This is a genomic window from Phyllobacterium sp. 01N428 (assembly GCF_056399405.1).
In genome coordinates this window covers 1,023,007-1,246,434 of sequence record NZ_JBFTRH010000001.1, presented here as the reverse complement: position 1 = coordinate 1,246,434, position 223,428 = coordinate 1,023,007, and the positions used below count along the sequence as shown (strand labels likewise).

221 protein-coding genes, 1 tRNA gene and 4 pseudogenes (2 of these 226 cut by a window edge) are annotated in these 223,428 nt (G+C 60.0%); 81 read left to right on the top strand and 145 right to left on the bottom strand.

Annotated features, from left to right (window positions below; translation table 11 throughout):
- Positions 1 to 142: the 5' portion of a histone deacetylase family protein gene (locus tag AC1DNI_RS06140; protein WP_477691190.1), read on the bottom strand. 785 nt of this gene lie to the left of the window's left edge; 142 of the gene's 927 nt are visible here — the first part of the coding sequence; its start codon is at positions 140 to 142; its stop codon lies beyond the left edge, outside the window.
- 178 nt (positions 143 to 320) lie between these two features.
- Here AC1DNI_RS06140 and AC1DNI_RS06135 point away from each other — a divergent pair, with 178 nt between their 5' ends.
- A complete protein-coding gene (locus tag AC1DNI_RS06135) occupies positions 321 to 968 on the top strand; it encodes a hypothetical protein (RefSeq protein WP_477691189.1) in 648 nt (215 codons plus the stop codon).
- On the opposite strand, the gene AC1DNI_RS06130 is transcribed toward AC1DNI_RS06135, so the two are convergent.
- From AC1DNI_RS06130 to AC1DNI_RS06105, 6 genes are all read right to left on the bottom strand, one after another.
- The gene (locus AC1DNI_RS06130; protein WP_477691188.1) at positions 965 to 2,248 is read right to left on the bottom strand and encodes a cystathionine gamma-synthase family protein; all 1,284 of its coding nucleotides are present in this window, start codon (positions 2,246 to 2,248) and stop codon (positions 965 to 967) included. The genes AC1DNI_RS06135 and AC1DNI_RS06130 overlap by 4 nt on opposite strands.
- A gap of 96 nt (positions 2,249 to 2,344) precedes the next feature.
- Complete coding sequence (gene ribB, locus AC1DNI_RS06125) at positions 2,345 to 3,448, bottom strand: 3,4-dihydroxy-2-butanone-4-phosphate synthase (RefSeq protein WP_027230086.1); 1,104 nt, start codon at positions 3,446 to 3,448, stop codon at positions 2,345 to 2,347.
- A 12-nt stretch (positions 3,449 to 3,460) separates the two neighbouring features.
- Positions 3,461 to 4,555: a chorismate synthase gene (gene aroC / locus AC1DNI_RS06120; RefSeq protein ID WP_477691187.1), complete on the bottom strand. Its 1,095-nt coding sequence runs from the start codon at positions 4,553 to 4,555 to the stop codon at positions 3,461 to 3,463.
- Between the two features lie 155 nt (positions 4,556 to 4,710).
- The gene (locus AC1DNI_RS06115; protein ID WP_477691186.1) at positions 4,711 to 5,685 is read right to left on the bottom strand and encodes a Bug family tripartite tricarboxylate transporter substrate binding protein; all 975 of its coding nucleotides are present in this window, start codon (positions 5,683 to 5,685) and stop codon (positions 4,711 to 4,713) included.
- Positions 5,686 to 5,888: 203 nt separating this feature from the next.
- Positions 5,889 to 6,215 carry a helix-turn-helix domain-containing protein gene (locus tag AC1DNI_RS06110; protein WP_477691185.1) on the bottom strand — a complete coding sequence of 109 codons (327 nt, stop codon included), beginning with the start codon at positions 6,213 to 6,215 and terminating at the stop codon, positions 5,889 to 5,891.
- An 87-nt stretch (positions 6,216 to 6,302) separates the two neighbouring features.
- Positions 6,303 to 6,530 carry a hypothetical protein gene (locus AC1DNI_RS06105; RefSeq protein WP_477691184.1) on the bottom strand — a complete coding sequence of 76 codons (228 nt, stop codon included), beginning with the start codon at positions 6,528 to 6,530 and terminating at the stop codon, positions 6,303 to 6,305.
- Positions 6,531 to 6,793: 263 nt separating this feature from the next.
- On the opposite strand from AC1DNI_RS06105, the gene AC1DNI_RS06100 reads away from it, so the two are divergent.
- Entirely contained in the window at positions 6,794 to 7,048 is a 255-nt protein-coding gene (locus AC1DNI_RS06100) for a DUF1344 domain-containing protein (protein WP_027230091.1), read from the top strand.
- Between the two features lie 6 nt (positions 7,049 to 7,054).
- Here the strand turns inward: AC1DNI_RS06100 and AC1DNI_RS06095 are convergent, their stop codons facing one another.
- The 5 genes from AC1DNI_RS06095 to AC1DNI_RS06075 form a co-directional block, all read right to left on the bottom strand.
- On the bottom strand, positions 7,055 to 7,657 hold the full coding sequence (locus AC1DNI_RS06095; protein ID WP_244506729.1) for a histidine phosphatase family protein: 603 nt from the start codon (positions 7,655 to 7,657) through the stop codon (positions 7,055 to 7,057).
- A gap of 2 nt (positions 7,658 to 7,659) precedes the next feature.
- A complete protein-coding gene (gene fabI / locus AC1DNI_RS06090; protein WP_477691183.1) occupies positions 7,660 to 8,478 on the bottom strand; it encodes an enoyl-ACP reductase FabI in 819 nt (272 codons plus the stop codon).
- Between the two features lie 91 nt (positions 8,479 to 8,569).
- Entirely contained in the window at positions 8,570 to 9,505 is a 936-nt protein-coding gene (locus AC1DNI_RS06085) for a DnaJ C-terminal domain-containing protein (protein ID WP_477691182.1), read from the bottom strand.
- A 124-nt stretch (positions 9,506 to 9,629) separates the two neighbouring features.
- Positions 9,630 to 10,100 carry an RT0821/Lpp0805 family surface protein gene (locus AC1DNI_RS06080; RefSeq protein ID WP_477691181.1) on the bottom strand — a complete coding sequence of 157 codons (471 nt, stop codon included), beginning with the start codon at positions 10,098 to 10,100 and terminating at the stop codon, positions 9,630 to 9,632.
- Positions 10,101 to 10,362: 262 nt separating this feature from the next.
- Complete coding sequence (locus AC1DNI_RS06075) at positions 10,363 to 11,436, bottom strand: glycosyltransferase family 2 protein (RefSeq protein ID WP_477691180.1); 1,074 nt, start codon at positions 11,434 to 11,436, stop codon at positions 10,363 to 10,365.
- A 323-nt stretch (positions 11,437 to 11,759) separates the two neighbouring features.
- On the opposite strand from AC1DNI_RS06075, the gene pdxH reads away from it, so the two are divergent.
- Positions 11,760 to 12,368 carry a pyridoxamine 5'-phosphate oxidase gene (gene pdxH, locus AC1DNI_RS06070; protein ID WP_477691179.1) on the top strand — a complete coding sequence of 203 codons (609 nt, stop codon included), beginning with the start codon at positions 11,760 to 11,762 and terminating at the stop codon, positions 12,366 to 12,368.
- 21 nt (positions 12,369 to 12,389) lie between these two features.
- Here pdxH and AC1DNI_RS06065 read toward each other — a convergent pair whose 3' ends face one another.
- Both AC1DNI_RS06065 and AC1DNI_RS06060 read right to left on the bottom strand, forming a co-directional pair.
- Positions 12,390 to 13,142, bottom strand: a complete 753-nt coding sequence (locus AC1DNI_RS06065; protein WP_477691178.1) for a crotonase/enoyl-CoA hydratase family protein — start codon at positions 13,140 to 13,142, stop codon at positions 12,390 to 12,392.
- 12 nt (positions 13,143 to 13,154) lie between these two features.
- The gene (locus tag AC1DNI_RS06060; RefSeq protein WP_477691177.1) at positions 13,155 to 14,927 is read right to left on the bottom strand and encodes an acyl-CoA dehydrogenase family protein; all 1,773 of its coding nucleotides are present in this window, start codon (positions 14,925 to 14,927) and stop codon (positions 13,155 to 13,157) included.
- Between the two features lie 211 nt (positions 14,928 to 15,138).
- Here AC1DNI_RS06060 and AC1DNI_RS06055 point away from each other — a divergent pair, with 211 nt between their 5' ends.
- Positions 15,139 to 16,410: a glycoside hydrolase family 25 protein gene (locus AC1DNI_RS06055; RefSeq protein ID WP_477691176.1), complete on the top strand. Its 1,272-nt coding sequence runs from the start codon at positions 15,139 to 15,141 to the stop codon at positions 16,408 to 16,410.
- Here AC1DNI_RS06055 and purD read toward each other — a convergent pair.
- Positions 16,405 to 17,691, bottom strand: coding sequence for a phosphoribosylamine--glycine ligase (gene purD, locus AC1DNI_RS06050; RefSeq protein WP_477691175.1), 1,287 nt, complete (start codon positions 17,689 to 17,691; stop codon positions 16,405 to 16,407). The genes AC1DNI_RS06055 and purD overlap by 6 nt on opposite strands.
- 368 nt (positions 17,692 to 18,059) lie before the next feature.
- Entirely contained in the window at positions 18,060 to 18,608 is a 549-nt protein-coding gene (locus AC1DNI_RS06045; RefSeq protein WP_477691174.1) for a hypothetical protein, read from the bottom strand.
- Between the two features lie 105 nt (positions 18,609 to 18,713).
- Here AC1DNI_RS06045 and ubiA point away from each other — a divergent pair, with 105 nt between their 5' ends.
- Positions 18,714 to 19,709 carry a 4-hydroxybenzoate octaprenyltransferase gene (gene ubiA, locus AC1DNI_RS06040; protein WP_477691173.1) on the top strand — a complete coding sequence of 332 codons (996 nt, stop codon included), beginning with the start codon at positions 18,714 to 18,716 and terminating at the stop codon, positions 19,707 to 19,709.
- A 16-nt stretch (positions 19,710 to 19,725) separates the two neighbouring features.
- Here ubiA and AC1DNI_RS06035 read toward each other — a convergent pair whose 3' ends face one another.
- The 3 genes from AC1DNI_RS06035 to AC1DNI_RS06025 all read right to left on the bottom strand — a co-directional run bounded on the left by AC1DNI_RS06035 (position 19,726) and on the right by AC1DNI_RS06025 (position 23,060).
- The gene (locus tag AC1DNI_RS06035) at positions 19,726 to 20,298 is read right to left on the bottom strand and encodes a DUF6101 family protein (RefSeq protein WP_477691172.1); all 573 of its coding nucleotides are present in this window, start codon (positions 20,296 to 20,298) and stop codon (positions 19,726 to 19,728) included.
- 357 nt (positions 20,299 to 20,655) lie between these two features.
- Entirely contained in the window at positions 20,656 to 22,071 is a 1,416-nt protein-coding gene (locus tag AC1DNI_RS06030) for an FAD-binding oxidoreductase (protein ID WP_477691171.1), read from the bottom strand.
- Complete coding sequence (locus tag AC1DNI_RS06025; RefSeq protein WP_477691170.1) at positions 22,068 to 23,060, bottom strand: L-threonylcarbamoyladenylate synthase; 993 nt, start codon at positions 23,058 to 23,060, stop codon at positions 22,068 to 22,070. Before AC1DNI_RS06025 ends, AC1DNI_RS06030 begins: the two co-directional genes overlap by 4 nt.
- 178 nt (positions 23,061 to 23,238) lie before the next feature.
- Between AC1DNI_RS06025 and AC1DNI_RS06020 the strand changes: the two genes are divergently transcribed.
- Positions 23,239 to 23,649: a hypothetical protein gene (locus AC1DNI_RS06020; protein ID WP_477691169.1), complete on the top strand. Its 411-nt coding sequence runs from the start codon at positions 23,239 to 23,241 to the stop codon at positions 23,647 to 23,649.
- A 42-nt stretch (positions 23,650 to 23,691) separates the two neighbouring features.
- Here the strand turns inward: AC1DNI_RS06020 and AC1DNI_RS06015 are convergent, their stop codons facing one another.
- From AC1DNI_RS06015 to AC1DNI_RS05995, 5 genes are all read right to left on the bottom strand, one after another.
- Entirely contained in the window at positions 23,692 to 26,043 is a 2,352-nt protein-coding gene (locus AC1DNI_RS06015) for a glycine--tRNA ligase subunit beta (RefSeq protein ID WP_477691490.1), read from the bottom strand.
- A 40-nt stretch (positions 26,044 to 26,083) separates the two neighbouring features.
- Entirely contained in the window at positions 26,084 to 26,638 is a 555-nt protein-coding gene (locus tag AC1DNI_RS06010) for an endonuclease domain-containing protein (RefSeq protein ID WP_477691168.1), read from the bottom strand.
- On the bottom strand, positions 26,635 to 27,585 hold the full coding sequence (locus AC1DNI_RS06005; protein WP_370462130.1) for a glycine--tRNA ligase subunit alpha: 951 nt from the start codon (positions 27,583 to 27,585) through the stop codon (positions 26,635 to 26,637). The genes AC1DNI_RS06010 and AC1DNI_RS06005 overlap by 4 nt, the downstream gene beginning before the upstream one ends.
- A 78-nt stretch (positions 27,586 to 27,663) precedes the next feature.
- Complete coding sequence (locus AC1DNI_RS06000) at positions 27,664 to 29,469, bottom strand: tetratricopeptide repeat protein (protein WP_477691167.1); 1,806 nt, start codon at positions 29,467 to 29,469, stop codon at positions 27,664 to 27,666.
- Between the two features lie 149 nt (positions 29,470 to 29,618).
- Positions 29,619 to 30,635, bottom strand: coding sequence for a polyprenyl synthetase family protein (locus AC1DNI_RS05995; RefSeq protein ID WP_153667996.1), 1,017 nt, complete (start codon positions 30,633 to 30,635; stop codon positions 29,619 to 29,621).
- A 151-nt stretch (positions 30,636 to 30,786) separates the two neighbouring features.
- Here AC1DNI_RS05995 and AC1DNI_RS05990 point away from each other — a divergent pair, with 151 nt between their 5' ends.
- The 6 genes from AC1DNI_RS05990 to moaB all read left to right on the top strand — a co-directional run bounded on the left by AC1DNI_RS05990 (position 30,787) and on the right by moaB (position 34,423).
- Positions 30,787 to 31,008: a putative signal transducing protein gene (locus AC1DNI_RS05990; RefSeq protein WP_027230107.1), complete on the top strand. Its 222-nt coding sequence runs from the start codon at positions 30,787 to 30,789 to the stop codon at positions 31,006 to 31,008.
- Between the two features lie 3 nt (positions 31,009 to 31,011).
- Positions 31,012 to 31,785, top strand: coding sequence for a tRNA1(Val) (adenine(37)-N6)-methyltransferase (locus AC1DNI_RS05985; RefSeq protein WP_477691166.1), 774 nt, complete (start codon positions 31,012 to 31,014; stop codon positions 31,783 to 31,785).
- A gap of 69 nt (positions 31,786 to 31,854) precedes the next feature.
- A complete protein-coding gene (locus AC1DNI_RS05980; protein WP_477691165.1) occupies positions 31,855 to 32,712 on the top strand; it encodes a S49 family peptidase in 858 nt (285 codons plus the stop codon).
- 81 nt (positions 32,713 to 32,793) lie between these two features.
- Positions 32,794 to 32,979, top strand: coding sequence for a hypothetical protein (locus AC1DNI_RS05975; protein ID WP_027230110.1), 186 nt, complete (start codon positions 32,794 to 32,796; stop codon positions 32,977 to 32,979).
- 5 nt (positions 32,980 to 32,984) lie between these two features.
- The gene (locus AC1DNI_RS05970; RefSeq protein ID WP_477691164.1) at positions 32,985 to 33,869 is read left to right on the top strand and encodes a 4-(cytidine 5'-diphospho)-2-C-methyl-D-erythritol kinase; all 885 of its coding nucleotides are present in this window, start codon (positions 32,985 to 32,987) and stop codon (positions 33,867 to 33,869) included.
- Positions 33,870 to 33,871: 2 nt separating this feature from the next.
- Positions 33,872 to 34,423: a molybdenum cofactor biosynthesis protein B gene (gene moaB / locus AC1DNI_RS05965; RefSeq protein WP_477691163.1), complete on the top strand. Its 552-nt coding sequence runs from the start codon at positions 33,872 to 33,874 to the stop codon at positions 34,421 to 34,423.
- Between the two features lie 24 nt (positions 34,424 to 34,447).
- Here the strand turns inward: moaB and AC1DNI_RS05960 are convergent, their stop codons facing one another.
- Positions 34,448 to 34,957, bottom strand: a complete 510-nt coding sequence (locus tag AC1DNI_RS05960; protein WP_091919475.1) for a glycosyltransferase — start codon at positions 34,955 to 34,957, stop codon at positions 34,448 to 34,450.
- Between the two features lie 173 nt (positions 34,958 to 35,130).
- Here AC1DNI_RS05960 and AC1DNI_RS05955 point away from each other — a divergent pair, with 173 nt between their 5' ends.
- Positions 35,131 to 36,282 (top strand): PA0069 family radical SAM protein, encoded by a 1,152-nt coding sequence (locus AC1DNI_RS05955; protein WP_477691162.1) that lies wholly within the window; start codon positions 35,131 to 35,133, stop codon positions 36,280 to 36,282.
- Between the two features lie 116 nt (positions 36,283 to 36,398).
- Complete coding sequence (locus AC1DNI_RS05950) at positions 36,399 to 37,058, top strand: ribonuclease HII (RefSeq protein ID WP_036813274.1); 660 nt, start codon at positions 36,399 to 36,401, stop codon at positions 37,056 to 37,058.
- A gap of 141 nt (positions 37,059 to 37,199) precedes the next feature.
- Here the strand turns inward: AC1DNI_RS05950 and AC1DNI_RS05945 are convergent, their stop codons facing one another.
- From AC1DNI_RS05945 to AC1DNI_RS05905, 9 genes are all read right to left on the bottom strand, one after another.
- Positions 37,200 to 37,679, bottom strand: a complete 480-nt coding sequence (locus AC1DNI_RS05945) for a F0F1 ATP synthase subunit B (RefSeq protein ID WP_162737267.1) — start codon at positions 37,677 to 37,679, stop codon at positions 37,200 to 37,202.
- 17 nt (positions 37,680 to 37,696) lie between these two features.
- Positions 37,697 to 38,335 carry a F0F1 ATP synthase subunit B gene (locus AC1DNI_RS05940; RefSeq protein WP_477691161.1) on the bottom strand — a complete coding sequence of 213 codons (639 nt, stop codon included), beginning with the start codon at positions 38,333 to 38,335 and terminating at the stop codon, positions 37,697 to 37,699.
- A 104-nt stretch (positions 38,336 to 38,439) separates the two neighbouring features.
- Positions 38,440 to 38,667: a F0F1 ATP synthase subunit C gene (locus tag AC1DNI_RS05935; protein WP_008125314.1), complete on the bottom strand. Its 228-nt coding sequence runs from the start codon at positions 38,665 to 38,667 to the stop codon at positions 38,440 to 38,442.
- A gap of 69 nt (positions 38,668 to 38,736) precedes the next feature.
- Positions 38,737 to 39,489 carry a F0F1 ATP synthase subunit A gene (locus AC1DNI_RS05930; RefSeq protein WP_027230118.1) on the bottom strand — a complete coding sequence of 251 codons (753 nt, stop codon included), beginning with the start codon at positions 39,487 to 39,489 and terminating at the stop codon, positions 38,737 to 38,739.
- Between the two features lie 59 nt (positions 39,490 to 39,548).
- Positions 39,549 to 39,959 (bottom strand): AtpZ/AtpI family protein, encoded by a 411-nt coding sequence (locus AC1DNI_RS05925; protein ID WP_370645585.1) that lies wholly within the window; start codon positions 39,957 to 39,959, stop codon positions 39,549 to 39,551.
- Positions 39,960 to 40,556: 597 nt separating this feature from the next.
- Positions 40,557 to 41,720, bottom strand: a complete 1,164-nt coding sequence (locus tag AC1DNI_RS05920) for a cell wall hydrolase (RefSeq protein ID WP_228019534.1) — start codon at positions 41,718 to 41,720, stop codon at positions 40,557 to 40,559.
- A 150-nt stretch (positions 41,721 to 41,870) separates the two neighbouring features.
- Entirely contained in the window at positions 41,871 to 43,340 is a 1,470-nt protein-coding gene (gene der, locus AC1DNI_RS05915) for a ribosome biogenesis GTPase Der (RefSeq protein ID WP_091919485.1), read from the bottom strand.
- 17 nt (positions 43,341 to 43,357) lie between these two features.
- Positions 43,358 to 44,038, bottom strand: coding sequence for a tetratricopeptide repeat protein (locus AC1DNI_RS05910; RefSeq protein WP_477691160.1), 681 nt, complete (start codon positions 44,036 to 44,038; stop codon positions 43,358 to 43,360).
- Positions 44,039 to 44,182: 144 nt separating this feature from the next.
- Complete coding sequence (locus AC1DNI_RS05905; protein WP_477691159.1) at positions 44,183 to 44,767, bottom strand: NnrU family protein; 585 nt, start codon at positions 44,765 to 44,767, stop codon at positions 44,183 to 44,185.
- Positions 44,768 to 44,914: 147 nt separating this feature from the next.
- Here AC1DNI_RS05905 and AC1DNI_RS05900 point away from each other — a divergent pair, with 147 nt between their 5' ends.
- The gene (locus AC1DNI_RS05900) at positions 44,915 to 45,952 is read left to right on the top strand and encodes a polysaccharide deacetylase family protein (protein ID WP_477691158.1); all 1,038 of its coding nucleotides are present in this window, start codon (positions 44,915 to 44,917) and stop codon (positions 45,950 to 45,952) included.
- A gap of 22 nt (positions 45,953 to 45,974) precedes the next feature.
- On the opposite strand, the gene sbmA (AC1DNI_RS05895) is transcribed toward AC1DNI_RS05900, so the two are convergent.
- Together sbmA (AC1DNI_RS05895) and sbmA (AC1DNI_RS05890) are read right to left on the bottom strand one after the other, a co-directional pair.
- Positions 45,975 to 47,228 carry a peptide antibiotic transporter SbmA gene (sbmA, locus tag AC1DNI_RS05895; RefSeq protein ID WP_091950274.1) on the bottom strand — a complete coding sequence of 418 codons (1,254 nt, stop codon included), beginning with the start codon at positions 47,226 to 47,228 and terminating at the stop codon, positions 45,975 to 45,977.
- Between the two features lie 185 nt (positions 47,229 to 47,413).
- The gene (sbmA, locus tag AC1DNI_RS05890) at positions 47,414 to 48,667 is read right to left on the bottom strand and encodes a peptide antibiotic transporter SbmA (protein ID WP_477691157.1); all 1,254 of its coding nucleotides are present in this window, start codon (positions 48,665 to 48,667) and stop codon (positions 47,414 to 47,416) included.
- 162 nt (positions 48,668 to 48,829) lie between these two features.
- On the opposite strand from sbmA (AC1DNI_RS05890), the gene AC1DNI_RS05885 reads away from it, so the two are divergent.
- Positions 48,830 to 49,243, top strand: coding sequence for an ACT domain-containing protein (locus AC1DNI_RS05885; RefSeq protein WP_477691156.1), 414 nt, complete (start codon positions 48,830 to 48,832; stop codon positions 49,241 to 49,243).
- Here AC1DNI_RS05885 and AC1DNI_RS05880 read toward each other — a convergent pair.
- Positions 49,240 to 50,406 carry a YbfB/YjiJ family MFS transporter gene (locus AC1DNI_RS05880; RefSeq protein WP_477691155.1) on the bottom strand — a complete coding sequence of 389 codons (1,167 nt, stop codon included), beginning with the start codon at positions 50,404 to 50,406 and terminating at the stop codon, positions 49,240 to 49,242. The genes AC1DNI_RS05885 and AC1DNI_RS05880 overlap by 4 nt on opposite strands.
- Before the next feature lie 140 nt (positions 50,407 to 50,546).
- On the opposite strand from AC1DNI_RS05880, the gene AC1DNI_RS05875 reads away from it, so the two are divergent.
- Together AC1DNI_RS05875 and AC1DNI_RS05870 are read left to right on the top strand one after the other, a co-directional pair.
- Positions 50,547 to 50,906, top strand: coding sequence for an ArsR/SmtB family transcription factor (locus tag AC1DNI_RS05875; RefSeq protein ID WP_477691154.1), 360 nt, complete (start codon positions 50,547 to 50,549; stop codon positions 50,904 to 50,906).
- Positions 50,903 to 51,382, top strand: coding sequence for an SRPBCC family protein (locus AC1DNI_RS05870; protein WP_477691153.1), 480 nt, complete (start codon positions 50,903 to 50,905; stop codon positions 51,380 to 51,382). The genes AC1DNI_RS05875 and AC1DNI_RS05870 overlap by 4 nt, the downstream gene beginning before the upstream one ends.
- 6 nt (positions 51,383 to 51,388) lie before the next feature.
- Here the strand turns inward: AC1DNI_RS05870 and AC1DNI_RS05865 are convergent, their stop codons facing one another.
- From AC1DNI_RS05865 to AC1DNI_RS05830, 8 genes are all read right to left on the bottom strand, one after another.
- Positions 51,389 to 52,417, bottom strand: a complete 1,029-nt coding sequence (locus AC1DNI_RS05865) for an Ldh family oxidoreductase (RefSeq protein ID WP_477691152.1) — start codon at positions 52,415 to 52,417, stop codon at positions 51,389 to 51,391.
- Positions 52,414 to 54,444 carry a dipeptide ABC transporter ATP-binding protein gene (locus AC1DNI_RS05860; RefSeq protein WP_477691151.1) on the bottom strand — a complete coding sequence of 677 codons (2,031 nt, stop codon included), beginning with the start codon at positions 54,442 to 54,444 and terminating at the stop codon, positions 52,414 to 52,416. The genes AC1DNI_RS05865 and AC1DNI_RS05860 overlap by 4 nt, the downstream gene beginning before the upstream one ends.
- The gene (locus tag AC1DNI_RS05855) at positions 54,437 to 55,318 is read right to left on the bottom strand and encodes an ABC transporter permease (RefSeq protein ID WP_091949861.1); all 882 of its coding nucleotides are present in this window, start codon (positions 55,316 to 55,318) and stop codon (positions 54,437 to 54,439) included. Before AC1DNI_RS05855 ends, AC1DNI_RS05860 begins: the two co-directional genes overlap by 8 nt.
- Complete coding sequence (locus tag AC1DNI_RS05850; protein ID WP_477691150.1) at positions 55,315 to 56,283, bottom strand: ABC transporter permease; 969 nt, start codon at positions 56,281 to 56,283, stop codon at positions 55,315 to 55,317. The genes AC1DNI_RS05855 and AC1DNI_RS05850 overlap by 4 nt, the downstream gene beginning before the upstream one ends.
- A gap of 54 nt (positions 56,284 to 56,337) precedes the next feature.
- Positions 56,338 to 57,999 (bottom strand): ABC transporter substrate-binding protein, encoded by a 1,662-nt coding sequence (locus tag AC1DNI_RS05845; protein WP_477691149.1) that lies wholly within the window; start codon positions 57,997 to 57,999, stop codon positions 56,338 to 56,340.
- A 172-nt stretch (positions 58,000 to 58,171) separates the two neighbouring features.
- Positions 58,172 to 59,356: a mandelate racemase/muconate lactonizing enzyme family protein gene (locus tag AC1DNI_RS05840; RefSeq protein ID WP_477691148.1), complete on the bottom strand. Its 1,185-nt coding sequence runs from the start codon at positions 59,354 to 59,356 to the stop codon at positions 58,172 to 58,174.
- 2 nt (positions 59,357 to 59,358) lie between these two features.
- A complete protein-coding gene (locus tag AC1DNI_RS05835) occupies positions 59,359 to 60,465 on the bottom strand; it encodes a mandelate racemase/muconate lactonizing enzyme family protein (RefSeq protein WP_477691489.1) in 1,107 nt (368 codons plus the stop codon).
- A gap of 48 nt (positions 60,466 to 60,513) precedes the next feature.
- Positions 60,514 to 61,233, bottom strand: coding sequence for a GntR family transcriptional regulator (locus AC1DNI_RS05830; protein WP_477691147.1), 720 nt, complete (start codon positions 61,231 to 61,233; stop codon positions 60,514 to 60,516).
- 148 nt (positions 61,234 to 61,381) lie between these two features.
- Between AC1DNI_RS05830 and AC1DNI_RS05825 the strand changes: the two genes are divergently transcribed.
- The 3 genes from AC1DNI_RS05825 to AC1DNI_RS05815 are packed head-to-tail and all read left to right on the top strand — an operon-like array spanning position 61,382 to position 62,551.
- Positions 61,382 to 61,714, top strand: coding sequence for a hypothetical protein (locus AC1DNI_RS05825; RefSeq protein WP_153668013.1), 333 nt, complete (start codon positions 61,382 to 61,384; stop codon positions 61,712 to 61,714).
- A gap of 16 nt (positions 61,715 to 61,730) precedes the next feature.
- Positions 61,731 to 62,015 (top strand): acylphosphatase, encoded by a 285-nt coding sequence (locus tag AC1DNI_RS05820; protein ID WP_477691146.1) that lies wholly within the window; start codon positions 61,731 to 61,733, stop codon positions 62,013 to 62,015.
- A 14-nt stretch (positions 62,016 to 62,029) separates the two neighbouring features.
- Positions 62,030 to 62,551 carry a SixA phosphatase family protein gene (locus AC1DNI_RS05815; RefSeq protein WP_477691145.1) on the top strand — a complete coding sequence of 174 codons (522 nt, stop codon included), beginning with the start codon at positions 62,030 to 62,032 and terminating at the stop codon, positions 62,549 to 62,551.
- 9 nt (positions 62,552 to 62,560) lie between these two features.
- Here the strand turns inward: AC1DNI_RS05815 and AC1DNI_RS05810 are convergent, their stop codons facing one another.
- The 5 genes from AC1DNI_RS05810 to AC1DNI_RS05790 form a co-directional block, all read right to left on the bottom strand.
- Positions 62,561 to 63,397 carry a bifunctional allantoicase/(S)-ureidoglycine aminohydrolase gene (locus AC1DNI_RS05810; RefSeq protein WP_477691144.1) on the bottom strand — a complete coding sequence of 279 codons (837 nt, stop codon included), beginning with the start codon at positions 63,395 to 63,397 and terminating at the stop codon, positions 62,561 to 62,563.
- Between the two features lie 210 nt (positions 63,398 to 63,607).
- Positions 63,608 to 64,222, bottom strand: a complete 615-nt coding sequence (locus AC1DNI_RS05805) for an ATP-dependent Clp protease proteolytic subunit (protein ID WP_091919517.1) — start codon at positions 64,220 to 64,222, stop codon at positions 63,608 to 63,610.
- 36 nt (positions 64,223 to 64,258) lie between these two features.
- The gene (locus AC1DNI_RS05800) at positions 64,259 to 64,591 is read right to left on the bottom strand and encodes a hypothetical protein (protein WP_477691143.1); all 333 of its coding nucleotides are present in this window, start codon (positions 64,589 to 64,591) and stop codon (positions 64,259 to 64,261) included.
- Positions 64,588 to 64,899 (bottom strand): ArsR/SmtB family transcription factor, encoded by a 312-nt coding sequence (locus tag AC1DNI_RS05795; protein WP_027230143.1) that lies wholly within the window; start codon positions 64,897 to 64,899, stop codon positions 64,588 to 64,590. The genes AC1DNI_RS05800 and AC1DNI_RS05795 overlap by 4 nt, the downstream gene beginning before the upstream one ends.
- 46 nt (positions 64,900 to 64,945) lie before the next feature.
- Positions 64,946 to 65,851, bottom strand: coding sequence for a LysR family transcriptional regulator (locus tag AC1DNI_RS05790; protein ID WP_477691142.1), 906 nt, complete (start codon positions 65,849 to 65,851; stop codon positions 64,946 to 64,948).
- 121 nt (positions 65,852 to 65,972) lie between these two features.
- On the opposite strand from AC1DNI_RS05790, the pseudogene AC1DNI_RS05785 reads away from it, so the two are divergent.
- Positions 65,973 to 67,401 (top strand): annotated as a pseudogene (locus AC1DNI_RS05785) (MFS transporter).
- A gap of 9 nt (positions 67,402 to 67,410) precedes the next feature.
- Here the strand turns inward: AC1DNI_RS05785 and AC1DNI_RS05780 are convergent.
- The 10 genes from AC1DNI_RS05780 to AC1DNI_RS05735 all read right to left on the bottom strand — a co-directional run bounded on the left by AC1DNI_RS05780 (position 67,411) and on the right by AC1DNI_RS05735 (position 76,080).
- Positions 67,411 to 67,827 carry a GFA family protein gene (locus AC1DNI_RS05780; protein WP_477691141.1) on the bottom strand — a complete coding sequence of 139 codons (417 nt, stop codon included), beginning with the start codon at positions 67,825 to 67,827 and terminating at the stop codon, positions 67,411 to 67,413.
- 38 nt (positions 67,828 to 67,865) lie between these two features.
- Positions 67,866 to 68,330, bottom strand: coding sequence for an SRPBCC family protein (locus AC1DNI_RS05775; RefSeq protein ID WP_477691140.1), 465 nt, complete (start codon positions 68,328 to 68,330; stop codon positions 67,866 to 67,868).
- Complete coding sequence (locus tag AC1DNI_RS05770; RefSeq protein ID WP_477691139.1) at positions 68,327 to 68,656, bottom strand: ArsR/SmtB family transcription factor; 330 nt, start codon at positions 68,654 to 68,656, stop codon at positions 68,327 to 68,329. Before AC1DNI_RS05770 ends, AC1DNI_RS05775 begins: the two co-directional genes overlap by 4 nt.
- 420 nt (positions 68,657 to 69,076) lie before the next feature.
- Positions 69,077 to 71,170: an AAA family ATPase gene (locus AC1DNI_RS05765; RefSeq protein WP_477691138.1), complete on the bottom strand. Its 2,094-nt coding sequence runs from the start codon at positions 71,168 to 71,170 to the stop codon at positions 69,077 to 69,079.
- Positions 71,171 to 71,323: 153 nt separating this feature from the next.
- Entirely contained in the window at positions 71,324 to 72,886 is a 1,563-nt protein-coding gene (gene guaA / locus AC1DNI_RS05760; RefSeq protein ID WP_477691137.1) for a glutamine-hydrolyzing GMP synthase, read from the bottom strand.
- A gap of 127 nt (positions 72,887 to 73,013) precedes the next feature.
- A complete protein-coding gene (locus tag AC1DNI_RS05755) occupies positions 73,014 to 73,343 on the bottom strand; it encodes a type II toxin-antitoxin system HicB family antitoxin (RefSeq protein WP_172982616.1) in 330 nt (109 codons plus the stop codon).
- Positions 73,340 to 73,600: a type II toxin-antitoxin system HicA family toxin gene (locus tag AC1DNI_RS05750; RefSeq protein WP_477691136.1), complete on the bottom strand. Its 261-nt coding sequence runs from the start codon at positions 73,598 to 73,600 to the stop codon at positions 73,340 to 73,342. Before AC1DNI_RS05750 ends, AC1DNI_RS05755 begins: the two co-directional genes overlap by 4 nt.
- 46 nt (positions 73,601 to 73,646) lie before the next feature.
- Positions 73,647 to 74,300 carry a 5'-methylthioadenosine/S-adenosylhomocysteine nucleosidase gene (locus tag AC1DNI_RS05745; protein WP_477691135.1) on the bottom strand — a complete coding sequence of 218 codons (654 nt, stop codon included), beginning with the start codon at positions 74,298 to 74,300 and terminating at the stop codon, positions 73,647 to 73,649.
- Positions 74,287 to 74,745: a TspO/MBR family protein gene (locus AC1DNI_RS05740; RefSeq protein WP_477691134.1), complete on the bottom strand. Its 459-nt coding sequence runs from the start codon at positions 74,743 to 74,745 to the stop codon at positions 74,287 to 74,289. The genes AC1DNI_RS05745 and AC1DNI_RS05740 overlap by 14 nt, the downstream gene beginning before the upstream one ends.
- A 45-nt stretch (positions 74,746 to 74,790) precedes the next feature.
- Positions 74,791 to 76,080, bottom strand: a complete 1,290-nt coding sequence (locus AC1DNI_RS05735) for an RsmB/NOP family class I SAM-dependent RNA methyltransferase (protein ID WP_477691488.1) — start codon at positions 76,078 to 76,080, stop codon at positions 74,791 to 74,793.
- Between the two features lie 119 nt (positions 76,081 to 76,199).
- On the opposite strand from AC1DNI_RS05735, the gene AC1DNI_RS05730 reads away from it, so the two are divergent.
- Positions 76,200 to 76,460 carry a type II toxin-antitoxin system Phd/YefM family antitoxin gene (locus tag AC1DNI_RS05730; RefSeq protein ID WP_477691133.1) on the top strand — a complete coding sequence of 87 codons (261 nt, stop codon included), beginning with the start codon at positions 76,200 to 76,202 and terminating at the stop codon, positions 76,458 to 76,460.
- 57 nt (positions 76,461 to 76,517) lie between these two features.
- Positions 76,518 to 76,730 carry a PIN domain-containing protein gene (locus AC1DNI_RS05725; protein ID WP_477691132.1) on the top strand — a complete coding sequence of 71 codons (213 nt, stop codon included), beginning with the start codon at positions 76,518 to 76,520 and terminating at the stop codon, positions 76,728 to 76,730.
- Positions 76,731 to 76,787: 57 nt separating this feature from the next.
- Here AC1DNI_RS05725 and AC1DNI_RS05720 read toward each other — a convergent pair whose 3' ends face one another.
- Entirely contained in the window at positions 76,788 to 78,284 is a 1,497-nt protein-coding gene (locus AC1DNI_RS05720; RefSeq protein WP_477691131.1) for a catalase, read from the bottom strand.
- Between the two features lie 136 nt (positions 78,285 to 78,420).
- On the opposite strand from AC1DNI_RS05720, the gene AC1DNI_RS05715 reads away from it, so the two are divergent.
- Positions 78,421 to 79,350, top strand: a complete 930-nt coding sequence (locus AC1DNI_RS05715) for a LysR substrate-binding domain-containing protein (RefSeq protein ID WP_477691130.1) — start codon at positions 78,421 to 78,423, stop codon at positions 79,348 to 79,350.
- A 78-nt stretch (positions 79,351 to 79,428) separates the two neighbouring features.
- Here the strand turns inward: AC1DNI_RS05715 and AC1DNI_RS05710 are convergent, their stop codons facing one another.
- Together AC1DNI_RS05710 and AC1DNI_RS05705 are read right to left on the bottom strand one after the other, a co-directional pair.
- Positions 79,429 to 79,854, bottom strand: a complete 426-nt coding sequence (locus AC1DNI_RS05710) for an MAPEG family protein (protein WP_091949820.1) — start codon at positions 79,852 to 79,854, stop codon at positions 79,429 to 79,431.
- 27 nt (positions 79,855 to 79,881) lie between these two features.
- On the bottom strand, positions 79,882 to 80,799 hold the full coding sequence (locus tag AC1DNI_RS05705; RefSeq protein WP_477691129.1) for a LysR family transcriptional regulator: 918 nt from the start codon (positions 80,797 to 80,799) through the stop codon (positions 79,882 to 79,884).
- 104 nt (positions 80,800 to 80,903) lie between these two features.
- Between AC1DNI_RS05705 and AC1DNI_RS05700 the strand changes: the two genes are divergently transcribed.
- The gene (locus AC1DNI_RS05700; RefSeq protein ID WP_477691128.1) at positions 80,904 to 81,962 is read left to right on the top strand and encodes an SDR family oxidoreductase; all 1,059 of its coding nucleotides are present in this window, start codon (positions 80,904 to 80,906) and stop codon (positions 81,960 to 81,962) included.
- Positions 81,963 to 81,976: 14 nt separating this feature from the next.
- Here the strand turns inward: AC1DNI_RS05700 and AC1DNI_RS05695 are convergent.
- From AC1DNI_RS05695 to AC1DNI_RS05675, 5 genes and pseudogenes are all read right to left on the bottom strand, one after another.
- A pseudogene (locus AC1DNI_RS05695) lies at positions 81,977 to 82,403 on the bottom strand (type II toxin-antitoxin system VapC family toxin).
- Positions 82,404 to 82,406: 3 nt separating this feature from the next.
- Entirely contained in the window at positions 82,407 to 82,649 is a 243-nt protein-coding gene (locus tag AC1DNI_RS05690; RefSeq protein ID WP_477691127.1) for a type II toxin-antitoxin system VapB family antitoxin, read from the bottom strand.
- Positions 82,650 to 82,715: 66 nt separating this feature from the next.
- Positions 82,716 to 83,255 carry a DinB family protein gene (locus AC1DNI_RS05685; protein WP_477691126.1) on the bottom strand — a complete coding sequence of 180 codons (540 nt, stop codon included), beginning with the start codon at positions 83,253 to 83,255 and terminating at the stop codon, positions 82,716 to 82,718.
- A gap of 17 nt (positions 83,256 to 83,272) precedes the next feature.
- The gene (gene guaB, locus AC1DNI_RS05680; RefSeq protein WP_091919557.1) at positions 83,273 to 84,775 is read right to left on the bottom strand and encodes an IMP dehydrogenase; all 1,503 of its coding nucleotides are present in this window, start codon (positions 84,773 to 84,775) and stop codon (positions 83,273 to 83,275) included.
- A gap of 259 nt (positions 84,776 to 85,034) precedes the next feature.
- Positions 85,035 to 86,021, bottom strand: a complete 987-nt coding sequence (locus tag AC1DNI_RS05675; protein ID WP_051614525.1) for an MBL fold metallo-hydrolase — start codon at positions 86,019 to 86,021, stop codon at positions 85,035 to 85,037.
- Between the two features lie 231 nt (positions 86,022 to 86,252).
- Between AC1DNI_RS05675 and AC1DNI_RS05670 the strand changes: the two genes are divergently transcribed.
- The gene (locus AC1DNI_RS05670) at positions 86,253 to 87,656 is read left to right on the top strand and encodes an MFS transporter (RefSeq protein ID WP_036813283.1); all 1,404 of its coding nucleotides are present in this window, start codon (positions 86,253 to 86,255) and stop codon (positions 87,654 to 87,656) included.
- Positions 87,657 to 87,843: 187 nt separating this feature from the next.
- Here the strand turns inward: AC1DNI_RS05670 and AC1DNI_RS05665 are convergent, their stop codons facing one another.
- Together AC1DNI_RS05665 and AC1DNI_RS05660 are read right to left on the bottom strand one after the other, a co-directional pair.
- Complete coding sequence (locus AC1DNI_RS05665; RefSeq protein WP_091919559.1) at positions 87,844 to 88,545, bottom strand: RlmE family RNA methyltransferase; 702 nt, start codon at positions 88,543 to 88,545, stop codon at positions 87,844 to 87,846.
- On the bottom strand, positions 88,538 to 89,998 hold the full coding sequence (locus tag AC1DNI_RS05660) for a Ppx/GppA phosphatase family protein (protein WP_091919561.1): 1,461 nt from the start codon (positions 89,996 to 89,998) through the stop codon (positions 88,538 to 88,540). The genes AC1DNI_RS05665 and AC1DNI_RS05660 overlap by 8 nt, the downstream gene beginning before the upstream one ends.
- Before the next feature lie 789 nt (positions 89,999 to 90,787).
- On the opposite strand from AC1DNI_RS05660, the gene AC1DNI_RS05655 reads away from it, so the two are divergent.
- The 5 genes from AC1DNI_RS05655 (at position 90,788) to AC1DNI_RS05635 (ending at position 93,755) form a co-directional block, all read left to right on the top strand.
- Positions 90,788 to 90,985: a hypothetical protein gene (locus AC1DNI_RS05655; protein ID WP_027230164.1), complete on the top strand. Its 198-nt coding sequence runs from the start codon at positions 90,788 to 90,790 to the stop codon at positions 90,983 to 90,985.
- A 50-nt stretch (positions 90,986 to 91,035) separates the two neighbouring features.
- Positions 91,036 to 91,290, top strand: a complete 255-nt coding sequence (locus AC1DNI_RS05650; protein ID WP_091919562.1) for a hypothetical protein — start codon at positions 91,036 to 91,038, stop codon at positions 91,288 to 91,290.
- A gap of 325 nt (positions 91,291 to 91,615) precedes the next feature.
- Positions 91,616 to 91,825, top strand: a complete 210-nt coding sequence (locus AC1DNI_RS05645; RefSeq protein WP_027230165.1) for a cold-shock protein — start codon at positions 91,616 to 91,618, stop codon at positions 91,823 to 91,825.
- Positions 91,826 to 92,045: 220 nt separating this feature from the next.
- On the top strand, positions 92,046 to 93,299 hold the full coding sequence (locus tag AC1DNI_RS05640; protein ID WP_477691125.1) for a D-amino acid dehydrogenase: 1,254 nt from the start codon (positions 92,046 to 92,048) through the stop codon (positions 93,297 to 93,299).
- Positions 93,300 to 93,428: 129 nt separating this feature from the next.
- Complete coding sequence (locus AC1DNI_RS05635) at positions 93,429 to 93,755, top strand: RcnB family protein (protein ID WP_027230167.1); 327 nt, start codon at positions 93,429 to 93,431, stop codon at positions 93,753 to 93,755.
- A 48-nt stretch (positions 93,756 to 93,803) separates the two neighbouring features.
- On the opposite strand, the gene pbpC is transcribed toward AC1DNI_RS05635, so the two are convergent.
- From pbpC to AC1DNI_RS05620, 3 genes are all read right to left on the bottom strand, one after another.
- Positions 93,804 to 95,888: a penicillin-binding protein 1C gene (gene pbpC / locus AC1DNI_RS05630; RefSeq protein WP_477691124.1), complete on the bottom strand. Its 2,085-nt coding sequence runs from the start codon at positions 95,886 to 95,888 to the stop codon at positions 93,804 to 93,806.
- On the bottom strand, positions 95,888 to 101,335 hold the full coding sequence (locus AC1DNI_RS05625) for an alpha-2-macroglobulin family protein (RefSeq protein ID WP_477691487.1): 5,448 nt from the start codon (positions 101,333 to 101,335) through the stop codon (positions 95,888 to 95,890). Before AC1DNI_RS05625 ends, pbpC begins: the two co-directional genes overlap by 1 nt.
- Positions 101,336 to 101,431: 96 nt before the next feature.
- The gene (locus AC1DNI_RS05620; protein ID WP_477691123.1) at positions 101,432 to 102,328 is read right to left on the bottom strand and encodes a LysR substrate-binding domain-containing protein; all 897 of its coding nucleotides are present in this window, start codon (positions 102,326 to 102,328) and stop codon (positions 101,432 to 101,434) included.
- A 95-nt stretch (positions 102,329 to 102,423) separates the two neighbouring features.
- On the opposite strand from AC1DNI_RS05620, the gene AC1DNI_RS05615 reads away from it, so the two are divergent.
- A complete protein-coding gene (locus AC1DNI_RS05615) occupies positions 102,424 to 102,603 on the top strand; it encodes a hypothetical protein (RefSeq protein ID WP_477691122.1) in 180 nt (59 codons plus the stop codon).
- A gap of 4 nt (positions 102,604 to 102,607) precedes the next feature.
- Here the strand turns inward: AC1DNI_RS05615 and AC1DNI_RS05610 are convergent, their stop codons facing one another.
- From AC1DNI_RS05610 to urtA, 11 genes are all read right to left on the bottom strand, one after another.
- On the bottom strand, positions 102,608 to 102,856 hold the full coding sequence (locus AC1DNI_RS05610; RefSeq protein ID WP_027230171.1) for a formate dehydrogenase subunit delta: 249 nt from the start codon (positions 102,854 to 102,856) through the stop codon (positions 102,608 to 102,610).
- A complete protein-coding gene (gene fdhD, locus AC1DNI_RS05605) occupies positions 102,849 to 103,790 on the bottom strand; it encodes a formate dehydrogenase accessory sulfurtransferase FdhD (RefSeq protein WP_477691121.1) in 942 nt (313 codons plus the stop codon). The genes AC1DNI_RS05610 and fdhD overlap by 8 nt, the downstream gene beginning before the upstream one ends.
- 2 nt (positions 103,791 to 103,792) lie before the next feature.
- Positions 103,793 to 106,672, bottom strand: coding sequence for a formate dehydrogenase subunit alpha (fdhF, locus tag AC1DNI_RS05600; RefSeq protein ID WP_477691120.1), 2,880 nt, complete (start codon positions 106,670 to 106,672; stop codon positions 103,793 to 103,795).
- Positions 106,673 to 106,681: 9 nt separating this feature from the next.
- Positions 106,682 to 108,238, bottom strand: coding sequence for a formate dehydrogenase beta subunit (locus AC1DNI_RS05595; protein WP_477691119.1), 1,557 nt, complete (start codon positions 108,236 to 108,238; stop codon positions 106,682 to 106,684).
- On the bottom strand, positions 108,235 to 108,708 hold the full coding sequence (locus AC1DNI_RS05590; protein WP_477691118.1) for a formate dehydrogenase subunit gamma: 474 nt from the start codon (positions 108,706 to 108,708) through the stop codon (positions 108,235 to 108,237). Before AC1DNI_RS05590 ends, AC1DNI_RS05595 begins: the two co-directional genes overlap by 4 nt.
- A 104-nt stretch (positions 108,709 to 108,812) precedes the next feature.
- Entirely contained in the window at positions 108,813 to 109,709 is an 897-nt protein-coding gene (locus AC1DNI_RS05585) for a LysR family transcriptional regulator (RefSeq protein ID WP_027230176.1), read from the bottom strand.
- 58 nt (positions 109,710 to 109,767) lie between these two features.
- Entirely contained in the window at positions 109,768 to 110,463 is a 696-nt protein-coding gene (urtE, locus tag AC1DNI_RS05580) for an urea ABC transporter ATP-binding subunit UrtE (protein ID WP_027230177.1), read from the bottom strand.
- A 7-nt stretch (positions 110,464 to 110,470) separates the two neighbouring features.
- Entirely contained in the window at positions 110,471 to 111,217 is a 747-nt protein-coding gene (urtD, locus tag AC1DNI_RS05575) for an urea ABC transporter ATP-binding protein UrtD (RefSeq protein WP_477691117.1), read from the bottom strand.
- 3 nt (positions 111,218 to 111,220) lie between these two features.
- Positions 111,221 to 112,399, bottom strand: a complete 1,179-nt coding sequence (gene urtC, locus AC1DNI_RS05570; RefSeq protein WP_477691116.1) for an urea ABC transporter permease subunit UrtC — start codon at positions 112,397 to 112,399, stop codon at positions 111,221 to 111,223.
- On the bottom strand, positions 112,396 to 114,021 hold the full coding sequence (urtB, locus tag AC1DNI_RS05565; RefSeq protein ID WP_477691115.1) for an urea ABC transporter permease subunit UrtB: 1,626 nt from the start codon (positions 114,019 to 114,021) through the stop codon (positions 112,396 to 112,398). Before urtB ends, urtC begins: the two co-directional genes overlap by 4 nt.
- A gap of 100 nt (positions 114,022 to 114,121) precedes the next feature.
- A complete protein-coding gene (gene urtA, locus AC1DNI_RS05560) occupies positions 114,122 to 115,420 on the bottom strand; it encodes an urea ABC transporter substrate-binding protein (RefSeq protein ID WP_091919581.1) in 1,299 nt (432 codons plus the stop codon).
- A 312-nt stretch (positions 115,421 to 115,732) separates the two neighbouring features.
- Here urtA and AC1DNI_RS05555 point away from each other — a divergent pair, with 312 nt between their 5' ends.
- Entirely contained in the window at positions 115,733 to 116,071 is a 339-nt protein-coding gene (locus tag AC1DNI_RS05555; protein ID WP_091919583.1) for a protein tyrosine phosphatase family protein, read from the top strand.
- Positions 116,072 to 116,075: 4 nt separating this feature from the next.
- The gene (locus AC1DNI_RS05550) at positions 116,076 to 117,371 is read left to right on the top strand and encodes an aspartate aminotransferase type Ic (RefSeq protein WP_477691114.1); all 1,296 of its coding nucleotides are present in this window, start codon (positions 116,076 to 116,078) and stop codon (positions 117,369 to 117,371) included.
- Here the strand turns inward: AC1DNI_RS05550 and AC1DNI_RS05545 are convergent.
- Positions 117,368 to 117,490, bottom strand: a pseudogene (locus tag AC1DNI_RS05545) (VOC family protein); the annotation flags it as partial. The gene AC1DNI_RS05550 and the pseudogene AC1DNI_RS05545 sit on opposite strands and share 4 nt — an antisense overlap.
- Before the next feature lie 19 nt (positions 117,491 to 117,509).
- A complete protein-coding gene (locus AC1DNI_RS05540; RefSeq protein ID WP_477691113.1) occupies positions 117,510 to 118,700 on the bottom strand; it encodes an acyl-CoA dehydrogenase in 1,191 nt (396 codons plus the stop codon).
- 143 nt (positions 118,701 to 118,843) lie between these two features.
- Here AC1DNI_RS05540 and mutL point away from each other — a divergent pair, with 143 nt between their 5' ends.
- The 3 genes from mutL to AC1DNI_RS05525 all read left to right on the top strand — a co-directional run bounded on the left by mutL (position 118,844) and on the right by AC1DNI_RS05525 (position 121,490).
- On the top strand, positions 118,844 to 120,709 hold the full coding sequence (gene mutL, locus AC1DNI_RS05535; RefSeq protein WP_477691112.1) for a DNA mismatch repair endonuclease MutL: 1,866 nt from the start codon (positions 118,844 to 118,846) through the stop codon (positions 120,707 to 120,709).
- 83 nt (positions 120,710 to 120,792) lie between these two features.
- Complete coding sequence (locus tag AC1DNI_RS05530; protein WP_027230185.1) at positions 120,793 to 121,029, top strand: DUF2093 domain-containing protein; 237 nt, start codon at positions 120,793 to 120,795, stop codon at positions 121,027 to 121,029.
- A gap of 5 nt (positions 121,030 to 121,034) precedes the next feature.
- Positions 121,035 to 121,490, top strand: a complete 456-nt coding sequence (locus AC1DNI_RS05525) for a hypothetical protein (RefSeq protein WP_477691111.1) — start codon at positions 121,035 to 121,037, stop codon at positions 121,488 to 121,490.
- Here the strand turns inward: AC1DNI_RS05525 and lpxK are convergent.
- The 11 genes from lpxK to AC1DNI_RS05470 all read right to left on the bottom strand — a co-directional run bounded on the left by lpxK (position 121,485) and on the right by AC1DNI_RS05470 (position 133,255).
- Positions 121,485 to 122,516, bottom strand: a complete 1,032-nt coding sequence (lpxK, locus tag AC1DNI_RS05520; RefSeq protein WP_477691110.1) for a tetraacyldisaccharide 4'-kinase — start codon at positions 122,514 to 122,516, stop codon at positions 121,485 to 121,487. The genes AC1DNI_RS05525 and lpxK overlap by 6 nt on opposite strands.
- A complete protein-coding gene (waaA, locus tag AC1DNI_RS05515) occupies positions 122,513 to 123,835 on the bottom strand; it encodes a lipid IV(A) 3-deoxy-D-manno-octulosonic acid transferase (RefSeq protein ID WP_477691109.1) in 1,323 nt (440 codons plus the stop codon). The genes lpxK and waaA overlap by 4 nt, the downstream gene beginning before the upstream one ends.
- On the bottom strand, positions 123,832 to 124,605 hold the full coding sequence (locus AC1DNI_RS05510) for a lysophospholipid acyltransferase family protein (protein WP_036813294.1): 774 nt from the start codon (positions 124,603 to 124,605) through the stop codon (positions 123,832 to 123,834). The genes waaA and AC1DNI_RS05510 overlap by 4 nt, the downstream gene beginning before the upstream one ends.
- A gap of 30 nt (positions 124,606 to 124,635) precedes the next feature.
- Positions 124,636 to 124,884 carry a DUF4170 domain-containing protein gene (locus AC1DNI_RS05505; RefSeq protein ID WP_027230190.1) on the bottom strand — a complete coding sequence of 83 codons (249 nt, stop codon included), beginning with the start codon at positions 124,882 to 124,884 and terminating at the stop codon, positions 124,636 to 124,638.
- Positions 124,885 to 124,920: 36 nt separating this feature from the next.
- Positions 124,921 to 125,730, bottom strand: a complete 810-nt coding sequence (locus AC1DNI_RS05500) for a 3'(2'),5'-bisphosphate nucleotidase CysQ (RefSeq protein ID WP_477691108.1) — start codon at positions 125,728 to 125,730, stop codon at positions 124,921 to 124,923.
- Positions 125,717 to 127,060 (bottom strand): TldD/PmbA family protein, encoded by a 1,344-nt coding sequence (locus AC1DNI_RS05495; protein ID WP_477691107.1) that lies wholly within the window; start codon positions 127,058 to 127,060, stop codon positions 125,717 to 125,719. The genes AC1DNI_RS05500 and AC1DNI_RS05495 overlap by 14 nt, the downstream gene beginning before the upstream one ends.
- Positions 127,061 to 127,191: 131 nt before the next feature.
- A complete protein-coding gene (locus AC1DNI_RS05490; protein WP_477691106.1) occupies positions 127,192 to 128,103 on the bottom strand; it encodes a patatin-like phospholipase family protein in 912 nt (303 codons plus the stop codon).
- 11 nt (positions 128,104 to 128,114) lie between these two features.
- Positions 128,115 to 129,434 carry a M16 family metallopeptidase gene (locus tag AC1DNI_RS05485; RefSeq protein WP_027230194.1) on the bottom strand — a complete coding sequence of 440 codons (1,320 nt, stop codon included), beginning with the start codon at positions 129,432 to 129,434 and terminating at the stop codon, positions 128,115 to 128,117.
- Positions 129,431 to 130,870 carry a M16 family metallopeptidase gene (locus AC1DNI_RS05480; protein ID WP_477691486.1) on the bottom strand — a complete coding sequence of 480 codons (1,440 nt, stop codon included), beginning with the start codon at positions 130,868 to 130,870 and terminating at the stop codon, positions 129,431 to 129,433. The genes AC1DNI_RS05485 and AC1DNI_RS05480 overlap by 4 nt, the downstream gene beginning before the upstream one ends.
- Positions 130,871 to 130,961: 91 nt before the next feature.
- Positions 130,962 to 131,519, bottom strand: coding sequence for a 16S rRNA (guanine(966)-N(2))-methyltransferase RsmD (gene rsmD, locus AC1DNI_RS05475; RefSeq protein ID WP_477691105.1), 558 nt, complete (start codon positions 131,517 to 131,519; stop codon positions 130,962 to 130,964).
- A 2-nt stretch (positions 131,520 to 131,521) separates the two neighbouring features.
- Positions 131,522 to 133,255, bottom strand: a complete 1,734-nt coding sequence (locus AC1DNI_RS05470; protein WP_477691104.1) for a pseudouridine synthase — start codon at positions 133,253 to 133,255, stop codon at positions 131,522 to 131,524.
- Between the two features lie 97 nt (positions 133,256 to 133,352).
- Here AC1DNI_RS05470 and AC1DNI_RS05465 point away from each other — a divergent pair, with 97 nt between their 5' ends.
- Positions 133,353 to 133,784, top strand: a complete 432-nt coding sequence (locus AC1DNI_RS05465; RefSeq protein ID WP_027230198.1) for a nucleoside deaminase — start codon at positions 133,353 to 133,355, stop codon at positions 133,782 to 133,784.
- A 1-nt stretch (position 133,785) separates the two neighbouring features.
- Here the strand turns inward: AC1DNI_RS05465 and AC1DNI_RS05460 are convergent, their stop codons facing one another.
- The 7 genes from AC1DNI_RS05460 to AC1DNI_RS05430 form a co-directional block, all read right to left on the bottom strand.
- The gene (locus AC1DNI_RS05460) at positions 133,786 to 134,775 is read right to left on the bottom strand and encodes an Lnb N-terminal periplasmic domain-containing protein (protein ID WP_477691103.1); all 990 of its coding nucleotides are present in this window, start codon (positions 134,773 to 134,775) and stop codon (positions 133,786 to 133,788) included.
- A 131-nt stretch (positions 134,776 to 134,906) separates the two neighbouring features.
- Positions 134,907 to 135,575: a hypothetical protein gene (locus tag AC1DNI_RS05455; protein WP_027230200.1), complete on the bottom strand. Its 669-nt coding sequence runs from the start codon at positions 135,573 to 135,575 to the stop codon at positions 134,907 to 134,909.
- Between the two features lie 189 nt (positions 135,576 to 135,764).
- A complete protein-coding gene (gene ileS, locus AC1DNI_RS05450) occupies positions 135,765 to 138,683 on the bottom strand; it encodes an isoleucine--tRNA ligase (RefSeq protein WP_477691102.1) in 2,919 nt (972 codons plus the stop codon).
- Between the two features lie 271 nt (positions 138,684 to 138,954).
- Complete coding sequence (locus AC1DNI_RS05445; protein WP_113281844.1) at positions 138,955 to 139,794, bottom strand: MipA/OmpV family protein; 840 nt, start codon at positions 139,792 to 139,794, stop codon at positions 138,955 to 138,957.
- A gap of 111 nt (positions 139,795 to 139,905) precedes the next feature.
- Positions 139,906 to 140,520 (bottom strand): glutathione S-transferase, encoded by a 615-nt coding sequence (locus AC1DNI_RS05440; protein WP_477691101.1) that lies wholly within the window; start codon positions 140,518 to 140,520, stop codon positions 139,906 to 139,908.
- A gap of 48 nt (positions 140,521 to 140,568) precedes the next feature.
- On the bottom strand, positions 140,569 to 141,549 hold the full coding sequence (locus tag AC1DNI_RS05435) for a bifunctional riboflavin kinase/FAD synthetase (protein ID WP_477691100.1): 981 nt from the start codon (positions 141,547 to 141,549) through the stop codon (positions 140,569 to 140,571).
- A 9-nt stretch (positions 141,550 to 141,558) separates the two neighbouring features.
- A complete protein-coding gene (locus AC1DNI_RS05430; RefSeq protein WP_113281882.1) occupies positions 141,559 to 142,407 on the bottom strand; it encodes a TIGR01459 family HAD-type hydrolase in 849 nt (282 codons plus the stop codon).
- Between the two features lie 279 nt (positions 142,408 to 142,686).
- Here AC1DNI_RS05430 and AC1DNI_RS05425 point away from each other — a divergent pair, with 279 nt between their 5' ends.
- From AC1DNI_RS05425 to groL, 4 genes are all read left to right on the top strand, one after another.
- Complete coding sequence (locus tag AC1DNI_RS05425; RefSeq protein ID WP_477691099.1) at positions 142,687 to 143,667, top strand: cation diffusion facilitator family transporter; 981 nt, start codon at positions 142,687 to 142,689, stop codon at positions 143,665 to 143,667.
- Complete coding sequence (locus AC1DNI_RS05420; protein ID WP_477691098.1) at positions 143,664 to 143,975, top strand: ArsR/SmtB family transcription factor; 312 nt, start codon at positions 143,664 to 143,666, stop codon at positions 143,973 to 143,975. Before AC1DNI_RS05425 ends, AC1DNI_RS05420 begins: the two co-directional genes overlap by 4 nt.
- A 295-nt stretch (positions 143,976 to 144,270) precedes the next feature.
- On the top strand, positions 144,271 to 144,567 hold the full coding sequence (gene groES / locus AC1DNI_RS05415; protein WP_027230208.1) for a co-chaperone GroES: 297 nt from the start codon (positions 144,271 to 144,273) through the stop codon (positions 144,565 to 144,567).
- A 63-nt stretch (positions 144,568 to 144,630) separates the two neighbouring features.
- Complete coding sequence (gene groL, locus AC1DNI_RS05410; protein ID WP_027230209.1) at positions 144,631 to 146,274, top strand: chaperonin GroEL; 1,644 nt, start codon at positions 144,631 to 144,633, stop codon at positions 146,272 to 146,274.
- 200 nt (positions 146,275 to 146,474) lie between these two features.
- On the opposite strand, the gene AC1DNI_RS05405 is transcribed toward groL, so the two are convergent.
- Complete coding sequence (locus tag AC1DNI_RS05405; RefSeq protein ID WP_477691097.1) at positions 146,475 to 146,882, bottom strand: winged helix-turn-helix transcriptional regulator; 408 nt, start codon at positions 146,880 to 146,882, stop codon at positions 146,475 to 146,477.
- Between the two features lie 89 nt (positions 146,883 to 146,971).
- Between AC1DNI_RS05405 and AC1DNI_RS05400 the strand changes: the two genes are divergently transcribed.
- Positions 146,972 to 147,532 carry an NADPH-dependent FMN reductase gene (locus AC1DNI_RS05400; RefSeq protein WP_113281847.1) on the top strand — a complete coding sequence of 187 codons (561 nt, stop codon included), beginning with the start codon at positions 146,972 to 146,974 and terminating at the stop codon, positions 147,530 to 147,532.
- 60 nt (positions 147,533 to 147,592) lie between these two features.
- Positions 147,593 to 148,268 (top strand): annotated as a pseudogene (locus tag AC1DNI_RS05395) (glutathione S-transferase family protein).
- Between the two features lie 8 nt (positions 148,269 to 148,276).
- Here AC1DNI_RS05395 and AC1DNI_RS05390 read toward each other — a convergent pair.
- The 3 genes from AC1DNI_RS05390 to AC1DNI_RS05380 form a co-directional block, all read right to left on the bottom strand.
- Complete coding sequence (locus AC1DNI_RS05390) at positions 148,277 to 148,630, bottom strand: VOC family protein (protein WP_477691096.1); 354 nt, start codon at positions 148,628 to 148,630, stop codon at positions 148,277 to 148,279.
- A gap of 5 nt (positions 148,631 to 148,635) precedes the next feature.
- Positions 148,636 to 149,046 carry an SRPBCC family protein gene (locus AC1DNI_RS05385; protein ID WP_027230214.1) on the bottom strand — a complete coding sequence of 137 codons (411 nt, stop codon included), beginning with the start codon at positions 149,044 to 149,046 and terminating at the stop codon, positions 148,636 to 148,638.
- 71 nt (positions 149,047 to 149,117) lie between these two features.
- Positions 149,118 to 149,924: an AraC family transcriptional regulator gene (locus AC1DNI_RS05380; RefSeq protein ID WP_477691095.1), complete on the bottom strand. Its 807-nt coding sequence runs from the start codon at positions 149,922 to 149,924 to the stop codon at positions 149,118 to 149,120.
- A 124-nt stretch (positions 149,925 to 150,048) separates the two neighbouring features.
- Between AC1DNI_RS05380 and fumC the strand changes: the two genes are divergently transcribed.
- Positions 150,049 to 151,437 carry a class II fumarate hydratase gene (gene fumC / locus AC1DNI_RS05375; protein WP_477691094.1) on the top strand — a complete coding sequence of 463 codons (1,389 nt, stop codon included), beginning with the start codon at positions 150,049 to 150,051 and terminating at the stop codon, positions 151,435 to 151,437.
- A 106-nt stretch (positions 151,438 to 151,543) separates the two neighbouring features.
- Entirely contained in the window at positions 151,544 to 151,939 is a 396-nt protein-coding gene (locus AC1DNI_RS05370) for a DoxX family protein (protein ID WP_091949716.1), read from the top strand.
- A 55-nt stretch (positions 151,940 to 151,994) separates the two neighbouring features.
- Here AC1DNI_RS05370 and msrA read toward each other — a convergent pair whose 3' ends face one another.
- The 6 genes from msrA to AC1DNI_RS05340 form a co-directional block, all read right to left on the bottom strand.
- Positions 151,995 to 152,684, bottom strand: a complete 690-nt coding sequence (gene msrA, locus AC1DNI_RS05365) for a peptide-methionine (S)-S-oxide reductase MsrA (protein ID WP_477691093.1) — start codon at positions 152,682 to 152,684, stop codon at positions 151,995 to 151,997.
- Positions 152,685 to 152,704: 20 nt separating this feature from the next.
- Positions 152,705 to 153,199 (bottom strand): peptide-methionine (R)-S-oxide reductase MsrB, encoded by a 495-nt coding sequence (msrB, locus tag AC1DNI_RS05360; protein WP_477691092.1) that lies wholly within the window; start codon positions 153,197 to 153,199, stop codon positions 152,705 to 152,707.
- A 112-nt stretch (positions 153,200 to 153,311) separates the two neighbouring features.
- Positions 153,312 to 154,010, bottom strand: coding sequence for an ATP phosphoribosyltransferase (gene hisG, locus AC1DNI_RS05355; protein WP_477691091.1), 699 nt, complete (start codon positions 154,008 to 154,010; stop codon positions 153,312 to 153,314).
- Positions 154,007 to 155,137, bottom strand: a complete 1,131-nt coding sequence (locus tag AC1DNI_RS05350; protein ID WP_477691090.1) for an ATP phosphoribosyltransferase regulatory subunit — start codon at positions 155,135 to 155,137, stop codon at positions 154,007 to 154,009. Before AC1DNI_RS05350 ends, hisG begins: the two co-directional genes overlap by 4 nt.
- Before the next feature lie 220 nt (positions 155,138 to 155,357).
- On the bottom strand, positions 155,358 to 156,866 hold the full coding sequence (gene hisS, locus AC1DNI_RS05345; protein ID WP_477691089.1) for a histidine--tRNA ligase: 1,509 nt from the start codon (positions 156,864 to 156,866) through the stop codon (positions 155,358 to 155,360).
- A 122-nt stretch (positions 156,867 to 156,988) separates the two neighbouring features.
- Positions 156,989 to 157,645, bottom strand: a complete 657-nt coding sequence (locus AC1DNI_RS05340; protein ID WP_091919632.1) for a DNA-3-methyladenine glycosylase I — start codon at positions 157,643 to 157,645, stop codon at positions 156,989 to 156,991.
- A gap of 177 nt (positions 157,646 to 157,822) precedes the next feature.
- On the opposite strand from AC1DNI_RS05340, the gene AC1DNI_RS05335 reads away from it, so the two are divergent.
- Complete coding sequence (locus AC1DNI_RS05335) at positions 157,823 to 158,617, top strand: L,D-transpeptidase (protein ID WP_477691088.1); 795 nt, start codon at positions 157,823 to 157,825, stop codon at positions 158,615 to 158,617.
- A 75-nt stretch (positions 158,618 to 158,692) separates the two neighbouring features.
- On the opposite strand, the gene glcF is transcribed toward AC1DNI_RS05335, so the two are convergent.
- Genes glcF through AC1DNI_RS05320 form a run of 3 tightly spaced genes read right to left on the bottom strand, consistent with a single transcriptional unit; the run spans position 158,693 to position 162,736 of the window.
- Positions 158,693 to 160,024: a glycolate oxidase subunit GlcF gene (gene glcF / locus AC1DNI_RS05330; protein WP_477691087.1), complete on the bottom strand. Its 1,332-nt coding sequence runs from the start codon at positions 160,022 to 160,024 to the stop codon at positions 158,693 to 158,695.
- 1 nt (position 160,025) lies between these two features.
- The gene (locus tag AC1DNI_RS05325) at positions 160,026 to 161,237 is read right to left on the bottom strand and encodes an FAD-binding protein (RefSeq protein ID WP_477691086.1); all 1,212 of its coding nucleotides are present in this window, start codon (positions 161,235 to 161,237) and stop codon (positions 160,026 to 160,028) included.
- Positions 161,238 to 161,239: 2 nt separating this feature from the next.
- On the bottom strand, positions 161,240 to 162,736 hold the full coding sequence (locus AC1DNI_RS05320; protein ID WP_477691085.1) for an FAD-linked oxidase C-terminal domain-containing protein: 1,497 nt from the start codon (positions 162,734 to 162,736) through the stop codon (positions 161,240 to 161,242).
- Positions 162,737 to 162,920: 184 nt separating this feature from the next.
- On the opposite strand from AC1DNI_RS05320, the gene AC1DNI_RS05315 reads away from it, so the two are divergent.
- Entirely contained in the window at positions 162,921 to 163,820 is a 900-nt protein-coding gene (locus AC1DNI_RS05315; RefSeq protein ID WP_228019156.1) for a LysR family transcriptional regulator, read from the top strand.
- Here the strand turns inward: AC1DNI_RS05315 and AC1DNI_RS05310 are convergent, their stop codons facing one another.
- A complete protein-coding gene (locus tag AC1DNI_RS05310; protein WP_477691084.1) occupies positions 163,821 to 165,128 on the bottom strand; it encodes a DUF3422 family protein in 1,308 nt (435 codons plus the stop codon).
- A 200-nt stretch (positions 165,129 to 165,328) separates the two neighbouring features.
- On the opposite strand from AC1DNI_RS05310, the gene AC1DNI_RS05305 reads away from it, so the two are divergent.
- The gene (locus AC1DNI_RS05305) at positions 165,329 to 166,111 is read left to right on the top strand and encodes an FCD domain-containing protein (protein WP_477691083.1); all 783 of its coding nucleotides are present in this window, start codon (positions 165,329 to 165,331) and stop codon (positions 166,109 to 166,111) included.
- Positions 166,108 to 166,860 (top strand): metallophosphoesterase, encoded by a 753-nt coding sequence (locus AC1DNI_RS05300; RefSeq protein WP_477691082.1) that lies wholly within the window; start codon positions 166,108 to 166,110, stop codon positions 166,858 to 166,860. The genes AC1DNI_RS05305 and AC1DNI_RS05300 overlap by 4 nt, the downstream gene beginning before the upstream one ends.
- Here AC1DNI_RS05300 and AC1DNI_RS05295 read toward each other — a convergent pair.
- Both AC1DNI_RS05295 and AC1DNI_RS05290 read right to left on the bottom strand, forming a co-directional pair.
- Complete coding sequence (locus AC1DNI_RS05295; protein ID WP_174207689.1) at positions 166,833 to 166,973, bottom strand: hypothetical protein; 141 nt, start codon at positions 166,971 to 166,973, stop codon at positions 166,833 to 166,835. The two genes, AC1DNI_RS05300 and AC1DNI_RS05295, sit on opposite strands and share 28 nt — an antisense overlap.
- Positions 166,974 to 167,175: 202 nt before the next feature.
- Complete coding sequence (locus tag AC1DNI_RS05290; RefSeq protein WP_477691485.1) at positions 167,176 to 167,880, bottom strand: type 1 glutamine amidotransferase; 705 nt, start codon at positions 167,878 to 167,880, stop codon at positions 167,176 to 167,178.
- Positions 167,881 to 167,946: 66 nt separating this feature from the next.
- Between AC1DNI_RS05290 and AC1DNI_RS05285 the strand changes: the two genes are divergently transcribed.
- Entirely contained in the window at positions 167,947 to 168,552 is a 606-nt protein-coding gene (locus AC1DNI_RS05285; RefSeq protein ID WP_477691081.1) for a hypothetical protein, read from the top strand.
- Here the strand turns inward: AC1DNI_RS05285 and AC1DNI_RS05280 are convergent.
- A complete protein-coding gene (locus tag AC1DNI_RS05280) occupies positions 168,536 to 169,447 on the bottom strand; it encodes a DMT family transporter (RefSeq protein WP_477691080.1) in 912 nt (303 codons plus the stop codon). The two genes, AC1DNI_RS05285 and AC1DNI_RS05280, sit on opposite strands and share 17 nt — an antisense overlap.
- Before the next feature lie 135 nt (positions 169,448 to 169,582).
- Here AC1DNI_RS05280 and AC1DNI_RS05275 point away from each other — a divergent pair, with 135 nt between their 5' ends.
- From AC1DNI_RS05275 to AC1DNI_RS05255, 5 genes are all read left to right on the top strand, one after another.
- The gene (locus AC1DNI_RS05275) at positions 169,583 to 170,017 is read left to right on the top strand and encodes an Lrp/AsnC family transcriptional regulator (RefSeq protein ID WP_153668091.1); all 435 of its coding nucleotides are present in this window, start codon (positions 169,583 to 169,585) and stop codon (positions 170,015 to 170,017) included.
- Between the two features lie 11 nt (positions 170,018 to 170,028).
- A complete protein-coding gene (locus AC1DNI_RS05270) occupies positions 170,029 to 170,763 on the top strand; it encodes a 16S rRNA (uracil(1498)-N(3))-methyltransferase (RefSeq protein WP_477691079.1) in 735 nt (244 codons plus the stop codon).
- A 105-nt stretch (positions 170,764 to 170,868) separates the two neighbouring features.
- On the top strand, positions 170,869 to 172,242 hold the full coding sequence (locus AC1DNI_RS05265; RefSeq protein ID WP_477691078.1) for a glutamate--cysteine ligase: 1,374 nt from the start codon (positions 170,869 to 170,871) through the stop codon (positions 172,240 to 172,242).
- A 12-nt stretch (positions 172,243 to 172,254) separates the two neighbouring features.
- Positions 172,255 to 172,998 carry an SDR family oxidoreductase gene (locus AC1DNI_RS05260; protein WP_477691077.1) on the top strand — a complete coding sequence of 248 codons (744 nt, stop codon included), beginning with the start codon at positions 172,255 to 172,257 and terminating at the stop codon, positions 172,996 to 172,998.
- 88 nt (positions 172,999 to 173,086) lie between these two features.
- Complete coding sequence (locus AC1DNI_RS05255; protein WP_477691076.1) at positions 173,087 to 174,025, top strand: phosphoribosylaminoimidazolesuccinocarboxamide synthase; 939 nt, start codon at positions 173,087 to 173,089, stop codon at positions 174,023 to 174,025.
- A 68-nt stretch (positions 174,026 to 174,093) separates the two neighbouring features.
- On the opposite strand, the gene AC1DNI_RS05250 is transcribed toward AC1DNI_RS05255, so the two are convergent.
- Positions 174,094 to 174,585 (bottom strand): hypothetical protein, encoded by a 492-nt coding sequence (locus tag AC1DNI_RS05250; RefSeq protein ID WP_477691075.1) that lies wholly within the window; start codon positions 174,583 to 174,585, stop codon positions 174,094 to 174,096.
- 37 nt (positions 174,586 to 174,622) lie between these two features.
- The gene (locus tag AC1DNI_RS05245) at positions 174,623 to 174,865 is read right to left on the bottom strand and encodes a YjiS-like domain-containing protein (RefSeq protein WP_477691074.1); all 243 of its coding nucleotides are present in this window, start codon (positions 174,863 to 174,865) and stop codon (positions 174,623 to 174,625) included.
- A 167-nt stretch (positions 174,866 to 175,032) separates the two neighbouring features.
- On the opposite strand from AC1DNI_RS05245, the gene AC1DNI_RS05240 reads away from it, so the two are divergent.
- Both AC1DNI_RS05240 and AC1DNI_RS05235 read left to right on the top strand, forming a co-directional pair.
- Entirely contained in the window at positions 175,033 to 177,051 is a 2,019-nt protein-coding gene (locus tag AC1DNI_RS05240) for a BTAD domain-containing putative transcriptional regulator (RefSeq protein ID WP_477691073.1), read from the top strand.
- A 121-nt stretch (positions 177,052 to 177,172) separates the two neighbouring features.
- The gene (locus tag AC1DNI_RS05235) at positions 177,173 to 178,207 is read left to right on the top strand and encodes a DUF937 domain-containing protein (RefSeq protein ID WP_477691072.1); all 1,035 of its coding nucleotides are present in this window, start codon (positions 177,173 to 177,175) and stop codon (positions 178,205 to 178,207) included.
- Between the two features lie 109 nt (positions 178,208 to 178,316).
- Here AC1DNI_RS05235 and AC1DNI_RS05230 read toward each other — a convergent pair whose 3' ends face one another.
- Positions 178,317 to 178,724: a DUF1127 domain-containing protein gene (locus tag AC1DNI_RS05230; RefSeq protein ID WP_477691071.1), complete on the bottom strand. Its 408-nt coding sequence runs from the start codon at positions 178,722 to 178,724 to the stop codon at positions 178,317 to 178,319.
- A gap of 79 nt (positions 178,725 to 178,803) precedes the next feature.
- Between AC1DNI_RS05230 and AC1DNI_RS05225 the strand changes: the two genes are divergently transcribed.
- Complete coding sequence (locus tag AC1DNI_RS05225; RefSeq protein WP_027230241.1) at positions 178,804 to 179,760, top strand: LysR substrate-binding domain-containing protein; 957 nt, start codon at positions 178,804 to 178,806, stop codon at positions 179,758 to 179,760.
- An 8-nt stretch (positions 179,761 to 179,768) separates the two neighbouring features.
- On the opposite strand, the gene AC1DNI_RS05220 is transcribed toward AC1DNI_RS05225, so the two are convergent.
- Positions 179,769 to 180,359 carry a DUF2585 domain-containing protein gene (locus AC1DNI_RS05220; protein WP_477691070.1) on the bottom strand — a complete coding sequence of 197 codons (591 nt, stop codon included), beginning with the start codon at positions 180,357 to 180,359 and terminating at the stop codon, positions 179,769 to 179,771.
- Positions 180,360 to 180,468: 109 nt separating this feature from the next.
- Here AC1DNI_RS05220 and xseA point away from each other — a divergent pair, with 109 nt between their 5' ends.
- Positions 180,469 to 182,055, top strand: coding sequence for an exodeoxyribonuclease VII large subunit (xseA, locus tag AC1DNI_RS05215; protein WP_477691069.1), 1,587 nt, complete (start codon positions 180,469 to 180,471; stop codon positions 182,053 to 182,055).
- Here the strand turns inward: xseA and AC1DNI_RS05210 are convergent, their stop codons facing one another.
- Genes AC1DNI_RS05210 through AC1DNI_RS05200 form a run of 3 tightly spaced genes read right to left on the bottom strand, consistent with a single transcriptional unit; the run spans position 182,056 to position 185,202 of the window.
- Entirely contained in the window at positions 182,056 to 183,153 is a 1,098-nt protein-coding gene (locus AC1DNI_RS05210; RefSeq protein ID WP_477691068.1) for an ABC transporter substrate-binding protein, read from the bottom strand.
- The gene (locus AC1DNI_RS05205; protein ID WP_477691067.1) at positions 183,150 to 184,535 is read right to left on the bottom strand and encodes a sensor histidine kinase; all 1,386 of its coding nucleotides are present in this window, start codon (positions 184,533 to 184,535) and stop codon (positions 183,150 to 183,152) included. Before AC1DNI_RS05205 ends, AC1DNI_RS05210 begins: the two co-directional genes overlap by 4 nt.
- Positions 184,525 to 185,202: a response regulator transcription factor gene (locus tag AC1DNI_RS05200; protein ID WP_027230246.1), complete on the bottom strand. Its 678-nt coding sequence runs from the start codon at positions 185,200 to 185,202 to the stop codon at positions 184,525 to 184,527. Before AC1DNI_RS05200 ends, AC1DNI_RS05205 begins: the two co-directional genes overlap by 11 nt.
- A gap of 195 nt (positions 185,203 to 185,397) precedes the next feature.
- Between AC1DNI_RS05200 and AC1DNI_RS05195 the strand changes: the two genes are divergently transcribed.
- The 3 genes from AC1DNI_RS05195 to AC1DNI_RS05185 all read left to right on the top strand — a co-directional run bounded on the left by AC1DNI_RS05195 (position 185,398) and on the right by AC1DNI_RS05185 (position 187,067).
- Positions 185,398 to 185,694, top strand: coding sequence for a hypothetical protein (locus tag AC1DNI_RS05195; protein ID WP_477691066.1), 297 nt, complete (start codon positions 185,398 to 185,400; stop codon positions 185,692 to 185,694).
- A gap of 78 nt (positions 185,695 to 185,772) precedes the next feature.
- Positions 185,773 to 186,375, top strand: coding sequence for a hypothetical protein (locus tag AC1DNI_RS05190; protein ID WP_477691065.1), 603 nt, complete (start codon positions 185,773 to 185,775; stop codon positions 186,373 to 186,375).
- Positions 186,372 to 187,067 carry a hypothetical protein gene (locus AC1DNI_RS05185; RefSeq protein WP_477691064.1) on the top strand — a complete coding sequence of 232 codons (696 nt, stop codon included), beginning with the start codon at positions 186,372 to 186,374 and terminating at the stop codon, positions 187,065 to 187,067. Before AC1DNI_RS05190 ends, AC1DNI_RS05185 begins: the two co-directional genes overlap by 4 nt.
- Before the next feature lie 36 nt (positions 187,068 to 187,103).
- Here AC1DNI_RS05185 and AC1DNI_RS05180 read toward each other — a convergent pair.
- Both AC1DNI_RS05180 and AC1DNI_RS05175 read right to left on the bottom strand, forming a co-directional pair.
- Positions 187,104 to 187,180, bottom strand: a tRNA-His gene (locus tag AC1DNI_RS05180).
- A gap of 222 nt (positions 187,181 to 187,402) precedes the next feature.
- On the bottom strand, positions 187,403 to 187,858 hold the full coding sequence (locus tag AC1DNI_RS05175; protein ID WP_027230249.1) for a phasin: 456 nt from the start codon (positions 187,856 to 187,858) through the stop codon (positions 187,403 to 187,405).
- A 303-nt stretch (positions 187,859 to 188,161) separates the two neighbouring features.
- Here AC1DNI_RS05175 and AC1DNI_RS05170 point away from each other — a divergent pair, with 303 nt between their 5' ends.
- The 3 genes from AC1DNI_RS05170 (at position 188,162) to AC1DNI_RS05160 (ending at position 193,863) form a co-directional block, all read left to right on the top strand.
- Entirely contained in the window at positions 188,162 to 191,293 is a 3,132-nt protein-coding gene (locus AC1DNI_RS05170; RefSeq protein WP_477691063.1) for a PAS domain-containing sensor histidine kinase, read from the top strand.
- Positions 191,294 to 191,599: 306 nt separating this feature from the next.
- Positions 191,600 to 193,486, top strand: a complete 1,887-nt coding sequence (locus AC1DNI_RS05165) for an AsmA family protein (protein WP_477691062.1) — start codon at positions 191,600 to 191,602, stop codon at positions 193,484 to 193,486.
- A 14-nt stretch (positions 193,487 to 193,500) separates the two neighbouring features.
- Positions 193,501 to 193,863, top strand: coding sequence for a VOC family protein (locus tag AC1DNI_RS05160; protein WP_477691061.1), 363 nt, complete (start codon positions 193,501 to 193,503; stop codon positions 193,861 to 193,863).
- An 18-nt stretch (positions 193,864 to 193,881) separates the two neighbouring features.
- Here the strand turns inward: AC1DNI_RS05160 and AC1DNI_RS05155 are convergent, their stop codons facing one another.
- The 6 genes from AC1DNI_RS05155 to AC1DNI_RS05130 form a co-directional block, all read right to left on the bottom strand.
- Positions 193,882 to 194,700 carry an ABC transporter permease gene (locus tag AC1DNI_RS05155; protein WP_027230253.1) on the bottom strand — a complete coding sequence of 273 codons (819 nt, stop codon included), beginning with the start codon at positions 194,698 to 194,700 and terminating at the stop codon, positions 193,882 to 193,884.
- Positions 194,701 to 194,710: 10 nt separating this feature from the next.
- Positions 194,711 to 195,622 carry an ABC transporter permease subunit gene (locus AC1DNI_RS05150; protein ID WP_091919682.1) on the bottom strand — a complete coding sequence of 304 codons (912 nt, stop codon included), beginning with the start codon at positions 195,620 to 195,622 and terminating at the stop codon, positions 194,711 to 194,713.
- A 14-nt stretch (positions 195,623 to 195,636) separates the two neighbouring features.
- Positions 195,637 to 196,782: an ABC transporter ATP-binding protein gene (locus tag AC1DNI_RS05145; RefSeq protein ID WP_027230255.1), complete on the bottom strand. Its 1,146-nt coding sequence runs from the start codon at positions 196,780 to 196,782 to the stop codon at positions 195,637 to 195,639.
- A gap of 64 nt (positions 196,783 to 196,846) precedes the next feature.
- Positions 196,847 to 197,938, bottom strand: a complete 1,092-nt coding sequence (locus AC1DNI_RS05140) for a polyamine ABC transporter substrate-binding protein (protein ID WP_477691060.1) — start codon at positions 197,936 to 197,938, stop codon at positions 196,847 to 196,849.
- A 167-nt stretch (positions 197,939 to 198,105) separates the two neighbouring features.
- Entirely contained in the window at positions 198,106 to 199,020 is a 915-nt protein-coding gene (locus tag AC1DNI_RS05135) for a DMT family transporter (RefSeq protein WP_477691484.1), read from the bottom strand.
- Positions 199,021 to 199,121: 101 nt separating this feature from the next.
- Entirely contained in the window at positions 199,122 to 200,564 is a 1,443-nt protein-coding gene (locus tag AC1DNI_RS05130) for a helix-turn-helix domain-containing protein (protein WP_477691059.1), read from the bottom strand.
- A 260-nt stretch (positions 200,565 to 200,824) separates the two neighbouring features.
- Here AC1DNI_RS05130 and aceA point away from each other — a divergent pair, with 260 nt between their 5' ends.
- The 5 genes from aceA (at position 200,825) to AC1DNI_RS05105 (ending at position 205,889) form a co-directional block, all read left to right on the top strand.
- Positions 200,825 to 202,114 (top strand): isocitrate lyase, encoded by a 1,290-nt coding sequence (gene aceA, locus AC1DNI_RS05125; protein WP_477691058.1) that lies wholly within the window; start codon positions 200,825 to 200,827, stop codon positions 202,112 to 202,114.
- A 90-nt stretch (positions 202,115 to 202,204) separates the two neighbouring features.
- Positions 202,205 to 202,438, top strand: coding sequence for an SMc00767 family acetate metabolism repressor (locus tag AC1DNI_RS05120; protein WP_477691057.1), 234 nt, complete (start codon positions 202,205 to 202,207; stop codon positions 202,436 to 202,438).
- A gap of 250 nt (positions 202,439 to 202,688) precedes the next feature.
- Entirely contained in the window at positions 202,689 to 202,973 is a 285-nt protein-coding gene (locus AC1DNI_RS05115) for a GIY-YIG nuclease family protein (protein WP_091919688.1), read from the top strand.
- A gap of 175 nt (positions 202,974 to 203,148) precedes the next feature.
- Complete coding sequence (locus AC1DNI_RS05110; protein ID WP_027230262.1) at positions 203,149 to 204,582, top strand: glutamine synthetase family protein; 1,434 nt, start codon at positions 203,149 to 203,151, stop codon at positions 204,580 to 204,582.
- A 20-nt stretch (positions 204,583 to 204,602) separates the two neighbouring features.
- Positions 204,603 to 205,889: an NAD(P)/FAD-dependent oxidoreductase gene (locus AC1DNI_RS05105; RefSeq protein WP_477691056.1), complete on the top strand. Its 1,287-nt coding sequence runs from the start codon at positions 204,603 to 204,605 to the stop codon at positions 205,887 to 205,889.
- A gap of 3 nt (positions 205,890 to 205,892) precedes the next feature.
- Here the strand turns inward: AC1DNI_RS05105 and AC1DNI_RS05100 are convergent, their stop codons facing one another.
- Positions 205,893 to 207,017 (bottom strand): beta-ketoacyl-ACP synthase III, encoded by a 1,125-nt coding sequence (locus tag AC1DNI_RS05100; RefSeq protein WP_477691055.1) that lies wholly within the window; start codon positions 207,015 to 207,017, stop codon positions 205,893 to 205,895.
- A 140-nt stretch (positions 207,018 to 207,157) separates the two neighbouring features.
- On the opposite strand from AC1DNI_RS05100, the gene AC1DNI_RS05095 reads away from it, so the two are divergent.
- Positions 207,158 to 208,756, top strand: coding sequence for an inorganic phosphate transporter (locus tag AC1DNI_RS05095; protein WP_477691054.1), 1,599 nt, complete (start codon positions 207,158 to 207,160; stop codon positions 208,754 to 208,756).
- 42 nt (positions 208,757 to 208,798) lie between these two features.
- Here the strand turns inward: AC1DNI_RS05095 and AC1DNI_RS05090 are convergent, their stop codons facing one another.
- From AC1DNI_RS05090 to AC1DNI_RS05070, 5 genes are all read right to left on the bottom strand, one after another.
- Positions 208,799 to 209,194, bottom strand: coding sequence for a type II toxin-antitoxin system VapC family toxin (locus AC1DNI_RS05090; protein ID WP_477691483.1), 396 nt, complete (start codon positions 209,192 to 209,194; stop codon positions 208,799 to 208,801).
- 2 nt (positions 209,195 to 209,196) lie between these two features.
- A complete protein-coding gene (locus tag AC1DNI_RS05085; protein WP_027230267.1) occupies positions 209,197 to 209,427 on the bottom strand; it encodes a type II toxin-antitoxin system Phd/YefM family antitoxin in 231 nt (76 codons plus the stop codon).
- Positions 209,428 to 209,536: 109 nt separating this feature from the next.
- Positions 209,537 to 210,382 (bottom strand): oxidoreductase, encoded by an 846-nt coding sequence (locus tag AC1DNI_RS05080; RefSeq protein ID WP_027230268.1) that lies wholly within the window; start codon positions 210,380 to 210,382, stop codon positions 209,537 to 209,539.
- Between the two features lie 134 nt (positions 210,383 to 210,516).
- Entirely contained in the window at positions 210,517 to 211,266 is a 750-nt protein-coding gene (locus tag AC1DNI_RS05075) for an SDR family oxidoreductase (protein WP_477691053.1), read from the bottom strand.
- Positions 211,267 to 211,313: 47 nt separating this feature from the next.
- Complete coding sequence (locus tag AC1DNI_RS05070) at positions 211,314 to 212,789, bottom strand: aldehyde dehydrogenase family protein (RefSeq protein WP_477691052.1); 1,476 nt, start codon at positions 212,787 to 212,789, stop codon at positions 211,314 to 211,316.
- Positions 212,790 to 212,942: 153 nt separating this feature from the next.
- Between AC1DNI_RS05070 and zwf the strand changes: the two genes are divergently transcribed.
- From zwf to edd, 3 genes are all read left to right on the top strand, one after another.
- Complete coding sequence (zwf, locus tag AC1DNI_RS05065) at positions 212,943 to 214,418, top strand: glucose-6-phosphate dehydrogenase (protein ID WP_477691051.1); 1,476 nt, start codon at positions 212,943 to 212,945, stop codon at positions 214,416 to 214,418.
- A gap of 16 nt (positions 214,419 to 214,434) precedes the next feature.
- Positions 214,435 to 215,139: a 6-phosphogluconolactonase gene (pgl, locus tag AC1DNI_RS05060; protein ID WP_477691050.1), complete on the top strand. Its 705-nt coding sequence runs from the start codon at positions 214,435 to 214,437 to the stop codon at positions 215,137 to 215,139.
- Between the two features lie 68 nt (positions 215,140 to 215,207).
- Positions 215,208 to 217,031: a phosphogluconate dehydratase gene (edd, locus tag AC1DNI_RS05055; protein ID WP_027230273.1), complete on the top strand. Its 1,824-nt coding sequence runs from the start codon at positions 215,208 to 215,210 to the stop codon at positions 217,029 to 217,031.
- Positions 217,032 to 217,042: 11 nt separating this feature from the next.
- On the opposite strand, the gene AC1DNI_RS05050 is transcribed toward edd, so the two are convergent.
- Both AC1DNI_RS05050 and folD read right to left on the bottom strand, forming a co-directional pair.
- Positions 217,043 to 218,005, bottom strand: a complete 963-nt coding sequence (locus AC1DNI_RS05050; protein WP_027230274.1) for a GlxA family transcriptional regulator — start codon at positions 218,003 to 218,005, stop codon at positions 217,043 to 217,045.
- A gap of 38 nt (positions 218,006 to 218,043) precedes the next feature.
- Positions 218,044 to 218,943 (bottom strand): bifunctional methylenetetrahydrofolate dehydrogenase/methenyltetrahydrofolate cyclohydrolase FolD, encoded by a 900-nt coding sequence (gene folD, locus AC1DNI_RS05045; RefSeq protein ID WP_477691049.1) that lies wholly within the window; start codon positions 218,941 to 218,943, stop codon positions 218,044 to 218,046.
- A 222-nt stretch (positions 218,944 to 219,165) separates the two neighbouring features.
- Here folD and AC1DNI_RS05040 point away from each other — a divergent pair, with 222 nt between their 5' ends.
- Entirely contained in the window at positions 219,166 to 220,419 is a 1,254-nt protein-coding gene (locus tag AC1DNI_RS05040; protein WP_027230276.1) for a sarcosine oxidase subunit beta family protein, read from the top strand.
- On the opposite strand, the gene AC1DNI_RS05035 is transcribed toward AC1DNI_RS05040, so the two are convergent.
- Positions 220,416 to 221,183, bottom strand: a complete 768-nt coding sequence (locus AC1DNI_RS05035; protein WP_477691048.1) for a hypothetical protein — start codon at positions 221,181 to 221,183, stop codon at positions 220,416 to 220,418. The genes AC1DNI_RS05040 and AC1DNI_RS05035 overlap by 4 nt on opposite strands.
- Before the next feature lie 181 nt (positions 221,184 to 221,364).
- Here AC1DNI_RS05035 and proC point away from each other — a divergent pair, with 181 nt between their 5' ends.
- The 4 genes in view from proC to AC1DNI_RS05015 are tightly spaced (at most 37 nt apart) and all read left to right on the top strand, a layout consistent with a single transcriptional unit that may run on beyond the window.
- Positions 221,365 to 222,180, top strand: a complete 816-nt coding sequence (gene proC, locus AC1DNI_RS05030) for a pyrroline-5-carboxylate reductase (RefSeq protein ID WP_477691047.1) — start codon at positions 221,365 to 221,367, stop codon at positions 222,178 to 222,180.
- A gap of 37 nt (positions 222,181 to 222,217) precedes the next feature.
- Positions 222,218 to 223,048: an urease accessory protein UreD gene (locus AC1DNI_RS05025; protein ID WP_477691046.1), complete on the top strand. Its 831-nt coding sequence runs from the start codon at positions 222,218 to 222,220 to the stop codon at positions 223,046 to 223,048.
- 33 nt (positions 223,049 to 223,081) lie between these two features.
- A complete protein-coding gene (locus AC1DNI_RS05020) occupies positions 223,082 to 223,384 on the top strand; it encodes an urease subunit gamma (RefSeq protein WP_091950364.1) in 303 nt (100 codons plus the stop codon).
- A 9-nt stretch (positions 223,385 to 223,393) separates the two neighbouring features.
- Positions 223,394 to 223,428: the 5' end (the start) of an urease subunit beta gene (locus tag AC1DNI_RS05015; protein WP_477691045.1), read on the top strand. Its footprint extends 271 nt past the window's final position; the window shows 35 of its 306 coding nt (coding positions 1-35); it begins with the start codon at positions 223,394 to 223,396; its stop codon lies beyond the right edge, outside the window.

Here is a 223,428-nt window from a genome sequence, read left to right as displayed (position 1 = left end):
GCGCTTCGGCACGGTCCAGACCGTCAAAAGCGCTATCCTCCAGCACCTTGGCGAGCGCGCGCAGCCGGTCGGGACGCTCGGGGTGGCCCGGGAGCGTCAGGTGTTCGAGATAGATCGGATGCGTATAAAGGCGAGTAACCATGAAAACTTTCTGCCCTGCCAAAAGGGCATGAGCATGACCGATCAGTTGCAGAGCGAATTTGCACCGGTCGGAGCAACTTGTTCAAGACGAAAGTGGACGGGTTGGTACGAAAGTCGAATTGACGTGGCGTAGCGAACGACCCTCTCATAACAAGGTCCCGTCAATTGCGCGTGAACACATGACTACCATCGCCGATGTCAAGAAACTCGTCGCTCCCTTGCTCGAGCGCCACAGTGACCTCGCGCTCGTCAATCGTAAGCTGATCATCAAGCCGGTGCGACATGTCCTACGATTTGTATGCATAGATCGTCGGAGTGACCCGTTCACGTTTGCTGCCGATACAGCCGTGAACCTGTCGTTTTTGAACTTTGGCGGTTGGTCGCTGAGCGGTGGGCGAATGCTCTACATACCGGGACGGCTTTGGGACACGCGCGATCCGGAATCTCTGCAGCTTCTGCGCGATATGATCGAGTTCGAGGCGCTGCCTGAGTTGCGCGCCATCAATACGATCGACGATTTCGTCGCACACCGCTCGAATGACCCGGAAAATTCGCGGTACTTTTTTGCCGATCCTGAACTCCTGGCGACGATTGCCATCGTCAAAGGCGATCTCGACAAGGCGGCATCGATCCTTGACGCGGGCTTGGCCAGTGGCAAACAGGATTGCGTGCCCAAATATTATCCCCTGCTTCTCGCCCGCGACCAGCAAGGCCTCCTTGATTTCTTCCGCAAGCAGCAACTGAACTCGATCGCGGCGCTCAAACTTGAAAGCTACTTCGAGCCGGCGCCCTTCCCGGTCGAGTTGCAGGGTGCAACCGCGCGCTAGGCTTCGCTCAAGGCCTGCGTAAGATCTGCGACCAGATCGTCCGGATGCTCGATGCCGATCGACAGGCGGACGGTCGAATCGAGAACGCCTATACGCTGGCGCACATCGAAAGGCACGCCCGAATGCGTCATCGTCGCCGGGTGGCTGGCAAGTGATTCCGTGCCGCCGAGGCTCACCGCAAGCTTCAAGATCTGCAAGGCATTCAGGAACTTGAACGCCGCAGGCTGACCGCCGACAATATCGAACGAGAAGGTGGAACCCGCGCCGGTGCATTGCGCCGCGAAGGTCTTGCCGAGCGGCGATGACGGGTCATGATAAGGCAGGTAGTGGATTTTCTCGACCTTCGGGTGCTCGCGCAAAAAGTCGGCGATGATGGCCGCATTGTTATTCGCCTTCTCCATTCTAATCCCAAGCGTTTCAAGCGAACGGCCGAGCATCCAGCACGAATGCGGATCGAGCTGGGTGCCGATAGCGCCGCGCAGCGCCTTGACCTGTTTCATGACGGCCTTGGAGCCGAGGGCCGCGCCCGCGATAAGATCGGAATGGCCGCCGACATATTTGGTCAGGGAATAGAGCGAAATATCAGCGCCATGCTCGATGGGGCGCTGGAACACCGGCCCGAGCAACGTGTTGTCGCAGGCGATCACTGGGCGATGGCCTTGCGTTTCGGCAATTGCGTCGGCAACCCGGCGGATCATCGCCACGTCAACCAGGCTGTTCGTCGGATTGGCTGGCGTTTCGATCAAGATCACGGAGACCCGCCCGCGCTTCATCGCGTCCTCGGCGGCAGCTTGAACGGTTGTCTCGTTCACACCGTCGGCAAAGCCGACTGCGGCCACGCCCATGTTGAGGAAGGTCTTCGCAAGCAGCGTTTCCGTGCCGCCGTAAAGCGGCTGCGAATGAAGGATTGCATCGCCGGGACGGACGAAGGCGAGGAGCGTCGTTGCGATGGCCGACATGCCGGACGAGAACAGGGCACAGCTTTCCGTACGCTCGTAGACGGCAAGCCTGTCCTCGACGATTTCGCTGTTGGGATGGTTGAAGCGCGAATAGACGAGCCCGGCGCCGGTGCCCTCCGGCGGCTCACGCCGGCCCGAGACGAAATCGAAGAAATCGCGTCCCTCCTCCGCCGATTTGAAAACGAAGGTCGAGGTGAGAAAGACTGGCGGCTTCACCGCGCCTTCAGACAATTCCGGATCATAACCGTAATTGAGCATCAGGGTTTCAGGATGCAACTCGTGATTGCCGATGCGGGTTTTGGAGGGATGGGGCGCGGTCATAACAGTCTCCTCGCTGGTAGCCTTACCAGCGAGACTATAGCAGATGGGAAGATCGTTCCTTGCGAATTTGCCCGGCTAATCGCAAGAGTTTGAAGGTTAGAGGATGTCCGTCTTCGTGATCTGGATGCCGAAACCTTCGAGGCCGACATAGTGGCGCTCGCGCGAGGACAGAAGCCGGATCGAGGTGATGCCAAGATCTTTCAGGATCTGTGCGCCAAGTCCGATCTGCCGCCATTCCTCCTCGCGGACCTTCGCTTCGGCGTGGGCCTCGCGGTCCTGGAGGGTGGCACGATTGCGGTCGTCATCACGGCCGACGCCGACGGACCCTTCGCGCAGATAAACGATGACGCCGCGCTTTTCTTCGGCAATGCGCTTCATGATGCTGTCGAGCGTGTTGCGCGCGCCGAATACATCGCTCAAGACGTCCTCGCGCTGCAGGCGTACCGGCACATCCTCGCCGTCACGAATATCGCCATAGACGATAGCCGCATGGTGCATCGGCTCCCACGGCAAGGCATAGGTAATGGCCCTCGCCTTGCCGGCGCAGGTGTCGATATCATATTCGCCGATGCGCTCGATCAAGGTTTCCTTGCGCTGGCGATAGGCGATGAGGTCGGCCACCGTTACCTGGTGCAGATTGTTCGTCTCGGCAAAGGCAGCGACCTGCGGGCCGCGCATCACCGAGCCATCGTCATTGACGAGTTCGCAGATGACGCCTACGGGCGGAAGCCCGGCGAGCTTGCACAGGTCGACGGCAGCTTCGGTATGTCCGGAGCGCATGAGGACGCCGCCTTCGCGCGCGACAAGCGGGAAAATATGTCCGGGCCGGACAAAATCCGCCGCGCCCGCATTGGGGTTGGCGAGATTGCGGACGGTGAGCGTGCGATCATCGGCGGAAATGCCCGTCGTGGTGCCGTGCTTGTAATCCACCGTCACGGTGAACGCCGTTGCATGCGGCGCGTCGTTCTCGGCGACCATCGGCGCGAGATTGAGACGCCGCGCGTGGTCGCGGGGCATGGGCGTACAGACGATGCCCGAGGTGTGGCGGACGATGAACGCCATCTTTTCCGGCGTGCAATGCACGGCCGCAACGATCAGATCCCCTTCATTCTCGCGTCCGTCATCGTCCATCACGACGACGATTTCGCCGCGTTCGAAGGCGCGCAGAGCATCGACGACCCGTTTTTGATTGTAAGCCATGAAAGCGCCCCCCTAAATGCGGCCGGTCTGGCCGCGATGCCTCAAATAATGATCCGCGATGGCGCATGCGACCATCGCTTCGCCGATCGGTACGGCACGGATGCCGACGCAAGGGTCGTGCCTGCCCTTGGTCATCACATCCACCTGCTTTCCATCGGCATCGATGCTGCGGCGCGGGGTCAGGATCGACGACGTCGGCTTGACGGCAAAGCGGGCAACGACCGGCGCGCCGCTTGAAATCCCGCCCAGTATACCGCCGGCATGATTGGAGAGGAATATGGGTTTGCCGTCATTGCCCATGCGCATCTCATCGGCATTCTCCTCGCCGCTCAGCCTTGCCGACTCGAAACCGTCGCCGATTTCAACGCCCTTAACGGCGTTGATCGACATGAGGTAGCTGGCAATATCCTGATCGAGCTTGGCATAGACCGGCGCACCAAGACCTGCAGGCACATTCTCCGCCACGACCTCGATGACCGCACCGATGGACGAGCCCGCCTTGCGGATGCCATCGAGATAGGCGGCAAAGGTTTCGACTGAGCCGGCATCGGGTGTAAAGAACGGATTGTTGTCGACTTCGGCCCAGTCCCAGCGAGCACGGTCGATCGAATGGATCCCCATTGCGACCAGCGCGCCGCGCACCACAAGACCCGGCACGACCTTGCGCGCAATGGCGCCGGCAGCAACGCGCGCGGCTGTCTCGCGGGCCGAGGAGCGCCCCCCGCCGCGATAGTCGCGAATGCCATACTTCACATCGTAGGTATAATCGGCGTGGCCGGGGCGATACTGGCGGGCGATATCGCCATAATCCTTGGAGCGCTGGTCGGTATTCTCGATCATCATCGAGATCGGCGTTCCCGTCGAGATCATGGTGACGCCGTCGTCCTGCAGCATCACGCCCGAGAGGACCTTGACCTGGTCAGGCTCGCGCCGCTGCGTCGTGTACTTCGACTGGCCGGGCTTGCGCTTGTCGAGGTAGGCCTGGATTTCGGCTTCCGTGAAGGAAATTCCCGGCGGACAGCCGTCGACCACACAGCCGAGCGCTATGCCGTGGCTTTCGCCCCAGGTGGTGACACGGAAAAGATGACCGAACGTATTGTGCGACATGTGGGTTACCCGCCTTTGGGAGGCGTTTTATGAGTGTTTCCTCCCGTGGTCAAACCCGTCGCTGCTAAATTCTCAATGCGGTGCGGATCCTTATGCTCCCGCGATTGCTTTCGCCGGCGACGGTTTCGCCGCCGACGAAAGATCTCGGAAACAGATCAATCCAAAGTCACGCCAGTGCTCTTGACGATGGGCTCCCATTTGGCGATTTCCGCCTTCACATGGTCGGCAAGCGCTTCCGGCGTCGATCCGACGATCTGCGCGCTGAAATCGTTCATGCGCGTGATCAGTTCGGGATTGGTGAGCGCGGTATTGGCAGCCTTGTTTAGGCTGGCGACAATCTCAGGCGGAGTGCCCGCAGGCGCAAACAGCGCGTTCCAGGTATAGGTCTCGTAGCCCGGCACGGTCTCGGCCACCGTCGGCATATCCGGGAAGGACGGCGCACGGTCCTTCGTCGTGACGCCGAGACCCTTGAGCGACTTCGCCTTTATATGGGCCGAGGAGGACGGCAGATTGTCGAACATGATCGAAACCTGATTGCCGAGAAGGTCGTTCAAGGCAGGACCTGCGCCCTTGTACGGAATATGCTCCATCTTCACGCCGGCCATGCTCTTGAACAGTTCACCGGAAAGATGCAGCGGCGTACCGTTCCCGGATGAAGCATAGGAGTACTTGTCGGGATTGGCCTTCAACAGATCAATGAGTTCCTTGACATTGTTGACCGGCAGCTGCGGATTGACCACGAGCACGTTGGGAACAACGACAAGAAGCGAGACCGGCGCGAAATCCGTTACCGGATCATAGGGCTTTGTCTTCAGCATGAGCGGATTGAGCGCGTGGGTCGCGACGGTTCCCATCAGGATCGTATAGCCATCGGGATCTGCCTTGGCGGCGCGAGCCGCACCGAGATTGCCACCGGCGCCGCCGACATTCTCGACGATCACCTGCTGCCCGAGCGATTTCGACATATTGGCTGCGACGAGGCGGGCAACGAGATCGGTGGACCCGCCGGCGGCAAAAGGCACCACCAATGTGATGGCCCGTTCCGGAAATGTCTCGGCAGCGGCAGGCAATACCGATGCAACGATCGAACCCGCGGCAAGTCCAAGAACAGTGCGTCTGTTAAACCCCATGAATATCTCCTCCATAATCCCGGTTGATTCAATGCATATCGTAATCATCAAAACATAACGGCGCGCAGGGATTACGCAATAAGACTTATGGCGGTATGAAGGACTTAAGCGCGGTAAAGGCGTCTTCTACAAGGCTGTCAAATCCGGCCGGCGGCCGTCATAGTGATCAAAATCGCGAGAGCCATCGAACCAGGAGCCGTAGCTTATGCCGTTTCCGGATGGAGGGCGCGTTCGGCGGCTTGCGGCTCACGCTCGATGATCGTCAGCAGCGCCCTGGCCGTAAGGTCAGGCTTTCGCCTCCCCTGCTCCCAGTTGTTCATCGTTGAAGCAGGAACGCCGAATCGTCGCTCAAATTCCTTGGTCGACTTCGCCGTCTTCTTGCGGATTGCCTTTACCCGTTCAGGCGGCATTGGATCGATGTTTACCGTCTCCAGGGCAAGTTTACCCCGCTTCCACTCCACGGCCTCGCGCAATCCCTCGATGAGCGCATCACCGAACGCGGCGTGCTCATTCATTTTCTTGCTGACCATCTTCCAACTCCTCAACGAAGGTTTTGATTGCCTTCTTCTGATTATTTGACAAATCCTCCTGATCGGCCTTTGCATAAGCGAAAATCATCAACGCAATGTCCTTCGCAACCTCAGGTAGTAGACCGCACGGCCGCCGCCCTTCTTGCCTTTCCCCGCCATGCCGAAACGAATTTTTCTTATGCCACCAAGTCCGGGGATGACATCCCCGGCAAGGGGATTGCTGGCAATCTCTTGTTCAAGCGCTTCGATCTCCTGTTTCGACGCCTTCAGTTTCTTCAGAGCTTTCTTGTAAGGCGTCGTTCGAACGATCTGCATGGCCGAATTATGGCGTCAATGGCGTAATTTTTCAAGCCATTATTGCGCCATTGGCGTATTGATTGCTCCGTAGATTCATGCAGGCTGCATTTCAAGACAATGCAGCTATTGGAATCTTTCACGGAATTGCCGAGTATCGCAAGCGTCGGCGCGACGGTTCTGATTTCAACAAATCTACCGCAGATTCGCAATTCTTTTGCCACAAATCATCGCTCTAAGTGTGCGCGTCGCCCGACCACCGATTTGATAAAGAGGATTCGAAAATGCGCTTCTTTGTAGCAACATTCATGTTTATTGCCTCCCTGCTCCCGGTCGGTGCGCTTGCGGACGATGCACAAGGGACAATCACCAAGATCGACGAGGACAATTCGACGATCACGCTCGACGACGGCAAGGTCTATAAATTGCCGGGCGAGTTCGATCTCAGCGTCATCGAGAAGGGCATGAAGGTCACGTTGATGTTCGACGTCGTCAACAAGGAACGCTTCATCACGGATATCGAAGAAACCCAGGAATAATCTGGGCTAGAGCCAGGTAAGCTTGCCGTGCTCAAGGCGCAGGATGTGATCCTGCGTAATGGCGAGGTTGGCCGCGTCGTGGCCATCCAACCCGTTGATCATCTGGAAAATTGTGCGAAGGCAACCTCCATGCGTAACGCACACGGTCGGCCCCTTCACCTCGGACAGCCAGCTCGCCACGCGGATGCCGAGCATCGCATAGCTCTCGGCTGTTGGACCGGGCGGCACGAAGGTCCACTTGTTGCGCGCACGCTCCTCGACGAGTTCCGGCGTCTTCCTGGCGATGTCCTCGATCATATAGCCCTGCCAATCGCCGAAGCTGACTTCCATCAGGCGCGGATCGGTGTGGTAGGCAGCCGGATCGACACCCATTCGGGTGCGGATGCGTTCCATGGTCTCGCGCGTGCGGCGCAACGGACTCGCAACGAAATCGAATCCGGCGCCATCGCCGATGAGCGACTTGATCAGATCGCCGTTGCGGTCGGCCTGAGCGCGGCCGCGCGCATTGATATCGATATCTTCCTGCCCCTGGATTCGCTCAGTCACGTTCCAGTCCGTCTCGCCGTGACGCGAGAAATAAATCAGCGTGTCGGGCGGGATCACTGCGATGCTCAATCTTTCACGACGGAAATGTCAGGTGCGTCCACGGCTTTCATGCCGACGACGTGATAGCCGCTGTCGACGTGATGAACTTCGCCGGTGACCGAGCGCGAAAGGTCGGAAAGGAAATAGAGACCGGCGTCGCCCACTTCCTCGATGCTGACCGTGCGGCGCAGCGGCGCATTGTACTCGTTCCACTTGAGAATATAGCGGAAATCGCCGATGCCTGATGCTGCAAGCGTCTTGATCGGCCCGGCGGAAATGGCGTTGACGCGAATATTGTCGGGGCCGAGATCAACGGCGAGATATTTGACGCTCGCCTCGAGCGCGGCCTTGGCAACACCCATGACGTTATAGTTGGGCATCACTTTTTCGGCGCCGTAATAGGTCAGCGTCAGGATGGAGCCGCCATCTGTCATCAGCTTTTCGGCACGCTTGGCAACAGCCGTCAACGAATAGACCGAGATCAGCATGGTCTTGCTGAAATTGGCTTCGGACGTATCGACATAACGGCCGGTCAATTCGTCCTTGTCGGAAAATCCGATGGCGTGCACGAGGAAATCGAGCTTGCCCCATTTCTCTTCGAGAGCTGCAAAACAGGCATCGATGGTCGTGGCGTCGCCGACATCGCAATGGCCGCAGAGAAAAGCGCCGAGTTCCTCCGCGAGCGGCTCGACACGCTTCTTCAAAGCGTCGCCCTGATATGTGAATGCGAGTTCGGCGCCGGCGTCATGAGCCGCCTTGGCAATGCCCCAGGCGATGGACCTGTTATTGGCCACGCCCATAATCAGGCCCCGTTTACCCTGCATCAAACCGGTTTTGGCGGTCATATACCAACCCTTCATGAGACTTATGATCGATGTGCGGTATCGCACAGCCCGCGCCGGGCTTCAAGCATGCTCTCAATGTCGTTTTGGTTTTTCAGTTGCCGGATTCGCGCAGGAATGCTTCGAGCGCCGGATCTCGATTTTCGGGCAGCATGATGCGAACATGAACGAAGAGATCGCCATGTCCCTCGCCCTTTTTCGGCAAACCCTTGCCCTTCAGCCGCAAAACGCGGTCGGAGCTCGTCCAGGGCGCGACTTTTACCGCCACGCGGCCATTCAACGTATCAACTTCCTGGCGTGACCCGAGAACGGCATCGCGCAGCGATACCGGCAGTTCGACATGGATGTCCCGACCATCGACACGGAACTCAGGGTGCGGTTTGAAACGGATCGTCACCAGAGCGTCGCCCGCGGTGCCGCCCAATACTTCCTCGCCCTGACCCTTGAGCCGAATCGTCTGGCCGTTCTCGACGCCGGTCGGCAATTTGATCGCAAGCCGCTTGCCGTTCGGAAAAATCGCCTCGACCTTCTCGGCACCCGCGGCCTGCTCGAGCGTAATATCGATCGTTGCCTGGAGATCGGCGCCCTTGCGCGGTCCGGCGCGGCGCCCGCCGCCGAAGCCGGCGCCACCCATGCCGGCGCCCTCGCCGAAGAGGCTGCTCAAGATGTCTTCCGCGCCGAAGCCGGAATTGCCGGCCGTGCTCGAGCGGAATTCGAAACCGCCCGGCCGATGGCGCGCACCGCCGAAACCGGCGAAAGGATCGCCCTCACCGCCACCAAAACCTTCAAAACCATGCGGAGCGCGCTGCTTGCCTTCCGCGTCAATCTCGCCGCGATCGAACTGGCCCCGGCGCTCCTTGTCGCCGACGATTTCATAGGCCTGGTTGATCTCGGAGAAATTTGCCTGCGCCTTCGGATCATCCTGATTCTGGTCGGGATGGTATTTCTTGGCGAGCTTGCGAAACGCCGATTTTATTTCTTCTGGCTTCGCCGTCTTGGCGACGCCCAACACGCTATAGGGATCGCGCATGTGTCTGCCTTTCCTCGCATGAGCGAGATGTCTTGAGATTCCGCAGCTATATGCTCACGAATAGGAAGAAATTCCAGAGATTTGATGCAAAAAACTACGAAAACAGCTCAAAGCTTGCAACCGCTTACAAAGGGGCGAACGATTTCAACGTCCACTGGCCGCCATTTTGCATGCACGTCTCACCCTTATAAAGCATGACCCCGTCGAACGACTCGCGCGATGTCTGGAATTCGCGGCAAAGCTCTGTCTCGTACTTCTTTTCGGCAATAGCGGTGATGGTGCCCTGGCTGCCGGTTTCCGGGTTGGACCACGGCACGGGTTTTTTGCCCCACTGGGTGAAATTAAGCGCGGAGACGATGTTGCGGACGGTCGTCTGGTCGGACGATCCTTTCGCATCGACGGCTTGCGCCGGAGCGACCGAACCGGTCACAGCTGTCTGGTCCGGAACCGCCTTCTCGATACTGAAACCCTTCATGGCACAGCCCTGGAGCAAGCCAAAGACGACGATGATCGCGGAGCCTTTAATGAGCCCGCCTGCACGCCGCTTATCTGCACGGAATTGCTTGCTACCGGATCGTGGAAACGCCAAAAACATGCCTTTCTCTAACAGGGTCAATTCGAAATGACTATGGGACTATGGATTAAATGAAGTTAACAACGGATTACCCACCCATCGAACGTTATCAAATCGTTAGCTTTCAGGTTTCCAACTAAGGTTTGAAAAACGTTCCCGTTTTCTGTGGAAAGCCTTTTTTGGAGAACGGGAGAGAGGCATCACCTGGACGCGAACCGTGGCAGGCGTGCACTAACCTCAGTTGCGAGGAGCAGCCCACGAAACGAGGTGTCAGAAACGCCCCTCATATTCCATCGAGCAGGAACTGAAACGTGCTGGCGAATCCCATGAACGCGGCCATGATCATCCATAGCTCCCTCATGAAGCCAAGCCCGATGAGTTGGCCAGGTCCCTCGTACCCGGCAGAGTATTGGAAATCATGCAGTTGAAGCTCGGGCGTTTCGGCAAGGACTTTGGCGATAAGCTGATATTCCGCAGCATTGGAGAAGTATTGGCAGTCGTTGATGGCTGTGTCGACTTTCTGCTTAAGATCAGAGAAGAATTTGAAGTGCAGCAGAACACCGTATATCGGGCCGAAATTGCGCTTGAACGGCCTGGGCTTGTGTATTCCGCGAGACAACGAACTCTCACTATCCCAGTAGGTAAGCGGGTATTTTATCAGTTGGTTCGACAAGCCGAACTTCCTGCCTCGTAAACCGCCCTTTATCGACCATCCCGAACTCGCCTGTCCGATAACATACCCGGTGGCATCAAACTGGTTTGCAATCTCCCAAGGCGGAACATCATCGGAAAGGTTCGCGCATGAATGCTCCCCCGGATACAAGTCGATCATCGGGGCGGCCATTCTAAAATGTTGCTGGATGGAAAGATGTGCAGCAACGTCAGTGATCGGTCGCTGATAGCAGTCCTGATAAACAAGATATTCATCTACATCCAGATTGAGGTACCACCGGTTCTGACCATAGTGGTTGAAGATCCATTCCCTCCACAGGATCGAGCGTTGAGCGTCCGCGTATCTCACCGTCGACCGCCAGAGGTCGACGTCATTCTGGGCGGTTAGATATTCGACGGTTCCATCGCAGGATTGGTCGTCAATAACGATAAAACGCGCGACCCCGAGCTTTCTGTAATGCGTCAGAAACGAGCCTAGAAACTTCCTTTCATTTCTGACTGGCACCACAACTGCAATGTCACCGTCCGTATATTCTGACGTCGCTGTCGCGATCTGATGCATTCCGAGTTGGCTTGACAGCAGAGGAGCAGCCTTTCGCTCTTTGAGCCATGTGCGGACAGCCGCCAGAAAACCACGGTGCCGAAGTCCGATGGAATTTCGCGAAGGATAGCATGTGTTGTTCAACGAGGCGTCCTCAACTCCACGATGTTGTGCAGGCGGTCACGCAATACTTGCGGCGCCACACTCAATAAATGTAACCGAATCGAAAATGTTTCATAAATAGACCGAGGAATCGGTTCATTAACGTCCCGTCGCAGACCTCAAGCGCGCTCACGTGCCATCTTATTTAGCTAGAAGCCAGGTGCCGCTTGCCATGCAGGGCATGGAGCAGGTAACTAAAATCAAAGACGCCAAGCGGAGTTGAGTCATCGGCATCAAGCGACCTCAACACACGTCTTCGAAACCTTATGGAAAACTCAACCAACCATATGGAATGATCGAGACCCATGACATCAGCAGATGACTTCACTGAGAATTCCGAACCATTCGCGCTGTTCGCGGGATGGCTGGCCGATGCCACCAAAACCGAGCCCAACGATCCAAACGCCGTTGCGCTTGCGACCGTCGATTCAGACGGCCTGCCGGATGTGCGCATGGTTCTCTTGAAAGGGTTTGATGCGCAAGGCTTTGTTTTTTATACGAATTTTGAAAGCCGGAAGGGCGAGGAAATCCTCGGATCGATGAAGGCTGCCATGTGCTTCCACTGGAAGTCGCTGCGCCGGCAGGTGCGTGTACGCGGCCCGGTCGAGATCGTCAGCAAGGAAGAGGCCGATGCATATTATGCCACGCGGCCGCGTGGCAGCCGTATCGGCGCATGGGCATCGAAGCAGTCGCGACCGCTCGAAAGCCGGTTTGCGCTGGAAAAGGCCGTGGCGGAATATACGGCCCGCTACGCGATCGGCGAGATCCCGCGTCCCGACCATTGGTCAGGTTTCCGGATTCGCCCGACATCCATTGAATTCTGGCACGACCGGCCATTCCGCCTGCACGACCGCGTGGTCTTCAGCCGCGACGAGCCAGCCGGTGACTGGAACAAGACGCGGCTCTATCCCTAAGCTGCGTTCAGGATCTCGGCTCTAGCCTTTCTTGCGGCTGAGGAAGGCCATGAACGCCGCCCGCGCCTCGTCCGACTGAAGGCGCTCGGCAAAGAGCTTGGCCTCGAGACGGATGCGGTCGATGGTTTCCTGCCGCGGCATCCGCAACAGATCGCGGGCAATCTGCATGGCCTGCGGCGGCTTGGCGGCGATTTCGGTCGCCGCCTTCAACACGGCCGCCTCAAGTTCGTCTGTCTCCACCAACCGGTAGATCAGCCCGGCTTCCTTCGCCTCGACCGCATTCAAGCCATCACCCATGGCGAGAAAGGCAAAGGCGCGTTGCTGACCCATCAGAGCCGGTCCGAGCAGGCTTGATGCCGCTTCCGGGACGAGGCCGAGATCGACAAACGGCGTCTTGAAATAGGACTGTGGGGTCGCAAAGCTCAAGTCGCAATGAAGCTGCAGCGTCGACCCGACACCAATGGCAAGGCCGTCTACACCCGAGAGCAGCGGCTTTTTCGCATTGGCGACTGTTACGAGAAAGTCGATGACCTCGGTGCCCATTTGGCCCGTGGTGGCGAAGGCCATGAAGTCCTGCAGGTCGTTACCGGAGGAAAATGCGCCCGGCACGCCGAAAAAGACATTGGCGCGGATGTCTGGATCGCTGTCGCTGTCGCTGATTGCCCTGGACATCGCCTCATACATTGTACGTGTCAGCGCGTTCTTCTTGTCGGGTCGGTTCATGCGAATGACTTGAACCGCGCCGTGGCGCTCGATCTGTATATGCTCCGACATATTGGTCCCCTGTTAGGAAAGCGCCGTTCGCGCGGCGAGCAGGCTGGCGGCGCCATGAATGACGCGGTCCTTTAGCGCCGCCGTTTCGGCGAGAAGATTTTCGGCGAAGAATCGTGCAAGTGCCGAGCGCCCGGCATTGTTGCCGCCGACAGCTGCCTTGGCGAGATAGGTCGCGCCCGCGGCAAGACCGAAGAGCCGCAGGAACGGCGTCGCCCCCGCAAAGGCGTCGCTGACCCTGCCCGCGGCGATTGCCGCCTGCAGCCAGGAACCCGCTTCAGCAAGATCGTCGAGGCCATCAAACAGGCGCTTTGCGGTCTCGCCAAACTCGATGCTGTTCGAGGCGTTGACGGCTTCCGCGACTTCCCGCAATTCGGCGATATAGCCGGCGAAATGCTGGCCGCCGGCAAGCGACAGCTTGCGCTGTACAAGGTCAATGGCTTGAATGCCATTGGTGCCTTCATAGATCGGCGCAATGCGGGCATCACGCAGCAGCTGTGCGGCGCCCGTCTCCTCGATATAGCCCATGCCGCCATGAACCTGGATACCGATTGACGCAACGTCTACGCCTATATCGGTCGAGAAAGCCTTGGCGACGGGGGTCAAGAGATTGGCCCGATCGGACCAAAACCGCGCCTCATCGCCTTCGCCGGTCTTCGCCATGTCGATGGCATGGGCACAGGCATAGGCTATTGCGCGCGCGGCACCGGTCAGGCCCTTCATCGTCAATAGATTGCGCTGGACATCGGGGTGTTCGATGATCGGACTCATGCCTTCGCCCTTCCAGCCGGGTGCCCGCATCTGGCGGCGGTCCTCGGCATAGGCAAGCGCTTTCTGATAGGCGGTCTCGGCAACAGCGACCCCCTGTATCCCGACGGCAAGGCGGGCGTTGTTCATCATGGTGAACATGCAGGCAAGACCGCGGTTTTCCTCACCAATCAGCCAGCCGACCGCACCCGGCTCGCGGCCCTTGGCAAATCCGTCCCCGTAGATCATCGTGCAGGTGGGCGAGCCGTGGATGCCCATCTTGTGTTCGACGCCGCCGCAGAAAACATCATTGCGGGCGCCGAGCGAACCGTCCGTGTCGACAAGGATTTTCGGCACGAGAAACAGCGAGATACCTTTCGTTCCCTGCGGTGCGTCGGGAAGCCGGGCGAGGACGAGATGGACGATATTGTCGGTCAGGTCGTGCTCGCCATAGGTAATGAAAATCTTGCTGCCGAAAATCCGATAGGTGCCATCCTCGGCGCGTTCGGCGCGCGTGCGCAATGCGCCGACATCGGAGCCAGCCTGCGGCTCCGTAAGGTTCATCGTGCCCATCCATTCGCCGGAGACGAGCTTCGGCAGATAAAGCTGTCTAAGATCGTCGCCTGCATGCGCTTCCAACGCCTCGATGGCGCCAAGGGTCAGCGTCGGGCCGATCCCGAAAGCCATGGAGCCCGAGTTCCACATCTCGAATGTTGCAATTGCAAGCATCATCGGCAGGCCCTGCCCACCGAACTCCTCGGGGCCGGTCAAGGCGTTCCAGCCGCCGTCGATCCACTCGCGATAGACTTCCTTCCAGCCGGGAGGGGTCGTCACTTCGCCATCCTTGAGCGGGGTGCCATGCTTATCGCCGACTTCAAGCAGGGGCGCGACGCGCGTCGAGGCAAAACGTCCGGCCTCTTCGACAATGGCATCGACAAGGTCACCCGAAAGGTCGCCGAAGCGGCCCTGTTCCAACGCGGCGTCAAGACCGGCGGTTACTCTGAGCGTGTGGATGATTTCCTCGACGGGCGCGCGGTACATGTCACGTCTCCTCATGCGTGATGGCAGCGGGCGCACATTGCAACCGCATCGGGGCGCAAGCAAGTGTATTTTTACGTAAACGTAAGATATTTGGATAAGGCGCTTTCGCTTCGTGCTGGTGCAAAATCGGTGACTAACCAAATATTAACCGCGATGCGGCGACCATCCTTGGTTAGTATGGGTTTGATCGCACCGTGTGAAGGATTTCCATTTGACGATCCGCGTGCCCAGATTTGCCATTGCAACGGTCCTCGCGGCCTTGTTTCTCGGCGACCCGGCGCAGGCGGCATCCGAATTCACCACCCCATGGTCGAACAAGGCGCGCGCCATCGTACTCGACGGCTATGAGCACAACTCCTTCAATCTCGTGGAAATCGCCAAGGACCCGAGGATTGCGGCGTTCATCCACAAGGGATCGGACGGCCTGCCGGCAAATTACCAGTGCAAGCGCATTGCCGATGCCATGCAACAGGAGCTGTGCAAACGCATCTGGCGCAACTATGCAGTCTCACGCGAGCTTTACCAGACACGCCGGATTCTGGCGAAGGCGCTGGGGCTCAAATGGGGCGCTTATCATCTCGCCCGCCCGGGCAATCCCATCGAGCAAGCAAACCATTTCGTCGACTATGCCGAACCGAGTGACGACGAACTCGTCGCCATCGATATCGAAGAGAACGATCCTTCGAAGTTCATGTCGCTGCAGGATGCGGAGATTTTCGCCGAGCACATCAAGTTCAGGATCGGGCGCTATCCGGTCCTTTATACGAATGGCACGACCGCACGTTACATCGCCGACCATCGCCTGGAGCTTCCGATCCTGTCGCGCCTGCAGCTCTGGTACGCGCGCTACGAAAGCGATATCGCGCCGCATTTTCCCAAAGGTAACTGGCGCGATTACGCCCTTTGGCAATTTACCTCGCCGAGCAACTGCAACAAGCAGAAGTGCCCCTACCGCCCGGCCGGAACAAACCGCGACATCGACGTCAACATCACCGATATGACCGTGGCGCAGTTGCGGCGGGCGTGGCCGTTCGGCGAACTGGTCGATGCGATAACGCCTGACGACCTGCCGACGCCGGGCAATCGCCCTTCGCCGCGCGACGATATATTGATGGCAGCGGCACAGCCGCCGCTTATTGATTACCGGCGCCTGAAGGAAATGACGGTAACGTTGCACGCCGCCGCAGCGAACTTCCTCGCCGAAGCCTCGACACTGCTTGAAAGGAATGATCCGCGCCTAGCCAGCGTCGACCAGTCGATGACAGCTTCGATTTCGCTGAAGGGGGATACTGACGAAAGGCTGAATGGACTTTCGGCACGCAAGGCGACCGTGGAGCAGCTATGGACCAGTCTACGCGAAGCCTCCGAGCCGGCAGCGCCCGACCAGCGCGTCGTGGTAACCCATTACTGCTTCAAATACTTCGTGCCGAAGTCCAGGCAAACGGTGGAAGGGCAGCTTGCTGCGCTCGAGCCCTTTCTATAGGGCGGCGGTCCCCTCGCGCTCGATGGCGCGCCAGCCGATGTCGCGCCTGTAGAAACCCTCCGGCCAATCTATCTTGGCAATGGCAGCGTAGGCTGCGGCCTGAGCCTCCGCCACTGTACGGCCGCTCGCGGTGACGTTCAGTACGCGCCCGCCATTGGCGACGAGTTCGCCGTCTTTCTCTGCCGTTCCGGCATGAAATATCTCGACGGAACCGTCGGTGGCAGCCGAATCAAGGCCCCTTATGACGCTGCCCTTTTCAGGCGCAGCCGGATAACCCCGGGCGGCCATGACAACAGTCAATGCAGGTTCATCATTCCAGCGCACCGAAACCTGCTCGAGCATGCCGTCGGCAGCGGCCTTAAGCAGCAGCAGCAGATCGTCCTTCAAGCGCAGCATCAGGACCTGCGTTTCCGGATCGCCAAACCGCGTGTTGTACTCGATCAGCTTCGGCCCGTCCTTCGTGATCATCAGGCCCGCGAAGAGGATACCGCTGAACGGCGCGCCGATTTCCGCCATGCCGCGCATAGTCGGCTCGATCAGTTCGCGCATCGTCCGGTCGATCATCGCCTGCGGCATAACCGGTGCGGGCGAATAAGCACCCATGCCGCCGGTGTTGACGCCGGTATCGCCTTCGCCGACGCGCTTGTGATCCTGGGCGGTGCCGAACGGAAGCGCGGTCTTTCCGTCACAAAGGCAGAAGAAGCTTGCCTCCTCGCCATCGAGATATTCCTCCACCACGACCTCGGCGCCGGCACCGCCAAAGGCTCCGGAAAAACAGGCTTCAACAGCGTCGAGCGCTTCCTGCAACTCGAATGCCACCACAACGCCCTTGCCCGCGGCGAGACCATCGGCCTTGACGACAATCGGCACGCCCTGCTGCCGGACATAAGCCTTGGCGGCATCGGCTTGCGTGAAACGCTGGTAGGCGCCAGTCGGAATTTCGAAACGGGCGCAAAGGTCTTTGGTGAAGCCCTTCGAGCCTTCAAGCCGAGCCGCAGCCTTGGACGGACCGAAAACCAGAATGCCGGCGGCGCGAAGCTCGTCGGCTATCCCGGCAACCAAAGGCGCTTCGGGTCCGACCACGACGAAATCAATGGCGTTTTCCTTGCAGAAAGCGACGATCTGCGCATGGTTGGCGGGGTCGAGCGCGACGCACTCCGCGACCTTGGCAATGCCGGGATTGCCCGGCGCGCAATAGAGCCTCGTCAATACGGGCGAGGCGGCGATCTTCCATGCCAGCGCGTGTTCCCGGCCACCGGACCCAATAAGCAGGACTTTCATCGACATCGTGCTCCGCATGTTTACGAGTTGCCGTGTCGGTATGGCCTTGACGCCCGAGGGTCAAGCACCTCGCGCAAATTTGCCCGGATTTGAGCTGCTCTATCCGTATTTATTGTCCACTGAATCATGGCGGTCGATATCGACAATTCAAAATCGGATCCCGACCCTCGGAGGACGATGCGCCACCGGCCCCGATCGACCCGGATCGTCCGGTATTCGCTTCCCTTCAACTTCTCGAAATGGAGCGATGGATGACGCGGATTTTCATAGAACTGTCCAAGCGTTGCTATTACCGATTCTTGAACGTCATCGGTCAACTTTTTGAAGGCCCGATGAAATCGAGGGGTCTTCGTGATGCGCACAGTATTTTATCGGCGCAAACTGGCGATCAACTCATCCACACGGTCGAAAGAAGGACCGCCCCGCGCATCCGGGTCATTATCCCAAATGAGCATTCTCAGTTGATCGCGGATATCAATAATGGATTCAAAATGAAAATTGACCACCTTCAAAGACTTTTTCTCCATGTCCTCGACAATCCTCCACGCATAGGAGGCCAGAGGCGAATTATCAGCCAACTCAAACTTCTTTAACAATGGAGCAGAGATCCACTCCTCCAATTCGTCAACTTGCTTATCCAGATCTCGTATAATTTGTGACACTAACTCATCGATCAGATATCTGAGGACAGCCGGATCCCTTTCGGCGGATGCTCGTTGAAACATATCTTTGAGACGATCCACGATCGTTCCCATTCGCAAACCCCAGCCTTCAATGCTTTGACTATACGTCTCGGCAGCTGCATCAAACACGCCCAAGGCATTGTCGAGTTTTGCCACTGAACGAGCGGGCGATGGCGTCGGTGGCAGCGACGCAAGAACTTCCTCGAACTCGTGTTTGAATGCGGGCAAACCCATGGGAACTCCTTCCCCTTATATAGTGGCCAAGTTTCAATTTTGTCAAAACAACCGACTACGCTCTATTTTTCTTGACTGCATCGCTGCCCGCTGCAAGGTCAGGCCATGACTTCAGAGAAAGACACGATCCAGTCGACACAATCGCGCGGCCGCGTATTCGACGCGCCGTCGGGCCATTGGGTCTATCGCACGCTTCCGAACTCGCTCTGGCCCTATGCCCAACTGGCGCGCTGGGACCGTCCCATCGGCTGGTGGCTTCTGCTTTGGCCTTGCTGGTGGGGCGCGGCGCTCGCCGCCAGCGCTGGCGCAAAGGTGGGCGACCCGGTGTGGTCGGTTCTGCCCTCGCCCTATCACCTTGTTCTGTTCCTCGTCGGCGCCATCGCCATGCGCGGCGCCGGCTGCACTTATAACGACCTTGCCGATGAGGATATCGACAACAAGGTGGCGCGCACGCGCTCGCGGCCGCTGCCATCGGGACAGGTGACGCGCAAACAGGCCAAGGTCTTCCTCGTTCTGCAAACCCTGGTGGGATTGGCGGTGCTGCTGCAGTTCAATCGCTTCACCATCCTGCTCGCCATCGCATCGCTGGTGATCGTCGCGATTTATCCGTTCATGAAGCGAATCACCAATTGGCCGCAACTCGTGCTCGGACTAGCCTTTTCCTGGGGCGCGCTTGTCGGCTGGTCGGCACATTTCGGCGCACTCGCCTGGCCGGCGGTCCTGCTTTATGCCGGATCGATCCTTTGGGTCATCGGCTACGATACGATCTACGCCCACCAGGACAAGGAAGACGACGCGCTTGTCGGTGTGCGTTCAACCGCCCGCCTTTTCGGCAACCGCACGCGCGAAGCGCTCATGATCCTTTATGGAGGAGCGCTGGCGCTGTTTCTCTGGGCTTTCGCCATGGCGGAAGTGCCGATGCCAGCGGTCGCTGGCCTGCTGGCCGCCGGCGCGCATATGTACCGGCAAATCATGACGCTCGATATCGACAACCCATCCGAGTGCCTGCGCCTCTTCAAGTCGAATAGCGTCATTGGTTGGCTGATCTTCCTCGGCCTCGTCTTCGGCGGATTGTGGACCGTGGTCAAGCCGATGTTCTGATTGCCGGGGCTCCGGTCTATCTGGAGCCCTGGGCAATCACCTCCTGGCCGCCGATGACCAATCGCAGTCCAAGATCGCCGACCTTGCGCCGGGCGAGGAACCTTGGCCGGCGGCGATGTGGCTCGCGGCCCTGCCGGCGCTCCTTCGGCGCGGAAACGGTCACGGGACCGATGCTCTGTTCGAGCTGCCGCGCAATACCGTCTTCCTCGACCAGCATCATGGGCAGGGCGAACAGCGAGGACCAGGCGCGCCAGTCGGCGGCGATGTCGTTGAGATCGTGGGCGACCAGCAGCGGCACGGACAGATGCGGGTCGGTGTGCATGAGTTCGAGCGTGACGGTGATATCGCCGAGTTCGTCTTCGGTTGCCCGCGCCGTCACGCCCAGAAAGGCGCAAGCCGGCAATGCCAGCGAGACCGGCAAATGGCTCGCCGGCAGCAGGCGTTTTACCACCGCGCCGCGCTCATGCAGCGTGAAAGTGACATCGCCGCGGTCATCGCGCGTGGCATAGGTGACCGTTTGTGGCAGGTGGAATGGATCAAGCCGGAACTCCCGACCTGCCCAAACCGGCTTGGCTCCGGCTTTGTTCATGTGACGCCTTCTGTCGATCCTGAGAGCCGGTATTCCGGTCATCTCGTTTTATTTCCCTGTAGAGCGGACCGTTTTCGGTCTCGTATGGGGAAACAATAGGCGCCGACTCTGCCAATCCCGCTTAATGAACGGGGTTAACTCTTTCTCATCGCGAAGGATGGTTATCGAAAACCAACCGGCTCCAAGATTTTGGTAAGGCGGATGAATGAAAGGTTAGAAATACAGCCGTGCACTGGGCATGTCATCTCCCCCTGGGCTGCCGCCCATCCCTCACGAGGGGGAGACGGCTTTGGGGTGAAAGCCAAAGCCCGGTAGGCCCTGCACCGAGGGCGATCCAAGCTTAAATCCGCTAGGAAACTAAAGCACCTTGCCCGGGTTCATGATTCCGGCCGGATCGAATGCCTTCTTGATGCGGCGCATCAGGTCGAGCGCCACCGGTGATTTCGTCTCGGCGATTTCCTTGCGCTTCAATTGGCCGACGCCGTGCTCGGCGGAAATCGAGCCCCGATAGGCGCGGACAATATCGTGGACCCGCGTGTTCACCTCGACCCAGCGCGCTAGAAACGCCTCCTTGTCCGCACCAACCGGCTGCGAAATATTGTAGTGTAGGTTGCCGTCGCCCATGTGGCCGAAGCAGACGATGCGCGCGCCAGGAACAAGATCGAGCACAGCTGCATCGGCCTCGGCGATGAATTCGGGGATGCGGGCGACTGGCACGGAAATATCGTGCTTGATCGATCCGCCCTCGGGCTTCTGGGCGAGCGACATGGCCTCGCGCATGTGCCAGAAGGATTTCTCCTGCGCCGTGCTGTCGGCAATCGTCGCATCTTCGACAAGACCGGCCTCGTAGGCTTCGGTGAGGATCGCTTCGATGGTCTCGCGCGCATCCTCGGCGGAACGTGACGAGGATATATCGATAAGGACATACCATTGGTGGACGCCCTGCAGCGGATCACGCACGCCATCCGTATGCGCGACGGAGAACTCGACCCCGATGCGCGGCATCAGTTCGAAACCGGTGAGCGACGGTCCGGCATGGCTTTGCGCTATCGCCAGCAGTTTCAATGCGTCCTCGGGGCTAGCCAGCCCGGCATAGGCGACGCCCTTGCCGCGCGGCAAGGGAAAGAGCTTCATGACCGCCGCGGTGATCACGCCAAGCGTTCCTTCCGCGCCGACAAAGAGGTCCTTGAGGTCGTAGCCGGTATTGTCCTTCTTGACATAGCGAAGGTCATTGAGAATCTCGCCGGTCGGCAGCACGACTTCGACGCCGAGGCAGAGTTCACGCGTATTGCCATAGGCAAGCACGGCAGTACCGCCGGCATTCGACGAAAGATTGCCGCCGATCTGGCACGATCCTTCTGAACCGAGCGACAGCGGGAACAGCCGGCCTTCGCGTTCCGCTGCCTCCTGCAACGTCTGGAGGATGACGCCGGCTTCGACGATGGCAAGGTTGCCTGCCGGGTCGATGGAGCGAATGCGGTTGAGCCGCGAAAGCGAAAGGATCACCTGCTGTCCGCTGGCATCGGGCATCTGCCCGCCGACGAGCCCGGTATTGCCACCTTGCGGCACGATCGCCGTCCCGGTTTCGGTCGCGAGTTTCAGGATCGCCGCGACTTCCTCGACGGTCGAGGGTCGCAGGACCAGCGCTGCCTTGCCGCCAAATTTTTCGCGCGGCTCGATCAGGTACGGCTCGATATCGTGGGCGTTGCGCAGCGCATTGCCCTCGCCGACGATGGCGGAAAAGCGCGCAAGAAGATCAGGCGTCAAACTCATTTTATCTCATCCATTTCAGCAATTGCCGCGTCACGGGGCGCGGCGGCACGAACAAGCCGGTCATTGATCGCTTCGCCAAGTCCATCGAAAGGTATGGGCTCCACGGCGATCACCGGACGTTTCAGGCGATCGAGGCGCTTCATGAAGTCGAAGAGGTTGGCGGCCGCCTCGCGTAAGTTCCCCGTCTCGCTGAGATTGAGGGTGGCGCTGGCATTTTCAGCCTTCCGGGCACGGCTCGGCCCGAAGGCCAGCAGTGCCTCACCTTCCCTGACCTCATGCACGTTCAGCCTCACACGCGCCGAGGGCGCATAGTGCGAAGCCATCATCCCTGGCGCCTCTATCGCCGCACGCTGATCAATGCGTTCGAGCCTGGTCCCTGTGACAGTCTCGATGTCTTCAGCAGCGAGGCCGCCCGGACGCAGCAGTGCGACGCGCGTCCCGTCGACCTTTACGATGGTCGATTCCAGGCCGACCTCCGAGGGGCCGGCATCGAGAATGAGGCTGATCCGCGCGCCCAGATCCTCGTTGACCGCTTCGGCGCTGGTACCGCTGATCTTGCCGGAGGTGTTGGCGCTTGGCGCGGCAAGCGGGTGGCCGAGCGCCGCGATGATCCTGCCGGCGACGCCGCGCGGCATGCGCAGCGCAATCGTGTCGAGACCCGCGGCAACGAGGGGGTGAATGGCGGTATCGGGCTTGAGCGGCAAAACGAGGGTGAGTGGCCCCGGCCAGAAAGCCTGCATCAGTCGCCGCGAAAGTGGATCGATCACAGCGTAGCGTTCGGCCATGTCGATATCCGAAACGTGGCAGATCAGCGGGTTGAAGTGCGGCCTGCCCTTGGCTTCGAATATGCCGGCGACAGCGTCGCCATTGGTGGCATCGGCGGCAAGGCCATAGACGGTCTCGGTCGGAATCGCGACGAGCTTACCCTCGGCGAGCGCACTGGCTGCCGATCGCACTGCCTGATCGTCTGTCTTCAAAATCGTCGCCAAGGCGCTCTCCAATACCGGACTTGCCTACACGATGCCGCTATCGCCTCGCAAGTATCGGCTGATGAACACGCCGAATGAGTTCATGCGTAAAATTGTATCGATCCGAATCAAGGCTTGGCAATAAATCGCTGTTAAAGCTCGCTTTTAACAAAGAAACGTCACGGGGATTAGGACGAAAATGCTGCGCCAGACTATCGCTGCCACCGCCATGATCATGCTAATGGCCCCCGCTTACGCAGGCGGCTCCATCGACGTTGTGAGCGGATCGGCAACGCCGAACTCGATCTCCTATGTGGGTTTTGACAGTTTCGACGCAACCGGCAACCCGATCTGCACGCCTTGTGAGGCGCAGCAGGCCGCGGAAGCAGCACGACTGAAAGCCTATGCCGAGCGGCGCGAACGGTCGCGGCAATACATGGCGCGCCTGCAGGGGCGCGAAGTTCCAGCTTCTACGGCAACCGCCGCCGCTCCGGTATCTGCTTCACCGATTGCGGCGAATGCCGCCGAACTCGTGCCGGCCGGCGAGCCAGTGCCGCAAAGGGCACTCGCTGATGTGGCGGACACGCCGCTGCGCACAGGCCTGCAGTGAACGTAGGGCGCTCCACCTGAAGAGGGAGCGCCTAACGCTTTGTCACCCAACGATCTTCGAGAAGTCCGCAACGGTATTCGTGGCCGTGCGGATGCGCGCGAGCAGCGCCAGGCGGTTGGCCCGGATAGCCGGGTTCTCGTCATTGACGAGCACCTTCTCAAAAAATGAATCAACTGGTTCGCGCAATGCACTAAGTGCGATCATGGCGCCGGAAAAGTCTTCCTTTTGAATCGCTTGCGCGGCTTCCTTCTCGGCTTGATTCACCGCTGCAAACAAGGCCCGCTCCTCGTCCAGATTGAAAAGCGCAGCATCGACAGCATCGGCGATCTGCGTTCCCTTCTTTTCCTCGGCGCTCAGAATGTTCGCGGCGCGCTTGGTGCCCGCGAGCAGGTTTTGGCCTTCCTCGGTGTTGAGGAAGACGACAAGTGCCTCGACACGGCGGGCGATCAGCAACAGGTTGTCGGCGCGCTCGGTAAGCACCGCATCGATAAGATCATGGCGGGCGCCAAGATCGCGGAGGTAGACCTTCATGCGGTCATGGAAGAAGGCGAGCAAATCCAGCAGCACAGGATGCGCCTCTTCGATTACATCGCTGCGAAGGCGCTTTTCAAAACCGGAAACGGCGTTGATGACATCTTCTTCGCCGTCGACGTCGCCCGACTGCTGAGCGGCCTGATGTTGCTCGTAGCCTTCGACGCGCTTTTCGATACTGTCTTCGCGCAACTGCGAAAGTGCCATTTCGAAGACCGGCATCAGTTCGATCTTCCAGTCATTGGAAAGCAAAAGTCGAACGACGCCGAGCGCCGCCCGGCGAAGGGCAAACGGGTCCTTTGATCCCGTCGGCTTTTCATCGATCGCCCAGAACCCGACAAGCGTGTCGAGTTTGTCGGCCAAAGCCACCGCCACCGAAACCGGGTCGCTCGGCACGATATCGGAGGGGCCCTGCGGCTTGTAATGCTCTTCGATTGCAGCAGCGACCGAAGGATGCTCGCCCTGCAAGAGCGCATATTTACGGCCCATGCCGCCCTGCAATTCCGGGAATTCGCCGACGATCTCGGTCGTAAGGTCCGCCTTGGCGAGAACGGCAGCGCGCATGGCAAGCGCCGGATCCGCGCCGACGAGCGGTGCGATCTCGCGGGCCAGCGCCCTTATGCGGATAATGCGCTCGCCCTGGGTGCCGAGCTTGGCGTGGAACGTAACGTTGAGGGCGTCGAGGCGCGCCATGCGCTGGTCGAGCGGCTTCGCAAGATCGAGATCGAACCTTATCGCAGCGGCGGCCAGCGTGTGCATGTCCGGCAGGTCATGCTGGTCCGTGTTCCAGAAATAAAGGGCATCGGATAGCCGGGCACGCACGACCTTGCCGTTACCGAATGCAATCTCGCGCCCGCCATCCTTGGCTTCGATATTCGAAACGAGGATAAATTTGTTCGACAGGGGATTTTCACCCGCACCCGCAGCTTCGCTGTGGCCTCCCCCATTTGAAGGCGAGTTGGAGGCATTCTTATCCTCGCGATGGGAAGGGGCGGACGTTAGATCCGGGGTGGGATGAAGCGTCTGCTTGCGCGTAACGAAGCATTTCTGGTTGGTCTTGATCGTCAGTCGGACCACTTCCGGCGGGATGGCGAGGAATTCTTCCTCGAACTCGCCCATCAGAACGACCGGCCATTCAACAAGCCCGGATACTTCCTCAAGCAAGCCCTCATCCTCGACCAGGTCAAGGCCGGACGCAAAGGCAATGTTCTGGGCATCGGAAAGGATTATTTCCTTCCGCCGGTCGGCGTCGAGCACCACCTTGGCCTTTTCAAGCTTTGCCACGTAGTCATCGAAACGGCGAACGGTTATAGGCTTGCCGTCGCTGAGGAACCGATGGCCATAGGTGACGTTGCCGGCGCGCAGCCCGTCGACCTCGAAATCGACGACAACGGGCTCCTCGGTTTCCGGACCGAAAGTGCAGAGGATCGACTGCAGCGGACGCACCCATCGCAGGCTTCCGGGCTTCGCCGAGGCGGTACCCCAGCGCATCGATTTCGGCCAGGGGAACTCGCGAATGATTTTCGGCATCAACTCGGCGATGATCTCTTCGGCGGGACGACCCGGCTTTTTCAGGTGGGCAACGTAAAAATCGCCCTTCTTGGGGTCGGTGTGGACATGCGCCTCGGAGATATCAAAGAGACCGGCGGAGCGAAGGAAGCCGGCAATTGCCTGTTCCTGCGCCTTGACGCTCGGTCCCTTGCGTTCCTCGTGAATATCTTTGGAGCGCGCGGTCAGTCCGCGCACGTCCAGCGTCAGCCGGCGCGGGGTCCAGTAATCGCCCGCCGCCTCATATGTCAGGCCAGCCTCGACGAGACCATCCGTCACAAGCTTTTTTAGATCCCCCGCAGCCTTGCGCTGCATGCGAGCGGGAATTTCTTCCGAGCGGAGTTCGAGCAATAGATCAGGCATGGTAACTCCTGCCCTCGAAAACGGGGCCAAGATCAAAAGTTAAGCGCTTTTTGGGAAGTGAGTTTACAACCCCACCCGCACCTGCGGTGCGACCTCCCCCATCGAAGGGGGAGGTGTTAAGGTCGGCGCCCGGGCCACCCTCCCCTTGATGGAGAGGGTCGAACCGCAGGTTCGGGGTGGGGTGACAAATCATCTGTTCTTTGACGACCGCGAAAATCGTGTCGAGAACGCTTTCAAGTTCAGTCCGGATCTCGTGGGTCCAGAAGCGCAAGACGCGATATCCCTCACCTTCCAGCCATGCCGTGCGGCGAACATCGTGCCTGCGCTGGTCTGCCAGACCATGCTGAAATCCGTCTACCTCAATGATCAGTTTCAGCCGGTGCGAAACGAAATCCGCGCAGTACGGCCCGATGGGGACCTGCCGGCGGAAATGCGAACCCTCCAACGGAATACGCCAGAGTTGGCGCCAAAGCTTGCGCTCCTCGTCCGTCATATCGCTGCGCAGCTTGCGCGCCGAAGCGATCTTGAAGGAAGAAATCTTCTTCATTTTTGGTACGAAGCTCCACCGGCTTCCGTGAGCAAAAATGCCTCGCCGCACTGCCGGGCGAGATTGCGTACCCTCAGAATATAGCTCTGCCGCTCGGTGACCGAGATGACGCCGCGCGCATCGAGAAGGTTAAAGGCATGGGAGGCCTTGATGCACTGGTCATAGGCCGGCAGCACCATCTTATGGATGGCGGAATTGTCGCTTTCCTTGGGAGCGCCCGCCTTGAGCAGAGCCTCGCATTCGACCTCGGCTTCCTCGAAGTGGCGAAGCAGCACGGCCGTGTTGGCATGTTCGAAATTATAGCGCGAATATTCCTGCTCGGCCTGCAGGAATACATCGCCGTAGGTGACTTTCTCGTCGCCTTCAAGTCCGTTGAAGTTGAGATCATAGACATTGTCGACGCCTTGCACGTACATGGCGAGACGCTCGAGACCATAGGTCAATTCACCGGATACGGGCGAACATTCAATACCGCAAACCTGCTGGAAATATGTAAACTGCGAGACCTCCATCCCGTCGCACCAGCATTCCCAGCCGAGGCCCCAGGCCCCGAGCGTCGGGCTTTCCCAGTCGTCTTCGACGAACCGGATATCGTGCAGGAGCGGATCAAGGCCGATGGCGCGCAAGGAACCGAGGTAGAGTTCCTGAAGGTTCGCCGGCGATGGCTTCATAATCACCTGATACTGGTAATAATGCTGCAGTCGATTGGGGTTCTCGCCGTAGCGTCCATCCTTGGGGCGGCGCGATGGCTGCACATAGGCGGCTTTCCACGGCTTCGGTCCGAGCGAGCGGAGGGTCGTCGCCGGGTGGAACGTGCCCGCTCCCACTTCCATGTCATATGGCTGCAGGATCACGCAGCCGTGCTCTGCCCAGTAATTGTGAAGCGTCAGAATGAGACCCTGGAACGAGCGGGCCGGCTGCAAGTGATCGGGCAAGGAGGAAGACACCGGGCGACCTTTTGGCAAGAAGGATTGGAGTGCACGTCCTAAGGCGTGCACTCCTACCGGTCAAGCAAAACGACGTGATCAGCCCTTCTTGTCGGGTGCCGGCGCAGGCGCAGGCTCGACGGGCGGCTTTGGCGTCTCGGTGCCATTTTTGGCGACACCCGGATCCTTTTCATCGGGCAATCCGCTTTTGAGCTTCTCCTCGATCTTCGCCAGATCTTCAGGCTCGGGCTTGGAATCGCGCGCATGGGCCCACTGGAACGTTGCTTCGAGCTTGCGGCCGGCGCGCCAATAGGCATCGCCCAGATGGTCGTTGATCGTCGCATCTTCGGCCCGCAGCTTCACCGCCTGTTCGAGCTGTGCAACCGCCTCGTCATAGCGACCGAGGCGATAGTATGCCCAGCCGAGCGAGTCGACGATATAGCCGTCCTGGGGACGCGCTGCGACGGCCTTCTTGATCAGGTCGAGGCCCTGCTCGAGCTTCATGTTCATGTCGATCCAGGAATAGCCCAGATAGTTCAGCACTTGCGGCTGGTCCGGATAAAGATCGAGCGCCTTAAGAAAATTGGGCTCTGCCTTGTCCCATTCCTTCAGTCGCTCATAGGCGATGCCGCGCTGGTAATAGATTGACCAGTCTTCCCGCTTGGGGTTTGCCAGCGCCGCCACGGCCTTGTCATAGGTCTCGGCGGCCTGCCGGAAATTCTTGTCCTGCGAATAGATGCTGCCGATCGCAAGATAGGTACGCATGTCCTGGGGATCGCTCCCGAGCAGGCTGTTCAACTCGGCAATCGCCTCGTCATTGCGCTTGAGGATCGCCAGATTGATCGCGAGTTGCATCTTCGCGTCGCGGCTATAGGGCGAATCGGCGGGAATGCGGCCGAAATAGTCGATGGCCTTTTCAGGCTGGTCGAGCTTGGCGCTGATATCGCCGAGCTGGAACAGAGTGGCGTCGTTGTCCGGACGCAGCGGCAGCGACATCTGCAGATAAAGCTTGGAGAAGGCTTCGGCGCCATTGCGATCGATCGCCGTCGCAATCGTATAAAGCACTTCGGCAGCGCCCTGCTGCGGCGTCTGGATCAGCGGCTTCACCGTCTTGGCATCGGCAATTTCCTTGCCGAATTCGGTCAGCACCATACGTCCCGACAGCATTTCCGAAGCTTGCTGAATCAGAGCCACCGCGCCGTCGCGATCGCCATTCCTGAATTTGAACGAGGCAAACGCCTCAACCAGGCGCTCATAGGTATCGGGCGCCGCAGCGACACTGACTTTGTCGTCAATCGCGTCCTGGTAAAACTTGGCAGCCTTGTCCTTTTGCCCGGCCATGTCGGCGATCAGCGCCGAATTATATGTCTTGAACAGGTTGAAGCCTTCGGGACCCTCAAGCTTGGCGATCATCGAAAGCGCCTCGTTGGGCTTGCCCGCACCGGCCTTTGCCCAGGCCGAGATCAGCCCGGTGATCATCCGGTCGAGGTCCGACTGCAGCGACAGCATCATCAGGGTATTGACCTTCTGATACTGCTTGCGATTCATCGCATCGATGCCGAGCGCGAGGCGGGAGAAGCGTTCGATCTCCGGCACGGCCTTCAACTCTTCGGCGATCGGCAGGGCCTGCTTGAACTGGCCATCGGTCAAAAGCACAAGGAGCAGGCTCTGGCGCAGCTCGGTGTTCTTCGGATCGAAGGTCAGCGCCTGCCGGTAGAAGTTGATCGCGCTCCCGAAATCATTGTCGCGCTCGGCGCTACGTGCCGAGAGGAACGCGCCTGAAAGCGTGCCTGCGTTCAAAGGTGGCGGGGCCTTGCTGGTGGCTGCCTCCGCAGCAGCTGCACCCACGGTCAAGACGGCGAGTGTTGCCCCCATAACGGAGCCGAGCAATTTACTACGCCGCATAACAGAAAACCTCATTATCTTTCCAGTTTGCATGTTTGGCCGAATCCAGTGAGCCAACCATGGCCTTTTTACGGTTTTCTCTCAACATTCATTGAAAGATTAGAACAGCCGCGATGGCCCCGCAGCGGCTTTGCTTGATCAATTTCGTGTCAATTGACCCTGCTGATGCAGAAATCGATGACTTCGAGGAGCGCATCCTTTTCCGGCGAGCGGTCGAGGGGGGCCAGCGCATCGCGGGCAATGCCGCCAAAATGGCGCGCACGTTGGATTGTATCATTGAGCGCGCCATACCGCGTCATCAATCCTTTGGCTTTCTCGAGGCCCTTGTCGTCATTGGCGCCGTTTTCAAGCGCTTCCTTCCAGAACTGGCGCTCTTCCGAGGTTCCGCGCCGGTAGGTCAGCACGACCGGCAGCGTGATCTTGCCTTCACGGAAATCGTCGCCCGTGTTCTTGCCGAGATCCTTGGCGTTGCCGCCATAGTCGAGCGCATCGTCGACAAGCTGGAAGGCAAGGCCGAGATTGAGACCATAGGAGCGCAACGCCTGGCGATCCGTACGCGAGGCGGCAGCAATGATCGGGCCGACTTCGGCGGCGGCGGAGAACAGCGCGGCGGTCTTCGCCTTGATCACGGCAAGGTACTCATCTTCCGTCGTTTCGAGATTTTTCGCGGCCGCAAGCTGCATTACTTCGCCCTCGGCGATGATGGAAGCGGAGGTTGCAAGGACATCGAGCGCGTCAAGCGAGCCGACATCCACCATCATCTTGAATGCCTGTCCAAGCAGGAAATCGCCGACGAGAACACTCGCCTGATTGCCCCAGATCATGCGGGCCGTGCTCTTGCCACGCCGCAGGTCGCTTTCATCGACGACATCGTCGTGGAGCAAGGTCGCGGTGTGCATGAACTCGACACTGGTCGCGAGCTTTACGTGCCCATCGCCCTGATAGCCGAACATGCGCGCCGCAGCGAGCGTAATCATCGGGCGCAAACGCTTGCCGCCGGACGAGATCAGATGGTTCGCCACTTCCGGGATCATCTCGACGTCCGAACCAGCCTTGGAAAGGATGAGTTCGTTGACGCGGCCCATGTCCGCCTTGGTCAAATCGACCAATGGCTGCACTGATCCCGTCGTATTCTTCTTCTCGTCAAGACTGACAACAACGCCCAAAACGAAACTCCTGCGGTTCTGGCCTGATGCGGCGACACCTTATTTTGACAGGATATATCCCGCAAGCGGCGAATTGGCGCGCAGAAATAGCAAGGGATACAAATTCGTGATAAGCGCTGGCCTGAACCCTGTGCTCCAACGCGGTATGGCCATGATCGAAATAATGCGCACCAACGACCCCGTCGTGATTTCCTTCGTGGAGTCGCTCCTCAAAGAGGCGGGGATCGCCCATTTCATTGCCGATTCGAACATGAGCATCATGGAAGGCTCGCTTGGCGTCCTCGCGCGCCGGATCATGGTCGATGGCGAACGCGAGATGGAAGCCCGGCAGCTTTTGAAAGATGCTGGAGTAGAACAGGAGCTCCGCAGCTGAACCATGCTCGCCCGGGACGTTCCCCACACGATTGACGCGTTCCACCGCGGCCGGTTCCATTTGCTTCAGCCTGCCGCCAAGGGCCACCGTTCGGGCGTCGATGCCATGATACTTGCAGCCACCGTGCCCAGCGGCTTTTCCGGCCGCGTTGCCGATCTCGGGGCAGGAGCCGGCGCCGCCGGCCTTGCCGTCCTGTCGCGCTGCCCCGACGCCAGTGCCGTCCTGGTGGAGCGTTCCGACTACATGGCCGCCTTCGCACGCAATTCGCTTGATCTGCCGCAAAACGCGCAGCTTTCGGGGCGCGCCAAGGTTATCCAGGCGGACGTCACCCTTGCCGGGAAAGCGCGAATCTCGGCAGGACTCGGCGACAATGAATTCGACTTCGCCATCATGAACCCGCCCTTCAACCTGCCGACGGATCGCTCGACGCCGGACCCGGTGAAGGCGGAGGCGCACGTCATGACGCCCGGCATGATGGAGCAATGGATCAGAACGGCGGCCGCCATTGTCAAGCCGGGCGGCGGCATCGGGATTATTGCCCGCCCGACCTCGATTGCCGATCTTCTCGAGGCTCTCAAAGGCAGGTTCGGCGGATTGATGATCGTGCCGGTTCAACCTCGCCCGCAGGAAGCTGCTATCCGAATCGTGATCAGGGGAACGCGCGGCAGCCGCGCCGGCCTGACTTTAGAGCCAGCCTTGATCATGCATCACGCAAGCGGCAACGGCTTCACCGAACGGGCGGACGCGATCAATAACGGTCTCGCCGCGCTTTTTTAGATCGCGGCATTGCGAATTGTCGCGCACCGCCTACATGCTCCGAAAGCATTGTTTACAAAGGAGACACGCTTGGTCAGATTCGTGCGGAAACTATTGCCACGCCGCTGGCGGCCCGACCACGTCGAAATACCGGTTGTCCGCCTGCATGGCACAATCATGACGGGTGGCGGCCCATTCCGGCAGAATCTCTCACTTGCGACCGCGGCCTCCGTTCTCGAAAAGGCATTTGGCGACAAGGATACGCCGGCCGTTGCAATTTCTGTGAACTCACCGGGCGGATCGCCCGTGCAATCGCGCCTGATCTTCCGGCGCATTCGCGACCTCGCCGCGGAGAAGAACAAGAAAGTCTATATGTTCGTCGAGGATGTTGCCGCATCCGGTGGCTACATGATCGCCATCGCCGGCGACGAGATCATCGCCGACCCTTCATCCATCGTCGGTTCGATTGGCGTCGTCTCCGCGAGTTTCGGTTTCACCGATCTTATCAAGAAAATCGGTGTCGAACGACGCGTCTATACGGCAGGCAAGAACAAGGCGACGCTCGATCCATTCAGGCCCGAGAACAAGGAAGATGTCGAACATCTGAAATCCTTGCAGCTCGAGATCCACGAGACTTTCATCAACCTCGTCAAGGAACGGCGCGGCGAAAAGCTGACCGATAATCCCGACCTTTTCACCGGCCAGTTCTGGACGGGAATGCGCGGGCTTGAACTCGGCCTCGTTGATGGGCTCGGCGATATGCGCTCCTATCTTCGCGGGCAATATGGCCCGAAAACGCGGCTCAGGGTGATCGCGCAGCCGCGTGGTCTCTTCGGGCGCAAGCTGCCTTCTGCCGAGACCAGAATGGGTGAGCTCGGCGCCAATATTGCCGGCGGTATCATCAGCGCTGCCGAAGAGCGTGCGCTCTGGTCGCGATTCGGTCTCTGATGGACGCGGAGACTGTTTTTCATCCCCTCCACAGCGTGCTAGAATGAAGTCGATAGGATTGCTTTTCGAGGTTTGCGCTTGATGCCCCAATTGATCTTTTTCGCTCTTGTCGGCGTCGCTGCCGTTTACGGCTACCGCTCGTTCAAGAAGGAAGCGCAGCGCGTTTCGCGGCGCGTGCGCGAAGCGGAGAAGGAAGTACAAAACCACGCGCAAGGAACCCTTGTGCAGGATCCTGAGACCGGCGAATATCGACTGCGCAAAGATTGATCGCAATGCTCGACAGCCTTGATCGAACGATCACTGTGACGGCTCCGGCCAAGATCAATCTCGCGCTGCACGTGACCGGCCGGCGCAGCGATGGCTATCACCTTCTCGACAGTCTCGTCGTCTTTGCCGGCTTCGGCGACAGGATAAGCGTCAAGCGTGCGGCGCTTGATGACTTTGCCATGTCAGGTCCTTACAGTCATGCCCTGCCCGATGATGCGTCCAATCTCGTTCTCAAGGCGCGCGATGCGCTGCGCGTGGCCTTCCCAGATCGGGCAACACCTGTTGCCATCCATCTTGAAAAACATCTTCCAGTCGCATCGGGCATAGGCGGCGGTTCGACCGATGCCGCAGCAGCCCTTACCGCCCTTTCCAGCCTGTGGGCCCTCGATGTCGGCATCGACGCTTTAGCGGCAATCGGTCTGCCGCTTGGCGCCGATATTCCTATGTGCCTCTACGGCCAGCCCCTGATTGCGCGCGGGGTTGGAGAAGAGATCAAACCGATGGCGACATTTCCGCGACTGCAGCTTGTGCTTGCCAATTGCGGCGCTTCGATCTCGACACCGCAGGTGTTTGCCGCCCTAGACAAGCGCGACAACCCGCCCTTGCCGGCGCTGAGCGCGATGCAGTCGCTCGATGACGTCTGCGACTATCTCAAGGCAACGCACAATCACCTGTTCCAGGCGACGCGAGCGCTGACCCCCGGGATCGACGCTACGATCGCTGCACTCGAACGGACATCGCCGCGGCTGGTGCGCATGTCCGGTTCTGGCGCAACCTGCTTTGGCATTTACGACAGCGACAGCGACGCCGAAGAGGCGGCGGCGAAACTCCGTCGCGATCATCCTGACTGGTTTGTCGTTGCAACGCACAGTGCCATGGAGAGAATCTGAGCATGGCGCGCACCGACGAAACAAGGCCCTTCGTTCCGGTGAAGATCGCCGTGCTAACGGTGTCAGACACGCGCAAGCTCGAAGACGACAAGTCCGGGAGCACATTGGCTGAGCGCCTCCTAGCGGCCGGCCACACGCTGGCGGAACGCGCCATCGTGACCGACGACGTCAACAAAATCCGGGACAAGGTGCTGTCCTGGTCAATGGATCCGGATATCGACGTCATCATCACCACCGGCGGCACCGGCTTTACCGGCCGCGACGTGACGCCCGAAGCGCTCGAACCCATCTTTGAAAAGCGCATGGACGGATTTTCCGAAGTCTTTCATCGCATTTCCTACGACAAGATTGGCACCTCGACGGTCCAGTCGCGTGCGACCGGCGGCGTCGTCAACGCCACCTTCGTCTTCGTGCTGCCAGGTTCGCCCGGCGCCTGCAAGGACGCGTGGGACGGTATCCTGCAGCATCAGCTCGATTACCGGCATATGCCGTGCAACTTCGTCGAGATCATGCCGAGGCTCGACGAGCACCTGAAGCGCACCGGAAAAGCTTGAAAGCTTCCTGCTTGGATAGGAGTTCTAGCCCTTCAACGGGGCGGGAATAATTTCTGCGCGCAGCCGCTTCATTGCCAGGCCTCGCGCAATGTCTACTGATTTCTTGCCCGGGTTGAACAGCGCCATCGACTGGCGCTTGGATATAAGCAATCCGTCTGCGAGCGGATTTCCCGGCTTGAACACCCGGCTGAGGAACGGCCTGCGATGCGCATGAGAACGGGTGAAGCAGGCCGGCCCCTGCATGCGCTCCACATGCATGGCAACCGGCTCGATCCAGCCGTCGAGCAGGCGCGCGCCCGGCTCCAGAAAAAGAAACCACTCGCTTCGCGCCCGGCGAAAACCATCAAGCAGCGTCTGGTCCTGCAAGAAGATGCAACCTGCCTGGTCTGCGACCCGGTGCGTCTGATCGACGGATCCCTCATCGACCACGACGACGTCGCTGAGCAAACCCTCGACAGCGCCACCCACCAGCCCGGCAAGCGTTCTTGCCAGAGGTTCATCCGAATTTTGGGTTTCAATCAGAACGGAGATCATTTCGAACGCTCTATCGCATAATCGGCCGAATATCCATCTGTCCTTTCGGCGCACAGATGGGTGGGACACGGGCAATATTGTTCTTGCTTTGTTCTAGGTTTTTGCTAGGAATAGATTCATGTTGCGGCTGTGATGAGCGAATCGAGATTCGCTTCGGTCCAAGGAGAACGCCAATGAACATTGTGGTGCAAGCGGACAAAGCCGCCTTCGGGCAAGGCCGTACACAACACGCCAATGCCGTGATCGACGAAGCGGGCCTGCGCATCGATTCGGAACGCCGCCGTGGCCGCGGCGCGGGCATGAATCCGTCCGGACGCTTCGAATCGGAGAGCCGCCACGTCTATGACGATGGCTGGGAGACGATCGAGGATCTGCCGCCCTTCAAGACCGAGGTTCAGATCGAGAAGCCGCGCGTCATCATCACGCGCAACGAATCGCCCGACATCAGCTTCGACCGTTCGATCAATCCCTATCGTGGCTGCGAGCATGGCTGCATTTATTGTTTTGCGCGGCCTACCCACAGCTATATGGGACTTTCGGCCGGGCTCGATTTCGAATCGAAGCTTTTTGCCAAACCTGATGCAGCGAAGATGCTCGACAAGGAACTTTCGAAGCCGGGCTACACGGCGAAGACGATCGCCATCGGTACGAATACCGACCCCTACCAGCCGATCGAGAAGAAGTGGCGCATCATGCGCGACATACTCCAGGTGCTCGAGGCACACCAGCATCCGGTGGGCATCGTGACGAAATCGGCGCTGGTTATGCGTGACCAGGACATCCTTGCACGCATGGCGGAAAAGGGACTCGCCAAGGTTTGCCTTTCGGTTACGACGCTGGACGGCAAGCTGGCGCGAACCATGGAGCCCCGGGCCTCGACGCCGACGCGCCGCCTCCAGGCACTGCGCAGCCTCGCCGACGCCGGCGTTCCCGTCGGTGTCATGGTTGCGCCGGTCATCCCCGGTCTTAACGACCATGAGATCGAGCGCGTCCTTGATAGCGCGAGGGCAGTGGGTGCGCTCGAGGCGGGTTATGTCCTGCTCAGGCTGCCGCTCGAAGTCAGCCCGATCTTCAAGGAATGGCTGCTGCGCAACTATCCGGATCGCTACCGCCACGTGCTGTCGCTGGTACGGTCCATGCGCGACGGAAAGGACTACGATGCTGAATGGGGCAAGCGCATGCGCGGCGACGGGCCCTATGCCTGGCAGATCGGCCGCCGCTTCGAGATCGCGGCCAAGCGGCTGGGGATGAATCTTGCCAAACGGCGCTTGCGCACCGATCTTTTTTCCCCAACTCCGGGGAGCGAGCAACTTTCCTTGTTTTAACAAGGGTTTCCGTCAGGCTGCGCCCCCATCCCGGCCTGATGTGACCTTGGGTAGCCTACCCCATCGCTACCTGAGGACTTGCAGAGAATCAGAACGAATGCGAGTTTCGTCGCAACATGGCTCGATCGCGTTCTGATTCTCTGCTTCTTCCCCTGGAGCCGGTCAAACCGGACTTTACCAGCGAGCGTAAGCTCATGCGCAGCGGCGTCGAATATATCGTCGGCATCGATGAGGCCGGGCGCGGTCCGCTGGCCGGCCCGGTGGTCGCCGCCGCGGTGATCCTCAACCCGAAGAAAATTCCCGATGGGCTCGACGATTCAAAGCGCCTGACAGCGCAGCGACGCGAGGAACTTTTCGATATCATTACAGCCACGGCGCTCTCCTGCGCGGTGGCCAGCGTTTCGGCGCCGGCAATCGACGCCACAGATATTCTGAAAGCCGCGCTCGAGGCGATGCGCAGGGCGGTTTGCGGGCTCGCCATTCAGCCCGGCCATGCACTGATCGACGGACGCGACGTGGCGCCCGGCTTGCCCTGCCCTGCAACGGCACTGATCCGGGGCGACCAGCGATCGGTGTCGATCGCTGCAGCATCGATCCTTGCCAAGGTGACGCGCGACCGCATGATGACCCAGACGGGCAAGTACCTGCCGCTGTACGGGCTCGAATCGCATGTCGGCTATGCCACCGAATATCATCGCAATGCCATGGAAGCCCATGGCCCGGTGGTCGGACTGCACCGCTTCAGTTTCTCGCCGCTCAAGGATCGGCAGGTCTAGAGCGCTGCCTGTTTGGATAGCGCCGCTACCAGACCGGATTGCTTGGCACATCGGAGCGCACCATCTACCGCTCTCCTACACCTATAGCGGCAAACAAAAAAGCCGCCCGGAGGCGGCTTCTCGACAGGCACTCAGCCAAACTTAGTTGAGGCGTGACTTTACCTCGGACAGCGAAGACTTGAAGAGGTCAGCCGACGTTTTTGTATCGACCTTGTCAGCGAGAACCCGGCTCGCCGCTGCAACTGCAACATCGACAGCGGTGGCGCGAACCTCGTTGACCGCTTCGACCTGGGCCTGGGCAATCTTCTGTTCGGCCAGCTTGTGGCGGCGCGCGATATACTCTTCGCTCTTCTTCTTGGCTTCCTCAAGCAGGCCATGGGCTTCGCGCTGGGCGATGGCCACGATCTCGCCAGCTTCCTTTTCGGCGTCCTTGCGCTTGCGCTGAAATTCAGCGAGCAGCGACTGGGCTTCTTCACGCAGGCGGCGTGCTTCCTCAAGCTCGTCACGGATACGATCGGCGCGGCTGTCGAGCGACTTGCCCACGACACCCGGTACCTTGAGGTAGACGATCAGCGCGAGGAAGATGATCAGGCCTACGAGGGCGTAAAATGTTGCGTCCAATTCCATTTTCGTTCTCCTCAGCCCCGGACGGCTTTGACAGCGGCAGAGACGCTTGCCTTGTCGACATTGCCACCGATGATCTTGTTGACGATCTCGGTCGCCGTGTCCTCGGCAATGGTTCCGACTTCCTTCATTGCCTTGTCCTTGATGGCGGCAATGCTGGCTTCGGCTTCGCTGAGCTTCTGTTCGAGTTCGGCGGTAATCTTCGCCATTTCCGAATCGGACTTGGCCTTGGCTTCGTCCTGCGCGGTCTGGGCGATGGAGCCTGCCTTCTTCTTGGCGTCGGCAAGTTCCTGCTCATAGGCGGCGAGAGCTTCGTCCGAATCCTGCTTCATGCGGGCAGCCTGATCGAGATCGGTCGCGATACGATCGCGGCGCGTCTCGATGATACCGCCGAGGCGAGGCAGGATCACCCGAGAGAGGAAGAGGTAAAACGCCGCGAATGTCAGTGCGAGCCACAGAACCTGGGAGGCGAAGTGGGTCGTATCAAAGGGCGGGAAGACAGCCTTCTCATGCGCCACACCGGTTTCGGTATGGGTTTCGGTTGCATGAGCGTCAGGTGCCGCTGGAGCCGCCGTCCCGGCAGCGCCATGCGTATCGGTCTGAGCGACGATTGTTTCCTTTGTGGATGCGGCATGCGCCGAAGACACAAACATATGTTGTCCCCTTGGGTTCGGGCGTTTCCCAAATCAGCAAACTGGTTTGCTGCATAAGATTACTGGCCGCGCGCAGCGCAGCCAGTAATAGTGGCTGTCGTGAATTAAACAGCGAAGAGAAGCAGAAGAGCGATGAGCAGCGAGAAGATGCCCAGAGCTTCGGTAACGGCGAAGCCGAATACCAGGCGGCCGAACTGGCCGTCAGCTGCCGACGGGTTGCGCAGTGCACCGGACAGATAGCTGCCGAAGATATTGCCGAGGCCAAGGGCCGTGCCGGCCATACCAAAACAGGCGAGACCTGCACCGATGTACTTTGCTGCTACCGGATCCATATTAAACTCCTTTGGATAGAATTCTCATTGATAGATTTGCATTTGGCGGAGACCGCCGGTGAAGTTTTCTCAGTGACCGCCAGGATGTACTGCGTCGTTCAGGTACATGCAGGTGAGCACGGTGAAGACGTAGGCCTGAAGGAAAGCCACCAGGAATTCGAGACCCGTCAGGGCGACCGTCATGGCGAGCGGCAGGATCGAGCCGCCAATGCCGAGAGCGCCGAGCGCGCTCATCGAGGCAACGAAGCCGGCAAAAACCTTCAGCGTGATGTGGCCAGCAAGCATGTTGGCGAAAAGACGAACTGAAAGGCTGATCGGACGGGAGAGGAACGAAATGATTTCAATCGGCACCACGAGCAGAAGCAGAAGCTTGGGAACGCCGGATGGCACGAAGACGCCGAGGAACTTGAAGCCATGCTTGGCGAAACCATAGGCCAGCACGGTACCGATGACGAGGATTGCGAGGCAGAAGGTGACGATGATCTGGCTCGTGACCGTGAAGAAGTACGGAAACATGCCGAGCATGTTGGCAACGAGCACGAACATGAAAAGCGAGAAAACGAAGGGGAAGAACTTCATTCCGGCGCTGCCAGCCGAATCGCGCAGGGTCGAGGCCACGAACTCGTAGGCCATCTCGGAAACCGACTGGAGGCGGGTCGGGATCAGTCCCCGGTTGGACGAAGTGAAATAGAGAAATGCCGAAGCGACAGCAACCGTCGCGACCATGAAGGCCGACGAGTTGGTGAAGGAGAGATCGACTCCACCCACATCAATGGGAATCCACTTGTTGATATGGAATTGATGAATCGGATCGTTTGACACTCTAACCTCGTCTGTAATGTCTCTACTTGCGGGTCCAGTCTTGCGACCTTGGCCGAAGCCTATTCCGGTTTCTTGGTGTCCGAACCCTTGCCGAGCTCCGCACCTTGGTTCTCCGCCACACGTCCCGTCGAGCGCAGGATGTTCAGCGTTCCAGCACAAAAACCAAGGAGGAGCAGCACGATCAGCCCCCAAGGTGAAGTACCCAAAAATCGGTCAGCTAACCAGCCCAACCCCGCACCAGCCAGAACGCCGGCGATGAACTCGCTCGACAATTTCACGGCCTGCGCGACACCGGAGGCGGTTTCCGTCCCCTTGTCTTGCGAACTGGGCTTGAGACCTACACCCCTGGCAGCCAATTTTGCCGCCAGAGAGCGACTGCGACTCTCCAGTTCATCCGAAGTCAGTCTGCGTCCAGCACCCGGCGTGTCACCGACAGGACCTGACGTATCGGGTTCTTTCCCGTTGGCCAATGGCATGTCCTTTACACGCTGAATGCGAGGCTTCACCCCCGCTTCGAAGTCGCGCGCAACATATTGTCCCGATCCGCGCTAGTCAAGGCGCTGGAAGGAGACTCTCAAGGGTAATTTTCGCCGTAAAATTCAATATGTTAGGCAAATATGACTTTATGTCTCACCTCTTTGGCGAAAATTCGGGTTCGAATCCTCGCCGATCGCCGCCCGTTGAGCATCCGTTCTGCCGTGCACCAACCAGACACACGCCCCGCAACAGCTATTCGCAACCCTGCGTTTCTTGCGGGCAACAGCGAACTTTCCGATAAATGCGGCACCGACAGTTTGAGGGGAAGCAGGTGCGCCGAGCCAACCGGCGTATCGAGGAGGATGGGCCGCTTCGACCATGGCAAAGGCCTTGCCCTCGAACTTGGAGGTGAAGCATGTGGTTCAAGCCACTTAGCATCACCCTGATTATGAAAAGAACCCGGACTGGCTGGACAATGTCGATCCGGGTTCAATTCAACTAATCAGGAACGGGGGGCGGGCGAAAGCTCGTCCCCACTCCAAGAGCAATATAGCAGATCTCGCATCAATTCCAAGACGACGAAAGTCGGATCAAATCCAGCCGCCGCCAAATGTGCGGTAGAAGATGTGCGCGCCGATCTTGTCGACACGCTTCATCGTTCGCGCCCAGTTGGGGCGAACATAGACTGCATGGTAATGGGTGGCGGACCCAACTTCAGGCAGGAAAATCTGTCCGGATGTCACGGCCTGCGCCACCTGCTGCGCTACTTTCCATTCCCTCGGCTCCGTGACGTGGAGCTTGCGGCCCTCGCAGGCGAACGAGAACTGGCAGCGATTGATCCAGTCATCGTTCTGGTAGACGACGCCGCAAATCGTCTTTGGATAGGCCGGGTTGCGCACGCGGTTGAGAATGACCTGCGCCACAGCCGCCTGTCCCTTGATACTCTCGCTACGCGCCTCAAAATAAATGCCTGTCGCCAGGCATTTTTGTTCTTCCTTGGTGAAAACGACGGGAGGCAAAGGCGTTGCCAGCCAATAATGGTCGCCGGCACCGAGCTGCGGGACAAAGCGTCCCGGCGATTTCGGCTCGTTCAGGATCGAATCGAATGGCGAGGTCTTCGAATAATCCGGCGTCGCCGGCGCGTAGCCCAGCGCCAGAACATCAGGCTTGTCATTATTGACGAGGCTCGCCAGCATTGGCGGCATGTCGGAAGCCGGCTTTTCCGCAGCCCGGTTGTGAAATGCGAGCGCGATCTGAAATTCCTTGCCGGCGATATTCGGCTTGGTGAATGCCATTGCGACTTCAATATCCTTGGACGGGCGAACCAGCATGCTCTGGCGCTGAAGGATCGAGCCGGCGTTGAAGGCTTTCGGCGGCGCCTTCTTGCTGATCGAAACGATTCGCCCCTGCTTTTCGGCGCGGTTGATCCGCTCCTCGTCCGGAGTGGCGCCACGCGACTTCTGCGTACCCTTGATGGCGATCGGACCGATGCCAGGCGCATCGACACCGCTTGCAGGAATCGAACCCGTGATCGCCTTTTCATCGACGAACGACATGTTGGCCTTCTGGATGGAACCTGCCGGCGATTTTTCGAGATAGGAACTCCAGCGCCCCTGCCCCGATTCGGATCCGGAAAGGAGGCTCGTCATATCCTGGTATGCGGTCACGGTCGGGGAAAAGAGATAAAGCGCCGCGCCAATGAGCAAAGGCGCCGTATAGCTCTTGCCGGTCTGGTTGGTTCGCAGGGAACGCAATGCCCGCACATACTCAGAGAAACGCACGCCGATAACCCCACTCAAACCGAACAGTTCGAGCTAAAAAATGAAGCATTAACCTTGATGGAGAGTTAACGGCGCAGGCAGAAGTTTAGCGAACGAGCCCACGCCGGATATTATCCGCGATGCTCAGCGCTTCTTCCTGGCGCGGCCCGCGAACGGATTGTCGGATGCGCGCAACACGACGCGTATCGGAACACCCGGCATGTCGAATGTCTCGCGCAGGCCGTTCGACAGATAGCGCACATAGGATGTCGGAAAGGCTTCCGGACGCGAACACGAGATGACGAAGCCCGGCGGGCGCGTCTTGACCTGTGTGATGTACTTGATCTTGAGGCGGCGTCCCGCAACAGCGGGCGGCGGATGATGCGTCGTCACGCCTTCGAGCCAACGATTGAGACGGCCAGTGGAAATGCGCCGGTTCCAGATTTCGTCGGTGGTGGCGACGGCCGCCATCAGCTTGTCGATGCCCTGGTTGCGTTCGCCCGAAATCGGCACCGCGCGAATACCGCGGATCTGCGGCAGCAGGCGTTCTGTCTTCTCGCGGAGATCGGCGAGCACCATCTGGCGGTTCTCTACGAGGTCCCACTTGTTGAAGGCGATGACCGGGGCGCGACCTTCGCGAATGATAAGGTCAGCGATCTGCAGATCCTGCTTTTCGAAGGGGATTGTTGCATCGAGAACGATGATAACCACTTCGGCGAAGCGAATCGCACGCAGCGCGTCACCGACCGAGAGCTTTTCGAGCTTCCCCTGGACGCGGGACTTGCGGCGCAGGCCAGCCGTATCAAAAAGCTTGATCTTGCGGCCCTTCCATTCCCAATCGACCGAGATGGAGTCGCGGGTAATGCCGGCCTCAGGTCCCGTCAGCAGACGGTCTTCGCCAAGCATCGTATTGACCAGCGTGGATTTGCCGGCATTCGGACGGCCGACAATCGCAATGCGCAAGGGCTTCGACGAATCGTAGTCGGGAACGTCCTCGGCATCCGGATCGTCAATATCGTCGCCGATGAGATCCGCCGATGGCCCAGGCGCCGCAGGAATGCTGACAGCGACCGAATCATCTGCGTCTTTTTCGGCGTGTTCGTCCGGGAAGACGCGCTCCTCGCCCATCGCCTCGATAATTGCGTCGCGCAGATCGGGAAAGCCTTGGCCGTGTTCGGCCGATATCGGGCAAGGCTCGCCAAGGCCGAGTTGCCAGGAATCGTACATTCCGGCCTCTGCGCCACGCGCTTCCGCCTTGTTGGCAACGAGAACCACGGGCTTGCCGGAACGGCGCACGAGATCGGCGAAGGTAACGTCGGTGGGCGTGACGCCCGCCTTGGCATCCACCAGGAACAGAATGAGATCAGCTTCGCCGATGGCGGCTTCGGTCTGCGCGCGCATGCGGCCTTCGAGCGATTCGCTCGGCATTTCCTCAAGGCCGGCCGTGTCGATCACATCGAAATTCAGATCGTACAGCTTGGCCGAATGAATGCGCCGGTCGCGGGTCACGCCCGGCAAATCGTCGACGAGTGCCAGTTTGCGACCGACAAGGCGGTTGAAAAGCGTGGACTTGCCGACGTTCGGGCGCCCTACGATGGCAAGGGTGAAACTCATCCGTTCGGTTTCCTGTCTCAGCCGGCTGTTGCAGCAGGCGCCGCACCGGTGCTGCGCAACATATCCAGCATGGTATCGGCGAACTGGCGAACATTGGCGGGAGCCGACTTGTCGTCGGCGATCTGTTGGAACAGCTTGGCGGAATCGGCGCCGCGTCCAGCCTTCCAGGCCGCAAGACCCAGCGCCTCGCGCGCCGAATGACGCATCGGGCTTGAATCTGAAGACAGCGTCTCGACGCGGCTTGCCACGTCCTCATAGGATCCAGTGTCCACGAGAATGAAGGCAGCGCGCAGCTTGGCAAGATCGCGAATGGCCTGCGGGATCGAATTATCGGCGGAGACCTTGTCGAAGGCGGCGACCGCGCCGGCGTTGTCGCCCTTCTGGGCGAGGACGCCCGCGGCGCGCATGCGTGCGAGCACCGGATAGGCGCCATAGCCATCCTTCTCGAGGTCATCGAGCGTCTTCAGGGCGTCGTCGTTCTTGCCGTCCCGAACAAGGTTGAGCGCAGCCAGGAACTTGTCGCCCGATTGCGAAGCCTGCCTCTCGGTCCAGTATTCGTAGAAGGAGAAGGCCGCGGTGCCGACGACGATTGCCACCACGCCGCCGATGAGCAGCGAGCCGTAGCGTTTCCAGAAAGCCTTCACCTTGTCGGAACGCAGTTCCTCATTCACTTCACGGAAAAAGCCGTCGTCAGTCATAGTGCCTCTTGGTTCAGCTTGCGCCAAAGTACAATTGTTAAAAACGCGGTGCAGCAGAGCCGCCCGCGCATGGAGTTCAGGCGCTTTTAGTCGGAAAACTCAAAGGATGTAAGTGGCAAACGAAAATTAGGTCATCTCCGCCGGTTACATCGGCTGAACGCCGATCAACAAAGCGTGCAATTTCCACACGAACAGGCCGTAGAGCACGACGCCAATGATGACCGCGATGATGTCATTGGACACCGGGCCTGCCACAATGTTGGGGGAGCTAATGAGACCGGCGCGCTCCTGCCGCTTGATCGCAATCCGATCGGCCACCGCCCAGGCGAGGAACGACAGGAACAGGATCAGCGAGGCCAGATCGCCATTGGCCAGAAGATGCGCCAATGCCCATGTCTTGATGGCGATAAGCATCGGGTGCTTGAGCGCGGGTTTCATCCTGCCGGGCTTCGCGATGAAGACGCCGAGGAAGATCGCGGCAAACAGCATCAGGAGACCGGCGATATGCTTCATGAAGACCGGTGGTTCATAAAGGATCGGGGCATCTGGACGGGCAAGGCCGTATCCCCAGACGAGGAGGAAGAAGCCGGCAAGCGAGAGTACCGAGTAAAGGCCCTTCCACTTGTTCTCACCCCACTGCTCGATCTTGGCGAGCCGCCATTGCGGCGCAACGATGCGGACCGAATGAACGCCGAGAAAAACAATGATCCCAAGAATCAGTACCAGCATGGCCGCCCTCCCCGAAAGATGCCTGAGATTATAGCGGCATTGGAATAGTTCCAAGCTGATCGCTTGCGGTGGATCGCCGCGTCCGATCATCGCCACAATTGCCCTGTAGCGACGTTATTTCCCTTTCCGGAGCCGCGTTACCCCATCATGCGTTCGACCATCCTCGCCGCTGCATCCACGACCCTGTTGTTTTCGATGCCGGCTTTGGCCGATGGCGGCGTGGCGGCGCGCGATACGCCGGGGGCAAAGCCACAATATGTGCTCGTCTCGTTTGACAATTCCGGCAGCAACGAGCTTTGGGATCGCAGCCGCGCACTCGCGCAGCGCAGCAATGCGAAGTTCACCTATTTTCTTTCCTGCGTCTTCCTGATCGATCAGTCCGACCGGAAGTCCTACCAGGCTCCCGGCCAGGCGCCGGGGCGTTCGAACATCGGCTTCGCCACATCGAAACAGGATATCGCAAAGCGCCTCGACAATATCTGGCGGGCACGCAACGAAGGCAATGAAATCGCGAGCCATGCCTGCGGCCACTTCGACGGCAAGAACTGGACAAAGGCGGACTGGCAGCGGGAACTTGTCACCTACAAGCAGGTGCTGACCGGCGCCTGGGCGAAATATGGAAGCGATGCGGAGCCCGAAGGCTGGAAGCACTTTGTCGCCGACGAGATACGCGGATTCCGCGCGCCCTATCTTTCCGAGGGTCCCGCGCTGATATCGGCGCTCCGCGATCAGGGCTATGCCTTCGACGGCAGCGGCGTTTCGCGGGGGCCGGCCTTGCCGGTGCATTCGGGCGGCATCTATCAGTTCGGGCTGCCGACGATCAGCGAAGGCCCGCATAATCGCCCTGTGATCGCCATGGACTATAATCTCTATGTCCGCCATTCGGGCGCGGTGGAGCGCCCCGACCAGTTGAACGTGTTCGAGGGCCGCGCCTATGACGCCTTCAAGGGCGCTTTCGACCGGCAGTATCAAGGCCAGCGCATCCCGTTCCAGATCGGGCTGCACTTCACACTGATGAATGGCGATGCCTATTGGCGGGCGCTGGAGCGCTTTACCGAAGAGGTCTGCACCAAAGCCGATGTGCGGTGCACGACGTACAGCCAATATTTGAAGGAAACGGGCGGTGTTGCCATGCCCGTCGCCCGTGCGGAAGTCTCACAACCCGCGGCAAAGGGCGGCATCTGAGCCGCCCCTTACTTCGTCAGTCTCAAGCGTCTTCGGTCTGCGTGCGCAGGTAGTGCTCGTCGATCGACGGCAGTGGCTCGTCATAGATCACCGCCTCGAAGGCGCGCAGGCGCTTGTAGATCGATATAAGCTCGACGATGGTCGTCCACGAATTGACGAGGTACTGGAACGACGACGTTACCTGCGAGAAGGCGCCGCTGATCTGGTTCATCGTGCCGAGCGTGATCTTGCCGGCGACGATCGAAGGGATCAGCACGATCAGCGAGAAGATATTGTCGGTCTGCAGGTAGAGATAGCGGGCGACGTTAAAGTACATATAGTGGAAATAGAGCCGGAAATAATTGCGGCGGACATTGGCGAAAAGCTCCCTCACCACGGGCGGCTGCGCACGGTCGTCGTGATCCTCGCCATAGACGAGCTCCTTGCGGTAGGCGGCTTCGACACGCTGGTTGCGGAACTGCAGTCCCGGCAATTTGACGCCGACGCCGGCGAGCACCACCGTTCCGAAGATCGACCAGAAAACGGCGGCAAAGACCAGTGGATGCGGTACTTCACCGACGATCGGCAGTTCGGTGATATTCGCTGAAAGCGCGATCAGCACCGGGACGAAGGCAATCAAGGTCATGAAGGAATCGATGAGCCTGACGCCGAGTCCCTCCATGGTCTCGGCAAAACGCATCGTGTCTTCCTGCACACGCTGCGAGGCGCCTTCGATATGGCGAAGCTGGCTCCAGTGCGACATGTAGAATTCGTTCATGGCAGTGCGCCAGCGGAAGATGTAGTGGCTGACGAAGAAGGCGAGAAGCACGCTGACGGTGACCCCGACGAGGGCGACGCCGAGGAACTGGCTGACGCCCTCATAGAATTGTTCGTAGGTAACCGGCGCAGACTTCGACACTGCCGTCTGAATGAGATTGTAGAACGGTCCGTACCAGTTGTTGACGGCGACGCTGACCTGCACCTGGAAATAGGTGACGAACAGGATGAAGGCCGAGCCAAGCACCGACCAGCGCTGCCAGCGGTGCGGGGAAAACCAGGCCCAGAATGCGGCGAAGATAACGACGACGATGGCAAAATAGATATAGAACCAGATGAATGGCGTCGACCAGAAGCTGGCAATGCCGATGATCGGAGGCGCATCGGGCGCCGCAGGCGGCAGGCCGAACCGGGCACCAAGCTGTTCGCCTATGGCAAACCAGAAAAGGACGGCGAGGAGCGACCAGAGCACTGCCGAAATGAAGAAGAGCTTCGGCCTTGGGAAGAATGAAACGAACACAGTGACACGTTCTCCGTGTGAAAAGTTGCGCAATTCATAGTTGTTCTGAATTGCACTTAACAGCACGAATTGGTCAAACATCGCTCAACAGCGATTAAATTGCTGTAATGATCTGGCGAATGGAAAGTGAGGATGGCGGGGCTACAGGCGGACGATTTGCAATCGCCCACCGGTAGCGGGTTAACTCAGTTGTTCTCCGACTGCGTCGCCAGATAGGCCTGATCGATTGCCGGAAGGGGCTCGTCATTGATGGACGCCTCGAAGGCGCGCAGGCGCTTGTAGATCGAGAGCAGTTCAACGATGGTCGGCCACGACCTGTAAAGATATTGGAAGGAATTGCTTAACTCCCCAAATGCAGTGCTCATCTGTTGCCAAAGGCCAAGCGTGATCTTGCCTGCCGCGATTGTTGGAATAAGCAGCACGTTCAGAAAGATCGCATCGGCCTGACTATATAGAGAACGGGCGATATTGAAGTAGCCGTAATGGAAATAGAGCCGGAAATAGTTGCGGCGAACGTTGGCGAAGAGTTCCGTCAAAGCCATCGGCTGTGCACGGCCAGCGTCGTCCTCGCCCAGCACCAATTCCTTGCGATACGCTGCCTCCACCCTCTGGTTCCGGAATTCAAGGCCCGGCAGCCTGAAACCGACGATCGCGAGCAGCACAGTGCCGAAAAGCGACCATCCGACGGCGACGATCACAAGTGAATACGGCACTTGCCCGATGATTGGGAGTTCAGTGATCTGCAGCGAGAGTTGCGCGAGCAATGGAAGGAATGCGATCAGCGTCATTGCGGCCTGAATGAAACTGACACCCAAGTCTTCGATCGTCCGCGAAAACCGCATCGTGTCTTCCTGAACACGCTGGGATGCGCCTTCGATATGCCGCAACCGGCTCCAATGGGCCGTGTAATATTCGGTCATGGCAGTACGCCAGCGAAAGACATAGTGGCTGACGAAAAAGATCGAGCCAACGCCGAGGGCGACATTGGTAAGGCCGATTGTCATGAACTGCCATTGCAACCAATAAAGTTCCGATGCCGCCACGGAACCCGGCGTTGTGATCGCCTTCTGGAAAAGATTAAAAAACGGGCCGCGCCAGGCATTGAGTGCCAGGTTCAGTTGGACGTCGAAGTAAGTCGTGAAAAGGATAAGGGCGGAGCCGAGAACCGACCACATCTGCCACCTGTGCGGCGCATACCACATCCAGAATGCTGCGAAGATGGCGACGGCGGTCCCAAAATAAATATACAGCCATAAATACGGTTTGGTGATGAAAACAGCGGCGCCGAGGACAGGTGGCGCGCTCGGGTCTGCCGGGGGCATGCCTAAACGCGCGCCCAACGGCTCACCCGCGAATATCCAGAAGAGCACGGCAGCAAGCGACCAGAGCACGGCAGAAATGAAGAAGAGTTTGGGCTTGGGAAAAAACGATACAAACACGCGGCGCGTTCCTTATGCAATCTCTAGCAATTTATGGTTGTGAAATCAGTTGGTTAGATAATATTCTTCTCAAACCTAGTGCACGGTGTCTGCTATGGGCAAGGCTCGACGTTTACTTTTGCCCAGCTTGCTGGTTGCAATGATCGAACAATGGAGGACGCGATGGTTGGTGAAACGGATCTTGGCACGTTTCTGGCAACGATGCGTCCGGTTCTCGCCGAGGGCGTCTATATGTTTGCGACCATTGCCAAGGGCGACCCGGCCCCGGCCAGCGTTGAGCCGGTGATGATGTTTCGCGAGGCGGAAGGCCTGACGCTGATCGTCGATGAAGCCACCGCTAAGCAATACGGGCTTCCAGCGATATTCCGATCGCGGATGATAACGCTCGACGTTCACTCCTCGCTGGAGGCCGTCGGCTTTCTTGCGGCGATCACTGCTTGCCTCGCGAAGGCCGGCATCGGCGTCAATCCGGTCGCGGGGTATTACCACGACCACCTGTTCGTGCCGGAAGATCGCGCCGAGGAGGCCATGAACTTGCTGCACCAATTGGCGCAGGACGCCGGGCGAACCAGCTAGCGGCCACCCTGCCCGCGGCGCGCCGAATAGGCAAAGGCCGCGGCAATGATGAGGCTTGCCGCCGCGGCGAGCGTCGCGAAGATGAAGTCGCCGGTAATATTGGCAAGGTAGCCGCCCACGAGCGGACCGATGATCTGGCCGATACCGAAAGCCGCCGTCATCACGGCCATGACCTTGCGCGGCGAATGCGGCAAGAGTACCCGGCCCGCCTGGAAGCCGAAGGCGGTGATGACGATGAATGTCAGTCCGAGCAGGAGACCGCCGATTATCGGACCATAGGGCGCCGGCAGGACGACGCTTGCCGCAACGCCGATCGCCTGCACCGCGCATCCGAGCGCAAGGGCGATGAACGGGCCGGTCCGGTGCAGAAGCGGCGTCCACAGCCAGACCGAAACCGCTCCGGCGATGCCGGTCAGGAGCCAGACCAGCGCCTCCATCCACGGCCCACCCTGGCTGGAGCGCACGATGGCAATGATGAAGGTTGCCGTAATGATGTAGCCAAAGCCGAATATGCCATAGGCAATATTGATCTTGATGAAAGCCGGCGTCCAGGCAAGCGGCGGCTCCTCTACCGCCGCGCCACTGCGGACGGGACCGGTCCTGATGAGCATAAGTACAGCCAGCAGGCCCAGAAGCGAGAGGATCGCAGCGCCTATCCAGTCTTCACGCCAGCCATAACCATTGGCGGAACTGAAGGCGACGAGCAGCGATGAAACGGCAATGCCGGTGCCGACCCCGCCGAAATGGATCGCCTGCAGGTCCTGGCGGTTGGCTGCTGCAAGGTGGCTGAAGACGATCGTCGCCGCAAAGACCAGCATGAAGGCGCTGGCCATGCCGGCAAGGAACCGCACCAGCGAAAAGACGAACACGCCATCGCTTATGCTCATGAGAAAGCAGAGCGCGGCACTCGACGCCAGCGCGAGGTAGACGAGCGGCCGTTCGTAGCCGGACCACCAGCTGAAGCCCGCTACCACCGCGCCGAGCAGATATCCCACATAGTTCGCGGAGGCGATAAGGCCCGCATCGCCCGGCGACAGGCCGAGATCGCTCATCATGCCCGGCAGGATCGGCGTGAAGATGAAGCGGCCGATACCCATGCCGACGGCCATGGCAACAAGCCCCCCAAGAGCAAGCCGGACGGAGGATGAGCTCTTCGATTGCATGGCGGGACATTATCGCTGCAGTGCACACTGACAAGCCAATAAATTTGATGGTTGGGTTATTTGCGGTGATCGATTGCAGGCGGCTTGCCATCACTTAGGAAATATCCTAAGTATTCATCCGCACGGAAGGAGGTGCGATTATGTTTGGTGCTACCCATGGTGCTGCGCAAGCGATGGCGCCGATTGACGGCATCTTCCGCGCACTTTCAGACCCGACGCGACGACGCGTGCTCGAACGGCTTGGAAACAGCCCAGCTTCGGTCAGCGAACTTGCAGCGCCATTCGATATGGCGCTGCCCTCCTTCGTCGAACACCTCAAGGTGCTCGAAGGGTGCGGCCTCGTGCGGTCGGCGAAAACCGGCCGCGTGCGTACCTACCGGCTCGAACCGGAGTCGCTGCAATTGATCGAGGACTGGCTCGCGAAGCAACGTTTCCTCTGGGAACGCCGCCTCGATCAGCTCGACGACTATCTCATTCAACTCAAGGAGCAGGATAAATGACGCAGCTACCCGCAATAAATCCGGAACTCGATCTCGTTCTTGAACGCGTCGTCGATGTCCCGCGCGAGCTCGTATGGAAGGCGTGGACGACGCCCGAACATATCGTCAAATGGTTCACGCCGAAGCCCTGGCAGACCACCGATTGCGAGATCGACCTACGGCCGGGCGGCGTGTTCCGGACGACCATGCTCTCACCCGAAGGCCAGTCGTTTCCGAATGTCGGCTGCTATCTCGAAGTCGTTCCGAATGAGAAGCTCGTGTGGACCGATGCACTCCTCCCCGGCTATCGCCCGTCGGAAAAGCCCTTTTTCACCGCCTATCTGACATTGGAACCCGAAGGAAACGGCACGCGCTACCGGGCCATCGCGATCCATCGCGACAGTGCAGGCAAGAAGCAGCACGAGGAGATGGGATTCCACGATGGCTGGGGCACCGTGCTCGACCAGCTGGTCGCTTATATCAAGAGCGAAATGTAACTCGGCCTATTTGGCCAGCATCGGTGAGCCGTCGCGCGCATAGCGCTCGACGGTCGCCACCACGGCGGCCGGCAGCGCGACACCGTTGGCATGCTGGCGGCGTGCTTCGAGACGGCGGTCGCCCGGAAGCCGCACGGCAGGCGTTTCCTTGACCGCCGTCAGCATCTGTTCCAGCCGGCCGGCGAAGCCGGGCCCGGCAAACATGTCGGGATCAATGGCGATGATGAACTGGCCCGTGCGCGGCGGCCCGCCTTCGCAATCGCCAAAGGATGATGCTTCGTAGGACCAGTGCGCCCCGCCAAGGCCCGCAGCAAGAATATCGACCATCAGTGCAAGCCCGAAACCCTTGTAGCCTCCGATCGGCAGAAGACTACCCTCCATCGCCGCGGCCGCGTCGTTGGTCGGCACGCCCTCCGCATCGATGGCCCAGCCGTCAGGCAGCGGCACACCGCGATTATAGGCGTCGATGACGGCAACCCTGGCGACGACGCTCGACGACTGGTCGATGACCAGTGGCGCATGCCCGTCACGTGGGACGGCAAAAGCGAGCGGATTGGTGCCGAAGAACGGCGTCTTGCCGCCGAAGGGCGCAATCGAGGGTGAAGCATTGGCCGTCATCAGCGCAATGAGCCCTTCGGCTGCCAGATCCTCGACAAAATAGCCGAGCGACCCGCAGGCATAGGAATTTGTGACCGACAGCGCCGCAATGCCCGATTGCCGGGCCGCGTCGATGAGCGCCGGTAGTCCGAGCGCGATCGCCGGATGGGCAAAGCCGGTGCCGGCGTCGACACGCAGCGCAACAGGCGACAATTGCTCGAGGCGCGGCTGCGCGTGGCCGTCCACCTTCTTGCAGGCGGCATGGTCGCAATAGGTCGGAAGATAGGAAAGGCCGACGATCGCCTGTCCGTCGCGTTCGGCCGCCGCAATTGATTTTGCGACCGCCGCCGCATTCTCCGGAGCAACGTCAGAGGCGATCAGGGCCCTCGCCGCGAGCGTTTCGATTTCGTCATAGGTCATCACCCTCTCGTCGCTCATGCCGGTATCACCTCTTGCTTCTTTTGCAGCCGCGCCAATTCCTCGAACGGAATGTGGCAGCGGATCCTGTGTTCGGGTTCGGAATCGAAGAGCGGCGGCTCCTGCTCCTCGCAGATCGCGCCGATCTTGCGCGGGCAGCGCGTATGGAAAACGCACCCGGACGGCGGATTAACGGCGCTTGGAATCTCTCCGTCGAGCCGGACGCGGCTCGGTTCGGTGTCGTCGAGCTTCGGTACGGCCGAAAGCAGCGCTTCGGTATAGGGATGGTGCGGGCCGGAGAACACGCGTTCGGACGGGCCGATCTCCATGATCCGCCCAAGATAGAGCACCGCGATATGGTCGGACAGGTAACGAACGACGGCGAGATCGTGCGAGATGAAAATATAGCTGACATGCTCCTTTGTCTGCAGGTCGGCAAGGAGATTGAGGATCGCCGCCTGCACCGACACGTCGAGCGCCGAGGTGGGCTCGTCGCACACGACGATGCGCGGATCGCCGGCGAAGGCGCGGGCGATTGCCACACGCTGCTTGAGGCCACCCGAAAGCTGGCGCGGCTTGACGCTGAGATGACGCTCTGTCAGCCGGACAGAGCGGACCAACTCGATGAGGCGTTTTTGCTGTGACGCGCCTTTCAGGCCGGCCAGTGTTCGCAAGGCACGGCCCATGATGTGGCGGATCGAATGCGCGCGATTGAGCGCCGAATCGGGGTTCTGGAAAACGATCTGCATCGCCTTGACCTGATCGGCACTGCGGCTTTCGAGTTTCGACGCAAGCGGCTGGCCATCGAGTTGCATCGAGCCGCCGGAGTCGGCTGGAACGAGGCCGAGGAGGAGCCGGGCAAAGGTTGTCTTGCCGCTTCCCGATTCCCCGACGAGGCCCAGGGTCTGTCCCGGCATCAGATCAAGGGAAACGTCGTTGACCGCACGCAGGGCGTGGCCATGGGCAGCATAGGTCTTGTTGAGGTCCTTGATGCGCAAGACCGGCTCGCGGCCGTGGGCCGCCGGCGCTGCGGCAATGCTTCCCGGCGTCGTACGCGGCAGGTCTTGCGCGCGTTCGTGATAGTGGCACCGCGAAAGGCGGCCACCGAGGTCGTGCAGCGGCGGCAGTTCATTATGGCACCGGCTGTCGGCAAGGGCGCAGCGATCGGCAAAGGGACAGCCGGTGATCGTTGCGCCCGGCGCCGGGAGAAATCCCGGAATTGTGTCGAGCCTGATCTGGTCCTTGCGCTGGCCGCCCCGCGGCAGGCAGCGCAACAGTGCCACGGTGTAGGGATGGCGCGGATTGTTGAAAACTTCGGCGGTCGTCCCCTCCTCGACAAGCATGCCGGCGTAAAGAACGCCAACACGGTCGCACATGCGCGAGACCACCGCGAGGTTGTGGCTAATGAAGAGGATCGACGCCGAAAGTTCCTGCCTGAGCTTGGCAATGAGGTCGAGCACCTCCGCCTCGACCGTCGCGTCGAGGCCGGTGGTCGGCTCATCGAGGATCAGCATTGTCGGGTCGCTGGCGAGCGCCATGGCAATTCCGACGCGCTGCTGCATGCCGCCGGAGAGCTGATGCGGATAGCGTTGCATGACCCGAACCGGATCTGAGATACGGACGCGGTTGAGCATGGAGATGGCCTGGTCGACCGCGGCCTGGCCGGAAATTCCGCGCAGTTCGAAAATCTCGGTCATTTGCCGCCCGATGCGGATCGACGGGTTCAGCGCCTTGCCGGGATCCTGATAGACCATCGACACGCTTTCGGCACGCATGCGGCGCAGCGACTCGTTGTCGAGCTTCATGACATTGTGGCCGGCAAGGGCGATTTCGCCGGCGGTGATGACCCCGTTGCGGGGAAGATAGCGCACGACGGACAGGGCAACCGTCGATTTACCGCAGCCGGATTCGCCGACAAGGCCGTAAGCTTCGCCCGGGCGAATCGTAAGGCTCAGATCGCGCAGCACAGCGCGGTTGCGGCCGCCAACCCGATAGGCGACGGAGAGGTGATGCAGTTCGAGCGCATTGGGTGTCGATAAGTCAGTCATTCAAGGCCCCCTGCACGCCATCGGCCACAAGATTGACGCCGATCACCAGCGAGGCGATAGCGAACGCATCGAAGAGCACGGTCCACCAGAAGCCGCCGCCGATCATCCCGTAATTGCTTGAAATGCTCAGACCCCAGTCCGGCGATGGCGGCTGGATGCCGAAGCCCATGAAGCTCAGCGTCGCAACCGCGAAGATGGCATAGCCAAGACGCACCGTCGTCTCGACGAGGATTGGCGGTATGACGTTGGGAAGAATTTCCACGAACATGGTGTGCAGCGCGCTCTCGCGGCGCAATTGCGCCGCCGCGACATAGTCGAGTTCGCGCTCCGATAGGACGGCCGAACGTACGGTGCGGGCGATGATCGGCGCAAAGCTCAGGCCAATGACGATGATGACCGTGGTCTTCGACGTTCCGAGCGCAACGATGGCGAGCAGTGCCACGATCACGACCGGGATTGCCATGAACGCCTCGAGGATGCGGCTGATCACGTCATCGACAAGCCCGCGGAAATAGCCGGTGAACAGGCCGAGCGTTGTGCCGGCAATGGTCGCCAGCAACGTCGCCAGCGGCGCGACCGTCAATATATCGCGCGACCCGACGATGACGCGCGAGAACACATCGCGACCGAGCTGGTCGGTGCCAAACCAGTTATCGGCCGAGGGCGGCATGAGCGCGTTGATGATGTCATCCGCAAGCGGATCGTGCGGCGTAAAATATTCGCCGAAGAGTGCGCACAGGACCCAGAAGACAACAATGACGAGACCCGTGATGAAAGAACCGGAGCGGCCGAGCGCCGCCACCACTTCCATTGCGGGACTACGCTTGATCGGCGGCGCGGGCAGGTCAGGCTGTTTGATATCAGTCGCCGTCATTGATCGGTCCCCAGTCGGATGCGTGGATTGAGGACGGAATAGAGAAGATCGGCAATCAGCGTCGCCACCGCATAGACGATGCCGATCGTCAGGATACCGGCTTCAAGCACCGGGAAATCCTTGCCGCGTGCGGCCGTGAAGATCAGCGAGCCGATGCCCTGATAACGGAAGAGGGTCTCGACCACGACGAGCCCGCCAATGAGGTAGCCGGTCTGGGTGGCGATGACCGTGATCGTCGGCAGCAGCGCATTGCGCAGCACGTGCCGCCAGATGACCGTATGCCAGGGCAGGCCCTTGAGGACGGCGGTGCGCGTATAGTCGGCATCGAGCGCCTCGATCATGCCTGATCGCGCCATGCGCGCGATGTAGCCGAAGAGCACGAGGAACAGCGGCAATGCCGGAAGGATCAAATAGTAGATTTGGGTGAAGATGCCCGAACCCGGCGGCCAGACGGCTGCAATCGGCAGCCAGTTCAGCCAGACGCCGAAGAGCAGAATGAAGATGATGCCGGTGACGAATTCCGGCAGAACGGTTGCCGAAAGACCGCCCAGGCTGATGATGCGGTCGATGGGCCGATTGACATTCAGCGCGGCGATGATGCCGCCTAGAATGCCGAGCGGCACCACCATGATGAAAGCAACGAGCGCAAGTTTCATCGAATTGCCGAGCGCATCGATGACGAAAGGCGCAACAGGCGCTCGGAAAATATAGGAAGTGCCCATATCGCCTTGAACGAAATGGGAAATCCAGTCCCAGTATTGTACAAGCAGCGGCCGGTCGAGGCCGAGCGAATGGTTGAGCGCGTCGACGGCACGCTGGTCGGCGAGCGGTCCCAATATGGCGCGCCCGACATTCCCGGGCAGCACCTGCCCTCCCAGGAACACCATGATACTGAGCAGGAACAGGGTTACGATCGAAAGGGCAATGCGCTTCAGCAGAAAGGAAAGTATGGCTCTAGCTCCCATGTTAGCCAGCCCCACCTGCGCGGAGCTGGCTGTTGCAGGATGTCCGTTCCTCCCTTACGCCTTCGAGGCGCGGTCGAGATAGTTCTGCGACATTGCCGTCGGCTGTACGCCGGAAACGCCCTTTGCCGTCGCCGTCAGGTAATCGAAGAAATAGCCGAAGATGACCGGCGTTTCCTCGAGCAGCAGCCGCTGTATCTTGCCGGCCGTCTCCTTCTGCGCCTCAAGGTCGAGCGCAGCGATGTATCCGGCAGCGAGCGTATCGTAGTCCTTGTTCTTGAAATGCGCCGAGTTCCACGTGCCTTCGCTCTTCAAGGGCGCGGAGAGGTAGACGTTGGGCACGCCGCGATGGCCGTAGTCGGTGATGCCCATGACGGAATCGAGCCAGTTGGACTTGCCGAACACCGCATCGCCGTAATAGGCGCCCTGATCGAGAATGTTGAGCTGGAGGTCGATGCCGATCTCCTTGACCGCATTCTGGATCAGCTGGGCATATTCCGGAATTTCCAGATAGCGCTCAGTGGTGAGCGTAACCTTGAAACCCTTGCCGGCCCCAGCCGCCTCCATCAGTTCCTTTGCCTGCTTCAGATCCTGCTGGCGCTGCGCAACGGTCGTATCCGTTGACGGAAAGGCCGGCGCAAACGGGCTGTCATTGCCAAGCGAGGCGCGACCGCGCATCAGGCCCTTTTGCAGCTTGTTGCGGTCGATGCTGAGCGCTACGGCGCGGCGCACCCGGGGATCCTTGAACGGGTCCATGTCCGTGCGCATGTGAACCTGGTGATGGGCCACGGATTTCAGGCTGATGATTTCGACGTTTGGATCGGTGAGCAGTGCGACGCCGGCAAGCACCGGCATCTGGTTGATTACGTCGACCTGACGGCCCTGAAGCGCAAGGATCATCGGCTGGATGTCGCCGAAGAAGGTGAATTCCGTCCGGGCCGGGAGTGCTTTTTCGCCCCAGTAGTCCTCATTGCGCACAAAAGATGCGCCGACCTTCGGCGTGTACTTCTCCAGCTTGAACGGCCCGGTACCGTTGAAGTTCTTCTCGAAATCGCCCTTGTAATCGGCAGGAATGATGATTGCGTTGTAGTTGTCCGACGACACCATGTAGGGGAAGTTGCCGTTTGGCGCGTCGAGATGGAACTCGACCGTATAATCGTCGATCTTCTTGGTAGCACCCTTCTGCAGGAACCCGGTGAAGACCGAAAGCGCATTGGACGAGTTCGCCGGATCGGCGAGGCGATCGATACTCGCCACGACGTCGTCGGCCTTCATCTCGCCGCCGCTGTGGAACTTGACGCCCTTGCGCAGATTGAAGGTCCAGACATCACCCTTGTCATTGGGCTTCCAGCTTTCGGCCAACATTGGCTTCAGGACGAGATCCGGGCCATCAAGGCACAGGAACTCGCCGCACTGCTGCAACATGAGCAGGCCGCCGGCATCCGCGACGCTGACGGGTTCGATAGCCGCGGCAGGCACGCTGCTGGCAACACGGATCGTCGCTCCGGCCGTGCCTTGCGCGCGGGCAAGGCTGGGCATGCCGCCCATGCCGGCGGCAAATCCGACGCTGCCGAGGAAGGGCAGGGACAGGCCAAGCAGGCTGCCGTGACGAATGAATTCCCGGCGGCTTATTCTGCCGTCGACCAGGCCGTCGATGAGATGGTTTTCGAGATCGGTCCGGCCGCGCCGGAGCATATCGAGGAACTTATAGTTTTTCATGGCTTCTGCTCTTTCCCCTGGATCATGTTTTAACCGGACGATGAGTTAGGCAGCGCTCCTGGTCGCCGAGTTGCCGGATCGTCCGTGACCGACAAACTTAAGATGCCTTTTCCTCCGATCGCGTAATGCCCGGTCTTGGCGCCGGGTCAGGCAGCAAGCGAAAATTCTCCTTTCAGTTCAGCGGCAAGCGCCGGTAGGTACCGGGCTTCGCAGGGTCGTGATACTTGTTCTTCGGGCCGTTCTTGGCAAAATCCCTGTGGCAGGCAGCAAGGCGGTCCCGATCGAGTGTAACCCCCAGTCCCGGCCCTTCTGGCACTGCAACGACATTGTTTCGCGGTGAAAACGGCCCTTCCTCGATGACGTCGGTGGTTTGCATTCGGAAAAGCGACTGATTCGGCTCCCTTATCCAGCCGAGCGCCGCGCAGAGGTGAAGGTAAGCGGCGCTGCCGACGCCTGAATCGCCGCTATAGCACCAGAAATCGATGCCGGCGTGTTCGCAGGCGCCAATGAAGCGGACGAGGCGGCCGATGCCGCCGTGGGTCGCGGGGTTGCCGACAATCGCGTCCGGCACCCGCAATTCCATGGCGCGGGCAATGTCGATGTTGTGCGTCGAGAACGGTATCGAACAATGGCGACGCAATTCACGCATTTCCTCGATTGTCGCGACAGGATCTTCCCAGTTGCGAACGTTCAGTTGTTCCAAGGCTCGCACAAGTTGCCGAGCAGTTGCAAGTGAATAAGCTTGGTTGGAATCGATTCGCAGCATCACGTCGTCGCCGAGCTTTTTGCGGATGAGTTCGAGCATACGCAGCGAAACCTTCGGGTCTTCGGTCGAGAACTTTCCCTCGAAAAACGTGGTCCCAAACTGCTCGTTGAGCTCAACGCAATAGTCGGCAACTTCCTCCGGTGTCTTCTCGCCAATCTTGTTCGCGCCATCGCCGCGCAGGGAGAAATAATCGGTGAAAGGTATCTCCTTGCGCACCGCCCCGCCGAGCAATTGATAGAGTGGCTGGTTCCAGGCCTTGCCACGAATGTCCCAAAGCGCCATCTCGATTGCGCCAAAGGCGAGGATGCGCGTGGGATCGTTGATGCTCTGGACGCCGGTCCAGAACGGCAGGCAGAGGTTTTCGGCGCCGGCAATATCGATCGGATCGCGCCCGATCAGGCGAGGCGCCAGCGTGTCATTGATGATCGCGGCGGCGGCCGAACTCGGCGCTTCGCCGAGCCCGATAATCCCATCATCGGTTTCGACTTCAACGATGGTTGGCGAAAAGCCATCGAGTTCGCCGAACACCCAGACATAGGGCGCTTCGAGCGTCAGGTTGATCGGGGTTGCGGTAATGCGGCGGATTTTCATTGTCAGTGGCTCAGTTCGAGAAACGGCTTGCCGAGGAGATCGGGATCAACATCGATGCCGAGCCCCGGACCGTCCGGCACGCCCATGCGGCTACCAACGACGGGGGGCGCGTTGCGCGCAGTGCGAACCGTTACCCATTCGTGAAAGGCTATGGCATGCATGCGCCGTTCTTCCGGCGTCGATAGCGAGAGGTGGGCCATGGCAGCGGTATCGACCTCGGCGCCGCCCGTGTCTTCCACGGTGATCATGAAGCCGAGATCAACCGCGACGTCGCGGATCTGGCGGGTCTTGGTCACGCCGCCGAGCCGCGAGATCTTGAGGGTCAGTCCGTCAGCCGCGCCCTTGCGATGAATTTCGAGCATCTGTTCGAGCGAAGTAACCGATTCATCGAGCACCATGGGCTTGTCGAGCGAACAGCGGACGGAGAGGCAATCGTCGATCGCGAGGCACGGCTGCTCCATCGTGTAGTCGATGGCGCGTGTCGCATCGGCGAACTGGCGCGCCTGATAGGCGGTCCAGCCGCCATTGGCATCACAGAAGATCACCGTACCTTTCGGCACCGCGGCAGCGACGGCGGTCACCCGCTCGATATCGTCGTGGACCTTGCCGCCGACCTTGACCTGCAGGCGATGAAACCCTTCGCCGACGATGCGCCTGGCAAGATTAACCATCGCGTCGACGGAGCCGTGGGTGACAACCTTGTAGAGATCGGCCATGTCGCTTTCGCGGCCGCCGAGCATCGTCACCAGTGGCACCTCGGCGGCGCGGGCCGTGAGGTCGCAGCAGGCCATGTCGAAGGCAGCTTTGATATAGGGGTGGCCGTTGAAGACAGTATCCATCAGGCGGTTTATCTGCGCGAGCCCGCGAGGATCCCTGCCGAGCAGATGTGGTGCGATCTCTGGAACCCCTGCCCTGGCGCCTGCGGCAAATGCAGCCGAATAGAAGTTTCCAAGTGGCGCCATTTCACCCCAGCCGGTCACGCCGGTGTCTGAGGTAATAGAAACCAAGATTGCATCGAAACCGTCGGCACCACGTCCCTTCGACATATTGTAGCGGCCGCCGACGAAGGGCTGCATAAGACTGTAGGCTTTGATGGACTTGATCTGCACGATAACGTTCCCGTGTTCCATTGTGTGGAGAGCGCCTGCGGTCCGCGCTCAATTGTCGAGGCGTTTGCGGCTCCCCGGCTTTTTGGCTGCCTGCCTCTCCTCAAGCCCACGCGCAAAAGCAACAAGTTCCTCAAAATCGAGGGCGATGTGCTCACGGGCGTGCCGCTGCGCCGCCTTCATGTCCTTGCCTTTGAGAAGGCGGACATATTCCTCGTGCACGTCGAGCGAGGGTACCGGTTCGTTGCGTGCCCGTTGATGCAAGGCGAAATACATCTGCAGGCGGCTGGTGAGGCGCTGCCACGTATCCAGCAGGAGCGGGTGATCGGCCCATTCATAGATCAGGCCGTGCAATTGCAGCGCCGTCTCGATCTGCCTGGTCGTGTCGATGTCGCGGGTCGCCTGCTTCACCGCAGCATGACGTCTGTCAAGTTCGGCAAAGAAAACCTCGGTGCGGAGCGGCCACGTCCTTTCGATGGCAAATTCGTCGAGAACCTGGTTGAGCGAATAGGCATCCTCGATATCCTTCGCCGTCACTTCGATCACAAATGTGCCCGCATAGGGAATGCTGGTAAGAATGCCCTCCTGGACCAGTTCGCGCATGGCTTCGCGCAAGGGAGCGCGGCTCACCCGCATCTGTTCGGAGATGCGCAGTTCGTTGAGTTTCTGGCCAGGTTCGAGCTTGCCGGTAAGGATCGCCCGTTTGAGCAGGCTGACGATCTCTGCCCTGCGGGTCGTATCGACAATGGGGTCAAAATCCGTAGCGCTCATGGATGGATCCTCGTTCCGAAGCAAGAAAATCAGATTGTCGACAATATTGCAATCGAGAACTCGCAGCATTAGCATCGACATGTCGATCTGACCGCTTTAACAGCAGACTGACCGAGACGTAACACGCACCTATCGACCGGAGATCGACATGACCTTGACGGGCTTTTTGCAGCTCACCGCTTCGACATTCACGTTCCTGCTCGCCGCGACGTGCGCAAAGGCATGGGCGCTGGCGCCGAGCAATGCCAAGCTGGTTCTCACCATTGTTCTCTATTCCGTCGGCAATCTCATCATGCTGCGCCTGGTGCGCGAGTTCGGCATGGCATCGGCATTCAGCCTCTCCGCGGTCATCCAGCTTATTGCGGTCAATCTCATCGCTCTGGTTTTCTTTGGCGAGAAGCTGTCGATTGTTCAATCCTTCGGCATCATCTTTGCTATACTTGCTGTCGGACTGATAACATTCGGGGCCGCCACCGAATAATCGGCAGGGAGGCGCGATGCCGGAGGAGCATCAGGCGAAGCTTATTCGCATATCGGGCCGCGTACAGGGCGTAAGCTACCGCGTCTGGACGCGAATGGAAGCGCGCAAGCTCGGACTGGGTGGCTGGGTCCGCAACGAACCGGACGGGAGCGTATTGGCCTTTATCGAGGGGCCGGAGAATGCGGTATCGTCGATGGTCGATCGGTTCTGGCAGGGACCGCCCGGTGCGTCGGTAAAGGATGTCGTGTCTGAGACTGCAGAGGCGGAAAATCTGTCGGGGGAATTTCGGATAACGTCGTAAATGCGAGGACTTCGATGCGCAGGCTCATCCTCTTTCGGCATGCAAAATCGGAATGGCCGGCCGGCGTCGAGGACCATGAACGGCCGCTCGCCAAACGTGGCCGGCGGACGGCGCCATTGATGGGTGCGTTCCTAGCGCGCCAGCAGTTGCTTCCCGATCTCGCCCTCGTTTCGACCGCGCGACGAGCCATGCAGACTTTTGAGCTTGCATCCGCCGAATTTGGAGCAAAGCTCGAATGGAAAGCCGAGCCGCGCCTCTACGATGCACCCGTCAACGCGCTTCTCGACGTTGTCCGGCAGGCACCCGCCACCATCTCGACCCTGATGCTCGTCGGCCATAATCCCGGGCTTGAAGAATTCGCGCGCCAGCATGTGGCGGGTGGGCCGGAACCCGATCTTTCGCGGCTGCGCGAAAAATTTCCGACCGCCGGCATTGCCGTGATCGATTTCAATGCCAAGGACTGGACAGCTGTTGATACCGACCGCGGCGAACTCAAGCGGTTCGAGACGCCGAAGTCGCTCGAAGATGCAAGCTAGAAACCGAGCCTAGCGCCGTGGCGTGAGGCTGAGCTTCATGTGGCGGTTGACATCCTTATAGAGCAGATAGCGGAATTTGCCCGGACCGCCGGCATAGCACGCCTGCGGACAGAAGGCGCGGAGCCACATGAAATCGCCCGCCTCCACTTCAACCCAATCCTGATTCAGACGATAGACGGCCTTGCCCTCGAGCACGTAGAGGCCATGTTCCATGACGTGGGTTTCGGCAAAGGGAATGACGGCGCCAGGCTCGAAAGTCACGATCGTCACGTGCATGTCGTGACGCAGATCCGACGGATCGACAAAACGCGTCGTCGCCCACTTGCCCTCTGTGCCCGCCATCGGCGCCGGCACAATATCCGCTTCATTCGTGAAAAAGGCCTCCGGCATGTCGATACCTTCGACGGCTTCGTAAGCCTTCCGTATCCACTGGAAGCGGACCGGCTCGCTGCTCTCGTTGCGAACCTTCCAGTTGCTTGCCGGCGGGATGAAAGCAAAGCCGCCCGGCTGCATCACCTGCTTCTTGCCATCGAGCGTGACGCTCAATTCGCCTTCAAGAATGAAAAGCACACCCTCGGCGCCAGCGTCGAGTTCCGGCCGATCGCTGCCGCCGTCGGGCGCTACTTCCATGATATATTGCGAAAATGTCTCGGCAAAGCCGGAGAGCGGACGCGAAAGCACCCAAAGCCGGGTGTCGTCCCAGAACGGCAGGAGGCTTGTGACGATATCCATCATCACGCCCTTCGGGATCAAGGCATAGGCTTCGGTAAACACCGCGCGGTCTGTCAGGAGCTGCGTTTGCGCGGGTGCGCCCCCGTGGGGAGCGGAATAGGTTCGTTGAGCCATGGCCATTTCCTCTGCGTCTCCCGCCGAAGGCGGGCCTCGAAATCCAGATAACGCCTTCCTCAATAGCCAAACAAGGGCCGATTCATACCCCTTAAAAAATTGAAAGTGCTTGCACGTTTAACGCGAGCCACGGCCGGTCAAAATTTGTTGATGCGACAGGGCAAGCCAGCGGCTTCTCCGCATCCTCCGATCAGGCAGGAGCGTCCCTCCCTAGCGCGCCTCCATATCGTTGTTTCGTGACGTCAGCACCCGGTCGATCAACCCCCACTCCACGGCCTGCTCGGCGTTCATGAACTTGTCGCGATCGAGTGTCCTTTCCACCTCTTCGTAGGTTCGCCCGCAATGCTTGGCGTAAAGTGTGATCATGCGATGTTTGACCTGCGCCATTTCCTCGGCATGGATCAGGACATCGGACGCTTGGCCCTGAAATCCTCCGAGCGGCTGATGAACGTGTAGGCTGGCGTTCGGCAAGGCAACCCTGTGCCCCGGCTCGCCGCCCATGAGAAGAAAAGACCCCATCGATCGCGCAGTTCCCATGCACAATGTGTGTACGGGAGCGCGGATGAACTGCATGGTGTCGTACATGGCAAGCCCACTGGTGATAACGCCGCCGTAGGAATTGATGTAGAGCGCGATGGGCAGCTTGGGGTTTTCCGCTTCGAGGAAAAGCAGCTGCGCGCAGACCGTTGCCGACATGGCATCGTTCACCTCGCCGTTCAGAAACACAATACGCTCGCGCAGCAAGCGCGAATAGATATCGAACGAGCGTTCTCCACGCGAGGATTGTTCCACCACCATGGGGACGAGTTGCATCGTGTCGCGCATGCGCAACCTCCAGATTTCCGATTGATGTTTTGAGTATTAAGCGGCGAGCAGCATTCTGGGCACGGCGTCGTTCGCAGCCGCCCGGGCTATGGTTCGCCGGTGAACGATTCCAAAAATGGTGCCGCCACGGCCATTTGCATGTATGCTGAACGTCACGATGCCTTGGTGGTGCGGCGGCTCGGTCTCCTCGATCAGCAACTCAAGTTGTTCGCGTTGCCTTTCGTGCAGAACCTCGAGCACATTCTGGTCGGGAAGCCAGCGCTTGCGAAAGGCTTCGACGCTGATCGCCTTCCAAACCTTGTCTGGATCGGCCTCGAATTCGAAGCTAAACTCGAGCTGCGGCTCGGAACGTGAAGGGGCTTCATTCACTGGTCCATCTCCTTGAGCAGGTCCGCCAGATCGGCAGCGCGATCAGGCCAATAGGTGCGATATTTGGCAAGCCAGTTGACCAATATCAAAAGGCCATCGGGCTCGACTTCATATTGCGTGAACCGCCCTTCGCGGCGCTCCTTCAGAAGCCGCGCTTCGCGCAGGACCGACAGATGCTGCGACATGGCAGGCTGGGTTATGCCGAAGCCTTGACGCAACTCGGTGGCATTCTGCGGCGCGGCTGCGAGCTTTTCAAAAATGGCCCGGCGCGTCGGATCAGCAAGGGCTTTGAAAACGATTTGTTCCATGGATTTAGATAAGCAAACACTTATCTCAATGTCAAGCGAGCCAGTTTTATTCCTGCTCGACTTGTTCGGCGCAGGCCGCTTGCACGCAGTCTCGCAGCCAGCGGTGCGCTGAATCGGCATCATGGCGTGGATGCCAAAGCAGCGAAACGGTGACGACAGGCATCGAAACCGGAAGCGGGAAGCTGTGCATGCCCATGCGCAAGGCGGTCGTGTGCCGTTCCGGCACGCTGGCGATCAGGTCCGAACCGCGGGCAAGCGCGAGCGCACTCGCAAACCCGCCGACGGTCACCACGATTTCTCGTTCAAGCCCCAGCAATTCCAGTTCCTCGTCGATGGGTCCCCTGTCGACCCCGCGCCGCGAGACACTGACATGCCGCCCCCCGACGTAGCGCCGGGTGGTCACCTCGCCCGCGGCGAGTGCGTGGCCTTTGCGAACCACACCGACGAACCGATCGCGGAACAGCGTCTGGATGCGCAGTTCCGGGCTCGTCGCCTTGCCGACGACGCCTGTTTCGAGATCCACGGTGCCGTCGCGAAGCGAGGCACTTTCCCTATCGGCTTTCTGCACAAAACGCAGGCGTATACCCGGCGCTTCTGCGCCGACCCGTGCCATCAGTTGCGGCCCGAACGTTTCGACGAAGCCGTCGCTTGTGCGCAAGGTAAAGCTTCGCTTGAGGCCCCTGAGGTCGAGTGATTCCTGTGGACGCAGAACGGCCCGCACATCTTCCACGAGTGGACCCACCCGCTCGCGCAGTTCAAGCGCACGCGGTGTCGGGACAAGACCACGCCCGGCACGGATAAGGAGCGGGTCGCCTGTCGTCTCGCGCAGGCGCGCGAGCGCCCTGCTCATCGCCGATGGGCTCAGTCTCAGACGTTTGGCGGCGCGCGCGACGCTGCCCTCCGCGAGGAGCACATCGAGCGTAACGAGCAGGTTCAGGTCGGGCGGCGTCATGTCACAACAATAAGGACTTCAAGATATGGCGTCAAACGCACGATTGAAGTGCAAATGCTGCGTCTTCCGCCATCTGTCGCAAGCGCTTAGCCTACCGGGCGAAGTGGCAAGGAGCCCAAGGATGGACCAGATGGCGATTGATCGAACGGAACCGGTAGCCGGAAGCAAGGAGGTATCCGCTCGGTTGACGCTCACCGCGCTTGCACTCTCGACGCTGCTTTCCGCCCTTGGCGTCAGCATCGCCAACGTCGCGTTACCGACGCTGGCGCAGGCATTCTCCGCGCCATTCCAGCACGTGCAAATGGATCATCCTCGCCTATCTTCTTGCCGTCACGGTTTGCATCGTAAGCGTGGGACGCCTCGGGGACGTTGTCGGCCATCGGCAGGTGCTCCTCGCCGGAATCCTGCTGTTCACCCTTGCCTCCGCCTTGTGCGCCGCGGCCCCCACATTGTGGATGCTGGTTGCCGCCCGCACGGCGCAGGGGCTTGGAGCGGCTATCCTGATGTCGCTCAGCATCGCATTTGTTGGCGAAGCGGTTCCAAAGGAAAGGATCGGCAGCGCCATGGGCTTGCTCGGAACAATGTCGGCAATCGGAACGGCGCTCGGTCCTTCGCTCGGCGGCGTGTTGATCGCCGGCGCTGGCTGGCGCGCGATCTTTCTCGTGATGCTGCCGATCGGCATCGGCAACTTCGTTCTCGCCTATCGCTATCTGCCGGGCGAAGGCCGCAAAGGCCTTTCAACCTGCACCGGCTTCGACATGCCGGGCACTCTACTGCTGGCGGTGACACTTGCCGCCTATGCCCTGGCGATGACGATTGGTCGGGGACGATTCGACGGCTTCAGCGCAGGCCTGATCGGGCTTGCGGTTGTGGCGGGCATGCTTTTTGTGCTTGTGGAGAAAAGGACGAAATCTCCTCTGGTTCGGCTGGCGATACTGCGCAGCCGGGTTTTGAGCGGCAGCCTTGCCATGAACGGGCTCGTCTCGACCGTCATGATGACGACGCTGGTCGTCGGCCCCTTCTACCTGGCGCGCGGGCTTGGGCTGAGCGCCGCCCTCGTCGGCATTGTCATGTCGGGCGGGCCGATCATCTCAGCCTTGAGCGGCGTGCCGGCGGGGCGGATGGTCGATCGTCGCGGTACGCGCGCCATCATTCTTGCCGGCCTCTCCATTATGGTGGCGGGTTCACTTGCGCTCTGCCTGATACCGGCGACGTTCGGCATTGCCGGCTATGTCACCGCCATTGCCATACTCACGCCGGGCTATGCCCTGTTTCAGGCGGCCAATAATACCGCGACCATGAAGAACGTCGCCGTCGACCAGCGCGGCGTCATCTCGGGCATGCTCAGCCTCTCCCGCAATCTTGGCCTGATTACCGGCGCCTCTGTGATGGGAGCGGTTTTTGCCCGGGCATCCGCGGCGCTTGATATCGCAGCAGCACCCGCCGATGCGATCATCGCAGGCATGCATGTGACCTTCGCGGCTGCTGCGGTTCTGGCGCTCGTTGCACTGGCGGTCGCCGTGCGAACCGCGACCATCCGCCCAGAATAGGGAACGAGATCACATGTCCGGCGGCATCTTTTCGAACTTTGGCAGGGCCGGATCGACATGATCCCAGGGTAGTGCGCGCATGGCGTAGGTCACGACCTGCGGTACGTAGCGGTTCGGATCGTCGAGGCTCGCCGCATGAATGGTAAAGAGCTCCGGCATGGTCGCGAATGTCAGATAGACCGGCGATCCGCAGGTCGGGCAAAAGCCGTGCGACTTTATATTGGCACTGTCGCCGGCAAGCGCCCACAGCTTCGCCTCGCCGCTGAGTTTCGGGTTAGCGCCGGCAAAGGTCATGTAGGATCCGTGTCCGGTGCCGCTGCGCCTTTGGCAGTCGCGGCATTGGCAATCGTTAGAGAATACGGGTTCGGCCGCGATTTCATAGCGAACGACGCCGCAGGCGCAGCCGCCGGTATAAGGCTTGCTCATGAGTTTCCTCCAAGGATGGTTGAGTCCGGATTGGGAAGTTAGTTCGTTTCGTCGGCGACATCGCCGATGCGCGGGATGATTTTTCTCCAGCCGTCGCTCATGCTCCTGAACGCTGTATCGTTCTTCGGCGCGATGAAGCCGGAATGGGTCAGCGTGAGCCGCGTGCCGTTTTCGACCGGTTTCAGGACGAATGTTACGATCGTGTCGAGGCGCGAGCCATAGCCGGTGTTGCTCTCGTGACCGCCTTTCCAGGCATAGGCAAAGCGTTCATTGGGTATGGCCTCGAGAACCTCGCAATGAATGGTGCCGTCCCACTCACCCGCCGGTGTGGTCTGATAGGTGAAGCGGTTGCCCTTTACGGGTTCAAAACCCTTGGCCGCCATCATCCAGCGGCCAATCAATGCGCCGGTGGTCAGCGTCTTCCAGATCGTCTCCGGCGAATGCGGGAAGACCTCGTCGACAACGATGTCGTGCGTATCGGCGTTCAATGCGGCGTCGTTCATGGATCGATCTCCTTGAGAAGGCTGCGAAGATTAGCGAACCGCTCCCGCCAGAAGACGCCGTAGTGGTTCATCCAGTCGAACAGCGGCTCCAGCCCTTCGGGCCTGGCGCGATAGTAGACGTTGCGCCCCTCGGGCCGTTCGGCCACCAGGCCGGCACGTTTCAGCGACTTCAGGTGCTGCGATATGGCGCCCTGCGTCACGCCGCTTCCCCGCGTCAGCTCCACCACCGTGATTTCATCAGTTCGAACGATCCGCTCGAACAAGGCGCGCCGGGTAGGATCGGCGAGCGTACGCATGACGTTGGTGATGGGAGCAGCATCGAGCATGAGAATACATTAGTGAATGCTAATCCATTAGTCAATACTAATTTATCTTCGAAGCACGTGGCAGCATGGTTTAAGGCATGCGGCTGTCGGCGAGGCATTCGTGATTGCACCTGCCCCTTGTATCGAGCATCTCGGGAGTAGGAAGGAGCACCTTTTCGCTGTCTTCGGTCGCCTTCTACAAGCACCATCACACGCATCGTCTGTCGCCTTATTTGCGCCGATGTCTCGGCCACTCCACAGATCGCTGGACCGGGCATTGGCAGTGGCGATTAAGCAAGCCAGAAACGTCCTGCGCGTCTCTGGCAAGTTGATACTGCAGTTTTGAGCCGCTATGATCCGAGGATTTGTATCAATGCGAGGGAGTAGCGCTTCCATAAGCCGCGGTCACGGTGATGAATAACTGTCCGATGTTGCACACGATCAGCTGGCCAACTTTTCAAACAGGCTTACCCATTTTGCCAGTACGGCTTCATCGAACGCTTCGATACCACGGGTTAGGGCGAGCTGCTTAAAGCGCTTCGCGATCTCAACCTTCCAGCCTTTCTCCAACGTGAGCCCATGTTTAGCCGCCCACGCCTCGATCTGTGGAACAATCGGCTTGCCCGTTTGCAGCGCAGGTGAAAATTCGTCTTCCGGGTCGGACATTCTTTGCCAACGGTCGACAATGTCAGCCAAGAAGGCGGGCGGTATTAAGTCTTCAATCTCCGCCTCGCCGAAACCGACGAAAGTCTGTACCTCTAGCACTCGGTCTTGGCCGTCTTGATAGAGGGAGCTTTTGAGTTCATTCGCCATCTTGCGACCGGCATTATCGCTATCGAGGAGGACAAGCGGCAGTGCATCGTCCCGGCCGGTCAGAATGCTGGCAACCATCCGGGCTGTCTTAGCGCCGCCGGACGGAGGGAAGACCAACTCGCGCTTCGGTTTGATTTTTCCCGAACGAATGAGCAGCGTTTTGATTGCCGTTAGGTAGTGCTGGTCCGAGGCACCCTCGACAAGCGTCGGTTGGCATCCGAGCAGCAAGCTCTCTGCCACTGTGAGGTTAAGCGCCGAATGGACGGCATACGAAGCGCCGCCCTGGCCCGGCCCTTCAGCGCCCTCGCGCAGATTTTCAGTAGCCTTTGTTGTGCCATCGGGTGCGACATAGACCTTCCGCGCGCGGTCAAGGTGGTCCGCATCGACCAAGAATGGTGAATGGGTCGTGTAGAGAATCTGGTTAGTTTCGGTCAGCCCTTCGAAGAACTCCGATAAGTCGCGCTGTGCGAGAGGATGAAGCGACAGGCCGGGCTCGTCCAACAGCAGAACTGAATTGCGATGGGCTTCTTCGCTTTCCACGAGGAAGACGAGATAGAAACTTAGGAACCACTGCAGGCCCGTGCTGCGGCTCTCCAGTTCTATCTCCTCCGGGCGCCGCTCATCGGCCACCCAAATGCGGAAATGGTTACCGTCCGCCTCAAAGCGGAAACGGTAATCCCCCTGCTTCCACCACTCGCGGAATCGCTTTGTCAGGAGCGCGCTCGCGGACTGCAGCAAAATAGAGCGTTCGCGCTTTTTCTCGCCGATTGCGGCTGCTTCAGACGGAGTCGGCTCCCGGTTCGGATTGGCCGGGTCCTTGAAGTCCCTACCCAACTCCAATATTTCTTCTGGCGATAGTCCTACGAACTTGAATAACACACGAAGTGTCCGAGCCTTGGCGGCTTCTTTGCTGCCGAGGTCTTGGCGTTTGAGGTTTTGAACGACGTGCGGCAGATAAATCTCCGAATCGAGATTGCCGTAGTTCGAGTAGTAAACAAACTTGGGTAGCGCTTCTAAAACCTCTTCAAGTCCGTGCCCCTTCGATCCCGGTGAGGGTACGGACATGAGGTTGTGGTGCCCCTGAAGCGTTTCAATGAGTTGGGCGAAGCGCGGTGAAATTACGCTCGTCTTTGCTGGTTCCTCGGGTTGGGCTGCGACGAGCCGGTCGATAAGCGCCTTGAGAGCCGGCGCCTTTAGGGAGGCGGCACCCAGTTGTCCAACTTCGGTGTTCAACACGGCGAGCATCTTAGCCCGTATTGCGTCTTCTTTGGCGCGCGCGGCGAATGTCTCGATTGCTTCCAAAGTGGTCTTCAGCGCACTTTCGATCTCGGTAGCCGCAACGGTGTCCAGCGTTTTGCAGCCCGGGAAGCTTACGTGATAGTTGCCGGCGAAATTCCGCCAGACTTGGACCGTTTCAAGCTCTTCGCTCTTCCGCCCTGTGACCTCAGTAAGTTTGTCGGCGAGGTCGCCAGTCCTGAATATCGCCGTTATAAACCAGTAGTTCGCGGGTTTGGCGCGGATTGTGCCAAACAGCTTTTTTGGATAATCTGATGTTGGCTGAATCTCTCCCTCTTGGGCTGGATTAAGCTTCCAAAGTGGCGTCAATAAATTGGTCTTGCCAGACTCGTTTACGCCGATGAAGGCACCGATGCGCTCGACACTGATCCATCCGCTGTTTTCAACGGACCTGAAGTTTTCAACCTTGAATTTGATCAGTTCCATATCGAGCCCCCTGCCTCTGTAACTTGCGTCGATGTCCAGCGTCTATGCGCAATGGTCAGTCCCGCGTTATGAACTGACTAGTGCTTTTATCGCGTCGTCAAAGCTCATTGAAGACGAGTGCCAAGACGTAGGGCGCTTTGCATCTCTAATTAATCATTCCCACTCGATCGTGCCGGGCGGCTTTGAAGTCACGTCGTAGACAACGCGGTTGATGCCCTTGACTTCATTGATGATCCGCGTCGCCGCCTGGCCGAGGAAGCCCATATCGTAGTGGTAGAAATCCGCCGTCATGCCATCGACGGAAGTGACCGCGCGCAACGCACAGACAAACTCATAGGTGCGCCCATCGCCCATGACGCCGACGGTCTGCACCGGCAGAAGAACGGCGAAGGCCTGCCAGATCACGTCGTAGAGACCGGCCTTGCGGATTTCGTCGAGGTAGACAGCGTCGGCTTCGCGCAGGATTTCGAGCTTTTCACGCGTGATACCGCCCGGGCAGCGGATGGCAAGACCCGGACCCGGGAATGGGTGGCGCCCGATGAAATGGTCCGGCAGGCCGAGCTCCTTGCCGAGGACGCGCACTTCATCCTTGAAGAGTTCGCGCAAGGGCTCGACCAGTTTCATGTTCATGCGGTCGGGCAGACCACCGACATTGTGATGCGACTTAATGGTCACCGACGGACCGCCGGTGAAGGAGACGCTTTCGATGACGTCCGGGTAAAGCGTGCCTTGCGCGAGGAAATCGGCGCCGCCGAGCTTTTTGGCTTCTTCCTCAAAGACTTCGATGAAAAGCCTGCCGATCGTCTTGCGCTTCTTTTCAGGGTCCGATTCGCCTTCGAGCGCACTGATGAAGCGCTCCGAGGCGTCGACGAGAATGAGCGGCAGATTGTAGTGCTCGCGGAACATCTGAACGACGTCGGCGGCCTCGTTCTTGCGCATCAGGCCATGATCCACAAGGATGCAGGTCAGCTGGTCGCCGACGGCTTCGTGGATCAAAAGGGCGGCCACGGAGGAGTCGACGCCGCCCGAAAGCGCGCAGATCACCTTCTTGTCGCCCACCTGCTTGCGGATGGCATTGACGGCCTGCTCGCGATAGGCCGACATCGTCCAGTCACCCTCGATACCGGCGATGCGATGGACGAAGTTTTCGAGAAGCTTGGCGCCATCCGGCGTATGCACGACTTCCGGGTGGAACTGGACCGCATAGTATTTGCGCGCCTCGTCGGCAATCGCGGCAAAGGGCGCGCCGGTCGATGTGCCCACGACCTTGAAGCCTTCGGGGATTTCAACCACGCGGTCGCCATGGCTCATCCATACCTGGTGGCGCGTGCCTTTGGCCCAGACGCCTTCGAACAGCGCACACTCTTCCTGGATATCGAGGAAGGCGCGACCAAATTCCCGGTGATGGCCGCCCTCGACCTTGCCGCCAAGCTGGGCGCACATGGTCTGCTCGCCATAGCAGATGCCGAGGACCGGAATGTTCGCATCGAAAACGTCCTGCGGCGCGCGCGGGCTGCCGATGTCGACGGTCGAGTGCGGGCTGCCGGAAAGGATCACAGCCTTGGGCCGGATGCGGTGGAAAGCCTCGCCGGCGGACTGGAAGGGAACGATCTCGGAATAGACGCCGGCCTCGCGCACGCGGCGGGCGATCAGCTGTGTAACCTGGCTGCCGAAATCGACGATGAGGACTGTATCTGGGTGCACGGGAGTGTTCATGGCGGGCCTTTAAAGCAAATGTCGAGTCGGTGCAATGGGTTACCACGCCGCACTGAAAAAGTGATTCCGGTTGTTGAGGGAAGAGGTGAAGAGCTTGCGATTTTGATTCAAGTAAGTCGCTCAATTCCTACCGGATCGAGCGTTCGAGTGTCGCCACAACCCACTTGTTGAGGCTCACTCCGGCTCTCCGGGCAGCGCCTGAGATGGCCTTGTGCAGGCTCGGCTCGGTGCGCACCACGAATTGGCCGGAGAATGGCTTTTCCGGCTCTTCGCCGCGCTCAGCGCAGAAGGCGAGATAATCTTCTATCGAAGCCGCCAATGCCGTCTTGAGTTCGGATGCCGACGAACCCTGAAATGTAATTACGTCGCGAAGGTTGATGATTTCGCCGTGGAAGAGGTCCGCTTCCTCATCAAAATCTATGACGGCTTCGTAGCCTTTGTAATGCATCATCGTCATGGCCTTACCTCCGCCTCGTTCAGGAAGCGCCTTACAGCTTCAACCGCGCCCTTATCGGTTTCCTTTTGCGGGTGCGGCCGATGGAAAACGGCGCGAACTCCGCGAAGTGCTACCCGAACGCGAGAGCCATGGCCCTCGCTCACCTCGGCCCCGCACGCGATAAACAATGCCTCGATATCCCGCCACGGAAGTTGGGTCCGAACAGTATCGGCATAAACTGCGGCGAGCGTCGCTTTATGCTTGGTGCTTAAATTCATATAATAGTATCACTAAATAGTATCAATAAAATTCTGATATTAAAGTTCAAACAGCAATGCGCCCGTCTGCCAACGCCGCGCCCATCGCCTCGACCGCAAGGGCCAGCTTCTCGTCGATGACATGGAGATATTCCTTCCAGTCGTTGAGATGCCGCAGTTCCTCCTTGCCGTCGGAAATACCGCGTAGGCCGATGAGCGGCAGTCCGAAACGCTGGCTGGCCCGCAGCACGGCGAACGTCTCCATGTCGACCATTTCGGCGTGGACGCCGTCATAGGCCTCGCCGGAGACGATGTTGGCGCCCGTCGACAGGGAAGCCTCCTTGATGCCCGGAATGCGATGCAGCAGCGGAACAACAACCGGCAGGTCGAGGAAAGGCGTCGCGCCTTTCTTGAACCCCAGCGGGGAGGCATCCATGTCGCGGTAGCTGACGATCGTCACCTGGTAGATCTCGGCCTGTTCGAGCGTACGCGAGCCCGCAGAGCCAAGCGAAACGACAAGATCGGGGAGCGCGCGGTTGGCAGCGAGGCTCGCAAGCGTTGCGGCGACGCTTACCGCCGCCTCCACCGGGCCAACCCCGGTAATCATCGGGGTAAACAGTCTTCGCAGATGCGGACCATATTCGGCATCGACAGCCATGGCGAAGACGACGTTTTTTCCGGCGATCGGCGTCAGGTAAGCGTACATGTCATCCTGTTGCATTGAGCATCCACAACGATGCGTTGAGAAGTGTCGCGAACGCCACCCAGGCGAGATAGGGCAGGAAAAGCAGCGCGGAACTTCTGTCCGGCTCCCATGTGACTTTTATGAAACCGATGATGGCGACGAGCAACAGGCTGATGAGGATCAGCGCCAGTCCCATCTGCTGGAAGCCGAAAAATGTCGGCGACCAAAGGAAGTTCAGAACGAGTTGAGCCCACCAGAATTGCTGCGGCCGTGGCAGGCCGTAATCCCAGACCCGCCAGCCGGCAATGGCGATCAATATGTAGAGAATTGTCCAGACCGGGGCGAAGATCCAGTTCGGCGGGTTGAACGAGGGTTTCACCAGACCCGCATACCATTCGCCGGGCAGCGTGATGTAGCCTATGGCGAGCCCACCGCCGATAACCAACACGAGATACAAGAGAAGCGCCATGGAACGGGACATGCTCGAACCTTCTGCTGGAGGACGTGCCTTGCGGCTTTTGTAACGTTATTTTTCCCGTCTGAGAACTGAAATGAAGAACCCGTCCGTCGAGGTCGCAAGCGGCGAAAGGATTGCTGTTCCGTCCTTGAAAAGCGGGGAAAGATCCTTGGCCTCGCTGACCGCACGGTCCCATAGTGGCTTTGTGTCGACGCGTTCATAGGCTGGGTTGCTGCTCAAGAAAGCATCGACCTGGTTGCCGTTTTCCGGCGCGAAGAGGGAACAGGTGATATAGACGAGCCTGCCCCCCGGCTTGACGTAGACCTTGGCAGCGTCGAGCACCTCGCGCTGTTCGACTTCACGGCGCTCAAGCTGCTGGTCGCTGAGGCGCCACTTCGCATCGGGCCGCCGGCGCCACGTTCCCGAACCCGTGCACGGCGCATCGACGAGTACCAGATCCATCTGCCCCTCGAGCACGGCGAGGTCTTCGACATTTGCGTGGGCTTGCGCATTGCGCACCCCTGCCCGCCGCAGGCGGTCGAAGATCGGCGCGAGCCGTGCGCGCTCGGCGTCATAGGCATGGATCTGTCCCTTGTTGCCCATTTCAGCGGCGAGCGCGAGTGTCTTGCCGCCGGCGCCGGCGCAATAGTCGAGCACCTGCTCGCCGGGCTTGGCATCGCTGAGCTTTGCCGCAATCTGCGAGCCCAGATCCTGCACCTCGAAGAGCCCGCGCTGGAAGGCCGGCTCGGCTTGCACGTTGGGATGGCGCCCCATGGCCCGCAAAGGCGGGACGCGCACCGCGGTTTCGAGCAGCGGCGCAGCGCTGGCGCCGGCCCGCGCCAGTTCCTTCAGGACCTTGTCGCGGTCGGCCTTCAGCGTGTTGACGCGCAGGTCCACCGGTGGACGGTCGCTGAGAGCTGCCGCCTCTCTGACCCAACGATTGCCGAATATCGCCTCGAAATGCGGCACGCACCATTCCGGGACGTCGGCACGGATGTTGTCAGGCGCCGAGGCAAGGTCACGCGCTTCCCAGATCGAGCGGCGCTCGGCTTCGAGCGGCGCGGGAGCAAACTTGTCGCCGTCCAGCGCTGCATTGATCTCGTCCATGTCGAGTTCGGCATCGGAAAGCAGGACCCCGAAGGCGATATGGCGCGCGGCATCGCTATCCATGCGCCAGCCCAACGAAAGCTTCCGGCGCAGGGCGTCGTAGACGATATTGCCGATGACCGCGCGGTCGCCGGCGCCGGCGAAACGGTGCGACAGGCCCCAATCCTTCAAGGCATCGGAGGCCGGCCGCTTGCGGTTCTCGATATCGTCCAAAACTTCGATTGCCGCCTGCAGGCGTCCGCCAAGTCGCATGTGCATTCCTTTTTCTGTCTTCCCTGTCGCATACATGGCCGCGGCAATAAAGAAAAGCCGGAGCGTATCAACGCCACGATCGCCTTGACGAAGTGGCTACGTGCAGCCACTTTCATTTGATGAAAACAGTTTCGATACGCGATGCCAAGAACCGGCTGACCGAACTTGCCCGCGAAGTCGAGCAGGGCGAGACGATTGTTGTCACTCGCAACGGACGGCCGGTGATAGACATCATCCCGCACCAGAAGCGTGGCGGGCTCGACCTCATTGCTGGTGAGACCTACTTGCAGGCACGAGGAATCAAGCAGCCGGCACCCTCTATCGCCAAGGATTTTGACGCCGAGCTACCTGAAGATTTTCTCATTGCTCCACATAGTTGATGCGCGTCCTGCTCGACCCTTCTCAATGAAGACCAGCTAGCAAAACTCGATCCGGGCATGCCGCTCGATGACATTGTCGAATTTGTCGATGCCGTCGGGATTGCGCTTTTGCCAATCGAGGCGCGCCATGTCGTTATTGCGGCCCAACCGGAACCACCTACGCGCGATCCGTTTGATCGGCTGCTGCTTGCGCAGTGCCATGTCGAGGGGTTGGCCCTGGCGACGATTGACCGCGCCCTGATCGACCATCCGCTGGCGTTGCAGCCATAAAAGAAAAGCCGGAGCGTGTTGCCCCGGCTTTTCTCGGTTCAGATCGATGCAGCGTAATTATTCGGCCGCTTCAGACTTTTCTTCCTGCGAGATCGAGCTTGCTTCATAGCCATGCGCTTCCTTCAGCGCGGCGCGGACACCCGCCTCGTAGTCCGGATGAACGCGCTTGAAATGTGCCAGCTGACGCTCGACGATCGCCCCCGGAACGCCCTCCATCGCTGCTGCAATGTTGGAGAAGAGGCGCGACCTCTGGCCAGCATCGAACAGGCCGAACAGCGCCGCGACCTGACCATAGTCGTCATTGCCGATGCGATGGTTATAACGATCGGCAGCGCCCGACAGAGGCAGCGGCGGTTCCTTCGCGGCGGGCTGTTCGACGGCTCCCGAGAAACTGTTCGGCTCGTAATAGGCATCGACATTGCCGGTCTTCTGGCCGAAGAAATTCATCGGGCCATCCTTGTGGTAGTGATGGACCGGGCATTTCGGTGCATTGACCGGGAGCGCTTCATAATGCGTGCCAAGGCGATAGCGATGGGCATCCGCATAGGAGAACACGCGGGCCTGCAGCATCTTGTCGGGCGAATGGCCAATGCCAGGAACGATATTCGACGGCGAGAAGGCCGCCTGTTCGATCTCGGCGAAATAGTTGTCGGCGTTGCGGTTGAGTTCCATGACGCCGATCTCGATCGGCGGGAATTCGCCGTGCGGCCAGACCTTGGTCAAGTCGAAGGGGTTATAGGAGGTCCTCTCGGCCTCGGCTTCCGTCATGACCTGGACCTGAACAGTCCATTTCGGGAACTGTCCACGTTCGATGCCGCCAAAAAGCTCTTCCTGATAGGATTCGCGGGTCTTGCCGATCAGGTTTTCAGCCTCTGCATTGGTGTAGAATTTGTGGCCCTGCTGGGTCTTGAAGTGGAACTTTACCCAGAAGCGCTCGCCCTGGTCGTTCCAGAATGAATAGGTGTGCGAACCGTAGCCGTTCATGTACATCGGGGCGACGGGCAGACCGCGATCCGACATCAGTATCGTTACCTGATGCAGGCTTTCCGGCGAAAGCGACCAGAAGTCCCACATGGCAGTCGTCGAGCGCATGTTGGTGCGCGGATGGCGCTTCTGCGTGTGAATGAAATCGGGGAACTTCAACGGATCGCGCACGAAGAAGACCGGCGTGTTATTGCCGACGAGGTCCCAATTGCCTTCGCTTGTATAGAACTTGATGGCAAAGCCGCGCACGTCGCGCTCGGCATCAGCCGCACCAAGCTCGCCGGCAACGGTCGAGAAGCGCAGGAGGAGCGGCGTTTCGGCGCCCGGCTGCAACGCCTTCGCCTTGGTGTAGCGGGAAATATCGCCGGTGATCTTCAGGGTACCGAAGGCGCCCCAGCCTTTGGCGTGCACGACGCGCTCGGGAATGCGCTCGCGATTCTGATGCGCAAGCTTTTCGAGAAGCTGGTAATCCTGCATCAGCACCGGGCCGCGTTCGCCGGCGGTTATGCTGTTCTGGTTATCGGAAACCGGCGCACCGGCAGTTGTTGTCAATGTCGGACGATCAGCCATTGGCCTCTCCCTAATATCTTCATGTTGAAAAAAGAATCCCACGGTGCAGCGCTGCCGCATCCGCGCGCACCATAGAACCATTCTAATCATAGTTTCCAATTGTATTTAGAATAATTATTGATAGGATTTGGTTATCATGTTTTCCGTCCGGCAAATGCGCTATTTCGAGATCCTCGCTACTACGCTGCACTTCCGCAAGGCTGCGGAAATGGCTCGTATTTCCCAGCCGGCGCTTTCGGCCCAGATCGCGGAAATGGAGATGCGGCTCGGTGCGGCGCTGTTCGAGCGGACCCGCAGAAGCGTTGTCCTCACCGACATGGGCAAGCGGCTCCTGCCGCGCATCCGCACCATTCTCGATGAGATCCGTTCGCTCGAAGAGCTTGCAGCGCAAAAGCGCGGCATCCTCAAGGGTCAGCTACGGCTCGGCATCATTCCGACAATCGCACCCTATCTCCTGCCGCTGCTCGTCCCAGCGCTGCATGAGGCGTATCCCGAGCTATCAATCGAATTGCGCGAAGCGGTCACTTCCAAGCTCGTCGAGGATTTGCGCCTCGGCGATCTCGATGCGCTGGTCGCCGCCTTGCCGATCGAGTCGGAAGGGACTATCGCCCGGCCGCTGTTTCGCGACCGTTTTCTCGTCGCGACCTCGACCAACGATATCGATGTCCTGACCTCGCCAATGACCCAGGAGGATGTCGCCGTCGAGCGGCTGCTGCTTTTGGAGGAAGGCCATTGCCTGCGCGATCAGGCGCTCGCCGTCTGCACCAATGTGAAGCGGCGACAACTCGTCAACTACGGGGCGACGAGCATGGCCACGCTGTTGCAGATGGTGAGCCACGGCATGGGCCTGACCCTGATACCGGAAATCGCCGTCCGCACGGAAGCAACACGCAACAATGTGCGAATCGTGGCTTTCGCTGATCCTGAACCTGCGCGAGATATCGGCCTGATCTGGCGCAAGCAGAGCGAGCGGCGCGATGATTTCGAGGCGCTCGCCGCGACGATCGTCGATTGCGGCAGGCAACTCGCCATCTCGGCGGACGAATTGAAGACGCTCGCCGCATAGTTCCCCACTAGCGTCATCAGGCGAACATGGATCCTCAGGTCGAGATCCCGAGGATGATGGTAGTGTGATTGGGAGGACCTATGCGACGGGCGGCAATGCGAGATGCAGCGCCAGCATCACCCATAGTGCACCGTTCAGAATAAACCCGACCATGAAAAGCGGCTGCCGCAGCCTCAGGCGGTTGGACGTGATGTGCACGATCGAATGCGCGACGCGCGAGGCGACGAAAAGCCAGGCGAGAACCACTGCAAGAATATTGGCACCATTGACGACATAGAGCGACAGGCAGACGACGTAGAAGAGAACCGGCAGTTCGTAGAGATTGATCAGATTCCGAATTGCCTTCACGCTTGCTTCCGGCTCGTTGAGCGGCAGCCTGAAGTCCGACGGCCTCGCCTGACCGCTGATTACAGCCTCGCGCCGGCGCAGAAATACCACGGCGTAAACGCAACAGATCAGAAAGGTCAGCGCGATCATCGGCCAGAAAATTGCGGTCTGTGACATCCATAGCCCTCCATTGTTGAATACGTTCTAGTCAGGCTTGTGGATCATGCGCAAGCCTTCAATCCTCGCCATAGAAGTCGAAAGATGATCGATGAACGCGCGGACCCTGCGTGGGACAAAGCGGGAGGTCGCGTAGACAGCGTGGATATCGAGCGGCGCGTAGGCATGGTCGGGAAGCACCCGGATCAAGCGGCCGCTATCGAGATGCGCCTTGACGAGCGGCACCTGTGCTCCGCCAATGCCGAGACCGGCGCAAAGCGCGTCGTTGAGCACGAAGGCGTTGTTGGCAAGAAAGGTCGAGCGAACCGGGACAGTGACAGGCCCTTCCGGCCCAATCAGCGGGATCGCCTCTCCGAGCGGCGTCCACGCGAAACGGATATGCCGATGATGAATGAGATCGTCCGGCGATTGCGGCGTACCATGTTCGGCAAGATAGCCAGGCGAAGCCACGAGAATGCGCTCGAACGTTGCAAGCTTGCGGGCAATCAGCCCGGACGATTTGAGTTCGCCAAGCCGGATGGCGACGTCGACCCCTTCGGCGATTACATCGGCGATGCGGTCGTCAAGGATAAGCTCGATCACTAGGTCCGGATGCAGCCGCTGGAATTCGATGACGGCCGGGGAAAGATGCATCTGGCCGAAGCCGACCGGACCATGCGCCCGTAGGTTGCCGCGCAGTCCGATCGTTGCCGTTGCCACGCTCTCCTCCGCCTCGTCGACCGATTGCAGGATCGCACGCGCTTCCCGGTAGTAGGCCTCGCCGACTTCCGTCAAGGCCACCCTGCGGGTGGATCGATGCAGCAACTGCGCATTCAGGTGTCGCTCAAGCCCCATGACCTGCTGGCTCACGGCGGGCTGGGTCAGACCAAGTTCACGCGCCGCCGCCGAGAGCGTGCCCAGCTCCGCAACCCGAACGAACGTCTTCATAGCCGCAAAACGATCCATGATGGCCTCAAATCTTCACTTATGATTGTTATAAATATCGCCCGTCTACATAAATTGAAACCGATAAATCATTTTAGCCTTCGAAGCAGATCAAGGAGGCACAAATGGAATCGGAACGGAAGAAGGCGGTTGTCGTCGGGGCCAACGGGATCATTGGCGGCAATCTCATCGCCCATCTGGTCGAGCTCGGCGACTGGGAGATCGTTGGACTTTCACGGCGCGGCGGAAAGGCGGCAGGCAAGCTCACCCACATTGCCGTCGATTTGCTTGACATCAATGATACGAGGGACAAACTCGCGGGTCTTACCGACGCAACCCACATTTTTTACGCGGCCTACCAGGACAGGCCGAGTTGGGCCGAGCTCGTGCCGCCCAATCTCGGCATGCTGGTCAATGTGGTCAATGCCATCGAGCCCATCGCACCGCGTCTTGAGCACATCAGCCTCATGCAGGGATACAAGGTCTACGGCGCGCACCTTGGGCCATTCAAGACGCCGGCGCGGGAAACCGACGCTAATCACATGCCGCCGGAGTTCAACATCGATCAGCAGGATTTTCTCGAAGCCCTGCAAAGGGGCAAGACTTGGACGTGGTCGGCGCTTCGCCCGTCTGTCGTGGTCGGCTTTGCCCTGCGCAACCCGATGAACCTCGCTTCCGTCATCGCCGTCTATGCGTCGATGTCCAGGGAACTTGGCATACCTTTGCGCTTCCCCGGCAAGCCCGGCGCCTATGACAGCCTTATAGAAATGACTGACGCCGGTCTTCTGGCGCGGGCAACCGTATTCATCGCGACAAACCCGCAATGTGGCAACCAGGCCTTCAACATCAACAATGGCGACCTTTTCCGCTGGAGCGAGATGTGGCCGAAGATCGCGAAATTCTTCGACCTCGAGGTCGCGCCGCCGCTTCCGATGGCGCTCGGGGTCGTGATGGCGGACAAAGCGGATCTCTGGAAGCGGATGATCGACAAGCACAACCTTATTGAAACGCCCTATGAGGACGTTTCGTCATGGGGCTTCGGCGATGCCGTTTTCAGCTGGAACTACGATTTCTTTGCCGACGGGACAAAACTCAGACGCGCCGGCTTCCACGAATTTGTCGATACGGAGGAAATGTTCATGCGGGTTTTCCGCGATCTTCGCGACAGGAAGATCATTCCCTGAAGGTGTGCGAGGGCTCAGCCAGCCGCGATATCGGTCTTCGTGAAGTCGTTGCCCTTGTATAGCAAAGGTACGCCGTAGTGACGCGCGCACGCATAAGCGAAACAATCGCCAAAGTTGAGATTGGCGGGATGTCGGTTCTTGCCGAACCGGTCATAAGCTTCAAGTGCAAGGAAGGTGGTCTTCCGGTGAGCCGTCAAATCGAAGCTTGGCTTGAGTAGGGACCTGTACCAGTTCGTTTTCCATCAACACCAAAAAGTTCCTGACCGCGGACGTCGCTGCGGGAAGTGAAATCTCGAGAATGCGGGCAACATCGACTGCGCATTCCCACGCTGCCGCAGGCGACGTAATTCGGTTGGCAGCAAATTGCATGCGGGCTGCAAGAGAACGCCCATCATCTTCGTCTGACCTCATTGCCACGAGGGCGGATGCGTCGATGAACACTGCTTACTCGTAGAGACTATCGCGAAATGCCTTGTCGGCGGATCGGCCCTGTTCAGGATGGCCGGTACGGCGCATCTCGCGAGCGAAATTTGCCGCAATATCGGCAAGCAGGGGTCTGCCCTTCTGCTCATGCAATGCGAATTGCAGTGCCAGACGTACCGCCTCGGTCTTCGAGGGAGCTTTGATGAACGCCTGATACCGGCGGGCAAGTTCATCAATTGTATCGTCCTTGATATAGAGCGGCACTATATTCTCCTTGGTATATAAGGGTATAAAATAGGAGATCCCGATCAACAGTAATACAAGTCAGACTCACTGCGTGAATAGTTCGCCCTGACGGCGCGGCCTGTCGTAGTTGAGGAAGAATTCGTCGAGTTGCGGCGGGGGCACCTGCGTCCCGGCAAGCATTGCGTGGGCCTGGCCGCGATGATGGATCTGATGGACGAAAAGGTGCGACAGTACGAGGCGGATCGGCTCCTGCGAGGTGTCTCCGGTACGCCACGTAATCGCGATGACACGGTCGAGGTCTTCTGGGCTCAAGCCATCGCAAAATTCGATCAGGCTAATGTCGAACTCTTCCTGGGCGCGCTTTAGATCGCTCGCCTTCGGAAACGGCACGTCGCCTTCGATCCCCACATTCTGCCGGCCTTTGCCGATCATGTCGGCCATATAGATATGGTCGACGATCAGATTATGATTGAGCGTAAGCTGGATCGACGGGAAAAAGCTGGTGCGCTTCTGTGCGAACTCCTCGTCGGTCAATTGCTCGCAGGCGGTCAGCAGGCGATGGTTGGACCAGGCGCTGTTGCGCGCCATGGCCGAAAAGTGGTCGCGGAGGGCGCTGTCAGACATCGCCTTCCGCCCATTTGTCAGTTGCCGCCCGGATAGTTCGGGCTTTCGCGTGTGATCGTGACGTCATGGGTATGGCTCTCGCGCAGACCGGCATTGGTGATGCGCACGAATGTAGCCTTTTCGCGGAATTCTTCCAAGTTCCTGGCACCCACATAACCCATGGATGCACGTAAGCCTCCTGCCAATTGGTGCAGGACACCCGCGACCGGGCCCTTGTAGGCGACCTGTCCCTCGATGCCTTCCGGCACCAGCTTCAATTCATCGCGCACTTCAGCCTGGAAATAGCGATCGGCCGAACCGCGGGCCATTGCACCTACGGAGCCCATGCCGCGATAGGCTTTGAACGACCGCCCCTGATAGAGATAGACCTCGCCCGGGCTTTCTTCAGTGCCCGCCAGAGCCGAACCGGCCATGGCGGCCGAGGCGCCTGCCGCCAAAGCCTTGGCGAAATCGCCGGAATATTTGATGCCGCCATCGGCGATGACCGGAACATCTGCCTTCTGCGCTGCCTCGACGGCCGACATGATGGCCGAAAGCTGCGGCACGCCCACCCCGGCGACGATGCGCGTGGTGCAGATCGAACCAGGGCCGATGCCGACCTTGACGGCGTCGGCGCCGGCGTCGATGAGGGCTTGCGTTCCAGCGGCGGTCGCAACGTTACCGGCGATGATGCGCACGGCATTCGACATTTTCTTTGCGCGGGTCACCGCGTCGAGAACGCGCTGCGAATGGCCATGCGCGGTATCGATGACGAGAACATCGACACCAGCCGCGATCAGTCGTTCAGCCCGTTCAAAGCCGTCTTCGCCGACGCTCGACGCCGCCGCCACACGCAGGCGTCCCTGGGCGTCCTTCGCGGCGTTCGGGTTGAGCTGCGACTTCTCGATGTCCTTAACCGTAACCAGTCCGACGCAGTGGCCGCGATCGTCGACGACCAGCAGCTTTTCAATGCGGTGCTGATGCAGCAGACGCTTCGCCTCGTCCTGCTGCACGTTCTCGCGCACGGTGATGAGGTTGTCGCGCGTCATCAGTTCGTGGATTTTTTGCGCAGGGTTTGATGCAAAGCGTACGTCGCGATTGGTGAGAATGCCGACGAGCCGGCCCGGCCTGCGACTGCCTTCGCCTGCATTCTCGACGACGGGAATGCCGGAAATGCCGTGCGACCGCATCAGCGCCTGCGCATCTGCGAGCGTAGCATCAGGGCCGATCGTCACAGGATTGACCACCATGCCCGATTCGAACTTCTTGACCTGGCGAACTTCCTCCGCCTGTCGTTCCGGGGAGAGGTTGCGGTGGATGACGCCCATGCCGCCGGCCTGAGCCATGGCGATGGCGAGCCGCGACTCAGTTACCGTGTCCATGGCGGCGGAAAGCAGCGGGAGATTGAGTTCGATATCCGGAGCGATGCGGGTGCGAATGTCGGTCTGACCCGGCATGACTTCGGAATGACCGGGTTGCAGCAGGACATCGTCAAATGTCAGTGCCAATGCGCCTGTTGCGGATTCAACGATTTTTGCCATGGACCAATTCCTTGCGGTAAAAGACTAAAGGGCGCACCACACGGGTGGAGCGCCGATCACGTTCAGTTCAGATGAATTGGCACGGGCTGGTAACACGGATATGTCCGTTTGAAAAGGCTCAAACGCAATTCCAATACGATCAACTTATCGCCATCGGATCTACAGGTGGTCTATCGCGGCGCTGCGGGCGCACGATATTGAGGCAAATCCACGCCGCCGGGCGCGATGCCCGGCCGGCGGTCCACAGGGCTGCCAACGATCAGACGTCGAATTGATAGGTGACGGGAACGAAGCGATAGCCGCCTTCCTGTTTCTCGGCAAAGCCGACCGAGGGGAACGGCATGTGGTAGCCGATGAAAGGCAACCGGTCGGTCGCGATCATATCGAAGACCTTCTTGCGGGTTGCGGCCCCCATGGCCTTGTCCGTGTCGAAGGCGACTTCCCAATCCGGCCGCTGCAACGAGGCGACATAATGATTGGCCGTGTCACCGGTAATGACGAGGTGTTTTCCGCCAGATTCAATGTGGAAGATCATATGACCCGGCGTGTGTCCATAAGCGGCTTCGCTGGTGATGCCGGACGCGACAGGATCGCCGGCCTTGATGAACTTGATCTTTTCGGCAAGCGGCTTGACCTTGGCGGCCACGGCCTTCGCACCGTTTTCTGCCGGCGTTCCCATGCGGGCCGGGTCGGTCCAGAAAGAATATTCAAGCTCGCCGGCAACGATGCTAGCATTGGGGAATGCCGGCGTGTCGCCGTTGATGAGACCGTTGATGTGGTCGCCATGCATATGCGTGAGAACAACGATGCTAACCTGGTCGGGCGTATAGCCGGCGGCCTTCATGTTCGCCTCGAGCCTGCCGAGGCCATTCTCCCGTCCGGCCGCCCCGAAGCCCGTATCGAACAGGATAAGGTCCGATCCGGTATTGATCAGCACCGGGGAAAAGCCGTTGACGAATTTCGTCTCAGGCAGGAAGTTCGCCCGCATCAATTGCGAGACGGCTTCCTGCGTCTGGTTGGCGCCGAAGGTCGGATAGGGTCCGTCACCGGGGCGCAGTCCGTCGAGGACGGTGGTGATTTCGTACTCGCCAAGCTTGAACCGCTTGAAGCCTGGCGGCGGCGTGTCCGACTGGGGCACGGCAGCGGCCATGGCGGAATCGGCAATCAATTGCGGCATCGTCAAACCTCCGATGGCTGCTGTGGAGGCCACGAGCAAGTCGCGGCGGGAAATCTCGAAACTTTGCATGACGCCTCTCCTGTGTATTCGTTCAACAGCCAAGCTTACACCGGCATGCGAAGCCGTCGTCCTTGCGGCCATGGCAAATCGATCACAAGACGGCGTTGCCGGATCACATCTCTTTGATCGCGGCTTGAGCGCTGGAACAGCGGGTGCTATCGGAGCTTTCATCAAGAGCAACTGAGTCCTGCGTATCGGGCCCTGCCTCCTGTTTTCTCGGTTGTGAGAACTGGAAACATCGTGAACCGCATAGTTCCCCTCGTCCTTGCCGTCGCTCTGTTCATGGAGCAAATGGATTCCACCGTTATCTCGACATCGCTTCCAGCAATTGCTGCTGATATCGGTACGAGCCCTATTGCGCTGAAACTCGCCCTGACCGCTTATCTCGTTTCACTGGCCGTGTTCATCCCCGTCAGCGGCTGGATGGCCGATCGCTTCGGAGCAAAGAACGTGTTTCGCGCGGCGATCGTCGTCTTTGTCCTCGGCTCCATTGCCTGTGCCGCATCGGGATCACTGTTTGCCTTCGTTGTGTCGCGATTTTTTCAGGGTGTCGGCGGCGCAATGATGACGCCGGTCGGCCGCCTCGTTCTCGTCCGCTCGACGCCGCGCAGCGAACTTGTCGGTGCGATGGCCTGGCTCACCATGCCCGCGCTCATAGGGCCCTTGCTGGGTCCACCGGTTGGAGGGTTTCTGACGACCTATTTCAGCTGGCACTGGATCTTCCTGATCAACGTTCCGATCGGCATTATCGGCATCTGGTTCGCCACGCGCTATCTTCCGGCCATCGAAACCCTCATCCAGCGGCCGCTGGATGTTCCCGGATTTTTCCTGAGTGGCATCGCCGCCTCCGGCATTGTCTTCGGTCTTTCCGTCGTGAGCCTGCCTGCCCTACCCTCGTGGGTAGGTTTTTCGACGCTGGCGCTGGGGATTGTTTCTGCTGTGCTTTACCTGCTTCACGCGCGAAAGACGCCGGAGCCACTTCTCTCGCTCGATCTCTTCAAGAATCAGGTGTTCCGGGCATCGATAGTCGGGGGAAGTTTGTTTCGAATAGGCGTCGGCGCGGTGCCGTTCCTGCTGCCGCTGATGTTCCAGATCGGCTTCGGCATGACACCGTTTCAATCCGGTCTCATTACCTTCGTCTCTGCCGCAGGAGCAATGAGCATGAAGCTGGTGACGAAATGGTTTTACAGGAAGACCGGCTTCCGCAACTCATTGATGTACGGATCGGTGGTCGCCGCAGCGTTCATTGCCGTCAATGGCTTCTTCACCCCGGAAACGCCCTATGTACTGATGATCCTCGTCCTTCTTGCCGGCGGCTTCTTTCGCTCGCTATTCTTCACCGGAACCAATGCGCTCGCCTATGCGGACATCCCGAACGAGCAGACGAGCCTTGCAACGCCGATCAGTTCCGTCGCCCAGCAGATATCCATTGCGCTCGGCGTTGCAGTTGCGGGCGGCATCCTCGAGGTCTCGACCAAGATGCATGGCGGCCCGCTGCAACTCTCCGATTTTCACATCGCGTTCTTCATCGTCGCGGCAGTATCGAGCTTCGCGTGCCTGTCTTTCCGGGGATTGCGAGCTGATGCAGGCGCCGAAGTTTCCGGCCACCGGCCATTGGTGAAAGTGCCGGCTGCTGCAGAGTAGGCGAACGCCAAAGAGGTGCTTTTGGGAGTATTTCCCCCTTACAATGAAAAGAACCCGGATCGGCTGGCAAGTCTGCATCCGGGTTCAATTCATTCGATAAGGAAACGGGTGGCGGGCGAACGCTCGTCCCTCACTCCAAGACAGAATTTAGCAGTTTCCTCGTTATTTCCACGTCAGGATACTGGCATCATCCCTTGAAATCGCGTGCCAGCAGATAGAGCTCGACAGACTCGGCGCGCGACGCCGGCGGCTTCACATGATGGACGGATTTGAAGTTTTTCTTCAGCAAAGCCAGCAATTCGTTTTCCGTCCCGCCCTGGAACGTCTTCGTCAGGAAATGCCCGCCGGGCCGCAGCACCGCAACGGCAAAATCCGCCGCGACCTCGCAAAGATGCGTGGTGCGGATATGGTCGGTGCGACGGTGACCGGTGGTCGGTGCCGCCATATCGGAGAGCACGATATCCGGCTGGCCGCCGAGCGCTTCCATCAGTTTGTCCGGCGCGGCATCGTCCAGGAAGTCCATTTCGAGAAGCGTGACGCCCGGCAGGGGATCGACGTGCAGATAGTCGATGCCGACGACGGTCGGTTGCTCGTCTGGCGACCCGACAATCGACGCGGCGATCTGGCTCCAGCCGCCCGGGGCAGCGCCAAGATCGATGATACGCTGGCCCTTCTTCAGGATCTTGTAACGGTCGTTGATCTCGATGAGCTTGTAGGCGGCGCGCGAGCGATAGCCGTCCTGCTTCGATCGTTGCACGTAAGGATCGTTGATGTGCCGTTCCAGCCAGCGGCGCGACGATTCCTTGATCGTCCCCGCCTTCTTCTTGATCTTGGTATGAAGGCCGCGCGTTCCCGTGCCGCCGCGCCCGCCCGTTGTTGTCTTAGCCATGTGCACTCCGGTGCCAGCGATTGCGCCACGCACCATCGCGCGACATGAGTTCAGTCAGGATACCTTCGCGCAAACCCCGGTCGGCCACACGCAGCTTCTGGCTCGGCCAGACATTGCGAATGGCGTCGAGAATGGCGCAGCCGGCCAGAACGAGGTCGGCGCGGTCAGCCCCGATGCAGGGATTGGCGACGCGCTGGTCAAAGCTCCAGGAGAGGAGCTTGCTCGTCATTTCCGTTACGTCGTTGTTCTCCATCCAGATGCCGTCGATGCGGCGCCGGTCGTAGCGTTCAAGACCGAGATGGATGCCGGCCAGCGTCGTGACGGTGCCGGACGTGCCGAGAAGATGAAAATTCTGGCTCTTGACGAGATCGCCGAGCTTGTGCCGCTCGGAGAAATCATTGAGCAGCTCGGCAACGTGGTTGACCATGACGGCGAAATTGTCCGTCGTCACGTCGCGCCCGCCGAAGCGTTCGGCAAGTGTTACTACCCCGACCGGAAGCGACGTCCAGGCGATGATGTGCTCGGCAAGACGCGGCGAACGACGCTCGGTGAGGTCGATCAGCGCGATTTCGGATGAGCCACCGCCAATATCGAAGAGGACGACAGCATCGGTCTCGCGCTCGACCAGGGTGCCGCACCCGGACACGGCCAGGCGTGCTTCGGTTTGCCGGTTGATGATCTCGAGTTCAAGCCCGGTCTCGTCCTTGACCCGCCCCAGAAATTCCGGACCGTTTTCTGCCTGACGGCATGCCTCGGTCGCGATAAGCCGCGCCTTGCGAACATCGTGATTCTCGAGCTTGTCGCGGCAAATCTTCAATGCCTCGATGGCGCGGTTCATGGCGCTGTCGCCGAGCCGTCCACTGGCGCCAAGTCCCTCGCCGAGCCGCACGATGCGGGAGAATGCATCAACGACACGGAATTGCCCGGGACGCGTCGGCGAGGCAACGAGAAGACGGCAATTGTTCGTGCCGAGATCGAGCGCGGCGTAAAGGGGCCCAGAAAAGCGGAAGTCTTGCCGAGACGACTGCGGTTGCGGCGTTGCCGATGCGTTTGCAGAAACGGTCGCGGGCGCCGGCGTTGCAGACGCTGGCGGCTTTACACCGGCCCGGCCACGCCTGCGAAAACGATTGGGCCGGCGATTCTTTCCATGCTTGGTGGCAGCGGGAGGCGTTTCGCCGGTGGAAACTGAAACAGGCGTTGGCGCAAGCGAAGGTGCACTCGAAACAGCCGCCTGTTTCGACTTGCCGCGCCTGCGACGGCGTGCTCGTTTCCTGGGATTCTTGTCGAAGCGTCCTTCCTGGGAATCAGGCTGGTCGTTCCGCGCATCGAGCGCAGAATCCCCGTGAGGCCCGGGCCCATTCTTGGAGTGACCTGTGCTGCCATTCAGCACCGTCCCACCGCCAGACGCCCCTCCGTGCGGCGCGTTGCCCGCGCCCGTTTCGGGGTCTTTCAAGATATTTTCCTTTGAGCGCCGCGCGAACCCTGAAGGACGCAGCAGGACGCTTTTTCAATTAACGTTGAACATAATGTAACACGCTTTGACAAATATTAAAGTGCACGAGGTGAATTAGCGCGAAGCGCGGTCCATCAGGATCACGAACCTTTATCCAGCCCGCCGTAAAATCTGGCAACCTGTTGTTCCATGAATGTTCCGCCACGTTAATCCAAAGGGATTAGAGGCGGCCAATATGTGCAGCAGCGATCATATGTTAGTAGCGTTCCGTCGATCCTTCCGCCAGAATCCCACGCCGACACCCTCAACGAACTGCTGAACACGTTTTATTTGCAATTTCTGGTTGTATCTCATCATTGTACAACCGTAGTCGATGGATCCTTTATGCCAGAGCATGAGCACAGGCCGGTTTCCGTTGTCGGCCTTATACTTTTGTGTGCAGCTACCCTGATCTTCCTCGTGGTCATTTGGCTGGTTGGCAGCGCCTTTGCGCGGTCCGAACCGCATTTCACCCAGAGTGAAGCAGCTGGCGGCGGCGTGGTAATTGCGTCGTTGCGTTGACCAGCCGACATACCACTTCCTAAACTGATCAACAGAACGCTAAACGTGCGCGGTCGCGAACCAACCGCAACCGCGCAAGGGCATTTTGTTACGTATCTGGAGTAGCCGCAGCGCAACCGATCGGCCCGCCAAACCAATCCACCACCAAGGCTCCGCGCGAACAAAACAGGAACAAATTCCTTTTCATATAGGTCTGGTTGTGGCAATCTTGAGGAAAAGGAGATTCTGATGAACGCGATATCCCGGCAACCGGAGGATGAAATCGATGAAGCGTTGGCCTATCATCAGGGCGATGCTCGGGCGACGATTGCCGCGCTGCTTTCCGAACGCGAGTTCCTTCTGCGCGAGATCGAATACGCCTCGCTCGCCCTGTCTTATGGCTTTGCGCGTGGCTGGAAGCCAGGACGCCAGACCCCGGCGCGATAGACTTCAGCGGCGTCACGTGCGAAGCTTGTAGCAGAGTAAAGCGAGGCACGATGAAACATAGTCCTAAACAAATACCCGCGGTCGGCGTAAAGCCAAAACCGGTTCTAAGTCCTTCCGAGCAGAAGAATCTGGCGACAACGCTTGCCGCGACCGCCATTATCAACGATGAAACCGCAAAATGGGAAAACAAGACCGCGCGTCTCAAGGCCTTGCGCCTTGCAAAGGAAGCTGCGGAACAGACGGACGTTTCCACGCGTGCTCCTGCGACGAAATCAAAGACTGTGCGCAAGGCAAAGGCGAGATGATCCCGTTCTTAAAGTTCAATCCGGGTTCGCACGGACGGACGGCCGTTCTCCGTCCATTGAAGGCGGCGATAAATATTTTCAAATAGAAATGGGTATCTGAAGGACCGAGGCAATTCGTTATATTACACGCAAATATTTTATTGGGTTGTGGCATTGACGAAATAAAGCCTGGTGTTTATATAAGTCCCATCGGTATTTGGTAGTTTGTCAGTCCTTTTATTGCGCCACTAGGCGCTCTGAAAAAATCCTTCTTCAAAAATCGAGCTAAAAAACTGCTTGGCGCGTCGTGCCGAGGGTAGAAATATTTCCATTGAAAGGGTTCATCATGAGCACTGGAACAGTAAAGTGGTTCAATTCCACAAAGGGCTTCGGCTTCATTCAGCCGGATGATGGTTCGGCAGACGTGTTCGTTCACATCTCCGCAGTTGAGCGCGCAGGTATGCGCAGCCTCAACGACGGTCAGAAGATCAGCTTCCAGCTGGTCCGTGACAACAAGTCCGGCAAGATGACAGCTGATCAGCTGCAGGCTGCCTAAAGATAATTCGTCTCTGCGGTCTTTGACCACGGATGTACTGGCACTGGTTGCGAGATGAATTTGAGAAGGTCGGGTTTTCCCGGCCTTTTATTTTGCCCGGATTTTGTCATTCGGGAAAGCCAAGACATTTCATCGCATTGCAAAGAAATGTCTGGAAAGAAGCATCACGCCATATGACAGTGCGGCGGAAACGAATCCGCATTGAAGGAGTATTGCGGCGATGAAAGTTCTTGTTCTCGGCAGTGGCGTCGTCGGCGTCACATCGGCGTGGTATCTGGCGCAGGCGGGACATGACGTCGTAGTCGTCGATCGCCAGCCAGGGCCGGCCCTCGAAACAAGCTTTGCCAATGCAGGGGAAATTTCACCCGGCTACTCATCGCCATGGGCAGGTCCCGGCATTCCGATAAAGGCGATCAAGTGGATGCTGATGCATTTCGGGCCCCTGGTCGTGCGGCCAAAGTTCGATCCCTATATGGCGCTTTGGCTCATCCGCATGCTGCGTAACTGCACTTCGGCCCGCTATGCCCGCAACAAGGCGCGCATGGTGCCCATTGCCGAATATAGCCGCGACTGCCTGAAGGAGCTGCGCTCTGAAATCGGCATCGCCTATGACGAGCGCATGCAAGGCACGTTGCAGCTTTTCCGCACCCCGAAACAATATGAAGGAACGGCCGGCGACATTGAGGTGCTCAAGCAGTTCGGCGTTCCCTATGAACTTCTTGATCCCGCGGGCTGCATCGGTGCGGAACCTGCACTTGCCAATGTCAAAGGCAAGTTCGTCGGCGGCCTGCGTCTTCCCGGCGATGAAACCGGCGATTGCCAGATGTTCACCGACAAGCTGGCAAAGCTATGCGCCGAAAAAGGCGTTGCCTTTCGTTTCAACACCACCATCACATCGATAAACACATCCGGAAATCGCATCGCCAGCGTCTCGACGGAAACGGAGGAGTTCACTGCCGACGCCTATGTGGTGGCATTCGGAAGTTACTCGCCTTTCCTCTTGCGGCGTATAGGCGTCCATATCCCGGTCTACCCGATCAAGGGGTACTCCATCACGGCGCCAATTGCCGATCCCGATTCGGCACCGGTTTCGACGGTTATGGACGAAACCTACAAGGTCGCGATCACGCGCCTTGGTGATCGTATCCGCGCTGGCGGAACGGCTGAAATTTCCGGGTACGACCTGAGCCTTCGCGACGCGCGGCGGGCAACGCTGCATCATTCGGTGGGCGATCTCTTCCCCGGTGGCGGCGATCTTTCCAAGGCGACATTCTGGACCGGTCTGCGGCCGATGACACCGGATGGTCCGCCGATTATCGGAGCCAGCAAATATTCGAATCTTTACCTCAATACTGGACACGGCACGCTTGGCTGGACCATGGCCTGCGGTTCCGGGCGCGTCCTTGCCGATATCGTCTCTGGCAAATCGCCGGATGTCGACGCATCTCCGCTTGAAATCACGCGGTACGGCTAACCCATTTTAAACATTACAAATTGTTTAGATTGGCGTTCAGATTTCATTCATCTCGTCAGGACTAAACCAAGGGCGTCTCCCAAGACAACCTGTGGTTTAGTTCAGCCACGCAACAGACGAGGTAACACAATGAAAAAGATCGCTCTGGCAACACTTGCCCTATCGTTGCTGGCATCCCCAGCGGCTTTCGCCCAGCAGCAACATTCGCACCAGGGTTACCGCTACGGCCATCCGCAAAACGAAGTTGTCGTCAAGAAAACGGTGACCGTGAAAAGAAATCACTGGTCGCGGGGTAAGCAGCTTCCGCCGAGCTACCGCCGCCATGTCGTGCGTGATTACCATCGTTATCACCTGCGCACCCCACCGCGCGGTTATCAGTGGGTGAAGGCCGATAATGACTACGTCATGGTCAGCATCGCGACGGGTATCATTTCCGCGCTTGTCCAGGCTCGCTGAGCGTAGAAAATATTCGAAGGGCGGCGTTCAGACGCCGCCCTTTTCGATTCAATCAACAAAGACGCGAACGCTCGCTGCCCGTCCGGCTGCATCGATGACGGTGAGCGTCGAAAAACCCCCGCCATCCGGCAGCCATTGATTGACGCGGCGTCGCGACGTTTCCGGCAACGGCTTGCCATTCGCAAGCCAGCGGAACGGGGCGCGACCGCCTTGCAGCTTCAATGCCAGCGGCATGATTTCGCCGTCCGCCTTTGCACCGAGATCAACCCTTGCTCCTTCGGGCGGATAGACGATTTGCGGCGCCGGCTCCCGCGTCGATGCTGTGACGAGGCCGCTCGAAGTTACCGAGAATCGTCGCTGGCTGATCGGCAGTTGCGCCTGTGCGATGCGTGCTGCACCGGCAGGTGCTGGAGGCAGCGGTGTAATGGCGACGCCGGATTTGGCGAAGCCCTCAAAAAGGATCGGTGCTGCCGACCCGAAACCGGTGAGTCCCGGAACCGCGCCATTGTCGGGCCTGCCCACCCAGACGCCGAGCACATAATTGCCATCGAAACCCACCGACCAGGCATCACGGTAGCCGTAGCTGGTGCCCGTCTTGTAGGCGATGCCACGCTGGCCGGCACCGAGCGGAGGCATGACGCCCGAGAGGACGTCCGCGACGTTCCATGCCGCCACCGGCTCGAGCAGCGGTTCGGCCATGATTTGCCCAGGCTTGTCCTGAATGCCGTCGCCAAGACGGACGGGCCTGCCCCGGTTGGCAAGCCCTGCATAGAGCTGGACAAGATCCTTCAGGGTTATGCCGACGCCGCCGAGACCGATGGCAAGCCCGGGCGCTTCATTCGGCGGCAGGACCGGCCTGATTTCGGAGCGGCGAAAGCGCATCATCAGCCGCGCCGGGCCAACCGCATCGAGAAGGCGCACTGCTGGAACGTTGAGCGAGAGCTGCAACGCCTGCCTGATGCTCACATCGCCCTGATAGCTCATATCGAAATTGCGCGGGCGGTAGCCGAAGAAATCGGCCGGCCGGTCTTCGATAATCGTCTCCTGGCTGACGAGGCCGTCCTCAAAGGCGAGCCCGTAAATAAACGGCTTTAGCGTCGATCCGGGCGAGCGGTTGATGCGCGTCATGTCGATCCAGCCGGAACGGCTGGCATCGAAGTAACTGGCGGATCCGACCTCGCCGACAATCTCGCCGGTGCGCACATCCGCCATTACCATGGCAACGGACACTTTCGCCCCGAGCCGTGCAGCAAAGTCCTTCGCCACGCCTTCGAGCCCCTGCTGGACCGGCAGCCGCAGCGTGGTTACGTGCCGGAGCGTGTCCGGTTCCTTGCGCCTTGCGGCTTCGGCGAGATGGGCAGCATAGGCCGGCAGCTGCAATCTTTGCGCCGGGATCGATGCGAGTTCGGCTCGCTCCGCCTCTCCATCGCCGACGACCTTTTCAACCGCCATCCGGTGCAGGACGCGCGAACGTGCCGCCTCGGCCAGCGCAAGGTTGCGGTCTGGCCGGCGCCGTTCGGGCAATTGCGGCAGAGCGACGAGAAGCGCCGCTTGCGCCACAGTCAGGCGGCGCGGCTCCTTGCCGAAATATGCGAGGCTCGCCGCACGCACGCCTTCCAGATTGCCGCCATAGGGCGCGAGCGTCAGGTAAAGATCGAGTATCTCGGCCTTGCTGAGGCGTCGCTCGATCTGCAGCGCACGAACGAGTTGCTGCACCTTGGCGGTCAGCGAGCGCCCCTCTCTAGGCTCGATCAGCCTTGCCACCTGCATGGACAGTGTCGAAGCGCCCGATACAATGCGGCCATTGGCGACAAGTTGCACGGCAGCACGGGCGAGCGCGATGGGATCTATGCCGCGATGCTGCCAGAAGCGCTGGTCCTCATAGGCGATGAGCATCCGCACGAATTGCGGATCGACATCCGTGGCTTTTGTGCCCAGCCGCCAGTGCCCACCAGATGTTGCAAAGGCACGAAGCAACTGCCCCTCGGCGTCGAGGACCTCCGGGGAGATGTCGCGGGCTTTCTGCAAAGGCGGCGGATAAGCGCGATCGGCTGCATCAAGGCCAAACGCCAGCGTCGTAGCCAAAGCCAGGTTGGCCGCCATGCCGATGCACAGTTTGCGCCAGATCGACATTATTGTCCTGCGACGACCTCCATGCGGCCGGTGGCAGTGCGCGCCGAGAACTGCGGACGATACATGTCCTCTACGCTCGCTGCCGGATGATCATAGGTGCCGGGGGTTACGGCGCGCACCACATAGGCAAGCGTTATCTCACCATTGTCGCCGTTGGCGCGGTCGAAGGCCGCAACGAACCGATCGCTGCGAAATTCCGTATGGGCAGCTTCGACTTCGCCGATCCACTCGAAATTCGACAGGCTGGCGCTGTTGACGAGGCCGGGATTGTCGATCTCGAAGCCAGCCGGCAGAAGGTCGGTGATGAGGACGCGTGACGGCCAGCTATTGTTCTGGGTCACCTTCAGCACCACGACATAGCGCTCGTTCTGCTTGGCCTCGCTGACATTGGCCTCCTGGCCGTCGAGCGTGTAATAGGTGCGCTCGATGCCAAAGCCGTTGCCGCCCGCCGGCAACGGCTGCGCCGGCGACGCGAGGGTCGTCAGAACTGCGGAGACCGGTTCCGCCGATGTGTTGGTGATCGAGACGGGCTGGGCGAGGAGCTCGTCACCGCTCAGGCGCGCGACATAGCCGCCGGTCCGCGCCGTGCCGTTCACGTCAAGCTTCAAATCCTGATCGCCGCCCTGGATGGCACGCGCCGCCAGCAGCATCCACGTCTGTTCCTGCGTGCTCGTATAGGTCTTGCGCTCCCACTCGCTGGCGACGATCTTCGACAGTTGCGGAATGATCGGCGGGACCGGGCGGCTTTCCGCGGCAAGGGCAAGGACGGCCGCATCGTCGCGAAGCGATGAACCATAGTCGGAGCGCGCAAGGCTGACATTGGTAACGAGTGTGGACTGCTGCAATGCATCGGTGAAGATGCTTTGCGAACGCTGCGCATCGCCGTAGAGCGAGAGCGCGGCGGCGAGATGCGCCCGCGCGAGCGGCGTTGGGAACTCGGCAAGTTTCGTATCGGCATAATAGCGCAGGTCGCTGATGGCCGCCTTGCGGTTGCGCGCAAGCACGTAGAGCGCATAGGCGATCTCATTGCCCTTGTCCTTGACGCTCACGTCATAGCTCAGCGAATTCTGCAGGTTTTCCAGCGCCTGCACCAGCGCCTGTTCCGGCACCTCATATTTCTGTTCGCGGGCGCGGGTGAGGAAGTCGGTCACGTAGGCATCGAGCCACAAATCGCCCGAGCCGGGGCTCCACAGGCCGAAGCTGCCTGAAGATGACTGGTAGGACAGCACGCGGTAGATCGCGTCCTGGACGCGCTTTTGCACGTCCGTATCCTCGGCAATTCCCGACTGTTTAGCGAGTTCGCTCATGTAAAGCAGCGGCAATGCCCGGCTCGTCGTCTGCTCGGCGCAGCCATAGGGATAGCGATCCAGCGTCATCAACAGCGCCGGAATGTCGAAGGCAGCCGAACGCGTCACGTTAAGGCTGACCGAAGCCCCTTGCAGGATGCTGCCCGCCAGCAATTCGCCATCCACCTTCAGCGTGCTGTTCGGTGCGATCTTGATTGGCTTGCGTACCGTAAGCGGCAGCGTTGCCGCGCGTACCGGAACATTCAAGGATTGCTCGAGCGACAGGCCGGCCGCATTCGAAAGCTTCACCGAAACGATGCCGTCGCCCGGATGTTCGCCCTTTAGCGGCAGGGTAATGTCGAATTTGCCGCCGGCGGGCAGGTTGATGGTCTGCGAGGCGTTCGCCGCTTCGACACTGACGACCGGATTGGTCGTTACCTGCAGCTGATAATCGCCGGCCGGTGCGTCAGTGTTGGCGATGTCGAGCCGAAGCGACGACCTGTCGCCGGGCGCGAGGAACTTCGGCATGCTGGCCGTCACGACCACCGGATCACGTATGATCACGTCAGACGTGGCATGGCCTACCCCGGCCTTCGACCAGGCGACTGCCATGATACGTGCCGTGCCGTTGAACTGCGGTATGTCGAAGCTGACATTGGCCTTACCTTGCGGGTCGAGTTTGACCGGACCCGAGAAGAAGGCGACGAGCTTTTCGGTCGGCGGGCTCCCCTGCATCGGCATCTGCGCACCGTCGCCGCCGGTGCGCAGCTTGCCGGTCACGCCCTGCGAACCATCGATGAGGCGCCCGTAGAGATCGCGAATTTCGATGCCCAGCTCGCGCTGGCCGAAATACCAGGCGTCGGGGTTGGGGGCTTCGTAGCGCGTGAGATTGAGAATGCCGACATCGACGGCAGCGACGGTGACAAAGGCATTTTCATTTGCGCCTGCACCGGTGACCTGCAGCGCGATGTTGAGCGGTTTGCGGGGCTCCGTCTTTGGTAGGACGTCGAGCTTGACGGCAAGATTGCGATCGCCCGGATTGACCCCCAGCCATTTGACGCCGATGGCGCGCATCGGCATGTGGCTTTCCTGGTCGTTGCCGGGGTGGAACAGAGTTGCCGTGACATAGGCGCCGGCGCCCCAATCGGCAGTGACCGGAATTTCGACTTCGCCGCCTTCGGCAGGTATGTTGGCGCGCTTGGTGAGAAGGAGATTATCCGCGCCGACGGCGATGAGAAGTTCACCGGCAAAGCGCGGCGACACCTTGAGTTTCGCCGTTTCCCCGGGCGCATAGTTCGACTTGTCGAGCGCGATTTCGAGGCCGTCCGGCGTTTCGGTCGATGTTGCGGCGACATAGTAACCCGCGTCGAATTCGACGCTCGAGGTCGGTCCGTCCGCGGCGGTGGTTTCAACCTCGAGCCGGAAACGGCCCCAGGTGACGGGCACCGAAATCTCCGCGCCGTCGATTGTCGTGTTCACTTGTCCGCTCGCGACCTGCTTTGTCGAAAGAATCGGCTCGTATTTCCATGAATTGCCATCGCGATACCATTGATAGTTACGCTCGACGCTGACCAGTTTCCATTCGAGACCCTGCATCGCCTGTTTCTGGTTGTTCTGGTCGATGCCGATCACATGGAATTTCGCAACCGAGTTTTCCGGCAGATCGCCGGCAAATTCCGGCTTGATCCCGATCATCGGTCCTGACGGCTTGACGGGAAGCGTGAGCGTCCGCTCGACGGCGCGGCCGCCCGCCTCCTGCATACGCACGACAATGTCGGCATTGAGCAACTGCGTTGTCGAGGGTGCGTCGCTGATCAGGACATCGAAGGTGCCCTTGCCGGCATCGTCCAGCGGCTGCAGATCCTCCAGCGGAATACGTGAGTCCTCACTGACCTCTTCATCGGCAAGGCCGAAGGAATAGCCCTTGAAGTCGGCGCTTTCATGCGTCGGCTTCAGTGCGATCTCGCCTTCGAGATTGAGCCCCGCGGCCGGAGCGCCGTAGAGATAGCGCCCATCGACCTTGACCGGCGTCGGCTGGCCGATCTCGATCGATTTTGCATCGCTGGTCAGGTCGAATTCGACCCGGTCCGGCACGAAGTCCTCCACCAGAAACTGCTTTTCCGCGAGGGGCGATGCCTTTGGATCGGTAAAGATCTGCATGGTCCAGGTGCCACGCATGGAATTGGGCTGGAGCGCGAGATCGAGCGTATGGCCGCCGAGATTCGCTCCGTCGCTGACCATGCGGCGGTCTTCGACCCCGTCGGGGCGCTTGAAGATAAATGTAAGCGGCAGTTTTTCGATGGCGTTGGCGGCGTTGTCACGCGCCAACGCCGAGGCATGCACCGTCTCGCCGGCGCGATAGATGCCGCGTTCCGTCCAGGCCAATATGTCGATTGCGCCGGGGGCGGCGCGGCCTGTCACGCCGCGGTCGGAGAGGTCGAAGCCAGCGCGCGTCATGTCGAGGAACACGTAGTCGGCATCGCCGTTCTTGGCGGTGATTACGGCGGGCGCAGTGGCTGAGGTGCCGCGCATCAGCCCGGCAGTGAAGGTCGCCCTTCCCTCCGTGTCGGTCGTGGCCGTGCCGAGGATCTCGTTATTTTTGGCGAGAAGCTGCAATTCGACGCCGATAAGCGGCTGTGCTGTCGCCAGCGAACGGGCGAACACGTTGAGCCCGTCCGTACCGGCATAGGTCGTCAGACCGATGTCGGAGACGACGAACCACTGCGTTGCCTGCGCATCCCACTCCTCGGCTTTCGAATCCGGCGAAACTGCGGTCAGCACATAGACGCCCGGCTTGCGCTGGGGCAGGGCTTCATCGACCGGGAAGCTCGTGACGACGTCCTTGTTGAGCTCGGACTGAATGTCGATCGCGCCCTGCCATACAAGTTCACCCGATTCGTCCTGCAGGCGCTGCGCGTTGTAGCCGTCGAGCTGGGTCAGGAATTGCGAGCTTGTCATCAGCGGCGCAAGACCACGGTCGCCGATCCGGTAAAGCTTCAGATTGGCGCTCGCCGTGTTGACCGAAACGATAGGAATTCCGCGGCGAACGGTGCTCGGCAGGACGAAATTGTCACCGGTGAACCGCACCATGGCGGAGCGATCCTGGATGTAGAGGTCAAGATCGACGGGCGCCTCAAGCGCCTCGCCAACGGAGGACGGCAGACCGGGTCGCAGGGCGAGCTTGTAGCGCTGGCCGTGCTCCAGACCTTCCACGCAAATCTCGCTGCCGCTCGCCTCCATGGCTTTTGGCGGTGCCCCGTTGAGCGTGACGAACGGCGCGTAGTCCGTGCCCATCTTCACCAGAGGCTCGGAGAACTGCACGCAGGCGCGCGGCGTCGCGCTGTCCGCATCGATGGTATGGTTGACAACGCGGAAGCCTTGCCGGGCCTTCAAGTCTGCATAAGCAGCCGCCACTGTCTTGTCGTCGACGAGATCGAGGCTGGCCTTGTAGGCGCTGAGGGCAGCGCGATAATTCTCGGCGTTCTGCAGCGCTGCGGCGAGGGCGGCGAGCGCATCGGCACGGCTCGAAGCCGTGCGCGTCAGCTGGTAGCCGTTCAGCGCCGCCAGCGTGGCCTGGCCGGCAATATAGGTGTTCTTGTCGGCACGATTGGCAGCGCGAGCCGTCTCGATCCAGAGCGCGCTGTCATCAGGGCTCAACGCCAGAGCCGTCTTGAAGTTGTTCAGCGCATTTTCGAGATTGCCCGCAGCAAGTTCCCCCCGCGCGGCAGCCAGAATGCCATCGACGCCTTGCGCCTTCTGCGCGTCCGTCGCCGTCAGGCCCCCCTTGACCTGCCGCGCCTCCTGAACGAGCTGATCCGACAGGAATTGCAGCTTTGGCGGCGCTCCGATATCAGGTTCTGCCGCCGTTTCGACGACCTTTCCGGCAATCGATCCCGGCGCCGGCTTCAGCTCTTTGAAATCCGACTTGAGAAAGCACCACTTGGCCTTGGGGTTGTAGGTGAAAGCCTTGCAGGTGCGATCGGCGAGGCAAACAACCTCACATTGGTCTTGGGTAACATCCTGTTCCGTTCGAAGATCGAAACCGAAATAATCGCCGTCCTTGGTTACGACCACATCACGGTTCGTCTCTGCTGCCCCGGCTGGCGCGTAAGCTGCGAACATACTGAAAACCAAGAGAGAAAAGCCGAAAACAGCACGCATGGACATCAGGGCCTCCCAACGCTCAGGACCGGCAGATTCCGGCCCTCAATGTCGACGCTGGGCACTGTTCAAACTTCGCCGTAACTTGTCAACAGATCATACGGAAGCTGCAAGGCCCTCCTGTTGAATTTCGGTGCGGATCCAGCGCTGGAACTGCAGCATCTGTGGCGTCGGCTTGCCATTTTTCGGGGAAACCAGCCAATAGGCGATCGGCGACGGCACCCGGGCCGGAAACGGCGCGACGAGCCGTCCGTCGCCAAGGCTGTCCTCAACGAACAGGTCCCAGGCGAGCATGATGCCCTGGCCACTGATCGTCGCCTCCAGCGCGAGCCATGGATCGGAGAAGGTCGGCCCTTCAAACGGCAGCGGCCCTTGAAGGCCGGTCGCGACTTGCCATTCATCCCAACTGAACATCGGATTTTCATAACAGATGATGGGCTGGCGGAAGATGTCGGCTGGCGAAGTCAGGCGCGCGGCGAAGGCCCGCGTGCACACAGGGAACATGGATTGCGGCAGCAGGCGTTCCGTCGTGCCGTCGCGCCAGTCACCGCTGCCGAGCCTGATGGCGAGATCAATATCGGATCGGTTGAGATCGAGCAGCCCCGGAGACGGATCGATACGGATTTTTAAATCGGGGTAAGCAGCGCGCAACCGCCCGAGCCGCGGCACGAGCCATTTCGAGGCGAAAGTGGGCGCGACGGACAGGAGCAGTACCTGTTCGGTACTCTCGGCAAGCGCGACAGCCTGCGAGATTTGCTGAAAACCATCGGCAAGGCGCGGCAGCAGGCTGCGGCCGAAGCCCGTCGGCACCAGACCGGCCCGCGTACGCTCAAAGATCGCCTGGCCGATCTGTTCCTCCGTGCGGATCAATTGCTGGCTGACAGCACTAATCGAGACGCCGAGTTCATCGGCCGCTTTCGGTAATGAGCCGAGCCGCCCGATCGCTTCCACGGCTTTCAGTCCGTTCAAATGAAACCGGTTGAGATTTTTCATGTAGATTTTCTTCACGCCAATATCGGCAATCTTGATTGCACGTGCTGATTGCTCGGCCAATAATAGCGCAAATCTCGAGCTCAAGGAGATCGATTATGAAGATTTTCTTTTTGATGCGCACCTTCTGGCGGTCCGCTGTCGTAGAGCAGGAGCGCGGCGACGGCGAAATCCTCCACTGGCAACGGGATCCGTTATCGCATCCCGTTCTCGACGCGATGTGCCTCGACGAGTTGGCTGATTTGCCTTTCGACGCCCGCTCGGTGTGTCGCCAATAACAATTCAGGCGGCAACCGATCCAGGCTTGCGGATATGCTTGGCGGCGGCGATGACGAGATCGTCCAGGCCGTTGCCGTCCTTGTCGAGGATGGCGAAGAGCTGGGTGCGCATACGCGGCTCCCAGAAATGGTTGATATGCTCGGCGACGCCGACAATCGCCTCGTCCTTCGGCTGCGTGTGGAAGAAGCCCGCGATCTGATTGGCCATGTAGACCAGTTTCTGTTCGGTCGACTTGTGGCTTTCACTATCCATATTGCACCAATTGAACTGTCGGACTTTGAATAAGCGTGGATGCGGCGGAATCGGGATTGGCCTTTGCCGGGGCATTGGCCGCCGCCTCATCGGCCTTGGTCTTCACCTGCGTCAGTACATGCGGGACGCGTTCCGGCCGGGTGAAGACATCGAACTCTTCGCCCCGCACCAGCGCAACGAGCGTCATGCCGGCGGCTTCAGCCGTACGAACCGCCAGCGCAGTCGGGGCAGAGACGGCAATGAGCATCGAAGCGCCGATGATCGCGGTCTTCTGGACCATTTCGATCGAAACCCGGCTGGTGATGACAACCGCGCCGCTCTCGCCGTCAACACGGGCCCTGCAGAGCGCGCCAGCGAGCTTGTCGAGCGCATTATGCCGGCCAACATCCTCACGCACCGCGACGATGCCCTGCCCCGGCACATAGAAGCCTGCCGCGTGCACCGCACCGGTTTCGCCGTGGAGCGGTTGGCGCTTCGACAAGGAGGTCATGGCATCGGCGATCTCGTGCGGCGTCAGCGTCAGGCGCACCTTGTCCACCGACGCGACCGGCTTCAACGCCTGCTCGATCGATTCAATGCCGCACAGCCCGCAGCCGACCGGACCCGCCATGCGGCGACGACGGTCCGTCAATTCCTGCCCGGCTTCGGTCGCAAGACGCAGCTGGACATCGATGCCTTCATTATGTTCCTCGACGGCAATCTCGCTGATTTCGCCAAGCTGCGATACGATCCCTTCGGACAGGCTGAATCCAACGGCGAAATCCTCCATGTCGGCGGGTGTCGCCATCATGACCGCGTGGGTGGTGCCGTTATAGCTGAAGGCAATCGGCGTTTCCTCGGGCACAATCCGGCCTTCCACCGCATAGCTGTCATCCGCGCCTTTACGGCGACGGATGATGCGCGGGACGGAAAGCCGGGTCGGCCGCTCGCTCATTGCTATTCCGCCGCGTCGAGTGTCGCCGCAATCCGGCGGCTTTGGCGCGCCTGCTCGTCATACTTGACCTGCCAGTCGCTGGGCCCGTTCGATACCGCCACCTGCACCGCCGTGACCTTGTATTCCGGACAATTGGTTGCCCAGTCCGAAAAGTCCGTGGTGATGACGTTGGCCTGTGTCGAAGGGTGATGGAAGGTCGTATAGACGACGCCGGGCGACACACGATCGGTGATCAGGGCGCGCAGTGTTGTCTCGCCGGAACGGCTTGCAACCTTGACCCAATCGCCATCGCGCACGCCGCGCTGCTCGGCGTCGTGCGGATGGATCTCGAGGCGGTCCTCTTCATGCCAGACGACATTGTCGGTCCGGCGCGTCTGCGCACCGACATTGTACTGCGACAGGATTCGTCCCGTCGTCAGAAGCAGCGGGAAACGAGGCCCGGTACGCTCGTCGGTCGCGACATATTCGGTACGGATAAATTTGCCCTTGCCGCGCGCGAAGCCGTCAATATGCATGATGGGCGTGCCGAGTGGCGCCTTTTCATTGCAGGGCCACTGCACCGATCCCTCTCGTTCGAGGAGTTCGTAGGATACGCCGGCGAAGCTTGGCGTCGTCAGCGCAACTTCGTCCATGATCTGCGACGGATGCGTGTAGTTCCAGTCGAGCCCCATCGCCTTGGCGAGGTTTTGCGTAACCTCCCAGTCGGCATAGCCATTGAGCGGGCTCATCACCTTGCGCACGCGGTTGATGCGACGCTCGGCATTGGTGAACGTCCCATCCTTTTCGAGGAATGTCGAACCCGGCAGGAAGACGTGGGCGTAGTTGGCCGTCTCGTTGAGGAAGAGATCGTGGACGACGACGCACTCCATCGCGGCGAGACCCGCCGCAACATGCTTGGTGTCGGGATCAGACTGGAGGATATCCTCGCCCTGCACATAGAGCCCCTTGAAGCTGCCATCGACAGCGGCATCGAGCATGTTCGGAATGCGCAGGCCGGGCTCGTCCTGGAGCTTCACGCCCCAGAGCTTGTCGAATATATCGCGGGTCGATTCGTCCGAGATGTGGCGGTAACCCGGCAACTCATGCGGGAACGAGCCCATGTCGCAGGAACCCTGAACGTTGTTCTGGCCGCGCAGGGGATTAACGCCAACGCCCTGACGTCCGATATTGCCGGTCGCCATGGCAAGATTGGCGATGGCCATAACCGTCGTCGAACCCTGGCTGTGCTCGGTAACGCCGAGACCGTAATAAATGGAGCCGTTCCCGCCGGTCGCGAAAAGGCGGGCAGCCTGGCGCAGCATTTGCGGATCGACCCCCGAAATCTGCTGGGTGGTTTCGGGGCTGTGTTCCGGCGACGAGACAAAAGCTGCCCAATCCTGGAATTCGTCCCAGTCGCAGCGCTCACGGATGAACCTCTCGTCAAAAAGCCCTTCAGTGACGATAACATGCGCCAGCGACGTGACGACCGCCACGTTGGTGCCGGGGCGCAGCGGCAGATGATAGGCGGCCTCGATGTGCGGGCTGCGGACAAGATCGATGCGGCGCGGGTCAACGATGATCAGCTTGGCGCCCTTGCGCAAACGCTTTTTCAAACGCGAGGCGAACACGGGATGTCCATCGGTCGGGTTGGCGCCGATGATCATGACGACATCGGTATGCTCGACGCTGTCGAAATCCTGTGTGCCGGCCGAAGTGCCGAAGGTCTGTTTCAGGCCATAGCCGGTCGGCGAGTGGCAGACGCGAGCGCAGGTATCGACATTGTTATTGCCCAAACCGGCGCGCACCAGCTTCTGCACGAGGTAGGTTTCCTCATTGGTGCAGCGCGACGAGGTGATGCCGCCGACGGAGTTACGGCCATACTGGTACTGGATACGGCGAAACTCGCTGGCGACGTGCTTGTAGGCCTCGTCCCAGCTGACTTCGCGCCACGGGTCGCTGATCTTTTCGCGGATCATGGGGTTGAGGATACGGTCCTTGTGGGTCGCATAGCCGTAAGCGAAACGGCCCTTGACGCAGGAGTGGCCGCGATTGGCCTTGCCGTCCTTCCACGGCACCATACGCACCAGTTCTTCGCCGCGCATCTCGGCCTTGAACGAGCAGCCGACGCCGCAATAGGCACAGGTCGTCACCATCGAATGCTCGGGCTGACCGATCTCGATCACCGACTTTTCCGTCAGCGTCGCGGTGGGGCAGGCCTGCACGCAGGCGCCGCAGGATACGCATTCGCTTTCGACGAAACTGTCATGCGGGCCGGCGGCCACGCGGCTGTCGAAGCCGCGGCCCTGGATCGTCAGCGCGAAAGTGCCCTGCACTTCCTCGCAGGCGCGCACGCAGAGCGAGCAGACAATGCATTTCGACGGATCATAGGTGAAATACGGGTTGGACTCGTCCTTGGGCAGCCACTGGTCATTGGCGACAGTCCCCGCCCTGGCAAAAACGTGGTTTTCGCCCTCATAGCCATAGCGAACATCCCGGAGCCCGACGGCACCGGCCATGTCCTGCAACTGGCAATCGCCATTGGCGGCGCAGGTGAGGCAGTCGAGCGGGTGATCGGAGATGTAAAGCTCCATCACGCCCTTGCGGATATCCTTCAGGCGCGACGTCTGCGTATGGACGACCAGACCCGGCATCGCGGGCGTTGTACAGGAAGCGGGCGTGCCGCCGCGACCTTCGATCTCGACGAGGCACAGGCGGCAGGAACCGAAAGCGTCGACCATATCCGTGGCGCAGAGCTTAGGAACCTCGATGCCGGCTTCCATGGCGGCGCGCATGATCGACGTGCCCTCAGGCACAGTCACCTCGTTTCCGTCGATGGTCAGAGTGACCAGCTTTTCGGACCGCGAGGCGGGCGTGCCGTAATCGATTTCATGAATCAGGGACATTGTCTTCTCCTATTCCGCAGCCTGGGCGACAGGCGCCGGCCGGAAATCTTCAGGAAAATGCGTCAGCGCGCTCATGACGGGATAGGGCGTGAAACCGCCAAGGGCACAGAGCGAGCCGAACTTCATTGTATTACATAAATCAGTCAGAACCTTGATCTGTTTTTCAGGCTCGACATTGGCTGCGATGCGATCCACCACCTCGACGCCGCGCGTCGAACCGATGCGGCAGGGCGTGCACTTGCCGCAGGATTCGACCGCGCAGAATTCCATGGCGAACCGCGCCTGCTTCAGCATATCGACCGTATCGTCGAAAACGACGAGACCGGCATGGCCGATAAGGCCGTCCTTCGCCGCGAACGCCTCGTAGTCGAAGGGCGTATCGAAGAGTTCGCGCGGGAAATAGGCACCGAGCGGACCGCCCACCTGCACCGCCTTTACCGGGCGGCCGCTTGCCGTGCCGCCGCCAATATCATCGACGATGTCACCGAGCGTCAGGCCGAATGCCGTTTCGAAAAGGCCGCCATGCTTGACGTTGCCGGCGATCTGCAGCGGGATGGTGCCGCGCGACCGGCCCATGCCGAAATCCTTGTAGAAGGTGGCACCCTTGTCGAGAATGACCGGGACCGAGGCCAGCGAGATCACATTGTTGATGACGGTCGGACGGCCGAAAAGGCCCTTGTGGGCGGGAAGCGGCGGCTTGGCACGTACGATGCCGCGGCGACCTTCAAGGCTTTCGAGCAAGGCAGTCTCTTCACCGCAGACATAGGCACCGGCGCCAACGCGCACCTCCAGGTCGAATGCATAGGGCGACCCGAGCACCGATTTTCCAAGCACGCCCGCCCGGCGCGCAACCTCGACCGCCTCGTTCATCACAGCAACCGCATGCGGATACTCGGAGCGGATATAGACATAGCCCTTGGTCGCACCAGTGGCGATACCGGCAATCGTCATGCCCTCGATGAGGACAAAAGGATCGCCTTCCATGATCATGCGGTCGGCGAATGTGCCGCTATCGCCTTCATCGGCGTTGCAGACGATGTATTTTTGCGCGCCTGCGGTGTCGAGCACGGTCTTCCACTTGATGCCGGTCGGGAAACCTGCGCCGCCACGGCCGCGCAGTCCGGATTCCGTCACCTGGGCGACGATCCCGGCCGGGGCCAGCGTAAGTGCGTTTTCCAGGCCCTTGAGGCCGTCGTGGGCACGATAATCCTCAAGCGACACGGGATCGATGATGCCGCAACGAGCGAAGGTCAGCCGCGTCTGTCGCGCGAGGAACGGCAGCTGATCCGTAAGACCGAGCCAGAGCGGATGCACCCTGCCCTCGCCCATCCCGTTGTCCAGCAATGCCGGCACCTCCGACGCCTTGACCGGACCATAGGCCACGCGGCCGGATAGCGTTTCGACCTCGACCAAAGGTTCAAGCCAATACATGCCGCGCGAACCATTGCGCACGATGCGGGCATCGAGACCGCGGCTGTCGATTTCGGACTGGAGAGCCTTTGCAACCCGCTCGGCGCCGAGCGCGAGCGCGCCTGAATCGCGCGGAACGTAGAAGGTCACGGTCATAGCCGCACCTCCGTCGCGATCTCTTCAAGCCTTTCTGCGTCAAGACGACCAATCACTTCACCATCGAGCATTGCCGAAGGCGAGCAGGCGCAAAGACCAAGGCAGTAGACGGGTTCAAGTGTTACGGCACCATCAGGGGTGGTGCCGTGCCAATCAATCCCGAGAAGTTCGCGGGCGCGATCGGCCAGCGCATCGCCGCCCATCGACTGGCAGGATTCAGCCCGGCACAGCTTCAGAACGTGCCGCCCCGTCGGATGATCGCGGTAGTCGTGATAGAATGTGAAAACACCGTGGACCTCGGCGCGCGAAATATTGAGAGCGCTGGCGATGATCGGCAGCGTTTCGCTTGGAACATAGCCGAACTCAGCCTGCAACTCGTGCAAGATCGGAAGCAGAGGGCCTTCTTTGCCCTTCAATTGATCGATAATGCCTATCGCCCTTTCGGCGATATCGGTACTTGCACTCTGCATTCTGTGCAGTGCCCTCCCTCATGTTTCTCCCTGTTCTTTAGAACAGATCAAATATGGCACTATATATCAATATCGCAGTCTCGTCGTTCGATAGAAGATTTCTATCAAACCATATCCAAGCTTTGCGCAAGGGCACGCGCTTCGTGCAGAAGCGCCGAAACCAGTGGGGTATGCGGTTCGCGGTCGGCCGCAACGAGCCCGACAAGGTGGCGCGCATCGGGCTCGACAATGGGGATGGCGCGGATAGGTTCGGCAAATCCGAGCGTCTCAGCAAGGTTGAGCGGCATGATGCTCGCCCATTTGCCAGTGCGAATGTGCGAGAACAGCACGATCATCGAATTTGATTCGAGCGTCGGATGCACCTCTATTCCCGCCTCTTGCAAATGCTTGTTGATGAGGCGGCGGTTCTGCATGTCCATGGTGAGCAGGCACAGCGGCAATTGCCCCACCTCCCTCCAGGTGACGGACTGCCGGTCGGCGTGGGTACTCCCGGCCGATGTGATGAGCTGGTAGCGCTCGGTATAAAGCGGCACCGAAGTGACACGCCCGAGCGGCTCATTGTCGAGATAGCTGATACCGACATCGATTTCGAAATTGCTGAGTAGCGTCAGCACTTCAAGCGAAGTGCGCGACGTTACCGAGAACGTCACGTCCGGGTGCTTCTCCCGAAACGGTGTCGTCAGCCGCGACACCATGGCGAGCGCGGTCGGAATTGCCGCGATCTTTACGTGACCGGCAAGTCCAAGGCGGGCGGCGCGCAATTCCTCGCGCATGGTGCGCGTATCGCCGACGATGCGCCGCGCCCATTCAAGAACGCGCTGGCCTTCGGACGTAAGGCCCTTGAAGCGCGAGCCGCGCTGGACGAGAACGACGCCGAGCGTGTCCTCGAGCTGACGGATGGCGGCCGACAAGGTGGGCTGGGTTACGCCGCATTCCTCGGCGGCACGACCGAAATGCCGATGCCGCGCCAGCGCGATGAAAAATTCCAGCTTGTCGATCATCAAGGTTGCTCCTTCGGAGCGAACCTAGCGATGTTGACGTGTCGTCAGCAAGGCAAATTCAAACAGTCAGGAACTTGCGGACCTCCGGCCGGTCGAGGCTCGGCGCATCGCCGGAATGAACGATCTCACCGCGATCCATGATGTAGACATGGTCGGCGAGTTCGCGGCAGAAGTCGAGATACTGCTCGACGAGAAGGATGGCGAGGCCGGCCTGATCGCGCAGAAACTGGATAGCGCGGCCGATATCCTTGATGATCGATGGCTGGATACCCTCGGTCGGTTCATCGAGCACCAGCAATTTCGGCCGCGTCACCAGCGCACGGCCGATTGCCAGTTGTTGCTGCTGGCCGCCGGAAAGATCGCCGCCCCTGCGACCCAGCATCGTCTTCAGGACCGGAAACAGCTCGTAAACTTCCGCGGGCACGGTACGATTGCCGCGTGAGGCGGCGGCAAATCCGGTTGCCAGATTTTCACGGACGGTGAGCAGCGGAAAAATCTCGCGGCCTTGCGGAACGAAGGCAATGCCGGCGCGTGCACGCTCATAGGAAGGCTTCCGGTCGATCGGCGCGCCTTCGAAGCGGATCGATCCCGATGACAGCGGGTGCTGGCCGACGATGGCGCGCAGCATGCTTGTCTTGCCGACACCGTTGCGGCCGAGAACGCAGGTGATGGACTTCGGCTTGACCTCGAGCGATACGCCGCGCAGCGCCTGAGCGGCACCATAGTGGAGAGAGGCATTTTCAACGCTGAGCATGATGTTCCTATCGTCCGAGGTAAACTTCGATGACGCGCTGGTCGCTGCTGACATAGTCGAGCGAGCCTTCCGCCAGAACCGAGCCTTCATGGAGGCACGTGACCTTGACGTCGAGCTCGCGCACGAAATGCATGTCGTGTTCGACCACAAGTACCGAGCGCGTCTTGGCAATTTCATGCAGGAGCTTGGCGGTCTCCGCCGTTTCAGCATCTGTCATGCCCGCGACAGGCTCGTCGACGAGCAGCAGCTTCGGATCTTGCGCGAGCAACATGCCGATCTCCAGCCACTGCTTCTGGCCATGCGAGAGATTTGCAGCCAGCCAGTCCCGCTTGGTGTGCAGCCGGATCGTGTGAAGAATGTCGTCGATCCGTTCCGCCTCGTCGGCGCTTTGGCGATGGAACAGCGCCGAGAGGGCCGAGCGCGGGCCGGCCAGCGCAAGCACAAGATTGTCCTCGACGGTATGGCTTTCAAAAACAGTCGGCTTCTGAAACTTGCGGCCGATGCCGAGCAGTGCGATTTCCGCCTCGTCGTGGCGGGTAAGGTCGATCTCGCCCTTGAAATAAACGTCGCCCGTATCCGGGCGGGTCTTGCCGGTGATGATATCCATCATCGTTGTCTTGCCGGCGCCGTTCGGGCCGATGACTGCGCGCATTTCACCGGCCTGGAGCACAAGCGACAGATTGTTGATGGCGCGAAATCCGTCAAACGAGACCGACACGCCATCGAGATAGAGGAGTGTATCCTTGGCTTTCATGGTCTACTCCGCTGCCTGGGGTTCGGCGATCGGTGTCGCACGTTCTGTTGCCGGGGAGCCCGGTTCGCTGCGCTTGCGAGCGATGCGGTCCTTTCGCTTTGTCTGCCATGTGCCGTAAAGGCCGAGTATGCCTTTCGGAAGGAACAGGGTGACGAGGATGAAGAGCGCGCCGAGCGCGAACAGCCAGATCTCCGGAAATGCCGCGGTGAAATAGGTCTTGCCGAAATTGACCAGCACCGCGCCGAGAATTGGCCCGATGATAGTGCCGCGGCCTCCCACGGCAACCCAGATCACCGCTTCGATGGAATTGGCAGGCTCGAATTCGGAGGGATTGATGATGCCGACCTGCGGCACATAAAGCGCGCCGGCAATGCCCGCCATCATGGCGGAGACCGTCCAGACGAAGAGCTTGTAGCGATCCACCCGATAGCCCAGAAAGCGCATGCGGCTCTCCGCGTCGCGCACGCCGACGAGGACCTTGCCGAGTTTGGAGCGGACAATGAAACTGGTTACGAATACGGCAAGCGCCAGGAACAATGCCGTTGCCGCAAACAGCATCGAGCGCGTGCTGTCCGCCTGGATGTTGAAGCCGAGAATATCCTTGAAATCGGTGAGGCCGTTATTTCCGCCAAATCCCATGTCGTTGCGGAAGAACGCAAGAAGCAAGGCGTAGGTCAGAGCCTGGGTGATGATCGACAGATAAACGCCGGTGACACGCGAGCGGAAGGCAAGCCAGCCGAAGCCAAAGGCGAGAACGCCGGGGACCAGCACAACCATGAGCGCCGCGAACCAGAAATGGTTGAAGCCGTGCCAGAACCACGGCAGTTCCTTCCAGTTGAGGAACACCATGAAGTCGGGCAGCACCGGATCGGCATAGACGCCGCGCGGACCGATCTGGCGCATCAGGTACATGCCCATCGCATAGCCGCCGAGCGCGAAGAATGCGCCATGGCCGAGCGAAAGGATGCCGCAAAATCCCCAGACAAGATCAAGAGCGACCGCCAGCAGGGCGTAGGTCAGGTACTTGCCGATCAGCGACACGAGATAGGTCGGCACATGCAAGGCCGATGTCGGCGGCAGCAGCAGGTTCGAGAGGGGCACGAGGCAGGCCAGCGCCACCAGCAAGGCGATGACGATTGCACCACGACGGTCGACATGGGTGAAAAACCACTGCGTGATCATGCCTCGATGGCCCTTCCCTTGAGTGCGAAGAGACCACGCGGACGCTTCTGGATGAACAGGATGATCAGCACCAGGACGAGGATCTTACCGAGGACGGCTCCCGCGAAAGGTTCGAGGAACTTGTTGGCTATGCCAAGCGACATCGCGCCGACCAGCGTTCCCCAAAGATTGCCGACACCGCCGAAGACGACGACCATGAAACTGTCGATGATATAGCCCTGACCCAGGTTGGGGCTGACATTGTCGATCTGGCTCAGCGCCACGCCGGCAATGCCGGCAATGCCGGAGCCGAGGCCAAAGGTCAGTGCATCGACCCAGGGCGTCCTGATGCCCATGGCGGAGGCCATGCGCCGGTTCTGGGTGACGGCGCGCATGCGCAGCCCGAGCATCGTCTTCTTCAGCACCAGCTGCAGCACCGCGAAGACCGAAAGGGCAAAGACGATGATCCACAGGCGCGACCAGGTGAGCGTCAGGAGACCGAGATCGAACGACCCCGCCATCCATGATGGGTTGCCGACCTGAACGTTTGAAGCGCCGAACCAGGAGCGGATCGCCTGCTGCAGGACCAGCGAAATGCCCCATGTCGCAAGCAGGGTTTCCAGCGGACGGCCATAGAGGAAGCGTATGATGCCGCGCTCGATGACGACGCCGACGGCGCCCGAGACGATGAAGGCCGCAGGCAGCGCAATGAGCAACGAATAATCGAAAAGGCCCGGCGCCGAGGCGCGGATGATCTGCTGCACGACAAAGGTAGTATAGGCGCCGATCATGACCATTTCGCCGTGGGCCATGTTGATGACGCCCATGACGCCGAAGGTGATCGCCAGACCGATCGCCGCAAGCAGCAGCACGGAGCCCAGCGACAGACCGTAGACGATATTCTGGATGCCGTTCCACAAGGCGAGCTTGCTGTTGATGCTGTCGATCGCCGAACGCGCGGCGTCGCCCACTGGGCCGTCGCTACCCTGGAGCGGCGTCAGGAGTCCCAGTGCGTCGCGGCTGTTGCCGGCGGTGACCTCAGCAATCGCTGCGATCTTGGCGTCATCCGGCGCGGTCGAATTCAGCACCGCCGCAGCTTTCGCCTGCTGCATCACGGCCTTGATTCCGCTATCTTTTTCCGCCGCGATGGCCTGATCGAGCAAAGCGATGGACTCGGGACCGCGGGTCTTCAGAATTGTTTCGGCGGCGGAGCGTCGTTCCGCAGGATTGTCGCTCATCAGCGTGAGCCCGCCGATCGCCGCTGCTATATCGCGGCGCAGACGGTTGTTGACCTTGATCTTTTCCGCGGCATTGCGCGGCACGGGTGCAAGCTTGGCACCCGTCAGGGGATCGGTGGCGGCGTAATCCGAGCCATCGCGTTTGCCGATGAAAACGGCCTTGTCCGCCTTGACGATGTATAGATCGCCGGCCGTCAGCGCGTTGAGGATGGCGGATACGCGCGCATCGCCGGTCTTGGCGAGGCCGGAAACCGCCTTCGTCGTCTCGTCGAAATTTTCTGCAGCAAGGGCCTGGATGAGCGGCCGCAGCGTGGCATCGTCGACCGTTTCAGCCCGCGCTTCCATTCCGGGCGCAAACACGCCCGAGAGCACAAGGAATACGGCCAGCAAGCGGATCAATTGCATAAAACAATCCTGGGTACGAGTATCCTCGGAGTGGCTCCACCCCCACTTGCGCGGAGGTGGAGTGGCTTCGGATGTGCCCCAAACCGAAGCCGGGTAGGCATCAGTTGGTCACGCCGCCGCACTTGCCGCTGACGACGTTGAAATTGCCGCATGACATCGGCTTGCGCCAATCGGAGATGAGGTCCTTGGAGCCCGGCAGGTAATCGGACCATTCGTCGCCGACAACGAGACCGGGCGTCTGATAGACAATGTCGAACTGGCCGTCGTCCTGCACTTCGCCGATCAGCACAGGCTTTGTGATGTGATGGTTCGGCATCATCGTGGCAGAGCCGCCGGACAGGTTCGGTACCGACACGCCGACGATGGAATCGATCACCGCATTGGAATCCGTGGTACCGGCAGCTTCAACTGCCTTCACCCACATGTTGAAACCGATATAGGTCGCTTCCATCGGGTCGTTGGTCACGCGCTTGTCGTTCTTGGTATAGGCGTGCCATTCCTTGATGAACTCGGCATTGGCATCGGCATCGACCGACTGGAAGTAGTTCCAGGCGGCAAGGTGGCCAACCAGCGGCTTGGTATCGAGGCCCGCAAGTTCTTCTTCACCCACCGAGAAGGCAACGACGGGAATGTCTTCCGCCTTGATGCCTTGGTTTGCGAGTTCCTTATAGAAGGGTACGTTCGCATCGCCGTTGATGGTCGAAACGACTGCGGTCTTCTTGCCGGCCGAACCGAATTTCTTGATGTCGGAGACGATCGTCTGCCAGTCGGAATGGCCGAACGGCGTGTAGTTGATCATGATATCCTCATCCTTGACGCCCTTGGCGTTGAGGTAGGCCTTCAAAATCTTGTTCGTGGTCTGCGGATAGACGTAGTCGGTACCGGCGAGTACCCAGCGCTCGACACCCTCTTCCTTGGCGAGATAATCGACGGCAGGGATCGCCTGCTGGTTCGGCGCGGCGCCCGTATAGAAGACGTTGCGCGAACTTTCCTCGCCCTCATACTGGACGGGATAGAACAACATGGAGTTGAGCTCTTCGAAGACCGGCAGCACCGATTTGCGCGACGATGAGGTCCAGCAACCGAAGACGGCCGCGACCTTGTCCTGCTCGATCAGCTGGCGGGCCTTTTCGGCAAAGAGCGGCCAATCGGACGCCGGATCGACGACCACCGCCTCGAGCTTCTTGCCAAGCACGCCGCCCTTCTTGTTCTGCTCATCGATGAGGAACAGCATCGTGTCCTTGAGCGTGGTTTCGGAAATCGCCATGGTCCCGGAAAGGGAGTGCAGGATGCCGACCTTGATCGTGTCATCCGCAGCTATAGCAGGCGAGAAAGCCAGCGCCGCGCCCATGGCCGCGGCCGCAAAAGTCCCGATAAATCTGGCTGTTAGACTGGACATTCAGGTAAACCCCTCTTTTTGGTTGTGTGTACCAAGGGATTAAATGCAATGAGTGTGCCAACTCCGGCAGCCGCATTGAAAATTATAAATTATTCAAATTTATCGGTATTTTAGCGCCTCCTCCCGCTAAGCTGGCTTGGAGGCGCGAGGTTTGCGCGTCGCTAAAACTCGGCACTTCCGCTTATACTTTAGTCATATATGTAATAGTGATGATAATTTAATCACCGTTGGGCGAGAGAGATGCTTTTCAGATGGCGTTGACCATCGTTTGATGTATGGTGAGGCGACTTTCACACTTCCCAGGGACATAAGATGGATATCCGTCAAATCGACGAAGGCTACGCCGTGAGCGGCCAGATTTCACCCGACGACGTGCGCGATCTCGCCGCGGCAGGCTACCACACGATCATTTGCAACCGCCCGGACGGTGAATCGGCCGATCAGCCCAACTTTGCCGAGATCAAGAACGTTGCCGAAAAAGCGGGCATAGCGATTTACTACGTTCCTGTCGTTTCCGGGCAATTGACACAGGACGACGTCGACGCCATGGCGCGCGCGCTGGATGAGGCTGAGGGTCCCGTCCTCGCCTATTGCCGCTCGGGCGCCCGCTCGACCAATATTTACGGCATCGTCCAGCAGCAGAAGGGCTAACCACATGCTCGCCATCGCTGATCTTGGCGCCGATGAACTCGACGCCCTGCGCAACCGCGTCCTGCGCGATTACGAAAACTTCCGCGCCAAGGGGCTGAAGATCGACATGACCCGCGGCAAGCCGAGCCCGGAACAGCTCGATCTCGCCAATGGCATGCTGGTTCTTCCAGGCAATGGCGACCACTACAGTGAGGCAGGCGAAGATGCCCGCAACTATGGCGGGCTCCAGGGTCTTGCCGAAACCCGCGCATTGTTCTCTCCCATGATGGGTGCGTCGGCCGATCGCATCGTCGTCGGTGACAATTCGAGCCTCGCCATGATGCATGATTGTTTGCTCTGGGCGATGGTGAAGGGCGTACCGGGCGAAATGGAGCCGTGGTCGCAGCAATCGGGCGCGCCGGCCTTCATCTGCCCGGTTCCCGGCTACGACAGGCATTTCGCCATCTGCGAGGAGTATGGCATTCGCCTGCTCCCGGTGCCGCTCACCGGGCACGGGCCCGATATGGACCTGGTCGAGGAACTCGTCGCCGATCCCGACGTCAAGGGCATGTGGTGCGTTCCCAAATACTCCAATCCCTCGGGCGAAACCTATTCGACCGAAACGATTGAACGCCTCGCAGCCATGCGAACTGGCGCGCCCGACTTCCGCCTGTTCTGGGACAACGCCTATGCGGTGCACCACCTGACGACAGAGCGGCACGAGATTGCCAATATTATCGAGCTTTGCGCGCAGGCCGGCCATCCCGACCGCGCCTTCGTCTTCGCATCGACCTCCAAGATTACGCTCGCCGGCGCGGGGCTCGCCCTGTTCGCCTCGTCAGCGGCAAATGTGAAATGGTATCTCGCCCGGGCCGGCAAACGCACCATAGGGCCAGACAAACTGAACCAGTTGCGGCATGTGCGCTTTCTGAAGAGCATGGAGGGCCTGGCCCGCCATATGGACGCGCACCGCGCCCTCATCGCGCCGAAATTCGATTCGGTCATCGAGGCGCTGGAAACCCGCCTCGGCGGCACTGGCGTTGCGCGGTGGACGAAGCCGGATGGCGGCTATTTCATCTGCGTCGACGCCATGCACGGCACCGCGCGCGACGTGGTAGAACTGGCACGCGAAGCCGGCGTGGTTCTGACCCCGGCAGGCGCCACCTCTCCTTACGGCCGCGATCCCAACGACAGCACGCTGCGCCTTGCTCCGACATTTCCATCACGGGAAGAGGTGCGTCTCGCTTCTGAAGGTATCGCGCTGTGCATCCTCCTTGCCGCTGTGGACAAGCTCATCGCACAGCGCGAAGGCCGCGTCTAAATCCGCTGCCCGACGTCGACCCGGTTGCCGTCCGGGTCGGCGAAGACGAAGGCGCGCCAGTCATAATCCTGGTCTTTCAGCGACTTGACGATACGAACGCCCTTGGCTTCGCAGACCGAAGTCCATCCGACGATAGCGTCAGAAGAAGGCCTGGATACCAGTCTGCGCCCGGCCAAGGATGAGCGCATGCACGTCGTGCGTGCCCTCATAGGTATTGACCGTTTCGAGGTTCTGGGCGTGGCGCATCACATGATAGCCGATCTGTATGCCATTACCGCCGTGCATGTCGCGCGCCATGCGGGCGATGTCGAGCGCCTTGCCGCAATTGTTGCGCTTGACGAGGCTGATCATTTCCGGCGCGACCTTGCCTTCGTCGAACAGGCGACCGACACGCAGGGAGGCCTGCAGGCCAAGCGTGATTTCCGTCTGCATGTCCGCGAACTTCTTCTGGAACAGCTGGGTGGCGGCGAGCGGGCGGCCGAATTGCTTGCGGTCGAGCCCGTACTGGACGGTCCGCTGCCAGCAATCTTCGGCGGCGCCGAGGACGCCCCAGGAAATGCCGTAGCGGGCGCGATTGAGGCAGCCGAACGGGCCCTTGAGCCCGGAGACATTGGGCAGAAGATGCTCTTCGCCGACAACGACCCCGTCCATGACCACCTCGCCGGTGATCGAGGCGCGCAACGACAGCTTGCCGCCGATCTTCGGCGCAGAAAGGCCCTTCATGCCCTTTTCGAGGACGAAGCCGCGGATCTGACCGTCATGGGCGTCCGACTTCGCCCAGACGACAAAGACATCGGCGATCGGCGAGTTTGAAATCCACATCTTCGAGCCGGACAGGCGATAGCCGTCAGCGACCTTCTCGGCGCGGGTTTTCATGCCGGCAGGGTCGGAGCCCGCATCGGGCTCGGTGAGGCCGAAACAGCCGATCCATTCGCCGGAAGCAAGCTTCGGCAGATATTTGCGGCGCTGCTCCTCTGAGCCGTAAGCGAAAATCGGGTACATGACCAGTGACGACTGCACGCTCATCATCGAGCGATAACCGCTGTCAACGCGCTCGACCTCGCGCGCGACGAGGCCGTAGGCGACGTAGGATGCACCGGCCGTGCCGTATTCTTCGGGAAGCGTCACCCCAAGAAGCCCCGACTCGCCCATCATCCGGAAAAGCGCAGGATCGGTCTTTTCTTCCAGATAGGCCTCTTCGATACGCGGGAGAAGTTCGCCTTGCGCAAACGCCCGTGCACTGTCCCGGATCATCCGTTCGTCTTCGGTCAACTGCTCTTCCAGGAGAAAGGGATCAGTCCAGACGAAGGACGGCTTGGAATTGGCCATAATTGTTTTTCCTCCTTAGATGTGCAGCAAGACCTATCATCAAATCCAATCCGATGACCAGATGCTTTCCCGGCCGATTTTTCCGGGGGATGCCGGCGCTCCGCGGATTTCGCGGACGCGGCGAATCCACTATAGATTTTGCAATGCCCATCAAGCAGCTCACCGAGACCATCATCAACCAGATCGCAGCAGGCGAAGTCATCGAACGTCCGGCAAGCGTGGTCAAGGAACTCGTCGAAAACTCGATCGATGCGGGCGCAACGCGGATCGAGGTCGTCACCGCCGGTGGTGGCAAGAACCTTATCCGCATCACCGATAACGGCTCGGGCATTCGCTCCGACGAACTTGCCCTTGCGGTGGCGCGCCATTGCACGTCGAAACTCACCAATGATGTGCACGATATTCGCGCCCTTGGTTTTCGCGGCGAGGCCCTGCCTTCTATCGGATCCGTCTCGCGCCTGTCACTGAAATCACGCACGTCCGACGCGGATTCCGGCTTCGAGATCAGCGTCTATGGCGGCCGCCAGGACGGGCCACGCCCGACGCCTATGAACGGCGGGACGATCGCGGAAGTGCGCGACCTTTTCTTCGCCACGCCAGCCCGCCTCAAATTCATGAAGACCGACCGGGCCGAGGCATCGGCGATCAGCGATGTCGTCAAGCGCATCGCCATTGCGTTTCCGCATATCCGCTTTTCGCTTGCAGGCAGTGACCGCACGCCGATCGAGCTGGCGGCGACCGGCGCTGGATCGTCAGGCATGCTGGAGCGGATTTCGCAGGTACTCGGCAAGGAGTTTCCGGAAAATGCCATCACCATCGATGCCGAGCGCGATGGCGTGCGCCTGACCGGCTTTGCCGGCATCCCGGCGTTCAACCGTGGCAACAGCCTGCATCAGTTCGCCTATGTCAATGGCCGGCCCGTGCGCGACAAGCAAATCTGGGGCGCAATCCGCGGCGCCTATGCCGATGTGATCGCGCGCGACCGCCACCCGGTCGTCGTCCTGTTCCTCAATCTCGATCCGGCGCTGGTCGATGTGAATGTGCACCCGGCCAAGGCGGATGTGCGTTTTCGCGATCCGGGGCTTGTACGCGGCCTTATCGTCGGGGCGATCCGCGAAGCCCTCGGTCAATCCGGCATCCGGGCCGCAACCAGCGGGGCCGAAGCGATGCTGCATGCTTTCAGGCTTGGCGGCGCAGAAGGCACACGTCCTGCCCCGCTCCATCAGAATTGGCGCGGCAATGCCGCCGTCAATCAGAATTACTCCGTTGAACAATCCCCATACCGTCCGTTCGAAGTCGAAGGCGCCCTCGCCGCCGACACCCGTGGCGGATTTGCCGAACCGGCGCAGCCATTCCTTTATGATGTCGCACAGGCCGTGGCAGCCGATGCACGCGGTGCGGCCACAGAGGCTCCAAAGGAATTGCTTTCCGCGCCCCTCGGAGCCGCGCGCGCGCAGGTGCACGCCAACTATATCGTCGCGCAGACCGAGGACAGTCTTGTCATTGTCGACCAGCATGCCGCGCATGAACGTCTTGTCTATGAGGCACTGAAAAACGCATTGCATTCACGGCCGCTGCCCGCCCAGATGCTGCTCATCCCCGAAATCATCGACCTGCCGGAAGAGGATGTCGAACGGCTCGCGGCCCATGCAGAAACGTTGGCACGTTTCGGCCTCGGTATCGAAGCCTTTGGACCCGGCGCGATCGCCGTGCGGGAAACGCCTTCCATGCTCGGTGAAATCGATGCGCAGCAACTCGTTCGCGACCTTTCCGACGAGATCGCCGAGCACGATACGTCGAACGGTTTGAAAGGCATTCTCGACCATGTCGCAGCTACCATGGCCTGCCATGGCTCGGTCCGCTCTGGACGGCGGTTGAAGCCGGAAGAGATGAATGCGCTGTTGCGCCAAATGGAAGCGACGCCCGGCTCGGGGACCTGCAATCACGGTCGGCCTACCTATATCGAGCTGAAACTCAGCGACATTGAGCGTCTTTTCGGTCGGCGATAAGGGGCTTTCAATCGCGCAATGCTTGACCACCTGCGACTCTGAGCCGTAAATGAACATTCAATCGACTGGAACATCGGCAGAATATGAACAGATTTGAAGGACCCGGCTCGCGCGAAGCCAAAATTCGTTATCTCGACGGCGACTTTCAGGTCCTGTCGCCGGGTTCCTATGTACTTTGTGCGGTTACCTCGGAAAAGATCCCCCTGGACGAACTCAAATATTGGAGCGTCGCGCGTCAGGAGGCCTATGCCGATGCGCGCATTTCGCTCGAGCGCGAGCTTCAGGTGAACCCCGACCTGCGCAGTCGAAGCAAAGGCTGAGCGATATGCTGACCCGCCGCGCAACCCTGTTCACACTTCTCGCGGCTGGATTTCTTGTGAGCGGTTGTACCACCGATACGGCCAGCAATGCGCCGGCGTATACCGGCCCGGTAAAGACAATCCGGGGCTATCTGCAGGGACCGCCATGGGCACGCCTCACTGCAAGCTCAGTGGTGTTCGTCACTGCCTACGACGCAAGCCGGGGTAATTCGGCTCCAATGCCGCGGCTGGCCCGCACCAGCTTTACGCTGAACGGAAACGGCACGTTCCCGGTCGCCTATGAAATCAGGGTTCCGGCTGCAGCCTCGACCCGCGTCGCCCTTGGGGTCGAAATTACCCGCGCCGGTGGAACACTGTTCTCTAACGACCGGCTCTACAGCCAGACCACCGGAACGAGCCTTAATATTCCGATGCGCGAAGCGCCTCCGCGGATCAACCGGAGGTACCCCGGCATTCTATGAGGCATCCCGGCGCCGGTGACGGGCGCGATCGCGCGTTTCACGTATGATGCGAGCAGGTGCGCCGGGCTGGTTGAAAACGAGTTCTACCTCCAAAACCGACGTACGGGCGGCAAACGCCCTCGCCGCCTCGCTGCCGTCGAGAAGCCTCACCAGATCTTTGGCTGTTGTGACCGGCGTCAGGTTTTCCCGATCGGCCGCTTCAGCGAGTTCGGCGAGATTTTCGTCCGTGTACGGATGATGGTCTGGAAAGGCGCGCGTTTTCTCGACGATGCCGCCCGCTTCGCGAAGCGTCGTAAAAAACTTGAACGGGTCGCCAATGCCGGCGAAGGCCAGCAATCGTTTGCCGGCTATCTCAGATATCGATATCGGCTTAAGAACTCCTTCATAGATCGGTTTTGCCGCCCGCGCCGCATTGCGAATGACCCGGTCGGCGCCGTTCGCTGTGCCGATCTTGAGCACCGCGTCGGTTCGCACCAGTTGGTCGATCAGCGGCGCGCGCAAGGGTCCTCCCGGCAAGACGTGACCATTGCCGATGCCGCGGCCGGCATCTACCACCATCAAGGCAAAATCGAAATGCAGGCGGGCGCTTTGAAAGCCGTCATCCATGATGATGAAATCGCATCCGGACTGCTGCAATGCCTGTGCCGCGGCAAAGCGGTCGGACGTGACGATGACCGCCGCGTGCCGGGCGAGCAACAGTGGTTCGTCGCCGACAAGGCGGGCGCTGTCATGTTCTGGATCGACACGATGCATGCCCGAAAACGCGCCGCCATAGCCGCGCGAAACGATGCCGGGCGTCAGCCCGGCGGCGATTGCTGCCCTGGCAAAGGTGATTGAGGTCGGGGTCTTTCCCGCACCGCCGACGGTGAAATTGCCGATGCAAAGCACCGGGACCGGAACGGTGGGAGGCTTCGCCCGCCTTATGCGGCGCCCGGCCACACTGCCGTAGACTTTGGAAAACGGGCTTAGCGCCCAGGCCCGCCAATCCGGCTTTTCCCACCAGAAAGGAGGGGCCTCGCTCATCATTTCCAGCCGCCTTCGCGATTGCTGAGGCGTGCCTGCAGAACGAGAGGCTGGATGAAAGGCTCAAGTGCGGTCAAGGTGCGATCGAGTGATCCGCGCATGTCCTCGACGGTCTTGAGGCCAGCGTCGATCATGACCTGGCGTTCTTCCGGATTATTGAAAAGATAGTTGACCGCGCCAGCGAGCATGTCCTTGTCGCGCACCAGTTTCGCTGCGCCATTCTTGATCAGGCGCTGATAGGAATCCCGGAAATTCTGAACATTGCGCCCGGAGAGGATCGCGGATTTGAGCATGGCCGGCTCGAGTGGATTCTGCCCGCCTTGCGCGGTCAGCGACCGGCCGACGAATGCGATCTCCGCGAGGCGCAGATAGAGGCCCATATCGCCGATCGTGTCGCCGAGATAGATATCCGTATCGGGCTCGATCTGATCTGCCTTGCTGCGCAGCGCCACCTTCATACCCATTTTTTCGATTGCCTCGGCGATCTCCGGCGCACGATCAGGATGCCGCGGCACGATGATCGTCAAAAGATCGCGATGGCGCGCTTTCAGCATGTGATGTACCTGCGCAACGATCTCCTCTTCGCCCTGATGCGTCGAAATCGCGGCCCAGGTCTTGCGGGTGCCAATCATGCGCTGCATTGCGGCAAGCTCCGCATTGTTCACGGGCGGCACGGCCGTGTCCACCTTGAGATTGCCGGACACCGTTACCGGCCTTGCGCCAAGCGCTCGGAACCTTTCGCCGTCGATATCCGATTGGGCAACGACGTGGGCGAGATTTTCGAACAGGGCCTCGGCAATCGAGGGCCGCTTGTGCCAACTGGCAAAGGAGCGATCGGAAAGGCGTCCATTGACGAGCACCTGTGGAACCCGCCTGGTGCCAAGTTCAAGGATCGTCATCGGCCAAATCTCGGATTCGCAGATGATGGCAAGATCAGGCTGCCAATGGGTGAGGAAGCGGTCGACGGCGGGCTTCAGGTCGAGCGGCACATATTGATGGATGACGCGGTCGCCGAGCCGCTCCTGCACCATCTTCGCCGATGTAACCGTCCCGGTCGTCAAAACGACATGGATGTCCATGTTGACGATGGCCTCGACAAGCGGAGTGACAGCCGACGTTTCGCCAACGCTCGCCGCATGGACCCAGATAAGCGGACCGGATGGACGGGCAACGCTTGCCACACCGTAGCGCTCACCCTGACGGCCACGCTCCTCCTTGCCCTTGCTGGCGCGGAAGGCGACATAGGCGCCGACAATGGGAAATGTTGCCGCGCCAATCCAGCGATAGGTGCCAAGCACCAGGCGTGCCCATCTTTCGCTCATGCCGCGCCGTCCACGAGTTCATGCACGCGCTTGGTGTTCGCGTTCAAACTATTGGTCAATTCGACACGCTTGGCTTCGAGCATTGCTTCATCTGCATCTTCGGGAACAAAGATCGGGTCGCCGACAATCAACCCCGATTTGCCGAATGGCAAGGGAATGGTGGTCTTGTCCCAACTCTTCTCCAGAACTTTTCTGCGGGTGGTCAGGTAGCAGATCGGCAGGATCGGCCGTCCGGAAAGCTTGGCCAGCAGAATGACGCCGGGACCGCTATCGCGCGGCGTTCCATGCGGAATATCCGCGATCATCGCTGCGGTCTTGCCTTCGGCCAGCGCCTTTTTCAAAACGAGCAGCGCCCGTGCTCCGCCCTTTTCCGTCCCTTTCGAGCGGTCGCGACCGCCCGAGCCGCGCACGATCTCCACGCCGAAGCGCTCGGCAACGCGGGCATTGAGTTCCGCGTCCTTGCTCTTGGAAAACATGGCGACGAAGCGCACGCCGCGCGGCATAAGGAATGGCGCCATCAGATGCTGGCCGTGCCAGGCAACGGCGATGAACGGCTCCCCCCCGCGTTTCATATCTTCGAGGTCCGAAGACCCCTTGAGCCGGGGATTGGTCAGATGCACCAGCCGGAAGAACTGCGTGATCAACCATACGATCATGCTGCGGACGATCGGCGAATTCGCCAGCGGGCCGCGCACCGAGCGCCAGAAGCGCTTGAGCGCTCCAGCTTTGCGGCGAGGCGCTTTAGCCGTTGCTGAATTCTGGTCAATCATGTCGATCTTTGTCCGACCACGCGCACGCGGTCAGTCCGCCTTGCCCGTGGCAGGATCCAGCAAGCGATGCATGTGGACGATGAAATAGCGCATATGGGCGTTGTCCACCGTCGCTTGCGCCTTCGACTTCCATGCGCGCTGCGCCGAGGCAAAATCCGGATAGATGCCGACAATATCGAGCTTGTCGAGGTCGCGGAACTCGACACCGCCGAGTTTCTTCAGCTCACCGCCGAATACAAGGTGAAGCAGTTGCTTTTGATCCGAAGTGTTTTCGCTCATGTGCCTGTCCAAATGATCGAGAAGGTTGCTGACTGTTTATCCGAACGCGGTTTCGGCGACAACGTCCAACATGTTATCCATGAGCAATCCGCTTGCGGCAACGAGCGCGCCGTGGCGATAGTCGCCATTGCTGGTGTCGGTAAGACCGTAGGTGAGTGGCTTTCGGTCCGCGGCGACGACCCGGCCGCCGGCTTCCGATAGGATGAGATCGGCCGCTGCAAGATCCCAGTCATGCGAACTTGGCCGCACGAAAGTGCCCGCGATATCGCCGCGCGCCACCATGGCGATCCGATAGGCGAGCGAGGCAACGTACGGCATGTGTTCGATGGAGGAGAGAAAGTGTTCCGGCAGCCGCTTGATGAAGGCCGAGGGACCGGCCACCTTGTAGGGAAGGTGCTGGGCCTGGACATGAATGGCGGCGCCGTTCTGCGTCGCCCCGCCGTCTGGCGTCGCCATGATGATTTCGCTGCGGGCCGGGCAGTCGAGAACGCCGGCGACAGGCCGGCCGTTTTCGATGACGGCAACGCTGACACACCAGACGTCGGCACCTTCAATGAAGGCCCGTGTCCCATCGATCGGGTCGACGACGAAGAAGCGCTCTCGCGGCGAAGCGGCGCGTTCGTCCTGGGTTTCTTCGGATATCCAGCCGTAATCCGGGCGGACCGTCAGCAGCATGTCCTTGAGATACTTATCGGCGGCAAGATCGGCCTCGGTTACCGGCGAGTTGCCGGTTTTCATCCAGACCTGCGGCGCCTGCCGAAAGTAAGACAGAGCGATCCGGCCTGCGCCCTCGGCGGCCTGCCGGATCAGTTCCAGGTCTTCAAGATTGAGCTTACTTGCCGGCAAGTGTCATGCCTTCGATTACGAGTGTCGGGCTCGCGATGCCGAAATTGCGATCGATGTCGTTTGCCGCAGTGAGATTAAGGAACATGTCCTTGAGATTTGAGGCGATCGTCACTTCGCTGACCGGATAGGCGAGTTCGCCATTTTCGATCCAGAAGCCCGAAGCACCGCGGCTGTATTCGCCGGTGATCATGTCGACACCATGGCCGAACAGTTCGGTAACGTAAAATCCGGTACCGACGTCGCGTATCAGGTCTTGCGGCGATTTCTCGCCGGGTTCGATGGAGAAGTTCGTCGAGGCGGGCGTGACTGTCGAGCCCGAACGCACGCCCCTGCCATTGGTGGCGAGGCCAAGTTCCTTTGCTGTCGAGGTCGACAGGAACCAGTGTTTCAGCACGCCGTTCTCGATCATCGTCAAGGGAACGCCCTCGATGCCCTCGCCGTCAAACGGGCGCGAAGAAGAACCGCGCACCCGCAACGGGTCGTCCTTAACGTTGATCGCGTCGCTCAGGATCTTCTCGCCCATGCGATCCTTAAGGAAGCTCGTCTTGCGTGCTACCGACGCGCCATTGATGGCGCTGGCAATATGGCCGGCGATACCTCGGGCGACGCGCGGGTCGAAAACAACGCTTACACGGCCGGTTGCCGCCTGTCGCGCGCCAAGCCGCTTGACCGCACGCTCTCCGGCCGATCGCCCGATGGCGGCAGCGTCTTCAAGCGCGTCATAGAAAATGCGCGACGAAAAATCATAGTCCCGTTCCATAGCGGTGCCGCTGCCGGCGATCGCGCTGACGGAGCGGGAAAAACGCGATCCCACATATTGTCCGGCAAATCCGCCTGATGTGACGAGCACGAGGCCGCCCATTCCCGCAGATGCGGAGCCTCCACCCGAATTGGTAACACCCTCGACGGCGAGCGCGGCGGCTTCGGCGGCCAGCGCGGCTTCGGTCAGTTGTGCGGCATCCACGACAGTCGGGTCGTAAAGATCGAGATCGCGAATTTGGCGGGCAAGATTTTCAGGAGCGGCAAGACCTTCGAAGCGATCGTCCGGCGATACTTTCGCCATGGCGACGGCGCGTTCGGCCAAGGCCTTTGGCTCGGCTCCGCCGTTGGCAGATATGCTCGCGATCTTGCGACCGACGAAGACGCGCAGGGAAAAGTCATCGCTCTCGGAAGATTCGGTCTCTTCCACCTTTCCGAGCCGCACGCTGACACCCGCGGAACGCGAGCGGGCAACGACTGCGTCGGCCGCGTCGGCGCCAGCTTTCTTTGCAGCTTCGACGAGCGCGGTCGCTTTGTCTAGAAATTCACGGGAGTTCAAAGAGTCGCTCATTGCTATACCTGATTATATGAATGATTAGGGTAATTTATCGTATGGTCGCATGCACCATCCTATATGGTGCAAATTTGCGCCTATCAAGGCGGGCCGAACGAACAATCGGCATCGGCGGACGCTGATTACCGTCATTCCGCGTTGCTGTCGGCGCCACGATCGGCATAGGTGATCGCCGCGTCAACGGCGCGTTTCAACTCGTCCTTGATCCCCGCCGATTCCTCGAGCACCTGCTGGATTCGCAGAAAATCCAGAACGCCGAACCGTGCCACGCTCGGGCGCAGGAAGATTGCCGGAGCCTGCGTACGCAGGCGGGTCGCGATGATCGATTGCATCATCAATTGGCTGGCACCGAACATGGCCTCGATTGACGAGGGTGATCTGCCGATGTCACCTTCCGGTCCGCCGACGACATCGATGGCAATGACGAACCGCGCCTTATCCATCAAATGGTCGAAGGGAACGGGATTATAAATGCCGCCGTCGATCAGGATACGGTCGTCTCGTCGCACTGGCCGGAACAAGGCGGGGATCGCGGCGGAGGCGGCTACGGCATTATAAAGATCGCCTTCGGCCATGACGACCTCGCGCTGCCCGTAGAAATCGGTCGCGGTGACGCTGAGCGGGATCGCGAGTTCCTCGAATGTTTCGGGAATGCGGCCGGGAAGGAAATGCTTCAGAACCTTTTCGATGTTGAACTGGCCGAGGCGAAATCCGCCGCCAAACATCTCGCCGAAGCTTGCCGGGCGCAGCCTCCACAGGCGCGCTGCGATCTCACCACGTTTGGAGAGGATCGCGACCGCATATTCGCGAATCTCGACCCCGGACATGCCGGCCGCCATACCCGCGCCCATGATCGCGCCGATCGACGATCCTGAGATCGCGGCGGGCCTGATGCCAAGTTCGTCCAGGGCTTCAATGACGTTGATATGGGCGATGCCGCGCGCCCCGCCACCGCCGAACGCGACGGCAAAGGTCGGCTCGCGCGGGGTTTTACCTGCGCCTGTCGACCCATTTGCCTGATCAAGTTCGCGCGCGACCATCGGTCCTTTTCCTATGAAAGCGGGGGGCCAACGATCAGGATCGCCGGGTCCGTCAACAACAGTTTCCTGGCCGCTGCCTTCACCTCATCCAAGGTCACGGCATTGATGAGATCGGCACGCTTGTCGATGTAGTCGCGGCCTAGGTTCTCATCCTGCAGCCCAACCAGTGTGCTGGCGACCGCCGAGGAGGAGTCGAGATTGTTCACCGCATAGGACCCAACGAGATATTTCTTGGCTTCTGCCAGTTCCTCCTCGGTTGGCCCGTCCTTGGCCATCTTTGCTACTTCTGCCTTGAGGATTTGCAGCGTTTCGCTGGCGCGATCGGCCCGCGTTGCGGTCGAGATCATCAAAGCCGCCATATGATCGCGGTTGGCGAGATTGGAACCGGCCGAATAGGCAAGTCCGCGCTTTTCCCGTACCTCATTATAGATGCGCGATGAAAACGTCCCGCCGCCGAGGATATGGTTCATGATATAGGCGGCAAAGAAGTCTGGATCCTTGCGCCGGACACCCGGATAGACCATCGAAATCGAGGTCTGGGGCAGTGCATAATCGACCTGGGTGGTCTTGCCGAAGGCAAGTTTTGCATCGCTGACCGTATCGAGCTGGGCTTTCTCGGGCAGATCGCCGAAGACCTTGTCGAGGAGCGGCTTCAGCTCCTCCGGGCTGATCGATCCGACGACGCCGACAATCAGATTATCCCGGGCGAAGTTCCGCTTGTGAAATGCAGCAAGGTCGTCGTGAGTGATGCTCGTGAGACTTTGCTCCGTGCCTTCCGATTGACGGCCGTAGGGGTGGTCGCCGTAGAGGGCTTCGGCGAATTTGCGCCCGGCAATGGTGTTCGGATTGCGCTCCGAAGCCTTGATGCCGGCAATAACCTGCTGGCGAATGCGGTCGATGGGCGCCTGGTCGAAGCGCGGGTTGTTGACGGCCAGCGTCAGCAACTCGACGGCCTCATCGCGCTTGTCGGACAGCATACGCATCGAGCCGGTGATACTGTCGTCATCGGCATTGAAACTCATCTCGGCGCCGACATCGTCGAGCTTGTCCTGGAACGAATTGGAATCGAGATCGCCCGCGCCCTCGTCAAAAAGCCCGGTCATGAGGTTGGCAAGGCCGTCCTTGCCCTTCGGGTCCTGTGCGGAACCACCCTTGAAGGCAAAGCGCATGGACACGAGCGGCACGAAGTCATCCTGTACCAGCCAGGCGCGTATGCCCTTCGGCGAGACCACTTCCTGGATCTCGACCGCATAGCCCGGGACGACGGCAACGAGGAACAGCAGAAACGTTGCAGCGAGCCGTCTGGTGATCGGGGTAACGGCGCGGATCATTGGACGACTCCTTCGGCGGGCGCTTGCGGCTGTTCCTGTTCGGCTGTACCGGGCGCCGCCTCCCCATCGGCGGGCACATCGGGCTTGCCGTCTTCGGGCATGAGGTAGCTGGTAACGGAACGCCCATCAACGAGATAGCGCTTGGCCACGGCCTGGATGTCCGCGACCTTCACAGCCTTTATGCGATCCGGCCATTCCTGGATATCCTTGATGGTCTGCCCGGTGGAAAGCGTCGAACCATAGATGCGGGCCATCCCCGCCTGGCTGTCCCGAGCAAAGATCATGCTTTTCAGGAAGCGATTGCGCGCCTTTTCGAGTTCATCCTCGGTGACGCCATCCTTGATGATACGGGCGATTTGCGCATCGATGCCGGCCTCAACATCGCTCAGGGTCGCATTCCCGCGCGGCGAGCCATAGACGCCGAAACTGCCGTCGTCGAGCGATCCGCCCTGATAGAAGGCGCCGGCGCTTGCTGCCGAACCGTCCTTGACGACCAAGGCCTGATAAATCCGGCTGCGCGAAGACCCACCAAGGATTTCGCTCAAAAGGTCGAGAGCCTCCGCCTCGCCCGGCTTGGCGTTCGTATAGGACGGTGCGAGCCACATCTTCTGGAAGCTCGGCTGCGACACGCGCGGGTCGGCAAGTGAAACCGTGCGTTTTGTATTCTGCTCAGGCTCCTGCGGCCGGTCGCGCTTGCCCGGCTCCGCCCGGCGCGGCACCTTGCCATAGGTCTTTTCCGCCAAGGCTTTGACGGTTGCGGGATCGACGTCGCCAGACACGACGAGGGTCGCATTGTTAGGCGTGTAATATTTCACGTAGAAGGCCAGCGCATCCTTGAGGTTCAGCTTTTCCATCTCATGCAGCCAACCGATGACCGGCATGCGGTAAGGGCTGTTCTGGTAGAGCGTGGCGTTGACCTCTTCGGCAAGCAGGGCGCCGGGATTGCTGTCGGTGCGCGAACGGCGCTCCTCGAGCACGACGTCGCGCTCGGTTTTCACCACATCGTCATTGAGGATCAGGTTCTCCATGCGGTCCGCCTCGTAGGTCATGACCATATCGAGGGCCTGAGGCGACACCTGTTGGTAGAACGCGGTGTAGTCATAGGAGGTAAAGGCATTTTCCTGCCCGCCAATCTCAGCGACCTTGCGCGAAAACTCGCCGGCCGGATAGGTCTTGGTCGCCTTGAACATCAGGTGTTCAAAAAAATGTGCAATGCCCGATTTTCCGGGTTCTTCGTCGGCCGAACCGACGTGGTACCACAGCATATGGGTGACGACCGGCGCCCGATGATCCGGGATAACCACGACTTCGAGCCCGTTGTCGAGATAGAATGACGAGACGAGGTCATCCTTGCTTTCAGCGGTCGCCGCAGGCGTTTGCATGGCAGTTTCAGCCTGAGCAGGGGCAAAAACGCCCCCGCCGGCGAGCGCGCCCATTAAAACAAATGCCGCAAATGCGCGGCGTATAGTCGGGATCATTGAAATCGGTCCAGTACTGTTTTTCAGGATTGCGATACAATCCCGCTGTTTACGTCTTCAATGTGACAAGCCGAATGATTGTTCCGCCATACGGACGTTCCTCGACAACAGAAAAACGCGCATCGAGTTCGATCACGGCGTCGGCCTCCTCTTCGAGGACCAGCAGCGTGTCGCTTTTCAGCCAGCCGCCATCAAGGGCGGACTTGAATGCCAGTTCGCCAAGGCCTTTCGAATAGGGAGGATCGGCAAAGACCAGATCGAAGGGCTCGATCGTGCCGGCATCACCGAGTTTGGTCGCATCGCGGCGAAAAATCTTGGTATTGCCGAGAAGGCCGAAGGCTTCGACGTTGGTGCGGATCAGTCCCCTGCCCTCGGTCGATTCCTCGATGAATACGCCATAGCGCGCGCCGCGCGACATGGCTTCCAGGCCGAGAGCGCCGGTGCCGGCGAAAAGGTCGAGGACGCGCGTCGCCTCGAACTTTTCGGGATAGTTGTGCACCAGAATATTGAAGAGGCTTTCGCGCGTACGGTCGGTCGTCGGCCGGATCGCATTGGAAGCCGGCGTTGCGAGTGAACGTCCGCGAAATCTGCCGCCGACAACGCGCACAATCAGCCCCGCGGTTTGTTGCCACGCGGCGGACGCGAACCACCCGGACCGCCAGGCCCGCGACGTCCGCCACCACCCGGTGCATCGCCGCGCGGCTTGCCTCCGCTGTAGGGACGATCGCCGGACTTTGCGGGGCCGCGTGCGGGCTTGCCGCTCGCGCCATAGGGCCGATCGGCGCGAGCGGGCCGCTCCGACTGGAATGACTGGTCGCCGCGCTGCTCGCGCTCTTTCATCTCGGCGCGTTCGCGCTTGCCGGCACGGGGCGGCCGCGCGGGGCGTTCGCCCTCGGTCCGGCCAGCACCGAATGCGCGCTTCGGCTTCTCCGCGCCCTGATCGTCATTGGCAAATGGCCGGCGCTTTTCCTCGCCGCCCGGTCGGCTGCCGAACGAGCGTTCTTCGCGCGGGCGATCGCTGCGTGCGCGCGGCGCGCCTTCATTCGATCGCTGCGGCCTGTCGCTGCGGCTTTCGCCGCGCTTCTCTTCCGTTCGTGCCTTGGGCTTGCCGAGCGGGCGCGCACCGGGCGCCATCCAGACATTGGCGGTACGGCCGGAACGCGTCGGAATTTCTTCCTCTTTAGCGCCGCGGCCGGGCTTCGGCCCTGCTGCACGCGGCGGGCGTGGCTTGCGGTCTTCGTCGCGCGGAGGGCGAGCCGGCCGCTCGCTGCGATCGGTCGTCAGGCGTGACAAGGATTCCTCGCGCTTTTCGTCGGCGGTCTTGCGCGGCGGCCGCCGTTTGGCGACAGGCGCGCTCGATATCCACTCGGAAGAGCCGCGCGTCGGGCGCTCGCGCGCATCGCTCACGGGCTGCGCCAATTCACCCTTCACCGCATCGTTGGAGAAAACGTTGATGATCGGCGCATCGAAATCGGCGCCGGATTCCTCGATGAGCCGTTCACCGAGCTGATCGCGCAGCGTGCGGCCGTTCATCTCGCGCACGGCGCCCTCCGGAAGGTCGCCAAGCTGGAACGGGCCATAGGAAATGCGGATAAGCCGGTTTACCGACAGGCCGAGGGCACCGAGCACATTCTTGACTTCGCGGTTCTTGCCTTCGCGCAGCCCGACCATGATCCACACGTTCGAGCCCTGTTCGCGTTCAAGCGTTGCTTCGATCGCGCCATAGAAAATGCCATCGACGGCAATTCCGTCCTTCAGGCCGTCGAGCTTTGCCTGCGTGATCGAGCCATGGGCGCGCACGCGGTAGCGGCGCAGCCAGCCGGTCGACGGCAATTCGAGCGCCCGTGACAGACCGCCATCATTGGTCAGCAAGAGCAGCCCCTCGGTATTGATATCGAGACGGCCAACGGAAAGAACGCGCGGCATATCTTTCGGCAGCGATTCAAAGACGGTCTGGCGACCTTCCGGATCGCGATTGGTCGTAACCAGGCCGGCAGGCTTGTGGTAAAGCCAGAGGCGCGTCCGCTCCTTTTCCGGCAGCGGCTTGCCATCCACTTCAATGCGGTCGCTGCGCTTTACATTGATCGCGGGGCTGTCGAGACGCCGTCCGTTGACGGATACGCGGCCGGCGGCAATCATCGTCTCGGCTTCGCGGCGCGAGGCTATGCCGGCACGCGCCAAGCGTTTGGCGATACGCTCGCCCTCTTCCGCTACAGCGGCGGCATCGTCGAATTTGCGCGGCGCGGGGCGCCCGCCACGGGACGAACCCGCGGGCTTCTTGTCGAAGCTGCGCTTTGCAAAGGGGCGTTTGCCGCCCTTGTCATTGTCATTTGAACTTGTCATGGAGTTAAGCCTTTCAGCAGGGCTCACTACCAGCTATGAGGTTGGCTTGCGAGCAAATTCTGGATTGCGGGGCGGCGTGACGCAAAAAACTGACCCGATGGGCCTGGCACTCACCGAAGCGAAAAGCGCCGAGATGCGCGGCGAAGTTCCTATCGGCGCGGTCATCGTCAAGGATGGCGCGATCCTCGCAAGCGCTGGCAATCGCACGCGCGAACTCAACGATCCAACGGCGCATGCAGAGATGCTGGTCATCCGCGAGGCCTGCCGCGCCTTGAGCAACGAGCGGCTTACCGGCTGCGATCTCTATGTGACACTGGAACCGTGCACGATGTGTGCGGCGGCTATTTCCTTCGCCCGCATCAGGCGCCTTTACTATGGGGCGCAGGACATCAAGGGCGGCGGCGTCGAGAATGGCGCCCGGTTTTATGCGCAGCCGACCTGCCTGCATGTTCCCGAAGTCTATCCAGGTTTCCGGGAACAGGAGGCCGAAGACATGCTGAAGGCGTTCTTCCGCACCAAGCGGCTCTAGCCTAGTTCGCGGGCAGCCTGATCCTTGCCGAAAAATCCGGCGCAGTATCGGCGGCCATGGCGCGCTGATTGATCGACGCTTCGCGGATGACTTGGTCCAACGGCTTGGAATGATCGATCGCGCCAAGGTCATAAAGGTAACCCGGCAGATAACCGGAAAAGACAATGCGATAGTCGAGAGGAATTCCCGGCGCAATCGCCCGTGCCATGCTGAAGATCACTGTCGTGCAATTGGCGGTGATCGTATTGTAGAATTCCGCCGTCGTCGCCAGATGGTTGGCGCTGTCGAGATAGGACAGGAACAGCGCCTGGCGCGTTTCCGGACTGAGATTGACCTGATAGCGGTAGCCGTCTTCCTTGCGCACATTGGTGCGCAGGCGAATGATGTCACGCTCGTCCGCTGCAATCATCGCCAGCTCGAACTGCTTGAAGAAGCCGCCGATCTCCGAGAACTCCTCATGGCGCTCCTTGCGGATTTCGGCCGAGAACACCACGTGCTCGCCATTATTGAAACCGAAGCTCACCAAAGTGTGGGCGATCGCCGGGTTCGACCAATAGGAAAGAAAAATATCAACGGTCGCAAGATCGTCCAGCGCGTAGGTGCGCACCTCCCAGCGCGGCGTGTAGTCGGTCGTTGTGCGCCATTCGAAGTTGCGCACATTTGAAAGCGTCACGTAATTGCCGGTGAGCGTTCCCGTCACCGTCTGGGCAACATCATCCGCCCAGATCCGGGTGAGCGACGGCTTGATCGTACCCCACCAGTAGCCGAGCCCGATCATGATCGGGACCAGGACGATGAGCGCGCGCCAGACACGGCCCTTGAATTCCAGCCAGAGTACGGCGAAGGCGATTGCCACCCACAGGATCAGGCAGCCGATGGTCGCTGCAATACCAAGGGGCAGCTGATACCAGAGGGCCAGCCCGCCCCAGAGAAATGCCAGAAATGTCAGAAGGATAAGAAGAACTAACCCAAGAAATCGCAGGATGAACAATTGTTACGGTCCTCGACTGGAGAGGCGATGGATCCCTTATAAACGAAAACGGCGGATCGAAGCATCCACCGTTTCAGCAAACTATTGCAGCAGTATGAACGTTTTGGGCGCAGGACCCGCGTGCGAACGCATCAGTTCCAGGGGATAAGGTTGCTCCAGCTGAAACCCTTGCTCTTGCGGGCCGCGGCCTTGCGCTCGCGCTCTTTCTTGGCCTCGTCTTCACCGAGCTGATCGGCGGCGGCTGTCGCCGCGGGCTGACGGTATTCCAGCGGCGGCTCGCTCAGATAGCGACGGTTCGTCGGCGATCCGGCGGTAGACGCCATCTTGCGGGCGCGGAAATCTGCACCGACATCGGTCTTGTTGCCCTGGTTGGCCGGGACCTTGTCGTTGAAGAACCCGTATTCGGTCCTGTTGCTCGCAGACTTGGACGTGACCGGATCGGGCGCGACTTCCGGCACGAACTCGGCGTTGTTCTGGTTGGCCGTCGCGGTGTCGCGGATACGCTTGCGCCGCTGCTCAGGCGATTCCGGCCAGGCCGGATTTCCGGCGGTCTCGACCGCATCCTGCGGCGCGGGTAATTGCATTGGCTTGCCGGTCGCCGGGCGAACGAGTTCCGGACGCGGATTGTAGGCAATCTGGTTGCTCTTCTTGGGACCCAAGGCGGCCATGTTGGCGACGTCATCAAGCAGCTGGGTGCCGGCGGACTTGTCCGTACCATAGGTGGGTGACGAGACGCAGCCGCCAAGCGCAAGCGCGCCGACCATTGCACCAAGAACCGTTATGCGTCCGTTCAAATTCATCCTTGCAACTTTCCAGAGATAAGCCGGGCAGCATATCTGCCAATCAATTTTGCTTGATCAATGCCCTGCCTTAGAAATCAGGCAGTTCAATGGCAGCCTTTTATATGAGACCGGTTGTATTTAGCAAGCCAACAGGAATCTCAAGCAAATCAATGGCGGGGAGAAGTTGTCTCCCCGCCATTCTATACATCAGGCAACGAGCTTTCCGAGCCGGGCCAATTCGTGCAGCGCCGCCGCGTCGCGGGCCGAAACGTCGGGATAGGCCGAATCGGAACCGACATCATGGGTATAACGCCATGACCGCGCGCATTTGGTGCCCGGCGCGCGCTCAGGGACAACTGCGACGCCCTTGACGTCATCCGTGGCGAACGCATCGGCGGGTCCGGCTTCACCCTTGATCGTGATCGCGCTGGTGATGCAGATCTCGGCCATGTCGATATCCTTGACCGCCGCCAGCAGTTCCTCGTCGGCGATATAGACGACGGGAGCGGCTTCGAGCGACGAGCCGATCCGCTTGTCGGCGCGTTCGAGTTCGAGCGCACCCGTGACGACGCGGCGCACATCCTTGACCTTGCGCCATTTGGCGGCAAGCTCGTCATTTCTCCATTCGGCTGGCGTCGGGCGGAACTGTTCCAGATGCACCGAAACGGCATCCTTGTGCAGGTCGAGCCAGGCCTCCTCCATGGTGAAAGGCAGCATTGGTGCGAGCCAGGTAACGATGCGATCGAAAAGGTGCCGCACGACCTGCAGCGCTGCCTTGCGGCGGACGCTTGAGGGCGCGTCGCAATAGAGCGCGTCCTTGCGGATATCGAAATAGAAGGCCGACAGTTCCACATTCATGAAATCGATCAGCGCGCGGGTGATGCGCTTGAACTCGAAACCGTCATAGCCGGCACGCACGACCTCATCGAGTTCGGCAAGACGGTGCAACATCAGCTTCTCGAGTTCCGGCATATCGGCATAGGGAACCTCATCGCCCTCATCATGAGCCAGGGTACCCAGCATCCAGCGGATCGTGTTGCGCAACTTGCGATAGGCATCAATGTTGGTCTGGATGATGTTCTTGCCGAGACGCTGATCTTCCCAGTAGTCCGTTGTCATGACCCAGAGACGCAGGATGTCGGCACCCGAATCCTTGATCACGTCCTGCGGCGTGACCGTATTGCCGAGGGACTTCGACATCTTGCGGCCTTCCTCGTCCATGGTGAAGCCATGGGTGACGAGCGTATTATAAGGCGCACGGCCGCGCGTGCCGCAGCTTTCGAGCAGCGAAGAGTGGAACCAGCCGCGGTGCTGATCCGAACCTTCGAGATAGACGTCGGCAGGCCATTTCAAATCGGGGCGATCTTCAAGCGTGAAGACATGGGTGGAACCCGAGTCGAACCAGACATCGAGAATGTCGGTCACCTGCATCCACGGCTCGTTGGCCTTTTCGCCGAGGAACCGCTCGCGCGCGCCTTTGGCAAACCAGGCATCGGCGCCCTCTTCCTCGAACGCGGCAAGAATACGGGCATTGACGGCGGCGTCCTTGAGGACATTGCCATTATCGTCGGCAAAGACGCAGATCGGCACGCCCCAGGCGCGCTGGCGCGACAGGACCCAATCGGGACGATCCTCGATCATGGCGCGCAGGCGGTTCTGGCCGCCCGCCGGAACGAAGCGCGTCTCGTCGATCGCCGCAAGCGCGCGCGAGCGCAGGGTCGTGTGGTCGCCGAGGTCCTTGTCCATGTAGACGAACCATTGCGGCGTGTTGCGGAAGATCACCGGCTTCTTCGAGCGCCAGGAGTGCGGATAGCTGTGCTTGAGCCGGCCGCGCGCAAAAAGTGCGTTGCGCGCAATGAGTTCTTCGATGACTGCCTTGTTGGCGTCGCCCTTCTTGCCGTTGTCGTCAATGACGCGGGCAGCACCGCCTTCGCGGTCGGGACCGAAACCCGGCGCATCCTTGGTATAGTAGCCTGCGTCGTCGACGGTGAACGGGATCACCGACGAGATCCCGCGCGCTTCGAGATCGCGACCGGCGTCCATCCAGGCATCAAAGTCCTCGCGCCCATGGCTCGGCGCCGTGTGCACGAAGCCTGTACCCGCATCATCGGTGACGTGGTCGCCAGGTAACAAGGGCACGGCGAAATCATAACCACCGCTAAAACCACGGAGCGGATGGGCAAGCGTCATTGCCGCAAGTTCATCCGCCGTAACCGTGCGCAGCCGCTTGAAGGTCAGTTTGGCTTTCGCAGCCGATTCTTCGGCGAGCGCATCGGCAAAGATCAGCTTTTCGCCGGGACGCGGGCCAAAATCATTTTCCGCCGTCTCGACCTCGAAAAGACCGTAGGCGACACGCGGCGAATAGGCGACGGCGCGGTTGCCGGGGATCGTCCAGGGCGTCGTCGTCCAGATGACGACATGCGCCGAAGCAAGGTCGTCGCGGCCGCCTGCGACCGGGAATTTCGCCCAGATCATATCGCTCTCGATATCCTGGTATTCGACCTCGGCCTCCGCGAGCGCGGTGCGCTCGACCACCGACCACATGACCGGCTTGGAACCACGGTAGAGCTGGCCCGACATGGCGAACTTCAACAACTCGCCGGCTATGCGGCTTTCCGCATGGAAGGCCATCGTCGTATAGGGATTGTCGAAATCGCCTTCGATGCCGAGCCGCTTGAATTCGCCGGACTGCACCTTGATCCAGTGCGTTGCGAACTCGCGGCATTCCTGGCGGAATTCGTTGATCGGCACATCGTCCTTGTTCTTGCCCTTGGCGCGATATTGTTCCTCGATCTTCCATTCGATCGGCAGGCCGTGGCAGTCCCATCCTGGAACGTAATTGGAATCGAAACCGCGCATCTGGAACGAGCGGGTGATGACATCCTTGAGGATCTTGTTGAGCGCGTGGCCGATATGGATATTGCCGTTGGCGTAGGGCGGGCCATCGTGCAGGACATAGCGCGGGCGATCCTTCGCGTCTTCGCGCAGCTTCCGGTAAAGATCGAGATCCTGCCAGCGCTTGACGAATTCCGGTTCCTTGGCGGGCAGGCCCGCGCGCATCGGGAAATCCGTTTGCGGCAGATAAAGTGTCTTCGAATAATCGAGTATCGTGGCGGTGTCGGTCATTTTTCCAGCTTGTACAAGGGCCCGCGCGTGATCGCCGCAGGCAGGGATTTCATGAAAAACATTGAAGCGCAACGGCGCTATCCCGGACCTTCCGCACCACGAAGCTCACGCTTCAGGTCCGCGGGAAGGCCGGGCCAGTAATTCGTATCGTCTGAACAGGTATGGACCTTGCGCAGGACCGGCGATCGCTTTTCATGACCGCGCTTTTAGCAATCACCGCCCGCAGAATAAAGAGGCATGCGCGATTATCTTCGCGGATGCTCGCGCAATGTTAAAGCTTAAAGTCGAAGCGATAGGTTGCCTGCAGGCCGAAGGTCGCCTGATTTTCCGAGCCACGTTGCTTGACGATGCTGGAATCGGCCGCCGGGCCCATCAAGCGGTTATATTCGGCATAGGCGCTGGTGGTGATCTTGTCGGTCGTCTGCCAGGTGATCTGGCCGCCGAAGCCGAGCGAGTTCAGGCCGCCGCCCGGCGAATACTGTCGAAGGCCGGATGCAGCGGATTCGCTGGCGTTTACGCCGTAATATTCCCTGAAATAGTCCTTGGTCGCGACCGTTGCACGGGGACCGGCTGAAACGCGGACCGTGTCCGTCAGGTTCTTGAAGGCGTCAATGGCGAAATCGGCGACGACACCGTCATGCGCGCCGATACCGCGGCGGACCTCAACGCGGCCACGAACGTTCTCGGTCGGATAGAATTCCGCGAAACCGCCAAGTTCGACGCCCCAATCGACATCGTTGAGACCCTTGAGTTCATCGTAGTCGCTGGAATCGCGACCGGTAATGAGCTTGCCGGTAATGCCGGCGCGGAACACACCCGTGTCGATGAAGCCAAGGGACGGATTGTCGTTGAGCGAAGAAAACTTGAGCGAACTGCCGGGACGGCCGATCGAGATGACCGGCGCGGCGCGGAGCTTGTAATTTTTCGCACCTTCATAGTCCGGAGCGACGAAACCCTTGGCACCGAGCGTGATGTACCAGTCGCCGGACCACCAATGGTCGCCGCGCGAGCTCTGGGTCTGGTTGTCGGAATAATATTCATCGGCAAAAGCTGGTGCTGCAACGGAAAGGACTATCGCGCTCGCGAGAGCGCTAACAAGGCGAATAGACATGAAATAACTCCGGGGCCTGTCTGGGGGGGTGGCAAGCGTACGCGTCAAAACTAATCGAGTGATAGATAAAATTGCATTGAGCAACGTGGTAAACAATTTACCACACTGGCGTCAACTGAATGGAAAAGCAAGAAATGCCTCCGACGCCTCGGATTTCTCCGAGAGGGCAGCAAGTGCCGGATATTCGCCGGCTGCGATCACGTCCGGCAGCATCTCAAGGGTAAACCGATAGGCAACGGCGCTCGTAATATCCGCCTGGAGCGGCCGATCTGCGAAGATCCATGGGTCCGCCTGCTGCACTTCGGCTTCGAGCAAACGATACGCATCGGCAAGCTGGCCATGCACGCGATCAAGCCAGGGCTGATGCCGCTTTTCCGAAGGCCGCAGGTCATGCTCATAGACGATCTGGACGCTCTTTTCGCAGGCGGCGAGCGCGAGGCCGATGATCCGCTGCGAGCGCGTAAAATGCGTAATTTCCGCCGGTGTCAGCCCCAGCGCGGGTTCAGCAATGCGCTCGGCATATTCGAGGATCAGGCACGAATCCATCAGGACGACGCCTTCATCCGTTACGAGCGAGGGTGCTTTCACGACGGGATTGATCTTCGAAAAGGCCTCGAAGGTTCGGAAAACCGACAGGGACTCATGGGAAAATGGCAGGTTCAGCATTCTCAGTGATATTGCGACCCGCCGTACATAGGGCGAATCCAGCATGCCGATCAGTCTCATTTCACCACTCCCGTTATTGTGAAATCATGGGTAAAGCGCCCATCTTCCTCAGTCGAAATTGATCCTCTGGTCCAGCGGCGACAGCGGCTTGACACCTTGAAGCAGCGCCCGCGCCTCCTCTTCGTCGCGCCGGATCTGCTGCATCATCGGCTCGAGACCGTCAAATTTTTCCTCGCCGCGCAGATAGCCGAAGAAAGAGACAGCGCAGGTTTCGCCGTAAAGATCGTCGCTGAAATCGAACACATAGGTTTCAAGCAGCGGCTCGCCATCCGTATCGACGGTCGGCCTGCGGCCGAAGCTGGCGACGCCGTCAAGAAGCGTACCGTCGGCGCGGCGGAAGCGCACCGCATAAATTCCGTGCTTCAAATGGGTTTCTAGCGGAAGCACCATGTTGGCGGTTGGAAAACCGATTGTGCGCCCAAGCTGCTTGCCGCCGACGACCGTGGCGCGAATGCGGTGCCGGTAGCCAAGGAGCCCGGCCGCCTCAACTACCTCACCTGCGCCAAACAGATCGCGAATGCGGCTTGAGGAGATCGCATGGCCGCCCTCGTCACGGAAGGCATCGACAAGCGTGACGTGGAAGCCACGTTCTTCGCCCGCTGCCATCAGGAACGCCGGGCCACCCTGACGGCCCTTGCCGAAATGAAAATCGAAACCGGCAACGATACGGGTTGCGCCAAGGCCATCAACGAGAATGCGGTCCACAAAGACATCCGCCGTCAATTGCGAGAATTCGCGGGTAAAATTGCATTCGACCACCGCATCGAATCCCAGCGCTTCGAGGATCGATGCCTTCTCGGCGGCGGGTGTCAGCCGGTCCACCGGCTGGTCCGGCACGAAAACGCTGCGCGGGTGCGGCTCGAAGGTCAATACCAGCGATGGCTTGCCCTCGGCGCGTGCGGTCTCCAGCGCCCGGCCCAGAACGGCCTGGTGCCCACGGTGCACGCCATCGAAATTGCCGATCGCGACGATGGCGCCCTTTAGTTCATCGGGCAAATGGGACGGATCGTTCAGACGCAGGATCGGCATATCTTTGTCTCACGCCAGGGCGGGCATCGTCGCAACGGGATTGCTTCCGTGCTTTGCGAGGAACGCCAGAAGCTTCTCAAGGTCATGGACACCGCCCATCACATAATCGCCGGCATGAATACCGCCGGAGATATAGAGGGCATCTATGCCGAAAAGATCGGCGCCCTTTATATCCGTCAGCATGCCGTCACCGATGGCAAGAACCCGCGAACGTTCGACAGGGGTGCCGCGCACGTCCTGCGCCGCGGCAACCGCCGCCTCGTAGATCGGCCGATGCGGCTTTCCTGCGATGAGCGTGCGGCCGCCAAGCTGCCCGTAATCGCGGGCAAGCGCACCGGCGCACCAGATGAGGCGATCGCCGCGCTCGACGACGATATCCGGATTGGCGCAGATAAACGGCAGGTTGCGCGAGCGGAACCGCACCAGCATGTCGGCATAGTCTTCCGGCGTTTCCGTATCGTCATCGAAGAAACCCGTGCACACGACGACATCGGCTTCGCGCTCCTCGACCAGTTCCACGTCGAGGCCGTCATAGAGGGTTTCGTCGCGCTCCGGCCCGAGATGAAACACACGGCGCGGCGCGTTGCGGATCAATTCGCGCGTAACATCGCCCGATGTGACGATCCGGTCATAGGCCGATTCTGGCACGCCAAGCGCATGGATCTGCTCGGCAACGCCAGCAAAGGGACGCGGCGCATTGGTGATGAGAACCACCGTCAGGCCGGCCTGCCGGGCCCTTCGCAAGGCGGCCGAGGCGGGCGCAAAGGAATCGACGCCATTGTGCAGAACGCCCCAGACATCACACAGGAGCACGTCGTAGCGATCCATCAATGCATCGAGGCGCTGCAAATGTATCATGTCGGTCATGCCGGTCCCTTCAGGCAAAATACTATGCGACGAGAGTCTTGAGACTGTCTCGATTAGCGGATCGTGCCTGACCTGTCACGCCGGTTATGTTTGAAAAAGCTCACGTTGTGCCGTTCGGGGTTTCGGCCGGGCCCTATCTGCGATTGACACGACCTTTGCCTTCGCCTATCAAACACATGAATACGTATTGATATGTTTGCTTAAGGTTCGATGATGTCACACGATCACGCCGGCCACGATCACACGCCGAAAGTCACTGCGGACAATGAAATGAAAACGCTGATCGCATTCGCAATCACGTTCGCATTCATGATCGTCGAGGTGATAGGCGGCTTCATGTCGGGCTCGCTCGCCTTGATAGCCGATGCCGGCCATATGCTGACCGATGCCGGCGCTTTGGCACTCGCCTATTTTGCCTTCCGTTTCGGCCGGCGCGCTGCCGATGAAAAGCGCACTTTCGGCTATCTGCGCTTCGAGGTCATTGCCGGGCTGATCAACGCCGTTGCCTTGTTCGCCATTCTCTTCTGGATCGCATATGAGGCCATCGATCGCTTCCGCAATCCCGGCGAAGTCCTGGCCGGCCCCATGCTGATTGTCGCCACCATCGGCCTCATCGTGAACATGCTCGTTTTCTGGATCCTGACACGCGGCGGCGATACCGAGCATGTCAACATCAAGGGTGCGGTCCTGCATGTACTCGGCGATCTCCTGGGTTCCGTCGGCACGATCGTCGCCGCCATCGTCATCTATTATACCGACTGGACGCCAATCGACCCGATCCTCTCCGTCTTCGTCTGCCTGCTGATCCTGCGCAGCGCCTGGGCGCTCCTGCGCAACTCGCTGCATATCCTGCTCGAAGGCGCGCCCGACAATGCCGCACCTGAAGCCATCGAGCAGTATCTGAAGCAGACGGTTCCGGGACTTGCCGCCGTCCGCCATGTCCACGTCTGGATGATCACCTCCGGCAAGCCGCTGGCAACGCTGCATGTGCGCCCTGCTCCGGATACCAATCCGCGGCTTCTGGTCAAACAGGTCGAAGCCGAACTCATGAAGAAGTTCGAGATATCGCACGCAACGATTGCAATTGACTGGCCGGAGGATACAGCGACGGACGATTGCTGCCTTGGCGATGATCTCCAGCAAGTTCACGAGCACGACCATTCCGGCCATGCCCACGACGAGGCGGATCATGATCACGGCGGACATGATCATGCCGCTCACGAGCACGGGCATGAGGGGCACAAACATTGAGCTCAACCCCTCCTCTCCCCCCTGAACTCACGGTTCTCGCCGAAACCTTTCGTCTCCTTGGCGATCCGACGCGGCTGCGCATCCTCCTGTTCTGCCTCGAAGCGCCGCGTTCCGTCGGCGATATCGCCGCCAGCCTCGACCTGTCGCAATCGCTGGTCAGCCATCATCTGCGGCTCTTGCGCGGCGCCCGGCTTGTGCGCGGCAACCGGCAGGCAAAACAGATCTTTTACGAACTGGCCGACAAGCACGTCAGCGACATGCTCGTCGACATGACGCATCACGTGGGCGAAGAAAGCACCGAGGATTGACGCGGTTGGCGCGCGTCTTTCAGCCCGATCGCGCACGCTGATTTGCAGCATTGTGTGAATTCTGGTGTTACGTCATTCGCATTTCACATGAATATGCCATAAAGCGGTTTGTAGATGGGCCCGGCTTCCAAGCATCGCCTCTCCAGGCCATTTTAAATGATGCTTTCCCTTGACTCTTCTTACCGATCCCACTATCTCCGGCCGCAGTTAGCACTCACCCCAAGCGAGTGCTAATACCGCGAATGGCGCTGCCATTCGCGTCATCGTTTTGACACCAACATCAAGGGTTCTAACCATGGCCAAGACCAAGTTCCGCCCGCTTCATGACCGCGTCGTCGTACGCCGCGTCGAATCCGAAGCAAAGACCGCTGGCGGCATCATCATTCCGGATACTGCCAAGGAAAAGCCGCAGGAAGGCGAAGTCATCGCCGTAGGCACCGGCGCTCGTGACGAAGCCGGCAAGCTCGTACCGCTCGATGTCAAGGCAGGCGATCTGATCCTGTTCGGCAAGTGGTCGGGTACGGAAGTCAAGATCGGCGGCGAAGACCTGCTGATCATGAAGGAATCCGACATTCTGGGCATCCTCGGCTAAACGCCGCGCATCCCGCAATCAACGAATTTAGATCAAACCGGGTTTAATCCCAGGAGAGATAAAATGGCAGCCAAAGAAGTAAAATTCAGCCGTGATGCGCGCGAGCGCATGCTGCGCGGCGTCAACATCCTTGCCGATGCAGTAAAGGTAACGCTCGGCCCGAAGGGTCGTAACGTTGTCATCGACAAGTCCTTCGGCGCACCGCGCATCACCAAGGACGGTGTCACTGTTGCCAAGGAAATCGAACTCGAAGACAAGTTCGAAAACATGGGCGCGCAGATGGTCCGTGAAGTCGCTTCGAAGACGAACGACATTGCCGGCGACGGCACCACGACCGCTACCGTTCTCGCCCAGGCCATCGTTCAGGAAGGCGGCAAGGCCGTTGCAGCCGGCATGAACCCGATGGATCTGAAGCGCGGCATCGACCTTGCTGTTGCCGAAGTCGTCAAGGACCTCGTCAAGAAGGCCAAGAAGATCAAGACCTCGGAAGAAGTTGCCCAGGTTGGCACGATCTCTGCCAATGGCGAATCCGAAATCGGTGAAATGATCGCCAAGGCTATGCAGAAGGTCGGCAACGAAGGTGTCATCACCGTCGAGGAAGCCAAGACCGCCGAGACCGAACTCGAAGTCGTCGAAGGCATGCAGTTCGACCGCGGCTACCTTTCGCCGTACTTTGTCACCAACCCGGAAAAGATGGTTGCTGACCTCGAGGACGCATACATCCTTCTGCACGAGAAGAAGCTCTCGAACCTCCAGGCTCTCCTGCCGGTTCTCGAAGCTGTCGTCCAGACCTCGAAGCCCCTCGTCATCATCTCCGAAGACGTCGAAGGCGAAGCGCTTGCAACGCTCGTCGTCAACAAGCTGCGCGGCGGCCTGAAGATTGCTGCTGTCAAGGCTCCTGGCTTCGGCGATCGCCGCAAGGCCATGCTCGAAGACATCGCGATCCTCACCGGTGGTCAGGTTATTTCCGAAGACCTGGGCATCAAGCTCGAAAGCGTTACGCTCGACATGCTCGGCCGCGCCAAGAAGGTGTCGATCACCAAGGAAAACACCACGATCGTCGACGGCAATGGCAAGAAGGGCGAAATCAACGCTCGCGTCGGCCAGATCAAGCAGCAGATCGAAGAGACCACTTCCGACTATGACCGCGAGAAGCTGCAGGAACGCCTTGCCAAGCTCGCTGGCGGCGTTGCCGTCATCCGCGTCGGCGGTGCGACGGAAGTCGAAGTGAAGGAAAAGAAGGACCGCGTCGACGACGCCCTCAATGCAACCCGTGCGGCTGTTGAAGAAGGCATCGTTCCTGGCGGCGGCGTCGCCCTGCTTCGCGCTTCGGCTGCTCTTACGATCAAGGGCGCCAATGCCGATCAGGACGCCGGTATCAACATCGTTCGCCGCGCTCTGCAGGCTCCTGCCCGCCAGATCGCAACGAACGCAGGTGATGAAGCTTCGATCGTTGTCGGCAAGATCCTTGAGAACAAGAAGGACACCTACGGCTACAACGCGGCCAATGGCGAGTATGGCGATCTGATCACGCTCGGTATCGTCGATCCGGTCAAGGTCGTTCGCACGGCTCTCCAGGACGCAGCTTCGGTTGCCGGCCTTCTCGTCACCACCGAAGCCATGATTGCTGAAGCGCCGAAGAAAGACTCGGCTGCTCCGGCAATGCCGGGCGGCGGCATGGGCGGCATGGGCGGCATGGACTTCTAAGAAGTCCTCATCCAGCGACATACGGAAAAGGCGGGTTTCGACCCGCCTTTTTTGTTTTGATTTGCGTGTTCTTCAATTTTCCGCTCGCGCGGCTGGTCCATCCGCCGCCCTCGTGGCAGACCGCTTTCTACCCAAGTTTCAAGACGCCGATAGAATCCTTCTATCAGGGGAGTGCCGGCGCAAATCGCGTCGAACTTTCTTCACTCAGCCGCATAGGAGAAGAGCTGCTTTTGCTCTGAACCTGCATGAACGGCGTCGAATCGCGCGCGTGCTTCGGCGACCCGCTGTTCGTTGCGGATCGCCCAGTCGCCAAGCGCGCGGACAGGCACCAGAAGGTCGCGGCCGAGATCGGTAAGTTCGTAGTCGACGCGTGGCGGGATCGTCGGGTAAACGGTACGGGTCACGAAACCATCGCGCTCGAGTCCGCGCAGCGTGCTCGTCAGCATCTTTTGCGAGATACCATTGATGGTCCGCTTCAACTCATTGAAGCGCATCGATTTATTTCCGAGATAATTGACGACGAGAACCGTCCATTTGTCGCCGACGCGCGCGAGAATGTGATTAACCGCAGTGCATGCCGAGGTTACCTGAAAGTGATCTGGTTTCACAAAAGTGCCTCCTTGCGGGGGTTTCGGACAGTCACTTATATAGCGCCGGGCACTATTGGTTACCATCCCCCAAGACGAAGGATTTTTTTATGTCAAAAGCCAAGATCGCCGTTATTGTCGGCAGCACCCGTATCGGCCGTTTCGCCGAATTTCCCGCCAAATGGATTGCCGACGTCGCTGCACAGCGGGGAGATGTCGAGGTCGAAATTATCGATCTCCTTGACTATCCCATGAATTTCTTTGGCGAAGAGCGCACAAGCGACGCCCAGAACGAGACCGCCGAACGCTGGAAGAAGAAGCTGCGCGAATTCGATGGCTATGTTTTCACGGTCGCCGAATACAACCACGGCCCGACGGCCGTCCTTAAGAACGCTATCGACCTTGGCGATTTCATCCAGAAGCCGGTCGCCTTTGTCGGTTATGGCGGCGTCGGCGGCGCGCGCGCCATCGAGCATCTGCGCCTCATCTTCGTCGAAATGGGATCCGCTTCGGTAAAGACCGGCGTTCACATCGCCTATTCCGAGTATCTGAGCGCCGTCAAGGGCGAGAAGAAGCTCGGCGACTACCCGCATCTCAATGAAGCAGCAACCAGCCAGCTCGACCAGCTCGTCTGGTGGGCCAATGCCTTGAAGACCGCTCGCACGGCCTGATCGCTTGGCTGGGCGGTCGCACCGCGATCGCCCAGCCGGCAAATCCGGAGGATCATCGTCATGCCGTCACTCGTTCTGATCAGCCATCTGCTGTGCCCGTATGTCCAGCGTGCTGCAATCGCGCTCGCTGAAAAGGGCGTGCCCTTTGAAAAGATCGATATCGACCTTGCAGCGAAACCCGATGGGTTCCTGAAGATCTCGCCGCTCGGCAAGGTGCCGCTGCTGCGTGTCCCCCAGACGGATGGCGGCGAGGCGATTCTCTTCGAGAGTTCTGTCATTGCCGAATATCGACGAATCCCAGCCGGGGCCGAAACTTCATCCCGCCGACGCGCTGACGCGGGCACGCCATCGCGGCTGGATGGAATTTGGTTCATCGATCCTTTCCGACCTCTGGGCGCTGGAGACAACGAAGGACGCTGCGGTTTTCGAAGAGAAGCGCAAGGCGATCACTGAAAAGTTCGGCCGCGTCGAAGAAGTTCTTGGCGACGGTCCCCTCTTTGCAGGTGCTGGCTTCAGCCTCGTCGATGCGGTTTACGCCCCGATTTTTCGCTACTTCGATACATTCGACCAGATCGTGGGACTCGGCATTTTCACCGACTACCCGAAGGTGCGGGCATGGCGCGCAGCCCTCGCAGTGCGTCCAAGCGTCCGCGAAGCGGTAACGCCGGAATATCCGCAGCTACTGCGCGCCTTCCTGCAAAAATATGAAGCGTACATGCTGACGCTGGCGCGCTGAACTGTCGGCTATTTATCCGACCAGACGGCAAGCTCGTATCCGTCCGGGTCGGCGAAGTGAAAGCGCCGGCCTCCGGGAAAGGTAAATACCGGCTTGGTGATCTTGCCACCGGCTTTTTCGACCTGTTTGAGCGTGCCTTGAAGATCATCGGCGAAAAGAATGATCAGCGCGCCGCCGGGGCGCGGTTTGCCTTCGGTGGTAAAGCCGCCCTTGAGATTCCCGTCGGAAAACTCGCAATAGCTCGGACCATAGTCCGTGAATGTCCATCCGAACGCATCGCCATAGAAGCTGCGCGCCGCGCCAATATCGCTGACATTGAATTCAACATAGTCGATACACTTGTCCTTGCCTGAACTGGCCATCGTCCTCATCCTATAAGTTGCGCTTCGAGCAGGTCCTTCAGGGCCTGAAGATCACGCTTGACCCAGGCCGCATCTGCGTTGAATTTTTCGTCATCCATGCCCGGCACGCGAAAAAGCGTAAATATGAGTTCGCTCTCGTCGCCGTTGGGCACCACCCGCATGGGGATATAGACCTCGTCCCCGGTCTCCATAACCACCCAATGATCGAGAACCCCGACTTCGTTCTTCGGCGCAAAGCGCAATCGAAGTTTGCCCGCCGGCCCATCCGCCAGCCATTCATCACCGGATTTTTGCAAGGCCGATGTCAGGCCGGAGGCCCATTGCGGCAGATTTTCCGCAACGCTGACGTAGTCATAAACATCCTGCCAATTGCGTCCGATTGAAATTTGAAGGGTCCTTGCTTCATGTGTAGCCATGGTTGTCCTCCCTCATCGCGTACGGCAAGCTTATGCGCCTAACGACTTTCTGTCTTGAACAAAACGGCCACTTATGCCGCGAGATGCTGCAGGAGCGCCGAGGGCGAAAGACCTGACAGGGATTTTGCCTCGCGGCTCAAATGCGCCTGGTCGGCATAGTTCGCGTCGAACGCCAGAGCACCAATGCCGCTTCCGGGATCGCGCCGGCCGAGCTTCAGGAATTTCTGGAAACGCAGGATGCGCTCCAGCGTCTTTGGCCCATATCCGAAATTGTGCAGGAACTGCCGGCGCAAGGTGCGCTCGCTCACGTTGAGCATTGTCGCCAATTCGGTAATCGCCACACTATCTTTCGAGCGCTTGAGCGTGTCGAAGGCGGCAACCATGGCCCTGTCGGGCGATGCAATCGATGGAGCGACGTCCGACAAGGCAGCCTGGAGCCGTGCCGTCGCGTCTCCGATGGTCTTTGCCGCGACAAGTCTTTCGGCGAGAGCCTCGGCGCGCGCGCCCCAAAGCTCGGACAAGTCAACACGCTGATTGACGAGTTCGGACATTGGAATGCCAAGCCATTTGCTCGCAGCGCCTGGAGCAAAGCGGATGCCGACGATATTGGCCAGGGAACGATCGACGATATGTGGGGCCGTGTCGGGACCCGCAATCGTCAGTTTGCCTTCCGACCACAATATGTCGACGCAACCATCGGGAAAGACCGCCACGGGCGCCGCCAATTCGCCGATACCCTCGTGGTTCCACGCGCAGAGGAAATGCGGCCGCAACTCCGGCGTCGGCGAGAACTCGCGATAGCGCCCGGCTGAATGCGCTGGGATGGATTCGTTGCCTGACTGTCTCACGCCGCCGCATTGCCAATGTTGATTGATCATAAGCGCTTAATCGATTTTATCCGAAAGCCGGGCGAAAACCAGACCAACATTCCATCGCCAAACCTTGCCTCTCGGGGAGCTTCGCAGTAGTGCTCTTGCCAACTCCCACCAGGAAAATGACACGATGAGTTCTACCCGTACGGAAACAGATACTTTTGGCCCAATCGACGTTGCAGCCGACAGGTATTGGGGCGCGCAGACGGAACGTTCGCTGCACAATTTCAAGATCGGTGGCGAAAGAATGCCCATTCCGCTGGTGCGGGCGCTCGGTATCGTCAAGCGCGCAGCCGCCGAAACCAATCTCTCCCTCGGAAAGATCGATGAAGTCATCGGCCGCGCGATCACCGTTGCCGCCGAGGAAGTCATCGAAGGCAAGCTCGACGATCATTTCCCGCTCGTCGTTTGGCAAACCGGCTCGGGCACGCAGTCGAACATGAATGCCAACGAGGTCATTTCCAACCGCGCCATCGAAATGCTCGGCGGCACAATGGGATCGAAGAAGCCGGTCCACCCGAATGACCACGTCAATATGAGCCAGTCGTCGAACGATACATTCCCGACGGCAATTCATATCGCAACCGCAATTGAAGCCACGCATCGGCTGTTTCCGGCTCTCACCCACCTGACGGAGGCGATACTCAAGAAGGAAAAGGCCTTCGCCGACATCATCAAGATCGGACGTACCCATACGCAGGATGCGACACCTGTCACCCTCGGGCAGGAGTTCTCCGGTTATCGCGCCGCACTCGAGTATGCGCGCAAGCGCATCGAGCAGAGCCTTGCCGACATTTTCCTTCTTGCCCAGGGTGGTACCGCAGTCGGAACGGGACTGAACGCCCCGGTGGGATTTGATACGGCTTTCGCCGAGGCCGTATCGGACATTACCGGCCTGCCGTTCAAGACGGCACCAAACAAGTTCGAAGCACTGGCGAGCCATGGCGCTCTTACGAACTTCCACGGCAGCCTTAATTCCCTGGCGACCGATCTCTTCAAGATGGCCAACGACATTCGCTTTCTCGGCTCGGGCCCACGTTCCGGCCTCGGCGAACTGAAGCTTCCGGAAAATGAACCGGGCTCGTCGATCATGCCGGGCAAGGTCAACCCGACCCAGGCCGAAGCCCTGACCATGGTTGCGACGCAAGTGTTCGGCAACAATACCTCGGTTACCATCGCAGCCAGCCAGGGCCATTTTGAGCTCAACGTTTACAAACCCGTGGTGGCGCTCAACGTGCTGCAGTCGATCCGCATTCTCTCCGACGCCATGGTATCGTTCGCAGATAATTGCGTAGACGGCATCGAGGCCGACGAGGTCCGCATCAAGGACCTGCTCGATCGTTCGCTCATGCTGGTTACTGCGCTTGCCCCTGCCATTGGTTATGACAATGCAGCCAAGATCGCAAAGACAGCCCACAAGAACGGCACGACCTTGCGCGAAGAAGCACTCGCCAGCGGCGTCTCGGCCGAGGACTATGATCGCCTCGTGCGTCCCGAGCGAATGATTTCTCCGGAGTAACGTCGGAAAATCATTCTATTGTGAACAATCTGTCGAGAAAATAGTGGCTTTGTTTGACAATCGAATCTAGCTATTGGGCTGTCACGACAAACCCTGGAGACTTTCTATGGCGAACAACAGCGCACTCATTCTTATAGGTCGCATACTGCTATCATTCATGTTCATCCTGGCTGGCTATGGAAAGCTCACCGCCATCGGTGGCACCGCCGGATATTTCGGCAGCCTCGGATTTCCGGCGCCGACTATCGTCGCGGTGCTCGTCGGCCTGCTTGAGCTTTTAGGCGGCCTTGCCGTACTCGTTGGCTTCCAGACGCGGATCGCTGCTCTGGCGCTCGGCATTTTCACGCTCGCGGCAACTGCTGCGGCCCACCTGAACTGGACGGGCGACGCCGGCATGGTGCAGTGGATGTTCTTCCAGAAGAACCTTGGCGTCGCCGGCGGCTTCTTCGTGCTTGCTGCATGCGGCGCAGGCGCACTGTCGCTCGACGCAAAACGCGGCTGATCGAATCCAGCATCGATAAAAAAGGCCGCTTCGAGCGGCCTTTTTTGTTTGACGATTAGTTCGACGGCTTCGCCTCGCCGACAAGCACCGGTTTTTCCCTATAGTCGCCGGGGAAATATTTGCCGAGGTTCGCGATCTTCGGTAGGTAGTTATAGGCGATATAAGGCTGCGAAGGGTGCAGCGTCGCATAGTCCTGGTGATAGGCTTCGGCCGGATAGAACTTTTCCAACGCAGAAATCTTGGTGACGATCGGCTTCGGATAGGCCTTCGCCTTATCGAGCTGGCTGACATAGGCCTTCGCTATCTTCTCCTGATCGGGGCTGGTCGTGAAGATCGCCGAGCGGTACTGGGTCCCTGAATCCGGGCCCTGCCGGTTCAATTGCGTCGGGTCATGCGCGACGGAGAAATAGACCTGCAGTACCTTGCCGAGACTGATCACCTTCGGGTCGAACGTGACTTCCACCGACTCGGCATGGCCGGTATCGCCGCCGCTCACGATTTCATAGCTCGCGGTTTCCTTCTTGCCGCCGGCATAGCCGGAAACGGCGCTCGTTACGCCTTTCAAGTGCTGGTAGACCCCCTGCACGCCCCAGAAGCAACCACCGGCAAGCACAATAGATTCGGACTTCGCCCATGCCGTCTGGTCGACAGCCGGGGGCGGCACCATGGTGACGTCTTCACCGGCAAGCGCGCAGCCGGGTGACAGCAACAGGCCCGCAGCAAGCATAAAATGATATGGTTTCATGATCTTATCCCTTTGCGCGTTCAAGCAGCAACCGGTTTGAAGTTAAGTGCAACGCCATTCATGCAATAGCGCAGCCCCGTCGGCTTCGGGCCATCGTCGAAGACATGGCCGAGATGGCCGCCGCAGCGGTGGCACTCCACCGCCGTACGCGTCATGCCGAACGAACTGTCCTTGGTCTCGTTGACAGCGCCCTTCATCGCTGTCCAGAAGCTTGGCCAGCCCGTGCCGCTGTCGAATTTGGTGTCGGAGTCGAAGAGAGCTAGGTCGCAGCCGGCGCAGGTGAAGGTGCCCTTGCGCTTTTCATGATTGAGCGGGCTTGTGAACGGACGTTCCGTGCCTTCCTGGCGCAAGACGTAATATTGCTCGGGCGTCAGCAACTTCTTCCATTCGGCGTCGCTGTGCTCGACTTTGAATGTGCCTGCCGCCACGGCCTTGGGCGCATTTGCGAACCTTGCCGCGACGAGGGCGCCGAGCCCTGCAATCGCACCGCCAAAAAGCGTTCGACGTGTCATCATGAGAAAACTCCCAGCATAAAGATACCGAGGATGCCCGGTATTCTGCAGGGAAATACGTAAGGGTCGACCGAAAGGTTACACTACAACCCGTCCATCACGTAGAGTTGATGGATCAGTGCTTTGCGCGTGCCGCCGCAATACGCTGTGAAAGCTCGGCAACGGCCCCGGTTTCGGCGGTTTGCCGGGACGAGACCAGGCAGGCCTCCGATTTCAGAATAACCCCGTCATCTAGGATTTTCAGATGGTTGGCGCGTAGCGTCGATCCAGTCGAGCTGATATCGACGATGATGTCGGCCGCGCCGGAAGCAGGCGCGCCCTCGGTAGCGCCGAGGCTCTCCACGATCCGATAGACCTGGATGCCGTGCATCTGCGAAAAGAACTGCTGGGTCAGCCGCCAGTATTTCGTGGCGATGCGCAGGCGTCGGCCATGCCTCTGGCGGAAATCCGCAGCGACATCATCAAGGTCGGCCATCGTCGATACGTCGTACCAGACCTCCGGCACGGCAACGACGACATCCGCATGGCCAAATCCGAGCCGCGCTTCGACGCGAACCTGTTCGTCGGCGGAGGCAAGCGTTTCGCGGATCAGGTCTTCACCCGTGACACCAAGATCGACGCTTCCATAGCCAAGTTCGCGTGCGATCTCGGACGCCGAAAGAAACAGAATGTCGATGTCGCTGTGGCCTTTGACCTTCGCCCGGTAGCTGCGCTGATCCTTGGGCAGGATGACGCTGAGGCCGGCATTTTCCAGCACCTCCAGCGCCTGTTCCTTGAGGCGGCCTTTCGAGGGCAGTGCGAGAGTGACGGTCATTGTGCATCTCCCGCGATCTCTTCAAGCCGGTCCAGCCAAACGGAAAAGCCGACACCGGGAATGGAACCGACCGCGCCGAGCATCGTCAGCAGCCGGTCATAGCGGCCGCCGCCGACAATTGCGCCTAGGTCGGGCCGGTCGATCGCGTGCGTCTCATAGACAAGCCCGGTGTAATAATCGATCGGGCGTCCGAAGGCCGCATCGTAGACGATGGCTTCGTTGCCGATCCCTGCCTCTTTGACCGATACGGCGCGCGCCTCGAACTGTTCCAGGGCGAGGCCGAGATCGAACTCATTGGCGCGGGCAAAGCTGAGAAGATAGCCGGCAGCTTCAGCGAGAGGCACGCGGATGGCCAGAAATTCCTCAAGCGCCGCAATGGTGCGCACCGGCAGGCGAACCGAGGCAAGGCTCGCCTTTTCGATGAGACGCCGGGCGATTTCCACCGGCGCCCGCCCGGATGCCGGTGAGATGCCGGCGGCCTGCATGTCCTTTTCGAGTTCGGCGGCAAGCGCTGTTTCGTCACCTGCTTCGACAAGTGCGGCCAGCCGATCCGGCAGCGTTCCCTTTTCACGGTCCGAGCCAAGATCGGCAAGCAGACCTTTCAACTGGCCATGATTGCCGAAAGCGCGCGCTAGTTTCTTCTGCCAGCCGCGCGGCAAGCCAAGGGAGGCGAGCACAGCTTCGAAGATGGCCTGATCACCCAGCAGCGTCTCAAGTTGGATTTGGGGCGCAACCAGCCTGATCGATGCAATCGCATCGGCAAGTGACCGCGCATCGGCACGGGCGCGGTTCGCGTCGCCAAGATCCTCGATGCCGGCCTGGAAAAACTCATTGCCGCCTTCGCGGCGCTGGCGGAAGACTTCGCCGAGATAGGCGTAGCGCTTGGGCGTCGCGGCATTCCGTTCGATATGGTTGCGGCAGACCGGAATGGTGAATTCGGGACGCAGGCAGAGACTTTGGCCGTTTTCATTCTCGGTGAGAAAAATACGCCGGCGCAGATCTTCGCCCGCCATGTCGAGAAATTGGTCAGCGGGCTGGATGACCGGAATATCCACAAGCTCGGCATCGCGGCCGGCAATCAGCGCCGCGAGATCGGCAGAAAAGGCAGGGGCGCGGGATGCGGTCATGCTTGGCGCATTCCTCGCGAATGGCAGCACTCACTCCCCTCTGTCCTGCCGGACATCTCCCCCACAAGGGGGGAGATCGAAACGGCGTCAGCGTCGCATTCAGCGTCAACGACTTGCGTTTCGTCGAGACGTGCAGGAATGCTGGTCTCCCCCCTTGTGGGGGAGATGGGCGGCAGCCCAGAGGGGGGTGAAATGACAAATGGCAGCATGTGCGTCAGCTTTACTTCAGACCCTTGGCGCGATCTTCGGCCTGCGCCTCGAGAATCTTGCGCACCTCGATCACGAGATCGCCTTCCTTCGCGGTGATCTGCGCCGGGCGGCTTTCGCGCCAGGTCACGTTGTCTTCGATCTCGGCCGACAGCCGTGCGCCTTCGATGAGATCCTTGATCTGCACTTCACCATTGTCGCGCTCCTGCGAACCCTGGATGATGACACAGGGGGCACCGCGGCGGTCGGCATATTTCATCTGCGGCTTCATGCCGGATCCGCCGAGATACATCTCCGCCCGGATGCCGGCCTGCCGAAGGTCCGACACCATCTTCTGGTACCGTCCGAGGCTTGCCGTATCGCGGTCCATGACGAGGACGACGACCGGCCCGATTTTGTCGGAGACGTCGAGCTTGCCGAGGTTCTTCAATGCCGTCATCAGGCGAGAGACGCCGATGGAAATGCCGGTCGCCGGTACCGGCTCGCCGCGGAAGCGTGAAACGAGACCATCATAACGGCCGCCGCCGCCGACCGAACCGAAGACGACTTTCTCGCCCTTTTCATTGGTGACGTCGAAGGTCAGTTCGGCTTCGAAGACGGGGCCCGTATAATATTCGAGGCCGCGCACGACGGAGGGGTCGATCTTGACCCGGCCCTCGTAGCCGGCAGCCGAGCATAGCGCCTCGATCGTGGCAAGTTCGGCGACGCCCTCGACGCCCTTGTCGTTGCCGCTGATGACGCGTTCGAGATTGGCAATGGTTTCGCTGCCAGTTGCGCCGCCGGCTGAGGTGAAATCGAGCACCTTGGTGATCGCCGCCTCGTCGAGGCCGGCGCCCTTGGTGAAATCGCCGCTTTCATCGAGGCGGCCCTTGCCGAGCAATTCACGCACGCCGTCCGGCCCGAACTTGTCGAGCTTGTCGATGGCGCGCAGCACGTTCAGCCGCCGTCCCGCATTGTCATCTCCAGCAAGGCCGATGGCGTCGAGAACGCCGTCGAGCACCTTGCGGTTATTGACTCGGATCATGTAATCGCCGCGCGGAACGCCGAGCGCCTCCATGACATCGGCCATCATCATACACATTTCGGCATCGGCCGAGACCGATGGCGCGCCGACCGTATCGGCATCGAATTGCATGAACTGGCGGAAGCGGCCGGGGCCGGGCTTCTCGTTGCGAAACACCCAGCCGGCGCGGTAGCTGCGGTAGGGCTTGGGGATGCTTTCAAAATTCTCGGCAACGAAACGCGCGAGCGGCGCGGTGAGGTCGTAGCGCAGCGACAGCCATTGTTCGTCATCGTCCTGGAACGAGAACACGCCCTCATTCGGGCGGTCCTGGTCAGGCAGGAACTTTCCGAGCGCATCCGTATATTCGACAAGCGGGGTCTCGACAGGCTCGAAACCATAAAGCTCGTATACCTTGCGGATCTCGGCCATCATCTTGTCGGCAGCGCGCAAATCGTCAGGCGCGCGGTCCACAAAACCGCGCGGCAGCCGCGCTTTTACCCTGTCTGCCTTCGTCGTCATGATGCTGTTCCGATACCCTGAAATGAAGCTTTTCGCGAGTTCAGGACGGTCCTGAGCCCAAGCCGGTTTGCTCTAACGCATAGAGGTGTTCAGGGCAAGGATTGATGGCGCCGGTCTCGGCGCTAGGAAGCCAGAGCCGGCCGCTTGAAGTTCGAACGCAGCTTCTCGATCTCCTGGCGGCACTTGCAGCCCTCAATGTGGTCGTTGACGAGACCCATGGCTTGCATATGCGCATACATGGTCGTCGGGCCGACGAAGCTCCAGCCGCGCTTTTTCAAATCCTTGGAAAGACGGACCGATGTCGGCGAGGTCGGATTGGCGATCAAGGTCGGGTAGTCGACCACCTTCGGCCGCTCGTCCGCCGGCGGTTCAAACTGCCAGAAATAGGCCGCGAGCGAGCCGGTTTCCTTGACGAGTTCGATGGCGCGCCCGGCATTGTTGATCGCCGAGTTGATCTTGCCGCGATGGCGGATGATGCCGGCATCGGCGAGCAGGCGGTCCACCTCTTTCTCGCCGTAGCCTGCAATCCTGTGATAGTCAAAACCGTCAAACGCCTTGCGGAAGTTCTCGCGCTTGCGCAGGATCGTCAGCCAGGAAAGCCCGGACTGAAAGCCTTCGAGGCAGATCTTTTCGAAGAGCCGGGTGTCGTCTGTCACCGGACGTCCCCATTCGTGGTCGTGGTAGTGGACATATTCAGGCAGTGTTCCCGGCCAAAAACATCGCGTCTCGCCCGCATCATCCGTGATAAGTCCGGTTTTCGGGGGAGTTTCGTCTTGCATCGCGCCTGTCCCTTTCCTATTGTTAACCGTGCTCGCAAACCCGCCGGTAACTATAACCCACGGTTTTCGCGGCATTTTATGTTTTATTGATTCTGATTCACTTTTTTCTACCTGCCAATCGGCAAACTCAATCCGAAACCTGACAAATCCTGTCAGGAGAGTTCCAGAGTAATTTCAATGAAGTCGGCATTATTGGTTTTGGCATCGGCAGTTCTCTCAGCGACGATCCCGTCCGCAAGGGCGAGCGAACGCTATGCGACCAAGCCTCCTGTCGTCATGAGCCCCGATCTTTCCGCGCCATGGGTGACGCAACTGCGCAAGCGGCCAGTCGGCGAGGCGGTAAACCAGGTCGGACGGCCGGTGAACCCGCGTGGCTATGTCGTGTTCAGCGAGCGCCCGGAGCGCGTGACCAGGCCGCGCCGCAATCGCGATCTTTCCAATCCTTCCGCGCGGGAGGTCTCGTTCCAGCGCCCGGATGTCCCGCTGGGCGAGGACCAGCCCAAGAAGCAGGCCATGGATCCGCAGTTCCTGCCGCAAAGCGTCGCTTATGATGGCGCTGAACAGCCGGGTACGATTGTTATCGATACGTCCGAGCGTTTTCTTTATCTTGTTGAAGCCGGCGGCAAGGCGCGACGCTACGGCGTGGGCGTCGGCAAGGAAGGCTTCGCGTGGTCCGGAACGAACAATATAACACGCAAAGCCATGTGGCCTGACTGGTACCCGCCGCAGGACATGATCGATCGGGAGGCCGAAAAGGGCCACTATATTCCGGCGCACATGGAGGGCGGCATAGCCAATCCGCTTGGCGCCCGTGCGCTCTATCTCGGTTCCACGCTCTACCGTATCCATGGCACCAACGCGCCGTGGACCATCGGCCACGCCGTGTCGAGCGGCTGCATACGCATGCGCAACGAAGATGTCACCGAGCTCTATGCACGGGTCAATGTCGGCACGAAAGTCATCGTCCGATAAGGGTTAGTGGGGGCCGGCACCGGGGGCGGTGCCGGGAACGGGCAGCGGCTTTCTCGAGAAAGCCGCTGCCCTTTTTCATTCGGCCGCCTGCAGGATGTTTTTCGGCGCGGGAAGCCCTTCCGGCTTCGGGCCGCCATAGGCCCAGTCGAGCAGTTCGACCGTGTGAACGATCGGCAATCTTGAACCGCCGGCGATCTGGGTGATGCAGCCTATATTGCCGGTGGCGATGATGCTGGCACCAGTCGCCTCGATATTCTTGACCTTGCGATCCCGCAGCGTGCGGGCGATTTCCGGCTGCATGATGTTGTAGGTGCCGGCCGAACCGCAGCACAAATGGCCCTCGGCCGGGTCCTTGACGATGAACCCGGCTGCCTTCAGCAGGTCTTTGGGCTGGCGCGTAATCTTCTGGCCGTGCTGCATCGAGCAGGCGGAATGATAGGCGACGGTCAAGCCGGATGCCTGGTGCGAGGCCGGCATGTCGAGCGTCGCAAGATATTCGGTGACGTCCTTCGCAAGCGACGAGATGCGCGCCGCCTTGTCCTTGTAGACCGGGTCGAGCCGCAGCATGTAGCCATAATCCTTGATCGTCGTGCCGCAACCCGAGGCGGTGATAATGATCGCATCGAGACCGTCTGTCTCAAGTTCGCGCGTCCACACATCGACGTTGCGGCGCGCATCCTGGAGCGCTTCCTCTTCGCGGCCCATGTGGTGAACCAGCGAGCCGCAGCAGCCTTCGCCTTTTGGCAAGACCACCTCGACGCCGAGGCGATTGAGAAGCCGGATCGTCGCTTCATTGATACCCGGCTTCAGGACAGGCTGCGCACAGCCGCTGAGAAGCGCCACCCTGCCGGTTCTTTCGCCTTTTGGCTTGTGTACCCCGGGTACGGCCGACGACGATGTTGCCGGGACGGAACTCGGCGCAAGTTCGAGCATCGCCGCCAGTGGCTTCGTTGCCGTCAACGAGCCGAACAGTCCAGTTAACGGCCGCCCAAGCCTTGCGAGGTTGAGCGCCAGGCGAAACCGCCGGGGATAGGGCAGGACGAGTGCAAGCACGCCGCGGGTCAACCGGTTCATAAGCGGACGCTTGTAGGTCTTCTCGATGTGGGCGCGCGCATTGTCGACGAGATGCATGTAGTTGACCCCCGATGGGCAGGTCGTCATGCATGAAAGGCACGAAAGGCAGCGGTCGATATGTTTGACGATCTGCTCGTCGGCCGGACGGCCGTTTTCCAGCATATCCTTGATAAGATAAATGCGCCCGCGCGGGCTATCGAGTTCGTTGCCGAGCGTCACATAGGTCGGACAGGTGGCCGTGCAGAAGCCGCAATGCACGCATTTGCGCAGGATCTTTTCAGACTCGGCGACACCCGGATCGAGAAGCTGCTCGGGGCTGAAATTTGTCTGCACGCTATACTCCTGCAACCATGCGGCCGGGATTCAGGATGCCGCTTGGATCGAATTGCTGTTTGAGGCGCTTCGAGAGCGCCGCCAGCGGGGCGGCCTGCGGCTCGAACACGGGGACGGCCGCGCGAACACTCGCTAGCCCCCGCACCAAGGTTGCATGCCCGCCGCCATATTTGCGCAAGAGCGCCCTTACGGCGTCCGCTTCCGGCTCGCCCTCCATGCGCAGCCAGACGAGGCCGCCCTGCCAGTCGTAATAGACATCGACTGCCGCCCCCATGCGCAGCGAGGCGACGAGCTTGTAGGCCTCCATCGGCACCATGGAAACACGCCAAACCGGCTGCTCCGTACCGTCGGCGAAAGGGATGACGTCGCGGATTTCCTGCCAGAGCCGGCGGGACTGGTCGCCGGAGACGTCCGCCATCTCGCCTGCCGAGGCCAAGAGGTTCTTCAGCATGGTCATGCGGTCGGCAACCGAAGGCGCAAACCCTTCGAGCCGCAGCAGGGTCGAAGCCTCGCCGCCGAGCGCGCCATCGATGACCCTTGCCGCAACATTGCCCGGAAGATGGGCGGCAGATGCAACCTCGCCGCTCGACCCCATGGCGATCGCCATGGCGCGCGCCGCCTCGTCATCGGCAAGACCGCGTATGACGAGCGTCGATTCGGTCTCGGGCGCCGGGAGCACCTTGAAGGTGATCTCGGTGGCGATGCCGAGCGTGCCCCAGGAATTGGCCATGCCCTTCGACAGGTCGTAACCGGTTACGTTCTTTACGACGCGTCCGCCGGATTTGAAAAGTTCACCCCGGCCGGAGACAACCCGCACGCCGAGCACGTGGTCGCGCGCCGATCCCGCCTTGAGACGGCGCGGTCCGCAAAGATTGGTGGCAAGCAGACCCCCAAGCGTCCCCTGCCCCGCAGGCTGTCCCAGAAGCGGTCCGTAATCCATCGGCTCGAACTGAAACGCCTGCCCGCTTGCCGCAAGCAGCGCTTCGAGTTCGGCAACTGGCGTGCCCGCCTTGGCGCTCAAGACGAGTTCATGCGGCTCGTAGAGCGTCACTCCGGCATAGTCGGACAATGCGATCGTATGCTCGGTCTGCAACGGCCGGCCGAGCCCGCGCTTGGAGCCCTGGCCGACGACTTCCACCGGCGCGTTGGCGCCAAGGGCCCATTGCACCGCTTCGACGATCTCATCCTCGGATTTAGGCTGGAAAATGCTCACGCTCAGAATCTCGGAATGTCGGGAAACGGCATCTTACCCTGATGCACGTGCATGCGTCCGAGTTCAGCGCAGCGGTGCAGTTGCGGGAAGACCTTGCCGGGATTGAGCAGATGCTTGTCGTCGAAGGCGCACTTGACGCGGATCTGCTGGTTGAGGTCGGTGTCGTTGAACATTTCCGGCATCAGATCGCGCTTCTCGACGCCAACGCCGTGTTCACCGGTCAGCACCCCGCCCACCTTGACGCAGAGCCGCAAGATGTCGGCACCGAAACTTTCCGCCTTGTGCAATTCCTCCGGGATGTTGGCGTCATAGAGGATCAGCGGATGCAGGTTGCCGTCGCCGGCGTGAAAGACATTCGCAACGCGCAATCCATACTTCTCCGAGAGTTCGCGCATGCCGGCCAGCACCTTCGGCAATTCCTTGCGCGGTATTGTGCCGTCCATGCAAAGGTAATCCGGCGAGATACGGCCTACTGCGGGAAATGCCGCCTTGCGTCCCGCCCAGAATATCATTCGTTCTTCTTCGCTCTGCGAGACGACGCAAGTCGTTGCGCCATTCTTGCGCGCAATTGCCTCGACCATGGCGATGAGGTGATCGACCTCGACCACGGGACCGTCAAGTTCCACGATAAGCAGGGCCTCCACATCGAGCGGATAGCCGGCATGGACGAAGTCCTCGGCGGCATGGATGGCCGGCCTGTCCATCATCTCCATGCCGCCCGGGATGATACCGGCGGCAATGACATCGGCCACGCACTGACCGGCTTCCTCGCTGGTCGGAAAGCCAACCATCAGTGCACGTGCCGTTGTCGGCTTCTGCAGAATGCGGACGGTCACTTCGGTGACGACCCCCAGCAGCCCTTCCGAGCCGGTCATCAGCCCAAGCAGATCATAGCCATCGCTATCGAGATGCTTGCCACCGAGGCGAATGATGTCGCCATTGATGAGGACCATCTCGATGCCGAGGACATTATTGGCCGTCAGCCCGTATTTCAGGCAGTGCACGCCGCCGGAGTTTTCAGCGACGTTGCCGCCGATCGAGCAGGCAATCTGCGACGATGGGTCAGGGGCATAGTAGAAGCCCTCGTGCTCGACGGCCTTGGTTATGCCGAGGTTCGTCACGCCGGGCTGGACGACGGCAACGCGGTTCGAAAAGTCGATTTCGAGGATGCGATTGAAGCGCGACATGACGAGGAGCACGGCGTCCTCAAGCGGCAGCGCACCGCCGGAAAGCGAGGTTCCAGAGCCGCGCGGCACGACCTTCACATTGTTCTCGCAGCAATATTTGAGGACGCGGGAAACCTGGGCGACGGTTTGCGGTAGAACCACCACGAGCGGCAATTGCCGATAGGCGGTCAATGCATCGGACTCGAAGGCGCGCATTTCGTTGGTGACGTCGACAACGCCCTCGCCGGGAACGATCGCGCGCAATGCCGCAACGATCTCGGCCCGGCGGCCAAGCGTCGCTTCATCACTTTTCGGCATTGTCAGTCCGGTCATTGCCTCTCCATTGCCAGCACCGCTGGCGCAACTGGTAAACTATCTTTACCTCTTGCGCAGCACGAATGTAAATAGTTTAGAACCTTTCTCGATCGGAGAGAACAGGCCGTGCGGCGATCTCGCCTGCGATGAATTTCAAGGCCTGGGGACTTGACGTTTGATTTGCGCCAGTGAGAGTGCGCGCATGAGTGAATTCAACGATATGGAAGTGTTTGCCCGCGTGGTTGCCGCCGGCAGCATGTCGGCAGCGGGCCGCGAGCTTGGCCTTTCACCAGCGGTCGTATCCAAGCGGCTGCGGCGGCTGGAAGAACGGCTCGGCACGCGGCTTCTGCAGCGTACGACGCGCCAGATCGCGCTTACCGAAACCGGGCAAGGCTATTACGAGCGCGTGCTTGCGATCCTCGCCGGGGTCGAGGAGGCCGAGGCCTTCGTGTCGCGCCGTTCCGAACAGGCGCACGGGATGCTTAAGGTTGCCGTGCCGACGACGTTCGGGCGCATGCATATCGCTCCGCACCTCGAACCCTTCATGCGCGCCAATCCCGACCTTGCCGTCAACCTGGTGCTTGCCGATGAGTTCGTCGATATCGTCGGCGAAGGCTACGACCTTGCGGTCCGAATTGCGGAACTCTCCGATTCGAGCCTCGTTGCGCGCAAGCTTGCGCCGGTCGAGCGCTTTCTGGTCGCCTCGCCGCGCTACGTAGCCGAGCACGGCACGCCGAAATCCTTCTCCGATCTCGAAAATCATATCTGCCTTGCGGCGCATAATGGCGACCCGTGGCGTCTGGTCGGCCCTTACGGCGCTGTGGTCTGGCGCCCATCAGGGCCGCTCCTGACAAATTCGAGTGAAGTGGTGCGCGAGGCGGTGCTCGGCGGACTCGGCATTGCCTTGCGTTCCACCTGGGATATCGGTCCTGAACTGGCGACGGGACAACTTGTGCGCGTTCTTAGCGACTATGCCGCCTCGCGCAACGTCGCCATCTACGCAGTGTATCCGTCCCGGCAATTCCTGCCGGCGAAAGTGCGCCTGTTCATCGACTATCTTGCGGCGCTCTATGGACCGGTGCCGCCATGGGACAGGCACTGATCAATCGTCGGCATGCGACTTGCGGATCGACTTTACGACAAACCACATGGCGATGATCGCAACCGGCACGAATATGGCGGTAAGGACTGTCGAATGCAGGTCGGGAATGTAAGTTTCCGCACCCTTGGCCAGGTAATAAAACAGGCCGACGACATAGTAGGAGATCGCCGCGACCGACAGCCCCTCGACCGTTCGCTGCAACCGCAACTGCAGTTGCGCGCGGTGGTTCATCGAGGTCAGGAGATCGCGGTTCTGGCGTTCGAGCTCCACATCGACCGAAGTCCGCAGCAATGTCGCCGGGCGCGAAAGCTTCTCGGAGAGGCTCTCCTGCCGTTCGCTGACCGAGCGGCACGTGCGCATCGCCGGCGCCATGCGGCGCTGAATGAAGGCGCCCCAGGTTTCATAGCCGGTGACCGGTTCCTCCTGCAACGCCGCAAGGCGTTCAAGGACGATGCCGTTATAGGCGCGGCTGGCACCGAAGCGGTAGAGGCTCGAAGCCGCGTCCGCTTCGAGTTCGGCCGCAAGCGAGGTCAATTCATCGAGCAATTTGTGGCTGTCTGAGGTTGCATCGCGCATCTCATTGGTGAGGCCGGCAAGACGATCCTCGATCCGGCGGATGCGCGGCGACAGCGAATGCGCCAGTGGGAGGCCGAGCATCGCCAGCGTCCGGTAAGTCTCGATCTCGATGACACGCTGCGACAGTGCGCCCGCACGCGCTGGCGACAGCCCATTGTCGAGGATGAGAATGCGGGTCAGGCCGTCGCGGTCCTGGCGGAAATCCGTGACGATCGAGGCGAGACCGCCTTCCACATCGCTGTAGCAAAGGCTTGCGGGATCGAACTCGCTGATCATCGCCAGCGCATTTGCGTCTTTCTTGACGATTTCGAGCCGCACGCCATCGATGACGGTGCCGGGCGGGTTGAAACCATGGCCGAAAGGATGCTGCGCTCCCGCGCCGCTGCGCGGCATCGGGCCTTCCCAGAGATAGGTCGAAAACTCGGTATGGCGTTCCCAGCGCAAGGTGCCATTGCCCCACGGCATGACGTGGTGGCGGGCATCGCGCGCAGGCGGCGCAATGCCGATGCTGCGGCTCAGTTCGGCCAGAACCGCATGATCGACCGTCGAGCCGCCTTCGGTCATGAAGGCGAGCTGGATCAGGAGGCGGGGCGTATCGACAAGCGGATAGGGCCGCGCATGCACTTCGCCGAGCGCGACGGCGCGTTCCGCATGCGCGGGAAAACCGAGAACGCCACCGACAACGGACGCAAGCTCGGCAGCTGTCGCGACTGATTTTAGTCTCTTGGCCATATATCCCCTGACCGGTCTTAGGCTTGATCGGCTGTCACAGGATCGTGAACGGATTGGGTCCGGCTTTCAACAGATTCTATTTTGTCGTGGCTGCGGCAAATAAGACCCCGCCCTGCCTTGCAACTGGATCATTGATTTGACCAGTTTCGATTTTTGCCGCTAGGCTGCGGATCGATATCTTTCTTGCGGACCCGCTATCCATGAGCAGCCCTATCTTCGCGCGCATCCAATCCTCCCGCACGGCCGATGATATTGTCGGCCAGATCGAAACGCTTATCCTCGAAGGCGTTCTGCGCGTCGGTGATCGTCTCCCCGGCGAGCGCGACCTTTCCGTACAGTTCGACGTCTCGCGACCGATCCTGCGCAACGCATTGAAACTCCTGGAGACTAAGGGCCTGCTTGTGACGCGGCATGGCGGCGGAACTTTCGTCGCCGATGTCATCGGCGAGGTGTTTTCCAAGCCGATGATGGATCTCATATCCAGCCACCGCAAGGCCGCCGCGGACTATCTCGAATACCGTCGCGAAATCGAGAGCGTCGCTGTCGAATACGCCGCACGGCGCGCGACGGAGGATGACAGGCTCATGCTACATCGCATCATGAGCGCGATGGAGGAGGCCTATAAGGCCAATGATTTCAAGCGCGAAGCCGAACTCGACGTCGAACTGCACAATGCCATCGGCGAATGCGCGCACAATATTATCCTGCTGCACACGCTACGCTCCTGTTACCGGCTGCTTGCCGACGACGTCTTCTATAATCGTACGGTGATTTACGGTTTCCCCGGGGCGCGCGAAAAACTGCTGGACCAGCATAAGGCGATATTCGCGGCCATCATCAATTCAAATCCCACGGCGGCGCGCGCGGCAGTCGGGCAACATATAGATTTCATCGAGCAGGCGCAGAGCGAAGCAGCGCGCAGCAGCGCCTGGCAGAACGTATCGCGCCTGCGCCGCAACCAGCGCGAGTCGGAACGCGGATGATCGGGTTCGACCATGCGCGCGGGCCAGCAGGACTGCGCATCTATGCCATTGGCGACGTCCATGGCCGTTTCGATCTGCTGCAAGGGATGCACCGGCTGATCGCCAGGGAAAACGCCAAACAGCCGCCGCACGACTGGCTCGTCATCCACCTCGGCGACTATGTCGATCGCGGGCCGCGATCGCGAGAGGTGCTTGATCTGCTGGCGCGAGAGACGTTGCAGTCGCGCAATATGCTGGCACTTGCCGGCAATCACGATATCGGACTGCTGGACTTTCTTTCAACCGGCGATGCATTCGGCGTTTTCGCCCATAATGGCGGACGGCAGACCGCTCTTTCTTACGGTGTCGATATCGATTTCGACGATGCGGTCTCGGTGCTTGCGGGATGGAAAGAACTGGTTCGCGCCATACCCGATGCGCACAAGCAATTCCTGCGCGGGCTCAAGCGTTCGGTCGCCTTCGGCGATTTTTATTTTTGCCATGCCGGCATCCGGCCCGGCGTCGCGCTCGACCTGCAGAACCCGGATGACCTTATCTGGATACGCGGCGAATTCCTCAACAATGCAACGCTCCATCCAAAGGTCATCGTGCACGGCCACACGCCGGTCGACGACGCGGACGTCCGGCCAAACCGCGTGAACCTCGATACCGGCGCCTTTGCCAGTGGCCGGCTCAGCGGCTTGATGATCGAAGAGGACAGGAAGCTGTTGCTGGAGGTGACTCAGCGCGACGACGTGCTTACGCCGTAACCATCGCTGGAGACGACACGCCCGCCGGCATCCACCGAGAAAAGACCTACGCCCATGAAAAGAATGGCTGAGAGCATTACGGCAGTCAAAAGTGCAGCACTCTTGGTGGTCATTTTAGGCGTTTCCATCGTTTAGGGCGCGGCTTGATGCCGGTTAGCCGTGGGGGCACTACAGGACAGTTTGCTTACCAACTAGTGAATCGAAGACACGTTCCAAAGGAATCGCCAGTCGCTATCCGATTCTGGATTTACCTGTTGCAGAGTTGCAACGAATCCGTGTGGCGCGTGCTACTTGCGAGGGAAGAAGAAGCCTAATTTAACGCTGGATCTGAGCGACCCAGGCGCGGGCCAGCGCCAGCCCGGCGGCATCTGCCGCCGCGCCATCGCGGGCAACATAGCTGTCGTAATTGTCGAGCCATCCCGGATAATTGGACGCGATCTGGTCGTGGAAGACACGCCGCCACTCCTCGACCAGAGTTGTATCCGCCTCGAAATGAAACTGAATGCCGTAGACCGCGCGGCCGATGCGAAATGCCTGGTTGGCGGTCACATCGCTCGATGCAAGGCGGATGGCATTTTCCGGGAGCGTGAACGTGTCGCTGTGCCAGTGGAAGATCGGAAAACGAACGGGGACGGATGCCAGCACCGGATCGGCTTCGCTTGCCTCGTTGCGGGTGACTTCGTGCCAGCCGAATTCCGGCGTGCGGCCGAGGATATTGTCAGCACCATAGCCCCGCGCGACCAACTGGCTGCCAAGGCAAATGCCGAGCACAGCCTTGTCTGTGTCGCCAAAGCGCTTCGTCAATTGCGCCAGCTCCGGAAGGTATGGATGTGTGGCGTCGGCAAGCGCGTTCTGATCGCCTCCAAGTACCACCAGCGCATCGTGGCCCGAGGCATCGGCCGGCAGGGCCTCGCCGAGATAGGCCTGGCGCAAATCGATGGCAGCCCCCGCTTCCGCCAGCGCCCGTCCCACTTGCCCAAGCCCTGTATCCTGATAATTCTGAACGACGAGAACGCGCATGATGCCTGCCCCAAACCCAAGTGGATTGTCGGATAGCATGGCGCCGAACGAGTCGAAAGCCGTCAAATGACCCTGCAGAACCGAGTGACACCTTTTGGCGAGATCGTCGCGGCACCCTATCGCGGCACGATGATGGGCAATCGCGGCATCATCCATGATCCCGCAACGCGGACGTTGTTGAAGCGGCGCTGGACCAATCACGCCTGGATCATCTGCGTCTGCAAGTTCAAGAACGTGCGCCGCCCGGTCATGGCGCGGCAAAGCTGGACGGAGCTGTTCTTTCTCGATGAGGCAACGGCGCTTTCCGCAGGGCACCGGCCATGTTTCTATTGCCAGCGTCAACGCGCACTCGCCTTTCAGGCTGCCTGGGCGGAAGGCAATGGGGACCTCGTGAAGGCGCCGGAGATAGATCGCGTCCTGCATGGTGAGCGGCTTGATCCGAAAAACGGCAAGGCGCTGCATCCCATCAGTGGCCGTGTGCGTGATCTTCCGGATGGAGCGATAATCGCCAGCGGCGACAACGCCTATCTCATGCGAAACGGGAACACGTATCGCTGGTCATGGCAGGGCTTTGAGCGCGCCATGCCGGAGGGCGACGCCATGCTGCTGACGCCGCCCTCCACAGTGCGGGCGCTACGCGCAGGCTACTTGCCGCTCATGCACGGCTTCTAAGGTTCACGCCCCCGGGCGCACGCCTGCCGAAACTCCAGCCCAGGCTTGTTCCGGCAGCGGCGATCAGGATCGCGGCGGACCCCACCAATTGACTTGGCTGCAGCGCATGGCCGAATGCGAGGTAGTCGACGAGAATCGCAGCGACCGGATAGATGAACGAGAGTGAACCGGTAATGTGGGTCGGCAGTTTCTGGATCGCGCTATAGAGCAGGATGTACATGGGGCCGGTGTGAACGACGCCGATCGTGATGATGCTCGCCCACTGCCCGGCGCTTTGCGGCAAGGCGCTGAAATCGGCGAGCGGGGCAAGCATCACGATGCCGACGCACACTTGAATCAGGGCGATCAGGTGTGGCGGGGTTCCCTTCAGCCGCTTGGCGACGATTGCCGCGATCGCATAAAGAAACGCAGCGCCAAGCGCGAGAGCGATCCCGGTCATATAGTCCGAGCCGCTATAGGCGGCGCCGGGCTTGGCCTGGACGATCAGGAGCATTCCAGCGAAAGCGACAAGCAGCCAGAATAGCTTGGTGGCGGTGAGCTTTTCCTTGAAGATCAAGGCGCCGAGGCCAACGAGCATGAAAGGCTGGACATTATAGACCGTCGTGGCGATGGCGATGGAGGCACGCGGATAAGCTGCAAACAGAAGCACCCAGTTGGCGACGATCGCCATGCCGCCCACTACGGCGAGCCCGAAGAGCTTCGGGGAAATGATGTCTCGCCGCAACAGGCCAAGACCCGCGCAAACGGCGAGCAGCGTCAGGGCACCGATGGCGCAACGCCAGAACACCACCGAGAATACCGGTTGGCCGGACATCAAGACGAACCAGCCAATCGTTCCCGAAATGATCATGGCGGCGGTCATTTCGACGCTGCCTCTGACGATATCCTTTTCCATGTCGTTGCTCCTTATCCTGCGGGACAAAGACTAGGCGGATGCGGCACGATTTGCTATGTTTGAAGAAAGGCAAAGGAGCTGCTTCTCCTTTTTAATGCAGGTTATTCGCGGGAAACACCTTACGGGTATATTGTCATGGACGAACTTGACCGAACAATCCTAGAAATTCTTATCGACGATGCACGCATCTCGCTGAAGGAACTCAGCCAGAAAGTCGGCCTGTCTTCGCCAAGCGTTTCCGAGCGGCTGCGCCGGCTTGAGGAAAAGAAGATCATTCGCTCGTTCACGGTTGACATCGATCCCGTGGCGCTCGGTTATGGATTGACGGCGATCGTCCGCATTCGCCCCCTGCCCGGCATGCTGCATATCGTGGAGCGCCTGCTCCAGGAAACGCCCGAAATCACCGAATGCGACAAGGTCACCGGCGATGATTGTTTCATCGGCAAGCTGCAGTTTCGCAGTATGGAGCAGCTTGATTCCATTCTTGACCGGATCGCGGAAAAAGCTGAAACCAACACCTCGATCGTCAAGTCGTCGCCTGTGAAGCGTCGCTTGCCACCTCTTTCCTGATCAGGTTCAGCATGCGCGCCAACTACAAGATGCAGAGACTTTACGTCACGGGTGAACTCGCCCATGCTGCACGCGTCGATGCGACGCCCGATGCGGTCAACTACCTTGCCAATGTGCTTCGCATGAAGGATGGCGACGAGATTTTAGCCTTTAACGGGCGGGACGGCGAATGGCGGGTCGCCCTTCGGTTCGAAACGAAGAAAAAACTCGCGTTTGAACCGCTCGAAAGGACGCGCGACCAGCCGGCCACGCCTGATCTTGTCTACTGCTTCGCGCCACTGAAACAGGGACGGCTGGACTATCTCGTGCAAAAGGCCGTGGAGATGGGTGCGGGGATCCTGCAACCGGTCATAACCCAACATACGCAGGTTGCCCGCATCGGTATTGACCGTATCGAGGCGAACGCCATCGAGGCGGCAGAACAATGCGGCGTGCTGGCGATCCCTAAGACGCGTGAGCCGTTGAAGCTCGACAAGTTGCTTGATGGCTGGGATGCGGCACGCCGCCTGATCTTTTGCGACGAAGGGCACGAGACGCATAATCCCTTGCCGCTGCTTCAATCCCTTCCCCGCGGACCGCTTGGAGTCCTCGTCGGACCGGAAGGCGGCTTCTCGGAACAGGAGCGCCTTGCCCTGCACAAACTCTCCTTCGTCACCGCGATTCCGCTCGGCCCGCGCATCCTCAGGGCGGATACCGCAGCGGTGGCCGCCCTCGCCCTGATTCAGGCGACAATCGGCGATTGGTGAGATACAAATTCTCTTGATAAGACGATAAAAGAAATTCGCTTGCGCTCCTGCCTGAAAACGGCCAATCACGCGCAACCACCTCCATCCAAGCGGAAAGCACCGTCCATGGCGCGCGACACGACAGACGAAACACCGATCTCGAACACCGAAGAACTGGCTGACTATCTTGCCGCGGGATCAAAGCCGGAGTCTGCCTGGCGCATCGGTACGGAGCACGAAAAGTTTCCGTTCTACACCGAAGACAACAGCCCGGTCCCCTATGACGGCCCGCGCGGTATTCGGGCGATTCTTGAAGGCATGCAATCGAAGCTTGGCTGGGAGCCGATCATCGATGAAGGCAACATCATCGGGCTCGTCGAGCCGACCGGACAGGGCGCGATTTCGCTTGAACCCGGCGGGCAGTTCGAGCTTTCCGGCGCACCGCTCCTGTCGATCCACCAGACATGCCGGGAGTCCAATGCGCATCTCGCGCAGGTCCGGGAAATTGCCGAACCGCTCGGCATCCGCTTCCTTGGCCTTGGCGGCAGCCCGAAATGGACGCTGGCCGAGACGCCGCGCATGCCTAAGTCGCGCTACAACATCATGACCAACTATATGCCGAAGGTCGGCAAGGATGGTCTCAACATGATGTACCGTACCTGCACGATCCAGGTGAACCTCGATTTCGCCTCCGAGACCGATATGCGCCGCAAGATGCAGGTTTCCGTGAAACTGCAATCGATCGCGACAGCCCTCTTCGCCATGTCTCCGTTCACCGAAGGAAAGCCCAATGGGCTTCTCTCCTGGCGTTCCAATATCTGGCGCGACACGGACAACAACCGATCGGGCGTCTTGCCGTTCATTTTCAATGAAAATTTCGGCTTTGCGGACTATGTCGAATGGGCGCTCGACGTTCCGATGTATTTCGTCATGCGCCATGGTCGCTACCACGACTGCACCCATGTCACGTTCCGTCAGTTCATGAACGGCGCGCTCAAGCACGAAATACCGGAAGGCACGCCCAACATGGGTGATTGGGCGAACCACCTTTCGACGCTTTTCCCGGAAGTTCGCCTCAAGCGCTTTCTTGAAATGCGCGGTGCAGATGGTGGTCCATGGCGGCGCATTTGCGCCCTTCCGGCCTTCTGGGTCGGCCTGCTCTATGATGGGGAGGCATTGAACGCCGCCGAGGCGATGACGAAAGACTGGACCTATCCGGAAGTCCAGGCGCTGCGCGATGAGGTTCCGGCAAAGGGGCTCAATGCTACCCTCCGCAACCGGGCAGTGCGTGAGATTGCAACGGAGGCGCTTGCCATTTCGCGCCTCGGCCTCAAGAATCGTGCCCGTTTGAACAGCGAAGGTTTCGACGAAACACACTATCTCGCCTCGCTGGAAGAGGTCGTTGCGCGCGGAACGACCTCGGCCGAACAGATGCTTTCCCAATATCACTCGGTCTGGGGCAGCTCGGTCGAACCCGCATTCCTGGAATATGCCTACTGAGGGATCTCTGACATGACCAAGACAATTCTCGTCACCGGCGGCAGCCGGGGCATCGGCCGCTCTACCGCAATTCTTGCCGGGCGAATGGGCTGGTCGGTCGCGGTCAACTATGCGGGCAACAAAGCTGCCGCCGACGAGGTCGTCGCGGCAATTGCCGATGCTGGCGGCAAAGCCAGGGCCATCCGGGGCGATGTCTCGGTCGAGGCCGATGTTGTTTCGATGTTCGAACAGGCAAGCGAACTCGGCAAGCTCGACGGAGTGGTCGTCAATGCCGGGATCGTTGCCCCGGCCGCAAAACTGATGGACATGGACACGGCACGCATGCGCCGCATCTTCGACGTCAACGTGCTTGGCGCCTATCTCTGCGCACGCGAGGCAGTGCGCCATCTTGCCCGCTCGCGCGGCGGCAAAGGCGGATCGATCGTGCTGCTTTCCTCCGCAGCGGCCCGCATCGGCGGACCCAATGAATATGTCGATTACGCCGGTTCCAAGGGTGCAATGGATACGTTGACCATCGGACTTTCCAAGGAGGTCGGCCCCGAAGGCATCCGCGTCAACGCCATCCGGCCGGGATTGATCGAGACAGAAATTCACGCAAGTGGCGGCCAGCCCGACCGGGCCCAGCGCCTCGGCGTGACCGCGCCGCTCGGCCGCGCCGGCACTGCGGATGAGGTTGGCGAGGCGATCGTCTGGCTTTTGAGCGACGCGTCATCCTATGTGACAGGGTCGCTTCTCGACGTCACCGGCGGCCGGTAAATCTTCTTTACCCGACAATTTTGACTCGCCACCTCCCGCATATGTGTTATGCGGGACCATATCGTTTTTCAGCGGAATTTCTGACACCATGGCAAAGTTCAAAGCGTTGGCGGAAGCCTATATTCCCGAATTGCCCAACCACTACCGCGGCAAGGTGCGCGAGAATTATGACCTCGCCGATGGCCGGCGCATCATCATTGCTACGGACCGCATCAGCGCCTTTGACCGCATTCTTGCGGCGATCCCTCTCAAGGGCCAGGTGCTGACGCAGACTGCGCGCTACCAGTTCGAGCAGACCGCCGATATCTGCCCCAATCATGTAATCGAGTATCCGGATCCGAATGTGCTCGTCTGCCGCAAGCTGACGATCCTGCCGGTCGAGATCGTGGTGCGCGGTTATCTCGCCGGCACCACCGGCACGTCGATCCTGACGCTTTACAAAGCCGGAAAGCGCGAAATGTACGGCTTCACTTTGCCAGACGGCATGCAGGACAATGAGAAGCTTCCAGCGCCGATCATTACGCCGACATCAAAGGCGTTCGACGGCGGGCACGACGAGCCTCTGACAGCCGAGACGATCCTCTCTGAAGGGCTTCTCACGCAAGACCAGTGGGAGACCGTCTCCAGCCACGCGCTCAACCTGTTCGCCCGCGGCCAGGAAATCGCGGCCGGCCGCGGCCTGATCCTCGCCGACACCAAATACGAGTTCGGCATGGATGAAGCGGGCAATATTCTGCTCGCCGATGAAATCCACACACCCGATTCCAGCCGTTATTGGTTTGCCGACAGCTATGCGCCGGGCAAGCGGCCCGTGAGCTTCGACAAGGATTTCGTACGCAACTGGGTGGTCGAACGCTGCGATCCTTACAAGGACGATATCCCGGAAATCCCGGAAGACGTGATCGACGCGACCACCAAGGTTTACATCCACGCTTACGAAACTATCACCAACAGGACCTTCGACCCCGGCAGCGCCGATGTCGATCCGCTCGAGCGTATTCGCGGTAATCTGGCGCGGTTCTTTTGATATAATCGAAAGGCTTCCACCACTATCGAACCCCGCATCAGGTTATCCTTGATGCGGGGTTTTGTTCGTTAATGGTTAGAAATTGCTTTTTGATCGTTGGGTGTCTGAAGCGCCGGATCCAAAGCGAAACCGGCATTTCTGGAATGGTCCGCTGAGCCAACGTTCCCAACCGATACATTGATCACGTTTTGATTGTGCATTCCCATCGCACCAGCGAGACGAAAGCCTCGTCCTACAAGCCAATTGTAGTGCATTTTGTTGTAAATGAACGGAAACACGAGCAAGCTTATTCCGAGTGTAAATAAATTCACAACGAACATGATTATAAAGCCAACAATATGCCCTCTGAACAAAGCAGGAAACGGTCCGAAGAACAAGCAAGTCCACGAAAATCCCTGAAACGCCATCGCCGTGCGATGGCTGGCAGGGTCAATTACTTGAAATTTATGAGCCATTGGCAAAGTCCTTAAAAATGTTTTCAATAAATTTTTTGTATACTTAAAGAAAAAAGGAATCAGTGATAACTTCGTAGCCAAAAGCATACTGGTATCGGATATCATAGAATAATCCCTCGCATCAAATACTTCGAGATCCAAGTTATCGCATAGACATCAGATTGGTGATCAGCCCCGCCTTGATATCGAGCGCCGGGTGATTGGCTCGCGGCAGACCCATGTCGTTTAGTTGTTCGGGCGTCAGTTCGGCGAGAACTCTCCGGGCTGCGATGGCCTGCCTCCGCTTCCTGAAGGCAGCGATCGCTGTTGTAACGATGTTGAGCTTCGTTCCCCATACCTGCGTTTCAGTCGGGGCGCGGCCGATGTGGGTTTCCGTGTGAGCCATTTTTTCAATCTCCCTTTTTGTATGTTTGCAGATGGGAGAATGTCACCGGCGCGCTTTGCGGCTGTTCGGCGGCGCGTGAAAGAGGCGCGCAATAGCGCTAAATCGCTGTTAAATCCTGTCATCGGAATGTTATTCTGCGAATGCGGTCAATAAACTGGAGACGATCTGTGCGTATCAGGTTGCTGGGCGGCCTCGAAGTTACTTCCCCGGACGACCGGCAAGTCCGCTTCACAACGCGCAAGACTTCGCTTCTATTCGCCGCCCTCGTCCTCGCTGGCCGCCGCGGCCATCGTCGCGACCAGCTATCTGAACTCTTCTGGCCGGGACGAGGCGACGGGCAAGCCCGCAACAGCCTGCGGCAGGCGCTCGTCGACATCCGGCGGTCGTTCCCGCCCGGAGAGCATGCCACCACCTATATCGACGGAGACCAGGAGTCTGTCGCCCTGATCGTCGATCCCGACCAAACGGACATCTCTGTGTTCGACCTCAAATTGCAATCGGACCGCCCTTCGGATCTTGCGATCGCCGCAGACCTTTACCGCGGGGAGATGCTTGCGGGGGAAGCGCTTCCGGACGGCATGGACGAGTGGTTCGGACCCCACAGAAACAAATACGAGCAGAAGGCGCAACAGCTGGTGGAACGGCTCAGTCTTGCGTTGTCCCAGCCTGGCTCCCCGGAAGAAACTGCCTGCGAAGGGCTTGCGGAAAGGCTGCTCGCGTCGGACCCAACCGCAGAGGCTGCGCATCGAGCGCTAATGCGAATACATACGCTGCGCGGCCACGAAAACGCGGCTTTACGCCAGTTTGAATTATGCAGGGCCCTGTTGAAGAGGCACCTCGGCGCAGAACCAGAGGCGCAAACGGCCGCGCTCGCGGCTTCCTTGCAGGCGGGCAAGGCAGGCGACCTTCCGCTGACTGCACCCGAGGCTAACGCTGCCACTGGGCCAAAGCCGCCGGCGCCGTCCGTTTCGACCCCGCTTCACGACCGGCCGTCGGTCGCTGTCTTGCCCTTCCAGAATCTCAGCGGAGACCCGGAGCAGGAATATTTTGCCGACGGCATCGTAGAAGACATCACGATCGCCCTCGCCCAGTTCCGCCATCTCTATGTTATCGCACGCAATTCCAGCTTTACGTACAAGGGGAAGGCCGTAGACATAAAGCAGGTCGGGCGCGAACTCGGCGTGCGCTATGTGGTTGAAGGCAGCGTGCGGCGGACAGGCGACCGATTGCGCATTGCCGGGCAGCTGATCGATGCATCGACGGGCGCCCACCTTTGGGCCGATCGTTTTGACGGGACCTTGGCCGACGTTTTCGATCTGCAGGACCAGGTCGCGGCAAGCATCGTGGGCGCCATCACCCCCAAGGTCGAGGAGGCCGAAATCGAGCGCGCCAAGCGAAAGCCGACAGAAAGCCTTGACGCCTATGACTGCTACCTGCGGGGGCTGGCGGCATTTGACCGGACGATCACAAACAGAGCGTCCCTTGAGGAGGCGCTGCGCCTTTTCATGCAGGCAATCGAGCGCGACCCGGAGTTCGCCGTGGCCTACGCGCGGGCGGCGCGCTGCTATGCGACCCGAAAGAGCAATGGCTGGATGATCGACCGCGCGCAGGAAACCGGCGAGGCGACCAGGCTTGCCCGGCGAGCGGTCGAACTCGGCTGGGATGACGCGATTGCGCTTTCCTATGGCGGATATGTTCTTGGCTATGTCAGCGGTGATCTTGACGCCAGTGCGGCATGCATCGAGCGGGCGCTCGTTCTCAACCCGAATCTGGCCGCCGCCGTTGGCGTCAGCAGCTGGGTCAAGATTTGCTTGGGCGAGCCGGAAGCGGCGATCGAGCACGCCTCGCTTGCCATGCGCCTTAGCCCGTTCGATCCGCGCCTGTTTGCCTGGCAGTTCAACGTCGGGCTCGCGCATTTTTGTGCCGGCCGCTATGACGAGGCCGCCGCCTGGGCGGGAAAGTCGATGCGGCATCAGCCCAACTACCCGAGTGCAATGCGCGTCGCGGCTGCCGGCCTCGCCAAGGCGGGGCGGATTGACGAAGCGCGGGAAATGGTTGCTCGCCTTTGCGCATTCGATCCGACGCTGCGGCTTTCAAATCTCGCCGAGATACTACCGCCGTTCCGGCGGCCGGATGATCGAGACAGGTATATAGAGGCACTGCGCATTGCCGGGTTGCCCGACTAGGGGCACAGAGGCGCTTCTCCATACGACGAAGGTCGCTCGGTCGAACACGAATAAAGCATTGGAGTCTGTCCTTTGGCGGCGCTAAGCTCTGCCCAGCCCAGAGCGAAGGAGGATCGCCGCCATGAATCTTGTAGACATGTTTCTAAAGGGACAAGGGGGCCAGAATATCGAGGCGCTATCCCGTCAGTTCAACCTGTCCCAACAGCAGACCGTCGCTGCCATCCAAGCGCTGATGCCGGCATTTTCGCAAGGCCTGCAGCGAAATGCCGCCGATCCGATGGGCTTCGGCGCTTTCATTCAGGCACTTTCGGCCGGCCAGCACACCAATTATTTCGACAATCCGCAGGCAGCTTTCAATTCGTCCGGCGTCGCCAATGGCAATAATATTCTTGGCCAGCTATTTGGTTCAAAAGACTTGTCGCGCGCTGTCGCCGACCATGCGGCGCAGATGACAGGACTTGGCGCGGAAACGCTCAGGCAGATGCTGCCGGTCATCGCTTCGATGATGATGGGTGGACTTTATAATAAATCAACCGGCCAGTTCGCAGCTTCAGGGCTCGGCGGCGGCAATGTCATCGGCGATCTCATCGAGCAGATGATGCGGCAGGGTGGGGCCGCCATGGGCGGAGGTCAGCCGGCCCCCAATCGCCAGAGCGCCCCCGACGCCTCGGCAAATCCCTGGGGCCAGATCCTGGAAGGCATGTTCGGCGGCGGTGCGGCCAGTCAGCAGGGGCAAGGACAATCGGCCAATCCGCTGGGAAACAATCCGCTCGGCCAGATATTCGAAGAGATGATGAAGGGTGGCCTCCCGGGTGCCGCCCGGCAGGCACCGACACCACGCAGCCACGCGCCGCAAGACGATGGAAGCGAGGATACCGCACAGGGGCAAAATCCTTTTGGCGACAATCCGCTCGGCAAGATTTTCGAGGAGATGCTGGGCGGCGGCGCCCCGCGCGGCACGCCACCGCCGCAACCGCAGGCAAGGCAGCGGCAGGCGCAGCCGGATCCCGATGCGCCGCCGGCGCCGTCCGACAATCCGCTGAAAGACATACTGGGCCAGATGTTCGACACCGGCCGCCAGGCGAACGACCAGTACCAGAAGGGACTTGAGTCGATATTCGACCAATATCTGCGCGGCATGGACCGTAGCCGCTAAAAGAAAAAGCCCGGCCACGTTGCAGATGCAAGGTGGGCCGGGCAGTAGGCAGGCGAGGCGCCGGGAGGGGATTCCGGCGTGAATGGGCGCCTGCTAACCAGTCAGGTCCTCAGACGATGCTGCGGGCGGCGCGCACGCGTGTGCGCATGTCAGCCAGCGCACCCAAGCGTTCGCTTGGATCATCGAGCAATGAGGTACCAATAGCCGAATGCAGATCAGCTCGGGTGACGCCGATGTCGTGCAGCATCTCGTCACTCCATTCGCCAAGGCTCAAAATCGTTTTACGATTGCGGCGAGCGACGAGCATACGGGTGACAAAGTTGGCCACTTGCGACGCAAATCCTGCGGTCGGGCGGGTGGAACCGGTTACTTCAGTCAATCTGGTCGTCGTCGTCATCGCCGTTACTCCTTTGGTGGCGCTGATCAAGAAAGTTAAACCGCGCAGGAACCATTCCCACGCATCACGCTTGGCCTCTATCGTTGCCAGCGCTTCCTGAACATCCTCAGAATGATCCATAAGAATTGATTATTCAAACGAATGTTTTTAATGTAAACGTTCAATAATAATGATGGATGAGCCGCCTGGGAGCACGACCATGAACGCACCGCTCGATCTTGACCAGTTGCAGACATTTACGGCAATCGCCGACCTTGGCAGCTTCACCAAAGCCGCCGACAAGGTGAACAAGACACAGTCCGCCGTCTCGATGCAGATGCGCCGCCTCGAAGAACGGGTCGCAAAGGCGCTGTTCGAACGGGATGGGCGCACGAACCGGCTGACCGAGGACGGCGAGCGCCTCCTCGCCTATGCGCGGCGCATGCTGCAACTCAACAATGAAACCATCGCCGCTTTTGATGATACGCAGTTGCAGGGTCATATCCGCATTGGCACGCCCGACGACTATGCCGATCGCTTCCTGCCCGAAATCATGGCGCGTTTCTCGCGCTCCAACCCGCGGGTCGAACTGTCCGTCGTATGCGAGCCCACCGTCAATCTCGACGAGATGATCCGCAAGGGCCAGCTCGATATTGCACTTGTCACCCAGTGCGACGAACAGCGGCGATCGGAAGTGGTGCGCAGCGAGCAATTGCTTTGGGTAACGTCCGCGCATCACAATGTCCACGAGGAGCTGGTTTTGCCGCTCGCAGTCGGCCGGCCGACCTGCATCTGGCGTGCTGCCGCCATCGACGTTCTCGACCGGATGAACCACGACTACCGCATCCTCTTTACCAGCTGGTCGGCAACCGTGCTGGCGGCAGCCGTCCTTGCGGGCCTTGCCGTCTCCATCCTGCCGGAATGCGCCTTGCGTCCAGGCATGCGCGTCCTGACCGAGGCCGATGGTTTCGGCCGGTTGCCGGAGTTCGGCATCGGCATCATGCGCGGGCATACCAAGCCCTCGGCGATCGTCGATGCCCTGGCACAGCATATCGTCGAGAGCCTCGACAACCTGTCGATGCCGACGCCGGTCACGTTGACCCAGGCCGCGGCTCCGATCCTTGCGAACCAGCGACTGCGCCAGGTGCGCGCCACGGAACTCGCGCCGGGCTGGTAAGTAGACGCTTACATTGCGCCTTGCCAGGCTTTGACCGCGTCCAGGGGATAAAGCAGCATCAAGACGTTGAGCGTAAGGTTGTCGCGGATCACCCAAGCAGCCAGAAGCTCGAAGAAGATCGCCAAAACCACGGTCAGCCAGATGGGCGCGCGGGCCGCAAAAAAGAAGCCGATGACCATGAACAGGATGTCGGACACGGAATTCAGGACACTGTCGCCGACGTAGCCCAGAGCAATCGTCCCCTCGCGGTAGCGATTGATCACCATGTCGGTGTTCTCGAATATCTCCCAGGACGCTTCGATCAGAATTGCGATCAAGAGCCGCGCCCCAAGCGGCGTCCTGCGGGCTACAAGCCAAAGCAGCCCGTAGAACAAGAAGCCGTGGATGATGTGCGACAGCGTGTACCAATCGGCGATGTGCTGCGAATTGTCGGACGAGTTCGTCTCGCCCACCCACAGCTTTATTGTACCGCAGGTACAGATCGGATTACGGCCCATCCACAAAAGGATCGCGGCAGCTGCAGCGATCATCAGCGCTCCGATCAACAGATAATGGCGCAATTTCAGGCGCTTGGCGGTTAGGGAGGCTGTTGCTGACATGACGATTCCTTTTTTCCCAAGTTAAAGGCGATATCGCGTCGGCTGACAATGCCGCAATCGATGGTTGGGCAAGACTTGACCTTGTTTCTGGCCCCGATAGTTATACGTCATGAGCGAAGTGCCCGAATCTGCCACCAATGCCGCCGAATATACCGTCTCGGAAATATCCGGCGCGCTCAAGCGCACCGTTGAAGATGCTTTCGGCCATGTGCGCGTGCGCGGGGAGATTTCCGGCTATCGCGGACCGCATTCGTCCGGCCATGCCTATTTTTCGCTGAAGGACGACAAGGCCCGTATCGAGGCGGTGATCTGGCGCAGTTCCATGAACCGCCTTCGCTTCCGGCCGGAAGAAGGCATGGAAGTCATCGCCACCGGCAAACTGACCACTTATCCGGGCTCATCCAAATACCAGATCGTCATCGAGCAGATGGAGCCAGCGGGTGCCGGCGCGCTGATGGCGCTTCTCGAAGAGCGCAAGCGCAGGCTCGGCGCAGAAGGCCTGTTCGATGCTTCGGCGAAGCGGCCCCTCCCCTTCATGCCGCGCATCATCGGCGTCGTTACTTCACCGACGGGCGCCGTCATTCGCGATATCATCCACCGGATAACCGACCGTTTCCCATTGCACGTCCTGGTCTGGCCGGTCCGCGTGCAGGGCGAGACCTCCGGCGTGGAAGTTGCCAATGCGATCAATGGCTTCAACGGGTTGGACGGCGGTGCTCTGCCTCGCCCTGATGTGCTTATCGTCGCGCGCGGCGGCGGCAGCCTCGAAGACCTCTGGGGGTTCAACGATGAAGCGGTGGTGCGTGCCGTCGCGGCCTCGCGCATTCCGGTCATTTCGGCGGTCGGGCACGAAACCGACTGGACGCTGATCGACCTTGCCGCGGATGTGCGGGCGCCGACACCGACAGGCGCGGCGGAGATGGCCGTGCCGGTAAAGGCAGACCTTGCGGCGCACATCGCCATGATGGGTGCGCGGCTCGCCTCAAGCATGTCGCGCTATTTGAACCGCCGCCGCGAAACGCAGCGCGCCCTTTCGCGGGCGTTGCCGTCGGCGGATCAATTGCTGGCTTTGCCGCGACGGCACTTCGACGAGACCGCCGCGCGTCTTTCCCGCGCGCTACAGGCGAATACCCAGGGGAAACGCGCTCATTTCGACGGGCGGGCCCGGCAATTGTCACCGCGCCTGCTCCAACACAGGTTGCGCGAAAAGCGGCGCGAGACCGGCATACTTGCTGTTCGTTTGCCGCGTGCGCTCGATGTCTTCGTGCGCGATCTTCGGGCGCTCTATCACCGCCGGACGGGCCGCCTTTCGATCGAAGCGACCGGGCGCCGGACGGAGCGCGGACGCCAGCATCTGCAGCAATTGGACCGGCGGCTTGGTCAATCGATCGATCTTCGGCTCGACCGCGCCAACCGGAAAAGCTTTGAACTCGAACGGCTGATGCGCACGCTATCGCATGCAAGCGTGTTGGAACGCGGCTTTGCGATTGTGCTCGACCCCGCAGGCGCTCCGATAAAGCGGGCACAGGACATTGCCGGCGGCGATGACCTCACGCTACGGTTTCAGGACGGCGACGTGCAGGCCGTCGCGACGGAGGCAAGCGAGCGCCCGGCCAAGTCAAAACCCGAACGTCCTGCCCCTGCCCCGGCCAAGAAGCCGCCAGTGCCAAGCGGCTCGCAGGGCTCGCTTTTCTGATTATTCCCGCGTCCAGTCAGGACTATTGAGCTCGATCAGTGATCGTGACCAATCGTCGATAAATTGCTGGCGCTGGGCGCGATCCTGCACCGCAAGCAGTGCCGGGCCGATGCGGATCGGCTGGGCGATGCCGGACTCCTTCATATTCTGCGGCCCGTCGACATCGGGCGGCAGCCCACCGGTTTCGGTAAAATAGAAGGCGTTGCTGCGCGCGATTGCCTGCCCCCGTTCGGAAAGCAAGAAATCGAGGAATTGTGCGCCGAGTTCGGCTTGCTTGGCGGCTTTCGGGATGAGCGCGCCACGGCTGAGAACCAGCGTATAATCGCGCGGCACGACGATGCGCAGTTGCGGATGGCGCAGCGCCGCCTCATAGGCATAGGACCCCAGCATGTTGTAGCCGATATAGAGATTGCCCTTGGCGACTTCCTCGATGATTTCACCGGTGCAGCAACGCGCCACCGCCGCAGCACGCGCCATGCTCTCGAGCAGCCGGCCAAAAACGGTGGTCGTCTGGCGCGCATCGTTGAAAGCAAGAAGATAGCCGATACCCGACAAGCGAATATCATAGGTGCCGACGCGCCCGCGATAGTAGTCGAGGCGTTCGCGCAAAAGGTCCGCGAGTTCGACGTGGGTGCGCGGCACTTCATTGGCTGGAACCAAACGGTTGTTGTAGACGAAAACAGCCGGTTCATAGGTAAAGCCGAATACCTCGTCGCGCCAATTGGCCCATTCGGCGACCCTTGCCGTTTCCGGGGATCGGTGAGCCGTCGCGCAGCCGTCATTGGCAAGCTTTACCAATTGATCCACGGAGGAAGACAGGAGCAGATCACCAAGCGGCTCGCCCTTGCGGCAGGCCTCGCTCGCAAGCGAATTCAGTTCGTTGGTCAGATATTCGATATAGTTGATGGTGATGCCCGGCGACGATTTCTGAAAATCCTCGATCAATGGTTTCATCGCCACGAGATCGGTGGTCGAATAGATCGTCAAACGGCCTGTCTCAACACCGCTCGCCGGAAACACCGTCTTGTCGTCGTCCGCAGCTTTCGCGAGCGAGACGCTGAAGGCGACGACGAGGCTTGCGAGGATTATCCGGATCATGATGTACCACCCTTCAAAAGCGGAAGCGCAAGTATCACCGTAAATCCCCTTTCGTCGCGCGCGCGGAAGCTCAATGTACCGCCGTGGGCCTTGGCAACTTCCAGTGCTATGGCAAAGCCGAGCCCCGAACTTCCTTCGTGTGACTTGGACGTAGCAAAGCGCTGCGTGGCCCTTTCCCAGCCTTCCGGGGGAATGCCCGGCCCGTCATCCTCGACCTCGACGAAAGCCTCGGCATCGTTTGCGCGAACGCGCACTTCCAGACGGTGTTTGGCCCCGTGCCGCAAGGCGTTGTCAATGACATTGACGATCGCTTCGCGCAGGCTCACCGCGTCGCCAAGGACAAATGGACGCTCGTCGGGGGCTTCGAAGGAGATGACGATATCCGGATCGACGGTGATCGGGATGGCGGCGCGATAGGCGCGCCGCGCCACATCAACCAGGCTGATCGGCTCAAGTTGTACAGAATCCGCCCGGTGAATGACCATGGCGTGGCTCAGCAACTGATTGGTAAGGCGTGCCAGTTCCCCCGCGCGCTCCTGCACGCGTTCGTAATGCTGACGCCCGGCCTTGTCGAGTTTGTCGCCGCCAAGGAGGTCGATCTGCGCCGAAAGTGCTGTCAGCGGGGTGCGGATCTGATGTGCGGCATCAGCGATGAAGCGCTGCAAGAGATCGACACGCTCATTAAGGCGACCCATGAAGTGATTGATCGACCCGACGAAAGGATCAAGTTCACGCGGAACATCGACCGTAACGGGTGTCAAATCATGCGGATCGCGCCGCCGCACCGCCGTGCCGAGATGTTCGACGGGCTGCAGCGCATAACGAATTGCCAGCATCGCGCCGACGAAGGCGAGGAGGCTCATGACGAGCACGAGAATGGTCGCGCGGAGCGTCAATTCCCGCGTCAGCGCCGAGCGGGCCTCGTTTGTCTGCGCAACAATGACAAAAGCCTCGCCTGACACAGCGGGGTCCGCAAGGACGCGCTTGGCACTGGCAATGCGGACGGGCTCGCCCTTGTAGAACCCCTCTTGCGCGTTCGATACGTCGTCGATGCGATCGAGCGGAACCGGGCTTTCGAGGTCGTCATAACCGGTCAGCGTCTCACCATGCGTATTGATGACGCGGTAGAAAATCCGGTCGCGTTCGGCAAGGCCGAGAAGCTCGAAAGCCGAGGTCGGCAGGCGCACCGTCAATATTCCGTCCTCGACAGCAAGACTCTCGGACATCTGCAGCGCGGCACCGACGAGCAGGCGATCGTAGGCCTTGTTGGCGGCCGTTTCCGCATAGTACCAGGCGGCAGTCACGAGCAAGGCTGCGCCGATGCCGAGGACGACGGAAATACGGCGGGCGAGACGGGCAAAAAGCGACGGTTCACGGCGCATCGTCGGAGACCAGTTGATAGCCGAGGCCGCGCACAGTCACAATGCGCGCCTTTGCGCCCTCAAGCTTCTTGCGCAACCGTCCGATATAGAGCTCGATTGCATTGGCATTGGCAGCTTCATCGAACCCGAAAATCTGATCGAGCAACTCATCCTTGCTGAAAACGCGGCCAGGACGCGCCACGAGCACTTCCAGCAAGGTCAGCTCGCGGCGTTTGAGTTGAACTTCGCGCTTGCCCACATGGACGGAGCGCGCGGCCCGATCGACGGCGATATCGCCACATTTGATGAGATTGGTCGCCTCCCCGCCGGTGCGCCGCCGCATAAGAACGCGCGCACGCGCTTCGAGCTCGCGAAAATCGAAAGGCTTGACCAGATAGTCATCGGCGCCGAGATCAAGCGCACCAACGCGATCGTCGATTTCGGAGCGGGCGGTCAGGACAAGGACCGGCACCGCATTGCCGGACTTGCGGATATGCTTGAGGATCTCGAAGCCGTTCATACCGGGCAGCATCACGTCGAGGATAACCAGCGCATAGTCGGTGAAGTCGATGATCTCGGCTGCGTCGCGCCCATTGGTTTCCCAATCGACCGCATGGCCGGTCGCCTCAAAACGCTTGCAGATGGCTTCCCCCACATCGCGCGTGTCTTCTACGAGCAATATACGCATGGCGCTTTCATTGGCACGAAACACGAGTGCCAGCAAACATTATGACGAAGCGGTGAACTGTCCCATCGGTGTAGCCCGATAGAGCAACATGCATTCCCGAAATTGCGGTCCATAATGACGGGGCTCGGATGCTGCTTCTGCTGGAGGTCTTGAGGGACAGGCTTTCACCGGATCATCCGTCAACTGGAGGGGATCATGGGAAAGACATCCGACGAACATTCACGTCAATCACATCTGTCGCGCCGCGTATTGATCATCGCCGGCGCAATCCTCGCATGTACCTATGCCGTCGAGATCACTGCCGCTAAAGGCGGAGGCGGTGGCGGTGGCGGAGGTGGTGGTGGGGGCGGCGGCGGAGGCGGCGGCAAAGGCGGCGGCGGTGGCTCTGGAGGCGGAAAAGGCGGCAGCGGCGGAAACAGTGGCAAGGGACGTGGCCACGACGGCGACCCATGCACGACCGGCCAAGGTAGCACGCCCTCCGGTTCGTGCTGACTGCACGCATGAAGCGTCACACGCTCGCAGGTTTTGACAATTAAGTTTGCCACGTGTTTCCGCGAAGGGTCCGAAGATTTGGACAAACTGAACGAGAAAATACTGGAAGTCATCGCGGCAACAGCCCCGCTTGTGTTGGCCTACTTCGCGGGCATCGCTTATTTATCGGCCTACCTCGCAAAATTTTCGATCTCGGTGCACGAGGTCGATCTGCCGATTCCAATCGTGCTTTCTTATTCCTTCAACGTGTTTTCCAATCCGGTTTTTCTCCTTGCATCGATCGGACTGGCGATTGTGGCGCTGCTCGCACTAAGTGATGCCAAACTAAAGTCCGTGGTCGCCACGCGAAGCGGTCTCGCAGTCATAATGATCATCGGGGTTTTCGTGGCGGGATTGCTGATCAACAAGATCGCACAGGTTGCGGCGGATCAGCGTAGCGAGAAGGTCTTGAGTGGAGACACCGCGTGGGTAAGCTTCAAGGCGCCCTTCTCCAAATATGAATTTGAAATGTCAGCGAGTACCGCGCTTCGCTTTGAACGATGCAAAACGGGGCTGCTGCACATCCTTACGACAGACAAATACACCTATGCCGTATGCCGGGCGACGCCCACGGAGGGCTTGCTTCTGGTCCAATCGAACGACGGGACTGGTTTTTTGCCATTAAGGGAGTTCAAGCGATGAAGACCGTACTCCTTGCGATCTCGACATTCGCTTTCCTTGGTACGAGCGCCTTGGCGCAGGACAACATCGCGGGCAAGGATTGGGAGACATTTTTCTCCACCTATAAAGCCGGGACCTTTGCTGCCATAGGAAAACGCAAGTTCGGCGTTCATACCGAGGGCAACCTCGAACGCGGCTACTACTTCGAAACCAGCGCGACCACCGTGCAATTTTTCATCTGCCCGTCCGGGCCGTCGATACCGTTGGAGGTCACCAAGATTGCGCCCGAACCCACGGACGAATGTTCCGTTCCGGGCCGGCCGATACCACCCATATCGATCGGCCTCGCGGCCAAGTGGACATACGATGCCGATAAATCCGGATTCATTGTGACCAGCGCCAACCAGCCATCGGTCCTTACGTTCCCTTGCAAGGACACCTCGTCCAAAATGCTGGCTGCCGTCAAACTGGCTCAATCCAAGGATTACGGCGTCGTTGCCGACGCCAATGATGACTATTCCAAGCTTGTGGCGAAATATTTGAACTTCGATCTGAAGAACTTGGCGGCGGATGAAACCGGGGCCGCTCCTTCAGAAACCGACTGCGCGCAAGCCGGTGATTTCTGGACTTATCCAATCGGCGAAACGGTTCAGAACGCGCAACGCAAGACCTTGGCGGTCACGAAAATCGAACCGACTTTTGGCGACAAGTGAGCCAGATTTCTCGGCAAAAATGATTTTGAAGGGGAATGGTACGGTCGGGTGGGCTCGAACCACCGACCTCAGGAGCCACAATCCTGCGCTCTAACCAACTGAGCTACGACCGCGTACCGTCATGATTTTTGACAGGCGTCACATACGGAGGATTGACGCTTTTTGCAAGCGCTCGATGCAACAAAGGCAAAAACTCACAGAAAAAAGAAAAGGCCGGAGATTAATCCGGCCTTTTCCATCAATGCGAGACCCCGAGGGAGGGAGGGACCGGGTCTCGCGTCTCCGATGGCTGGGAGGAGGAGTGCCAACGGAGCTTTTTGATTGTCAGTCGCCTGTTAGGCGACCTTGACGTCCTTGAAGGCCTTCTCGACAGCCGACTTGACCGGCGCTGCGATTTCTTCAGCGGCCTTGGTGGCGACAGCCTGGAATTCCTTGGCCTGGCCGGTAAAGGCTTCTGCCTGCTTGCGAACGAATGCGCTCTGCAGTTCGATCACTTCACCAAAGGACTTCACGCCGATCAGCGCTTCGATATGAGCGAAGCTGGCTTCGGTGTTGGCGCGCAGGGCAGCCAGTGCCTTCAGCGAAAGAGCAGCAGTGTTCGACTGTGCAGTTTCGAAAGTGGATTCGAGGGTCTTCTGAGCAGCTTCGGCCTGATCCTTGATCTTGGCATAAGCTTCCTTGGACTGGGCAACGCCCTTCTCGGTGAATTCGCGAACCTGGTCGGTTACAGCGGTGGCATCGAAAGCAGGGATCGAGAACGCATCAGCAGTCTGTTTGGTGGTCTTGCTCATTACAGTGGATCCTTCCTTGTGCAGATGGTTCTTCCGTCTGCATCTGATTTGATGACTCCGATATAATCCATTTTTTTGTGCGTTGCAACATTTCTTTTGCAGCGCACAATTAAATGCCTGTTTTCTCAATCGAAATTATTATGTGGATGGCTGCCCGGCCCGGCCCGAAGTTAACTAAACCAAGAGAAAGGCATGTAAGATAAGGGGCTGCGAGTGGACGGGCGGCGGCCGCACCATTATTAACAAAGTATTAAGACGGCCGCATGAATGCGATCGTTCGCTCTGGGAGTAGCTGGTCGGCACATGGCGTTTGGTACCTATCCTTTCATCGACATTGCAGTTCTCGACGATATTCGCGAGCACTTTGCCAATGGCGATGCGCTGGTGGTCGTCGCGCCTGACCTCGGCTCGATCATCTGGGCGAATGGTCCCGGGGCTGCGATGCTGGGATATGGCTCCATCGACGACATCCTCGGCAGCGATCAGGTTTTTGACGTGCGCACACGGCGCCAGTTGATGGCGCTCGAAGGTTTTCCGGCGATCGGCCATGGCCGTATCGTTTCCCTGCGCGTCGCGCATGGTCTCGCCAGCCGCATCCTCACATTTCAGGCAAGCGACATCGCCCTGCCGCGCGGGGAACGCGCCATTCTGTTGACCATCAACGATGGCGATCGCAAAGGTTCGGATCAACAGGCTGCTGCCCAGGCGATCCAGGGCTTCGGCGACCAGACGACCCACGCCGCCATACTCGACGCCGCCGGCAAGGTCATGGCCGCCTCGGAGCATTTCGTGAGGCTTGGCCTCGGTGAACGCGTACTCGGCGATCTGGTGCGTGATGTGCGCCACGAACGCAATCGTCTCGTGAAGCGTCCCGTCAAGACCGCGAGCGGTGTCGTTCCGACCGGAATTGCGCGGCTGACAGACAGCCCTGCCCTGCACCTGCTTTTTGCCGTCGAGGCGGAGGCTGCTTCGATCGATGAGGAAGAACCGGCCGGGCAACGCCAACCCGTGGAGCAAAAGTCGCTGCCCCTGAACGAGGCTGGCCCGGTTGCAGCAACCAAGCCGGCCGGGCCGGCGCCCGATCAGCCGCAAACAGACGCTTCCGGTGCCGCACGCGATGAGGATCCAGTCGATTCCGACAAGGCGGAACACTTCCGCTATGCACCTTCCGATGCGCCGGTGCGTTTCGTGTGGAAGGTCGACGCCGATGCGCGCTTCAATGAGATTTCGCCCGAACTCGCAAGGGCCGTCGGCCCTGCCTCTGCCGCCATCGTCGGCCGGTCGTTCCGCGAGGTTGCCTCCGACTACGCCTTTGCCGAGAGCGAGGAGATCGCGTCATTGCTCGAACGCCGCGACACCTGGTCCGGCCGTACCGTATTCTGGCCGATCGAGGGAACGGACCTGCGCGCGCCGATCGAGCTCGCGGCACTTCCGATCTATTCGCGCGATCGAACCTTCATGGGTTTTCGCGGGTTTGGAGTCGCCCGGATGAGCGAAACCGAAGCGGACCCGAGAGCAACGGGCGTTGCACTCGGCAATCGCGCCGGTCCGGCGGAAACGCAAGCCGTCGACGTCTCTCCCGCTGAGGATTTCGGCCCTGAGACTCCCGTGCTCGATATTGCGCCGACCGCAGGCGATAATGTCATTGCCTTGATTACGCAGCGCCCGCCCCGCAATGAGGGCCGCCTCAACGATGCGGAACGCAACGCGTTCCGGGAGATCGCCGAGCGGCTGCGCCGCGAGGTACTGGCTGAATCGCCCCGGCCGAAGGACGAAACCCACGGACCAGCCGCTCCAGTCGATGTGCCACCTCGGCAGACCGAATCCTTCGCCGCCGCCGACATGGTGCCCGATGCCGAACTCGTCGGGCCGGAATTTGCCATCTCGTCGCGCGGGGATGATGCCGTCGAGGTTGCGGGGCATGGCGGTACATTTGCCGGGCGGATCAGCGAACAGGCTCGCAAGGGTGTCGATACGTCCATCCTGGCAGCCCTGCCCCTGCCGGTTCTCATCCACCGCAACGGGCAAATCCTCTACGCCAATCCGGCGCTTCTCGATGCGCTGGCCTACGGGACGCTGGAGGCGATCAATGACGCCGGCGGCCTTGGCGCACTCTTTGCCGATGTGCCTCGGGAAGCTGACGATGGCGACGAGGCGGGTACATCCCTGCACCGAAGCGACGGTACGATCTTACGCGTTGCGGCGCACCTTCAGGCCGTGCGCTGGGACGACGACGGCGAGCGCGCACTTCTCCTTGCGCTCTCGCCGCAACCGGCCGCTGCGCCGGGCGTCATCGGCGAGGAAGAGCGGCTCGAACTTCAGACTCGCATCGATGAACTCGATGCCATTCTCGACACTGCCACCGATGGCGTGGTCCTGCTCGACGCGGCGGGTTCGATTCGCTCGATCAACCATTCGGCGGCGGCGCTTTTCGGCTATGAGCCCGAGGATGTGTCGGGGAAACCCTTCTCGCTGCTCTTTGCGATCGAGAGCCAGCGCGCCGCCATGGATTATCTGAACAGCCTCTCGGAGAACGGCGTCGCCAGCCTCCTCAATGACGGCCGCGAGGTTATCGGCCGCGAAAGCCAGGGCCGGTTCATTCCGCTGTTCATGACCATCGGCAAGCTCGATGTCTCAAAGGGCTATTGCGCGGTGCTGCGTGACATCACCCATTGGAAGCGGGCAGAAGAAGAGCTGGTTAGCGCCAGACGCGAAGCCGAGCGCACGTCGAGCCAGAAGAGCGAGTTCCTTGCCCGCATCAGCCATGAAATCCGCACGCCGCTCAACGCGATCATCGGCTTTTCAGAGCTGATGGCCGACGAAAAATTCGGGCCCATCGGCAGCGAGCGCTACCGCGATTACCTGAAGGATATCAGCCGGTCGGGCAACCATGTGCTCTCGCTTGTCAACGATCTCCTCGATATTTCCAAGATCGAGGCCGGGGCTGTCGAGATGGACTTCGAGGCCGTCTCGCTCAACGATGCACTGACCGAAGCTGTCGCCATCATGCAGCCCCAGGCAAACCGCGAGCGCGTCATCATCCGCTCGAGCCTGACGTCGCGCCTTCCTGATATCGTGGCCGACCATCGGTCCATCACGCAGATCGCACTCAACCTCTTGTCGAACGCCGTCCGTTTTACCGGACCCGGGGGACAAGTCATCGTTTCGACGAGCTATGAGGCCAGCGGAGACGTACTGCTGCGGGTTCGCGACACTGGCATCGGCATGACGCGCCAGGAGGTCGAGCAGGCGCTGCGGCCATACAAGCAGATTACCACGCCGCGCCACGCGCGCACCGACGGTACCGGGCTCGGCCTGCCATTGACCAAGGCCATGGCCGAAGCAAACCGCGCCAATTTCAGCATCGAGTCGACGCCCGGGCGCGGCACGATGGTCGAGATCACCTTCCCCTCGACACGCGTGCTCGCCGAATAACGCCGGGCCGGGTCCTTTGTCGGCCTTTTGCGGCAACGAAGCGTACGGCAGGTGACTCTTTGATCCTTAACCTCTCCGCCGTCACGCCGGTAATGCCCCGAGGATAACGGCAGTTGGGGGGATGGCGGCGGTGAGGAGCGGGTACGCGGCACTTAAGTCCGGTAACGCACGCAATTATTACAATATGCAACAATTTGACGCGGAAATGCCTGTACCGGCTTGAATTGCCATGCATGATCGCTAAACCGTCGTTAAGCATAAAGTTTTGCGCGGCCAACACACGCAAAGGCAAATTCGGAAACGCTCATGTCCTGGTATAGGCCAAGGAACCTTCTCGCAACGGTTGTGGTGATGGCTCTCGTTGCCGGCGGCGTTCTCGTTGCCCTGCCCTATCTGGTGAGCACGGAGCTGATCCGGGCGCGCCTCATCCAGGAAATCAGCAACTGGACCGGCTACAGCGTCGAGTCCCGCCAGTCGCCGCAAATCGCGTTCTTCCCGGTCTTCAGCGCCTCGCTAGGCGATATCACGATACGCAATCCATGGCAGCGTGGCGGCGCCGCCTTTATGGAGGCCGAGCGCATCGAAGTCGACCTTTCGCTGGTTTCGGCATTGATGGGGAATATCGAATTCACCGAAACCAAAATCGTGCGGCCGCGCTTTGTCATCGATGAGCCGATAAAGAGCCTTTCCGAAATTGGTGAAGCGCTGGCGAAAAGCGACGGGCGCATCGGCGACGTCGTGCGCGAGGCACGTTCCGCCGTTGAGGCGAACCCGTCCAAGCCGGATATGAGCACGGTCTCGTCGCAACCATTCGGCCGCGTGCGTCTCGAAGATGCAAGAGTTACCTTCAAGCGGCCGATCAACGGCGTCGAGGAAGAGATATCGAGCATCAGCGGCGTATTCGACTGGCCCCAGACATCCGGCGTCGCAAGCTTCCGCGGCACGGCCATCTGGCACGACGAGGAAACCGAGATCGACAGTTCCGCTACCAAGGCCCTGTTGCTTTTGGCCGGGGGCACCAGCCCGCTGCAGATGAACCTCAGTTCGACACCGTTGACACTCTCCTTCAACGGTTCGGCCAACATATCGAAGGACCAGTTCTTCGAGGGCACTCTGTCGCTGACCTCGCCTTCGCTGCGCCGAACGCTGGAATGGTCGAGAATGGTGTCTATCCCCGGCGCGCCGGTAGGCAGTTTCGCACTCGACGCATCCGTCTCGGGTTCCGCGTCGCGCATGAAGCTCGACGGCCTGACGGCGACGCTGAACGACAATCCGGCCAAGGGTGTCATCGAGGTCGTGCTTGACGATGGCACGCCGAGTGTCACAGGGACGCTTGCGTTCGAGACTCTCGACCTGCGCTCCGTCTTTTCCGGTTTCATGCCTCTGCCGGACAGCCCGGAAAATTCCAACGCCGTGATCGACACGGCCTTTCTTAAAAAACTCAATCTCGATCTGCGCCTCTCCACGCAGAAGGCGACGCTTGGATCAGTCAACCTCGCCAAGGTTGCCGCAACCGCCCAAATTCGCAACGGCCGGGCAATATTCGACATTGGCGAGGCATCTGCCTTTGACGGTTCGGTGGCGGCAAGCTTCCAGCTTGCCGATGAAGGCGATGGCGCGACGCTCGGCGAACTGCGCCTCAATGGGACCGACGTCAACAGCGCTTCCATCGCCTCGCTGCTCAGCCTCGGCGATCGGTTCGAACTCGGCAAAGGGACGATTTCGCTGGTGCTGAAGGGGCCGATTTCGCGCTGGTCATCGGCGCTCGCCAATGCCAAGGGAACATTGAGCATGCGCTTTGGCGCCGGCCAAATCCGCAGCCTTGACTTCAACAGCCTGCTCGGCAAGGCCAAGACCGACCGCTTTTTCAGCCTCAACGAACAGACCAATGCCTGGCTGGCATTTGACCGGCTCGAGATCAAGGCCAATATCATGGATGGGGTCGCCGCCATCGACACAGCCCAGATACAGAACAAATCCGGCACCTTGAACTTTGCCGGGATCGTGACTCTGGCCGGCAAGAGCCTTGCGCTGACCGGCGACTACGCCGCGCCAATACCCGCGCCGAAGGCAGCGGAAGTAACCGAGCAGCCAACGCCGGCGGCGGAGCCCGCCGTCAACCATACGCGCTTCTTCATCGGTGGATCGTGGGACAATCCCTTTATTTCGCCGATCATCTCGCCGCAGAACTGACTGGATATTGAATAATGCGCATCATCGGTATGGACCATGTTCAATTGGCAATGCCGGTCAACGGTGAAGCGGCCGCACGGGCCTTCTATGATGGGCTCCTTGGCCTGCGTGAGGTCGCAAAGCCCGCACAGCTCATTGCGCGCGGCGGGTGCTGGTTCCAAGCCGGAACGGTCAAGGTCCATCTCGGTGTAGACCCGAACTTCATCCCGGCAGGCAAGGCACATCCGGCCTTCGTGGTCGATGATCTGGTATTGCTGCAGCAGAAACTGGAAGCCGCGGGCATTGGGGTTACCGAGGAAGCGCCGCTGGATGGTATTGAACGTCGCTTCGTCCACGATCCATTCGGGAATCGCATTGAGCTAATGCAGTATCGATAGAGCTATGGCTTAAACGTTCTAGTTCCTGGCGGCCGCCTGCTCGTCGCGCGCCCGCTGCACTTCGCGCTGCTTGTTGGCAATCGACGCGATGATGACGCCGACGGTCACAATGGCGATGAGGATGGTGCAGGCGGCGTTGATCTCGGGCGTCACACCGAGGCGAACCTGCGAATAGATGCGCATCGGCAGCGTCGTTGCGCCCGGCCCCGATGTGAAGCTTGATATGACGAGGTCATCGAGTGAAAGGGTGAATGCCAACATCCAGCCGGACACGACGGCAGGCAGGATGACCGGCAGCGTCACCTTGAAGAAGGTCGTCACCGGTGTCGCCCCAAGGTCCATCGCGGCTTCCTCGAGCGAACGGTCGAAGGTGACAAGGCGCGACTGCACGACGACCGCGACGAAGCACATGGAAAAGGTGATATGGGCAAGCGTGATCGTCCAGATACCGCGGTCCATGCCAACGGCGACGAAGAGCAGCAGCATGGAAAGGCCGGTGATGACTTCAGGCATGACCAGCGGCGCATAGATCATTGCGGAAAACAGCAGGCGTCCGCGAAACCGCGTGTACCGGGTCATTGCGAGAGCGCCGAGCGTCCCGAGAATCGTGGCGACGGTCGCCGAAAACAGACCGACGCGGATCGTCACCCATGCTGCGTCAATGAAGCTCTGGTTGTGAAAAAGCGAGACGTACCATTTGACAGAAAAGCCGGCCCAGACCGTGACGAGGCGCGATTCATTGAAGGAGTAAATGACCAGGAGGACGATAGGCAAATAGAGGAAAGCGAAGCCGACGACCAACGAAGCGATGTTGAAGCGGGACCAGGTCGTGTTCATTTCATGTGCCTCATTTCTCGCTTTCCTGGGCTCGCGCTTCGGCGCGCTGGAAGAGCACGATTGGAACGACGAGCAGCAACAGCAATATGACCGCGACGGCTGAAGAGACAGGCCAGTCGCGGTTGGAGAAGAACTCGTTCCACAGCGTCTTGCCGATCATGAGCGTCTGCGAACCGCCGAGAAGGTCGGGAATGACGAACTCGCCCACGGCTGGAATGAAGACCAGGAAGCATCCGGCAATGACGCCGGGAAGCGATAGCGGGAAGGTGATCTTCCAGAACGCGGCAATCGGCGGGCAGCCAAGATCTTCGGCCGCTTCAACCAGCGAATAGTCCATCTTCTCCAGCGCCGAGTAGATCGGCAGGACGAGGAACGGCAGGTAGGAATAGACGATGCCGATGAAGACGGCGGTGTTGGTGTTGAGAATGTTCAGCGGCGTGTCGATGACATGCGCCCACATCAGGAACTGGTTGAGCAGGCCCTCGGGCTTGAGAATGCCGATCCAGGCATAGACGCGGATGAGGAAGCTCGTCCAGAACGGCAGGATGACCAGCATCAGCAGCGTCGGCCTTACCGTGGCGGGCGCGCGCGCCATTCCGTAGGCGATGGGGTAGCCGACGAGCAGTGTGAGGACGGTCGAAACGCCGGCGATGAAGAGGCTGGAGAGATACGCCCTATAATAGAGTGGGTCCTGCGTCAGCCAGATATAGTTATCCCAGGAGAACTTCGAAACGCTGTCCTTGAAAGCTGTCCAACCGGCAGAAAGGTCGAATACTGGCGAATAAGGCGGAATCGCCATCGCAACTTCCGACAGGGAAATCTTGAAGACGATAAAGAACGGAACAAGGAAGAAAACCAGCAGCCAGATATACGGGACGACAATAACGAGCCGGCTCGCGATCGACGATATCAGTCTTTGCATGACATCGCCCCTTCTCACGCAGTGAGCACGATACCCGCATCGGTATCGAAATTGATCCACACCTTGTCATCGTACCCGAACGGGTCTTCGACCGTCCGCATCGCATTGAGGCTTGCCGCCTTGATGATGCGCCCGCTGTCGAGCTTCACGTGGAAAACCGTCATGTCGCCGAAATAGGCGATATCCCACATTTCGCCGTAGGCAGAGTTGAACGTGGCGTCGGCAGGCTGCTTACGGCTTATACGGATTTTCTCCGGCCGGATCGCAAATCCAACCGGCTGCCCAACCGAGCAAGTCTTGGTCGCATCGGTGCGAATGAGCATGTTGTCCGGCGCGACGGCAATTTCGATCTTTCCGTTTGCCACGTTCTCGGTCATGCCTTCGAACATGTTCACATTGCCGATAAAATCCGCGACGAATTTCGAATTCGGCGCCTCGTATACCTCGGCTGGCGTCGCTACCTGCATGACCTTGCCCTTGTCCATGACCGCAATGCGGTCGGCCATGGTCATCGCCTCTTCCTGATCGTGCGTGACGACCACGAATGTCAGGCCGAGCTTCATCTGCAGGTCCATCAGTTCGAACTGGGTTTCCTCGCGCAGTTTCTTGTCGAGCGCACCGAGCGGCTCGTCGAGCAACAGGACTTTCGGGCGCTTGGCGACGGCACGCGCAAGGGCAACGCGCTGGCGCTGACCACCCGATAGTTGGTGCGGCTTGCGCTTGACGAACCGCTCGAGTTTGACGAGCTTGATCATCTCCGCGACGCGCGTGTCGATATCGGCCTTGTTCATGCCGTCCTGCTTCAGGCCGAAGGCGATATTCGCTTCCACCGTCATATGCGGGAAAAGCGCGTAGGACTGGAACATCATATTGACGGGCCGCTTGTAGGGCGGGATGCCGCGCATGTCCTGGCCGTCGAGAAGAATGCGGCCGGCGGTCGGCTCCTCGAATCCGGCGAGCATGCGCAGCAACGTGGATTTGCCGCAACCGGAAGCCCCCAGAAGGGCGAAGAATTCCCGGTTGTAGATATTGAGGGACAGGTCATCGACAGCGGTGAAATCGGCAAACTTCTTTGTGACGTTCTCGATGGCGATGAAAGGCTTGGCCTCTGGATCGTTCCAAGGTGCGAATTTACGGCGAAAGCTTCCCAGTGATTTCATGTCCTGCCCCGGTCTCTAATCATAACGTGAAAAACCCCGGCGGGGATGCCGGGGTTTTTTGGAGTTACTGGCCTGTGACCACTTTCGTCCACAAGCGCGTGACGATCCGCTGGGTCTTGGTATCGTAGGGTGTGACAGTGAAGAGTTTCTTCAAGGTCGCTTCGTCCGGATAGACCTCCGGATTTTCGAACACGGCCTTGTCCATCAGCGCCTGAGAAGCCTTGTTGCCGTTGGCATAGGAAACGTAGTTGGAGGCCTTGGCGGCGACTTCGGGCTTGAGCATGTAATTGATGAATTCGTGAGCCTCAGCGACGTGCGGCGCATCGGCCGGGACCGCCATCAGGTCGAACCACATCTGCGCACCCTGCGACGGGATCGTATAGGCAACGTTTACGCCGGCCTTGGCCTCGTCAGCGCGAGTCTTCGCCTGCAGGATGTCGCCGGAATAACCCAGCGCAAGGCAGATATCGCCATTGGCGAGCGCATTGATGTATTCCGAAGAGTGGAACTTGCGCACATATGGACGGATGGTTTCAAGCAGGGCGCCGGCCTTTGCAAGTTCATCCGGGTCCTTGCTGTCGGGATTGAGCCCGAGATAGTTGAGAGCGGATGGCATGACGTCGGAAGCAGAGTCGAGGATGTGAATGCCGCAATCCTTGAACTTGGCCGCAAGTTCAGGTTTGAACAGGACGTCCCAGGTCGGTTTCTCATCGGAGCCGAGGATTTCCTTCATCTTGTCGGCATTGTAGCCGATGCCGGTCGTGCCCCACATATAGTCGACGGAGTACTCGTTGCCGGGATCATAGGTGGAGATGCGCTGGGTGATCTCGTCCCAGGTGTTGGAAAGGTTGGGCAGTTTCGACTTGTCGAGCTTCTGGAAGACGCCAGCTGCTATCTGGCGCTGCAGGAAGTTGGCGGTCGGCACCACGACGTCGTAGCCAGTTCCACCGGCGAGGAGCTTCGTTTCAAGAATCTCGTTGGAGTCGAACGTGTCATAGACGACCTTGATACCGGTCTCCTTGGTGAATTCCTCAAGGATCGTGGGATCGATATAGTCCGACCAATTATAGACGTTGACGACGCGGTCTGCGGCCAATGCCGAACTCGCAAGGCCGAGCGCGAGTGTCGCCGTCAACAGTACAGTTTTCATTCCCATTTAGGTCTCCATGCTGCCGGCACGCCATTCCCGCGGCGCGCCGTGTTCCCTTGCTGGACCTACCTTTTTAGATTGCAACTGCTTCGTCAACCGTGTTGCGAAGACTTCGCTGCTTAATTTTGCGCGAGCGTGATTTTTGTGCACGCGCCTGGCATCGGCGCGACGCGTCAGGCTGTCCGGAGATGGCGCTGGCGGCGGTATTCCCAGCCGAGATGCAGGAGCAGCGCCACGAGAATAATCGTGCCGCCGATGATGGTGCGCGGTGAAGGCACTTCATTATGGAGGAGCCAGACCCACACCGGACCAAGGACTGGTTCGAGCGTTCCGATCAGCGCGGCCAGCGCCGACGGGATGAGGCGCGCACCGCTGACGAAGAGTGCGAGCCCGAGGCCAAGATTGATGGCGCCAAGTGCGAAAAGCAGTCCGAAATCGTGGGCGCTGACACGAAACCCGCCTGCCATGGTCGAAGCCACACTTGCAGCGATGACGACGCCGAGGAAAACGGCGGGCGTCATGCGCAGGTGCGCCTTACGCCGGGTGATCACTGTCGCCGTGGCGAAGGATATGGCGATCAGCAACGCCAGCATGTCGCCGATGGGCGAAACTTCGCCGTCGAGCGAATCCGACACCATGATGGCCACCCCGGCAATGACGGTGCCGATGGCGATCCAGGTTGCAACGCTCACGCGTTCGCGAAACAGCACCCAGGAGATCAGCGCGGCGAACAGAGGAACGCCAGCTTGCAGCAGGAGCACATTGGCAACAGTCGTATAGGAGAGCGCGATGATGAAGCACGACGAGGCGATGGCAAAGCATATGGCGACGCCCACCCCGGCCAAACCCATGTGCCGGAAAAGCCGCAACGTGCCGCGTGGACCGTCGCGCACCAGCATGAAGCACAGGAGAAACAGCGCCGCAAACACTGATCGCCAGAAAACAACCGTCCAATTGTCGGACACATCGAGGAACCGCGCAAAAGCGCCGCCGGTGCTCCAGGCGATCGCCGAGCCTGCAACGAGCAAACAGCCGATCGCGGTCTCTGCCGAACTCTTGACGGGATCGGGACCAACGACGGGAGGCATAGGAATTGCAGTGGCGCTCATGCGCGGAGAATGCCTAAGCTTTGCGCGCGGTCAAGCTACCAGAGCGACCAGCTATTATCGGTTTTGCGCCATCGCCACATTCATTGAAAATCATATGCGCTCAGACCCGTCACCATCTCGTCGAGGCCGAGCGGCCGCGTCACCGGCGGTTCGGCGCGCGAGAGGCACGCTACCCGCTCGCACAGCCGGCATGCGGGGCCAACCTGCGTCATGCCGATGAACTTGCCAAGCGGAGCAGCACTGATGCTGCGATTGCCGAGTGCGCTGCCATAGACCGTATCATCGGCAAACGCGATATCGCAGCCAACGAGAATCGCTGTGCGGCGTGGACGCTCGTTGAAAGCGCCTTGCGGACCCTCCAGCGTGCGGGCAATCGTCAGGAACTCCGCGCCGCCCGGCATCTCGACCGCCTCGACAAGGATTTGGCCGGGCTGGGCGAAGGCGGAATGCACCGGAAGTTTCGGGCAATCCCCGCCGAAGCGCGATTGCGGAAAGCCCTGCGACCCGGCCCGGCGGAAACGATTGCCCGCATGGTCGACTTCAAGCATGAAGAAGCCGATGCCGTTTTGGTTCTGCAGCGTCGTCAAGCGGTTGGCCGCATGTTCGAACGACACGTTGAAACGCGAGCGCAGGACGTCGATATCATAACGCGCCCGGGTCGCGGCCGCCTGGAAGAGCTGGTATGGCATCATCAGCGCATGGGCTGCATAGCGCCCGAGCTCGAAGCGCGCGATGCGCTTGGCCTCGTCCGAGGAGAGTTTCAGTTCCTGGATTTCCGCCGCGATCACCACTTGCATGCGCATAAGCACCGCTTCCATCGCCACTTCGCGCAGCTGGTCGAAGGGAGATAGCCGTTCGGAAATGAACAGGCGCTGCGAGTGGCGGTCATAGCGGCGGCGCCAGTTAGGCATGGTTGCGACCGGAAGCACGCGCACGGAAATGCCATGCTCGCTCTTCAGCCAGCCTTTCAATGCGGCAAGCAGTTCGTCGCCGGGTTTGATGAGGCTGACAAAACTGTCGACCTCGCCTTCAATGCGCGGGAAATGGTTGGCGCGCCGCTCCAGAACTTCGCGCACCTCGTTTAGCGGAAGGCGCGTCGCCGAAAGCGACGGCGCGCGGCCGTCCTGAGCTAAAAGATCGGAGAGGTCGGAAAGCCGCTCCATCTGCTCCTTATAGGCGCGGTAGAGTTTGATGATTCCGGCAGCAGCATTGGGCGCCGCGTCGCTGATCTCGATCAGCTCCTGGTCGCCGGGCAATTCCCCGTTGAGCAGTGAATCGGAAAAGACCTCCTTCAGCGCCGCCATGGAGGAACCGGTCTCCGTCTGCAGCGTGTCGAGTTCAATCTTGTAGGTCGCCGAAAGCTTCAGCAGCAGCTGCACAGTCAGCGGTCGCTGATTGCGCTCGATCAGGTTAAGATAGGATGGCGATATGCCGAGCGCCTCGGCCATGGACGTCTGCGTCAGGCCGCGCTCGTTGCGGATGCGACGGATACGCGGCCCCGCAAAGATTTTTCCCTCACCCATTGAGGCACCCCCGGCTTGGTGTATTTGCAGAGTGAGCGTTGTGCATACCGCCTCGTTGACAATAATTTACATCGGCAAGCCTATTACAAGATTTACAAGTTTACAACCGGTGACTGTCAAACTCGCCACAGCCTAACTCGAAATGGTGCCCAAATATTGCGATATTTCTGGATCGTACCGCGCTGCAATGTAAATTTAGTCACATCAACGCAGCGCAAACGCATCAGGCTGTGGGACGCAAACTCTTTGTGGAGACAAGAATGACCGATTTTTACAACCTCGTACCAAACGCTCCGGAGGGCCGCTATGATGGTATCGAACGCCCCTATACGCCTGACGATGTCTTGCGCCTGCGAGGCTCGGTTCAGATCAAACATACTCTTGCTGAAAACGGCGCCAACATGCTCTGGAAGCTCATCCACGAAGAAGGTTTCGTCAATGCGCTGGGCGCTCTCTCGGGCAATCAGGCAATGCAGATGGTTCGCGCAGGCCTCAAGGCAATTTATCTTTCCGGATGGCAGGTTGCCGCCGATGCAAACACTGCTTCAGCCATGTACCCAGACCAGTCGCTCTATCCGGCCAATGCAGCGCCGGAACTGGCCAAGCGCATAAACAAGACGCTGCAGCGCGCCGACCAGATCGAGACGGCGGAGGGCAAGGGTCTTTCGGTGGAGACCTGGTTTGCTCCGATCGTCGCTGACGCAGAGGCCGGCTTCGGCGGTCCGCTCAATGCCTTTGAGATCATGAAGGCGTTCATCGAGGCCGGTGCTGCCGGCGTCCACTACGAGGATCAGCTCGCTTCGGAAAAGAAGTGCGGTCATCTCGGCGGCAAGGTGCTGATCCCGACGGCGGCGCATATCCGCAATCTCAATGCCGCGCGGCTTGCCGCCGACGTCATGGGGACGCCGACGCTCGTCATCGCCCGCACCGATGCGGAAGCCGCGAAGCTTCTGACATCCGATATCGACGAGCGTGATCGTCCGTTCGTGGATTATGATGCGGGGCGGACGGCGGAAGGCTTCTATCAGGTCAAGAATGGCATTGAACCCTGTATCGCCCGGGCGATCGCCTATGCACCGCATGCCGATCTCATCTGGTGCGAGACGTCGAAGCCAGACCTTGAACAGGCAAGGCGCTTTGCCGAAGGCGTGCGCAAGGAGCATCCGGACAAGCTTCTTGCCTATAATTGCTCGCCTTCCTTCAACTGGAAGAAGCATCTCGACGAGGCAACGATCGCAAAGTTCCAGCGGGAACTCGGCGCCATGGGCTACAAGTTCCAGTTCATCACGCTCGCTGGCTTCCACCAGCTCAATTTCGGCATGTTCGAACTCGCCCGTGGCTACAAGGACCGGCAGATGTCGGCCTATTCGGAATTGCAGGAAGCGGAATTTGCCGCGGAGGCCAATGGCTACACCGCCACAAAGCACCAGCGCGAGGTCGGCACCGGCTATTTCGACGCGGTCTCGATGGCAATTACCGGCGGCCAGTCCTCGACGACGGCCATGAAGGAATCGACCGAGACGGCTCAGTTCCGTCCGGCTGCGGAGTAACAACCGACGAGGCGGCCTGGCCCATATATGCTGCCTCGCCCATCCGGCGATCACAAGACCGCCGCTGCAACGCCAAACAAGGAGAAAATCATGGCACCGCAGACACGCGTAAAGGAACGGGCCGAGGAGCAATCATCGGCCATGAATGCAGACCAGCAGGCTGTCATTCGCATTGTCGCAAACGACCTGCACCGCCTCAACCAGTCAGTGATGAAGGCGGTCGATGCCGGCGTATCAGTGGAACTCGTCCGCTCGGCCCGCCATCACGGCGGCGACGGCAACTGGGGCGATCTTCTGATCCCGGTCGTGGTCACGCGCCAATAACTGCAGCCGTGGCCTTCTCGGGCTTCGGTCTGGAGCCCGCACGGCGCAAAGACCGCCCGCAAGCGATTGCGGGCGGTTTTTAGTTTTTCCGCCTTGCAGCGTGAGAGCGAAAGGGTGGATCGTAGGATCAAGGGCCAGGATGACGGCGAGGGTGGTGCGAGGACGACGAGAGGCTCCTTCTTCGACCTTCGTTCAATTTACACGTCCACGGCGAGTAGCCAGACTCAGGGTCGAAACCTCGGGGTCCAGAATGAGCGGCTACGTTTACATCGTCACCAATTCCAGAAGGGGCACGCTCTATATTGGCGTGACGGCGGACCTACCCGGCCGTGTCTATCAACACAGAGAGGGCCTGACGCCGGGATTTGCATGGAAGTACGGCTGCAAGCGGCTTGTCTGGTACGAACAGCATGAACTCATCGTCGATGCCATCCAGAGGGAGAAATCGATGAAGAGGTGGTACCGGGAATGGAAGATACGCTTGATCGAAGGCTTGAACCCGCAGTGGGATGATCTCTACCACACGCTGCGATAACCAGCGCGAACCTATTCATCTGCCATCGCGCCAGTTTCGCACCCCGCCCGCCACCGGTCGTGTGGCGTTCCTTCTATGGCCAGACCCGACCCTCCACAAATATATCCGGGGCCTGCCTCCCATCGGCAAGTATTTTGCTCTATCATTTTGGCATCGAAACGAAATCTGGTGATTGATGCCTTCCGAAACCCCTGAGAAGAAGCCCGCGCGGACAACAACACGGCGGCGAACGCCAGCCTATGTCAAATCCAAGCGCGGGGTGAAAAACTGGCGCGAAGCTTCAGAATGGCTGGCCTGGCGGGATATCGAAGACATCGAATGCATTACCCCGGACCAGGCAGGCGTCGCCCGCGGCAAGATGATGCCGTCGAAGAAATTCACCTCCAATACCTCGCTCGCCCTGCCCTCCGCCGTGTTCATGGCGACGATCTCCGGCTCCTATCCCGAAGACGGCCACGGTTTTTCCTATCCGGAGGACGACGGCGATCTCAAGCTGATGCCGGACCTTTCGACCCTTTCCGAGGTTCCCTGGGAAAGCGATCCGACGGCGCAGGTCATATGCGATCTCGTCAACAAGGAGGGTGAGGCCGTCGAGTTCACGCCGCGCAACGTCCTCAAGCGCGTCATGGCCGCCTATAGCAAGAAAGGCCTGAAGCCGGTCGTCGCCCCGGAAATCGAATTCTACCTCGTCCGCAAGAACCCCGATCCCGACTACCCGCTGACCCCGCCGGTCGGCCGCTCCGGCCGCGCCATCGGCGGCGGCCAGGGCTATTCGATCGCCGGCGTCAACGAGTTCGACGAGCTCATCGACGATATCTACCACTTCTCCGAAGGCCAGGGCCTCGAGATTGACACGCTGATCCACGAAGAAGGCGCGGCGCAGCTCGAAATCAACCTGCGCCACGGCGATCCCGTGGAGCTTGCCGACCAGGTGTTCATGTTCAAGCGCACCATCCGCGAGGCCGCGCTCAAGCACGACATGTACGCGACCTTCATGGCCAAGCCGATCCAGGGCCAGCCGGGCTCGGCCATGCATATCCACCAGTCGATTATCGACAAGAAGACGGGCCGCAATGTCTTCACCAATCCGGATGGCACCGAAAGCGAAGCGTTCCGGCATTTCATCGGCGGCATGCAAAAGCATGTGCCGGCATCGCTTGTCATGTTCGCGCCTTATGTGAATTCCTACCGGCGTCTTACGCCGGCCGCCTCGGCTCCCGTCAACGTCAAATGGGGTTATGACAACCGTACGACCGCGTTTCGCGTGCCGCGCTCCGATCCCTCGGCGCGCCGCGTCGAGAACCGCATCCCCTCATCCGATGCCAACCCCTATCTCGCGCTTGCGGCGTCGCTCGCTTGCGGTCTGATCGGCATGAACAACAGGCTCGAGCCCGACGCACCGGCCTCGACCACGGTCAATGACAGCCTGATCGAACTGCCGCGCGGTCTCATCGAAGCGACAATCCTGTTCGAGCAGGACAAGGACCTGATCGGCATGCTTGGCGAAGCCTTCGTCATAACCTACGCCGCCATAAAGCGCGCCGAGTTCGAGACCTTCATGGAGGTGATCAGCCCGTGGGAGCGCGAATATTTGCTGCTCAACGTTTGACACGAAAATTGCCTTACGACATGCCCTATCAATCGCCCATTTCACCCGGCATCTCCTGGTACGAAACCACTATTCCTGACCGGACCGAATATCCGGCACTCGACGGATCGCGTCAGGCGGACGTCGTCATCATCGGCGGCGGTTTCACCGGCCTTTCAGCCGCCGTCCACCTGGCGTCCGCGGGAGCCGACGTGGTGCTCCTCGAAGCCTATCGCTTCGGCGACGGCGCATCGGGACGCAATGGCGGCCAGCTTGGCACCGGCCAGCGCACCTGGGCCGAGGACCTCGAAGCGCAATATGGTTTCACCCGCGCCAAGGCACTGTTCGATCTTGCCGAAGAGGCAAAAGCCTACCTTCTGCAATTTGCCGAAACCCATGGCATCGACATCGAATATGTGCCGGGGCAAATGTCGGTGGTGCACAAGAAGCGCTATCTGAAACATTACCAAAAGCATGCGGAGCTTATGGCGACACGTTTCGGCTATCCGCATATTCACTTCATGGATGCGGCGGAGACTGCCGAACGGCTCGGCTCTAGCCGTTTCCTTGGGGGAAACTACGACAAGGGCACGGGCCACATCCAGCCGATGAAACTCGTCGTCGGAACCGCCCGGGCAGCAGCAAAAGCCGGCGCGCATCTCTTCGAAAACACCAAGGTCACGGGGATCAGCTCCGAAAACGGCCGCGTTGCTGTCACGACCGGTTCGGGGACCGTGACGGCGGCCAAGGCCCTGATCGCGGTCAACGCCTATGGCGGCAATCTCGAACCCGTCAGCGCGGCGCATGTAATGCCGATCCGTTCCTTCATCGGCGCCACGGTTCCGCTCGGTGAGTACAGCCCCGTCCTCCCAGGCGGGGAAAGTGTCGACGATTCCCGCTTTGTCGTGCGCTATTTCCGCCGCTCACGCGACGGTCGCCTGCTCTTTGGCGGGCGCGAGGCCTATACGGCCGATAATCCGGAGGACATCAGCACCCATATCCGGCGGCAGATCGCCGAAATCTATCCGGCACTGGCCGATGTCGAGATTACCCAGGCTTGGGGCGGTTCGGTCGGTATCACGCTTCCGCGCCAACCCTTCGTGCGCGAGGTGATGCCGAATGTGATCTCGGCCGGCGGCTATTCCGGCCATGGGGTTATGCTGGCTAACTATGTCGGCAAGCTCTATGCGGAGACCGTGGCCGGCAACCGCGACCGGCTCAAGCTTCTGGAGGAGCTTAAGGTCCCGGCATTTCCCGGCGGACGCGCGTTACGGGCGCCGCTGCTGTTTCTGGCGCTCAGCTGGTACGCGCTGATGGACCGGGTCTAGCGGCTATACCTTCCTGACAATCACGCTGCCGACAGAATAGCCGGCGCCGAAGGAACAGATGACGCCGAGGCTGCCGGGTGCGAGATCGTCGGAGAATTTCGAGAAGGCGATGATCGATCCGGCCGACGACGTATTGGCGTAGTCCTGCAGGATGTTCGGCTGTTCGCCCGGCTGCGGCTCGCGCCCGAGCACCTTGACGCCGATCAGATCGTTCATGCCCTTATTGGCCTGATGCAGCCAGAGTCGGGACAGGTGCGCGGGCGCAATGTTCTCGTCGGCAAGGTGGGTGAGGATAAGGTCGGCGACGATCGGCACGACCTGCTTGAACACCTTGCGGCCCTCCTGGCGGAACAGCATGTCGCGGCGGTCGCTCATATGGCCTTCGCGGGTCCGCCGCAGGAACCCGTTATTGTTGCGGATATTGTTGGAAAACTGGGTGAGGCAGCGGGTCGACACGATTTCGAAACGATCGGGCGCCGTCGCAAGATCGGCACGCTCGAGCAAAACCGCCGTACAGACATCGCCGAAGATGAAGTGGCAATCCCGGTCGCGCCATTCGAGATGGGCCGAACAGACTTCGGGATTGACCATGAGGATAGCGCGGGCCGAGCCTGAACGGATCATGTCAGCCGCCGCCTGAATGCCGAAGGTCGCCGACGAACAGGCGACGTTCATGTCAAAGCCGAAACCCTCGATGCCGAGCGCCTGCTGCACCTCGATGGCGATGGCAGGGTAAGGCCGCTCGTGGTTGGAGGCGGCGCAAATGACCGCATCGATTTCCGAGGCGGTGCGTCCAGCCTTGGCGAGCGCGTCCGTTGCGGCTTGCACCGCCATTTCCGCCATGACCGAGAGTTCGTCGTCGCGGCGTTCCGGCAAGACCGGATGCATGATTTCCGGATCGAGCACCCCTGACTTGTTGAGGACGTGGCGACGCTCGATGCCCGATGCGCGCACGATGAAATCCTCGGCGGACATGGCGATTGGCTCGCGCGTTCCCGCCGCGATCTCGTCGGCATGAAGTTCATTCTGCCGCGTCGCAAAGGTGTTGAACGCCTCCACCAGTTCGGCGTTGCTGATGGACTGTTCAGGCGTGAAAACGCCCGTACCGCTGATGACGACCTTATGCATGGCGCTTCCAGTTTTTCTTTCCAAAAACCGATAGAGACTCCCGGCGCCCGGCGCAAGTAATCCCGTATTGTCATAAGAGGTTCATCGACGGGCCATAGGCTTTCCCCATATTTCGATAATGATTGGTAGGGGAACTGGCTATGACGGCGGAGAATTTGGCGGCAACGAGCCTCAGCGAACACCCTCTCGAAAAGCCCAAGAGCCTCGGCAATCTGCCCAACTATGCGGTCGTTGCGATCCTGATCGCCGGCCTTATCTATGTCGGCTGGTCGCTGACGCAGGATTTGACCAGTGCCGTCGCGGTGCCGTGGATCCTGCTCGGTCTTGCCCTCGTGACGGCCTTGGGCTTTGAGTTCGTCAACGGTTTCCACGATACCGCCAATGCGGTCGCGACGGTCATCTACACCAATTCGATGCCGGCGGAATTCGCCGTGATCTGGTCGGGCTTTTTCAATTTCCTCGGTGTGATGACCGCGAGCGGTGCGGTTGCCTTCGGCATTATTTCATTGCTTCCGGTCGAACTGATCATGCAGGTGGGTTCGAGCGCCGGCCTTGCCATGGTTTTCTCCCTGCTGGCGGCGGCGATCATCTGGAACCTCGGCACCTGGTATTTCGGTCTGCCCGCGTCAAGTTCGCATACGCTCATCGGCTCGATCGTCGGCGTCGGTCTTGCCAACCAGTTCGTCGCGCCGACAGGCACGGCAACCAGCGGCGTCGACTGGTCGAAAGCGACCGAAGTCGGCATGTCGCTTTTGATTTCTCCGCTTGTCGGCTTCTGCGCGGCGGCGCTCCTGCTTCTCACCATGAAGCTATTCATCAGGAACAAGGCGCTTTACGAGGCGCCCAAGGGCAATACGCCGCCGCCACTTTGGATTCGCGCAATGCTGATCTTCACCTGCACCGGCGTCAGTTTCGCCCACGGTTCAAACGACGGCCAGAAGGGCATGGGCTTGATCATGCTCATCCTGATCGGCGTCGTGCCGACCGCCTTTGCACTCAACAGGACTCCCGACATCAACTATCTCGATGCCTACAAGGCCGCTGCGACGCAGGCCGGCGCCGTCCTCCAGAAATACGAAAAGCCCGGCGTCGTCGTGACGGATGCGCATGCCGTCGTCAGCGAGGCCGTGCGCACCAAAACCTGGAGCGATGCCACGACTGTCGCGCTACAGCAATTCATCGTCGATACCAATGCGAGCATTTCGCCCTACGGTTCGGCGGCCAATGTGCCGACCGGCATGGTCAGCAATACCCGCAACGACATGTATCTTGCGGGTGAGGCGCTCAAGCTGATCGACAAGAAGAAGCTGCTGCCGATGGAAGCGGCGGACCTTGCCGTCATCAAGACCTATCACCAGGCGATCGACAATGCGACGAAGTTCATCCCGACCTGGGTCAAGGTGGCCGTGGCGCTGGCGCTCGGGCTTGGAACCATGGTCGGCTGGAGGCGCATCGTCGTGACCGTCGGCGAAAAGATCGGCAAGACCCACCTGACCTACGGCCAGGGCGCTTCCGCCGAACTGGTGGCCATGGGGACCATTTTCACCGCCGATACGCTCGGCCTGCCGGTGAGCACAACGCACATATTATCGTCGGGCGTCGCTGGAACGATGGTTGCGAACGGATCGGGACTGCAGATGTCGACCGTGCGCAACCTGTTGATGGCGTGGGTGCTGACGCTGCCCGTTTCGATCGCCTTGTCGTTCACGCTGTTCGTGATCTTGCGTCATCTGATCTGAAATAACTGGCCTCAAACGAGAAATGGCCGGCGATGCCGGCCACTACCATATGCGCGCAACCCAACCTTTCTGCTCCGCCAATTGGTCGAATGCCACATCGGCGGAGACAAGGGGCAACTCATAGTGAATCGCACTCGCAGCGAGCATCCGGTCAAAGGGATCGCGATGCGACCAATCCAGCAGGCCTGCCTTGAGGCTTACTTCAGGCGTCAAAGTTGCAACACGGCCCAATTGTGCTTCGAATATGGGAAGAAGGCGATCAACAAAGGGCGCCATCTCCGGCCATTTGCCGAGCCGCACCTTGTGGCTGATTTCAAAAAAACTCACGGGAGAAACGAAAACCTCATCCGCTTCCTCAATCATCGACAAATGAGCTTTCGGAAGAAGTTTATCCGCAAGCAGAAACCATGCCCAGACATGCGTATCGAGCAAGACCACTCTCATTCACTACGTTCCCAAAGCGCCAATTCCTCCTCGGACATAGGCTCAAGAAAATCCGGCGCCGTACCGGCAAGTTCCTTGAGCGCTCCGGCTTTAAAGCGGCTTTTGGGGATCGGAACCAGCTTCACCACCGGTTTGTTGCCTTTGGCGATAATAACCTCTTCTCCCGACAAGGCGGCATCGATCAACTTCGAGAGATTTGATTTGGCTGCATGGACATTGACCTGCATCGGAGTTCTCCAGATTAGCTAACTTAGCTAATAGCACACAACTTCGCTTTACAGTAGCTGAAAGCGAACATGTCCGTTCCGGAACGAAGGTTGAACCAACCTTGCTGGGCTATTCGCCTTTCGGTGCGTCCGCGCCGACGGTCACCTCGGCCCAGGCGTCGAAATCGCGCGCCAGTTCGCCGATCTTCTTGCGGGCATTCTCCAGCGCTTCCTTGCCGAGGAGAAGACGCAGCGGTGGATTTTCCGCCTCAACAGCCTGGACGATCGCCTTTGCCGCCCGCACCGGATCGCCCGGCTGGTTGCCGCTGACCTTGCGCAGCATATCGAGCCGCGCGCCGGCGGTGGTCCGGTAGTCCTCCATCGTTTCCGGCACTTCATTGGCCGAGCGGCCCGCCCAGTCCGTGCGGAAGCCGCTGGGCTCGACGATCAGGACCTTGATGCCGAGCGGCGCCACCTCCTTCGACAGCGATTCCGAAAGCGCCTCAACGCTGAACTTGGTCGCTGCATAGAAGCTGACAGCGACATTGGCGATGAGACCGCCCTGCGAGGAAATATTGACGATCGTCCCGGAACGCTGCTTGCGCATGACAGGCAGGACCGCGCGCGTCATGTTGGCGAGACCCCAGACGTTGATGTCGAACATCTTGCGCACTTCATCCATGTCGCTCTCTTCGAGCGAGCCGAAATAGCCGATGCCGGCATTGTTCACGAGCACATCGATCCGACCGAAATGCTCGTGCGCCGCCTTGACTGCGCTGGCAATCTCTTCGGCCTTCGTCACATCGAGCTTCAGAACGAGGGCATTGTCCTTGTGGTCTTTGGCAAGTTCTTCGACATGCGCTGGATTGCGCGCGGTAACGACGGTCGGATAGCCGAGTTCAAGCGTGTGCCGCGCGAGTTCGCGGCCAAAACCGGTTGAACAGCCAGTGATGAACCAGACAGGTTTGGATGTCATGATGATGTCCTTGATGATGAGGCGCCGCAGGGTCCAAACGGATTAGAGGAGCGTCGTGGGAAAAGCTGGACTACGCGTGCAATGTAGACCACCCGGCAACTGATTCAAGATTTGATGCAACCTGAGTTCATCGTTCAGATGCAACGCCCGCCATCCACCTCAAGCGCAACCCCGGTGATGAACTCCGCTTCATCCGAGGCAAGCCATAGCGCAGCATTGGCGACATCGAGCGGCGTAGACAGGCGTCCGAGAGGCACGGTTGCCTTGAACTGCGCGCGTTTCTCCGGCGTGTCCTCGCCCATGAACAACCCGAGCATAGGCGTTTCGCCCGCCACAGGGCAGAGGCAATTCACCCTGATCTTCTTTGGTGCAAGCTCGATGGCCATGGACTTGGTGGCGCTGATCGCCCATCCCTTGGAAGCGTTGTACCAGGTCAAGCCCGGCCGCGGCCGCAATCCCGCCGTCGACGCCGTGGTGATGATCGCGCCGCCGCCCTGCGCCTCCATGATCGGAACGACGGCGAGCGCCGCATAGTAGATCGATTTCATGTTGACCCCGGTGATGAGATCGAACGTGCTCTCATCAACGTCCAGCATCGACCCGTTGCGGTAAGTGAAGCCGGCATTATTGACCATAATGTCGATGCGGCCGAACTGGTCGGCTGCCGCCTGGACCATGCTCTCTACCTCGTCCTTGCGCGTCACGTCGGCATGAACGGCAATAGTCTTCGCGCCGATAGCTGCGGCAACCTTTTGCGCACCCTTGAGATTGAGGTCGGCCACCACGACATTGGCGCCCTCCTCGGCAAAGCGCTTTGCCATCCCTTCGCCGAACCCTGATGCTGCGCCGGTGATGATTGCTGTCTTGCCTGCCAAACGGGTCATTTCGTCTCCTGGATATGCTCATTGCTGGAATTGCTTGATATTCGCGGTCAATCGTGGCGGAAAACGATCGTCTTGGTCGCCGACATATCGTAAAGCGCCTCGAACCCCTTCTCGCGGCCATGGCCGGATCGCTTGAAACCGCCGAAGGGCAGTTCGATGCCGCCCCCAGCGCCATAGGCGTTAACGAAGACCTGCCCGGCGCGGACCCGCTTGGCGACGCGATGCTGACGCGCGCCGTCCTTCGTCCAAATCCCGGCGACAAGTCCGTATTCAGTGTTGTTGGCAATGCTGATCGCGTCGCTCTCATCGTCAAAGGCAAGGAGCGATAGGACAGGACCAAACACTTCCTCCTGTGCGATCACCGCCAAGGGATCGACCGAACCGAAGAGCACGGGCGCCACGTAATAACCGGCCGCCGGCGCGGCAGCAGCAATTGACCCGCGCGCAACGATTTCGTTGCCGGCCTCCACGGCCCCGGCAACATAGGAATCGATGCGGCGCTTCTGCGCCGGGTTGATTACGGCCCCAAGGTCAAAATCGGCATCGTGCGGTCCGGCGACAAGTTTGCTGAAGCGTTCGGCGAGCGCGCCCTCAACCTCGCCATAGATGCTGCGCTCGATAAGCACGCGGCTGCCGGCGGAACAGCTCTGGCCGCCATTCTGGATGATCGCATTGACAATGACCGGCAGGGCTTTGTCGATATCGGCATCGGCAAAGACGATTTGCGGCGACTTGCCGCCAAGTTCCATGGTAACGCCGCGATTGTTGAAGGCGGCTGCCTGCTGGATGGCGGTGCCGGTGGCTGGCGACCCGGTGAATGTTACGTAGTCGATGCCAGCATGCGCGGATAGCGCCGCCCCCGCCTCGCGCCCATAACCCGTGATAATATTGAGCACACCCGCCGGGAAGCCGGCTTCGATGGCAAGTTCTCCGATACGGATCGTCGAAAGCGATGCATCCTCGGCAGGCTTGACCACCAGCGTATTGCCCATGGCAAGCGCTGCCCCTACGACCCTTGCCAGGATCTGCAGCGGATAGTTCCAGGGGATTATCCCGGCAACGACGCCATGCGGTTCACGCAGAGTGAGCGCCGTGTAGCCATCGTTGAAAGGAATGGTATCGCCGTGGATCTTGTCGGCGGCGCCACCATAGAACTCATAATAGCGCATCGCAGCGGCAACATCAGCCTTTCCCTGGCGCAGCGGCTTGCCCGTGTCGCGCGATTCGAGCGCAGCGAGTTCGTCGCCGTGGCGCTCGATCAATTGCCCGAGCTTGGTCAACAGCCTGCCGCGTTCCGCAGCGGACATCCGCGACCAGGGTCCATGATCAAAGGCGGCGCGCGCTGCGCCAACGGCCCGGTCGACATCCTTTGCCTTGCTTGCCGGGATGCTTGCAAAGGCGAGGCCATCCGATGGACACAAAACAGTGATCGTTTCTTGCGAAAGTGCCGCGACCTGCCGACCGTTGATGATGTTCAGGAACTTCTGATCCTGCGCGACAACTTTGGAGAGATTCTGTACCATGACTACTTCCTGTTCGTTGCAATCGTAAGTGAACCGACACGAATTGGGAATGCATTTTGACGCAGTTCGTGCGCTGGGACTGGTCATTTTAAATCGATTAGATTATACAACGCTGCGCCCTTCGACGCATTCAGGCATAACGAGAGCATCCGTATGACAAGCCAGATAATCCCGGTTGAACCCTTTGATTGTATCGTTTTCGGTGGCACAGGCGATCTTGCAGAGCGCAAACTGATACCGGCTCTCTACCAGCGCCAGCGTGACGGGCAGTTCTCTGAGCCGACCCGCATCATCGGTGCCTCGCGTTCGGCCATGACCGACCAGGGTTACCGCGATTTTGCGGCGGCGGCGATCAAGGAATTCGTCAAGGCCGACGAGATCGATCCAAAGCAGCTCGACCAGTTTCTTTCCCGGATCTTCTATGTCGCCGTGGATGCCACGTCCGATAATGGCTGGGAGGAACTCAAGGCGGCGATCGGCAACGACACCAAGCGGATCCGCGCCTTCTATCTAGCGGTCAGCCCGTCACTGTTCGGCGATATCACGAGCCGGCTCAAGAGCCACAAGCTCGTGCACGATCATACCCGCATCATAGTCGAGAAGCCGATCGGCCGCGACCTCGCCTCGGCGATCGCCCTCAACGACACGATTGGCCACGTCTTCCACGAGCAGCAGATCTTCCGCATCGACCATTATCTAGGCAAGGAAACCGTGCAGAACCTGATGGCCCTGCGCTTTGCCAACGCCCTCTACGAGCCCTTGTGGAACTCCGCTCATATCGACCATGTCCAGATAACCGTGGCTGAAGCCGTCGGGCTCGAGAACCGTGCCGGCTATTACGACACGGCGGGTGCGCTGCGCGACATGGTGCAAAACCACATGCTGCAGTTGCTCTGCCTCGTCGCCATGGAACCGCCGTCGTCGATGGACGCCGATGCGGTGCGCGACGAGAAGCTGAAGGTGCTGCGCTCGCTCAGCCCGATCAACAACAAGAATTACCAGGAATTGACTGTGCGCGGCCAATACCGCGCCGGGGCGTCCGCCGGTGGCGCGGTCAAGGGATATCTGGACGAACTCGGCAAGCAGAGCAGCACCGAGACCTTTGTCGCCATCAAGGCCGAGATCGCCAACTGGCGCTGGGCCGGCGTGCCGTTCTATCTGCGGACCGGGAAGCGCCTCGCCACGCGCGCATCCGAGATCGTCGTTTCGTTCAAGCCGATCCCGCACTCGATCTTCGGCGACAGCGCCGGCCGCGTGGTCGCCAACCAGCTCGTGATCCGCCTGCAGCCGGACGAGGGTGTCAAGCAGTGGATGATGATCAAGGATCCGGGTCCGGGCGGTATGCGGCTTCGCCATGTTCCGCTCGACATGAGCTTTGCCGAGTCCTTTCAGGCGCGCAATCCCGATGCCTATGAGCGCTTGATCATGGATGTCGTGCGCGGCAACCAGACGCTGTTCATGCGTCGCGACGAGGTGGTTGCAGCCTGGCAGTGGGTCGACCCCATTCTCAAGGCCTGGGCCGAGGACGGACAGCCGCCCTACGGCTATACGGCCGGCACCTGGGGACCATCGGCTGCGATCGCCCTGATCGAGCGCGACGGTCGGACCTGGCACGAAGCGGAAGCATAGGAAGGTCGCACGCGCCATGGTGATCGATCACAAGCTGAACAGTTTCGCTGACGGTGATGCGCTCGCAGCGGCACTCGCATCCGCCGTCGCCGAACGGCTTGGCGCCGCATGCGAGGAACGCGGAAGTGCCGTGCTTGCGGTTTCCGGCGGCACGACCCCTGCCCGCTTCTTCAAAGCCCTTTCCAACAAGCGGCTGCCCTGGAAGAACATTACGATCACCCTCATCGACGAGCGGTATGTGCCGCCGACGAGCGACCGGTCCAACGAGAAGCTCGTACGCGAGCTGCTCCTGCAAAACGAAGCGGCGGATGCCAATTTCGTCGGCCTCTACAATCCTGCGCCCAATGTCGAACAAGGTGCTAAACTGGCGTCCGAGGCAATCGGCCGGCTTGGACGCCCGTTTGACGTTTCCGTACTTGGCATGGGGAACGACGGGCACACGGCATCGTTCTTTCCGGGCGGCGACCATCTTGCTGAGGCGATTGCGCCGGACCAGACAGCACCGGTTCTGCCCATGCAGGCGGAAGGCGCGGGCGAACCGAGACTGACGCTGACGCTTCCGACGATTGCCGGATCGCGCTTCGTGGCACTGCATATTGAAGGCGCGGCGAAGAAGGAAGTGCTCGAAGCGGCGCTTGGCGAAGGCAGCGCGCTCGACATGCCGATCCGTGCGGTTCTGCGCTATGAGCCGATCGAGCTTGAGATTTTCTGGGCGCCGTGAGCGGCCCGACTGCGTTGCTGCATCGGGAAGCTCCCAACTTCCGGGCAGCCGCCAAGAGGAGATAGAAGATGACCGTCCTGCAACGGGTAAAAAGCATTACCAATCGCATTTGCGAACAATCACGACCAACGCGCGATGTCTATCTCGATCACCTGCGGGAGGCGGCCTCGCGCAAGCCGAAACGTTCCGCGCTCGCCTGTGCCAATCTTGCCCACGGCTTTGCCGCGTGCAGTCCATCCGACAAGGCGGCGCTTGCCGGCGACGTGGTGCCCAATCTCGGCATCATAACCTCCTACAACGACATGCTCTCGGCGCATCAACCGTTTGAAACCTACCCCCAGCTCATCAAGGCGGCGGCCAAGGAAGCTGGCGGCGTGGCGCAAGTCGCCGGTGGTGTTCCTGCCATGTGCGACGGTGTCACCCAGGGTCAGCCGGGCATGGAACTTTCCCTGTTCTCGCGCGATGTCATCGCCATGGCAACGGCGATCGGCCTATCGCACGATATGTTCGACGCCGCGGTATATCTTGGCGTTTGCGACAAGATCGTGCCCGGGCTCGTCATCGGCGCGCTCACCTTCGGTCATCTTCCAGCGGTGTTTGTTCCAGCCGGACCGATGACGACCGGACTGCCCAACGACGAAAAGGCGAAGACGCGCCAGCTCTATGCGGAGGGCAAGGTCGGGCGTGATGCGCTGCTCGAATCGGAATCGAAGTCCTATCACGGCCCCGGCACCTGCACCTTCTACGGCACCGCCAATTCGAACCAGATGCTGATGGAGATCATGGGCCTGCACATGCCGGGCGCCTCTTTCATCAATCCGGGCACCCCCTTGCGCGAAGCGTTGACCCGCGAAGCTGCGAAGCGGGCGCTCGCCATTACCGCTCTCGGCAACGAATATACGCCGGTCGGCGAGATGATCGACGAGAAGACGATCGTAAACGGCGTCGTGGGACTGCATGCGACAGGCGGTTCCACCAACCATACGATGCACCTCGTCGCCATGGCGGCTGCAGCCGGTATCAAATTGACCTGGCAGGATATTTCCGACCTGTCAGACATCGTGCCGCTGCTCGCCCGCGTCTATCCAAACGGTCTTGCCGACGTGAACCATTTCCATGCCGCTGGCGGCATGGGCTATATCATCCGCGAACTTCTCGATGCCGGGCTCCTGCACGAGGACGTCAAAACGGTCTGGGGCGGCAGCGAGGGACTGCGCGCCTATACGATCGAGCCGAAGCTCGGCGAAAACGGCGCTGTCGTGCGTGAGCCTATCGCTGCCGAGAGCGGCGACAAGAAGGTCCTGTCCACCTACAAGGAACCGTTCCAGGTGACCGGCGGACTGAAGATGCTCAAGGGCAATCTCGGCACCGCCGTCATCAAGACTTCTGCCGTGAAGGCCGACCGCCATATTATCGAGGCGCCGGCCATCGTTTTCGACAGTCAGGCTGAGCTGCAGGATGCGTTCAAGGCGGGAAAGCTCGACCGAGATTTCGTGGCTGTGGTGCGTTTCCAGGGCCCTCGCGCGAACGGCATGCCCGAATTGCACAAGCTGACCCCGGCGTTGGGGGTCCTGCAGGATCGGGGCTACAAAGTTGCGCTCGTTACGGACGGGCGCATGTCCGGCGCTTCGGGCAAGGTTCCGGCCGCGATCCATGTGACGCCCGAGGCACTCGACGGCGGCCTTATTGGCAAAATCCGGGATGGCGATGTCGTCCGGCTCGACGCGGAAATTGGCGCGCTGGATGTGCTCGAGGATCCGGACGTTCTGGCGGGCCGTCCCGCCCCTGAAGTTGATATCAGCCACAACAGCTATGGCATGGGCCGCGAACTCTTCGCGACATTCCGCCAGGCAGTCGGCCGGGCCGACCACGGAGCTTCTGTGTTCGGCTAGAACATGAAGCGCTAATACGTCGTGCGGCGCTCGTCCGAAGGCGAGCGCCCGAATTGCGCGCGGTAGCTCTGTGCGAAATAGGAATGCGACGTAAATCCCGTTGCGAGCGCGACGTCGAGAATCGGCGAATGGGTTTGCCGCAGCAATTCGCGTGCCCGTTCGAGCCGCAGGCTCATATAGTAACGGCCCGGCGTCATGTTGAGGTGGCGCAGAAACAGCCGTTCGACCTGCCGCACCGACAGGCCCACCGCCTTGGCAAGCCGGACCGCCGATTTCGGCTGTTCTAGATTGTCGGCCATCAATTCCACGATCTTGCGCAGTTTTTCCGACTTGCCGGTCAGGTCCCGCTCCGGCCCGATCCGCTGGCGATCGGTCTGCGAGCGAATGCGCTCGTGGTGAAACTGGTTCGCGACCTCGTTGGCGAGCGCCGGGCTGAAATCCTGCCGGATGATTTCAAGCATCAGGTCGATCGAGGTGGTGCCGCCGGCGCAGGTATAACGCTTGCGGTCGATCTCGAAGACATTGCCCGTGCATTCGATCTGCGGGAACTTCTCCTGGAAGCCGGCGCGGTTCTCCCAATGGATCGTGCAGCGATGACCTTCGAGCTGGCCGGCTTCGGCAAGGATATAGCTGCCGATATTGAGCCCGCCCAGCGCCGCGCCGCGCCGTCCGAGATTGCGCAACGCTGCAATGACCTTCTGCTTGTCGTCGAAGTCGGTCTTAAGGCCGGCGCAGACAAAGAAGATATCGGACGACGGAAGGTCGGCGAGCGCATAATCCACGTTAATTTGCAGGCCGTTAGAAGCGGTCACGGCCTCGCCATTGGCCGATACGATGATCCACGAATAATAGGGCTGCTCGGCCATGCGGTTGGCCGTACGCATCGTATCGATGGCAGCGGCAAGGCTGAACATCGGGAATTTGTCGACGAGCAGAAAGGCAAAGGTTCTGCTGACCTTGAGGGCTTGGGCCATGTGCTCTTTTAGCGAGATTCCCTGTTAGAGCAAATCGATCAGAAGCGCGGCGGCACCTTCCCAACCGAGCGGTAGGCCGCGAAGAGCGTATTGGCCATCAGCATGGCGATCGTCATCGGACCGACGCCGCCGGGGACCGGTGTGATCGCGGCTGCAACCGTCGCCGCATCGGCGAAATCGACATCGCCGACAAGGCGCGACTTGCCTTCGCCCTTTTCCGGAGCCGGGATGCGATTGATGCCGACATCGATCACGGTTGCGCCGGGCTTGACCCAATCGGCCTTGACCATTTGCGGCCTGCCGACGGCGGCGACGAGAATATCTGCGTTGCGGCAGATGCCCGCCAGATCCTTGGTCCTGCTATGGGCAATCGTCACCGTCGCATTGTGAGCAAGGAGCAGATTGAACATCGGCTTGCCGACAATGTTCGAGCGGCCGATTACCACGGCGTTGAGCCCTGAGAGGTCCCGGCCCAGAACGCGCTCGATCAGCAGCATGGAGCCTGCCGGCGTGCACGGAACGAAAGCTGTATCGAGTTCGCCGGTGCCGAGCTTGCCGACATTGATGAAATGGAAGCCGTCGACGTCCTTGTCCGGCGAAATCGCCTGGATAATGCGGCCGGAATCGATGTGCTTGGGCAGCGGAAGCTGCACCAGGATGCCGTGGATAGACGGGTCGGCATTGAGGCTCTCGACAAGAGCAACGAGCTCTTCCTCGCTGGTGTCTTCGGCGAGGGTGTGCTGTACGGATTTGAAGCCGCATTCACGGGCCTTCTTGCCCTTTGAGGCGACGTAGACCTGGCTTGCGGGATCTTCACCGACGATAACGACGGCGATACCGGGCGTGATCCCGGCGGACTCTCTCAGTTCGGCGGCCGACGCCTTGACCTTCGAAACCACGTCCTCGGCAATTTCCTTGCCATTGATCGTCACTGCCATGTGCTGCTCCCGGGCGTCGAACTGGTGGATCGGCCACCATAGTGTTGATTTTGCGGCCGAATAATACCGTCAAAGCGGCGTTCGCTGACGCAATAGCGAAAGCGGTCGGGAACAGCAATGCGATGATGTGCCCCAGAGGCGCGTCAGGCTTCCAATCGTTGCTTGGCGGGGACGCCAAATCCATGCATGATCACAGAATCTCTCCCGAATCCGGAATTTTCGATGCGCTATTCAGCTTTCAGCCTGCTCAAGAACGCCCTCAACGGCAATAAGGACTGGAAGCCCGCCTGGCGCAAACCCGACCCGAAACCGGCCTACGACGTCGTCATCATCGGCGGCGGCCATGGTCTTGCGACAGCCTATTATCTCGCCAAGGAGCATGGGATTCGCAATATTGCGGTCGTCGAAAAGGGCTGGCTCGGCTCCGGCAATATCGGCCGCAACACGACCGCGATCCGCTCGAACTATCTCCTCACCGAAAACCAGCACTTCTACGAAGCATCGATGAAGCTCTGGGAAACGCTATCCCAGGACCTCAACTACAATGTGATGTTTTCCCAGCGCGGCGTCATCAACCTCGCCCATACGCTGCCGCAGCTCGACGTTTACGCCCGTCGCGGCAACCAGATGCGTCTCAATGGCATCGATTGCGAGTTGATGAACCCGCAGCAAATCAAGAAACTGATCCCCGGCCTCGACATCAGCAACAATGCGCGTTTTCCGATTCTCGGCGGGCTCATGCAGCGCAGCGCCGGAACTGCGCGCCATGACGCAGTCGTCTGGGGCTATGCCCGCGCTGCCGACCAGCTTGGCGTCGATATCATCGAGAACTGCGAAGTCACAAGCTTTCTCAAGGACGGCGATACCATTACAGGCGTCATGACGACGCGCGGTCCGATCAAGGCCAAGAAGGTCGGCTGCGCGGTGGCCGGTCATACCAGCGAACTCATGCGCCGCGCCGGCGTCGACCGCCTCCCGCTTGAATCGCATGTGCTACAGGCCTTTGTCTCGGAGGCGCTGAAGCCCGTCGTCGACACGGTCGCGACCTTCGGCGGCGGACATCTCTATTTCAGCCAGTCGGACAAGGGCGGGCTTGTGTTCGGCGGCGATATCGACGGCTATAATTCCTATGCGCAGCGTGGCAACCTTCCGGTCGTCGAAGATGTAATGAGCGAATTCGTCGCCGTCATCCCGGCACTGGCACGCGTCAAGCTGCTTCGCTCCTGGGGCGGCATCATGGACATGACGATGGACGGCTCCCCCATCATCACCACGGGGCCGCTGCCCGGCATGTATCTGAACACCGGCTGGTGCTATGGCGGGTTCAAGGCGACGCCGATTTCGGGAAAATGCTTCGCCTGGACCATCGCCAAGGATGAGCCGCACCCGCTTTCCGCGCCATTTACGCTGGACCGGTTCTATCGCGGCTATGTCATTGACGACAAGGGACAGGGTCCCACTCCGAGACTGCACTAGGGCGTCTTCCGGTCCTTCACCTGCTTGATCGCAGTATCGAGCCTCGAGGGTGCAATATCCGAGGCCGGAACGGGGGCCGTTTCCGCGACGAGCGAGGTCGGCTCCACCGGCCTTTCCGATAATGCGGAAGCCTTGCGCCTCCGGACCTGGGATGCCTCGATCATTCCGATTATCAAGGCAATACCCAAGGCGACGCCTACCGGCAGGATAATGCCCTTATCGACACTGAATAGCGTTCCGATGATGACCACGGCAACGATAAGCCACCGCAGCGGCCGGATGCCATGCGCTTGCTCTTCGGGGGCGGCGTCTGTATTCGCAGGCAATTCAGTAACGGGGGCGACATCTTCCGGCAAAGCCGGACCTTCGGCTGCGCCGCCGATCGGTTGCGAAGGTTGAGTGGTTTCCGCCAGATCCTCTACCGGCACAGGCTGAGCGTCGCCATCGCCTGGCACGACGCTGCGCGGTTCTTCGTCGCCACGCCGGTTGAGTTCGGCCTTGATCGCGGCCATCTCGGCGCGCAAGCGATCAACTGCCTCCTGTTCGGCTTCCTCCGGGGTGAGACTGCGGGCCGTTTCCGGCCACGATCGCTGCAGATCGTCGCTCGCTGCGGCCAGACGCAAAGCGCGCATCCGATGATAGCGTTCGAGCTCGCTTTCGTGACGAAACGATGGCCCGGACTCTCCAGCGGGCTCCTCCGGCTGGCCCGCAAACGAGAGCAGCGACCGTGGCCGCTTCTTCGTCTCGTTCTCGCGATTACTCATCTGCAACCCAACTCCAGCACTGCCGTAACCTGTGTCTTTCGTTCATAGACGAAGGTTAATTCAATCTAAAGTCACGTCAAAAATAAATGGTTAATCGGAACCTGCACAGGTCAGTGGCGATCGGCGGTTGACCCGAAGCACCGGAGCGGATCAAAGTGCGCCAAAATCAGGGAGAAAGATAATGGCTGAGAATGTGGTTTTGGTCGGGTGCGGCAATATGGGTTTTGCCATGCTCAAGGGCTGGCTCGATGCCGGCGTGCTGAAGCCGGGCCAGGTGCATGTCGTGGAACCGACCGACGCGTTAAGGGAACGGGCGGCAGGGTTGGGGGTGGAAGCCGTTGCCAATGCCAGCCGCCTGCCTGCCGACCTTGCACCGCGCGTCATCCTCGTCGCGGTCAAACCGCAGGTCATGGGCGACGTGCTTCCAGCCTATGAGCGTTTCGCCAGGACGGCGACATTTGTCAGCGTCGCTGCCGGCATCACCGTCGCATTCTTTGAACAGAACCTCGGCAAGGACGCCGCCATTATTCGCACGATTCCGAACACGCCAGCGGCGATCGGAAAAGGCATGATCGTCACCTACCGCAACAGCAATGTGGAAGACGAGGATGCGCGTTTCGTCAATACACTGTTCAAGACGAGCGGCGCTGTCGCTTCGGTCGCCGACGAGAGCCTGATCGACGCGGTGACCGCGGTGTCAGGTTCGGGCCCGGCCTACGTGTTTCATTTCATCGAATGCCTGACCGAGGCAGCAGTCGCCGCAGGGATCGAACGCAGCACCGCAGAACTATTGGCGATGCAGACCGTCTATGGCGCGGGTGCGCTTGCCGCTTCGAGCAAGGACACACCAACGACGCTACGCGAACAGGTGACAAGCCCGAACGGCACAACCGCGGCAGCGCTTAACGTGCTAATGGGGGAGAACCGAATGCAAAAGCTTGTTACCGAGGCTGTCGATGCGGCGCACCAGCGCGCCATTGAACTTGGCAAAGTTTGAGCTTTCACCCCTGCAAGGCTTGCTCTAGCCTGCGTGCATGAACGTTCATTCGTCCCCTGATATTGTCGCGGCCACGCCGCAACGCGCTTACGGCGCCGCGCGGCTTTCCGTCAAACATGTGAATGGCCGAACCCGCATCGCCTCGCTCTATCAGGAGGGTTGTGCCAAGATTCGCCTGCCCGAGCGCGACGACCACGGTCTTGAGGCGGTGATGATCAACACGTCCGGCGGCCTGACCGGCGGCGACAGGATGCGCTGGGAGTTCGATGTCGCGGAGAACTGCAGGGCGCAAATCACGACGCAGGCTTGCGAGCGCATTTATCGCGCGTCCGCCGATACCGCCGAAGTCGAAACGAAGCTTCACGTCGGCGAACAGGCTTCGCTGGCGTGGCTGCCGCAGGAAACCATTGTCTTCGAGAAATCGGCGTTGCGCCGCAGCCTGAATATCAGTCTTGCCGGGGCAAGCCGCGCACTGATCATCGAGCCGATCATTTTCGGGCGCAAGGCAATGGGCGAAAACATTGAGACCGCAACGTTCCACGATCGCTGGCGCATCTGGCGCGACAACAGGCTCGTCCATGCCGAGGATTTTCGTCTTGGTCCCGATGCCGGTTCAATGCTCCGCCAACCAGCGCTGCTCGGCGGTGCTCGAGCCATCGCAACGGTATTGCTGCTTGGCGCCGATGCGGAGCGCCATCTCGATGCAGCGCGGAAAATAATTGGCGCGAAAGGCGGTGCCTCCTTCTGGTCTGGCAAGCTTCTTGCGAGACTGATCGACGGCGATGCCTATAACCTGCGAAAGCGGCTGGTTCCTTTGATCGAACTGCTGAACGAAGAGGCAGGCGTGCCTATAGTCTGGGCAATCTAGACGCGAATGTAAGTACAATTTCTAGGGGAAACGATGAACCTCACTCCACGGGAAAAAGACAAGCTTCTCATTTCCATGGCGGCAATGGTCGCGCGCCGGCGGCTCGAGCGCGGCGTCAAGCTCAATCACCCCGAAGCCATTGCCCTGATCAGCGATTTCGTTGTCGAGGGCGCCCGTGACGGACGCTCCGTCGCCGATCTCATGGAAGCGGGCGCTCATGTCATTACGCGTGAGCAGGTCATGGAGGGCATTGCCGAGATGATCCACGACATCCAGGTCGAGGCAACGTTCCCGGACGGTACGAAGCTTGTCACCGTACATGAACCGATCCGCTAGGAGCAGACGATGATCCCAGGAGAAATCATCCCGGCCAAGGGCGA

Excerpts from the sequence above, each read along its gene's own strand:
- AC1DNI_RS06135 (WP_477691189.1), top strand. The coding sequence starts at position 321 with ATGACTACCATCGCCGATGTCAAGAAACTCGTCGCTCCCTTGCTCGAG.
- AC1DNI_RS06130 (WP_477691188.1), bottom strand. The coding sequence starts at position 2,248 with ATGACCGCGCCCCATCCCTCCAAAACCCGCATCGGCAATCACGAGTTG.
- ribB (WP_027230086.1), bottom strand. The coding sequence starts at position 3,448 with ATGGCTTACAATCAAAAACGGGTCGTCGATGCTCTGCGCGCCTTCGAA.
- aroC (WP_477691187.1), bottom strand. The coding sequence starts at position 4,555 with ATGTCGCACAATACGTTCGGTCATCTTTTCCGTGTCACCACCTGGGGC.
- AC1DNI_RS06115 (WP_477691186.1), bottom strand. The coding sequence starts at position 5,685 with ATGGGGTTTAACAGACGCACTGTTCTTGGACTTGCCGCGGGTTCGATC.
- AC1DNI_RS06110 (WP_477691185.1), bottom strand. The coding sequence starts at position 6,215 with ATGGTCAGCAAGAAAATGAATGAGCACGCCGCGTTCGGTGATGCGCTC.
- AC1DNI_RS06105 (WP_477691184.1), bottom strand. The coding sequence starts at position 6,530 with ATGCAGATCGTTCGAACGACGCCTTACAAGAAAGCTCTGAAGAAACTG.
- AC1DNI_RS06100 (WP_027230091.1), top strand. The coding sequence starts at position 6,794 with ATGCGCTTCTTTGTAGCAACATTCATGTTTATTGCCTCCCTGCTCCCG.
- fabI (WP_477691183.1), bottom strand. The coding sequence starts at position 8,478 with ATGACCGCCAAAACCGGTTTGATGCAGGGTAAACGGGGCCTGATTATG.
- AC1DNI_RS06085 (WP_477691182.1), bottom strand. The coding sequence starts at position 9,505 with ATGCGCGATCCCTATAGCGTGTTGGGCGTCGCCAAGACGGCGAAGCCA.
- AC1DNI_RS06080 (WP_477691181.1), bottom strand. The coding sequence starts at position 10,100 with ATGTTTTTGGCGTTTCCACGATCCGGTAGCAAGCAATTCCGTGCAGAT.
- pdxH (WP_477691179.1), top strand. The coding sequence starts at position 11,760 with ATGACATCAGCAGATGACTTCACTGAGAATTCCGAACCATTCGCGCTG.
- AC1DNI_RS06065 (WP_477691178.1), bottom strand. The coding sequence starts at position 13,142 with ATGTCGGAGCATATACAGATCGAGCGCCACGGCGCGGTTCAAGTCATT.
- AC1DNI_RS06060 (WP_477691177.1), bottom strand. The coding sequence starts at position 14,927 with ATGTACCGCGCGCCCGTCGAGGAAATCATCCACACGCTCAGAGTAACC.
- purD (WP_477691175.1), bottom strand. The coding sequence starts at position 17,691 with ATGAAAGTCCTGCTTATTGGGTCCGGTGGCCGGGAACACGCGCTGGCA.
- AC1DNI_RS06045 (WP_477691174.1), bottom strand. The coding sequence starts at position 18,608 with ATGGGTTTGCCCGCATTCAAACACGAGTTCGAGGAAGTTCTTGCGTCG.
- ubiA (WP_477691173.1), top strand. The coding sequence starts at position 18,714 with ATGACTTCAGAGAAAGACACGATCCAGTCGACACAATCGCGCGGCCGC.
- AC1DNI_RS06035 (WP_477691172.1), bottom strand. The coding sequence starts at position 20,298 with ATGAACAAAGCCGGAGCCAAGCCGGTTTGGGCAGGTCGGGAGTTCCGG.
- AC1DNI_RS06030 (WP_477691171.1), bottom strand. The coding sequence starts at position 22,071 with ATGAGTTTGACGCCTGATCTTCTTGCGCGCTTTTCCGCCATCGTCGGC.
- AC1DNI_RS06020 (WP_477691169.1), top strand. The coding sequence starts at position 23,239 with ATGCTGCGCCAGACTATCGCTGCCACCGCCATGATCATGCTAATGGCC.
- AC1DNI_RS06015 (WP_477691490.1), bottom strand. The coding sequence starts at position 26,043 with ATGCAGCGCAAGGCTGCGGGGGATCTAAAAAAGCTTGTGACGGATGGT.
- AC1DNI_RS06010 (WP_477691168.1), bottom strand. The coding sequence starts at position 26,638 with ATGAAGAAGATTTCTTCCTTCAAGATCGCTTCGGCGCGCAAGCTGCGC.
- AC1DNI_RS06000 (WP_477691167.1), bottom strand. The coding sequence starts at position 29,469 with ATGCGGCGTAGTAAATTGCTCGGCTCCGTTATGGGGGCAACACTCGCC.
- AC1DNI_RS05990 (WP_027230107.1), top strand. The coding sequence starts at position 30,787 with ATGATCGAAATAATGCGCACCAACGACCCCGTCGTGATTTCCTTCGTG.
- AC1DNI_RS05985 (WP_477691166.1), top strand. The coding sequence starts at position 31,012 with ATGCTCGCCCGGGACGTTCCCCACACGATTGACGCGTTCCACCGCGGC.
- AC1DNI_RS05975 (WP_027230110.1), top strand. The coding sequence starts at position 32,794 with ATGCCCCAATTGATCTTTTTCGCTCTTGTCGGCGTCGCTGCCGTTTAC.
- AC1DNI_RS05970 (WP_477691164.1), top strand. The coding sequence starts at position 32,985 with ATGCTCGACAGCCTTGATCGAACGATCACTGTGACGGCTCCGGCCAAG.
- moaB (WP_477691163.1), top strand. The coding sequence starts at position 33,872 with ATGGCGCGCACCGACGAAACAAGGCCCTTCGTTCCGGTGAAGATCGCC.
- AC1DNI_RS05960 (WP_091919475.1), bottom strand. The coding sequence starts at position 34,957 with ATGATCTCCGTTCTGATTGAAACCCAAAATTCGGATGAACCTCTGGCA.
- AC1DNI_RS05955 (WP_477691162.1), top strand. The coding sequence starts at position 35,131 with ATGAACATTGTGGTGCAAGCGGACAAAGCCGCCTTCGGGCAAGGCCGT.
- AC1DNI_RS05950 (WP_036813274.1), top strand. The coding sequence starts at position 36,399 with ATGGCTCGATCGCGTTCTGATTCTCTGCTTCTTCCCCTGGAGCCGGTC.
- AC1DNI_RS05940 (WP_477691161.1), bottom strand. The coding sequence starts at position 38,335 with ATGTTTGTGTCTTCGGCGCATGCCGCATCCACAAAGGAAACAATCGTC.
- AC1DNI_RS05935 (WP_008125314.1), bottom strand. The coding sequence starts at position 38,667 with ATGGATCCGGTAGCAGCAAAGTACATCGGTGCAGGTCTCGCCTGTTTT.
- der (WP_091919485.1), bottom strand. The coding sequence starts at position 43,340 with ATGAGTTTCACCCTTGCCATCGTAGGGCGCCCGAACGTCGGCAAGTCC.
- AC1DNI_RS05910 (WP_477691160.1), bottom strand. The coding sequence starts at position 44,038 with ATGACTGACGACGGCTTTTTCCGTGAAGTGAATGAGGAACTGCGTTCC.
- AC1DNI_RS05905 (WP_477691159.1), bottom strand. The coding sequence starts at position 44,767 with ATGCTGGTACTGATTCTTGGGATCATTGTTTTTCTCGGCGTTCATTCG.
- AC1DNI_RS05900 (WP_477691158.1), top strand. The coding sequence starts at position 44,915 with ATGCGTTCGACCATCCTCGCCGCTGCATCCACGACCCTGTTGTTTTCG.
- AC1DNI_RS05885 (WP_477691156.1), top strand. The coding sequence starts at position 48,830 with ATGGTTGGTGAAACGGATCTTGGCACGTTTCTGGCAACGATGCGTCCG.
- AC1DNI_RS05880 (WP_477691155.1), bottom strand. The coding sequence starts at position 50,406 with ATGCAATCGAAGAGCTCATCCTCCGTCCGGCTTGCTCTTGGGGGGCTT.
- AC1DNI_RS05875 (WP_477691154.1), top strand. The coding sequence starts at position 50,547 with ATGTTTGGTGCTACCCATGGTGCTGCGCAAGCGATGGCGCCGATTGAC.
- AC1DNI_RS05870 (WP_477691153.1), top strand. The coding sequence starts at position 50,903 with ATGACGCAGCTACCCGCAATAAATCCGGAACTCGATCTCGTTCTTGAA.
- AC1DNI_RS05865 (WP_477691152.1), bottom strand. The coding sequence starts at position 52,417 with ATGAGCGACGAGAGGGTGATGACCTATGACGAAATCGAAACGCTCGCG.
- AC1DNI_RS05860 (WP_477691151.1), bottom strand. The coding sequence starts at position 54,444 with ATGACTGACTTATCGACACCCAATGCGCTCGAACTGCATCACCTCTCC.
- AC1DNI_RS05855 (WP_091949861.1), bottom strand. The coding sequence starts at position 55,318 with ATGACGGCGACTGATATCAAACAGCCTGACCTGCCCGCGCCGCCGATC.
- AC1DNI_RS05850 (WP_477691150.1), bottom strand. The coding sequence starts at position 56,283 with ATGGGAGCTAGAGCCATACTTTCCTTTCTGCTGAAGCGCATTGCCCTT.
- AC1DNI_RS05845 (WP_477691149.1), bottom strand. The coding sequence starts at position 57,999 with ATGAAAAACTATAAGTTCCTCGATATGCTCCGGCGCGGCCGGACCGAT.
- AC1DNI_RS05840 (WP_477691148.1), bottom strand. The coding sequence starts at position 59,356 with ATGAAAATCCGCCGCATTACCGCAACCCCGATCAACCTGACGCTCGAA.
- AC1DNI_RS05830 (WP_477691147.1), bottom strand. The coding sequence starts at position 61,233 with ATGAGCGCTACGGATTTTGACCCCATTGTCGATACGACCCGCAGGGCA.
- AC1DNI_RS05825 (WP_153668013.1), top strand. The coding sequence starts at position 61,382 with ATGACCTTGACGGGCTTTTTGCAGCTCACCGCTTCGACATTCACGTTC.
- AC1DNI_RS05820 (WP_477691146.1), top strand. The coding sequence starts at position 61,731 with ATGCCGGAGGAGCATCAGGCGAAGCTTATTCGCATATCGGGCCGCGTA.
- AC1DNI_RS05815 (WP_477691145.1), top strand. The coding sequence starts at position 62,030 with ATGCGCAGGCTCATCCTCTTTCGGCATGCAAAATCGGAATGGCCGGCC.
- AC1DNI_RS05810 (WP_477691144.1), bottom strand. The coding sequence starts at position 63,397 with ATGGCTCAACGAACCTATTCCGCTCCCCACGGGGGCGCACCCGCGCAA.
- AC1DNI_RS05805 (WP_091919517.1), bottom strand. The coding sequence starts at position 64,222 with ATGCGCGACACGATGCAACTCGTCCCCATGGTGGTGGAACAATCCTCG.
- AC1DNI_RS05795 (WP_027230143.1), bottom strand. The coding sequence starts at position 64,899 with ATGGAACAAATCGTTTTCAAAGCCCTTGCTGATCCGACGCGCCGGGCC.
- AC1DNI_RS05790 (WP_477691142.1), bottom strand. The coding sequence starts at position 65,851 with ATGACGCCGCCCGACCTGAACCTGCTCGTTACGCTCGATGTGCTCCTC.
- AC1DNI_RS05780 (WP_477691141.1), bottom strand. The coding sequence starts at position 67,827 with ATGAGCAAGCCTTATACCGGCGGCTGCGCCTGCGGCGTCGTTCGCTAT.
- AC1DNI_RS05775 (WP_477691140.1), bottom strand. The coding sequence starts at position 68,330 with ATGAACGACGCCGCATTGAACGCCGATACGCACGACATCGTTGTCGAC.
- AC1DNI_RS05770 (WP_477691139.1), bottom strand. The coding sequence starts at position 68,656 with ATGCTCGATGCTGCTCCCATCACCAACGTCATGCGTACGCTCGCCGAT.
- AC1DNI_RS05765 (WP_477691138.1), bottom strand. The coding sequence starts at position 71,170 with ATGGAACTGATCAAATTCAAGGTTGAAAACTTCAGGTCCGTTGAAAAC.
- guaA (WP_477691137.1), bottom strand. The coding sequence starts at position 72,886 with ATGAACACTCCCGTGCACCCAGATACAGTCCTCATCGTCGATTTCGGC.
- AC1DNI_RS05755 (WP_172982616.1), bottom strand. The coding sequence starts at position 73,343 with ATGACGATGATGCATTACAAAGGCTACGAAGCCGTCATAGATTTTGAT.
- AC1DNI_RS05750 (WP_477691136.1), bottom strand. The coding sequence starts at position 73,600 with ATGAATTTAAGCACCAAGCATAAAGCGACGCTCGCCGCAGTTTATGCC.
- AC1DNI_RS05745 (WP_477691135.1), bottom strand. The coding sequence starts at position 74,300 with ATGCAACAGGATGACATGTACGCTTACCTGACGCCGATCGCCGGAAAA.
- AC1DNI_RS05740 (WP_477691134.1), bottom strand. The coding sequence starts at position 74,745 with ATGTCCCGTTCCATGGCGCTTCTCTTGTATCTCGTGTTGGTTATCGGC.
- AC1DNI_RS05735 (WP_477691488.1), bottom strand. The coding sequence starts at position 76,080 with ATGCGACTTGGCGGACGCCTGCAGGCGGCAATCGAAGTTTTGGACGAT.
- AC1DNI_RS05730 (WP_477691133.1), top strand. The coding sequence starts at position 76,200 with ATGAAAACAGTTTCGATACGCGATGCCAAGAACCGGCTGACCGAACTT.
- AC1DNI_RS05725 (WP_477691132.1), top strand. The coding sequence starts at position 76,518 with ATGCCGCTCGATGACATTGTCGAATTTGTCGATGCCGTCGGGATTGCG.
- AC1DNI_RS05720 (WP_477691131.1), bottom strand. The coding sequence starts at position 78,284 with ATGGCTGATCGTCCGACATTGACAACAACTGCCGGTGCGCCGGTTTCC.
- AC1DNI_RS05715 (WP_477691130.1), top strand. The coding sequence starts at position 78,421 with ATGTTTTCCGTCCGGCAAATGCGCTATTTCGAGATCCTCGCTACTACG.
- AC1DNI_RS05710 (WP_091949820.1), bottom strand. The coding sequence starts at position 79,854 with ATGTCACAGACCGCAATTTTCTGGCCGATGATCGCGCTGACCTTTCTG.
- AC1DNI_RS05705 (WP_477691129.1), bottom strand. The coding sequence starts at position 80,799 with ATGGATCGTTTTGCGGCTATGAAGACGTTCGTTCGGGTTGCGGAGCTG.
- AC1DNI_RS05700 (WP_477691128.1), top strand. The coding sequence starts at position 80,904 with ATGGAATCGGAACGGAAGAAGGCGGTTGTCGTCGGGGCCAACGGGATC.
- AC1DNI_RS05685 (WP_477691126.1), bottom strand. The coding sequence starts at position 83,255 with ATGTCTGACAGCGCCCTCCGCGACCACTTTTCGGCCATGGCGCGCAAC.
- guaB (WP_091919557.1), bottom strand. The coding sequence starts at position 84,775 with ATGGCAAAAATCGTTGAATCCGCAACAGGCGCATTGGCACTGACATTT.
- AC1DNI_RS05675 (WP_051614525.1), bottom strand. The coding sequence starts at position 86,021 with ATGCAAAGTTTCGAGATTTCCCGCCGCGACTTGCTCGTGGCCTCCACA.
- AC1DNI_RS05665 (WP_091919559.1), bottom strand. The coding sequence starts at position 88,545 with ATGGCTAAGACAACAACGGGCGGGCGCGGCGGCACGGGAACGCGCGGC.
- AC1DNI_RS05655 (WP_027230164.1), top strand. The coding sequence starts at position 90,788 with ATGAACGCGATATCCCGGCAACCGGAGGATGAAATCGATGAAGCGTTG.
- AC1DNI_RS05650 (WP_091919562.1), top strand. The coding sequence starts at position 91,036 with ATGAAACATAGTCCTAAACAAATACCCGCGGTCGGCGTAAAGCCAAAA.
- AC1DNI_RS05645 (WP_027230165.1), top strand. The coding sequence starts at position 91,616 with ATGAGCACTGGAACAGTAAAGTGGTTCAATTCCACAAAGGGCTTCGGC.
- AC1DNI_RS05640 (WP_477691125.1), top strand. The coding sequence starts at position 92,046 with ATGAAAGTTCTTGTTCTCGGCAGTGGCGTCGTCGGCGTCACATCGGCG.
- AC1DNI_RS05635 (WP_027230167.1), top strand. The coding sequence starts at position 93,429 with ATGAAAAAGATCGCTCTGGCAACACTTGCCCTATCGTTGCTGGCATCC.
- pbpC (WP_477691124.1), bottom strand. The coding sequence starts at position 95,888 with ATGTCGATCTGGCGCAAACTGTGCATCGGCATGGCGGCCAACCTGGCT.
- AC1DNI_RS05625 (WP_477691487.1), bottom strand. The coding sequence starts at position 101,335 with ATGCGTGCTGTTTTCGGCTTTTCTCTCTTGGTTTTCAGTATGTTCGCA.
- AC1DNI_RS05620 (WP_477691123.1), bottom strand. The coding sequence starts at position 102,328 with ATGAAAAATCTCAACCGGTTTCATTTGAACGGACTGAAAGCCGTGGAA.
- AC1DNI_RS05615 (WP_477691122.1), top strand. The coding sequence starts at position 102,424 with ATGAAGATTTTCTTTTTGATGCGCACCTTCTGGCGGTCCGCTGTCGTA.
- AC1DNI_RS05610 (WP_027230171.1), bottom strand. The coding sequence starts at position 102,856 with ATGGATAGTGAAAGCCACAAGTCGACCGAACAGAAACTGGTCTACATG.
- fdhD (WP_477691121.1), bottom strand. The coding sequence starts at position 103,790 with ATGAGCGAGCGGCCGACCCGGCTTTCCGTCCCGCGCATCATCCGTCGC.
- fdhF (WP_477691120.1), bottom strand. The coding sequence starts at position 106,672 with ATGTCCCTGATTCATGAAATCGATTACGGCACGCCCGCCTCGCGGTCC.
- AC1DNI_RS05595 (WP_477691119.1), bottom strand. The coding sequence starts at position 108,238 with ATGACCGTGACCTTCTACGTTCCGCGCGATTCAGGCGCGCTCGCGCTC.
- AC1DNI_RS05590 (WP_477691118.1), bottom strand. The coding sequence starts at position 108,708 with ATGCAGAGTGCAAGTACCGATATCGCCGAAAGGGCGATAGGCATTATC.
- AC1DNI_RS05585 (WP_027230176.1), bottom strand. The coding sequence starts at position 109,709 with ATGATCGACAAGCTGGAATTTTTCATCGCGCTGGCGCGGCATCGGCAT.
- urtE (WP_027230177.1), bottom strand. The coding sequence starts at position 110,463 with ATGCTCAGCGTTGAAAATGCCTCTCTCCACTATGGTGCCGCTCAGGCG.
- urtD (WP_477691117.1), bottom strand. The coding sequence starts at position 111,217 with ATGAAAGCCAAGGATACACTCCTCTATCTCGATGGCGTGTCGGTCTCG.
- urtC (WP_477691116.1), bottom strand. The coding sequence starts at position 112,399 with ATGATCACGCAGTGGTTTTTCACCCATGTCGACCGTCGTGGTGCAATC.
- urtB (WP_477691115.1), bottom strand. The coding sequence starts at position 114,021 with ATGCAATTGATCCGCTTGCTGGCCGTATTCCTTGTGCTCTCGGGCGTG.
- urtA (WP_091919581.1), bottom strand. The coding sequence starts at position 115,420 with ATGTCCAGTCTAACAGCCAGATTTATCGGGACTTTTGCGGCCGCGGCC.
- AC1DNI_RS05555 (WP_091919583.1), top strand. The coding sequence starts at position 115,733 with ATGGATATCCGTCAAATCGACGAAGGCTACGCCGTGAGCGGCCAGATT.
- AC1DNI_RS05550 (WP_477691114.1), top strand. The coding sequence starts at position 116,076 with ATGCTCGCCATCGCTGATCTTGGCGCCGATGAACTCGACGCCCTGCGC.
- AC1DNI_RS05540 (WP_477691113.1), bottom strand. The coding sequence starts at position 118,700 with ATGGCCAATTCCAAGCCGTCCTTCGTCTGGACTGATCCCTTTCTCCTG.
- mutL (WP_477691112.1), top strand. The coding sequence starts at position 118,844 with ATGCCCATCAAGCAGCTCACCGAGACCATCATCAACCAGATCGCAGCA.
- AC1DNI_RS05530 (WP_027230185.1), top strand. The coding sequence starts at position 120,793 with ATGAACAGATTTGAAGGACCCGGCTCGCGCGAAGCCAAAATTCGTTAT.
- AC1DNI_RS05525 (WP_477691111.1), top strand. The coding sequence starts at position 121,035 with ATGCTGACCCGCCGCGCAACCCTGTTCACACTTCTCGCGGCTGGATTT.
- lpxK (WP_477691110.1), bottom strand. The coding sequence starts at position 122,516 with ATGATGAGCGAGGCCCCTCCTTTCTGGTGGGAAAAGCCGGATTGGCGG.
- waaA (WP_477691109.1), bottom strand. The coding sequence starts at position 123,835 with ATGAGCGAAAGATGGGCACGCCTGGTGCTTGGCACCTATCGCTGGATT.
- AC1DNI_RS05510 (WP_036813294.1), bottom strand. The coding sequence starts at position 124,605 with ATGATTGACCAGAATTCAGCAACGGCTAAAGCGCCTCGCCGCAAAGCT.
- AC1DNI_RS05505 (WP_027230190.1), bottom strand. The coding sequence starts at position 124,884 with ATGAGCGAAAACACTTCGGATCAAAAGCAACTGCTTCACCTTGTATTC.
- AC1DNI_RS05495 (WP_477691107.1), bottom strand. The coding sequence starts at position 127,060 with ATGAGCGACTCTTTGAACTCCCGTGAATTTCTAGACAAAGCGACCGCG.
- AC1DNI_RS05490 (WP_477691106.1), bottom strand. The coding sequence starts at position 128,103 with ATGGTCGCGCGCGAACTTGATCAGGCAAATGGGTCGACAGGCGCAGGT.
- AC1DNI_RS05485 (WP_027230194.1), bottom strand. The coding sequence starts at position 129,434 with ATGATCCGCGCCGTTACCCCGATCACCAGACGGCTCGCTGCAACGTTT.
- AC1DNI_RS05480 (WP_477691486.1), bottom strand. The coding sequence starts at position 130,870 with ATGGGCGCGCTCGCCGGCGGGGGCGTTTTTGCCCCTGCTCAGGCTGAA.
- AC1DNI_RS05470 (WP_477691104.1), bottom strand. The coding sequence starts at position 133,255 with ATGACAAGTTCAAATGACAATGACAAGGGCGGCAAACGCCCCTTTGCA.
- AC1DNI_RS05465 (WP_027230198.1), top strand. The coding sequence starts at position 133,353 with ATGGGCCTGGCACTCACCGAAGCGAAAAGCGCCGAGATGCGCGGCGAA.
- AC1DNI_RS05455 (WP_027230200.1), bottom strand. The coding sequence starts at position 135,575 with ATGAATTTGAACGGACGCATAACGGTTCTTGGTGCAATGGTCGGCGCG.
- ileS (WP_477691102.1), bottom strand. The coding sequence starts at position 138,683 with ATGACCGACACCGCCACGATACTCGATTATTCGAAGACACTTTATCTG.
- AC1DNI_RS05445 (WP_113281844.1), bottom strand. The coding sequence starts at position 139,794 with ATGTCTATTCGCCTTGTTAGCGCTCTCGCGAGCGCGATAGTCCTTTCC.
- AC1DNI_RS05440 (WP_477691101.1), bottom strand. The coding sequence starts at position 140,520 with ATGAGACTGATCGGCATGCTGGATTCGCCCTATGTACGGCGGGTCGCA.
- AC1DNI_RS05435 (WP_477691100.1), bottom strand. The coding sequence starts at position 141,549 with ATGCCGATCCTGCGTCTGAACGATCCGTCCCATTTGCCCGATGAACTA.
- AC1DNI_RS05430 (WP_113281882.1), bottom strand. The coding sequence starts at position 142,407 with ATGATACATTTGCAGCGCCTCGATGCATTGATGGATCGCTACGACGTG.
- AC1DNI_RS05425 (WP_477691099.1), top strand. The coding sequence starts at position 142,687 with ATGAAAACGCTGATCGCATTCGCAATCACGTTCGCATTCATGATCGTC.
- groES (WP_027230208.1), top strand. The coding sequence starts at position 144,271 with ATGGCCAAGACCAAGTTCCGCCCGCTTCATGACCGCGTCGTCGTACGC.
- groL (WP_027230209.1), top strand. The coding sequence starts at position 144,631 with ATGGCAGCCAAAGAAGTAAAATTCAGCCGTGATGCGCGCGAGCGCATG.
- AC1DNI_RS05400 (WP_113281847.1), top strand. The coding sequence starts at position 146,972 with ATGTCAAAAGCCAAGATCGCCGTTATTGTCGGCAGCACCCGTATCGGC.
- AC1DNI_RS05390 (WP_477691096.1), bottom strand. The coding sequence starts at position 148,630 with ATGGCCAGTTCAGGCAAGGACAAGTGTATCGACTATGTTGAATTCAAT.
- AC1DNI_RS05385 (WP_027230214.1), bottom strand. The coding sequence starts at position 149,046 with ATGGCTACACATGAAGCAAGGACCCTTCAAATTTCAATCGGACGCAAT.
- AC1DNI_RS05380 (WP_477691095.1), bottom strand. The coding sequence starts at position 149,924 with ATGATCAATCAACATTGGCAATGCGGCGGCGTGAGACAGTCAGGCAAC.
- fumC (WP_477691094.1), top strand. The coding sequence starts at position 150,049 with ATGAGTTCTACCCGTACGGAAACAGATACTTTTGGCCCAATCGACGTT.
- AC1DNI_RS05370 (WP_091949716.1), top strand. The coding sequence starts at position 151,544 with ATGGCGAACAACAGCGCACTCATTCTTATAGGTCGCATACTGCTATCA.
- msrA (WP_477691093.1), bottom strand. The coding sequence starts at position 152,684 with ATGAAACCATATCATTTTATGCTTGCTGCGGGCCTGTTGCTGTCACCC.
- msrB (WP_477691092.1), bottom strand. The coding sequence starts at position 153,199 with ATGATGACACGTCGAACGCTTTTTGGCGGTGCGATTGCAGGGCTCGGC.
- hisG (WP_477691091.1), bottom strand. The coding sequence starts at position 154,010 with ATGACCGTCACTCTCGCACTGCCCTCGAAAGGCCGCCTCAAGGAACAG.
- AC1DNI_RS05350 (WP_477691090.1), bottom strand. The coding sequence starts at position 155,137 with ATGACCGCATCCCGCGCCCCTGCCTTTTCTGCCGATCTCGCGGCGCTG.
- hisS (WP_477691089.1), bottom strand. The coding sequence starts at position 156,866 with ATGACGACGAAGGCAGACAGGGTAAAAGCGCGGCTGCCGCGCGGTTTT.
- AC1DNI_RS05340 (WP_091919632.1), bottom strand. The coding sequence starts at position 157,645 with ATGCAAGACGAAACTCCCCCGAAAACCGGACTTATCACGGATGATGCG.
- AC1DNI_RS05335 (WP_477691088.1), top strand. The coding sequence starts at position 157,823 with ATGAAGTCGGCATTATTGGTTTTGGCATCGGCAGTTCTCTCAGCGACG.
- AC1DNI_RS05320 (WP_477691085.1), bottom strand. The coding sequence starts at position 162,736 with ATGACCGGACTGACAATGCCGAAAAGTGATGAAGCGACGCTTGGCCGC.
- AC1DNI_RS05315 (WP_228019156.1), top strand. The coding sequence starts at position 162,921 with ATGAGTGAATTCAACGATATGGAAGTGTTTGCCCGCGTGGTTGCCGCC.
- AC1DNI_RS05310 (WP_477691084.1), bottom strand. The coding sequence starts at position 165,128 with ATGGCCAAGAGACTAAAATCAGTCGCGACAGCTGCCGAGCTTGCGTCC.
- AC1DNI_RS05305 (WP_477691083.1), top strand. The coding sequence starts at position 165,329 with ATGAGCAGCCCTATCTTCGCGCGCATCCAATCCTCCCGCACGGCCGAT.
- AC1DNI_RS05300 (WP_477691082.1), top strand. The coding sequence starts at position 166,108 with ATGATCGGGTTCGACCATGCGCGCGGGCCAGCAGGACTGCGCATCTAT.
- AC1DNI_RS05295 (WP_174207689.1), bottom strand. The coding sequence starts at position 166,973 with ATGACCACCAAGAGTGCTGCACTTTTGACTGCCGTAATGCTCTCAGCC.
- AC1DNI_RS05290 (WP_477691485.1), bottom strand. The coding sequence starts at position 167,880 with ATGCGCGTTCTCGTCGTTCAGAATTATCAGGATACAGGGCTTGGGCAA.
- AC1DNI_RS05285 (WP_477691081.1), top strand. The coding sequence starts at position 167,947 with ATGACCCTGCAGAACCGAGTGACACCTTTTGGCGAGATCGTCGCGGCA.
- AC1DNI_RS05280 (WP_477691080.1), bottom strand. The coding sequence starts at position 169,447 with ATGGAAAAGGATATCGTCAGAGGCAGCGTCGAAATGACCGCCGCCATG.
- AC1DNI_RS05275 (WP_153668091.1), top strand. The coding sequence starts at position 169,583 with ATGGACGAACTTGACCGAACAATCCTAGAAATTCTTATCGACGATGCA.
- AC1DNI_RS05270 (WP_477691079.1), top strand. The coding sequence starts at position 170,029 with ATGCGCGCCAACTACAAGATGCAGAGACTTTACGTCACGGGTGAACTC.
- AC1DNI_RS05265 (WP_477691078.1), top strand. The coding sequence starts at position 170,869 with ATGGCGCGCGACACGACAGACGAAACACCGATCTCGAACACCGAAGAA.
- AC1DNI_RS05260 (WP_477691077.1), top strand. The coding sequence starts at position 172,255 with ATGACCAAGACAATTCTCGTCACCGGCGGCAGCCGGGGCATCGGCCGC.
- AC1DNI_RS05255 (WP_477691076.1), top strand. The coding sequence starts at position 173,087 with ATGGCAAAGTTCAAAGCGTTGGCGGAAGCCTATATTCCCGAATTGCCC.
- AC1DNI_RS05250 (WP_477691075.1), bottom strand. The coding sequence starts at position 174,585 with ATGATATCCGATACCAGTATGCTTTTGGCTACGAAGTTATCACTGATT.
- AC1DNI_RS05245 (WP_477691074.1), bottom strand. The coding sequence starts at position 174,865 with ATGGCTCACACGGAAACCCACATCGGCCGCGCCCCGACTGAAACGCAG.
- AC1DNI_RS05235 (WP_477691072.1), top strand. The coding sequence starts at position 177,173 with ATGAATCTTGTAGACATGTTTCTAAAGGGACAAGGGGGCCAGAATATC.
- AC1DNI_RS05230 (WP_477691071.1), bottom strand. The coding sequence starts at position 178,724 with ATGGATCATTCTGAGGATGTTCAGGAAGCGCTGGCAACGATAGAGGCC.
- AC1DNI_RS05225 (WP_027230241.1), top strand. The coding sequence starts at position 178,804 with ATGAACGCACCGCTCGATCTTGACCAGTTGCAGACATTTACGGCAATC.
- AC1DNI_RS05220 (WP_477691070.1), bottom strand. The coding sequence starts at position 180,359 with ATGTCAGCAACAGCCTCCCTAACCGCCAAGCGCCTGAAATTGCGCCAT.
- xseA (WP_477691069.1), top strand. The coding sequence starts at position 180,469 with ATGAGCGAAGTGCCCGAATCTGCCACCAATGCCGCCGAATATACCGTC.
- AC1DNI_RS05210 (WP_477691068.1), bottom strand. The coding sequence starts at position 183,153 with ATGATCCGGATAATCCTCGCAAGCCTCGTCGTCGCCTTCAGCGTCTCG.
- AC1DNI_RS05205 (WP_477691067.1), bottom strand. The coding sequence starts at position 184,535 with ATGCGCCGTGAACCGTCGCTTTTTGCCCGTCTCGCCCGCCGTATTTCC.
- AC1DNI_RS05200 (WP_027230246.1), bottom strand. The coding sequence starts at position 185,202 with ATGCGTATATTGCTCGTAGAAGACACGCGCGATGTGGGGGAAGCCATC.
- AC1DNI_RS05195 (WP_477691066.1), top strand. The coding sequence starts at position 185,398 with ATGGGAAAGACATCCGACGAACATTCACGTCAATCACATCTGTCGCGC.
- AC1DNI_RS05185 (WP_477691064.1), top strand. The coding sequence starts at position 186,372 with ATGAAGACCGTACTCCTTGCGATCTCGACATTCGCTTTCCTTGGTACG.
- AC1DNI_RS05175 (WP_027230249.1), bottom strand. The coding sequence starts at position 187,858 with ATGAGCAAGACCACCAAACAGACTGCTGATGCGTTCTCGATCCCTGCT.
- AC1DNI_RS05170 (WP_477691063.1), top strand. The coding sequence starts at position 188,162 with ATGGCGTTTGGTACCTATCCTTTCATCGACATTGCAGTTCTCGACGAT.
- AC1DNI_RS05165 (WP_477691062.1), top strand. The coding sequence starts at position 191,600 with ATGTCCTGGTATAGGCCAAGGAACCTTCTCGCAACGGTTGTGGTGATG.
- AC1DNI_RS05160 (WP_477691061.1), top strand. The coding sequence starts at position 193,501 with ATGCGCATCATCGGTATGGACCATGTTCAATTGGCAATGCCGGTCAAC.
- AC1DNI_RS05155 (WP_027230253.1), bottom strand. The coding sequence starts at position 194,700 with ATGAACACGACCTGGTCCCGCTTCAACATCGCTTCGTTGGTCGTCGGC.
- AC1DNI_RS05150 (WP_091919682.1), bottom strand. The coding sequence starts at position 195,622 with ATGCAAAGACTGATATCGTCGATCGCGAGCCGGCTCGTTATTGTCGTC.
- AC1DNI_RS05145 (WP_027230255.1), bottom strand. The coding sequence starts at position 196,782 with ATGAAATCACTGGGAAGCTTTCGCCGTAAATTCGCACCTTGGAACGAT.
- AC1DNI_RS05140 (WP_477691060.1), bottom strand. The coding sequence starts at position 197,938 with ATGGGAATGAAAACTGTACTGTTGACGGCGACACTCGCGCTCGGCCTT.
- AC1DNI_RS05135 (WP_477691484.1), bottom strand. The coding sequence starts at position 199,020 with ATGCCTCCCGTCGTTGGTCCCGATCCCGTCAAGAGTTCGGCAGAGACC.
- AC1DNI_RS05130 (WP_477691059.1), bottom strand. The coding sequence starts at position 200,564 with ATGGGTGAGGGAAAAATCTTTGCGGGGCCGCGTATCCGTCGCATCCGC.
- aceA (WP_477691058.1), top strand. The coding sequence starts at position 200,825 with ATGACCGATTTTTACAACCTCGTACCAAACGCTCCGGAGGGCCGCTAT.
- AC1DNI_RS05120 (WP_477691057.1), top strand. The coding sequence starts at position 202,205 with ATGGCACCGCAGACACGCGTAAAGGAACGGGCCGAGGAGCAATCATCG.
- AC1DNI_RS05115 (WP_091919688.1), top strand. The coding sequence starts at position 202,689 with ATGAGCGGCTACGTTTACATCGTCACCAATTCCAGAAGGGGCACGCTC.
- AC1DNI_RS05110 (WP_027230262.1), top strand. The coding sequence starts at position 203,149 with ATGCCTTCCGAAACCCCTGAGAAGAAGCCCGCGCGGACAACAACACGG.
- AC1DNI_RS05105 (WP_477691056.1), top strand. The coding sequence starts at position 204,603 with ATGCCCTATCAATCGCCCATTTCACCCGGCATCTCCTGGTACGAAACC.
- AC1DNI_RS05100 (WP_477691055.1), bottom strand. The coding sequence starts at position 207,017 with ATGCATAAGGTCGTCATCAGCGGTACGGGCGTTTTCACGCCTGAACAG.
- AC1DNI_RS05095 (WP_477691054.1), top strand. The coding sequence starts at position 207,158 with ATGACGGCGGAGAATTTGGCGGCAACGAGCCTCAGCGAACACCCTCTC.
- AC1DNI_RS05085 (WP_027230267.1), bottom strand. The coding sequence starts at position 209,427 with ATGCAGGTCAATGTCCATGCAGCCAAATCAAATCTCTCGAAGTTGATC.
- AC1DNI_RS05080 (WP_027230268.1), bottom strand. The coding sequence starts at position 210,382 with ATGACATCCAAACCTGTCTGGTTCATCACTGGCTGTTCAACCGGTTTT.
- AC1DNI_RS05075 (WP_477691053.1), bottom strand. The coding sequence starts at position 211,266 with ATGACCCGTTTGGCAGGCAAGACAGCAATCATCACCGGCGCAGCATCA.
- AC1DNI_RS05070 (WP_477691052.1), bottom strand. The coding sequence starts at position 212,789 with ATGGTACAGAATCTCTCCAAAGTTGTCGCGCAGGATCAGAAGTTCCTG.
- zwf (WP_477691051.1), top strand. The coding sequence starts at position 212,943 with ATGACAAGCCAGATAATCCCGGTTGAACCCTTTGATTGTATCGTTTTC.
- pgl (WP_477691050.1), top strand. The coding sequence starts at position 214,435 with ATGGTGATCGATCACAAGCTGAACAGTTTCGCTGACGGTGATGCGCTC.
- edd (WP_027230273.1), top strand. The coding sequence starts at position 215,208 with ATGACCGTCCTGCAACGGGTAAAAAGCATTACCAATCGCATTTGCGAA.
- AC1DNI_RS05050 (WP_027230274.1), bottom strand. The coding sequence starts at position 218,005 with ATGGCCCAAGCCCTCAAGGTCAGCAGAACCTTTGCCTTTCTGCTCGTC.
- folD (WP_477691049.1), bottom strand. The coding sequence starts at position 218,943 with ATGGCAGTGACGATCAATGGCAAGGAAATTGCCGAGGACGTGGTTTCG.
- AC1DNI_RS05040 (WP_027230276.1), top strand. The coding sequence starts at position 219,166 with ATGCGCTATTCAGCTTTCAGCCTGCTCAAGAACGCCCTCAACGGCAAT.
- AC1DNI_RS05035 (WP_477691048.1), bottom strand. The coding sequence starts at position 221,183 with ATGAGTAATCGCGAGAACGAGACGAAGAAGCGGCCACGGTCGCTGCTC.
- proC (WP_477691047.1), top strand. The coding sequence starts at position 221,365 with ATGGCTGAGAATGTGGTTTTGGTCGGGTGCGGCAATATGGGTTTTGCC.
- AC1DNI_RS05025 (WP_477691046.1), top strand. The coding sequence starts at position 222,218 with ATGAACGTTCATTCGTCCCCTGATATTGTCGCGGCCACGCCGCAACGC.
- AC1DNI_RS05020 (WP_091950364.1), top strand. The coding sequence starts at position 223,082 with ATGAACCTCACTCCACGGGAAAAAGACAAGCTTCTCATTTCCATGGCG.